Here is a 165,956-nt window from a genome sequence, read left to right as displayed (position 1 = left end):
TGAGGGCAAAGACAATCTGCTCTTCGGTGAATCGTGACTTTTTCATCGGCACCACCTCCGTTCAGGGGAGTGTTTATCATGCCGGAATTCTGTTGCTGAATGGAGCAGGATTTTGGGTCAGGGTCAATGCATTAATTCAGCTTGGTATTTATGGCGGTACGATTATCGGCACTTCGCTTGGTGGGATCCTAATCAGTTCTGTCGGACCCGGTTGGGGACTGGCAATTGATGCGATAGGTTTCGCAGCCTCTGCACCGCTTTATTTCTTCATTCGTATTACATCAATCAAAGCATGCCCACCATCAGGTAATATCCTGCAGGACTTAAAAGAAGGATGGGAAGAATTCACAAGCCGAGCTTGGGTATGGGCAATTGTGATCCAATTCACCATTATCAATGCAGCATTTAGTGGCGTAATGATGGTACTTGGCCCTGTGATTGCTGATGCTTCTTTTGGGCGAGCTAATTGGGGAATTATGGTTGCTGCGCAAAGCGTTGGCCTTATGACAGGTTCGTTCTTCGCCCTAAGATGGCGTCCACGACGCGATCTTTTTATTGGTGTAATGCTAGTAACACTATGCTCAGTGCCAATTTTTATGCTTAGTCAACCTGCTTCTGCAACGTGGCTTATTGCAGCTTTTTTTATTGCTGGCGTAACGTTCGGTCTATTCGGAGTCTCCTGGGCTCATTCACTACAAACTCATATTCCTCAGGAAAAATTGGCTCGCGTGTACGCCTATGACGCTGTAGGTTCGTTTGTGGCCATTCCCTTAGGTGAACTGGTCGCTGGGCCGCTGGCAATTCATTATGGTAGTAGTAATGTGCTTCTTGTTTCAGCGATAGCAGTAGTCATAGCAACTTTAGGAACCTGCCTGGTCCCTGGGATTAGACAGCTCGACAATTTTTCACCGGTTAATTCTCAAAAGGCTACGAGCTCCTCATGACAATATTCAAAAAAATTACAAAATCTGAAAAGTAAATTATTGCTTGAGACTATATAAAACGATGGAAAATTCCTAATGGATTAGTATTCCCTGAACTCTTAAATCTCCGTTTTTGGCACACAACGGATGAGCTAACGAATCGGAAGGTCCGCTGTGAGCGAAGAGCAGACATTAATTTGAAGAGGAGAATATCGAAGTCAATACGTTGGATGTCAGTACCACGGTTATCGGTTAGAAACTAAGGATGATAAAAAAGCCCGGATATTATCCAGGCTATAGCAAAATCATTAATAAAATATTGCGGTAAGAATTACTCTACGACCACAACTATTTTGCCTACCTGGCCATTGGCCTCCATATAGCGCTGGGCGTCTGCAATCTCGTCGAGCGGGAACGTTTTATCGATGACTGGCTTCAGTTTGCCGACTCGTAAACCTTCTGTGACGAAGGATTTTGCGCGCGCCATTTTTTCAGAGTCCATCGTGATTTCAAACAGCTCATATCCACGCAGAGTGAGATGCTTACCGAGGATATCAAATACAGGTACAACCATGTCACGGCTATCGAGCGCGCCATACTGAAAGAACATGCCCTGCGGTGCCATCACCTGAGTCAGTTTTGCCACGTCCGGACCGCCGACGGGATCAAAAACAATATGGGCACCCGCACCATCTGTTGCACGATTGATTTCAGCAACCATATCCTGCTCCGCTGTAGCAATGACGGCGGCTGCACCGGCTTTCAGGAGCATTTCACTTTTTTCAGTGGTGCGCGTAAGCGCTATAGGTTTTGCACCCAGCATGTTAGCTATCTGTATGGCAGCCAGACCCACACTGCTTGATGCTGCGCGGATCACGACATTCTGACCAGCCTGAAGGTTTCCATATTCAACCAGCGCACCATAAGCGGTGACATACATCATCCAGCTTGCGGCGGCTTCCTCGAAGGAAAGGTTTTCCGGATGCTTCACAACAGCGTGCACCGGTGCGTTGACCAGTTCGCCGTACATGCCGTATTCATTAAACATAAATGAAGGGATCACACTTACCAGATCTCCACTGGCAAACTCTTCAACATTCTCACCTACGGCCTGAACAACGCCTGCTGCTTCATAACCAAGACGTGCCGGAAATTCCGGCTCAATAACATACTGACCGTTGCGGTACATGATTTCTGCACGGTTGAGACCAATAGCATGTACGCGAATCTGCACTTCGCCTGCGGCCGGCGCGGGCACTTCTATATCAACAACTTCCAGCACTTCCGGACCACCGGTGCGGTTAAAGGTAACAACTTTAGACATATTCAGCTCTCGTCAGTTAACGGTACATCTTCAGAATAATGCCGAAGAGGTGCCCGAATCATTTGTGAACAATCTACATTGTTATAAACGCACCAAAAATAGCCTACAGGGAACTTCAGTATTAATTATCCATTAACAATCCACCTGCTTCAGCGGATCTGTGTGGCCATAACGTCAGTGAACCAGTCGATAAAAACCCGTACTTTTGGAGACAGATAGCGCCTGTCCGGATACATCACTGATACGGGCTTCGACACCGAGGGGTATTGCGTCAGAACCTCTTCAAGAGCTCCGGAAGAGAGATGGGGGGCAAGGGCGTCAAAGGTGGCCTGGATAATACCCAGACCGGCCAGACCACAGGAAAGCAGAATATCAGAATTATCAACCAGCATACTGCTCGCTGGGCGCAGCGAAACGACACTCCCGTCCTCGATAAACTTCCATTCCATCACCTCGCGACTGTGATCGCTAAAAAAGTTAACCGCCTGATGCTGATCCAGATCCGCAAGTGTTTCCGGCCGACCGTGCTCTCGCAGGTAAGACGGGGCTGCGCAGGTTACCATCCTGATGTCACCAAGACGTCTGGAAACAAAACTTGAATCCTGAAGCGCGCCCAGGCGGACAAGGCAATCTACGCCTTCCGTAATCAAATCAGTTTTTTTATCCGATGAAACCAGCACGACTTCAATACCTGGATACAATGCCCGAAAATCTCTGAGATTAGGGATCAAGATGGCATGCGCCAGCGCCAGGGGTACATCAAGTCGCAGGCGTCCTCGCGGTGGAAGAGTCGGTGAAAAACTGGCCATCATGTCATTAACTTCAGCCAGAACATGCCTGGCATGATGATAGAACTCATCCCCTTCAGCAGTAACGCTCAGCTTTCGGGTTGTGCGATGAATGAGTTTTACACCCAGATCATTCTCTATCTGCTGTATAGCTTTGCTCACGGTGGGGCGATGGATCTGAAGTACATCAGCGGCTTTTGTGAAGCTACCCTGCTCAACAACCTGTATAAAAATATTAAGGTATTCAATCATGTTGGTATGCACGTGATCACCTGTTTTGTAGGCTGTTTAAAACTGGCATTGTAAAGTAAACCATCCCAACGACATTAATTCTTTTCGTTCAGATAAGAACTTCCAGGCTGTCACTATGTCCGCTCCTGGCACCAGGCAGTCCATGGCAACAACCTGGGGCTGCTATTAGCGAACTGCGGACGTCAAAGTCATTACGACAGGGTAGTTCTGCCAGATTAAACATAACAACTCGGCCGCAAAATAATCTCAGCGCTCTCCCCAGTGCATGTTTTGAATAACAACCCTGTATCCATCTATGTCCTCGAAGGTAACGCCATTGCGGTCCCAGTAAGGATTGAATGATTTAACACTGGTAAAGCCAGCATCATCCATATTTTCACAGGTAATTCGCCAGCTATCTTTTTCAGGAATGTACAGAACCAGGAGATCTTCATTTGAGGGCGAAGGTATCACCGGATGATCATGGTACTGGGTAAACTCAAGGTGCCAGGATAAGCCGTTCAGTCCTAACATGTATCCGCTGAATCCATCGTGGTCAGTAAAACTGCCGATTTTTTCTAACCCAAGCCCGTTACAATACATTTCACAGCTTTTGCTGAGTGCGCTGACAGGTCTGGCTATCCTCATGTGCTGCAATACCATAAACATCTCCCTTTCTTAACCTGACTTACCATAACACCCCTTGTGCACTCAGCATATACCGTCTATAAAACAGTAAAATAGCCACATTTAAATCTCTAAACAGGAGGTTGTTTTGCCGCAACAGCACTCAAGACTGTATCTTCGCCCTGTAAATGCATTAGATGCGGATGATCTCTTCAGAATTTATGGCGACCCTGCTACGAATACATTTAACCCCGCAGGACCGTATCCAGATATTGATCATGCACGTAATGTGTTGGCTCGCTGGCTCAGCCATTGGGAAACTTACGGTTTCGGGGGCTGGGCTATCTCGCTTAAGGATAATCCCGAAAGGATCATTGGCTTTGGCGGGCTGAGTATCAGCAGTTATGCCGATATCTCTATCAATAACTTGGGGTATCGTTTCGCCACTGAGTCATGGGGAAAAGGCCTGGCGACAGAGTTCGCTAACTATGCGGTCAGCTATGGGTTCGGAGAAATAAAACTGCCTGAGATATCTGCCGTAGTAAGAGCAAACCACATTGCATCACAGAAAGTCCTGAAGAATGCCGGACTCAGGTATATACGGGACATTCATGATGTGAAAAATGCACCCGCCAGCATGTTGTTTACACTGACCCATGCCGAATGGGACAAAAAGTCAGAATGAGGGGGCTACTCAATCCCTTTTAACATAACAGTGCTTTTGCTCACCCGTTTGTGTTGGCCCAAAACGGAGATGTCCGCTTCTGGCTGTGAGTGCAATAAGTTCTACTCGAATCCTGCTACCCATTTGTCCAGCATATCAGCCCATTCCTGCATCATCGCTTTCCGCTCATCAAGATAAGTAGCATGGTTGTATGTGCGACGAACATTATTGGTATCAGCGTGCGCAAGTTGAGCCTCAATAGCATCAGGTCGAAACGGGTACTCCCTGTGGTTCGGGTTGCATGTGGGCTATAAAGCGCCACTCCAGCCGAGGCTTTTAAGTAGCTGGCGCAGAGAGTGTGATGTCATTGGACCTGGCGGATTATCCCTTCCCGGAAAAAGGTGCTGCCGATGCCCGGTTAATCCCTTTAATGTTCTGAGCATTTTGACAGCTTGTGAGGGTAGGGGAATCACGTGTTCTCTTCGGGCTTCCATCCGCGCTGCCGGAATGGTCCACAGGGCGTTATCAAGATCGAACTCTGCCATTCCGCCTCGGTGGCTTCTGCAGGACGCGTCAATGCCCACCACATCAGCCACATGCAATAGTTAACCTGGTACGAGCCACGACTATTGTCAAAACAGCTTAATAACTTCCCGATTAGCTGAGGATTTCGTGCCTGTTTGTGCTGTGTCTTATTGGCCGGAAGGGCCTTACGCGCAGGCCAGGCTGGATCGTTATCTGCTCGGGGAGTGGCCACTGCCAGCTTCAGAACAGATGAAACAGTTAACCGGCTTAATGGCAACGGGTGGTGCGCCGCGTTTGGCGGTTGCCTGAAGTAGGGTGTGAAAATGAAAAACCCACGCCGTGGCGTGGGTTTGGTCGTCGTAGTCTGCCTTGATAAGGGGCTTTTCGCCCCATCATTCAGAATAACGGGTCAGACGTTAAACAGGAAGTTCATCACATCGCCATCTTTAACGATGTAATCTTTCCCTTCTGAACGCATTTTACCGGCTTCTTTCGCACCCTGTTCACCCTTGTAGGTGATGAAGTCATCAAAGGCGATAGTCTGAGCGCGAATAAAGCCTTTTTCGAAGTCGGTGTGGATCTTACCGGCTGCCTGCGGCGCAGTGGCACCAACAGGAATGGTCCAGGCGCGAACTTCTTTCACACCAGCGGTGAAGTAAGTTTGCAGGTTCAGCAGAGCATAACCGGCGCGGATCACACGGTTCAGGCCAGGCTCTTCAATGCCCAGTTCAGCCATAAACTCTTCACGGTCGCCGTCTTCCAGCTCGGCAATATCAGACTCAACGGCAGCACAAACCGGTACCACCACGGAACCTTCTTTTTCGGCAATCGCGCGCACGATATCGAGGTACGGGTTATTTTCAAAACCGTCTTCGTTAACGTTGGCGATATACATGGTAGGTTTCAGCGTCAGGAAGCTCAGGTAGCGGATGGCCGCTTTATCGTCATCGCTCAGATCCAGCGCACGCAGCATCCCGGCTTTTTCCAGGTGTGGCAGACACTTCTCCAGCGCAACCTGTTCGGCTTTCGCATCTTTGTCGCCGCCTTTGGCTTTCTTCTGCACGCGCTGTAAAGCACGCTCACAGGTGTCCAGGTCGGACAGGGCGAGTTCGGTATTGATGGTATCAATGTCGTCAGCCGGGTCGACTTTGTTGTTCACGTGAATGATGTTGTCATTCTCGAAGCAGCGCACCACGTGGCCGATGGCTTCGGTTTCACGAATGTTGGTCAGGAACTGGTTACCCAGGCCTTCCCCTTTAGAGGCGCCTTTAACCAGGCCCGCGATATCAACAAATTCCATCGTGGTGGGCAGGATACGCTGAGGTTTAACGATCTCCGCCAGCTGATCCAGGCGTGAGTCAGGCATGGGCACCACGCCAGTATTCGGCTCAATGGTACAGAACGGGAAGTTAGCTGCTTCGATGCCCGCTTTGGTTAACGCATTGAACAGGGTGGATTTCCCGACGTTTGGCAGGCCCACAATACCGCATTTGAATCCCATGTTTGAATCACCTTAATTTCTTGATAATCAACGCACTACTACGTGCCCTGATAGTGTCACAGACGGTTGTCTTAAAAGTTTCCGCGCATTATACACGTAATTTTAGCCCGGCGGCGGTTGATTTCTGGAACCGGGGTGAAGTTATTCCTTGAGATCGCGCTCACATTTTCTCATACTGACGTGTCTTTACAGAAACCGGAGAACCCCGCAGATGCATCGCTTGCTGCTTACGCCACCCTGAGATCCCCCTCCAGCGCAACGCCTGTTGCCGCCACTCGTCACTCTGACGAGCCAGCTGTGCCCGCTACCTGTGGCGCAGAAACACAGTCACATTAAAAATAATGGAAATACCATGTTTAACCTGAGCAACTTCAGGGCAGGTAACGTCAAAAATGACGTGCTGGCCGGTGCCGTGGTGTCTGTCGCGCTGATCCCGGAAGCGACCGCATTTTCTCTGCTGGCGGGGTTATCACCGACCATCGGTTTACATACGGCCTTTATTCTGGGCCTGGTAACGGCTTTCTTTGGCGGTAAACCGGGGATGATTTCGGGGGCGGCGGGGTCGATCATCGTGGTGCTTATTAGCCTGATAACCCAGCACGGTTATGAATATGTTCTGCTGGCCACTATCCTCGCCGGGCTGATCCAGCTGTCGATCGGTGTGCTGCGCCTCGGCAAGTTTATCCGGCTGGTGCCGCAACCGGCGATCTACGGCTTTGTTAACGGCCTGGCGATTGTCATCATGCTGGCGCAGTTCCCGATGATAAAAGGGCAGGGCCCGGTCATGTACGCGCTGGTGGCACTGGCGATGCTGATCGTCTGGTGGTTCCCTAAACTGACCAAAGCGATCCCCGGTTCACTGGCAGCGCTGATCGCCGTCAGCGCGCTGGCCATTGGCCTGGGGCTGGATACCAAACGCGTCGGAGACCTGGCGGATATCTCAGGTACACTGCCGCAGTTCCATCTGCCCACCGCGCCACTAAGCTGGGAAACGCTGAAAATCGTGCTGCCGTATGCGGTGGTCATTGCGCTGGTCGGGCTGATTGAGTCGCTGCTAACCCTGGCAGTACTGGACGAAATGGGCAGTAAAAAAGGGTCCGGCAATCAGGAGTGTGTGGCGCAGGGCATTGGCAACACCATCTGCGGCTTCTTCGGCAGCTTTGCCGGCTGCGCAATGATCGGCCAGTCGATTATTAACTTCACCTCCGGTGGACGCGGGCGCATCTCTAATCTGGTCGGCGCGCTGCTGCTGATCCTGTTTGTGATCAGTCTGTCTGACTATATTGCCCTGCTGCCGGTGGCGGCACTGGCCGGCATTATGTTTGTGGTATGTATTAACACCTTTGAGTGGAGCTCGCTGCGCCGCCTCAAACGTATGCCAAAAGCCGATGCGGTGATCATGGTGGCCGTCACCCTGGTGACGATCTTCACCGACCTGGCAATGGCGGTGATCTGCGGCGTGATTATCTCTGCGCTGGTCTTCGCCTGGCAGCACGCGCGCATTACCGTCATGGCGCAGTCTGAGCATGAAGGGCAGAAGACCTACCAGCTGGAAGGGCCGCTGTTCTTTGGTTCCACCGCCAGCTTCCAGGAGCTGTTCCATCCGGAGCAGGACCCGGAGCACGTAGTGATTGATTTTGCGCGAACCCGCGTCATGGACTCCAGCGGCGTTGAAGCCATCGACAAGCTGACGGCGCGCTATCTTGAAGCGGGGAAAAACCTGCGTCTGCGCCATCTCAGCGAGGACTGCATCAGCTTATTACAGCAGGCCGGACCGTTTTGCAGCCACGAGCTTGACGATCCTGATTATAAAGTTGCTAGCAAAGATGCCTGAACCATAAAGCTGGCGCGGGTCCTGCCGATAATCTAAAAAATCGCGGTCTTACGACGGCGAAAGCAGAATTTACTTCTATAGTTTATCTGTGCGGCGATTTTTTTCACTGGCAGGATGCCGTTAACTGGCCCGACGGCATGAAAAACGATTTTTTTTGTATTCCTGTACATACCCTGAGTGGTGAGTTGATCGCCATCGATCTGACCTACCGGCCGCAGCCTGTCTCTCAGGATGGGGCCGGGCTGGTGCCCGTACTTCCTTACGAACGGTTTCTCAACCAGCTGCTGATTATTGAAGAATCTGGTGATTATTTCCGCCAGCAGGGGCTGTTATGCAGCGTCGCCATTGATTTCCAGCTGGCGCGTGCGGTCACCGAATCGTCGTTTATTCAGCAGATCCTCAGTCAGCTGCCTTTCGTGCGGCTGAAGCTGTCGGAAGATTTTCCTAACCTGCACGACGGGATGAATAATCCTCTGTTACGGACCCTGATTGAGCAGCTGAATATTTTATGGCTGGATGACCTGGGGGCGGGGGATGCTAATCTGAACGCGCTTCAGTCGAACATGTTTGAAGCGGTAAAACTTGACCGTCAGTTCTATCTGGACAACGTGGATAAGCCGTATTTTACCGTGCTGATCAATCATATCCGGGAATACACTAACCGGGTGATTGTTGGTGGGGTAGCAGGGGACGGACAGCTCGAGCGACTGCGGCACAGCAAAATCTGGGGCGTTCAGGGCTATTTCAGCCCATCAGTGACGCTGCAAACCCTTGGACCTGCCGACGACCGGCGCTGCCAGAATCAGTAAACCCGCTGCGGAATTTGCCTCAGCGGGTTCGCCAGAACATCACCCTGCTAGCCCGCTTTGTAGCTGTGCAGGCGGTTCATGGCCTTCAGTCGATCTTCTTTCAACCAGACCTCGGTACACCGCGCAGCTTCATCAACGGCGTTGTCAATCAGCGTTTGTTCCGCCGCCTGCGGTTTCCCCAGCACAAATCCCACCACTTTATTGCGATCGCCGGGATGGCCAATGCCAATGCGCAGACGATGAAAGTCGAGGCTGTTGCCGAGCTTACTGATGATGTCTTTTAGCCCGTTGTGGCCACCGTGGCCGCCGCCCTGTTTGAATTTTGCCACGCCGGGTGGCAAATCCAGCTCGTCATGAGCGACCAGGATCTCTTCTGGTGTAATGCGATAAAACGTCGCCATCGCCGCCACGGCTTTGCCGCTGAGGTTCATAAACGTGGTGGGAACCAGCAGGCGCACATCTTCACCGCCGATGTTTAAGCGTGCCGTGTAACCGTAAAATTTGCTCTCTTCTTTCAACGACTGATTATGGCGTTCAGCCAGCAAGTCAACATACCAGGCACCGGCATTATGGCGCGTGGCGGCGTATTCAGCGCCGGGATTGGCAAGGCCAACAATCAGTTTGATGCTGCTCACGAGTAGATTTTCCTGAAGCGTGCGGGGTGAAAAGGCTAGTTTACTCAAGCAGGTGCGAGAACTCAAAGATCTGCCAGACAATGTGATGAAAATCACAATGATTCATCAAAGTGATAATACGATTTCTATATAAAAACAGGCTGTTAGACGTAAAGTTTTGTCAAAGAATTAGCGATAAATGTGATCGCCCACTCATCAGCATTGCTTAAGATTGCCTAGACTATCAGCACCCGGCAAAGGAGTTTGCCTGTTAATACTGTCTGGAGGTACGCAATGAAACGTAAACATTCACACTTGATGGGTAATGCCCTGATGGTTCTGGGCCTGGTGGTGATGATCGGCGGGGTAGGTTATTCCGTCGTCAACCAGATGCCGCAGCTCCACCTGCCGCAGTTTATGGTGCATGGGGCCATCTTCAGTATCTTCATTGGCGCGCTGCTGTGGCTGGTGGGTGCCAGGATCAGCGGCCGTGAGAAAATTGCCGATCGTTACTACTGGGTTCGTCACTGCGGTGAAAAACGCTGCCGTCACGGTTCCGGCCAGCAGCACCACCGCTAACGGTTGATTGGCAGGCACACCTGCAATCCGGGTGTGTTATGACTAACTTACCCCATTAACAGGCTCTTATGGGGGACCTGTGTCGGCTCACAGAATATTTTGACCTGGTTCCTTCCTGCCGCTTTCGCCTGATATAACGCTTCATCCGCTGCCGCCATCAGGTCGTCGATATCCTCACGATCGGGGCGGCAGCTCGCCACACCAATGCTGACGGTGTAGCTGACCTCCTCCGGACATGAGCTCTCCACCACCTTACGTACACGTTCCGCAAACTGAACGCTTTCACTCTCGGACCCCAGTACCACCGCGGCAAACTCCTCGCCTCCCAGGCGGGCGAAATAGCTTTCCGGCGGCAACAGGTGCATGACCTGCTGGCAGAAATCGGTCAGTACCCGATCGCCCTGAGAATGACCATAGCGATCGTTGATGGATTTAAAATGGTCAAGATCAAACAGCATCACCGACAGCGGGCGCTGGTTGCAGCTCCAGCCTGCGGTCAGTTGGCTGGTTTTTTCAAACAGCGCCCGCCGGTTCCATACCCCGGTGAGCGGGTCGAGCAGCGACGCCTGGCGGTAGATAATCTGCGTGCGCTCATTGACCATCGCCATCATGGTAAAACTCAGGCCGATGACGACCAGTATCGATTCCAGAATCACATAAACCGAGAAGGTTGAGCCGCCGATGGCCCCGTGCACCGGGCTGGGAATGCCGCCGTCGAGTAAGGCTCGCAGGATGTTAAAACCAAGGTGAATGCCCAGCAGCAGCTGCGCCGGCCACCACGTCACCGGCAGCAGAGCGCGTGCGCGCTTCAGTTCGTAAAGCATCGCGGAGGTGTAAATAATACACAGCAGGGAACTCGCGAGAATGCGGTGTGGCAGTGAAAAATAGAACCACGGAAACAGGCACAGCAGGCTCCACAGCACCATTCCCAGCGACCAGAAGCCGCCGCAGCGCTTGCCGCGCAGGGCGCGGAAGGCGTTAAACTGCAGCCCATAAGCACAAAGCACCAGCACATTCCCCACTACTACCGGCAGGAACAGCATTCCTGAACTGCGCAGGCTGCTCAGCCCGACGGCAACAATGCTCAACACCAGCGAGAGACAGCTGAATCCCAGTACCCGGTTATACTGCGCCCCGCGCCAGGCGAAGACCATAATGATACTGAGGAAGCCCAGTACATACAGTTCGCAGACAAACAGCGTGTAGACATCGAGTACCATTTGGGAAATTCCACGGGGGAGTAATCACAGCAAAATATCACTAAATAATACTCTCCGACAGGGGGCGCTGAACCGATCCAGTAAATATATTAATCATTTCCCGCAAGCTCCCGGCGCGCGGGCCGCAGGCAGTGCCAGATGGCGACAGCACACAGCAGGGTGAGGGCCATCAGCACCCACAGCAGCTGCTGAAAAGCCTGTTCAGCCAGTGGCAGAAGCGTCGCGCTGGAAAGATGGTAGCTGGCCAGCAGGCGCGCGCTGTCGGGCGATCCGCCGCTGGCGGCCAGCTGATGCACAAGCAGCTGGCTGAACAACATACTGACGCTGGCCAGCGCCACGCCTTCGCCTGCCACCCGCACCGTACTGAAGATACCGGTCGCCATCCCGGCGCGCTCTGGCGGGACCACGCTGAGCGAAAGATTATCCATCAGCCCCCAGGGAAGACCGCTGCCGGTGCCGGTAAGCAGCATTGCCAGCAGGGTCAGCAGCAGCGAACTGTGTGGCGTCACCAGGGACAGCAGGGCAATACCGCCAGCGGCCATTACCAGCCCCGCACAGCAGAGGGTAGCGGGCGGAATGCGCCGGGACAGCGTGACGGCAAGGGACGGCATAACCAGCATTGGCAGGGAGAGGGGCAGCATCAGCAGGCCCGTTGCCAGGGCGTCAAAGCCGTAATACCCCATAAAGCGCAGCGGCAGCAGCACCAGCAGGACAACAAAACAGTAGCAGGTGGCCACCGGCAGCAGCTGAACCCCGACAAAACGGCCATAGCGAAACAGGCTGAGATCGAGCATGGGCCTGGCGCTGCGCCGTTCAGTATGGATAAACAGCAGGCCAGCGGCCAGGGAGGTGAACAGTAAGCCAGGGGCCAGCCAACCGCTGCTGCCGTCAGCCAGCTGCAACATCCCCCAGGTGAACAGCGTCAGCATCGTGCTGAAGATGAGGATACCGGGCCAGTCCGGCGCAGCGGCATCGGGATCGCGTGACTCCGGCAGAGCACGCAGGCCGGTGACCAGAGCCAGCACCCCAAACAGGGCGCAGCAGAGGAAGACGCTGTGCCAGCCTGCCAGCGCCATCAGTCCGCCGGCAATGACCGGCCCGGCGGCCAGGCCAGTACCAAAGCTGGTGCCCAACAGGCTGAAGGCCCGTGCCCGTGACTCACCGTCAAACGCGCTGGCCAGCGCAGCACCGCCTCCGGCCAGTGCCGCAGCCGCGGCAGCCCCCTGCAGTGCCCGCAACCCGTCCAGCCAGATCACGGACGGAACCCAGCCGCTCATCAGCGACAGCAGCGTAAAGAGGCTGACGCCGCTGATAAACACTCGCTTGCGGCCGTAGCGGTCGGCCAGGGTCCCCGCCGCCATCAGCAGGCTGCCAAAGCTGAGCAGGAAGGCATTGGTGATCCAGCTGAGTGCCAGAGGCGATGCCCCCGGCTGCAGGGCAATGGCCGGCGTGGCAATCACCCCGGCCGAAAAGCTCAGGGGCAGCATCAGCGCGGCGCTGCATACCGCCAGCAGACTCATGCGGCCACGTTTTGACGACAGCGTCAGGAAACTCATCGTACATACTCCTCTTTATTCAGACGGGTAAGCAGGATAAATTGGCATGATCCGTCGATAAACAGGCCAGATGGCCGCAGATAAAGGACAAAAAGTCGCTAATGAGCAGCGTGGAGAGTCTGAGTGGTCTGAATGCCTTTGTGAAAGCCGCCCAACTGGGCAGTTTTGTGGCGGCCGCCGACCGGCTGGGCGTTTCGCCGTCGGCGATTGGGAAAAGTATCGCCCGACTGGAGGGGAGCCTTGGCGTCAGCCTGTTTAACCGCAGCACGCGCAGCCTGAGTCTGACCGAAGAAGGGCAGCTGTTCTTTGAGCGCAGCCAGCGCATTGTCGCCGAGCTGGAAGAGGCGGAACAGGAGCTGTCGAAGCTGATGGCCGCGCCCCGTGGCCGGCTGCGGCTGAGCTTCCCGGCGATCGGCTATCATCTGCTGCTGCCGCTGCTGCCCGGTTTTACCCGGCAGTATCCCGAAATTGAGCTGGATCTCGATTTTAATGACCGGATGGTTGATGTGATCGGAGAGGGTTATGACGCGGTGCTGCGCAGCGGGGAATTTGCTGATTCCCGGCTGAAGGCGCGCAGGATGGGTGGTTTTCGCTTTCGTGTCGTCGGGTCCGTCAGCTATTTGCGCCAGCACGGCATGCCGCGTGTTCCCGCCGATCTCGCGCAGCACACCTGCCTGCTGTATCGTTTCTCCGGCAATGGACAGATCCAGCCCTGGCAGTTTGACGGCGGCAAAGAGGTCCCGCAGACGCCGTCAGGAAAACTGGTCTTCAATAACCTCGAAGCGCAGATTTCTGCCGCCCGGCGTGGACTGGGGCTGATTTACGTACCGGACTTTGCGGTTGCGGATGCCCTGCAAAGCGGCGAGTTGTGCAGCGTGCTGGACGACTGTATCGGGGCAGGAGGGCAGTTTTCGCTGCTGTGGCCGGGAAACCGCCACCTGCTCCCCAAGCTGCGGGTGCTGATTGATTACCTGGCAGAGCATATTGCGTTGAGTCAATAAAAAGGGGACAGGCGTTAACCTGTCCCCTTTTATACGGATTGACCTGGCGGGCCGACCACAACAAAGGGTCGGCCCCTGGGCGTAAATGGTAATCCCAGGACCGTCAGGTCGTACCGTGATTAATGCTCAAACATCGCAGAAATAGATTCTTCGTTACTGATACGACGGATCGCTTCAGCCAGCATGCCCGACAGCGTCAGGGTACGTACGTTAGGTAATGCCTTGATCTCTTCCGGCAGCGGAATGGTGTCGCACACCACAACTTCATCAATCACTGAGTTACGCAGGTTTTCGACCGCGTTGCCTGAGAAGATCGGGTGAGTTGCATAGGCGAACACGCGTTTTGCTCCGCGTTCTTTCAGCGCTTCCGCCGCTTTACACAGGGTGCCACCGGTATCGATCATATCATCGACCAGCACGCAGTCACGGCCTGCAACATCACCGATGATGTGCATCACCTGGGAAACGTTGGCGCGCGGACGACGCTTGTCAATGATCGCCATATCGGTGTCATTCAGCAGCTTAGCAATCGCACGTGCGCGCACCACACCGCCAATGTCCGGGGAAACGACAATCGGGTTCACCAGGCCAATCTGCAGCATATCTTCGAGCAGGATTGGGCTACCGAACACGTTATCAACCGGGACGTCAAAGAAACCCTGAATCTGTTCAGCATGCAGATCCACAGTCAGAACGCGGTCAACACCCACGCTGGAGAGGAAATCGGCCACAACTTTAGCGGTGATTGGAACACGGGCAGAGCGCACGCGGCGGTCCTGACGCGCATAGCCAAAGTAAGGGATAACCGCAGTAATACGACCGGCTGAAGCACGACGCAGGGCGTCAACCATCACAACCAGTTCCATCAGGTTGTCATTGGTGGGGGCACAGGTGGACTGGATGATGAAAATATCACCACCGCGTACATTTTCGTTAATTTGTACGCTCACTTCACCATCACTGAAACGACCGACGGCGGCGTCGCCCAGGCTGGTGTAAAGGCGGTTGGCAATACGTTGTGCTAGTTCGGGGGTGGCGTTACCAGCAAAAAGCTTCATATCAGGCACGAGAGGAACCTCAGGCTTTGCGTCCAGAGAATGAAATATCGTCAACAGCACTGGGCGGAATACTGGTGACGGTTTCATACGGGTGTGTGTCATTTAGAGCAGCTGTGCAGCATCCGGAACAGAGTGACACTGTCACATCAACTCAATTGCCCTGAAAGTCTGCGGTGCAGCGGCGAGATATTAACACCTCGCGCAACAAACCCCTGCAGATTTTTCGGGGCCAGCTCAAGCACCTGGCGTGCGGCATACTCGGTGTCGAATTCAGCAAACACGCAAGCACCCGTTCCAGTCAGGCGCGACGGCGCGTATTCTAGCAGCCAGGAAACAAGCTGTTCAACCTCGCGAAAACGATTTCTTACTACTGCCTCACAATCATTGCGGAATTCGGTCGCTAACAGCGCGTTTATTTCACGTTTTGGCGTATTTCTGGTCAGTTCAGGATCGTTAAAAACGCGCGGTGTGGCAATGCTGACGCCGGGATGCATCACCAGATACCATTTTTCCGCCGGGGAAACGGGGGTTAAGCGTTCACCTACGCCCTCGGCAAAAGCAGAAAAACCCTGCACAAATACCGGAACATCCGCGCCCAGTTGCAGACCCAAAGCTGCCAGCTGGGCAAAACTGAAGCCGGTTTTCCACAAATGATTCAGCGCCACCAGTACCGTCGCGGCGTTGGAAGAACCGCCGCCCAGCCCGCCGCCCATCGGTAGCCGCTTCTCAACGCTGAGAGTGGCACCCGCACTGGCCGCCAGCACACCGTGAGCCAGCGCCTGTTCACGCAGCAGCTGCGCCGCGCGGACAATCAGGTTTTGCTGGTCAGGAACGCCGTCAACCGGCGTCAGCAGACGCAGTTCGCCGCTGCTGTTGGCTTCAATCGTCAGCGTGTCGCCGTAATCAAGAAACTGAAACAGCGTTTGCAGATCGTGATAGCCGTCAGCGCGACGGCCCGTGATGTAGAGAAATAAATTCAGCTTTGCCGGAGCAGGCCAGGTTGTGATCATTTTACGGTCCAGCTGTCCATCTTCAGTTTGATTCTCTGGTCGCCCTGACGCAGTTCAAGATTTGACGGCAGCGGCGGCGTCTGCTTGCTGTCGTAGCCCTGATAGGTCACTTTCCACTGTTTTCCGTCCTTGCTGTAGTTCACTTCGCGCAGACGATACTGGTCGTCAAGGGCGAAATCGGTCGCATCCCCCGGCAGGCCGAGGATCCACTGACGCAGATTATCCAGCGGAATACTCATGCCGGTCAGCTTAGATATCATCTGCGCGGCGTCGTTGCTGACGTAGCGCTTACCTTTGTTGTCGACGATCTGTGCCACCTGGCCCTGCTGGTCAAGCTGCAGCTCGGTGCTGCCCAGCGGGTTGGTCAGCAGCAGGCGGTAGCGGTCCGCAGCGCTCTGCTGCCAGTTGAAGCGGGCGTAAACTTTTTGCTGGTCTGACAGGAAAGCAAAGGCACCCCGTGTCTGATACTGAGTGATTTTTTCCACCGCCTGCTGATGTTGTTGCCACTGCGGGGAGGTTGGGCTCTGGCCGGGTTTTTGCGTGGTTTCTTTCGTAACACATCCGGCCAGCAGCACAGCGGCAAGGGGAAGAAGCCGCAGCAGGCGGCGATTCGTCGATAACATAATCAGGTCAGCTCCTCAGACTCAGTTCGGCATGCTTGCCGTTGTTAACCGCCCACGCTAACCAGCTAAAACGGCGGCGTCAATGTGCAAATTGTCTCATTTGCACGGTAAGAGGTATATCTTGTTACAGGGATAGGCCAAGCATGGCTTTTATTGATCTCGCTCATCTTGTAGAATGCGCCTCACAAAACCCTATCAACTGTGGGATATCCCCTACCTGGTACCATGACGTTACTGGCTCTCGGCATCAATCATAAAACGGCACCTGTGGCTTTGCGTGAACGCGTGACGTTCTCGCCTGACACGCTGGAACAGGCGCTCAATAGCCTGCTGGCGCAGCCGCTGGTACAGGGCGGCGTTGTGCTGTCTACCTGTAACCGTACCGAGCTGTACCTGAGCGTCGAGCAGCAGGAAAACCTGCAAGAGCAACTGGTGGCCTGGCTGTGTGATTACCACAAACTGAGTGTCGATGAGGTTCGTAAAAGCCTCTACTGGCACCATGATAATGACGCCGTCAGTCATCTGATGCGCGTGGCCAGCGGCCTGGATTCGCTGGTACTGGGTGAACCGCAAATTCTCGGCCAGGTGAAAAAAGCCTTTGCTGACTCTCAGCGCGGCCACTCGCTTTCCAGCGAGCTGGAGCGCATGTTCCAGAAATCCTTCTCGGTTGCCAAGCGCGTGCGTACCGAAACGGAAATTGGTGCCAGTGCAGTATCGGTCGCGTTTGCCGCCTGTACGCTGGCGCGTCAGATTTTCGAATCACTCTCCACGGTTAACGTGCTGCTGGTCGGGGCAGGGGAAACCATTGAACTGGCCGCGCGACATCTGCATCAGCACAAGGTGAAAAAGCTGATGATTGCCAACCGCACCCGTGAACGTGCGCAGGCGCTGGCGGATGAAGTCGGGGCGGAAGTGATCAGCCTGCCGGAGATTGATTCGCGTCTGGCCGAAGCCGACATTATTATCAGTTCTACCGCCAGCCCGCTGCCGATTATCGGTAAAGGGATGGTGGAACGTGCGCTCAAGCAGCGCCGTAACCAGCCGATGCTGCTGGTGGATATTGCCGTACCGCGTGACGTGGAGCCGGAAGTGGGCAAATTGCCGAACGCCTACCTCTACAGCGTTGATGACCTGCAGGCGATTATTGAAAGCAATATGGCCCAGCGCCAGGCCGCAGCCGTGCAGGCTGAAACCATCGTGGTGCAGGAAAGCAGCGAATTTATGTCCTGGCTGCGGGCGCAGAGCGCCGTTGAAACTATCCGCGATTACCGCTCACAGGCGGAACAGGTGCGGGCTGAACTGGAAGCACGGGCCATTGCGGCTCTGCAACAGGGGGGCAACGCCGAAGAGGTGCTGCGCGACCTGGCCCATAAGCTCACCAACCGTCTGATCCACGCCCCAACCAAATCTCTTCAGCAGGCCGCGCGCGATGGCGATGGCGAACGTCTGCAAATTTTACGCGACAGCCTCGGGCTGGAATAGCGTTCAAGCCTCTTTTTTACAAGGTAAAATAATACGAATGAAGCCTTCTATTGTTGCCAAACTGGAAGCCTTGCAGGAGCGCCACGAAGAAGTGGAGGCGATGCTGGGCGATGCCGGCGTGATTGCCGATCAGGACCGTTTTCGTGCTTTGTCCCGCGAATATGCTCAGCTAACCGACGTCAGCCAGTGTTTCCGTCAGTGGCAACAGACCCAGGAAGATATTGAAACCGCCGAAATGATGCTCGACGATGCCGAAATGCGTGAGATGGCGCAGGAAGAGCTGAAAGAAGCGCGCAGCGCCAGTGAAGCGCTGGAACAGCAGCTACAGGTGCTGCTGCTGCCGAAAGACCCGGATGACGAGCGTAACTGCTATCTGGAGATCCGCGCCGGAACCGGCGGTGATGAGGCGGCGATTTTTGCCGGCGATCTGTTCCGCATGTACAGCCGTTACGCGGAATCACGCCGCTGGCGCGTGGAAGTCATGAGCGCCAACGACGGTGAACACGGCGGCTATAAAGAAGTGATTGCCAAAGTGATCGGCGAGGGCGCCTATGGCCGCCTGAAGTTTGAATCCGGCGGTCATCGCGTGCAGCGCGTACCGGAAACCGAATCTCAGGGGCGCATTCACACCTCGGCCTGTACCGTGGCGGTGCTGCCGGAAGTGCCGGAAGCGGAACTGCCGGAAATCAATCCGTCCGACCTGAAAATTGATACCTTCCGCTCGTCCGGGGCAGGGGGGCAGCACGTTAACACCACCGACTCCGCTATCCGTATTACCCACCTGCCAACCGGCATCGTAGTGGAGTGTCAGGACGAACGTTCCCAGCATAAAAACAAAGCCAAAGCGCTCGGCGTGCTCGGCTCGCGTATTCGCGCCGCTGAGATGGCGCGCCGTCAGGAACAGGAGTCATCGACGCGCCGCAACCTGCTGGGCAGCGGCGACCGTTCTGACCGTAACCGTACCTATAACTTCCCTCAGGGGCGGGTGACCGACCACCGTATCAACCTGACTATCTATCGTCTGGATGAAGCGATGGAAGGTAAGCTGGACGCACTGATTGAGCCGATCGTGCAGGAATATCAGGCCGATCAGCTGGCCGCGCTTGCCGGGAACGAGTAGTGCAGATCCGTGTCTGGCTGCGGCAGGCCATCGCTAAACTGTCCACCAGCGACAGCCCAAGACGCGATGCCGAGATTTTACTGGGAAATGTCACCGGTAAGTCCCGCTCCTGGCTGATCGCTTTTGACGATGCCGTGCTGGATGACGTGCAGCTCACGCAGCTGGACGCGTTAGTAGCCCGGCGGGCGGCAGGGGAACCGGTCGCGTATCTGACCGGTGAACGCGAGTTCTGGTCGCTGTCGCTGAGGGTGTCCCCGGACACGCTGATCCCCAGGCCCGACAGCGAAGTGCTGGTGGAGCAGGCGCTGGCGCATTTACCAGAGCAGCCTGGTTCTGTGCTGGATCTTGGCACCGGGACAGGAGCCATTGCGCTGGCGCTGGCCAGTGAGCGCCCGGACTGTCAGGTGACCGGGGTCGATCGTATCCCGGCTGCCGTGGCGCTGGCGCAGCACAACGGCGACAGGCACGGGCTGCATAATGTGACGTTCATGGAAAGCGACTGGTTCTCTGCCCTGGCCGGGAAAAAATATACCCTGATTGTCAGTAACCCCCCGTATATTGATGCCGACGATATTCATCTGGCGCAGGGGGACGTGCGTTTTGAACCTGCCAGTGCGCTGGTAGCTGACGATCATGGGCTGGCAGATATAAAAAGGATTGCTGCAGGAGCCAGGGATTATCTGCAGGATAATGGCTGGCTGCTGATTGAGCATGGCTGGCAGCAGGGTGAAGCGGTAAGACAGATTTTGCGTAAAAACAGCTTTCAGCAAGTAGAAACCTGTCAGGATTACGGTGGTAATGACCGCGTCACTTTTGCTCAATGGATACGATAACAGGGAATTTTATGGCTGACTGGTATGTTCCGCTTAAAAACTTACATCTTCTCACCGTGGCAATCACCGCTCTGATGTTTGTGCTGCGCTTTTATTGGTTACAGACCCATTCCCCGATGCTGCAGCGGCGTTGGGTGCGCATTGTTCCCCATCTGAATGACACGCTTTTGCTGTTGTCCGGAGCACTGCTGGTGGCGATCACGCATTTTTATCCCTTTAGCCCGCAGGGTAACTGGCTGACTGAGAAGCTGTTTGGCGTTATTATCTATATCACGCTGGGCTTTATTGCTTTAGGGCGTCGTCCACGTGCGCAAAAAGTGCGCTGGATAGCGTTCATTGTGGCGTTAATCGCTCTTGTGGTCATCATGAGACTGGCCACAACTAAAATGCCACTGCTGGGGTTTGTATGACGTCGATCGCTGATTTTGATTTTACCGTCTCGCCGCTGAGTGAGGCGGTAATTACTGCGTCGCTGGCTATTCGCGGCGATTTCCCGGCTGAAGATGTCAGAGAACAGTTATCGGTGCTGGTTGCCGAAGCACGTGCTGAAATTCCGTCCGATCTGGCCGCTGATTTACAGGTGGAGCAGCTCATCGAACTGTTCTGGGGCCGCTGGGGTTTCGGCGGTGCCAGCGGCGTGTATCGTCTTTCTGACACGCTGTGGCTGGATAACGTATTAAAGAGCCGTCAGGGCACAGCGGTATCGCTGGGCGTGATTTTTCTGCACATTGCAGGCCAGCTCGATCTGCCACTGTTTCCGGTGATATTCCCGACTCAGCTGATTTTACGGGCCGAATGGGTTGATGAAGATATGTGGCTGATCAATCCATTCGATGGGGAAACGCTGGACGAACACACGCTTGAAGTGTGGCTGAAAGGCAATATCGGTCCGATTGCTGAACTGTATGACGACGATCTGCAGGAAGCGGAACCGCTGCTGGTATTGCGTAAAATGCTGGATACCCTGAAGTCGGCACTGATGGATGAGAAACAGATGGAGCTGGCGCTGCACGTCAGCCAGGTGCTGGTGCAGATGGACCCGGAAGATCCCTATGAAATTCGCGATCGCGGGCTGATTTTCGCCCAGTTAGAGTGTGACCACGTGGCGCTGAGCGACTTAACCTACTTTGTTGAGCAGTGCCCGGAAGACCCGATTAGCGAAATGATCAAAGTGCAGATTCACTCAATCGAACAGAAACAGATTACCCTTCACTAATACAGTGAACTCTATAAAGGCGAAGATATGAAACAAAAAGTGGTTAGCATTGGCGATATCAAGGTCGCAAACGATCTGCCGTTCGTCCTGTTTGGTGGTATGAACGTGCTGGAATCGCGCGATCTGGCCATGCGTATCTGTGAGCACTATGTGACCGTGACCCAGAAGCTGGGTATTCCTTACGTGTTCAAAGCGTCATTTGATAAAGCCAACCGCTCCTCTATTCATTCATACCGTGGTCCTGGCCTGGAAGAGGGCATGAAGATCTTCCAGGAGATCAAACAGACCTTCGGGGTGAAAATTATCACTGACGTTCACGAGGCCAGCCAGGCGCAGACGGTTGCTGACGTGGTGGATGTGATTCAGTTACCGGCTTTCCTGGCGCGTCAGACCGACCTGGTTGAAGCCATGGCGAAAACCGGTGCAGTGATCAACGTGAAGAAACCGCAGTTCGTCAGTCCGGGCCAGATGGGTAACATCGTGGACAAGTTCGCGGAAGGCGGTAACGATAAAGTGATCCTGTGCGATCGCGGGGCTAACTTCGGTTACGACAACCTGGTGGTCGACATGCTGGGCTTCAACGTGATGAAGCAGGTGTCCGGTAACAGTCCGGTGATCTTCGATGTCACCCACGCCCTGCAGTGCCGCGATCCGATGGGCGCCGCTTCCAGCGGCCGTCGTGGCCAGGTTGCCGAGCTGGCTCGTGCCGGTATGGCTGTTGGTATTGCCGGCCTGTTTATTGAAGCGCACCCGGACCCGGCCAATGCAAAATGCGATGGCCCTTCGGCGCTGCCGCTGGATAAACTGGAGCCGTTCCTGGTTCAGATGAAGGCGATCGACGATCTGGTGAAGAGTTTCGCGGAGCTTGATACCAGCAACTGATTAAGCTATCCCCAACGGGTCAGTACAGCTGGCCCGTTAAATCCTCTGTTCTGGCCCGTCACCCGCCTCACCCTCTTGCATTTATCACCCGAAATGGAACATCACATTAAGGAGCCGTTATGAAGAAAACACTGCTATTACTCGTTGGCGCACTGGCGCTCAACGGCTGTAGTCATGCCATCCAGACGTCAGCAGAACAGCCGGATGCTGCCCAGCTGGCTAACCGCTTATTTGTGTTAAGCAGCGTTGATGGCCAGACGGTGACGCCACATCAGGGTATCAAACCGGGCATCAGCTTTGGTAACGATCTCAAGGTGAGCGGCGTGATGTGCAATCGCTTCTTTGGTCAGGGTGCGCTGCAGCAGGGGCGTCTGAGCGTACCGCAGCTGGCGTCAACGCGCATGATGTGCAGCGATCCGCAGCTTAACCAGTGGGAGCAGACGTTAACGCAGATGTTGATGAAAGGTGCCGCGCTGGAATTGGATCAGCAGACGCTGACGTTAACCGGCAGCGGGCATACGCTTCAGTATCAGGCGCAATAAAAACAAAAGGGCTGACCGGAAAAAGGGTCAGCCCGTGCTGCAGGGGACGACCTTTTTAAGGCCGTCCCTTTTTCGTTTTAAAGCATAATCGTCATCAGATAGGCAATAAACAGCGCCAGATGGGCAGCGCCGTTCAGCACATTGGTGCGTCCGGTCGAGAACGAAATCTGGCACAGCAGCAGCGCGGCGATCATCACCACCATCTGCGGAGGTTCAAGACCAAAGATCAGCTGCTGTCCGGTCAGCGTTGCGATCAGCGTGACCGCCGGAACCGTCAGGGAGATGGTCGCCAGCACGGAACCGAAGAACAGATTCATCGCACGCTGCACCTGGTTTGCCAGGACCGCCTTAATCGCCCCCAGTCCCTCTGGTGACAGGATCAGCAGCGCCACCAGGAAGCCGGTGAACTGCTCCGGTGCTTTCAGCTCGGTCAGCAGCGACTCCAGCGTATTGGCGTTCATTTTAGTTACGGCAATCACCGCAATCAGATGCACCAGCAGCCAAAGAGTGTGCCGGGTACTGGAGTGTGCAGAGGGTTTACCGTGGTGCGGATCGTCGCCTTCATCTTCATGTTCGTAAACAAACAGGCTCTGGTGCGTTTTGGTCTGGATCAGCAGGAAAACCCAGTACATTGCCGCTGAAATCCCGGAGACCAGCAGCGCCTGCATTACGCTGAAGTTACCGCCCGGCAGCGCGTTCGGAAACACCAGCACGATAATGCCCAGCGGAAAAATGGCAATCAGATACTGCTTAACCCCGGCCAGATTAACGTACTGCGTGGCGAATTTACGCCCGCCCAGCAGCAGGGCCGCGCCCACCAGTCCGCAGGTCACAATCATAATGATCGAGTACAGCGTGTCACGCATCAGCGCCGGAGCGGCGTCGCCGGTGGCCATCAGGGCGGAGATCAGGCTGACTTCAAGGATAACCACAGAAAGGCTGAGGATCAGCGAGCCGTAGGGTTCGCCCAGGCGATGTGCCAGCACGTCAGCATGGCGCACCACGCTAAAGGCACTGCTGAGAATGGCTACGAGGGCAATCAGGTTGATGCCGACAACCAGTGGAAACGAAGCGGTGTTACCCCAGAACCATAGGATGGTCAATGCGGCGACAGGTAAGATCAGGGAATACTCGGTGTGGCGGGTTTTACTGCTCTCTTGCGCACTCATAGGCTAACGCTCCTTATCTGTATCCTGTTGACCCGAAATTGGCTTAATGCGCCGCGGGTCCATTAAACATAGTCTGACAATATGAAAGACAAGTGGCGAAAGTATAACCTTTTTTTACCTTGCAAGGGGATCTGTTTACGATTTTTTACTGTGTTTAGGTTAAAGCAAGGTAAGGGGGGTATTTTTCAATGTTATCCTCCTATCCTTATGAATAGATATAGAGTTTATTTTTTCTTGGAAAATTTAGCTGATAATTTTTCCGCACAGATGCCGCGAATAATGACTTAAATAATGCGTGGAAGGGATTTAATCGCTGAAGCCCGGTAAATTATAACCTTAATTAAAACAGGGAAAAAACAGCGCCGCACAGGGAGGGTGAGGCGCATCGGCGGGGTCAGAGTGCGCTTGCCCGACGCCAGTTCAGGCGCGCAGGCAGCCAGCGCTGCGGGACTTCAGGCGTCTGCTCGTCAATGAGCTGCGTGACCATCTCAAAGCAGTTCCAGGCCAGCAGACGTTCGTCCTGGGCGACGGTATCAATACGGACTGACAGGGCGTCATACAGATAGTGGTCGTCAAAGCTGCACAGATGCATCGGCGTTCCGAGCAGGTCATGCTGGCTGAGATAGCGCAGCACGCCTTCCTGAAGACCACAGGCGGCGCAGAACAGCGCCTGCGGCACCCGGCCCAGCCGCGCATACAGTTCGGCAAACATCTCATAGCCTGAGCTGGCGTGATAGTGCCCGTGCATAATCCATTCCGGTCTGACTGCAACGCCGGCGCGCTCCAGTCCCTGGCGAAAACCGGCCAGCCGGTCGCGGGTCGGGGAGATACGCGGCTGGCCGCCAAAGAAATAAATTTCGTCATAGCCTTCACGCGCGACCGCTTCCATCAGGGTTGCTGTCGGTCCGGTGGCATCGGTGATCACCAGCGGCAGCGTGGAGTCACCCAGATGACGGTCGAACAGCACCACCGGCAGCTGCTGGTTAATTTTCTGGTATTCTGCATCGTTGAGCATACTGGAGGCGACGATCAGCCCGTCGATCTGGCGCTGAATCAGATTGTTGACGGCCAGCGTCTCCTGACTGGCATTTTCAGCGGTACAGGCGATCAGCAGCTGTAATCCGGCGTCGCGGCACAGCATCTCCAGTTCGTGAGAAAAGCGGGCAAAGCCCTGATTGGTCATTTCCGGCACCACCAGCCCGAGAGTGTGGCTGCGGGCGGAATTAAGTGCGCGGGCGTGAATGCTGGGTTGATAGTGCTGCTGGCGCGCAATGTCCAGAACGCGGGTGCGGGTGGTTTCCGCCACGCGCAGCTCTTTGCCACGGCCATTAAGCACCAGGCTGGCGGTCGATTTGGACACGCCCGCCAGCCGGGCAATATCGTTAATAGTGATACGTTTGTTTTTAGTCACAGTGGCTTAGGTGTGGTGGCTCATAGGCTCATTCTATCACGCATTGTCGCAAGCTCCAGTGACGCAGCCCGATCTGACCGGCGCCGTAAAAGCGCAGCTGTGGCTCTGCGGACGGGAAATAACGCGAAGACATCACGGCTTCTCCCTCATTGATGAAGATTTCAACGCTGGAGCGATCGCACAGGATCCGCAGCGTGCGAACGTCACCGGACCAGTAACGCTCTTCAGGCTCACCGCTGCGCAGATTGTTACGCCGCAGGGTCAGGCCCTCGGATTCCACCGTAAGCTGAAGTGTCCCGGCAAATTTAAGCTCGCAGGATCCGCTGACGGTAAGTTCAAGCTCCGCGCTGTCAATCACCAGCGCGGGCAGGCTCTGCGCCGAGCCGGTGAAATGCATCTCCTGTCGGCGTAACTGTTGCAGTTCGCGTGCAGGCTGCTGAACCAGCCGGCCGTCGCGCAGAGTCAGTTCGCGCGGGCAGGTCATGATGTGCATCCAGCCGTGGTCGCGGGTGGGCTGGAAGAACTCATCCCCGTCAGGGATCCCCATCCAGCCGATTAACAGACGGCGGCCATCGGCGCTGAGGCAGGTTTGCGGTGCATAAAACTCAAAGCCGTGATCGAGTTCGTGGAACTCGCCGTGACGGAACTGAAGTGCCGGGTAGTCCAGGGTGCCGCAGAAATAGCCACTCTGGAAGGTATTACGCCAGCGCCTGGCTTCTGCCGCCAGCCCCTGCGGACACACCACCAGTACGCTGCTGCCGTCCAGCTCGAACAGGTCAGGGCACTCCCACATATAACCAAATGCTTCCAGCCCGTTCAGGTGGCTGCCGGCAATCTCCCCCAGCGATGTCCACTGATGCAGGTCCGGTGAGCGGAACAGCAGCACTTTACCCTCTGACGCCAGGTTCTGCGCACCCAGAACCATGTACCACAGGCCATCATGCTGCCAGACTTTCGGGTCACGCACATGCCCGGTGTAGCCCTCCGGCAGAGCCAGTACCGGGCCATGCTTGTGGAATTCACCGTGTTCATCGCGGGTGGCGAGGCATTGCCAGGCGGTACGGCTGCCGTCGTCAAATTTGACATTGCCGGTATAGAGCACGGTCAGCTCGCCCTGATTATCTACCGCACAGCCTGAATAGCAGCCGTGGCTTTCATAAGGTTCCGACGGTGCCAGGGCCAGCGGCTCATGCCGCCAGTTGACCAGATCGTCAGAGCTCCACTGGCCCCAGAATTTAGCCCCGTGAGCGCAGGCCAGCGGGTTCCACTGGTAGCACAGCACGTAACGCTGGTTGAAGTGAATAAATCCGTTCGGGTCGTTCATCAGCCCGACGGGCGGAGCAAGATGCCACGCCGGACGGTGATGATCGGCGGCCGCACGCTGCTGGCCGGACAGCACCGCCCGCAGCGCCTGCCTGACCAGGTGGACTTCACTCATGCTTTCACCTCGAATTTAATTTTCAACAGCAGTGACAGGACAAAAGCGGTACCGAAGGCGATAACCATGCCGATCAGATAGTTGAGCATTGAACTGGCCTGCACAATCGCCATGCCTGGCAGGGCGGTCAGGCCGACGGCCGTCATATTGACGTGCATGGTTACCACCCAGGCCCCGCCGAGCGCACCGCCGACCAGACCGGCAATAAACGGTTTAATATAGCGCAGGTTAACGCCAAAAATGGCCGCCTCGGTAATACCGAGCATGGCGGAAAACGCTGAGGGCAGGACAATGCTGCGCACTTTGATATCACGGGTTTTGAACCATACCGCCAGGCAGGCGCCGCCCTGTGCCACATTCGCCATTGACCAGATCGGCAGCAGGAAGTTGACGCCAATCGACGGGTTACCCAGCAGCCCGGCTTCAATGGCATGGAAGCTGTGGTGAATACCGGTAATCACGATCACGGAATACAAACCACCAAACAGCAATCCAGCCAGCCAGCCTGCATGAGCAATCAGCGTGCTGAGCACCAGTGAAATACCGTCACCCAGCATACGTCCCGCCGGTCCGATGATCAGCAGGGCGATAAAGCCAGAGATAATCACCGTCAGGAACGGGGTGAGGATGATATCCAGCGCATCCGGTATCACCCGACGCAGGCGTTTCTCGCAGTGGCTCATAAACCACACCGCCAGCAGCACCGGGAACACCGTACCCTGATAGCCGATCATCGCGATTTCCAGACCAAAGAAATTCATGGTATGGAAACCGCTGGCCACGCCCCAGGCGTTCGTCAGCGCCGGGTGGGTCAGTATGCCGCCGAGCGTGGCACCAAGATAAGGGTTACCGCCAAATTCACGGGCGGCAGTGAAGCCGATCAGGATCGGCAGAATGATGAAGGCCGCCGAGCTGCACATGTCCAGCATGATAAACAGGGCGCTGCCGGAGTCCACCCAGCCGTAGGTTTTCACCATCCCCAGCAGGCCCATCAGCAGGCCGGAGGCGACAATGGCCGGGATGATCGGCACAAAGATATTGGATAACACCCTGGCGATGCGCTGGAACGGGTTTAGCTTCTGCGCGGCGATATCCGCCGCTTCGCTTTTGCTGGATTCATTAATCCCGGCTTCTTTGACGAAGGCCGCATGCACCTTGTTCACGATACCGCTGCCGAAAATCACCTGCATCTGTCCGGCATTGCGGAAGCAGCCTTTGACGCCCTCCAGCGCTTCAATGGCATCTTTCTGTACCAGATCATCGTTAACCATCACCAGACGCAGACGCGTGGCACAGTGCGCGGCGCTGGCAATATTTTCACGTCCACCGAGAAGTGGCAGGAGTTCCCGGGCTGTTTTTTCAAAATCCATCATCTCACCTTTTAATTATTGTACTGAATTCATCAGAACCAGGTTTCCATCTGAACACCGAAGTTCCATTCGCCGCCGGCGCTGAAGCCGCTGCTGCCGAAGGAGTCATCGCTGGCGTAGCGATCGAGCGAGCTGTCCCAGTCCATCCAGCTGGCGAAGAGGCGGATTTCCGGACGGGTAAAGAAGTCACCGATGTCGGCCACCTTAAAGGTCGGGGCGACGGTCAGCTTCCAGAAACCACCCGACACCGCCTGGCGATCTTTGTAACCCTGCGGATCGAGATCCATATACTGATAGCTGCCTTCATAAGCGAGCGCAAAGTTCGGGTTGATCTCCTGGATCAGCCTGGCGTTAAGGGTGGCCCAGCGGTAGTGGTCACCGGCGGCATAGCGGTCGGTACTGGTTTGTGCCAGCACTGCCGGGGCAAAGCTCCATGTCTTGTTCAGCGGTGTGACGCCATAGCTCGCCAGACGCCAGGTTTCTGCCTGCTGAGTCAGATTGCCGTCAGAGCCAACACCTTTTACCTCTGCACCCAGCCCGCGACCGTATAGCAGGGCGGTCTTCGCCGTGCCTTCGCGCAGGCCCCAGAAGCTGTCGTTGTGCAATGCCAGCATGGCGTGAACACCCGTATCACCCGCGTTGTCATTCTCACGGCTTGGGTTCAGGCGTTCATCGTTATCTTTGGCCCGCAGCCCGCTGACCATCAGCTGGAACGGACCGGCAAAGTTATTGCTGGTGACAATGTAGTTCTGAATGGTGTTATCAATCGACTCAATATCACCAAAATTGCGCCCGTAGAGGGAGAAGTTACTTTTCAGGCCGTCAGCCAGCTGTACGTCGTAGATCCCGCCGCCGGTTCCGGCCAGAAACACCACGTCGGAGTCAAGCCAGTGAATATCAAAATTATCGCGGTCGAAGCGTTTACCGGCCCACAGGGTGGTGTTGTCAAAGGCTCCGGTGAACGTCGGCAGATTTCCCAGCTCAACAAAAGCCTGACGGATATTCAGTTCACTGGTGCTGCCCGTCCAGTCGTTGTAGTCACGCTGTCCGTCGGCCAGCATGGCTTTGAAGCGCGTAGTGGCGCCGTTAGCCAGCTGCTGCTTGTGCTCAAAATTCAGCTCAACGTAGGTGTTGTTTTCATTACCAAGTCGGCCAACGGCCCCTCCGGTTTCTCCCGCGGGGGTCAGGTAGGGGCCACTCTGAGTACCCGCGGCAGAATCATTCATGATCAGTCCGGATCGCGCATAGCCATGGAACTCGAAGCCATCTGCAATCTTGCTGGTGCTGGCGGTCACCGGCGCGGCAGCAGCGGCCGGAGCGGTGCTGGCGGCGGTTTGTGCTGCCGTAGCGGGTGGCGTTTGCTGCTGCGAACGCGTTTCCAGCTGGACGATTTTGTTTTCCGCCGCTTCTGCGCGGTTTTCCGCGGTGGTGGCACGATCTTCCGCTTTTTGCAGACGCTGTTCCATCGCCATCAGGCGCTCTTCCAGGCTGGTAAGCGTGGGGGCAGCGAAGCTGACCGCAGGTGTTGCTAAGGCAAGGCTGATGGCGATCGCCAGATTACGGGGTTTGATCATTTGCACGGTTCCCAGAGTGATTGTTTTGTTTTTTTTTGCTAAACCGGTTCGATGCAGAGAGTAAGCTAACAGGAATGTGCTGTTCAATCAGATTTGCTAACCCGGTTTAGGAAGTGTGACCGGGTTGGCAGTTTCGCAGGGGAAAGGATCAGAAACGGGCGAGATCGGCGATCCGCGGCAGGGCGGTCATGGCCCCTTTTGCGGTGGTGGCGGCGGCACCGCTGCGCTGCGCCTGCTGGATGGCAAGAGGAAGATGCTCCGGTGCCAGCGGATCGGTTTCCGCGGCCAGCGCGGCCAGCAGCCCGGCAACGAACGCATCGCCCGCGCCTGTGGTATCAACCACCTCAACACGCGGGGCGGAAAAGTGCTGCACGGTGCCGGCCTGCCACAGGCTGACTCCGGCGCTGCCGCAGGTCACCAGCAGCAGCGACGGCTGAAAGCGCCGGGTAAAGTCAGCTATCCCGGCGGTAAGATCGCGACAGTCGGTCAGCGCGGCGAGTTCATCTTCCGACAGCTTGATAATATCCGCCAGCGCGAAGGCATCGGCCAGCGCGGCATCCATCTCTGCGGGGTCTGTCCACAAATCTTCACGCAGGTTGGGGTCAAAGCTGACCCAGCCACCAGCCTGTTTAATCGACCTCATCGCCTGCATTGCGGCACTGCGTGAAGGTTCAGCGCTGAGAGCGATAGAGCAGAGGTGCAGCCCCTCACCGGCCTGGAAAGAGGGCAGGCGGTCCTCAGTCAGGCTCAGGTCGGCGGCGGGGCGGACCATAAAGGTGAACTGGCGTTCGCCGCTGGCGTCCAGGCTGACCAGCACGGTGGACGTCCGCTGGCCCGCGGCCTGATACATCCAGTCGGTATTGACCTGCTCCTGCTGCAGCGTCTCCTGCAGAAAGGTGCCAAAGGGATCGTCACCGACGCAGCCAATGAAAGCGCTGCGGCCTCCGAGCCTGGCGATACCGACGGCCACATTAGCCGGTGCTCCGCCGGGGCATTTCAGCAGATGAGTGTCTCCTTCAGGCAGCAGATCCACCACGGCGTCGCCCAGTACCCAGATTGTTTTGTCCATCATCGTTATCCTTAAGTGATTATCTGCCAAAAGCTAAACTGGTTTAGCAAAAAAATCAAAGTTCTTTTTTCATCATGCTTCACGCAAATGCATCTGGTGGGTAAAGATTCCGCGGCGGCTGCCGATCAAGCTTAAGTGAAACTTTTTTTCTTTTGTGATCGCCTTCAAACTTGATTGCGTACGCATAAATGCATAAGGTCGTTAAAAGCATTCATTTTTTGCTGAAAACGGGACTCTACAGGGATTCAGTCAGACAGTCTGGACGTTAAGCAGTGGCGTGAGAGGTGGCAATGTTAACGAGAGATTTTTTACTACAGGCAGACTGTAAAACCGCTTTTGGTGATATCGAAGAGTCACTGCTGTGGAGCTGTGAACAACGTGCCGCCTCGCTGGCGGCGACGCTTGCCTGCCGTCCCGATCACAGCCCGGTGTGGATTTTCGGTTACGGCTCCCTGATGTGGAATCCGGTGTTTGAAGCCGATGAAGTGGCCGCCGGTACGCTGCACGGCTGGCATCGCGCCTTCTGTCTGCGGCTGACCGCAGGACGGGGAACCGCCAGCCAGCCGGGGCGTATGCTGGCTCTGAAAGAGGGGGGCGAGACCACCGGACTGGCCTTCTGTCTGCCGGAAACCCGGCTGCATGAAGAGCTGGAACTGCTGTGGAAGCGCGAGATGATCACCGGCTGCTATCTGCCCACATGGTGCGACCTGATGCTGGATGACGGGCGCACGGTAACGGCACTGGTGTTTGTCATGGACCCGCGCCATGCGCTGTATGAACCGGACTCCTGCCCGAAAACTATCGCCCCGCTGATTGCCCAGGCCAGAGGGCCGCTGGGCACTAACGCACAGTATCTGTTTTCACTGGAAACGGAGCTTAAACAGCGCGGGATGTATGATGACTGCCTGACCGATCTGGTTCAGCGGGTGCGTGAATTGCAGCAGTGCCATAACGGGCTGGCGGGATAAACTGGCGCAGGGGGCAGGCATATGCCCCCTGCGGTAAGCGGTTAAACGGCGTGCTATGCTACATCCCCGGATTGATCAGCCAGGTACCGGCACGGTCAATCTTCAGCTGCTGACTGAGCACGCCGTTAGCGCGGCGAACTTCCAGATGATAATCCCCGGCCGCCAGATTGAGTGACGCATAGCCATTGTTATTGGGTTTCACCTCCATCACGCTGCCGTTTAACAACAGAGATTCATCGCTGTTTAACTTCAGATAGACGGTTGCCATCACCGGTGCGCTGGCTGCGCCCGGCGTCCTGACGGTGGAAGCCGCACCGCTGCCGGAGGTATTGCTGGCGGCGGCCGACAGTTCCGGCGGCGTATCGCTGCTGCGGTTAAGCCCCCAGACTACTGCCGCCACGGCGATTGCCGCCACGCCGCTGAGCAGCAACAGCGGTCGCGACAGACGTTTTGCGACGCGCGGCGCCATCACCGGTTCGGCAGCCCCGGCGGCAGGGTTAACCGCCAGCACTACCGGCTCCGGGTCCGGCAACTGCACAGGCTCTTCCTGGGCTTCCACCACCTTGCTTACCAGCTCATCGATTTCGCTCACCGGCAGGTCAATCAGCGCGGCCAGTTCATCGACAGACTGCGGACGCTGCTGGTGATCCATCTGCAGCGCCTGGTCAATGGCGTACAGTAACGGCAGAGAATAGCCTTCCGGGCGCAGCGTACTCAGCGGCTGATAGTGGTCTTCAATACAGCGAACGACGCTCACCGGCGGCGGATTGCCAACGATCAGGGTATGCAGCACCGCGCCCAGCGCGTAAATATCGGTCCAGGGCCCCTGATCGCTGTCGCCTTCTTCACTGTACTGCTCAATCGGCGCGTAGCCGGGTTTCAGCATAATCTCTGTTTCATCAGAGAGATTGCCAATCTCTTTGCGCGCCGAACCAAAGTCGAGCAGAACCGGTAACTGGTTGTCCTGAATCTGGATATTATCCAGCGAGATATCACGATGCAGATAACCGGCGCGGTGGAGGGTGTTAATGGCACCAAACAGCGGCGGTAGCAGCTGGCGGATCCACGCTTCATTAATGGTTTCCGGGCTGGTCTGCTGCCACTCTTTCAGCGTCATACCGCTGTAGAACAGGGTCCCCATATAGGCCGTGCCATTCTCTTCCCAGAAACGCAGCACGTGCAGCAGGCCGGGATGATTAAACCGTGCCAGCAGGCGGGCTTCCTGGATAAAACTGTTCAGTCCGGCATTAAACAGGCGCTGATAGCGTTCCCCGCGCAGCGTGACCGACAGATCTTCGCTGCGGCTGGCCAGTGACACCGGCATATACTCTTTAACAGCAATGGTGCGCTCCAGCAGATTATCCCAGGCGCGATACACAATGCCGAAACCGCCACCGCCTATCACTTCCTTGATTTCAAACTCGTTAAAACGGTAGCCAGCCGGTAGGGCATTAGGAATATTTTTTTGTGATTCGTTTGCCGACATAGTGAAATTCTCCTGGCGTGCTGTTAAGCGGTAGTTAATTAACGGTGCGCCAGGCGCCAATCGCCGGGTCGGCCAGTTCGGCGTGCAGGTCATCCACCAACAGCACATTGACTTTTACGCCTGCGTCGATGATGCCTGACCAGGTGTTACGCACGGAATCGACCCGTGCTTTTAACGCAGCGCCGTCGCTGGCCTGCGCTTTATCCATTTTGACCAGCAGCGTGCCGTCGAAAGACCAGACGTGCAGACTGTGATTAAACGGCAGTACCAGCCAGCTGCCGGGCGCATCAGCGCGCGCCAGCACCAGGCGTTGATTATTGACGGCCACCACGTCGAGTGACTCCGGTGCCGGGTGCAGGTGGGTAAGCGGATACCCCTGGTAGAAGTTCACCGCCAGCGGCTCACTCTTATTACTGTGCGACAGCGTCAGCCGGGTACTTCCTTCCAGCCAGCCTTCGGTGGAACAGTTCATGGTTTTGTCATCAGGAATGAACAGCGACTGACCGTTGTCATCCCACCAGGTGCGGAAATGGCAGCCACCCGGCAGATCGAAATGTTGCAGCGGTGCGCTATTGGCAGGCTGCGAGATATCAAGGGGGGCGGCGTTGCTGGCCGTCGCCGTCGCGGTGGCATCCGCCGTGACGATCGGTCGCCAGCTCTGCTCTTTGGCCGCGGTGCCGGTCGCAAGTACAGCGCCCTGGCCGTTGGTCATCCGCCATGGAAGCTCCAGCAGCTTGCCGCACTGGTTCTGCAGCAGATTTCCCACGCGCGGCAGGAAGCTGGTCAGCACGCCAGATTCCTTACTTTTACCGGAGACAATGCGCAGATTCAGCGTTTCCTGGCACCACGCGGCGGGCGTGTTGCTGGTGACATCATCAATAAAGACCTCCAGCTCAAGGCTGGGGGAGTACACCACACGATAGTCTGCCGCCTGAGCTGCGGTGGCGCACAACAGAGTCAGAGTAGCGGGCAACCAAAATTTCATAACATTCCTTGGTGTTAATCGCGTGGCGGGAGAAAACGGGCAGAATCCGCCATTGAAAAGAGTAAGGTGGTTTCCTGTGGGGAACCAACCCACACGGCCACGGCGCTCAGATTATCTGTTTTTGCGCTGCGGTCGATGGCTTTTTGCATCAGTGCCAGCCATTCCTCAGGGGAATTGACCATGCGTAAAGCCTGTTCCATTTCCGTTGGCGTGAGATTGCTCCAGAAACCATCGGTGCAAATCAGGAATACGTCACCGTCTTCCAGTGCAGCGACCTCACTGAAGCCGTGCGGATGCGAGACATCGGCACCCAGCGCATTGTAAAGTAAGTTGCTGTTAATTCCCGTATTTTCATACCCTGCATCCTCTAACTGCTGGACCAGACTGTGGTCACGAGTCACGGTATGGATCGCCCCCCGGCGGAAGTGATAGACCCGGCTGTCCCCGGCGTGAACCCACCAGGCGCGCAGTGCGTCGCGGTCAATAAACAGCGCGGCCATCGTGGTGCTCATCTTGCTGAAATTCAGATTATTCCTTTGTGCATTAACAATCGCCTGCTCGGTATTCTCAATCAGCGTCGCGGTGTGCTGGGGAAGCAGCGGCTGATAGCCGTTGAGCTGGCCCAACAGCGTGTCTCTGGCAATCTGCGCGGCCAGTGCGCCACCGGCGCTGCCTGCCACGCCGTCGCAGACCATAAAACAGGCGCTGTGTGGCCCCAGCAGCGTGCCGGTGGTGTCCTGGTTACTCTCACGCGCACCGATCTGGCTGGTAGACGAAAATTGAATATTCATGCGTCTTCCGGGCGAATTTGTGAGTCTTTATATTGATTCACTTCCATGTCGTAGGCCTGCAAAAAGGCCTCGCCAAACAGGGTGTGGAAGTCATCCTCGATTTCACCAGCGGTACTCTGGTAGTGGCGCATAAAGTAGTCCCACAGCGCGGCTTTTCTGCCGCTGCTCAGAGCGAGTCGCGGCAGCACGCCATCGCGGCGGGCCAGCTCTTCAAGCCGCTGCGGATTAAAGGATTGCAGCATGGCGGCAATAATGGCGCGGATACCGGCAATCATGCCCAGCTGGTGGGCCTGTAAATCGACCAGTGCATCGCGCACCGCCTGCTCTGGCGGCATAAATCCGGGCATCTGGCTCTGATAAATCTGCATCAGGACGGTTTTACCCGAAGGTAAAATTTTAAAGGGGTTGTTCGCCTCGTTGAGGATCATAGTCATCTCTGCTTTCACCCCGCGTTTGAGGATCGAGCGCGACGAAAGTAATGCGACCGTTCCCTGCGAAAACAGGCTGAGCATTCGCCCGGTGGTGCGCATCTGCTCTTCGGTCAGCGGTGTTTTATCCAGCGTGTTATCCAGCCCCATTCCTTCCAGCAATGCTGCCAGTAACCGCTGCTCACGGGTGCCCTCGGCCTTGCTCTCCTGCAGACCCGCTGGAACCTCATGCCCGAGCGGATCGATTCCCAGGCGTGCCACGGTCTGGCGGGCGGAGCGCAGCCCCATCTCTTCTGCATTCTGCAGCTCATGGTGCAGGGGGGCAGACTCGTCCAGAGGGTGGCCCATACCCAGCGGATCGTCATGATTATCGCTATCGTCAGCAAACAGCGACAGCGGGTCAAGGTGCGCCTGGGGTTCGGCCGCAATCGCGCGTTGGGGATCGCTGACCTCAATCTGGTAAGGTCCAATCGCCAGCGTATCGCCGTGATCCAACAGCACCTGGCAGCCGCGCATCAGTTCGCGACCGTTGTGGATCACCGCAATCACGCTCCCCTGGTTTGTCAGACGGCAGTCGCCGTTGGCGGCCACGTGCACCAGCGCCTGCAGGCGGGAAATGGCACGATCGGGGTCAGGCAGCACCAGGTCATTGTCAACGCTACGGCCAATCGTGCCGCCCGGCGCTACAAAATCACAGGCCGTCACCGGAGCGTCGGTCTGATTCTGTAAAATGGTCAATCGCATGCATTTTTCCTGCAAAGAGGCTCGCTGGCCTGATTACTCTATTCGAACATCGGTGGATAGAGTCCGTGACGGCCCGGCTGCAAGCGGGCAGCCGGATGAAATAACTGCGAAAAAAGTTCTGCGGTCAGGTTACCGCTGTGCTTATGGCTGATCAGCGGGCATCCATCACTCTGATTCGTCCACCAGTAGCTGGTGTATTGCAGCGGATCAAAGCGTGTGGCGACCTCACGCCAGGCGAGCGAACAGGGCAGGTCCTGATAGCCAATAACATCCATGATATCCGAACGTCCGGTATCCGGCAGCGACAGTGGCGTCATACCCTGAAGAGCCTGCTCCAGCCAGTCAACCGAGTGTCGCTGTTGTACCGCCTGAAAGAGCGTTGCGCCCAGCTCCTGATACCAGTCGCCAGAAATCGCCAACTGTGCCGGATGCCAGCATTTCATTGGTACACTCTGCACCGCCAGCAACGGCCAGGCACGTCCGACACGGTCACGCGACGGCATCACACAGCCGATCTGCACGCGCTGCACACCTAAGGTCGCGGGAAGAACGAAATTCCACACCGGAGCCTGGGCAAACTGGTCGCTGTCGGCATCATAGCGATGGTGCCAGTGAATCAGTCCAGGCTGAAACCAGTTCGACCAGCTGTCAATCAGGGCTTCCGACATGCGCCGCTGAACAAAATCGCCTGTCGTAGGCAGTTTGCCATACCATCCCAGGTCATTTTTTGCTGCCATATCGATGACCTTAATCAGTTAGCTGCGGTCTGCCCTGCAACAGGCGTCAGGGCCGCAGCGGCGTCAGCGCTGTCAGCCTGACGTCCTGTATTGTCCAGATTAAACGCTAATTTCTTGATCATCAGCGCATTGTCTCGTGCGTAAGGTGAGCTGAGGATCTGTCGATCCAGTAGCTGACTTAAATGCCAGTCCAACTGCTGAAGCTGGCGGGGCGTCACGCTGGCGGGCAGGCTGCGTTGCAGATTCTGCATCACCCAGCCACGCAGAAATTCACCGTCGTAGCTGCGCGGCTGGTAGAGCATTTGGTAAGCGCGCAGGGCACTACGACTGAATTCTGCATCTTCCCCGTTATCACTGCGCAGAGTCCGGGTGATCGTCTGCGCGACTCGCGGCAGCAGCAGCGACTTCAGCGCCCCCTGATACAGCGCCCAGGTAGCCTCACTAATTTGATCGCCACGATACAGCCCACCGCGCACGGTCAGCGGCGGCGCGTCGAGAGCAAAACGGCTGCTCTGAGGTAAAGCGACCAGGCTGTTTAAGAAGGGTAGCAGATCCAGGATATCTCCGTTGTTATCTGCCGCCAGGCGTGTTGCCTGCTGGGTCACCGGCGGTAACCGGCCCGCGACCTCCTGCAGATAGCGCTGGTTCTTGCTGTAGCTGACCAGCCATAGCGTAGAAGTGAGGACCAGCGCGACCGCCAGCGTCAGATAGCCCGCGCGGTGCAGCAGGCGGTTGCGCGACTCCCAGGAGCGGTCGCTGCCTGCCAGGCGACTCTCTCTGAAAATGACATTGCGCATCAAGTCGTGGATGAAAAAACTTTGCCCTTTGTTCGCCGGGATCGGTGCGCTGCGATTAACGCTGTCCCAGCTGGCAATGGACTGCCCCTGTGCCTGAGGAAGCTGCAGTTTACGCGACAGTTCACCCATCACCCGATCGAACGGCAGACCTTCCTGGGTGCCGCTGGTGAAGAACATGCCACGTGCCGCCCACGGGGTCTGGTTGTTCTCCGGTGAGAAGACCACATCCAGATACTCGGCCAGCAGAGGGCGCAGCGCGCTGAACTCCTGCGGGAACTGGAAACATTCGGCACGCGCCGTGAGATCGCTTTCCTGTGACATCCTGCTGCTCAGCTCCCTCATCAGCCGTGAGGTGAGCTGTTCGAACTGTTGTTCAAAATGAGCATTGACGCGGCGTTCACTCTGCCGGTCAGCATCCCAGGGGAAGGTAATGCCCCACACCTGCTCACGCTGTGACTTATCCAGCCGGGAAAAATAGCTCAAAAACCCTTTCAGCAGGTCGGTTTTGGTCACCATAATATAGACCGGAAACTGAATTCCGGTTTGCTGATGGAGTTCGGCCATGCGGCTGCGCAGAGCGCTGGCCTGGGCGTGACGCACTTCTGCCGGGTCGCTGAGCAGGTCGGCAACGCTGAGAGTCATGATCACCCCGTTAATCGGCTGGCGGGGACGGTAGCGCTTTAACAGCGTGATAAACGTCTGCCATTCGCTGGCATCGCGCGCGCGCTGGCTTTCCTGCAGCGCGTAACGCCCGGCGGTGTCCAGCAGTACGGCCTGCTCGGTAAACCACCAGTCGCAGTGGCGGGTGCCACCAATACCGCGCAGCGGTGCCTTGCCCATCGTGTCCCCGAGCGGGAACTCCAGGCCGGAGTTAATCAGCGCCGTGGTTTTCCCCGCACCCGGTGCGCCCACAATCAGATACCAGGGAAGCTGATACAGATATTGCGCGCTGAAGCGCTGCAGCCAGCCTTTGCGCTTACCGAACTGATTTTTCTTCAGCCGCATGGCCGCTTCGCTGAAGCGGTTATCCAGCATTTCCCCGGTGGCCTGAAGTTCGGCCTGGTCACCGGCGCTCAGCTGCAGGCGGGTAAGCAGCTTGCTGTTGAACCAGGCGCGATACAGCTGCGGGATCAGCTGTAACAGGATCCACAGGAAATAGCAGAGCCCGATCAGCAGTTCGCGGTTTAGCGGATTGTCCAGGGTCTGGAAGCGTGTCAGAGAGAGCAGCGGTCCAATCATCCAGATCAGGGCTGACAGGGCGGTGACGCCAGTCAGCCCCCACAGCAGGCGGCTGGAGAGGAGAGAAAAGAAAGTCTTCAGCATCAGTTTTTACCCGTGGAGTGGTCGTCTGACTCAGGGGCGGCGAACAGAGTGATCTCGACGCGGCGATTTTGCGCGCGATTTTCCGGACTGTCGTTGGGTAACAGCGCACCGCTGTCACCGCGCCCCAGAGCACGAACGCTAATGCCCGGCTGGGAAATCAGCTGCATCATCATGGTGCTGATGGCCCGCGCCTGGGCAGAGGAGTATTCATAGTTTGACGGGAAGCGGCCGGAGCGCACCCGCTCGTTATCGGTATATGCACTGACCTGAATCGTCCCCTTTGCCGTCTCCATGGCTGTGGCAACGCGCGCAATCAGAGCGCGCCCTTCAGGAGAAAGGACCGTGGTGGTGTCGCTAAACAGCCGGTCGGAAGAGAGGATCACTTTACTGCCGTTGGCCGTGTCGGTGACATCCAGCTGGCGGTCAGCAATCAGATCGCTGAGGCGCTGGCGCAAATCCACCAGGGCCTGCGGTGCCGCGCCGCGCTGTCCGGCGACCACCTTTGGCAGTGGCGTTTGCCAGATTTGCCGCAGCAGCGGCTCGGCGGCATTCCCCAGGCGCCAGTTGAGCGTGGAGAAAATCACGCAGCCGATGAAGGTGGCAAGGGTAACGCACACCCAAAGCGGGACCGGGGGGCGCCACAGCGTGACGGGGCCAGCCACCTCAACGGTCTGCGGCAGAGGAAACTCCTGCTGGCCGCGCGTGTCATGAATAAGCTGTGCCAGCCGGCTGCGCACGTTGTCCCGCTGCAGACGACCATTGTCCATTCCGCGATAGCGGCCTTCATAGCCCAGCAGGAGACAATAGTGGATGACTTCCAGCAGCCACAGATGCTGGAACGGATTCTGAGAAATACGTGACAACAGCTGGAAGACCTTTTCACCACCCCAGCTTTCATTGTGGAACGACACCAGCAGACCGCTGCCGGACCAGACGCCACGGCTGCCCCACGGCGTCTGCGCCGCCGCTTCGTCCAGTACGGCGCACAGGCAGTAACGGGCACCGATGATCATTTCAAACGGCAAAGCCGCCTGTTTACAGCGCGTCTCGAACTGACGCATTTCATCAATCAGCTGGTGGCGTAGCCCGGCGGGATCGTCATGAGTGGCGGCCAGGCGAATTTGTACAATCGCATTCAGCAGCGGTGAAGCCGCCGCAAGCAGAGGATTATCTGGGCTGACCGGTGTGCTCGGGTCAGCGGGAAATTCCGACGTCATCAGGGTTTGTTATTCTCGGCTGTGTGCCAGCAGGCAGATAAGGTCATGCTTCACCTGACGGTTAATAACGCTGTGGCTGCCGTCCCTGGCAGCGTAAAGGCGCACGGTAAAGGCGATTATTCAAGGATCCAGGTGGCGGTATTATTATTGCGGCAGGCTTTACTCTTACCGCCAACATCAACGCACACCTTCTTGCTGTTTTTGCGCGGGCGGGGACGATCGCTGCGCAGGGTTGCTTCATACCGATCGCTTTTTACGCCGGCCTTCAGCGGTACATAACCGATGAGCTGCTGTTGTTCGGGGTCGGCGATGGCAAACCAGCGGTTTTCCACTTCGCCCAGCACCATGAATGGCTTACCGTTTTCCAGATATTGCACCACTTTACCGCTATAGTCCGGGCTGGTCATGACAGAGGCATTATACAGCGCCCGGTACTCTTCATTGACCGGTGTAAAGGATGCAGGGGCCTTTACCGCGTGACGATGCGTCAGGGTTACGCCATCAACCACGCTGGTGACCACCGTGTCATCATTGATCGGCGGAGGAGGGGCTTTGCATCCCGCTAAAGTGAGTACGGCCATCAGGGTAAACGCGATGCTAATTTTCACATTGATCCTCGTGAATATCATCAAAAAATCAGGTTCTTTCAGACACAACATCTGTGCTATGAACTCTCCCGGAAACGCGTAACAAAACGCAAACTCTCCTGCATGTTCCGGGTGGAAATTTTTACAGGTTTACATAAAGATATTTCTTACGTCAGTTTACCTGACGCTTTTGGGAATGGAAACCATTGCAGGAGCGAGGTGAACATGTTAGTGCCGGGTGACAGAGTCTGCCTGAAAGGGAACAAAACGGCAATTTGATTAGTATCAATAATCAGTATTTCGCTCTGCGCTATGGTAGACGCCTAAAAACCAAACGATAGCTAACTATCACGTAACTTAATGAATCAATCCGATTAATAAATTCCAAATCATTCCGGTGCTAGCGGGATGCGTAAATTTTCAGTTAAATGCCAGAACGGCTGCGACCTGAGGGCGATGTTTTGCCCGTTTCCCCGACGCGATAAAACACAGCGGAGTTAAGTTGATGAGGCATCACTATCCTTCTGCGCTGGCGTATTTGCTGGCTTCACGGCAGCGGGAACTCGCCACCCTTCGCCATCTTTTGCAGAGCGTAAGGCTCACCACCGGGGTGAGCCAGTTGGTTCATGAGATTCAGCGTGAACGCGGGGCCAGCATCCTGTGGCTCTGTTCTGCGGGTCAGGTGTTCAGTGAAGAGTTATTGCACTGCGGGCGCAATGTTACCGGAAGTATTGACGGCGTGATGGCGCGTCTGCCCGCCCTGTCAGAGGTCGGCAGTGACTGGCTGGTCTCCAGCCGCCTTTATAGCTGTATCGCCACCGGGCTGCATGCGCTGAGTGAACTGGACGCGCTGCGCCAGCAGGTGCGTCAACGCCAGTTGACCCATGGCGTGGCAATGGATCAGTTCAACCACATTATCCGCCAGTTACTCAACCTGGTGTTTGAAATGGTGGATACTGCCTCGGATCCGGGCGTCTCGCGCGCTCTGATCGCCATGTTCAGTTTTATGCAGGGGAAGGAGCAGGCCGGGCAGGAACGAGCCGTTGGCGCAGCAGGGTTTGCCGCCGGGCAATTTTCCCCGGCGTTGAGCCAACAAATGGTGGCGCTGATAGACGCCCAGGAGCGCAGTTTTCAGCATTTTACTGAGTTTGCCGACCCGGACAGCCTGCAGCGCTGGCAGCAAATGACGCACAGTGAAAGTGAAATAGAGCGGTTGAGGCGTATTGCCTGTACCGCGGCAAGAACGGATACGTCGGGCGCAGCAATGGCGCTGCGCTGGTATCAGTGCCTGTCACAGCGCATTGACCATCTGAAAACCATTGAGGATCGGCTGGCGTTTGCGCTGATGCAGCGTTGCCGACAGAGCATTGCCGAAGTCGAAGCCCAGGGGGATATTTGCCCGGAAGACCTGCAACAGCAGATTCAGCAAAGTGCGAATGAACCTGCGTGGAGCGTTTTTGTTGCCGGGCAGGACTGGCCGGAACCGGCGTCAGCGGAGCCGCTGCGGGCAGATGGCCTGACGCCACAGCTGGGGCGCTCGTTACTGACGCTAATCCAGCGGCAGTCAAAGCGCCTGCAGGACCAGGATGATGAGCTGGCAGCGCTGCGGGCCAGCCTTGAGGATCGTAAGCTGATTGACCGTGCCAGGGCGCTGCTGATGCAGCATCACGGTTACAGCGAAGAGCAGGCCTGGCAGGCGTTACGTAAGATGGCGATGAATCAAAACAAGCGTATGGCCGACATTGCCAGTGCGCTGCTGGCAGTGGCTTCCGCTTTCGCCAGACAGTAAAACCCCCGGCGGGTGCACAAAAAGTGGGCACCACTCGCTTCACAACAGCGCACAACGGCGTGCCTGGCAGAAGAAGCCGCGCGGGAGGTCAGCAGAAACCGGTCGCTAACGTATTGAAAGTATACCCGGTCGCAATCAGGCAGGGTTCTGGCACAGCACTTGCAGTGTTATCTGACAACATACAGGCATTTTTCCCGCCAACGATGGCGGGATGAGTGTTTTGGATAAAGGCGTCCAACCGTCTGCATTATGCAGAGGGAAGGACGCCTTTTTTTATGGTTTTTTTTTCAGGAAGTGACAACGATGAGCAATTCACAAAGCAGAGTCCCCGCCATCAGCGAGATGGCACAAAATCCGGATAAACCTACGCTGGTAGTGATTGGGCACGGCATGGTGGGCCAGCACTTCCTGGAGCAAATGGTCAGCAGGCAGCTACACCAGCAGTATCATATTGTGGTGTACGGCGAAGAGCGCTACGTCGCCTATGACCGTGTGCATTTGTCAGACTATTTTGCCGGGAAAGGGCATCCGGAGCTGTCGCTGGTGCCGCCGGGGTTTATTGAGCAACACGGCATTGAGCTGCGCACAGGGCGCATGGTGGTGGCTGTCGATCGTCAGCAGCGGCAGGTCCGTGAAGCTGACGGTCGCGTCCAGGGGTACGACCGTCTGGTACTGGCCAGCGGCTCCACGCCTTTTGTGCCACCGATTCCAGGCAGTGAACATGCCTCCTGTTTTGTCTATCGTACGCTCGACGATCTCGACGCGCTGGCCGCCAGAGCGGCCAAATCAACCCGCGGCGTGGTGATCGGCGGCGGTCTGCTGGGGCTGGAAGCGGCAAATGCGCTGAAGAAGCTGGGGCTGGAAACGTCGGTGGTTGAGCTTTCACCGCGCCTGATGGCAGTGCAGCTCGACGACGGCGGCGCGGCGATGCTGCGCCGTAAAATTGAAGCGCTGGGGGTTAACGTCCTTACCGGCAAGGCCAGTCAGAGCATTGAAGCGCAGAAAGACGGCACTCTGCGGCTGAATTTTGCCGATGGTAGTGAACTGGAAACCGACCTGGTGCTGTTTTCCGCCGGGATCCGTCCGCGCGATCGCCTGGCGGCAAAGGCCGGACTGACGCTGGGCCCACGCGGGGGCGTGGTGATTGATGACCGCTGTCAGACTTCCGACCCTGCTATCGGAGCCATCGGAGAGTGTGCCGTCTGGCAGGGGAATCTTTATGGCCTGGTGGCACCGGGCTATCAGATGGCGCGGGTGCTGGCCGCCACGCTGGCAGGGGAAGAGACCACATTCACCGGTGCCGATATGAGCACCAAACTGAAGCTGCTGGGGGTTGAAGTCGCCTCGATGGGGGATGCGCACGGAACCACTCCGGGCAGCCAGAGCTACTACTGGACCAATGAACCGCAAGAGATCTACAAAAAAATTGTGGTCTCTGCCGACGGCACAACCCTGCTCGGCGGCGTGCTGGTGGGCGACAGCAGCGAGTACAGCCTGCTGTTACAGATGATGCTTAACGGCATGGCGCTGCCGGAGGCGCCTGAAAGCCTGATCCTTCCGCAGAGCGCCGGGGCACCCTCTAAGGCACTCGGCGTTGCGGCGTTGCCGGATAGCGCACAGGTCTGCTCCTGTCACAACGTGACCAAAGGGGATATCTGTGCCGCCGTGAAAGCAGGAAGCAGCGATATGGCCGCGCTGAAAGCCAGTACCAAAGCGGCAACCGGCTGCGGCGGCTGTGCCGCGCTGGTAAAACAGGTGATGGAGTATCAACTGGCGGATCTGGGCGTAGAGGTGAAGAAAGATATCTGCGAGCACTTCCCGTGGTCGCGTCAGGAGCTTTATTCACTGATCCGCGTGGGCAATATTAAAAGCTTTGAACAGCTGCTGGCAAAACACGGCCACGGCAGCGGTTGTGAAATCTGCAAACCGCTGGTCGGCTCCATCCTCGCCTCCTGCTGGAATGAGTATCTGCTGACGCCCGCGCTGCTGCCGTTGCAGGAAACCAACGATCGCTACTTCGCCAACGTTCAGAAGGATGGCTCTTACTCGGTGGTGCCGCGCATGCCGGCCGGGGAGGTGAGCGCGCAAGGACTGATCGCCATCGGTGAGATTGCGCAGAAATACAGCCTGTACTGCAAAGTCACCGGCGGGCAGCGTATCGATCTGTTTGGGGCACAGCTGGAGCAGCTGCCGGCTATCTGGCAGGAGCTGGTTGCCGCAGGCTTTGAAACCGGCCATGCCTATGGTAAATCACTGCGCACCGTGAAGTCCTGCGTAGGGGCAAACTGGTGCCGCTACGGCGTACAGGATTCCACCGGCTTCGCCACTCTCCTGGAGAACCGCTATAAAGGGCTGCGCGCGCCACACAAGATCAAAATGGCGGTTTCCGGCTGTACGCGCGAGTGTTCTGAAGCCCAGAGCAAGGACATCGGGGTGATTGCCACCGACAAAGGCTGGAATCTCTACGTCTGCGGCAACGGTGGAATGAAGCCACGCCATGCCGACCTGTTCGCCAGCGATCTCGATGATGAGACCCTGGTGCGCTACGTTGACCGCCTGCTGATGTTTTATATCCGCACCGCCGACCGTCTGCAGCGCACCAGCGTCTGGATGGATAATCTGGAAGGGGGACTGGAGTATCTGCGTCAGGTGGTGATCGACGATGTCCTCGGCGTTGCCGCTGAGCTGGAGCAGGAAATGCAGCTGGTGGTTGACCGCTACCAGTGCGAATGGCAGACCACGCTGGCCAGCCCCGATCGCCTGGCGCTGTTCCGCCGCTCGGTAAACGAAGAGCAGCCAGTATCCCTGTGGAACGCGCTGTGTCAGCTGGATGACATCCCACCGCAGGCAGGTATTGGCGCCCGGCTCGGTACGCAGCCTGTTGCTCTGTTCCGCCTGGACGACAGGGTTTACGCTCTGGACGACCGGGAACCGGGCACCCAGGCGAATGTCCTGTCAAGGGGGCTGCTCGGGGACAGCGGCGGTGAACCGCTGGTGATCTCCCCGCTCTATAAACAGCGCTTCCGTCTGAGCAACGGGCAGAGCCTGGATAACCCGGCGCTGTTCCAGCGCTGCTGGCCGGTGAAAGTCGAGCAGGGGCAGGTCTGGGTTGCCAGCACGCCCTTGGCGCAGGCCGATAACGCCACAACGGCATGAGGTGAACGATGACGGCGAAAATGCCTTCTCTTGATAAGCTGCTGGCCGGGAATAGCGCCCCCGGCCAGCGGGGGACCGTATGGCTGGTCGGTGCCGGACCGGGCGCGGTCGATTTGCTGACGCTGCGCGCACTGCGTCTGATCGAACAGGCGGAAATTGTGGTGTATGACCGGCTGGTCGGGCCGGATATTCTGGCGCTGATCCCCGCCGGGGCACTGAGTATTGATGTGGGTAAAACACCGGGATTTCACGGCATGAAGCAGTCGCAGATCAGCCAGCTTTTAGTCGATCTGGCCCTCGCCGGGCGACAGGTCGTACGGCTGAAAGGCGGGGATCCTTTTATTTTTGGCCGCGGCGGAGAAGAGATGGTGTGCCTGCAACAGGCCGGTGTCACCTGCCACATTGTTCCCGGTATTACCGCAGCAACCGGTTGTGCAGCGGCCAGCGGTATCCCGCTGACCCACCGCGACCTGGCCCAGTCGGTGCGCTTTGTCACCGGGCATGGTCGTGACGGTAAGCCACAGCTTGACTGGGAAAGCCTGCGCGATGCGCGCCAGACGCTGGTGTTTTATATGGGACTGACGTGGTGTGATGCCTTAAGCGAGCAGCTTATCAGCTTCGGGCGGGATGCACAGACCCCGGTGGCGATCGTCGAGCGCGGCACGCGCGACGATCAGCGCACGCTGATCGCCCGCCTTGACCAGCTGGCAGAGACGGTCAGGACGTACCAGCCGCAGTCACCGAGCCTGTTAATTGTCGGTGACGTGGTGCGCCTGTACCGGCCCGATCTGCCTCAGGCGGCGGCGACCAGTACTCTGACGCCGAGAGCTTCAAAAGCGGCAATCGCTTCCTGAGTGATTCCGCTGTCGGTGATCAGATACTGGATTTTGCTCCACTCGCACGGCAGCGCAAACATCGATACCTTGTCGATTTTGCTGGAGTCAGCCACTACGTAAACCGTGCTGGCTGAACGGATCATCGCGCTTTTCACCTTGATGTCCGTTTCACTGGGGAAACTCAGGCCGAGCCGGGGTGAAATACAGGCGGTAGCGAGAAACAGCTTCTCTGCCAGCACGTTTTCAAAAAATCCGGCGGCCTTTTCGCCCGACGTGGACAGCGTCGGGAATTTAAACGTGCCGCCGGTCAGAAGAATGTTAATGCCTGGCTCCCCCCCGAGCTTCAGGGCGATATTGACCGCATTGGTCACCACCGACAGCCGGCGGATATGGTTCATATGATTGGCAATCGCGGTGGTAGTCGTGCCGGAATCGAAAATCACCGTATCACCATTTTCTATATGCTGGGCTGCCAGCCGCCCGATGGCATCTTTTGCATCGAGGTGGGTCTGCCTTTCCAGCAGTAGTGCGCCGGTATTCTGCTTCCCGGTCATCAGTGTTGCGCCACCGTGATAGCGCTGCACATGTCCCTCTTTCTGCAGCACACGCAGGTCAGTACGGATGGTCGCTTCCGTCAGACCGAACGCCTCCGTCAGCATTTTCACCGTTACCGTACCGTCCTCGCGGATCATCTCAAGGATTTTTTCCCGGCGCTGCTGCATATCCGCCAGTTGTTCATTTTTGTTTTTCAAGTCAGTCACTCCCTTTGCCTGAACGCTGGTCGCAGGGCGGCCAGCCGGGCTGCTGCGATGAATAGTAACCTCCGGGTGCGCAAATGGCGAGAGTGGCAATTAGCGTCTTTCATTTTCGAATGAAAGTCATTTTGCATCATTTTATTGATTTAACTCACTTTTAACAGTGCAGATATCGCCATGACAGTCTCTGTTCTGCACTATCTTCCTGTTTTTTCTCGCATTGATCTCTTTTTGTGCTTTTGTTTGAAATATGATCTGCCCCACAATATGATTATAAACGATAGCGTATATTTTTATTCGAAAATGAAATTGCCGCAGTTGACTGTCATATCAGCACGCTATCCAGCCCGCGGCGCCACAGATGAAGAGGTAATGATGGACTTTCAGGCAATCAAACAGACTGCGCGCCAGGCCCGGCGCTATGTACTGCAAATGAATCATCGGGCAGGCAAAGGTCACACCGGAGCCGACCTCTCAGAGGTGGATATCATCTGTACGCTGTTTATGGCGGTCATGGACCGCAGCAGCCCACGTCCGGATCAGGATCGTTTCATCCTGTCAAAAGGCCACGGTGCGGGCGGGCTGTATTGCAGCGCGGCGGCCATGGGGCTGATTGACCCGGCGATCCTCGATCAGTTTATGGGTGATGACACGCTGCTGGCGGGCCATCCGATCCATCAGAAGCTGCCTGAACTGGTGGAAATTAATTCCGGAGGCTTAGGCCACGGGCTGTCGATTGGTGTGGGTCTGGCGCTGGGGAACAAACTCTCCGGCCGCGCTAACCGCCGTGCTTTCGTGCTGCTGGGCGATGGCGAACTGGCGGAAGGATCGAACTGGGAAGCGGCGATGTCGGCCAGCAAGTTCAGACTGGAAAACCTGGTCGCGATTGTTGACCGTAACCGCCTGCAGCTGGCGGGTAAAACCGAAGACATCATGCCGCTGGAGCCACTGGCTGACAAATGGCTGGCGTTCGGTTTCGAGGTGCTGGAGTGCAACGGGCACGACCCCGAAGCGATTGCTGCCGCCGTCAATCAGCCCGGCATTGGCAAGCCGCGCGTCATTTTAGCCAATACCGAAAAAGGGCACGGTATCTCCTTTATGGCCAACGTCCCGGCCTGGCACCACGCCGTACCCGATGATGAGCAGCTGGCCCTTGGGCTGGCCGAGCTGGAGGATTAAATATGCAGGACTTACGTGACGCCGTGATTGCCACGCTGGTGGAAGCCCAGAACGCAGGTGCAGATCTCAGTGTGATGGTGGCTGATTCGACCTCCACGTCGAAAATCGCCCCGTTTGAAAAAGCGTTTCCTGACCGGGTGATTAACGTCGGTATTGCCGAACAGAACATGGTCGGCATGGCGGCCGGGGTGGCGCTGAGTGGCCGCACCGTGTTTACCGCCAACGCCGCACCGTTCCTGTTTGCCCGCTCTAACGAACAGCTGAAAAATGATGTTTGCTACTCCGAGACCAACGTCAAGATGCTCGGTCTGAATGCCGGTTTTGCTTACGGCCCGCTGGGGGCGACACATCACTGTACCAACGATATTGCCATCGCCCGTTCGATGGGCAATCTGCAAATTTTCGCTCCGGCGGATGCTATTCAGGCCAGCGCCATTGCCCGTCATGCCATCAGCCATAAAGGCCCGGTCTACATCCGTATGGACAGTGACAAAGTGCCGCTGCTGCACGATGCCGACTACCAGTTTGTACCCGGAAAGCCGGAAGTATTACAGCAGGGGAAAGACACCGTGGTGTTCTGCCTCGGCACGCTGGCCCATGAAGCGCTGGCAGCGAAAGACGACAGCATCACCATTGTGTCACTGCCCTCCCTGTGGCCGCTGGATGAAGCCGCAGTGATCGCGCTGATAGCGGCTCACCGCCAGGTGATCACCATGGAAGAGCATGTGCTGAGCGGCGGACTGAGCAGCATTATCGGTGAGCTGCTGCACCAGCACAGCCTGCGCCAGCGCTTTATTCCGCTGGGCATTCCCCCTTACGAATTTACCCACAGCAGCAGCCGCGTAGCCCTGCGTCGCCAGTTCCGCATCGATGCCGACGGCCTGCGCACCACGTTAGAAAATCTTGTTGCCGCTTGAGGAGAGCCAAAAATGAGTCACGAATATGACGTCAACCTACGCTACGGCGTGGATATTAACGGCAGCCTGAGCGGCAAGGTCGCGGTGGTCACCGGCGGGCTGGGCGGGATCGCCATGGCCAGCAACCAGATGCTGCTGGAAAAAGGCGCGAAGCTGGCGCTGCTCTACCCGGCGTTTGAGCAGAGCAAAGTCGCCGATGTTGCCGGGCAGTTTGCCGCCGATCGCGTGCAGTTTGTCCAGTGCGATGTCACCGATCCGGACTCCGTCGAGCAGGCGATTCGCCAGGTTGAGGCCCACTATGGCCAGATCGACATCCTGGTGAACTGCGCAGGCTACGTGATGTTACAGCCGGTGCTGGAAACCGATTTTGCCGAGTGGCAGAAGCAGGTGGCGGTCAATCTGACCGGGCCGTTCCTCTGCTCACAGGCGGTGGCAAAACGCATGGTGAAGGCGGGTAAAGGCGGAAAAATTATCAATATCGCCTCACAGGCGGCCTCGATAGCCATTGATAACCACGTGGCGTACACCTCGGCTAAAGCGGGCCTGCTGGGCATGACCAAAGTGATGGCGAAAGAGTTCGCCCCGCACAAAATTAACGTTAACACCCTGTCACCGACGGTGGTGCTGACGCCGATGGGCGAAAAAGCCTGGCGCGGTGAGAAAGGGGAAGCGATGAAGCAGCTGATCCCGATGGGCCGCTTTGCCTACACCGACGAAATCGCTGCCGCCGTGCTGTTCTTCGCCAGCAACGGCAGCGACATGATCACCGGTGCCGACCTGATGATCGACGGCGGTTTCACCATTTGGTAACACGTAATCCGCCCTGCGCCCACACCAGAGAACGTCAGTAATAAAGACTGTACCTACACATAACAACATAAGAGAACATCAATATGAAAATGCGTTTAACTCTGTTAGCTCTTGCGACCGCCTGCTCCTTCTCCCATGCCGCTACGGCGGCAGAGAAAGGCACCATCATGATCCTGGTGAACTCTCTGGATAACCCGTATTACGCCTCTGAAGCCAAAGGCGCCAATATGAAGGCCCAGGAGCTGGGATATAAAACCAGCGTGCTGTCGCACGGTGAAGATGTGAAAAAGCAAAGCGAACTGATTGATGCCGCCATCGGTAAAAAAGTGCAGGGCATTATTCTCGACAACGCCGACTCCACCGCCAGCGTGGCCGCGATTAAAAAAGCCAAAGATGCGGGGATCCCGGTGGTGCTGATTAACCGTGAAATTCCGGTGGATGACGTGGCGCTGGAGCAGATCACCCACAATAACTTCCAGGCAGGCTCTGATGTGGCCAACGTCTTCGTCGAGAAGATGGGCGAGAAAGGCACCTATGCCGAACTGACCTGCAACCTGGCCGATAACAACTGCGTCACCCGTTCTAAATCCTTCCATCAGGTGCTCGATCAGTATCCGGATATGAAAAGCGTCGCTAGGCAGGATGCCAAAGGCACCCTGATCGACGGTAAGCGCATTATGGACAGCATTCTGCAGGCGCACCCGGATGTGAAAGGGGTGATCTGCGGCAACGGTCCGGTGGCGCTGGGGGCGATAGCGGCACTGAAAGCTGCCGGTCGTAACGATGTGATCGTCGTCGGCATTGATGGCAGCAACGACGAGCGTGACGCGGTGAAAGCCGGGACGCTGAAAGCCACCGTGATGTTGCAGGCTCAGGCCATTGCCGCCCAGGGCGTGACCGACATCGATAACTACCTGCAGAAAGGCATCAAACCTGAAAAACAGCGCGTAATGTTCCGCGGCATCCTGATCAACCAGGGCAACGCAGACAAAGTGCAGGACTTTAATTTCAAATCCTGAGTTAACGTTTTTATCTGATGTTGCTGCGCCCCTGCGGGGGCGCAAAGGAGAGGATTATGTCCAGGCGACTCTGGCTGGTAATGGCCACTTTAGCCCTTGGCAGCTGCCGGATTGTGTCGCAGCAGGAGCTGGCTGATTTAAAAAATCCGCCTAACCCGGCGATGGCAAAAGTCAGTGCCACCTACCAGCAAAAAATCGTGCCACAGGTGGTCAGCGAGGCGAAACCGCTGGGTGAACTGATGGCGTCACTGACGGCGGCGAAAGATTTTGATTCAGCCTGTAAAGCGCTGGGTTACCGCAGTCAGGATGAAAACCCGTGCGTGTTCAGCGTGAAAATTCAGGGCGCGGTGACGGAGGTGAATACCACCTCGCGCAGCGGGAAAATGACGGTGAAAGATATCAGCGGTCAGGACGTGGTGGTGCAGGTTGGCCCGATCATTCGCGGTACCGCGCTGCGCGATGTCTATAAAGGTGCCAGCTATCAGGACTTCAACGACCAGGTGCTGTTTGGTGACTACGGCCGCGCTATCAACAACCTGGCCTCGGCTGAAGTGAAAAAGTTACAGCCGAAAGTGGGCGACAGCGTTGAGGTCGACGGGGTCTTCAGCAGTTGGGATGTACCGCAGACACCGCCGGATGTTACTCCGGCACGCGTGGTGCGTAAGTAGAGGGTTCATAATGGCTGAATATCAAATCGACCCGCTGTTGTCGCCGGAACAGCAGTCAGATGTCGCGATAGAGACACGCAATGTTTCGCGCCTCTATCCCGGCGTCACCGCGCTCGACCAGGTGAACTATCGCGTCTATCGCAATAAGGTCAATGTGCTGATCGGCGAGAACGGGGCCGGCAAATCCACCATGATGAAAATGCTGGCCGGGGTGGAAGTGCCGTCCTCGGGGCAGATTTTCCTCGACGGTAAAGCGGTATCCCTGCACTCCACCCAGCAGGCAGAAAAGCACGGCATCAGCATCATTTTTCAGGAGCTGAACCTGTTCCCGAATATGAATGTGATGGACAACATCTTTATCGGAAATGAATTTTTCCAGCGCGGCCGGATTAACGAAAAATATCAGTACCAGCTGGCGAAAGCCCTGCTGGAACGGCTGGAACTGGATGTGGATCCTTATGCGCCGCTTGGGGAACTGGGCATCGGCCACCAGCAGCTGGTGGAAATTGCGCGCGCGCTGTCGAAAGACACCAGAGTACTGATTATGGATGAACCGACCTCGGCACTCAGCCAGTCGGAAGTGAAAGTGCTGTTCAATGTCATCGCGGCGCTGAAGCGGCGCGGCGTCACCATTATCTATATCTCTCACCGTCTGGAAGAGCTGATGGAGATTGGCGATCACATCACCATTTTCCGCGACGGTCGCTTCATCAGCGAACGTGAGGTACGCGATGCCAGCGTGCCGTGGATCATCGCCCAGATGGTCGGCGATAAGAAAAAGCAGTTTGATTACGCCGCCGCAAAGCAGGGCGAGGTGGTACTGGAGGTCAGCGGCTTAACCGCGCTGCGCCAGGACGGCGGCTACAAGCTGAATGATGTCGGTTTCAGCCTGCGCAAGGGTGAAGTGGTCGGTATTTATGGCCTGTTGGGGGCCGGACGTACCGAGCTGTTCAAAGGGCTGATTGGCCTGATGGACTGCGAGCACGGCAGCATTGCGCTTAACGGAGAGTGCCTTGACAGGCGCGATTTTCAATACCGCCTGAAGCAGGGTATTGCGCTGGTGCCGGAAGATCGTAAAGGCGAGGGGATGGTGGGCATGATGTCGATTGCCAGCAACATGACCCTGAGCGATCTCAGTCTGCGCGGCTTTCGCCGCGCTCTGGGGCTGCTGCGCCCGCAGCAGGAGAGCGAAAAAGTCAACGATATGGTGCAACGGCTGGCGATCAAAGTCAGCGATACCGACCTGCCGATCACTTCGCTGAGCGGCGGAAATCAACAAAAAGTGGTGCTGGGTAAAGCGCTGATGACCGGACCGGAAGTGGTGCTGCTGGATGAACCGACGCGCGGTATTGACGTCGGTGCCAAAACCGACGTCTATCAGCTGATCGGCAAAATGGCGCAGCAGGGACTGGCCGTGATGTTTTCATCGTCGGAGCTGGATGAAGTCATGGCGCTGGCTGACCGCATCCTGGTGATGGCCGACGGGCGCATCACCGCCGATATTCTGCGTGCCGACGTCACGCGAGAAGCGTTAATCACGGCATCCACGCCGCATGAATAAGCTGGCCTGAGGAAGACAAAATGAATCAAAAATATCTGCTCTACATGTATCTGCTGAAGGCCAGAACCTTTATCGCACTGCTGATTGTGGTGGTTTTTTTCAGCGTGATGGTGCCGAACTTTCTGACGCTGTCTAACCTGCTGATCATGTCCCAGCACGTGGCGATCACCGGGCTGCTGGCGATAGGGATGACGCTGGTGATCCTCACCGGAGGCATTGACCTGTCGGTGGGTGCCGTCGCCGGTATCTGCGGCATGGTGGCCGGGGCGCTGCTGACCAGCGGCGTGCCGATCTGGGGCGGTCAGGTGCTGTTCCTCAACGTGCCGGAGGTGATCCTCGCGGTGGCGGTGTTTGGCATTCTGCTCGGCTTTATCAACGGCGCGGTGATCACCCGGCTGGGCGTTGCGCCCTTCATCTGTACCCTCGGCATGATGTATATCGCCCGCGGTGCCGCGCTGCTGTTTAACGATGGCAGCACCTACGCCAATCTGGTCGGCGTACCGCAGCTGGGCAATACCGGGTTTTCCCTGCTCGGCTCCGGCAGCTTCCTTGGCATCTATTTCCCGATATGGCTGATGGCAGGCTTCCTGCTCATTGGGCTGTACATCACCCGTAAAACGCCGCTCGGCCGCTATATCTATGCGGCGGGCGGGAACGAATCGGCGGCCCGTCTGGCAGGGGTGCCGGTGATTAAAGTGAAAGTGTTTGTTTACGCTTTTTCCGGCCTGTGTGCGGCGCTGGTCGGGCTGGTGGTGGCATCGCAGCTGCAAACGGCCCACCCGATGACCGGCAACATGTTTGAGATGGATGCCATCGGGGCCACGGTGTTGGGCGGTACTGCGCTGGCCGGGGGGCGTGGACGCGTCTCCGGGTCGATTATCGGCGCCTTTGTGATTGTCTTCCTGGCGGATGGCATGGTGATGATGGGCGTCAGCGACTTCTGGCAGATGGTGATTAAGGGGCTGGTGATTGTCACCGCCGTGGTGATCGACCAGTTCCAGCAGAAGCTGCAAAGCAAGGTGGTGTTGATGCGTCGCCATGAAAAAAAGCAGGCGGCCGCGCCGCTTTCTGAGGTCAGCCATGGCTAGAGAACTGATTGTTGCCCTGGATGAAGGCACCAGCAATGTCAAAGCGGTGGCGATTGATGCCCGTGGTCAGGTGGTGGCGAAAGCGTCCCGCCCGCTGACGGTGGCGACGCCGCAGCCGGGCTGGGTCGAACAGGATGGTCTTACCCTGCTGAATGCCTCACTGACTGTGCTGCGCTGCGTGCTCAATACCGTCGGTGAAAACCGGGTGGCGGCCCTGGCGATCAGTAATCAGCGTGAGACGGTTATCGGCTGGGATCGCCTCAGCGGGCAGCCGGTTGGCCCGGCGCTCACCTGGCAGTGCTCGCGCTCCGGGGCGTTCTGCGAACAGCTTAAACGCGACCATCAGGAGGGGCTGATCCGCTCCGTCACCGGGCTGCCGGTGGCACCGCTGTTCTCCGGGTCGAAAATGCGCTGGCTGCTGGATAACATCCCGGACGGTCATCAGCGGGCGGTCAGCGGAGAGCTGTGTCTGGGAACGATTGATGCGTGGCTGCTGTGGAATCTGAGCGGTGGACAGCAGTTCCGCTGTGATACCTCTAACGCAGCGCGTACCCAACTGCTCAACTTACGCAGCGGCGGCTGGGATGAGTCGATGCTGGCGCTGTTTGGCATTCCGCGCGTCGCTCTGCCGGAGATCTGTCCTTCCGGCAGCCTGTTTGGCGTGACCCGCGGGCTGCCAGGGATCCCCGACGGTCTGCCGGTCATGGCGATGGTCGGTGATTCCCATGCGGCGCTGTACGGTCACGGGCTGGGCGCACCGGGTGGGGTGAAAGCCACCTACGGCACCGGTTCATCGGTGATGGCCCCGCTGGATACGCCCGATACCAGCATGACGTCACTGGCTACCACGGTGGCCTGGCACGACGGGCAGCGGCTGGTTTACGCTCTGGAAGGCAATATTCCCCACACCGGGGACGGTGTCGCCTGGATGGCCCAGGCCACCGGTCTGACCGACGGTAAAGGCCTGGTGCTGAGCCGGGCGCTGCACGAGCTTCCCGCCAGCATTGACTCCACACTGGGGGTCTATTTTGTTCCTGCGCTTACCGGAACAGGCGCGCCCTGGTGGGATGACCAGGCGCGCGGGGTGATCTGTGGCCTGAGCCGGGGCGTGACGCCTGCGCATTTGATCCGCGCCGCGCTGGAAGCGATTGCCTACCAGATTGCCGATGTGATCGAGGCGATGCGCCAGCACCCCGGCTTTCACCTGGAGACGCTGATGGTGGACGGCGGGCCGACGCAGAACCCCTGGCTGATGCAGTTTCAGGCCGATCTGCTCGGCTGCCCGGTGGCCCGCAGCAGCACCCCGGAGCTGTCGGCGCTGGGGGCCGGACTGCTGGCCCGGCGCACGCTTGGACAGCTCAACGATGAGCAACTGCTGGCGCTGATGCCGGAACACGATCGCTGGCAGCCCGATCTGCAGCGCCACGACGTCTGTCAGCAGCGCTGGCAGGGCTGGCAGGAGGCGGTGAAACGCACCCTGTGGCAGCCCAAAGACCCACATTCAATGTGAAGGAGTAACCGATGAACCGAGATTTTAGCGGAAAAACCGTGGTGATCACCGGTGCCTGTCGCGGTATTGGTGCCGGTATTGCCGAGCGCTTTGCCCGCGACGGCGCGAACCTGGTACTGGTGTCGAACGACGGACGCGTGTTTGACACGGCTGAGCGGATCAAAGCGTCCTGGGGCTGCGATATTCTGGCCTTACAGGTGAATGTGACCGATGAGACGCAGGTCCAGGGGCTGTATCGTCAGGCGTCAGAGCGTTTCGGCAGCATTGATGTATCCATCCAGAATGCCGGGGTGATCACCATTGACACCTTCGACAAAATGCCCAAAGCCGACTTTGATAACATCCTCGCGGTGAACACCACCGGGGTCTGGCTGTGCTGCCGTGAAGCCGCGAGGTATATGGTAAAGCAACAGTCCGGCAGTTTGATCAATACCTCGTCGGGGCAGGGGCGTCAGGGCTTTATTTATACCCCGCACTATGCGGCCAGCAAGATGGGGGTGATCGGCATTACTCAGAGCCTGTCGCAGGAGCTGGCTCCGTGGAATATCACGGTGAATGCTTTTTGTCCCGGCATTATTGAGAGTGAGATGTGGGACTACAATGACCGGGTATGGGGTGAGATCCTCAGCACGGAGCAAAAAAAATATGGCAAAGGGCAGCTGATGGCGGAGTGGGTGCAGGGGATTCCGCTGAAGCGCGCCGGGCTGCCGGAAGATGTGGCCGGGCTGGTGGCCTTTCTGGCGTCTGATGATGCGCGCTACATTACCGGACAGACGATCAACGTCGATGGCGGCCTGATTATGTCCTGAATCCTGGTGGTGGGGCGCTTATGCCTTTCGTGCGCCCGCCATTCTGCCCGCTGCAAAAGTCTTTATACTCTCTCCTGTCGTGCACCTTCCGGTGAAAAGAGCGCTTCACTGCATGACACAGGCTGACATGATAATGGCGGGATCAGCGGAACGATCCCGGTCAACTGACGGGCAGAGTAAAATGAAACCCTTTTTATTGATAATTTTTATTATTACGGTGCTGTACGTGCACTGGCGGGGGAAAATCCGCTACGGTTTCTGGCGACAGCTGGGTGACCATTCAACGCTTCTCGCCCCCCTCAACTGCTTTATGTATCTTTTTTCCCGTATTCCGGTCACGCCCTTTCTGTCGGACACGCCGTTTCCTGAGCTGGCCGTTCTGCGCGAACACTGGCGCGCCATTCGTGATGAAGGGCAGGCGCTGCTGGCATTGCAACAGATTAAGACGCCGGACAGCGATAGCGACGCGGGGTTTAACGCTTTCTCCAACACCGACTGGAAGCGTTTTTATCTGACAGGATATGGCGAGGCGCCTCCTTCGGCGGCGCTCTGCCCCGCGACCACCGCGCTGCTGCGCAGTATCCCTTCGGTAAAATCTGCGATGTTTGCCCTGCTGCCGGACGGCAGCCGTCTGCCGCGCCACCGCGATCCTTATGCCGGATCGCTGCGTTACCATCTTGGCCTGATCGCACCGAATGACGGCCGCTGTTTTATTGAGGTTGACGGAGAGCGTTACCGCTGGCGCGACGGTCAGGGTGTCATCTTTGACGCAACCTATATCCATTATGCGGAGAATACCAGTGGCCGGCCGCGCCTGGTCCTGTGCTGTGATATTGAGCGCCCGATGTTGTACCGCTGGGCGCAGAGGGTGAATCACTGGTGCGGACGTCATCTGGTATCTGATTAAAGGGCTGTTGTCTGGTGCGCTTGCTGTGCTGATCTGGCGCGCTCTGTCGCTGCGGCCCGGATTTCTGTGCTAAGGTTAGCAGTATGATTCTGTGAGGAAACTCACACTCACAACGTTAAAAAATATTGCTTTTGAGGTTATGAACAGATTTAGTCGCTGGCTGTCCCCTTCATCATCCCTGGTTCTTGCTCTGGCCCTCAGCGGGCTGCCGCTGTGCCCGGCTATGGCGTACGACGAAAGTACGCGCGTGCCTGATGCGCCCTTTGAAGACCCCTCGCGTTTCCAGCAGATGCAGCAGCAACTGCCCGGCATGGAGATCACCGAAAGTAAAAGCGACCTGGCGGAAAAAATTGCTCAGGCGGCGAAAAGTATCGGTGAAGCGAGCATGAACAATGACAGTGATAAATCCCTGCGTGAAGAAGCGGGGCAGTGGGCGTTTACACAGTTCCGTGATGCTGCCACGGAACGAGCCGCCAGCGAAGGTGAGCAACTCCTCTCCCCCTATGGCCAGGCCAGCGTATCGATGGTCGTCGATGCGGAAGGGAGTTTTAACGGCACCTCGGCCCAGCTGTTCACGCCGTGGCAGGATAATTATCAGTATCTGACCTTCAGTCAGCTGGGTGTGCAACAGACCGAATACGGTACGGTGGGCAATGCCGGTCTGGGACAGCGCTGGATTGCCGGAAGCTGGCGCGTGGGGTACAACGCCTTTGTTGACGACCTGATAACGTCCCGCCAGCAGCGGGGTTCGCTGGGCGCGGAGGCCTGGAGTGAATACCTGCGTTTTTCTGCCAACTATTATCATCCACTATCCGGCTGGCGCAACCACAACAGCACCTCTCAGATGCGCATGGCGCGGGGCTACGACATCACCACCCAGGGCTATCTGCCGTTTTACCGCCAGCTGGGGGTAAGCCTGAGCTATGAGCAGTATCTGGGCAACCGCATTGACCTGTTTAACAGCGGCAACGAGATGAGTAATCCGGCGGCCGTCTCGCTGGGGGTGAACTATACGCCGGTGCCGCTGTTTACGCTTTCTGCCAGCCACAAAGAGGGCGATGGGGGGGAATCACAGGATCAGTTTGCGCTGAAAATGAACTACCGCATTGGCGTGGCGCTTAGTCAGCAGCTTTCGGCCAGCAATGTCGCGGCGGCGAAGTCGCTGAGCGGCAGCCGCTACGATCTGGTCAACCGCAGTAATTCGCCGGTGATGGAATTCCGTCAGCGTAAAACCCTGTCGGTATTCCTTGCCACGCCACCGTGGCAGGTCCAGCCGGGCGAAACGCTGGCGCTGAAACTTCAGGTGCGCAACAGTAATGCCATTAAAGCCGTCAGCTGGCAGGGGGATACCCAGGCCCTGAGCCTGACGCCACCGGCTGATAATGCCAGCATCAGCGGCTGGAGTATTATTATTCCCGCCTGGGACAGCAGTGAAGGTGCCAGCAATGAGTACCATCTGTCTGTGACGCTGGAAGACAGCAGGCAGCAGCGGGTCACCTCGAACTGGATCACCCTCACGCTGGCGCCACCGGTAACGCTACAGCCCTCTGATGCCGGGAGTTTCAACCTGATGGCCCCCTGAATTCAGGGGATTGTGCTATCTGCTGAATTGCTGATTTTTGTCAATATTCCGCCGGAAGATATATGTGATGAAAGTCACAAAAAATTGCTTCTCAGTCGGGGGGATTTTCTGCACAATCTGCGAAAATCCCACTTGTCAGCACATCATGATCATCCGTCCTCATAGTCACTGGTTTGTACGCCTGTTCGCCTGGCACGGTTCGGTATTACCCGGCATCTGGTTTCGCTTAACGCTTAATCTGCTGATGTCGCTGATCGCTATATTTTGTCTCGACTGGTATGAAACGCTGGGGATCAAACTGACCCTCGCGCCGTTCAGCCTGCTTGGCGTCTCCATTGCGGTGTTTCTCGGCTTTCGTAACAGCGTCTGTTTTGGCCGTTTTATTGAGGCACGCATGTTCTGGGGCAATCTGTTAATTGCCTGCCGCACGCTGCAGCGACTGGCGCTGGCCATCTCTCCGGCGGATGCGCCGCGGGTGACTTCACTGCTGCTGGCCTTCTCTTACAGTCTGAAGCATCAGCTGCGCCACAGCGATGCGCGTGAAGATCTGCGCCGCTACCTTGGGGATGAGGCGGATGAGGTGCTGAAGCGTCGATCGCCGACGAACTTCATTGAGCTGCAGCTGTCGCAGTGGCTGGCCGATCAGCGGCGGCGCGGTAATCTGTCCGATATCCTCTATCAGCATATGGACAGCAATATCAATCAGCTGTCGCAGGTGCTGGGCGGATGCGAAAGGCTGGCAAGTATGCCGGTACCGTTCGCCTACGGTCTGCTGTTGCACAGAACGGTGTATCTGTTTTGTACGCTGCTGCCTTTTGCGCTGGTGCCGGATTTACACTATATGACGCCGCTGGTGTCGGTGTTTATTGCCTACACCTTCCTGTCGCTGGATACGCTGGCGGAAGAGCTGGAGATGCCGTTTGGCCTGGCCAGTAACCATCTGCCGCTGGATGCGATGTGTACCAACATCGAGATCAACCTGCGTGAGATGAACCTGGAAGACGATCTGCCGGATACGCCACAACCGGACCGTCGCTATCGGCTGACATAACAGGGCGCCTGTTGCAGCCTGTAACGGGTCGACCGCAGAGAGGCCCGACCCGTGTCCCCGTCAGAACTTATAGCTCATCCCGACGCCCATGACGTCATCACTGGATATGCCCAACGGATTATTGTCCCCCAACAGGTTGAGTTTGTATTCGGCGCTCAGCGAGAAATTCTTATTGAAGCTGAAGCTGGCACCCGCCGAGGCATATCTGGCGATATACGCATCGCCAAGATCCTCAATATCTTTCGCGCGTGAGCTGATATAGGCCAGAGAAGGGCGAAGTCCGTTCAGCAACTGATATTGCGCCACCACTTCAAAATTCACTGCTTTATTGGCGAATCCCCCCTTAATGGGTGTGGAATTTCGCGTGTTGCCGTACAGGGTGGCCAGGTAGATCTGGTTAGCATCGTATTTTACGGCTGTTGCCCAGGATTCAGCGCGATCGCCTTTACCCAACAGCGCGCTGTTTTGCAGGCTGGTACGTCGCAGGCTGGCATAAGCCCCTGTCACGCCGAAGCCCGATTCACCGGTCCAGCTAACTGAGGCGGCATAGCCATCGCCGTTTGAAGCTTTGATGGCTTTGTCGCCGGTACGTTCGTTTTTCCCCTGGTACTGAAGAGCAACATCAAGGCCGTTCACCAGGCCGAAGAAATTGTTGTTACGCCATGTCGCCACCCCGGTTGCGCGGCTGGAGAGGAAAACATCAATGCTACTGGGTTCACCGCCAAATACTGGCAGCATATTGGTCAATGCCAGCGCATCGAAGTACAGGCCATAGTTACGCCCGTAATCAAACGAACCCCATCTGCCAAATTTCAGTCCGGCAAAACCAAGCTGGGTTTTATCTCCTTTCAGTGCATCCGGCCCTTCAGAATTGGTGAGCGAGAAGTTGTACTGCCACTGTCCATAGCCCGTTAACTGGTCCCCGATCTGCGTTTCACCCTTAAAGCCCAGACGAGCACAGGAGGTATCGCGATTCAGAGCGGGATCATCAGAGAACAGGCGCCCGAGGCTGACCTTGCCGTACAAATCGAGTTTATTACCGTCTTTGTTATAAATCCCGGCGGCCTGAACGGCGGCGGAAACCAATAAGACGGATAGCGTTAACGTCAGGAAAGAATATTTCATAATTAAAGTTATCCCTGTTTGTAAAATTCAGTTTATTTGTCATTTTGTGCGATATTGAAAATGACACAAATAAAACCGCCTTAAAAACAGAGTGCTTGTAAAAAAATATTTCAAAGGTTTTTTGTTGGTTATCTCGTCCGGAAGATATCACAGTATCGCTTGTGTTTTTTCATCTCCTATCATTTAAAATTGGATTTAATTTGAATTTATTTCATTAAAAAACAGTTGGTTAGTTTTTTTATTGTTGTTTATTTATAGATTTTTAATAAGGTTGCCTTATATTAATATTGGGGTTTTATTGTTTTTCTGGTTTTGTTTTTGTGCCTGTTGTTTATTAATTATTTATATTAAGCCGTATTTATTAATACTTAATTTCTATCTGTAAATAATGGGTATTATCCTAATTAAAATAAACCTAAGCAAAATATTTCATCAACGGGCTGTCAGTGGGAAATTGACGTCCGGCGTCTGAGCCCGGCTCATGCGCGCCTCATAACAGGGCGCAATTCGGGTGCAACCGCTCTTTTCAGGGGCATTAACTGACTCTTTTTAAAACCAAATTCCGCCTTCGATCACATATTCGATATTTTATTTTACCATTGCATAATTCCTCTTTTTTTTATGCTGCAAAGCCAGCTTGTTCAGATTGTTATTCACTTTCTATGCATTAACTGTGCATATGGAAAGTGTGTAACTCATTGATAGTTAGCGGTAGAGCATGTTTTATGCATTTTTTTCTGTGGATGGCACGCAGCGTGCAATCTACAGTAGAGCTGCAATGAATCATCTTATTAACATTTTTTAAACTTTTAATTCACCCTGCCTGCGCGGGGGATGTGATAAACGAGGCCGCTATGCAACCGTCAGTTACCCGTGAAAATTTTGATCAATGGATTGTTCCCACCTATGCCCCGGCCAGCTTCGTTCCGGTCAGAGCAGAGGGTTCGACGCTGTGGGATCAGGAAGGGAAGTCCTATATCGACTTTGCTGGTGGTATCGCGGTTAACGCTTTAGGGCATGCGCACCCCGATCTGCAGCTTGCGCTTCAGCAGCAGGCAGCCCTGCTCTGGCACACCGGTAATGGTTACACCAATGAACCGATTCTGCGCCTGGCGAAACAGCTGATTGATGCCACCTTTGCTGACCGGGCATTCTTCTGCAACTCCGGGGCGGAAGCTAACGAAGCGGCGCTGAAGCTGGCGCGTAAAGTGGCGATGGATAACGGGCAGGCCGGGAAAAACGGCATTGTGGCGTTCAAAAATGCCTTTCATGGCCGCACCCTGTTCACCGTTTCTGCGGGAGGGCAGCCTGCTTACTCAAAAGATTTCGCGCCCTTACCGCAGGGTATCCAGCATGCGGTGTATAACGATCTGGCCTCGGCGGCCGCGCTGATCGATGACCAGACCTGTGCGGTGATTGTCGAACCTATCCAGGGCGAAGGTGGCGTAGTCCCGGCTGAACCTGGCTTCCTGCGCGGGCTGCGCGAGCTGTGTGATAAACACGGCGCGCTGCTGATCTTCGACGAGGTGCAGAGTGGCGTCGGACGCACCGGTTCGCTGTACGCCTATATGCATTACGGCGTGACGCCGGATGTGCTGACCACGGCGAAAGCGCTGGGTGGCGGCTTCCCGATCGGAGCCATGCTGACCACAGAAATCTATGCCGCGCATCTTAACGTCGGCAGCCACGGCACCACCTACGGCGGTAACCCGCTGGCCGGGGCCGTCGGTGGCAAAGTGATGGAGCTGATCAACCGTCCGGACGTGCTGGCCGGGGTCGCTGAACGTCATCAGTGGTTTGTTGAAGGACTGAATGCCATCAACCAGCGGCTACAGCTGTTCAGCGAAATTCGCGGGCTGGGGCTGCTGATCGGCTGCGTACTGAATCAGGACTATCAGGGCAAAGCCAAACTGATTAACCAGGCGGCGGCGGCTGAAGGCTTAATGGTGTTAATTGCCGGTGCCAATGTTGTGCGCTTCGCGCCTTCACTGATTATCACCCCGCAGGAAGTTCAGGAGGGGCTGGCGCGCTTTGAACGTGCCTGCCGCGCCGTTACTGAAGGAGTCCGCGTATGATGTTCATTCGTCCCGTTGAACGAGACGATCTGGCGCAGTTGATGCACCTCGCCGGGAAAACCGGCGGGGGACTGACTTCACTGCCTGCTGACAGTGATACGTTGTCAGCACGTATCGAACGTTCGATTTTGACCTGGCAGGGTGAGCTGCCGCGTGCAGAACAGGGATACGTATTTGTGCTGGCAGACAGTGAAAGCGAAAAGGCCGTTGGCATCTGTGCTATTGAAGTGGCCGTTGGCCTGCAGGACCCGTGGTACAACTTTCGCGTTGGTAGCCAGGTACACGCATCGAAGGAACTGAACGTGTATAACATGCTGCCGACGCTGTCGCTCAGCAACGATCATACCGGCAGCAGCGAACTGTGTACGCTGTTCCTCGACCCGGACTACCGCAACGGTAAGAACGGCTATCTGCTGTCGAAATCGCGTTTTCTGTTTATGGCCGGCTTCCGCCAGCATTTTATGCAGAAAGTGGTGGCAGAGATGCGCGGCTGGATCGATGAAGAAGGGCGATCGCCTTTCTGGGACAGCGTTGGCAGCCGCTTCTTTTCCATGTCGTTTGCCGATGCTGACTATCTGTGCGGCACCGGGCAGAAAGCTTTTATCGCCGAGCTGATGCCGAAGCATCCGCTGTATATCGATTATCTGGCCGCCGATGCGCGGGAAGTGATTGGCAAAGTGCATCCGCAGACGGCACCGGCGCGTGCCGTGCTCGAAGCCGAGGGGTTCCAGTTCCAGAACTATGTCGATATTTTCGACGGTGGACCGACCCTGGAGTGCGATATTGACCGCGTGCGCGCCATTCGAAAGAGTCACCTGATGACGGTGGCCATCAACGACTATCAGGATGAACAGCTGCCGCTGTGCCTGGTTGGCAATGAAAACTATCCGCAGTTCCGCGCGATCCTGCTGCCTGCGGATGCGCAGGCGGAGACGATCAGCATCACGCCAGAACAGGCCGATATTCTGCTGTGCCAGCCGGGCGATAAGCTGCGGGTGGTGACACTTTTTCGTGAGGAGAAACAAGCATGACGCACTGTATTAATGGTCAGTGGCTGACCGGCGGTGGCGATAACATCAGCAAAACCGATCCGGTAGACGGTGAGCTGTTATGGCAGGGTAAAGCGGCAACGGCCGCTCAGGTGACGGCCGCCAGTGAGGCTGCCCGCGCCGCGTTCCCTGCCTGGGCGCGCCGTCCGTTCTCTGAACGCCAGGCTATTGCGGAAAAGTTTGCCGCGCTGCTGGAAAAAAACAAGGATGAACTGAGCGAAACGATCTCGCGTGAGACGGGTAAACCCCGCTGGGAAACGCAGACCGAAGTGCAGGCGATGATCAATAAAGTGGCGATCTCCCTGCGTGCATACCATGCGCGCACCGGCGAGCAGGCAGAAGGCGAAAGCTCCCTGCGCCACCGTCCGCACGGCGTCATGGCGGTGTTTGGTCCGTACAACTTTCCGGGCCACCTGCCGAACGGACACATCGTCCCGGCACTGCTGGCCGGTAACTGCGTGGTATTTAAACCGAGTGAGCTGACGCCGATGACGGCGGAACTGACCGTGCAGCTGTGGCTGAGCGCCGGCCTGCCGGGCGGCGTGCTCAATCTGGTGCAGGGCGCGCGTGAAACCGGTCAGGCGCTGGCACAGGAAACTCAGATCGATGGCGTGCTGTTTACCGGCAGCGCGGCAACGGGCTATCAGCTGCATCGTCAGCTCGCCGGGCAGCCGGAAAAAATGCTGGCGCTGGAGATGGGCGGCAATAATCCGCTGATTGTCGAAGATCCTGATGATATTGACGCCGCAGTGCATATCGCTATTCAGTCTGCCTTTATCAGCGCCGGACAGCGCTGTACCTGCGCGCGCCGCCTGCTGGTGAAACGCGGTGCCGCCGGGGACGCTTTCCTTGCCCGGCTGGTACAGGTCGCGGCCAATATCCGCAGTGGCCGCTGGAACGCTGAACCGCAGCCGTTTATGGGCAGCGTGATCTCGCTTCAGGTGGCAGAAAAAATCTTCAGTGAGTGGCAGGCGCGAGTGGACGCCGGGGGCAAAGTGTTGCTGCCAATGCAGTGGCCGGAACGCAGCAGCGCAATTCTGACGCCGGGCATCATCGACGTGACTGACGTGGCCAACCTGCCGGATGAAGAGGTGTTTGGTCCGCTGCTGACGGTCATCCGCTATGACGATTTTGACCGTGCCATCCGCATTGCCAATAACACCCGCTACGGGCTGGCCTGCGGGCTGATTTCGCCGCAGCGGGAAAAATTTGAGCGCCTGCTGATTGAAGCCCGCGCCGGGATCGTCAACTGGAACAAACCGCTGACCGGGGCCGCGAGCACCGCGCCGTTTGGCGGTATTGGCGCTTCCGGCAATCACCGTGCCAGCGCCTGGTATGCCGCCGACTACTGTGCCTGGCCGATGGCTTCTCTGGAATCACCGCAGCTGACGATGCCAGGCAGTCTGTCTCCGGGCCTGGATTTTAGCGCTGAAGGAGAGAGCCAATGAGCGCCCGTGAAGTCAATTTCGATGGCCTGCCGGGCCTGACGCACCACTATGCCGGGCTGTCATTTGGTAATGAAGCCTCAACCCGCAATCAGCACCAGCAGTCCAATCCGAAGCTGGCGGCGTTGCAGGGGTTGATGAAGATGAAAGCGCTGGCGGATATGGGCTTTGCCCAGGGGGTTATCCCGCCGCACGAGCGCCCGAACATTGAGGCACTGCGCCAGATCGGGTTTAGCGGTAGCGATGCTCAGGTGCTGGCGCAGGCGGCCAGGCAGGCTCCGCAGCTGCTCTCCGCCGCCAGTTCCGCCTCGGCGATGTGGGTGGCGAACGCCGCCACGGTGTCACCGTCAGCGGACAGCGCCGATGGTCGTGTGCATCTTACCGTGGCGAACCTGAATAATAAGTTTCACCGGGCGATGGAAGCACCGACCACAGCGGCGCTGCTGCGGGCGATTTTCCGCGATCGCAACCACTTCAGCGTTCATGATGCCCTGCCGCAGGTAGCGATGTTCGGTGATGAAGGGGCGGCAAACCATAACCGTTTCAGCCATGGCTATGGTGAACCCGGCGTGCAGCTGTTTGTGTATGGTCGCGCCGAACGTCACGGAGAAGTGGCGCCGGCGCGCTATCCGGCACGTCAGACGCTGGAAGCCAGCGAAGCCGTGGCGCGGCTGCATCAACTGGACGCGGCCCGAACCGTGTTTGCCCAGCAGAACCCGGCGGTGATCGACCAGGGGGTGTTCCATAACGACGTGATCGCCGTCAGCAATCAGCAGGCGCTGTTCTGCCACCAGCAGGCGTTTGTTAACCAGCCGCAGCTGCTGGCGCAGCTGCGCGCAAAAGTGCCGGGCTTCTGTGCCATCGAAGTGCCGGATAACCGCGTCAGCGTTGCGGATGCGGTCGCCACCTATCTGTTCAACAGCCAGCTGTTAAGCAAACCAGACGGTAAGATGCTGCTGGTCCTGCCGGAGGAAGCGCGTCGCCACGCGGGCGTCTGGGCCTATCTCAGCGAGCTGGTCAGCAGCGGCGGGCTGATTGACGAGCTGAAGGTCTTCGACCTGCGCGAAAGTATGTGCAACGGCGGCGGTCCGGCCTGCCTGCGTCTGCGCGTGGTGCTCAACGCGCAGCAGCAGGCGGCGGTTAATCCGGCGGTGATGATGAACGATAAGCTTTTTGCCACGCTCAGTGCGTGGGTTGAGCGGCACTACCGCGATCGTCTGTGCCAGGCGGACCTGGCGGACCCTAATTTGCTGCAGGAAGGACGTGAAGCTCTCGATGAACTCACTAAGCTGCTAAACTTAGGGAATGTTTACCGTTTTCAGCAGTAAAGCGATGATCGCAGGGCCGGAGACTCTCTCCGGCCTGTCAGGGCTGAACGGCGATTGATTAAAGGAGTACCGATGCAGGATTTCCTCACATTAACCCTCAACGGGCAGAACCCTGTGCATTCAGAAGGGAAGAATGCGCATCTGAGCTGGCGCTGGATTGACGTGGGTATTCTTGAATTAACCCCGCATGAAACGGTGCCGATGGCGCTGGTGGTTTCAGCGGGCGTGCACGGCAATGAAACTGCACCCGTCGAGATTCTTGAGCAGATAGTTGACGCTCTGCTGCGCGGTGAAAAGCCGCTGCTGACCCGGCTGCTGGTCATTTACGGTAATCCGGCCGCACTGAGAAAGAATCAGCGCTATCTGCATGGCGATATGAACCGCATGTTTGGCGGGCGCTGGCAGCAGTATGAAGACTGCCCGGAGGCGCGCCGTGCATGGCGGCTGGAGCAGGCGATGGAGAACTTCTGGCAGGCCGGTGAGTATGAAGAGGTGCGCTGGCATATTGACATGCACACGGCAATCCGTGGTTCTTATCACACGCGCTTTGGCGTCATGCCGCAGCGTGATACGCCGTGGCCAGAGACGTTTATTGAGTGGCTGGGCGCGGCCGGACTGGAAGCGCTGGTGTTCCATCGCGCACCTGGCGGCACCTTCACCCATTACAGCAGTCAGCATTTCCAGGCAGCCAGCTGTACGCTGGAGCTCGGCAAGGCCCTGCCGTTTGGTGGCAATGACCTCAGCCAGTTCAGTGCCGCAAAGCAGGCGCTGGAAGCGCTGATTAGCGGCGGACCGCTGCCCGCCGAGGCAGAGCCGCCACGGCGTTATCGCGTTTCGCAACAGATTACCCGGCTCTCTGACCGCTTTGTTCTGCATATGAGTAGCGACACTCTGAACTTCACTGCGTTCCCGCAGGGGGCTCTGCTGGCGGAAGACGGCGAAAAGCGCTACTACGTGCAGCAGGCGCAGGAATTTGTGCTGTTTCCCAATCCTGCCGTGGCCAGCGGGCTGCGTGCCGGGCTGATGCTGGTGGAAGACAATGCGCATAATGAAGCGCTGGGGTCGTTAGCGGAGTAGTGCGTTATATTGTGGCCGCACGTCGGCCACAACAGGCTTTACCGGTGTTGAACGACCGGCGCAGCATGCGGTAAAGAGGTTAACTTTTTCCTTCCGCTACGCTGACCGACGTATTACACTTCTCCACAGTTTCTGCACAAACTCCTCTAAATTCATACTCTTTTGCAATTCCTCACCAAATCCTGCGCATTCTCTCCATCATTGGCGTCATTTTGTCTTTTATGCTTTCAGGGCTTTACTCTGGTTCTGAGTACTTGACGTTCAGAGCCGTAGACTTGCTTTCGACATCACGACAACTGAATTGCCACAGACTGAAATAAAAGGACAATATTATGCGTAAATTAACTTCTATCGTTGTTGCCGCTACCCTGGCACTGGGCACTGCGGGTATTGTTCATGCCGCAGCCGATACCTTAACGCCACCGCCAGCGGGTGCTGACAAACCGATGATGCATAAGCCGCCGCGTCACGGTGGCATGAACGAGATGTTTAAAGGGCTGAATCTGACGGATGCGCAGAAACAACAGATGCGCACTATCATGAAAGAGTCACACAAAGAGATGAAGCGTCCGTCGCTGGAAGAGCGCCGCGCAGCCCATAGCATTATTGCCTCCGACAGCTTTGATAAGTCGAAGGCAGAAGCGCAGGCCGAACAGATGACGGCCCACAGCAAAGATCGTGCGCTGGCGATGCTGGAAACCCAGAACAAACTGTATAACGTGCTGACCCTTGAACAGAAAAAACAGTTTAATCAGAACTTTGAGAAACGTCTGACTGAAAAACCGCAGCATGAAGGTAAAATGCCTCCTGCAGAAGATTAATTGCCGTTGAACAGCGGGCCTTGCCCACTGGACCTGACGGAATTGTCGAGCGATATCTGAGACCGCCGACGTTGCCCACCTTGCCGGAATGGCGGTGGTCAGCGTCGGCGGTTTTGTTTATGCGCCGGGAACGGGCAGGGGGATCACCGGCAATTTGCCAGAAATGAGCGGCTTGCACAGAATCTTATAGCCGTCGCTGTCAAAACCCGGCGGCGTATTACACAGCGCCGCGGCATCTGCCATGTCACTGACTGACCCCAGGTAGAGCCAGTTATTGATGACGTGTATCTGCTTTTGCATCACCCCTTCCTCAACCACCGCCACGGCACCCGGCCACGGCCAGCACTGAAGCCGCACCGCCTCCAGCGCCGCCAGCAAACGCTGCTGATGATCTTCTACAGGTTCCTGACCGCAGCAGGCTCCGGCACAACGGCGCAGGCCAAAACGGAAGCACGCCCGCCCTTTACTCAGTGGCTCCAGACCCAGCAGGCCGTAACAGAGGCGCTGTTCATCCGCAATTTTCTGCAGGGTCGCCAGTGCCGCACGGCGATGCGCGTACAGCCCGAACAGATTTGGCGTATGAGAGAAATCGACCTCTTTGGCATACACCACCTCCGGGCGGTTATCGCGGATGCGCAGTGCGCACAGCTGACGGTTTTTGCGCAGACGCTTGTTAAACAGCGGCTGCTGGAGTTTGATCATCTGCGCTTCCAGCAGCAGGGCGCCCATTTCACCGGCGGTAGGGATAAAGCTAATGCGCCTGGCCTGATGCAGCATGCGCGCTTCGGCCGGAGTACGCAGGTGCGACAGGACGCGGCTGCGGATGTTTACGCTCTTGCCGATGTACAGCGGAAGGGTTTCGCTTTCGCCGTGAAAGACATATACGCCGGGAAGATTGGGCAGGCTGACCAGCCACGGGCGTAGCTGTTCAGGGTACTGGTAGATGGCTTCAACCTCAAATTCGAGGCGATGACTGGCTGCTTTCTTAATCACTCACAACTCCGCTTACTGGTCAGATGTACAGTATAGCAGGAGATTTCTGATGCGGAATCATTCAGGGGAAGGGGCCGACCGGAAAGCGATCGGCCCGCCGGGGTTACTTTTTCCAGAAGTCGTCGAAGACGGTGATCGGTGGGCGACGCTTATGTTCAGTTTTCAGATACCAGTTTTCAATGGTGCTGGCCGCTGCGGCATCAATCGTTTCTCCCTGCAGATAGCGGTCAATCATCTCATAGGTGACGCCGAGGGCCACTTCATCCTGCAGACCGGGACGGTCGTCTTCCAGGTCAGCGGTAGGGTGCTTCAGGTACAGGTGTTCCGGACAGCCCAGCGCTTTCAACAGCTGTTTTCCCTGGCCTTTATTCAGACGGAAAATAGGGTTGATGTCGGTGCCGCCATCGCCGTATTTGGTAAAGAACCCGGTAACGGCTTCGGCGGCGTGATCGGTGCCGACCACCACGCCAGAGGTCATACCGGCAATACTGTACTGCGCTTTCATCCGCTCACGCGCTTTCTCATTACCCCGGATAAAATCAGACAGGGTAATACCGGCATCGCGCAGTGCCTGCTCGCTGGCCTGTACGGCGGCTTTAATATTTACCGTAAGCACGCGGTCTGGCTGAATAAAGGTAATCGCATCCTGACAATCCTGTTCATCCGCCTGCACGCCGTGCGGCAGACGGACGGCAATAAACTGATAGTCACTATTGCCGGTTTCTTCGCGCAGTTCGCTGATGGCGATCTGACACAGTTTTCCCGTCAGCGTGGAATCCTGGCCGCCACTGATACCCAGCACCAGGGATTTCAGGAACGGATAGGTCTTCAGATAGGACTTGAGAAACTCGACGCTGGTGCGAACTTCTTCACGGGCATCAATCGTCGGTTTGACGCCCAGCGCTTTGATGATTTCCTGTTGCAGAGCCATTGACCTCTCCTAAGATTCAGCGCCGACAGACGGCGGCTGAGTGCATATTTGTCTGTTAAAGCTAACGTGCATGGCGTGAAACAACAACAATCAATCCAACTTTATTCACGCCATACGCTGATAAATCAGGCATTTTTAGGTTTCTGTGCCAGCACTGTAAACATCAGTATCGCCAGCATATAGCAACCGAAAATGGTAGCCGTCATCGTCAGGACCGAGGTGCCGCCGATGCCAGTGACCGGAACGCTAATTCCGCCCAGGGTAAACATGGTGACGCCAATGACCGCTGAGGCGCTGCCCGCACGGTGACCCTGGCTCTGCATCGCCAGGGACGATGCCGTCACCGAGATCACCCCATTGCTGGCCACGCTGAAGAACAGGGCCACCAGCACCAGCGGCAGGGCGGCACCGGTTAACCCCGTCAGCAGCAGGCTGCCGGATGAAACAAACGCCAGTATCAGACCCCCTTTCAACACCCGGTATTCCCCCCACAGCGGGCAGAGGCGGGCACTGACTTGTGATGCAATAATCAGGCCGACACCGTTAGCGGCGAAGCAAAAGCTAAATGCCTGCGGGGAGAGCTGGTAGATTTGCTGTAACACAAAGGGTGAAGCGCCAATGTAGGCAAACATGCCTGACATCATAAAGCCCTGCGTCAGGCAGAACCCCATAAACGGACGATGGGTCACCACCTGACCCAGCGCAGCCCAGGCAGAAAAGAGACTGCCCTGACTGCGTCGTTCCGCCGGGAGCGTCTCATGCAGCTTGACCCGCGCCAGAATAAACAGTAGCAGCGCGATCAGTGCAATCACCATAAACAGCCCACGCCAGTCGAGGAATGCCATCAGCGCGCCGCCCATTACCGGGGCCGCTATCGGGGCCAGCCCGTTGACCAGCATCAGCAGGGCGAAGAATTTCGTCAGTTCGTGACCGCTGTACATATCGCGGGCGATAGCGCGCGACAGCACCGCACCGCCGGCACCGGACAGCCCTTCAAACAGGCGCGCCAGCAGCAGCTGGTTAATATCCTGCGCCAGCGCACAGCCGACGGAAGCCACCAGCAGCAGCACCAGCGACAGCAGCAGAGGCCGGATGCGGCCGTATTTGTCGCTCAGCGGGCCAAAGAACAGCTGACCCAGCCCCAGCCCGAGCAGGCCGGCGGTGAGACTGAGCTGGGCCGTGGCGGTCGGAGTGTTAAGATCGCTGGCCAGTTCCGGCAGCGCCGGTAAATACAGGTCGATGCAGAGCGGGCCTAAAGCCGCCAGCAGTCCGAGCGTGATGGCATAGCCAAGACGTTTGGGGTGCGCAGGTGTCATGATTCCTCTGATTTGAAAAGATAGTCGTTAATTTGTTGATATAAGGTGTAAAGGCGTTCCGCTGACGCTTTCTGCGGCGTCAGTCGGCGGTAAGACGTCCCTTCCACCATAACGGCGAGAATTTCGACGCAGGCACGAATCCGCTCCGCGCTATACTCCGGATGCAGCTGGGAGACTTTGTCACAGGCGTGGCTGAACATGCGTTCGTCGGCCTCGACCATCATTCTGGCAACGCGGGAATTGCGGGTGGCTTCTGCCGCCACTTCCATCATCAGCGCGTCATCATCTTCATTTTTGACCACGCGCCAGGCCAGCATCTCTGCCAGATGAATGTTGCTGCTGGTGACCACCATCTCCTGTACGCGGGAGTCGATGATACGCCTGACGATCTCTTCGATGATGGCGTCTTTATTGGTAAAATAGCGATAAATCTGACCGACGCTCAGATCAGCTTCTGCCGCCAGCTGCGCCATGCTGGCACCGTGAAATCCGTGTTGGCGGAAGCAGCGGCGGGCAGCGGTAATAATTTCATCCTGACGCAGGCGATGGCGGGCATCGCGGGCTTCTGTCTGTAGGCTCATGGCATTCCGCCGCTGTCAGCTAATGTGACCTGTCAGTGCGGTGAGCAGGGGGACAGGAGTGGGGATGTGAATGTTCATTCTCAGCCTGTAGATTATAGGCATGGCGCGAATAAACTGATAATAATTTGACGCCATAAATTTGAAAAATCTGCATTTATGTTCCAGGCTTATCGCTACATGGAAAAAAAACAGAGGAAGAGTAAATGCGTAAATTGACGGGTTTGATTGGTGCCGCAGTGGCGCTGGCTGTGTTATCAGGCTGTACTGCCTATGACCGTGCTGAAAGCTATGCCACTAAGCCGGTAGTGCAGGATGTTAAAAAAGGGATGACCCGCCAGCAGGTTCGTGACATTGCCGGACCGCCTTCTACAGAAATTACCATGGTTCACGCGCGTGGCACCTGCCAGACTTATGTGCTGGGCGAGCGTGATGGCAAACAGCAGACTTACTTTGTCAGCTATGCCGATACCGGTCGTGTAATGAACTACGGTTTCCAGAGCTGCAAAGAGTACGATACCGATCCGCAGGTTAACCAGTAATCACTGGCATTACATTGAAAACGGCCACGCAAGTGGCCGTTTTTTTATGATTTGCTGATGCTCCCTTTTTTGAAATTATGCCGGAACGCTAAGGGCTTTCTGACTGCGTGACCAGATACGGTGTGCACTCATCGCATGCAGAAATTCACTCATCAATACCCCTTCGGCCTTATCTTCCATGATGACACCCTCTTCGCGCTCATCCTCCGACAGCCCGAACTGTGCGGCAAAACGCCGTGCCTCACCGCTCAAACCAATCACCTTCAGATGCTTGTACGCTTCCAGCAGGAAATAGCAGGCGTCGCCGCGCAGTAACAGTGCATCAATGTTGCCATCAGGGACTATCACAGCATCAAAGGCGAGAGAAGGCAGGGTGGTGAAGGTGCCATCAACCGGCAGGGATGAACCGTCGCTGGCCCTCACCTGGCCCATATGCGCCGCCAGCAGTTTGGCATGGACGCCCTGATTCTTCAGTTCCTGCAGGATGGCCAGCGTGTCGGCCGCATTTACGCCGTCGGCGATCGGTAACGCCACCTGCCGCCCTTTGATATTTCCGCTGGGCACCGCATACAGGCTCAGACTGGCATCCTTCTTCAGACCGTTGACGTCTTTAGGCGGGGCGGTCTGCATCTGCTCTTCTGACAGGGTGATCCCTAACTGCTCAGCCACACTGTTGGCCAGAGAAATATCGATATGCGTGAGCTCATCGACGACGCGTGCGCGGATCTCGCTGCGGCCGACTTTGCTTAATTCAAAGGCGAAAGCATCGATGATATGCTGCTGCTCCACCGGCGTCTGACTGTGCCAGAAAAGGCGCGGCTGGGAGTAATGCTCGCCGAATGACGGGCTGCGCTCGCGAACTTTGTGCCCCTCAATGCGTTCCTGGTAGCTTTCGAAACCGCCGCGCTGCGCAGCGGGCGGCGTTTCGCGCGGCCAGTTATCGTTGATTGAGTTAGGCTCGTAGTTGGCCGGATTGGTATCAATATCCATCCGGTGCATTCCCTGGCGCTGGAAGTTATGGTACGGGCAGACCGGGCGGTTGATAGGGATCTCATGGAAGTTTGGCCCGCCCAGCCGGCTGATCTGCGTGTCGGTGTAGGAGAACAGGCGGCCCTGGAGCAGCGGATCGTTGGTGAAATCCATTCCGGGCACGATATGGCCGGGATGGAAAGCAACCTGCTCGGTCTCGGCAAAGAAATTATCCGGGTTACGGTTGAGCACCATCTTACCAATCAGCTCTACCGGCACCAGCTCTTCGGGGATCAGCTTAGTGGCATCCAGCAGGTCAAAATCAAAGGCAAACTCATCGCTTTCTTCAATCAGCTGTACGCCGAGTTCAAATTCCGGGAAGTCCCCGGCCTCGATGGCTTCCCACAGATCGCGGCGATGAAAATCCGCATCGCGCCCGCTGAGTTTTTGCGCTTCGTCCCACAGCAGGGAGGCTTTACCTGCCACAGGCTTCCAGTGGAAACGTACAAAGGTCGCGTGCCCCGCGGCATTGATAAAGCGGAAGGTGTGGATGCCAAAGCCTTCCATGGTGCGGTAGCTGCGCGGGATGCCGCGATCGGACATTGCCCAGATGACGTTATGCAGGGTTTCGGGCTGAAGCGAGACGTAATCCCAGAAGGTGTCATGGGCGCTACCGCCCTGTGGCATTTCGTTGTGCGGCTCCGGTTTTACCGCATGGACAAAGTCCGGAAATTTGTGGGCATCCTGGATAAAGAACACCGGGGTGTTGTTGCCCACTAAATCGAATACCCCTTCATCGGTATAAAATTTAGTGGCAAAGCCGCGAATATCGCGCACGGTATCTGCCGACCCCGCTCCCCCCTGGACCGTTGAAAACCGGACAAATACCGGAGTGATGGTATCGGGGGACGCGAGAAAACCAGCTTTCGTCACGTGGCCCATCGCGCGGTAGGGCTGAAAATAGCCGTGCGCAGCTGAGCCGCGCGCATGTACCACGCGTTCAGGGATGCGTTCGTGATCAAAGTGGGTAATTTTCTCCCGCAGAATAAAGTCTTCCAGCAGAGTCGGTCCACGGGTTCCGGCACGCAGCGAGTTTTGATCGTCAGCAATACGCGTGCCCTGATTGGTCGTCAGAGGCTGATCTCTGCCACCCTTACGAAAGGGTTCTAGCGCATCAACTTTGGCATTCGTCGGGGGGGATAGAGGGGCATTCCCCTGGCGTTCATTTTCATTCGACATAGTACGGTGCTCCAGTTGCGGGCTTTAAGACACCAGTAACTATAGAACAGTGAGCAATATACGCTTGTGAAAAGGAGGGGCATGTCAGGGAAGGCAATCACGGGCCAGCAGAATACTGGCCCGCAAAGGGGATTAACGGTGGGCCAGTTCGGCTTCGTTATCGGCATCAGTGTTCATGATCTGCTTATCCGTCTGTTTCAGCCACTGGCTGGTCAGGGTACCGGCAGTCATTGAGCCATTTACGTTAAGAGCAGTACGACCCATGTCGATCAGCGGCTCGATAGAGATCAGCAGCGCCACCAGCGTAACGGGCAGGCCCATAGCCGGCAGGACAATCAGCGCGGCAAAGGTTGCGCCGCCGCCCACGCCCGCCACACCGGCAGAGCTGAGGGTCACAATACCGATCAGGGTGGCAATCCACATCGGTTCAAATGGGTTGATTCCCACCGTCGGGGCGACCATCACCGCCAGCATCGTCGGGTAGAGGCCTGCACAGCCGTTCTGACCGATAGTGGCACCGAATGACGCCGCGAAGCTGGCGATTGACTCAGGGATACCCAGGCGACGCGTCTGTGCTTCCACGCTGAGAGGAATGGTCGCGGCGCTGGAGCGGCTGGTGAAGGCAAAGGTAATCACCGGCCACACTTTACGGAAGAAGCGCAGCGGATTCACTCCGTTTACCGACAGCAGCAGGGCGTGGACGGCAAACATGATGGCCAGGCCGAGGTACGAGGCCAGCACGAAGCTGCCCAGCTTGATGATATCGCTGAGATTGGAGGTGGCGACCACTTTAGTCATCAGCGCCATCACGCCATACGGCGTCAGCTTCATGATCAGGCGGACCAGTTTCATTACCCACGCCTGCAGGGTGTCAATCGCTTTCAGTACGCGCTGACCTTTTTCAACGTCATCTTTGAGCAACTGCAGGGCAGCCACACCGAGGAAGGCGGCAAAAATAACCACGCTGATAATAGAGGTCGGGTTGGCGCCGGTTAAATCGGCAAACGGGTTCTTCGGCACGAACGACAGCAGCAGCTGTGGTGCGCTGAGGTCGGCCACTTTACCGACATAGTTGTTCTGAATGGCCGCCAGACGGGCCGATTCCTGCACACCCTGGACCAGGCCGCTGGCGTTCAGACCAAACAGCCAGGTGACGAACACACCCACTGCGGCGGCAATCGCCGTGGTGAAAAGCAGCACGCCAATGGTCAGCAGGCTGATTTTACCCAGCGATGAGGCATTATGCAGGCGGGCAACGGCACTGAGAATAGAGGCGAACACCAGCGGCATAACAATCATCTGCAGCAGCTGCACATAGCCGTTACCCACAAGGTTAAACCAGCTCACCGACTCTTTTATGACCGGGTTGTTTTCACCATAGATAGCGTGCAGTGCCAGACCGAACAGTACGCCGACCACCAGGCCAAACAGCACTTTCTTCGACAGGCTCCAGCCCGTGCGCCCCGTTTTTGCAATCAGTAGCAGCAGCGCGATAAACGCTGCAATGTTAATAATGAGTGGAAAATTCATTCCCATAGTCTCCAAAAAATACGGGCTACGGCGTAGCCATGCTGACGGCAGTTAATTTCTGTCGCACAGTAAGTAAACCAGTAGCGGAATGGTATCAGCTAGTCAGGGTGCAGCCTTATATCCAAACGGAATTATTTATTCCTTTTTGGCTGTATTTGGTGGGTTATTGCGCATCGTGGTGGTTAATTAAGCGCTCGATGTGATTTTGTGCAGAATTTACCACCTGGCTGGTCCAGTCTGATGCACCAAAAGGCAGCGCGCCGGGGGGAAACCAGATGGCATAGCCTACCAGGATCAGGCACAGCGCCCGCTCAAGCTGGTTACCTTTCTGACTTCTCAGCAGCGGCAGCCGGAAGCGCCAGCGGCACGGCCAGAGAAGGGGAACCCCGGCAGGCGTGAGCATATCGGCAACAATATGACTGAGGTAGCCCAGCACCATCCCCTGAAACGCATCTGCCGGGATGAGCCAGCCCGCCGGCAGTTTTAACTGCAGCAGGGCGACACCGCCGACGACGGCCAGCAGGCTGTGAGTAAAGCCCCGGTGCCCAAAGGCGCGCGCGATCGGATGCGAGAGCCATTTCAGGCGCTGGCCGAGAAATGATTTCGGGTGGTCGATATCCGGCAGCAGACAGGTCAGCAGCGTGGCCGGAATAATATGCCACCAGTCCGCGCTGGCCAGAACGGGAGTCAGTTCGGCACGCTTGGCAAAAATCGCACTGGCAATGGCAAAAATAAGATGGCCCTCGGCCGTCATGGGGATACCTGGCTGCATAACTGTCAATGCATCCAGTATAGGGAATATATACAGTAGAATAAATATGTGACGCTGTAACGAAAGATAAATAAGTCACGACTGATTAACCGGTGAACAGGCCGCGCCTGGCGGGAACCGGTTCACCGGGCGGCACTAGCGCGCCAGCCAGCCGCCATCCACCGCCAGCGTATAGCCGTTAACGTAATCGGCTGCGGCGGAGGCCAGGAAGACCACCGGGCCCATCATATCTTCGCTTTGGCCCCAGCGCGCGGCAGGGATGCGCTGCAGTATCTGCTGATTGCGATCCTCATCCTCCCGCAGCTGCTCGGTGTTATTCGTCGCCATATAGCCGGGAGCGATGGCGTTAACATTTATGTTGTGCTGCGCCCACTCATTGGCCATCAGGCGCGTCAGGCCCATGACTGCGCTTTTGGACGCGGTATAAGAGGGAACGCGAATGCCACCCTGATAGGAGAGCATTGAGGCGATGTTGATAATTTTCCCGCCGCGCCCCTGGCGGATAAACTGACGGGCAACGGCCTGCGAAAGGAAAAACAGCGTCTTGCTGTTGAGGTTCATCACATCATCCCAGTCGCGTTCGCTGAAATTAATCGCATCATCGCGGCGAATAATCCCGGCATTGTTCACCAGAATATCCAGCTGCGGGCAGGCCGCCAGAGCCTGCTCCATCACGCTGTCGATACAGTGGCTGTCTGCCAGATCGGCGGTGATGCTGATAAACCGCCGTCCGGTAGCGGTAATTTTGTGCGCCGTTTCGCTGGCTGATGAGCGGTTGACGCCAATGATATCGCATCCCGCCTGGGCCAGACCCAGCGCCATTCCCTGACCAAGCCCCGTATTACATCCGGTAATCATGGCCACTTTGCCTTCCAGGTTAAATGCATTGAGGATCATCGCGGCTTCCTTATAGAAAAGATGGCGCGCGCAGATTCAGTGATTTTAACGGGCGTTGCGCGAGCCGATAAGGGGAGCATAGGCAGAAGAGAGGATGAATTCAACAAAAATGAAACATTGTTTTAATTATTTTGTCGGAGTGGCTGAGAAAATGAACTGCCCGGCAACTCAGATACTGCCGGGCAGGATGGATTAGCGTCCGTGCAGATGCTGCGCCGTCAGCTCTTCCAGACTGTTCAGCCGGACATCTGCCAGAGACCAGCGCGGGTCTGCAGCGTGGCTGGCATCCGGTATGACGATGGAACGCATACGGCCTGCTTTGGTGGCAATCATGCCGTTGAACGAATCTTCCAGCGTCACGCAGTTCAAGGGATCGACCCCAAGGCCGGCAGCCGCATCAAGGTAGACCTGCGGGTGAGGTTTACTGTATGGCAGGGATTCGGCCGAGGCCAGCACGTCAAAGTAACCGCGCAGGTTGAACATCTCCAGCACCCTTTCCAGCATGAACAGCGGTGAGGCAGAGGCGAGACCGATCTTCAGCCCTTCGGACTGACAGAGCCGTAACGCCTGCTCTACGCCGGGCAGCAGCGGACGGGTTTCTTCAACCAGACTTAACGCCCGCGCGATCACCCTTTGTGTCACTTCCGCCTGAGACGGTCCTTCCCACGGCAGGGTTTCGTACCACATGCGTACCACCTGATCGATGCGCAGGCCCAGTGCATCGGGCATCTCGCCACGGCGGCTGAGGTCAACATCAAGGGTAGTGAGAATATCCAGTTCGGCTTGTTGCCATAGCGGTTCAGAATCGATCAGCAGGCCATCCATATCAAAAATGGCGGCGAGTACGGGGCGGTGATATGACATTCTGCGGCTCCATTTGACAGTTTGAGGCAGTTTATCATGAAGAGGGGATGAAAATTGATCATCGGGGCGGCCCGGATGCGGAAACCCGCTATTAAGTCCTCATTTTGCAGGCGCTTTTAGCGCACTACAGGTAAACTGACAGGCAGACATCTGATGGACAGGAGAAAGCATGACGTATCAACAGGCTGGCCGGGTAGCGATAGTGAAGCGCATCGCAGGCTGGATTATTTTTATTCCCGCGCTGATATCAACGCTGATCTCGCTGTTAGGTTTTCTGGAAAAAAGCCGTGAACAGCGTGACGGCATTAATGCCGTGATGCAGGATTTCGCTCATGTCATGATCGATATGATCCGTTTTAATACTGGCTTTCTCTCCGGGTTCTGGTCGCATTCGCCAGTACCGGATTTTAATCACCACAGCAATATCCTTTTCTGGGTTATCTATGCGCTGATATTTGTCGGGCTGGCTTTACAGGCTTCCGGCGCGCGCATGGCGCGGCAAACACGTTTTCTGCGTGAGAGCATCGAAGACCAGATGATTCTGGAGAATGCGCGCGGTGCAGAAGGTCAGAGCCGGGATCAGCTGGAAGCGAAAATTGTTGTGCCGCGCCACACCATTTTTCTGCAGTTCTTCCCGCTTTACATACTGCCGGTCATTATCGTCATCGCCGGATATTTCGTGCTGAAACTGGCCGGGTTTATCTACTAATCCCGCCGCTACGCGTTCCGGCTATCAGGCCGGGCGCGCCCGGCGCCTTCCCAGCTCATCTGCATCCAGCAGCGCACAGACCGCTCTCTGCGCTTCGCCCATCCAACTGCCGCCAAAGACATTAGCCCGGTTAAGCAGGTAGTAAAGCTGATAAACCGGCTGACGCTGCAGGTAATCGCCGGGCAGCGGCCACACGGACTGATAGCCGTCATAAATTTCTGGCGGCATGTCAGCAAACCACGTCAGCATCGCCAGATCGCACTCACGATCTCCCCAGTAACAGGCGGGGTCGAAAATCCACGGACCGCTGTCACTTCCGGCACAGTTCGCCGGCCACAGATCGCCGTGCAGCAGGGAAGGTTCAGGATGGTGAGATTCCAGCAGCGTCTTGGTACAGCGGATAATCAGCTCGCTGTCTCCATACTGAATGCCTTTCTCTGCCGCCAGCTGAAGCTGCCAGCCGATGCGCTGTTCAGCAAAAAATACACACCAGCGCCGCAGCCAGCTGTTCGGCTGCAGAGAGGTGGTGATGTTGTTGTCAAAGTCGAGACCAAACTGGGGCTGCTCACTCCACTGATGGAGATGGGCCAGCTGCTGGCCCAGTTGAAAGGCACTGTGAGCATCCAGCGGCCTGAGGGGGATATATTCCAGCAGTAAGAAACTGTTATCTCTGTCGCTGCCGACGCCGTAAACTGCCGGAACACGCACGGTCTGGCTGCGCGCCAGCAGCTGCAGCTGGTCTGCTTCCGATCTGAACAGATCCAGCATCTCACGCTGATTACATTTGACAAAGACGTCGTGCTCGCCATAGCGAATGTGCCAGGCGGGGTGCACATCACCACCCGGCAGCTCTCTGCGCCCGGTGATTTCTGCTGGCCCCAGTTGCTCACTCAACAGACGACTAATGGCTGACCACATAGGACACTCCTCTTTTTCGCTGTGATTTCACTATGGTAACGCTTAAAGAATAACCAAAAACTGCGTTTGCGCACGTTAAGTGTTCGTCTTTACAAAAACTCAGGCAGGGTTACGGCGGAATGCTTCCCAGGTCTGTATTTCAATCTCTGGTTTAACGCCCAGCACCCCCTCTCCGATACTTTCCACCTGCTGTTTTATCTCCTCCGGAGAGAGGGGGGTGATGATGCCGAAATTATTGGTTCCCAGTTCGTGCGGGTGGCCCTCTTTATCGTTCAACGTCGTACTGAACCCTCCGCTCAGCAGCGTGCTGCTGAGCTCCAGCAGATCGGATAATCCTTTCGCCTGGTAATCAAGTGTCACAACATACTGGTTTATTTCCTGGTTACTCATGATTCACCTCATTGTTAAAAAACGTATTTTTAGCGTAGCCCATAGCGCGTGGCGTGAATGTGAATTCAGAGTATAGGACGGGGTAACCGCGGATTAATGCTTTCGTGCGCGTTGCCATGTTGTGGGCGGCAAACGGGAAGAGGTGGGGGGAGGATATATTTTGGGTGTTAATTTTACATTTAGTCACATAGCCAGCAATTAAGCCGCAACAGACCTGCACGATTGAGGATATTTCTTATTTGCATCCAGGTGTTTTCTTAACAAATACCCTCTATAATGCGCCGCGTTAATGGGAATGTTCTCATTTCCGTGGTTGTTTTGTCATGATGCTTTGGTAAAAGAGCGAATTAACAAATTGTTACGATTGTTACCGTAAAATGCGTTGATCGTCCTTCAAAACGCTTCAGACTCACTCTTTTAAAAACTGTCGTACGGGTCACATTTAAATGAAAGCGCTCAATAAGTTGTCTGTAGTTCTGTTGCTCTCCGGGGGAGCACTGTGTCATCAAGCCCTGGCGGATAATAACGTCTTCACGGTTATGGATGACCCTTCAACGGCGAAGAAAGATTTTGAAGGTAACGCCGCAGCGGGTTACATGGCGCAGTCTGGTAACACCACCAGCTCTTCTGCGACAGCGAATACCAACCTGACATGGTATACGCCAAGCTTCGCCTACAGCCTTTGGGGCAATGCCAGCAACACCTCTTCCAATGATGAGCGCTCTTCTGAGACCTATCAGGTCGGTGGCCGTACGCGTTACAACATAAACAGTGCCGATTACCTGTTTGGCCAGGCCAGCTGGCTGAGTGACCGTTTCAACGGTTACGACGGTCGTTCTATTCTTGCTGCCGGTTATGGTCGCCAGCTGTTGAACGGCCCGGTGCACTCGCTGCGCGTGGAAGCCGGTCCTGGTGTGCGTTATGACGATTATCACGAAGGGGGCCATGAAACTCAGGCTCTGGCTTATGGCGCACTGAGCTACCAGTGGCAGCTGACGGATACTACCAAGTTCATCCAGGGTGTTTCTGTTCTGGGTAGCGACGATACCACCGTCAACTCAGAGACCGGCCTGCAGGTCGCGATCAACGAACATTTCGCGCTGAAAATGGCTTACAACGTCACCTGGAACCAGAATCCACCGCAGTCTGCGCCCGATCATACCGATACCAAAACGACGATCACGCTCTCCTACGCGATGTAATCCCGGACGAGCCGCGCCCTGCGGCTCGTTTTCCCTTTTGTTAAGCCTTCCCCAACTTGCCAGTGCGGTTTCTCTCTGATCCTAAAGCTGTTATTATGTGTGTCTGGTTTTTTACCAGCTCGGTTTTTCAACGGTGGCGGTCATTCGACAATGTGGGTCAGATAGCCTGCCAGCCGGAACTCTCAAACTAGGTTTGCATGTAATCTTACGTGTGGGTTACCACTGCAATTAAGGATGTTTCATGCCTGTTATTACTCTTCCTGATGGAAGTCAGCGTTCGTTTGACCACGCCGTAAGCGTGATGGATATTGCTCTGGACATCGGTCCTGGCCTGGCGAAAGCCTGTATTGCCGGCCGTGTGAATGGCGAACTGGTTGATGCGGTTGATCCGATCACCGAAGACGCGAACGTAGCCATCATCACCGCGAAAGACGAAGCGGGTCTGGAAATTATTCGTCACTCCTGCGCCCACCTGTTGGGGCACGCGATCAAGCAACTGTGGCCAGATACCAAAATGGCTATCGGTCCGGTTATCGACAACGGTTTTTACTACGACGTCGACCTTGACCGCACGCTGACGCAGGAAGATATTGAGCTGCTGGAAAAGCGTATGCACCAGTTAGCCGAGACGAATTACGACGTCATCAAGAAGAAAGTCAGCTGGCAGGAAGCGCGTGATGTTTTTGCTACGCGCGGTGAGAGCTATAAAACCACCATCCTTGATGAAAATATCAGTCATGACGATCGTCCTGGTCTGTATCATCATGAAGAATATGTGGATATGTGCCGCGGTCCGCACGTGCCTAACATGCGTTTCTGCCACCACTTTAAGCTGCAGAAAATTTCAGGCGCTTACTGGCGTGGTGACAGCAACAATAAAATGCTGCAACGCATCTACGGCACCGCGTGGGGCGATAAGAAGCAGTTAGCGGCTTACCTGCAACGTCTGGAAGAAGCGGCGAAGCGCGATCACCGTAAAATTGGTAAGCAGCTTGACCTGTATCATATGCAGGAAGAAGCACCGGGCATGGTGTTCTGGCACAATGACGGCTGGACGATTTTCCGCGAGCTGGAAGTGTTTGTTCGCACCAAGCTGAAAGAGTATGAGTACCAGGAAGTGAAAGGTCCATTCATGATGGACCGTGTGCTGTGGGAAAAAACCGGGCACTGGGAAAACTACAAAGAGGCGATGTTTACCACCTCTTCAGAAAATCGTGAATACTGCATCAAGCCAATGAACTGCCCTGGCCACGTGCAAATTTTCAATCAGGGCCTAAAATCTTACCGCGACCTGCCGTTACGTATGGCAGAGTTTGGTAGCTGCCACCGTAACGAACCGTCAGGTGCGTTACACGGTCTGATGCGCGTACGTGGCTTTACCCAGGATGATGCTCATATCTTCTGTACCGAAGATCAGGTGCGTGATGAGGTCAATGGCTGTATTAAGATGGTGTACGACATGTACAGCACCTTCGGCTTTGAAAAAATCGTGGTGAAACTCTCTACCCGTCCTGAAAAACGTATTGGTAGTGACGATCTCTGGGACCGTTCAGAGGCAGACCTTGCTGCGGCGCTGAAAGAGAACAACATTCCGTTTGATTATCAGCCGGGTGAGGGCGCATTCTACGGCCCTAAAATTGAATTTACTCTGCATGACTGTCTCGACCGTGCATGGCAGTGTGGTACCGTTCAGCTCGACTTCTCTCTGCCGAGCCGTCTGAGTGCCTCATATGTAGGTGAAAGTAATGAACGTCAGGTTCCGGTGATGATTCACCGCGCTATCCTGGGGTCCATGGAGCGCTTTATCGGGATTTTAACCGAAGAATATGCCGGTTTCTTCCCGACCTGGCTGGCTCCTGTACAAGTTGTGGTGATGAATATCACCGATGGTCAGTCCGAATATGTTGCAGAATTGACCCGAAAGCTGCAAAATGCGGGCATTCGTGCAAAAGCGGACTTGAGAAACGAGAAGATTGGCTTTAAAATCCGTGAGCATACTTTACGTCGTGTTCCTTATATGTTGGTCTGTGGTGATAAAGAGGTGGAAGCAGGCAAAGTTGCCGTTCGCACCCGCCGCGGTAAAGACCTTGGAAGCATCGATGTAAACGAAGTGATCGCTAAACTGCAGGGTGAAATCCGCAGTCGCAATCTTCATCAATTGGAGGAATAAAGTATTAAAGGCGGAAAACGAGTTCAACCGGCGCGTCCTAATCGCATAAATAGAGAAATTCGCGCCACTGAGGTTCGTCTGACTGGCGTCGATGGCGAACAGATTGGTATTGTCAGTCTGAATGAAGCTTTGGAAAAAGCTGAAGAAGCGGGCGTGGATCTGGTAGAGATCAGCCCCAACGCCGAGCCGCCCGTTTGTCGTATAATGGATTACGGCAAGTTCCTTTACGAAAAAAGCAAATCTTCTAAAGAACAGAAGAAAAAGCAAAAGATTATCCAGGTTAAGGAAATTAAATTCCGTCCTGGTACCGATGATGGCGACTATCAGGTAAAACTACGCAACCTGATTCGCTTTCTGGAAGATGGCGATAAAGCCAAGATCACACTGCGTTTTCGCGGTCGTGAGATGGCGCACCAGCAGATCGGTATGGAAGTGCTTAACCGCGTCCGTAAAGATCTGTGTGAAGATATTGATCTGGCAGTGGTCGAATCATTCCCTACAAGGATTGAAGGTCGTCAGATGATTATGGTGCTCGCTCCCAAGAAGAAACAGTAGGCCCTAAAGTAATCCTGCCGCGCGCTTCGGTGCGCGGTGAGATTCGCCTGTCTGGTTCATTTTATTAACAATGCGAAGTGGATATTTTTTAAATGCCAAAGATTAAAACTGTACGTGGCGCGGCCAAGCGCTTCAAGAAGACCGCCGGTGGCGGCTTCAAGCGTAAACACGCTAACCTGCGTCATATTCTGACTAAAAAATCTACTAAGCGTAAACGCCACCTGCGTCCTAAAGGTATGGTGTCTAAAGGCGATCTGGGTCTGGTTATTGCCTGCCTGCCGTACGCATAAGTTTTTTTTTAACTGCCCAACAGATTTCGTTTTATGGCAAGGCAGCTAACGCCGCCACAAGGCGAAAGATGAAGGGCAACATTCAGAATATACATAGGAGAGCTCAATGGCTCGTGTAAAACGTGGTGTAGTTGCTCGCGCACGTCACAAGAAAATCTTAAAACAAGCTAAAGGCTACTACGGTGCACGTTCACGTGTATACCGTGTTGCTTTCCAGGCTGTTATCAAAGCTGGTCAGTATGCTTACCGTGACCGTCGTCAGCGGAAGCGCCAGTTCCGTCAGCTGTGGATTGCGCGTATCAACGCAGCAGCCCGCACTAACGGTATGTCTTACAGCCGTTTCATCAATGGCCTGAAAAAGGCTTCGATTGAAATCGACCGTAAGATTCTGGCTGACATCGCAGTATTCGACAAAGCAGTATTTGCTGCTCTGGTAGAAAAAGCGAAATCAGCTCTGGCGTAAGCCGGATTGAAGAGGGAGCTTGTCTCCCTCTTTTTTATTGTCTGAAATGATTGACATTTTTATCCCCCGGCCTTTCAATAGAGCGGTCCGATACTGCAACTTAGGTCAGAAAATCATGAACACTGCCATTTTCCGTTTCTTTTTTTACTTTAGCGCCTGACTACCGGGGGCTTTAGCGCAAAGAGAAGAAACGAAAAATCGCGCTGAAAGCCTCCCTCGTGGAGGCTTTTTTCGTTTTAGTGCGCCTGAAACAACGATGACCGGGCGGCTATTCGTCCTGAAAAAAACAGACCAGTCACGATGACTGGAAGAAGAGGAAAGCATGTCACATCTCGCAGATCTGGTAGCAAGCGCGAAAGCCGCTATCAATGATGCTCAGGATGTCGCCACGTTAGATAACGTTCGCGTCGAATACCTGGGTAAAAAAGGACATCTTACGCTCCAGATGAGCTCCTTACGTGAACTGCCAGCGGAAGACCGGCCGGCAGCCGGTGCGGTGATCAATGAAGCTAAGCAACAGGTGCAGGAAGCGCTGAATGCGCAGAAGAATGCTCTCGAATCCGCCGTTATGAACGCGCGCCTGGCGCAGGAGACTATTGATGTCTCTCTGCCTGGCCGTCGCATCGAAAACGGCGGGCTGCATCCGGTGACCCGTACCATCGAACGTATTGAAACGTTCTTCGGTGAGCTTGGTTTCTCAGTAGAGACCGGCCCGGAAATCGAAGATGACTATCACAACTTTGATGCGCTGAACATTCCAGCTCATCACCCGGCCCGTGCCGATCACGATACCTTCTGGTTTGATGCTACCCGTCTGCTGCGTACTCAGACCTCTGGCGTGCAGATCCGCACCATGAAAGAGCAGCAGCCGCCGATCCGTATCATCGCCTCCGGCCGTGTTTATCGTAACGACTACGATCAGACTCACACCCCAATGTTTCACCAGATGGAAGGGTTGATTGTAGATAAGAACATCAGCTTCACCAATCTGAAGGGCACGCTGCACGACTTCCTGAACAACTTCTTTGAAGAAGATTTGCAGGTGCGTTTCCGTCCGTCTTACTTCCCGTTCACCGAGCCTTCGGCTGAGGTGGATGTAATGGGTAAAAACGGCAAGTGGCTGGAAGTGCTGGGCTGCGGCATGGTGCATCCCAATGTGCTGCGCAGCGTCGGTATTGACCCGGAAGTTTACTCAGGCTTCGCCTTCGGCATGGGGATGGAGCGTCTCACCATGCTGCGTTATGGCGTGACCGACCTGCGTGCCTTCTTCGAAAACGATTTACGTTTCCTCAAACAGTTTAAATAAGGACGGGTAAAACCAATGAAATTCAGTGAACTCTGGTTACGTGAATGGGTCAACCCGGCCATTGACAGTGCAGCCCTGTCCAATCAAATCACCATGGCCGGTCTGGAAGTTGACGGCGTGGATGCGGTAGCAGGTGCTTTTCATGGCGTGGTCGTGGGTGAAGTGGTTGAGTGCGGCCAGCATCCAAATGCCGACAAACTGCGTGTCACCAAAATTAACGTCGGCGGCGATCGCCTGCTGGATATCGTCTGTGGAGCACCGAACTGTCGTCAGGGGCTGAAAGTGGCCGTAGCGACGGTCGGTGCGGTCCTGCCGGGCGATTTCAAAATCAAGGCGGCTAAACTGCGCGGTGAGCCGTCAGAAGGAATGCTGTGCTCTTTCTCTGAGCTGGGTATTTCCGACGACCATGACGGTATTATTGAACTGCCGCTGGATGCGACTATCGGTACGGATATTCGTGACTATCTCAAGCTGGACGACAACACCATTGAGATCAGCGTGACGCCGAACCGTGCCGACTGCCTTGGCATTATCGGCGTCGCCCGTGATGTGGCGGTGCTGAACAAGCTGCCACTGACGCCGCCAGAGATGTCACCGGTTGCCGCAACCGTTCAGGACACTTTTCCGATTCGCGTGGAGGCCACAGACGCCTGCCCGCGTTATCTGGGCCGTGTGGTAAAAGGCATCAATGTTAAAGCGGCCACCCCGCTGTGGATGAAAGAAAAACTGCGCCGCTGCGGTATCCGCTCGATCGATCCGGTTGTCGACATCACCAACTACGTTTTACTTGAGCTGGGTCAGCCGATGCACGCCTTCGATCTCGATCGCCTTGAGGGCGGTATCGTGGTGCGTATGGCCGAAGAAGGGGAAACCCTGACTTTGCTGGACGGCAGCAAGGCCAAACTGAACAGCGATACGCTGGTGATTGCCGATCATCAGAAAGCGCTGGCGATGGGGGGCATTTTCGGCGGTGAGCACTCCGGTGTGAACGAAGAAACCCAAAACGTGCTGTTCGAGTGCGCCTTCTTCAGCCCGCTGTCGATTACCGGCCGTGCACGTCGTCATGGCCTGCATACCGATGCATCGCACCGCTATGAGCGTGGCGTTGACCCGTCAATGCAGCACACGGCGATTGAGCGAGCAACCCGCCTGCTGCTGGACATTTGCGGTGGTGAAGCCGGTCCGGTGATGGATGTCACTCACGAGGCCGCGCTGCCGGTACGTGCGACGATTACGCTGCGCCGTGAAAAACTTGACCGCCTGATCGGCCATGTGATTGCGGATGCTGAAGTGAGCGATATTCTGCGCCGTCTGGGCTGCGAAGTGACAGAAGGTCAGGGTGAATGGCAGGCCGTTGCACCAGCCTGGCGTTTCGATATCGAGATTGAAGAAGATCTGGTAGAAGAGGTCGCCCGCATTTACGGTTATGACAACATTCCTGACGTGCCGGTACAGGCGGGTCTGGTAATGACGAAACACCGTGAAGCCAGCCTGTCGCTGAAGCGTGTTAAAGCGCTGCTGGTGGATAAGGGCTATCAGGAAGCCATCACCTACAGCTTCGTTGACCCGAAAATTCAGGCGCTGCTGCATCCAGGCGAAGAGAATCTGGTCCTGCCAAGCCCGATCTCGGTGGAAATGTCGGCAATGCGTCTGTCGCTGTGGACGGGTCTGCTGGGCGCGGTGGTCTATAACCAGAACCGTCAGCAGTCCCGCGTGCGTCTGTTCGAGAGCGGCCTGCGCTTTGTTCCTGATACTCAGGCATACCTCGGTATCCGTCAGGACGTTATGCTGGCAGGTGTGATCAGCGGCCACCGCAATGAAGAACACTGGGATCTGGCGCGCAGTCCGGTAGACTTCTATGACTTAAAAGGGGATTTAGAGTCACTGCTGGAGTTAACTGGCAAACTCGATGAGATTCAGTTTGTGGCTGCCGCCAATCCGGCACTGCACCCAGGGCAGAGCGCGGCGATTTATTTGCGCGGTGAGCACGTCGGATTTATTGGCGTGGTGCACCCGGAACTTGAACGTAAACTGGATCTTAACGGTCGTACCGTGGTGTTTGAACTGCTGTGGGATAAGGTTGCAGACCGCGTCCTGCCTGATGCCAGCGGCATTTCGCGCTTCCCGGCGAACCGTCGTGACATCGCTGTTGTAGTAGCGGAAAACGTGCCGGCAGCAGATATTATCAGCGAGTGTAAGAAAGTTGGCGTAAATCAGGTAGTTGGCGTAAACTTGTTTGACGTGTACCGTGGTAAGGGCGTAAATGAGGGCTTTAAGAGCCTCGCTATCAGCCTGATTTTGCAAGATACCAGCCGGACACTCGAAGAAGAGGAGATTGCCGCTACCGTTGCAAAATGCGTAGAGGCACTGAAAGAGCGATTCCAAGCATCCTTGAGGGATTGAACCTATGGCGCTTACAAAAGCTGAAATGTCTGAATACCTGTTTGAGAAGCTTGGTCTTAGCAAACGGGATGCCAAAGAGCTGGTTGAACTGTTTTTCGAAGAAGTGCGTCGTGCTTTGGAAAATGGCGAGCAGGTCAAACTGTCAGGATTTGGCAACTTCGACCTTCGCGACAAGAATCAACGTCCGGGACGTAACCCCAAAACGGGTGAAGATATTCCCATTACGGCTCGCCGGGTTGTGACGTTTCGACCGGGTCAGAAACTGAAAAGCCGGGTTGAGAACGCTTCACCGAAAGAAGACTGATTTCTGCTGTTCAAAAAGGCCGCGCAAGCGGCCTTTTTCATTTGCGGCCTGCGGCAACGCTTAGCCCTGCAATCCCTTTCTTTTTGCTGATTTACCTCTACAATTAACCCTCTGTTTTCTTTTAAAAAACCTCTGCCATGACGCTGCTCTCACAACAGATTTCCGTCGCTCAACGTCGTTCAGGCTTCTGGCTGGGCGGGCTGCTGATGTTTTGTCTTTTGTTGCTGCTGGTCAGCCTCAGCGCAGGTGAGCGCTGGATCGCCCCCACTGAGTGGTTCAACCCCGATGCACAGCTTTTCGTCTGGCAGCTGCGCCTGCCGCGCAGCCTGGCGGTGATGCTGGTGGGTGCTTCGCTGGCGGTATCCGGCGCGGCCATGCAGGCCCTGTTCAACAACCCACTGGCGGAGCCGGGTCTGCTTGGCGTGTCCGGTGGTGCCGGGGTGGGGCTGGTGCTGTGCATCTTTGCGGGCATGACCGGAACCTGGCCGATGAGCCTGGGCGCTATTGTCGGAGCGCTGGTGGTGACCTTCATTCTGCTGCGCTTTGCCCGCCAGCATCTCTCCAGCAGCCGCCTGCTGCTGGCCGGCGTGGCGCTGGGGATCATCTGCAGCGCGTTAATGACCTGGGCGGTCTACTTCAGCAGCAGTATGGATCTGCGTCAGTTAATGTACTGGATGATGGGCGGTTTCAGCGGCGTTGACTGGCGTTACGGCTGGCTGATGCTGGCGCTGCTTCCGGCCCTGCTGTGGCTGAGTGGTCAGACTCGGGTTCTCAATCTGCTGGCGCTGGGCGAGATCTCTGCTCAGCAGCTGGGCCTGCCGCTGGTGCTGTGGCGCAACCTGCTGGTGATAGCGATCGGCTGGCTGGTGGGGGTGAGCGTGGCGCTGGCCGGGGCGATTGGCTTTGTCGGCCTGGTAATACCCCATCTTTTGCGTCTTAATGGTCTGAGCGATCATCGTATTTTATTACCGGGCTGTGCGCTGGCGGGGGCCGGTGTTCTGCTGGCGGCCGACATTATTGCCCGTATCGCGCTAACCTCAGCCGAACTGCCCATTGGTGTCGTGACGGCGACGCTGGGCGCGCCGGTATTTATCTGGCTATTATTGAGCAACCGCTGACAGCCTGCGGGCTGTTGTGTCTGACGTTAAAACAGGAAAAAACAATGACTATTTTCGATACAAAACTGGTGACGCTGGATGGTGAGAAAACAACGCTGGCGCAGTGGCAGGGCGATGTGCTGCTGGTGGTCAATGTGGCCTCTAAATGCGGCCTGACGCCGCAGTATGAAGCGCTGGAGAGTCTGCAGAAAGAGCTGCACGATAGCGGACTGACGGTACTGGGTTTCCCGTGCAATGCGTTTCTGGAGCAGGAGCCGGGCACCGAGGCAGAAATTAAAACCTTTTGCCGCACCACCTATGGCGTGACCTTCCCGATGTTCAGCAAAATCGAGGTAAACGGGCCGCAGCGTCACCCACTGTATGCCCAGCTGGTGGCGGCACAGCCTGAAGCCGTGGCCCCGGAAGGCAGTGGTTTCCTTGAGCGGATGACCAGCAAAGGCCGTGCGCCTAAGCAGGCGGGCGATATTCTGTGGAACTTTGAGAAGTTCCTGATTGGTCGCGACGGTCAGGTTATCGGGCGTTTCTCCCCGGATATGGCACCTGACGATGCGCAGTTAGTCGCACGAATCCATCAGGCCCTGGCGTAATTTATGCTGCTGGATCTGACAGGCGTTGCGCTTGAAGGGCGCCTGTATCCCTTTACGGCCCAGGTCGCGGCCGGGCAGGTTGTTCACCTGGTCGGGCCGAACGGGGCGGGCAAAAGTTCATTACTGGCAGCGATTGCGGGCCTGATCGCCTGCGAGGGTGACGTCCACTTCGCCGGGCGTGCGCTGGGTGACTGGCCCGGCGCAGCGCTGGCCCCACAGCGGGGTTATCTTGCGCAGCAGCAGATTCCGCCGGGGCTGATGCCGGTCTGGCACTATCTGCAGATGCATGCGCAGCCGCAAAGCACGGAACCTGCCGCGATGCTGCTGCCGCTGGCAAAGGCGCTACAGCTCGATGAAAAACTCGCCCGGCCGCTCACGCAGCTTTCAGGCGGTGAATGGCAGCGCGTGCGGCTGGCGGCGGTGTTACTGCAGGTCAGCCAGCCACAGGGCAAACTGTTACTGCTGGACGAGCCATTAACCGGTCTGGATATCGCCCAGCAGGCTGCCTTCGATCGCCTGTTGCCCGGACTGACAGAGAAGGGCATCAGCATCATTATGAGCAGCCATGACATGAATCATTCACTGCGCTATGCGGATTGCGTCTGGCTGATGCGGCCCGGTGAGCATGCGATAAAGGGCCGACCACACGAGGTACTGACGCCGGACCACCTCAGCGCGCTCTACAAGGTGCCGTTTCAACGACTTGATGTTAACGGGCAGGCGATACTGACCACGTTATGCTGAATGTACCACGCCGGCCGTTGCCGGTATCGTGGGCTTGCAACAGATTACAGACTGTGACTAGCGGGGAATTTGCTATGCGTTACTGGTTTATATTGATGGTGATTGTTCTGGCGGGCTGTAGCAGCCGAGCGCCGTTACCTGACGCCCGGCTCTCTGACTCTATTACCGTGATTGCCCAGCTCAACGATCGGCTCGGACAGTGGCGCGGTGCCCCTTATCGCTATGGCGGCATGAGTCGCGGCGGCGTGGACTGCTCTGGTTTTGTTTATCTGACCTTCCGCGATCTTTTTAACATGCAGCTACCGCGCACCACGAGTGCACAGACCGATATTGGCACGCGAATTGATAAATCTGAGCTGCTGCCGGGCGATCTGGTGTTCTTTAAAACGGGAAGCGGAGAAAATGGCCTGCATGTCGGGATTTATGATACCGATAACCAGTTTATCCATGCCTCGACCAGTCAGGGCGTAACCCGTTCGTCCCTGGATAATGTTTACTGGCGTAAGGTGTTCTGGCAGGCCCGCAGAATTTAATCGCCACGGCAGAAGCCAGACAGCGATGTTAAATTATGGCTGATGGATAGCGGCCTGATCGGTGCGCCCGAAATTGAAAATACATTTTTAATGCCTGTTTTCCCTAAGTCAATTTTTTGATGATGTCTGACCACTTTTTAAGTAAAAAATCGTCAACAAAATCGCCGCATCTAATTTACGTTTTGCATGATAGCGATATCGGTAAGCACGTTTATGTCAGTTTTATGTTAACTTAACGTTCTGGATTTAACGCAAAAGCACACTGCAGTTGAATTTCCGCAATGTGACCGTCTGTTGACGCTGTTGCTTGTCCTATTTTGTTGATATAGGATGCGGTGAGTGCCGCTTAATAATGGCGAATAAAATGAACATCTTTTTGGCAGCTGATTATAAAACTTACACAGCATTCTGCCCGGTTTACACTCCTGGCGGGCGGTTAACGTCCGTTGAGATGTCCACTCACTTTACGCACCCCAGTGCAAACGTCGCTATGGCGCAGGAGATCATGACGCCGTTATTAAATGACGAGCAGCGTGTCCTGTTTCTGCAGCAGCAAATAAATCTCATTGAGAAATATTGCGATTTTTTTAGCAGTCACGATCTTAATGTGGTTATGAATATTGATAAACCACTGGCAGAAACCCTGCTCGGAAGTGAGTTTATTCTGAAAAAAATGAGTCGCATTGCGTTTCTTAATCTGGAAATTAGCGAGAATTTTCCTGATTTAGAGTTGGGCAGAAATAATATTTTTCTCCGGGCGATGAGTGAAAAATTTAACTTAAGTCTGAATAATTATGGTGCAGGTAAGACAACATCGAAAGCTGTTTTTGACGATCTGTTTTACCGCATTAAGCTGGATAAAGGTTTTATTCAACACCATATTAAGCGGTTATCCTTTCAGCCGTTTATCAGCGCTATCCTCGATCATATCAAACCGCACTGCCAGGAAGTGGTGGTGCAGGGCGTAGATGAACTCAGTGCCCTGCAAACCATTCGTGACTTCGCTTTCGATGGCATTCAAAGTGCGTTGTTTCCTTCGGTCAGCGAAGAGGCATTAATTCATCTGGTGGAACCGCCTCAACACCTGCGTGAACGCTCACTGCAATAACCCTGTAAACGCTCCGTGTTTGACAGCGCCACTGCGCTTTACACTAGCGTGTCAGCGGGGATGTTCCCGGTGGCACTGACGGAGGCGACATGCAATTCAATAACACCTGGTATCACGAGCTGAGTGGTTTTTACACCGCGCTCGAACCGACGCCGCTAAAAAATCCCCGCCTGCTTTATCACAGTGCTCCCCTGGCACAGGAACTGGGACTGGATGAGAGCCTGTTTGGCCCACAGCACATCGGCATATGGAGCGGGACACAGCTGGCTGACGGCATGCAGCCTCTGGCACAGGTTTACAGCGGACATCAGTTTGGCGTCTGGGCCGGACAACTTGGTGATGGACGGGGTTTGCTGCTCGGTGAGCAGCAGTTGGCCGACGGTCGCAAGTTTGACTGGCATCTCAAAGGGGCCGGGCTGACGCCTTATTCACGTATGGGGGATGGGCGCGCAGTGCTGCGCTCGACGCTGCGCGAGTTTCTGGCCTCCGAAGCGATGCACGCGCTGGGTATTCCAACGTCGCGCGCGCTGACAGTGGTCACCAGCGATGAGCCGGTTTATCGCGAAACCACCGAATCCGGTGCCATGCTGCTGCGCGTGGCAGAAAGCCATATGCGTTTCGGCCACTTTGAACACTTCTATTATCAGGGCCAGCAGGAGAACGTGACGCAGCTGGCTGATTATGCGATCCGCCACCACTGGCCGCAGTGGCAGCAGGACGCGGATAAGTACCTGCTGTGGTTCAGCGATGTGGTGAAACGCACGGCAAGCCTGATCGCCGGCTGGCAGAGCGTGGGCTTCGCGCACGGCGTGATGAACACGGACAACATGTCGATTCTCGGCCTGACGCTGGATTACGGTCCTTACGGTTTTCTCGATGACTATCAGCCCGGTTTTATCTGCAACCATTCGGATCACCAGGGCCGCTACAGTTTCGAAAATCAGCCGATGATCGGGCTGTGGAACCTGAATCGTCTGGCGCACGCGCTGTCAGGGCTGATGAGTACGGAGCAGTTGAAGCAGGCGCTGGCGCTGTATGAACCGGAACTGATGCGCTGCTGGGGTGAAAAAATGCGCGCTAAACTGGGGCTGCTGACGGCGGGTAAAGATGATAATCATATCCTCACCGGGCTGCTGGCGCTGATGACCAAAGAGGGCAGCGACTATACGCGCACCTTCCGCCAGCTGAGTGACGTTGAGCAGCAGCAGTCCCGTTCGTCTCTGCGTGATGAATTTATCGATCGGGAAGCCTTCGACAGCTGGTACAACGTGTATCGTCAGCGTCTGTTGCAGGATGAACGCAGCGATGAGGAACGCCAGCGGCTGATGAAGCGGGCGAACCCGACGCGGGTCCTGCGCAATTATCTGGCACAGCAGGCGATTGAACAGGCAGAGCAGGATGATATCAGCGTACTGGCGCGTCTTCATCAGGCACTGTTGCGGCCGTTTGACGACGCGCCAGAGTTTGCTGACCTGGCGCGCCGGCCGCCGGACTGGGGAAAGAAACTGGAAGTGAGTTGTTCCAGCTAGCGGCGCAGCGCCACCTGAGGAACACCCTCGGTAAGATGGGGGTGAACCATCACATCGGCATGATACCAGCGGGTCAGCGTGGTCTCATCCAGCACGTCTGACGGCTGGCCTTCCGCCACCAGTCGCCCCTCTGCCAGCAGCATGACACGATCCGACCACAGCGAAGCGAGGTTGAGATCGTGCAGCACGCAGCAAACCGCAAGCGGAAACTGTTGCGTCAGCTGCGACAGCAGACGCAGCAGATGCTGCTGGTGATATAAATCGAGAGCAGAGGTCGGTTCATCGAGAAATAACCAGCCGCACGGGCCGTTCTGTTGCCACAGCTGCGCCAGCGCACGTGCCAGCTGCACCCGCTGCTGTTCGCCCCCGGAAAGCTGTAAATAGTCGCGGCTGGCCAGCCCGTCACAGCCGGTTAACGCCATTACCTTTTCCACCACCGGCTGCGCCGGGCCGGGCCACGGAGCGCGGCCCATCGCCACCACGTCATACACGCTGAGTGGGAACGCCATGCTGCTCTGCTGACGCATCACTGCGCGCTGCCGGGAGAGACGTGTGGCGGACCACTGCGCCAGCGGTTCGTCCTGTAATAAGCACTCCCCGCGCTGAGGCGTAATAAACCCGGTCAGCAGGCGCAGCAGCGTGGATTTACCTGCGCCATTCGGGCCAATCAGCGATACCAGTTCGCCTTGCCGCAGCGTCAGCGAAATATCATCAATAAGCCAGCGTTGCCCCAGCTGATAGCTCAGCCCGCGGGCAGTAAGAGAATCAGCCATTGAGACCTCCACGGCGACGCAGGATCAGCCACAGGAACCACGGACCGCCAATCAGGCTGGTCAGCAGTCCCACCGGCATTTCTGCCGGGGCAACCAGGGTCCGCGCCAGCGTATCGGCCAGCAGCAGCAGGATCGCCCCACTCAGCAGGGAGGCGGGAAGCAGCAGGCGATGGTCACCGCCGAGGCAGAAGCGCATCAGGTGCGGTACGACCAGGCCAATAAAGCCAATCACACCGCTGACGGCGACTGCCGATGCGACGAGAAATGCGCTCAGGACCAGCAGATAGCGCTGGGTTCGCGGCACATCCACGCCCAGATAGTGCGCTTCTTCCTCGCCCAGCTGTAGCAGATTCAGGCGCGCGGCCAGCCGCTGCACCAGCACCATACACGGCAGCACCACCGAGGCGCACACCAGTACCGTCGGCCACTGGGCCTGGCCCAGACTGCCCATGCCCCACAGTGATAACTGCCGCAGCTGCTGATCGTTGCTCAGCCACGACAGTACGCCAACCGCTGCGCCGCACAGGGCGTTGATAGCAATCCCCACCAGTAGCAGACGGCTGAGGCCCGTCAGCCCCTGGCGGCTGAGCAGGAAGATCACCAGCGTGACGGCCAGGCTGCCGAGGAAAGCAGCCAGCAGCGGCAGGTAAAGCATCAGTACGCCGGGCAGCGACAGAGAAAACACAATCGAGATCGCTACCGCCAGCGCGGCCCCGCTGCTGATACCCAGCAGGCCGGGGTCAGCCAGCGGGTTGCGAAACAGCCCCTGCATCACGCAGCCGGACAGCGCCAGCGCCCCCCCCACAATCACCGCCAGCAACACGCGCGGCAGGCGGATAGTGAACCAGATTTGCCACAGGGAGCTGTCGCTGCCGGACTGCCACAGCATCGGTAGCGACAGGTGCATCGCCCCGATGTTCGCCGCACTGACGCCCAGCACCAACAGCACCAGCAGCAGAGCGCCCAGCCAGCGCGGGGAGCGTGCAGACATCACGGCAGCGCTTCCGCAGCCTGACGTAATTTCAGGATGGCACCCGGCGTGTCGATTCCAAAGCCAAGCAGCGCCATATCATCCACCACCAGCAGCTGGTGGTTTTTGCCTGCCGGGGTCAGGGCGATACCGGGTAACTTCCACAGATTTTCTTCACCACCCAGGGTGCGGATACCGTCGCGGGTCGCCACGATCAGCTGGGGGGCACTGGCAACCACCCCTTCCTGTGACAGCGGCTGATAGCGCTGAATGCTGGCCATGGCATTTTGCAGACCGGCCGCCCGTATTGCCGCATCGGCGGAGGTGCCGCTGCCGCCCGCCATCGTCCCCATCCCCTGGTGGGCCAGAATAAACAGCACTTTGACCGGCAGCGTGGTTTTCGGCACGCTGGCCAGCTGCTTACGGACTTTTTCCTGCAGCGCTTGACCTGCCTCCTCACGATGCAGGGTGGCGGCGATGGTTTCAATCTTCTCACTGATGGCCGAGATGTCGGTCTTACCCGTCACATCCACCACTTTTACACCATTTTTCTCAACCTGTTGCAGCGCCAGCGCCGGTCTGGCCAGCTCGCTGGCAAGCACCAGCGTCGGTTTCAGGGCGAGGATCCCCTCAGCATTGAGCTGCCGCATATAGCCGACATCCGGCAGTTTTTTCACCACCGCCGGATGCAGGCTGGTGCTGTCACGCGCCACCAGATCCTGCTGGGCGTCCAGGGCATAAATAATCTGGGTAACGTCGCCGCCGATACTGACAATGCGCTCTGCGGCGGCGGTGCTGAATGCCAGCGGCAGGGTGAGCAGCGCCAATAAACAGGATTTCATACGGCGGCCCCTTCTGCGCTGAGAGCGGTCAGCTGCTCACGCCACTTCGCCTGCTCCGGCTGGCCCTCACTGCGCTGGCCGTACAGCTGCGCAATCTGAGTGCCGTCGGCAGCAAACAGCTCCAGGCTGGTGACAATGCCGTCTGCGGTCGGTTTACGGGTGATCCAGCTTTCGGCAATCTGCTGATCCTGCAGGTGCAGGGTAAAGGCCGGGTTAAAGATGTTCAGCCAGCCGTGCATTGGCATCAGTTTTTCGATCTGACCGGTAAAGATCTGAACGCAGGCGCGGTTGCCGACGAAGATCATGATCTCGTTACCGTCCTGACGGACATTTTCCAGCAGGGTTGCCAGCGACTGATTGCCGATCTGTTGTGCCAGATCGTCGCTGACGGCGTGGAAGGCCTGCGGGCGTGACACATCATGTTTTTTCAGCAGGCGGAAGAACTGGTGCACGTCGGTCATCGCACGCCATTCGGTTTCCAGGCGGGCGCTGTCGATTTCACTGGCGAAAGTCGCCGCAGTGGCCGTGATTACGCTGAATTCAGCCGCCGGTTCTGCGTGATATTCAGCTATCAGCTGCTGCCAGGCGGCCATATCGGTATTTTCGGTCGCATACACCTTCAGTACCGCATCACCGTGCTGGTCAAAGAACTGAATGCTCTGACGCTCGCCGTGCCCGGTCATCTCCTGCAGATGGAAGACGCTGGCCCACTGGTTAACAAAGACGCGTAAATCCAGCGCGCGCGGGTTAAGTACGATACCGGCATGGTCATTGATGTGGATGTTACTGAACACGCCCAGCTGCTCATGTACGGCGTACTCATTGCGGGTAATTGACTTGATTTCACCTACGGCTTCCAGCGCGTGCAGCAGTTCGCGCATTGCCGGGCGCAGCGGCTGCGCCTGGTGGCCGACGCGTGCAGCGGTCAGTTCCGCTTCGCTGATGCCCATCATTGCGGCCAGTTCGCGGGCGTATTTCTTCGGATGCTGTTGTTTTAATTCGTTATAGAGTGGGTAACGAGCAGTCATTGCTGTGGTCCTCGCAGAAGTCGCTAAAAAGGAAAAGGGACTTATTATCAGAATGATAATCATTATCAATGAAAGGCGGCAGTGTGCAAGCAAAATTAATGTTCAGCTAACCGTTTACGATCGGAGGGCGGCCAGCAGATAAAGGCCGACCCGTTGCGGGCCGGCCTGACGACTCAGAAGCGGCTGTCGATGGCCTCTGCCAGCTGCTGCAGCACGCTGACCGTATCGTCCCAGCCCAGACACGGGTCGGTGATGGACTGGCCGTATTTCAGCGCGCTATCCGGCCCGACTTTCTGCGTGCCTTCCTGCAGGAAGCTTTCGATCATCACACCGGCAATTGCCCGCGATCCGTCGCGGATCTGCTGCGAGACGCTGCTGGCAACCTCTTTCTGCAGGCGATGCTGCTTGAGGCAGTTGCCGTGGCTGAAGTCGATGACCAGCTGTTCAGGCAGGCTGAATTCGCGCAGCTGAGCAGCGGCCGCCGCAATGTCCGGCGCATGATAATTCGGTGCTTTTCCGCCGCGCATAATGATATGCCCGGACGGGTTACCGCTGGTCTGATAGATGGTCATCTGGCCGCGTTTATCGGGTGACAGGAACATATGGCTGACGCGGGCCGCACGGATGGCATCTACCGCGATGCGCGTATTGCCGTCCGTCCCGTTTTTAAAGCCCACCGGGCAGGAGAGGGCCGACGCCATCTCCCGGTGGATCTGGCTCTCGGTGGTGCGCGCGCCGATAGCACCCCAGCTAATCAGGTCGGCAATAAACTGCCCGATCACCATATCAAGGAACTCCGTCGCGGTTGGCATACCCAGCGCGTTGATATCCAGCAGCAGTTTGCGCGCAATGCCCAGGCCGTGATTGATGCGGAAACTGCCGTCGAGATCGGGGTCAGAAATCAGCCCTTTCCAGCCCACCACGGTGCGCGGTTTTTCGAAATAGGCGCGCATCACGATTTCCAGGCGTGAGTGATATTTTTCACGCAGCACAGAGAGACGCTCAGCGTATTCCAGCGCCGCCGCCGGATCATGCAGGGAGCAGGGGCCGACCACCACCAGCAGGCGGGGATCTTCGCCATTGAGGATGCGGGCAATACGCTTGCGTGACGTTGTCACGTTTTCAATAATGGCGGGAGTGATCGGTAACCTGTCCTGCAGTTCCGCAGGCGTAATCAGGCTGTCGATGCGCGCGGTTCGCAGTTCATCTGTTTTGTTCATGGCGATCTCTAAAATTTTGTCTTCACAGCGGCAGGAATACCGGGAAGTAATGGCGTTCACCTTAAACCAAACCGGGATGATTTCAACCGCAAAACTGCAGGGGAATAGCCTTTCCGGCACCTCTTCAGGCCGCCGGAAGCGGAAAAATTAATACATACGTCGCGTAAGACCCATGATATCGAGGATTTTAGTGGCGATCTCCTCAACGGAATAATTGGTGCTGTTGAGATAACGAATCTGGTGCGTGCGAAACAGCGCTTCCACTTCGCCGACTTCCAGCCGGCACTGGCGCATTGAGGCGTAGCGGGTGTTTTCCGCGCGTTCCTGTCGTATCGCCGCCAGACGCTCCGGGTCAATGGTTAATCCGAACAGCTTATTCTGAAAGGGCTTCAGCGCGGGGGGCAGTTTCAGGTTGTCCATATCATCGGCGATAAACGGATAGTTAGCGGCACGGATACCAAACTGCATCGCCAGATAGAGGCTGGTGGGCGTCTTACCGCAGCGGGAGACGCCCAGCAGGATCACCTGAGCATCTTCCAGACCGCGCAGAGAGATCCCGTCGTCATGGGCCAGGGTATAGTCAATAGCCGCGATACGCGCGTCATATTTGCCTAGGTTCCCGGCAGTCAGGCCGTGAGTACGGTTAGCAACGGGGGCCGGATCCACGCCCAGTTCCTGCTGCAGGGGGGCGACCAGCGACTGCACAATATCCTGGCAGAAACCATCGCTTTGCAAAATAATTTCGCGGATCTCCGGCGTGACAACGGAAATAAACACCAGCGGTCGAACTCCGCTCTGCTGGTACAGGGCGTTAATCTGCGCTTTCACCGCCTGGGCGCGCTGCACGTTTTCCACAAAGGGCAGGGTTACGCTCTGTGTCGCCACCGGAAACTGCGACAGAACGGCGTGGCCCAACACTTCAGCCGTAATGGCCGTGCCGTCTGAAATATAAAAAACACTACGTTCGGTGTTCACGTCCATTTTCTCTCCGTTTGCGGGGGACAGTGCAGACTAAATTAATCTGACCGCATAAAGCAAATCGTGATTCAGCCTGCAAAATAAAATAAAAAATTCATTAACTAATGATATGAACTTTTTATTTTTATAAAATCAGACGAATCGCATCTGAAGTAAGAAAATGAAATGATGTTTCTTTTCATTATTCATATTATCCGCGCTTTGATTTAAAAACATTCTGTTATGGCATCATTTTCTGTTGCGCAACCGCTATTGCGCTGATGGAAAAGCGCTTTATGTATCTAATTGAAAATTAACGATATTAAAAATAAATATCGTTGCGCAACAGTGTTTTTTAACGCGGAGTATTCTTAAAAAGAAAAATATCAGCTGCTTGAACGATTCAACACTTTAACAATTGCGCTCAACTGTGCCAGTCTCACAAAGCAATGCTGTATCCCTTTTATTCCTAATTAAATCTTACAAGGATTGCTTCAATGTCCAATAAAGGCGAACTGCCGCTTGTGCTCTGGTACAACCAGCTTGGCATGAACGATGTGGATCGGGTGGGGGGCAAAAATGCCTCTCTGGGTGAAATGATTACTAACTTGTCGTCGTCAGGCGTGTCCGTGCCTAATGGTTTTGCGACAACCTCAGAAGCGTTCAACCTGTTTCTCGATCAGAGCGGCGTCAATCAGCGTATCTACGATCTGCTGGACAAGACCAATATTGATGATGTTGATGAACTGGCGAAAGCAGGTAAACAGATCCGCCAGTGGATAGTCGAAACGCCGTTTACGCCTGAGCTTGAGCAGGCGATCCACGATGCGTACAACCAGCTTTCCGCCGATGACGCCGAAGCGTCATTTGCCGTCCGCTCTTCTGCTACTGCAGAAGACATGCCGGATGCCTCCTTTGCCGGTCAGCAGGAAACCTTCCTTAACGTGCAGGGCTATGATGCCGTGCTGGTCGCCGTGAAGCACGTTTATGCCTCACTGTTTAACGACCGTGCAATCTCCTACCGCGTCCATCAGGGTTACGACCACCGTGGTGTGGCGCTGTCTGCCGGGGTGCAGCGCATGGTGCGCTCTGACCTCGCGTCATCCGGCGTGATGTTTACCATTGATACCGAATCTGGCTTCGACCAGGTGGTCTTTATCACCTCGGCGTTGGGCCTGGGCGAGATGGTGGTGCAGGGTGCTGTAAACCCCGATGAGTTCTATGTACACAAACCGACGCTGGCCGCCGGTCGTCCGTCAATTGTGCGCCGTAATATGGGATCGAAAAAAATCCGCATGGTGTATGCCAACTCGCAGGAACACGGTGAGCAGGTGAGAATAGAGGACGTGCCGGAAGCCGAGCGCGATCGTTTCTCCCTGACGGACAGCGAAGTCGAAGCGCTGGCCGCTCAGGCAGTGCAGATTGAGAAACACTACCAGCGTCCGATGGATATCGAGTGGGCGAAGGATGGTCACACCGGCAAGCTGTATATCGTTCAGGCACGTCCGGAGACCGTGCGTTCTAACGGTTCGGTCATGGAGCGCTATACCCTGCAGGGTAAAGGCAGCGTCGTGGTCGAGGGCCGCGCCATTGGTCACCGTATCGGCGCGGGTGAAGTTAAGGTGATTCACGATATCAGCGAAATGAACCGCATTGAGAAAGGTGACGTGCTGGTGACCGACATGACCGACCCGGACTGGGAACCGATCATGAAAAAAGCCTCTGCCATAGTCACCAACCGTGGCGGGCGGACCTGCCATGCGGCCATCATTGCCCGCGAGCTGGGTATTCCGGCCGTGGTGGGCTGTGGCAACGCGACCGACATTCTGAAAGACGGTCATAAAGTCACTGTCTCGTGCGCGGAGGGCGACACCGGCTACGTCTATGACGACCTGCTGGACTTCGACGTGAAGAGCTCGCAGGTTGATGAAATGCCGTCGCTGCCGCTGAAGATCATGATGAACGTCGGTAACCCTGACCGTGCTTTCGACTTTGCCTGCCTGCCGAATGAAGGTGTTGGTCTGGCGCGTCTGGAGTTCATTATCAACCGGATGATCGGGGTACACCCAAAAGCACTGCTGGAGTTCGACCAGCAGACCCCGGAATTGCAGCAGCAAATTCGCAGCATGATGAAAGGGTTTGATGACCCGATCGAGTTCTACATTGGTCGCCTGACCGAAGGGATTGCCACTCTTGGAGCGGCATTTTCGCCGAAGCGGGTAATTGTGCGTCTCTCTGACTTTAAAACCAACGAGTACGCCAATCTGGTCGGCGGCGAGCGTTACGAACCGGAAGAAGAGAACCCGATGCTCGGCTTCCGCGGGGCCGGACGTTACGTTGCTGACAGCTTCCGCGACTGTTTCGCGCTGGAGTGTGCGGCAGTGAAGCGCGTGCGCAACGAGATGGGCCTGACCAACGTGGAGATCATGGTGCCGTTTGTGCGTACCGTGGCGCAGGCAAAAGCGGTGGTGGAGGAGCTCGAGCGCCAGGGACTGAAGCGCGGTGAGAACGGATTGAAGATCATCATGATGTGCGAGATCCCGTCTAATGCCCTGCTGGCCGATGAGTTCCTGCAGTATTTTGACGGCTTCTCGATTGGGTCCAACGATATGACTCAGCTGGCGCTGGGCCTGGATCGCGATTCCGGCGTGGTCTCCGAACTGTTTGATGAGCGCAACGATGCGGTTAAAGCGCTGCTGTCGATGGCGATCCGCGCGGCGAAAAAGCAGGGTAAATACGTTGGTATCTGTGGTCAGGGGCCGTCAGATCATGAGGACTTTGCCGCGTGGCTGATGGAAGAGGGCATTGACAGCCTGTCGCTGAACCCGGATACCGTGGTGCAGACCTGGCTGAGTCTGGCTGAACTGAAGAAGTAAACTCAAGGGGCTAGCGGTGGGTCAGACATGCCGCGCCTTTAGTTATGCAACAGGATAATCGCTTAGCGATTATCCTTTTTTTCGTCAATTTCAGACAAAAAAAAGCCCATCACAGGGGATGGGCAAAGACTACACACAGCAATTCTGTTACTCAGGGAAATAGATTGTTTAGAAATCGTGGGGTTGATTTCAAAGCTGGTATCAATACTATGCAACCGCGTTCCTGGAGTCTTTAAGAATCCTCTTATTAGTTTAAAAGTCATAATACTTTACCGCCGGAAAGACGTTTTTCGGGCAAAAAAGGTGAGCAAAATACCACCATTTTTGTTGGGCAGACGCTGAAACGCGTAAAATTTGCCTTTAAGTCATAAATAAACTTAATGAGAATGATGCTGGAGCGAAGGAAAATATTCCGGATACTAATGTTTGCAGCCAGCAGGCTGGCTGCAAAAGGAGGGGAAACTACGCTTTAGGCTGGTGCGATTCTGCTTCGATTTCTGCCAGTTCCTCTACCACCGCCAGCGGGTCTTCATCCGGTGCCGGCGCTTCATGAACCCAGACGGACACCAGGCGATAGGAAACTGCCAGCACCACCGGGCCAATGAACAGACCAATCATCCCAAAGGCGATCAGGCCGCCGATGACCCCGGAGAGGATTAAAATCAGCGGCAGGTCGGCGCCCATGCGGATGAGCATCGGGCGCAAAACGTTGTCCAGCGTGCCGACCACGCAGCTCCACACCAGCAGCACGGTGCCCCAGGTGGTATCACCGCTCCAGTAAAGCCAGATAATTGCCGGTACCAGCACAAGCAAGGGACCCAGCTGTACCAGGCAGGAGAAAATCATCAGTACTGTCAGAATAGCGGCATAAGGAATTCCGGAGATTGCCAGCCCGATCCCGCCCAGCACTCCCTGAACCAGGGCCGTGACCACTACCCCCAGCGCCACGGCACGAATCGCCTGACCGGCCAGCAGCACTGCGGCATCGCCGCGACGCGACGCCAGACGGAAGGCGAAGTGACGAATGCCCTGACCGACCTGCTCACCGCGCCAGTACAACAGCACGCTGAACAGCAGCATCAGGCCGATATGGATCATAAAGCGGCCAAAATGACCGGCCTGGGCGAAGAAGAACCCGGTGGTGCGACCAATATAAGGCTGTAGCTGAGCAATCAGTGCAGATGCCCCGCCCGCCACCAGATGGTGATAAGCCGAGTAGAGTTTTCTGCCAACCAGCGGAATACTGCGCAGCCAGTGTAAATCCGGCAGCTGGATATGGCCGGAGCTGAGCCAGGCAATCAGCGGTGCGCTGTTTTCGATCAGGCTGTTAACCAGCAGGGCGATAGGGATGATGAACACCAGAATGAGCAGCAGCGTCATGACCAGCACGGCCAGACCGCGCCGCCCCCACAGCCACTCCTGAAATTTAATCATCAGCGGCCAGGTGGCGATCACCACCATGCTGGCCCAGGCAAACCCGAGAATGAAGGGTTGAACCACCCAAAAACACGCAACAATCGTGAGGCTGATAAACAGCAGCAAAAACACAATTTGCGGTAAATCCCAACTTTTTTGCGCGTTCTTCATTAATTAACAGTGACCTCAGGTAACATGCGATTGCTCTCTTAACCTCCGGGCCGGCGTAGGGGTTACGCTGACCAGGATGTTTTCATCATGATGTATGAATTGATTTCGCGACAGAAGCAACAGGTTATTCTTTTGCTTCGGTTTTTGAAATAACGGCAGGTCATAAAAAAATGTGATAAAACGGATAACTGCGCAATCTGAGCAACGCAAACGATTCACATAACTTTTTGGTCACCCGATAATGATCCCACAGATTTCCCAGGCACCCGGCATTGTGCCGCTGGTGCTGAGTTTTTTGGATGCCTTAAAACAGGATGGTTTTGCCGGAGATACGGCGACCAGCTATGCCGACCGCCTGACGATGTCCACCGACAACAGCATCTATCAGCTGTTGCCTGATGCGGTGATTTTTCCCCGCTCCACGGCAGATGTGGCACTGATCGCCCGACTGGCCGCTGACCCACGCTTCACTTCTCTGGTCTTCACCCCGCGCGGCGGCGGCACCGGCACGAACGGGCAGTCGCTGAACCAGGGCATTGTGGTTGATCTGTCGCGCCATATGACGCGCATTCTCGATATTAATGTCGAAGAAGGTTGGGTCAAAGTTGAAGCTGGCGTAATCAAAGATCAGCTCAATGCTTACCTGAAACCTTTTGGCTATTTTTTCTCCCCGGAACTGTCCACCAGCAACCGCGCCACCCTGGGTGGGATGATCAACACAGATGCGTCCGGTCAGGGTTCACTGGTCTACGGAAAAACCTCCGATCACGTGCTGGGGCTGAAAGCGGTGCTGCTCGGTGGAGAGGTGCTGGACACCCAGGCTATGCCGGTCAGTGAGGCGGAACAGCGGGCAGCAGTGCCCGGCGCAGTAGGGGATATCTATCGCGTGGTGCTGGAGCGCTGCCGTGAACAGCGTGAGCTGATTGTTGATAAATTCCCTAAACTTAACCGCTTCCTGACCGGTTACGATCTGCGCCATGTGTTGAGTGATGACCTGCAACAGTTCGATCTGACGCGCATTTTATGTGGTGCCGAGGGCACACTGGCGTTTATCGCGGAGGCGACGCTGGATATCACCCCAATCCCGAAAGTGCGGCGGCTGGTGAATATCAAGTATGACTCGTTCGATTCCGCGCTGCGTAACGCGCCGTTTATGGTGGAAGCGAAAGCCCTGTCGGTGGAAACCGTTGACTCGAAAGTGCTTAACCTGGCGCGGGAGGATATTGTCTGGCACTCGGTCAGCGAGCTGATTACAGACGTTCCGGATAAAGAGATGCTCGGCCTGAATATGGTCGAATTCGCCGGTAATGACAAACCGCTGATCGACGGCCAGGTGGATGCCCTCTGCCAGCGCCTGGATAGTTTAATGGCGCAGCGGCAGGGTGGGGTGATTGGCTACCAGCTGTGCGACGATGTGGCGGGCATTGAGCGCATTTACGGCATGCGTAAAAAAGCAGTGGGGCTGCTGGGTAATGCCAAAGGGCGCGCCAAGCCGATCCCGTTTGTCGAGGACACCTGTGTACCGCCGCACAACCTCGCCGACTATATTGTCGAGTTTCGCGCGCTGCTTGACGGCCACAACCTCAGCTACGGTATGTTTGGCCACGTTGATGCCGGGGTACTGCACGTGCGTCCCGCCCTGGATATGTGTGACCCGCAGCAGGAGATGCTGATGAAACAGATCTCCGATGAAGTGGTCGCGCTGACGGCCCGCTACGGTGGGCTGCTGTGGGGCGAGCATGGTAAAGGCTTCCGCGCCGAATACAGCCCCGCGTTCTTCGGCGAGGTGTTGTATAACGAGCTGCGGCGGATTAAAGCCGCCTTTGACCCTGCTAACCGCCTCAATCCGGGAAAAATTTGCGCACCGATCGGCGTGGATGACCCGATGCTGCAGGTCGATGCGGTGAAGCGCGGGACCTACGATCGTCAGATCCCGGTTAACGTGAGTACCGACTGGCGCGGAGCCATGGAGTGTAACGGCAACGGCCTGTGCTTTAACTTTGATGTGAAAAGCCCGATGTGTCCGTCGATGAAGATCACCAGTAACCGCATGCACTCGCCCAAAGGTCGGGCCACCCTGACCCGTGAATGGCTGCGCCTGCTGGCGGAGCAGGGCGTTGATCCGCTGGTGCTGGAGCAGCAGCTTCCTGCCAGAGGCATCAGCCTGCGCGGTATGATCGAGCGCACCCGCAACAGCTGGCAGGCCAGGCGCGGTCAGTATGATTTTTCGCATGAAGTGAAAGAGGCGATGTCCGGCTGTCTGGCCTGCAAAGCCTGTTCGACCCAGTGCCCGATAAAAATCGACGTGCCGGGCTTCCGCTCGCGCTTCCTGCAGCTGTATCACACACGCTACCTGCGCCCCGCCAGTGATTATCTGGTGGCGACGGTGGAAAGCTATGCCCCGCTGATGGCGAAGGCGCCGAAAACCTTTAACTTCTTCCTGCGCCAGCCGTGGGTGAAGTCCCTCAGCAAGCAGCATATCGGCATGGTGGACCTGCCGCTGCTGTCTTCACCGACGCTGAAACAACAGCTGGCAGGGCACCGGGCGCTGGCCACGACGCTGGAAGATCTGGAACAGATGAGCGCAGAGCTGCGGGCGCAGTGCGTGCTGGTGGTGCAGGACCCGTTCACCAGCTACTACGAAGCGCAGCTGGTGACCGACTTTGTGCAGCTGATTGAAAAGCTCGGCTTTACGGCGGTGGTACTGCCGTTTTCACCCAACGGTAAGGCGCAGCATATTAAAGGTTTCCTGCAGCAGTTTGCGCGCACCGCGCAGAAAACGGCGGATTTCCTCAGCCGCGTGGCGGGGCTGAATATACCGCTGGTGGGGGTCGATCCGGCGCTGGTGCTCTGCTATCGCGACGAATATCATCAGGTGCTGGGCGCTAAACGCGGTGATTTCCATGTGCAGCTGGTCCATGAATGGTTGCAGACAGCGCTGGCGTCACGCGAGATACCACCGCTCTCTCAGGCAGAATCCTGGTATCTGTTCGGCCACTGTACGGAGGTCACCGCGCTGCCGGGTTCAACCAGACAGTGGGAAACCATTTTTGCCCGTTTCGGCGCGAAGCTGGAAAATGTCAGCGTCGGCTGCTGCGGTATGGCCGGTACCTACGGGCATGAGGCCAAAAATCTGGAGAATTCGCTGGGGATCTATGCGCTGTCCTGGCAGCAGGCCCTGCAAAACCTGCCGCGTCAGCGCTGTCTGGCGACCGGCTATTCCTGCCGCAGTCAGGTCAAGCGTATTGAAGGTAGCGGTATACGCCATCCTCTGCAGGCTCTACTGGAGATCGTGTAATGGCAATCTGGCAGCGTGAAGCCACGCTTGAGCAGTTAAACCTGCGCAGTAAAGAGACCATGGTGGACCATATCGGCATCCGTTTCACCGCGCTGGCGGAGGACTACATTGAAGCCGTAATGCCGGTTGACCGGCGTACCCGCCAGCCGTTTGGTCTGCTGCACGGCGGCGCATCGGTGGTGCTGGCCGAAACGCTGGGGTCGATGGCAGGCTATCTGTGTACGGAGGGTGAACAGCAGGTTGTCGGGCTGGAGATCAATGCGAACCATCTGCGTTCGGCGCGTGAAGGAGAAGTGCGGGGCATCTGCCGTGCGGTTCATATCGGGCGGCGGCATCAGGTATGGCAAATAGAAATTTTCGACGACCATAACCGCCTGTGCTGTACGTCCCGCCTCACCACCGCCGTGATTTAGCCGATAACCCCGTATTTTACGGGGTTTTTCGCATCAGCGGCACGCGGTATAATGCTCCAGGTTCACATTATCCACGACGCGTGCCTGACGAATTCGCTTTGCAGCAGGGCCGCTTTATCCCATTCGCCGTTGAGCGCCAGCTGGTGACACAGGCGACTGAGAGAGTGGCGTGCCAGCTGCCAGGCCTGCATCCGGTAGAGACGCTCGCGTGAGGTGTTGCTCAGTTCCACCACCAGTCGATGATGCAGTTTTCCCATGGCGTGCAGATAGCTCCGATCGTCGCCGTTTAACTGACAGAGTTCAGCCATATCCAGGCAGGTGTCATTGAACTGACGCAGTTGTTCAATGGTGCACTCAGGCCGGTTTAATTTTGCCTGTGCCATGTAAAAATCGACGGTGATATCACGTATGGAAAAGGTGTATTCATCCATTTTATGTTGCAGCCACGCACTCACTGACACATTCATTACGGGTCCTGGTCACGTTAATGATAATCATTATCATATTATAACTGCGGCATTATTCAATCGTTGCGTAAGATTTTTTATTAATACGCGCCGCCTTTCAGAAAAATTGGTGATAACGATAATCGCGGCGTGGGGAATAGCTAGAATTGAATAAGCAACGCGTGGGTTTTAGATAACAAAATATAAACATCTTATTTTCAAACGTTTATCTTTTAAGGTGCCGCCATTTTCGGGCACTGAGCAAACTGTTTCACAGGGTCTAAACTTAGAAAAGCGCCTCTAAAAAGCACCTTTAGGCCTTTATCCCTGCAAAACAAGAGGTTGAAGTGATTCTGGTAATCACTAACATAGGGGCACTAGCCCGAAGGGCTATCGTATCGCGAGGTAAATTATGCAATCAGCAAATCCTGCCACTTTTTCTCCAGAAGACTTTATCTGGAAAGGGCTGACGCTCACCGACAGCGCAGCTAAGCAAATTATCAACCTGGCCGAAGGTGACCCTGAAATTAAGGGACTGAAGCTGGGAGTGAAGACCTCCGGCTGCGCCGGGTTTGGCTACACCATGGACATGGCGAAAGAAGCAGCGGCGGATGATTTGGTGTTTAGCCATAACGGCGCATCACTGTTCGTGCCTCTACAGGCGATGCCCTACATCGACGGAACAGAAGTCGATTTCGTGCGCGAAGGCCTGAACCAGATTTTCAAATTTAATAACCCTAAAGCTCAACACGCCTGCGGCTGTGGTGAGAGCTTTGGCGTTGAGTAAACCCTATGTCTCGTAATACTGATGCATCTGATGATGTACAGGTTTGGGAAGGCAGCCCTCAGAACTACAAAGAAGGCTTCTTTACCCAACTGCAAACCGAAGAGTTTGAGCACGGCATCAACGAAGATGTGGTGCGTGCGATTTCGGCCAAACGTAATGAACCTGAGTGGATGCTGGAGTTCCGCCTGAAGGCTTTCGCCGCGTGGCTGGAAATGGAAGAGCCGCACTGGCTGAAAGCCAACTACAAAAAGCTGGATTATCAGGATTACAGCTACTACTCCGCGCCATCCTGCGGCAGCTGCGATGACAGCTGCGCCTCCGAACCGGGTGCCACTCAGGCCTCGGGCACGGAAGCACCCAACTATCTGACGCAGGAAGTCGAAGACGCGTTTAAACAGCTGGGTGTGCCGGTGCGTGAAGGTCAGGAAGTGGCCGTCGATGCCATCTTTGACTCCGTATCGGTATCAACCACCTATCGCGATAAGCTGGCGAAAGAGGGGATTATTTTCTGCTCTTTCGGTGAAGCTATTCATGAACACCCGGAACTGGTTCAACAGTATCTGGGTACGGTGGTTCCGGCCAACGACAATTTCTTCGCGGCCCTCAATTCCGCCGTGGCCTCTGACGGGACGTTTGTCTACATCCCGAAAGGCGTACGTTGCCCGATGGAGCTGTCCACCTATTTCCGCATTAACGCGGCCAAGACCGGCCAGTTCGAGCGTACTATCCTCATTGCTGATGAAGGCAGTTATGTCAGCTACATCGAGGGGTGTTCCGCGCCGGTGCGTGATACCTACCAGCTGCACGCTGCGGTGGTAGAGGTCATCATCCATAAAGATGCGGAAGTGAAATACTCTACGGTGCAGAACTGGTTCTCCGGCGGTGATTCAGAAGGCGGCATCCTCAACTTCGTGACCAAGCGCGCGCTGTGCGAAGGCGAGAACAGCAAGATGTCCTGGACGCAGTCTGAAACCGGATCGGCGATCACCTGGAAGTATCCAAGTGTGATCCTGCGCGGTGATAACTCCATTGGTGAGTTCTTCTCCGTGGCTCTGACCAGCGGACGCCAGCAGGCAGATACCGGCACCAAGATGATCCACATTGGTAAAAACACCAAGTCGACCATCATCTCGAAAGGGATTTCCGCCGGTACCAGCCAGAATACCTATCGCGGTCTGGTCAAAATCATGCCCACCGCGACCAATGCCCGTAACTTTACCCAGTGTGACTCGATGCTGATTGGTGCCGAGTGTGGCGCGCACACCTTCCCGTACGTGGAGGTGCGCAACAACACCGCTCAGCTGGAGCACGAAGCGACCACCTCCCGCATTGGTGAAGATCAGCTGTTCTACTGTTTACAGCGAGGCATCAGCGAAGACGATGCGATTTCAATGATCGTGAACGGTTTCTGCAAAGATGTCTTCACCGAGCTGCCGCTGGAATTTGCCGTGGAAGCGCAGAAATTGCTGGCCATCAGCCTTGAACACAGCGTGGGCTAAACCGCGCACAGAATTGTTATGGTGCCGGAAAGCACCGCGAAGGAAACCTTATGTTAAGCATCAAAGATTTACAGGTAAGCGTTGAAGACAAAGCTATCCTGCGTGGGTTGAATCTTGAAATCAAACCAGGGGAAGTGCACGCCATCATGGGGCCAAATGGCTCAGGGAAAAGTACCCTTTCTGCCACGCTGGCAGGGCGTGAAGACTATGAAGTGACCGGCGGCTCCGTTGAGTTTAAAGGTAAAGACCTGCTGGAACTGGCCCCGGAAGATCGTGCCGGTGAAGGTATCTTCATGGCGTTCCAGTACCCGGTAGAGATTCCCGGCGTAAGTAATCAGTTCTTCCTGCAAACCTCGGTGAATGCGGTACGTAAATACCGCGAGCAGGAAGCGCTGGACCGTTTTGATTTTCAGGACTTTATCGAAGATAAAATCCAGATGCTGAAGATGCCTGAAGATCTGCTGACCCGCTCCGTCAACGTCGGTTTCTCCGGCGGTGAGAAAAAGCGTAATGACATTCTGCAGATGGCGGCGCTGGAGCCGGATCTGTGCATCCTCGATGAGACCGACTCCGGTCTGGATATTGATGCCCTGAAAATCGTCTCCGATGGCGTGAACAGCCTGCGCGACGGCAAGCGTTCATTCATCATCGTGACCCACTATCAGCGCATCCTTGATTATATCAAGCCAGACTTTGTCCACGTTCTGTATCAGGGCAAGATTGTGAAATCAGGTGATTTCTCACTGGTTAAACAACTGGAGGAGCAAGGCTATGGCTGGCTTACCGACCAGGAGTGAAAACGCGCTGCAACAGTGGCACCACCTGTTTGAAACCGCAGGTGAGCGCCGCTCGTTGCAGGCACAACAGCACTGGCAGCAGCTGCTGCGCGTAGGTCTGCCGACGCGTAAGCAGGAAAACTGGAAATATACCCCGCTGGATACCCTGCTGGCGCACCAGTTTGTTCTGCCTCAGCCCGCTGAGCTGAGCGCTGACGCCATTAACAACGTGGCGCTGGCGATTGACGCGGTGCGTCTGGTGTTTATTGACGGTCGCTTTGTTGCGGGCCTGAGCGACAGCGAGCATGACCTGTTTACCATTCAGGTGACGCAGGCCGCTGAACGTCGCGAACTGGAAGCACCAATCCAGCCGGAAGTCTTCCTGCATCTGACCGAAAGTCTGGCTGAAGAAGTGACCACCATTCAGCTGGCGCGTGGCAAAGCTGCAACCCGTCCGCTGTATCTGCTTCACATCAGCAGCGGCAGTGCGACCGGAGAGATGAATACCTCGCACTACCGTCATCATCTGCAGCTGGAAGAAGCGGCGGAAGCCACGGTCATTGAGCACTACATTACGCTGAATGGCGCGCCGCATTTCACCGGCGCCCGCTTTACCGCTGATGTCGGCAACAATGCCGCGCTGACCCACTACAATCTCTGCTTCGAAGATCAGAGCAGCTATCACTTCTCGCACAACGACCTGACGCTGGGCCGTGACGTGCGCGTGCAGAGCCACAGCTTCCTGCTGGGTGCCGGTCTGACCCGTCACAACACCAGCAGCAAACTGGAAGGTGAGGGCAGCGATCTGGTCATCAACAGCCTGATGTTGCCGCTGGACAAGGAAATCTGTGACAGCCGCACCTATCTTGAGCACAACAAGGGTTACTGCCAGAGCCGCCAGCTGCACAAAACCATTGTGCGCGACCGCGCCCGTGCGGTGTTCAACGGCCATATCAAAGTGGCGAAATATGCCCTGAAGACCGACGGACAGATGAGCAACAACAATCTGCTGCTCGGCCGCCTGGCGGAAGTGGACACCAAGCCTCAGCTCGAAATCTATGCAGATGATGTGAAGTGCGGACACGGTGCCACTATTGGGCGCATTGATGAAGAGCAGATGTTCTACCTGCGCTCGCGCGGTATCGACGCAGCGGCAGCTCAGCGCATGATCATTTATGCCTTTGCCGCCGAGCTGACGGAAGCGATTAGCGACGAGACGCTGAAAGAAGCGGTGATGCAGCGCATCGCCCAGCGTTTTCCCGGAGGCCTGCAATGAGTTTTGACCTGGCCCGCGTTCGGGCGGAGTTCCCGCTGCTGGCGCGTGAGGTCAATGGGCAACCGCTGGCCTATCTCGACAGCGCGGCCAGCGCGCAAAAGCCGCAGGCGGTGATTGACGCGGAAAGTCGTTTCTACGAGCACGGCTATGCGGCCGTGCATCGTGGTATTCACACGTTAAGTGCTGAAGCAACCACCGAAATGGAAAATGTGCGCGTTCAGGCCGCACAGTTCATCAATGCAGCGTCGGCGGAAGAGATTGTCTTCGTCAAAGGCACCACCGAGGCGATCAACCTGGTCGCTAACAGCTGGGGTGGCAGTCAGCTGCAGCCGGGTGACAACATCATCATCACGGAGATGGAGCACCACGCTAACATCGTGCCGTGGCAGATGGTGGCAGAACGTACCGGGGCAGAGGTACGTTTTATTCCTCTTACCGACGAAGGCGAGCTGGATCTCACACGACTACCTGCGCTGCTCGACAGCCGTACCCGCCTGCTGGCCGTTACCCAGGTGTCCAACGTGCTGGGAACGGAAAACCCCGTCAAAGCGCTGGTAGCACAGGCCAGAGCGGCCGGGGTGGTGACGCTGATCGACGGGGCGCAGGCCGTGATGCATCACCAGGTCGATGTGCAGGATCTGGACTGTGACTTCTACGTGTTCTCCGGGCACAAACTGTACGGGCCGACCGGCATTGGCATCCTGTATGGCCGTAAGGCTCTGCTGGACCAGATGCCGCCGTGGGAAGGGGGTGGGGCGATGATCTCCACCGTCAGCCTGACGCAGGGGACCACCTATGCGGCGGCGCCGTGGCGCTTTGAGGCGGGTTCACCGAATACCGGGGCGATTATCGGACTGGGGGCGGCCATCAAATGGGTGACCGACCTGGGGCTGGATGTGATTGCACAGCGTGAACAGCAGCTGATGCGCTATGCGCTGGATAAACTGGCCGCGGTACCGGATCTGGTGATTTACGGTCCGCAGCAGCGCGCTGGCGTAATTGCCTTTAACCTGGGCAAACACCATGCGTTTGATGTCGGCAGCTTCCTTGACCAGTATGGTATCGCCATTCGTACCGGGCACCACTGTGCGATGCCGCTGATGCAGCGCTATCAGGTGCCGGCGATGTGTCGCGCTTCGTTTGTTCTGTATAATAGCGAAGAAGAAGCCGACCGCCTGGCGGCCGGGTTAATCCGTATTCACCGTTTGCTGGGTTAAGTTTCAACCCACAGCGACCCGCAGGGGCGAGGCATGCCTCGCCCTTTCGTTTTTTAAGTGAGGAAGCAATGGCAACTCTGCCAGATAAAGACAAGCTGGTACGCAACTTCAATCGTTGCGCTAATCAGGAAGAGAAGTATCTTTATATTATTGAGCTGGGCGGGCGTCTTGACGATGCTGGCGGCGCCCTTCAGCAGCCAGAAAATATCATTCCGGGCTGTCAGAGCCAGGTGTGGATTGTGGTGGGAACGGATGAAACAGGATGTATCACCCTGCAGGGCGACAGCGATGCTGCGCTGGTGAAAGGGCTGATCGCCATCGTCTTTACGCTTTATCAGAAGATGACCCCGCAGGAAATCGTGGATTTTGACGTGCGTCCCTGGTTTGCTGACCTCTCCCTGACCCAGCAGTTGACGCCGTCGCGTTCGCAGGGACTGGAAGCCATGATTCGTGCCATACGTAAGAAAGCGCTGATTCTTATTCAGGCTTGAGTTGCTACACTTCCCGGTAAGCCCCCCGCCGCGCTAAGGTGGGGTGTTCTTCACTCAAAACCGAGAAATGTGCATGAAAAATTTGTACCGCATCGCCGGGATTTCTGTAGTGACTTTTCTTGCCGGGATGCACTGCGCCAGCGCAACCGAGTATCCACTCCCCCCGGATAACAGCCGCCTGATTGGTGAAAATACCACCTGGGTGGTGCCCAATGACGGTAATCCTCTGGAGTCGGTAGCCGTAAAATATCAGGTGGGCCTGCTGGGTCTGCTGGAAGCTAACCCCGGAACCGATCCCTGGCTACCTAAAGCCGGCACCCAGTTAACCATCCCCACCCAGATGCTGCTGCCCGACACGAAACGTGAAGGGATTGTGGTTAACGTCGCGGAGCTGCGCCTTTACTACTACCCGAAAGGCGAGAACAAAGTGATCGTCTATCCCATCGGCATCGGCCAGCTTGGGGCCAACACCCCGGCGATGGTCACCAGCATCAGCCAGAAAATCCCCAATCCTACCTGGACTCCCACACCGAACATCCGCAAGCGCTATGCTGCGGAGGGTAAGTCACTGCCGGGAACGGTGCCTGCGGGACCGGATAACCCGATGGGGCTGTATGCACTGCGTCTGGCCTACGGGCAGCAGCACTACCTGATCCACGGCACCAATGCCGATTTCGGTATCGGTATGCGCGTCAGCTCCGGCTGTATCCGCCTGCGTCCCGATGATATCGAGGCGCTGTTCAACAGTGTGCCTAAAGGGACCCGCGTGCAGATCATCAACCAGCCGGTGAAGTATGCCGTAGAGCCGGACGGCAAACGCTATCTGGAAGTCCACCAGCCGCTGTCGCGCAACGACAGGGACGATCCGCAGACCATGCCGATTGCGCTGACCGCGGCCGCGAAGAAGTTTATGCATAGCCACGCCAGCGACCGTGAAGTGATCGATGCCGCTATTCAGCGACGCTCAGGTATGCCTGTACTGGTCAGCGAGGGTGAAAAAGTCGAGGGGAATACGGATATGCCTGCTGAAGCTCACCAGACGCCTTCTGCTGAACCGAAAGGCAAACATGCACCGGTTACGCAGATTGGTGCTGAAGGGGCTTAAAACTGATTGTGGTGGGTATCTGAGGGGGCCTGAAGAAGAAGTGAAGGTTCCTGAAACAGAGCAAAAAAAATGGCGCACAATGTGCGCCATTTTTAAAACCAGAACTCTTACTTACGGTAAGAGTGAGCCTGGTTGTCCAGACGCTGGTTAGCGCGTGCTGCGTCATCTTTAGCAGCCTGAACGTCAGAACGGATTGCGTTCACGTCGTTGCTCAGCTGGTCAACTTTAGCGTTCAGAGTCTGCACGTCGGTAGACAGCTGATCGATTTTAGCGTTGCTTGAGCAACCAGCCAGCATAGTTGAAGCCAGGATTACCGCGCCCAGTACCAGTTTAGTACGATTCATTATTAATACCCTCTAGATTAAGTTAATCTCCATGTAGCGTTACAAGTATTACACAAAGTATTTTCTAATGAGAATAATTTTTTGATGAGAACGTGCTTAAATTTGATCGTTCGCTCAAAGAAGCATCTTATTTCTGTTATTTTACAAAAAACGAAGCGAAAACAGGCGATTTTAATCGGAGCGGCGCTCACTTTTGCTGCAATTAAATCGTTAATTTCGATTGGACGCTTTGTGAAAAGCCTTTGCATAAGTTGTAAAAAAAGCGCCACTCAGGGCGCTTTTTCACTACAAGGCGTAATCTTAAATTACAGAACGTGCACTGACGCTGTATTGGTGGTTCCACTTGGTACCAGCGCACCAGAAACCATCACCACCACATCGCCTTTCAGCGCATAGCCGCTTGCCTCTGCCGCTTCTTTACCCAGACGATAGAAATCGTCGGTGGAAGCAATCTCTTTCACCACAGACGTGATGATCCCTTTGCTCAACAACAGCTGACGGGCAGTCTGCTCGTTAGTGGTCAGCGCAAGGATGGTCGCGTGTGGGAAATACTTACGGATAGACTTGGCTGATTTACCGCCTTCGGTAGCGACAACAATCAGTGGCGCTTCCAGTTTCTCGGCAGTTTCAACGGCACCACGGCACACGGCTTCGGTGATGCGCATTTTGCGGTTGTCGTGCTGAGAGTCGATGCGGCTTTTCATCACGCGGTCGGTACGCTCGCAGATGGTCGCCATGATAGTGACCGACTCCAGCGGGTATTTCCCTTTGGCGCTTTCACCGGACAGCATCACTGCATCAGTACCATCGAGGATGGCGTTAGCCACGTCACCGGCTTCTGCACGGGTAGGGCGTGGGTTTTTGATCATGGAATCGAGCATCTGCGTCGCGGTGATCACCACTTTGCGGGCACGGTTACATTTTTTGATCATCATCTTCTGCGCGAAGATGACCTCTTCAACCGGGATCTCAACGCCGAGGTCACCACGAGCGACCATGATACCGTCAGAGGCATCAAGGATTTCGTCGAAGTTGTTCAGGCCTTCCTGGTTTTCGATTTTAGAAATGATCTGGATATGCTCGCCGCCGTGGGCTTTCAGATGCTCACGAATTTCGATCACGTCTGAACGCTTGCGGATGAATGAAGCGGCAACGAAGTCAACGCCCTGTTCACAGCCGAAGATCAGGTCCCGCTTGTCTTTTTCAGCCAGAGCCGGCAGCTGAATGGAGACGCCCGGCAGGTTAACGCCTTTGTTCTCACCCAGATCGCCGTTGTTCAGCACTTTACATACCACGGTGCTTTCAGTGACTTCGATCACTTCCATGCCGATCAGGCCATCGTCAACCAGTACGGTGTTGCCGATCTTCAGGTCAGCGGCAAAACCAGCATAGGTCACCGCCACGGTATCAGCGTTGCCGATAATGGTCTGGTCAGTGGTGAAGGTGAACGTCTGGCCCGCTTTCAGGGAAGCGTCATTACCGCCTTCCAGTTTCATGGTGCGGATTTCAGGACCTTTGGTGTCGAGAAGAATCGCAGCCTGATGGCCGCTTTTGTTCATAACATTACGCAGGTTAGTGATGCGCTGGCCGTGTTCTTCATAGTTCCCGTGGGAAAAGTTCAGGCGCATCACGTTCATGCCGGCGTCAAGCAGGTTGGTCAGCATCTCTTCAGATTCGGTTTTTGGACCGATAGTACAAACGATTTTAGTCTTTTTCATGACGATTTATCTATTAAGTTGTGATGGATGATTAAAGATGTATCCCGGCGGTGAAACCCCCGGAGGAGAAAATTTTTATGATGAGAATGACGGTACAGGGTAAGGATAGGTGACAGAATTAAAGCGTGCAGGGTAAGTGAAGACGCGGTTTCGGCGCAGGCGCAGCAGAGTGTTGCGCAACAGGTACTCGTTTTATATTGAGAGGCAACCATACGCTGAAACCATTCAAGTGAAACAACGTCCGGTATTATAGTCGCTAAGTGTTCGAAAACCAATTAAAAAGCGTGAAATAGCGTGCAGGAATGATACGCATCAAATTTGTTGCGCAAACGGTGATAGCCTGAGGTTAATCTGAAAAGCTGGAAAGAGTGGGAAACAACAGGAGAGTGGTGCGTTCTAGAGGACTCGAACCTCCGACCCCCACCATGTCAAGGTGGTGCTCTAACCAACTGAGCTAAGAACGCTTTTCTTCATCTTTTACGCTATCGCTGCGTGGCTGCTTTAGCAAAAAAGTGGTGCGTCTGAATGGACTCGAACCATCGACCCCCACCATGTCAAGGTGGTGCTCTAACCAACTGAGCTACAGACGCACTGTGCTGTCTGGGTGACAGCGGGGACGAATATTAACGGCACTGCGCACGCCTGGCAAGGAGAAAAAATGATTTTTCCGTCTGATTGCTGCGCATCTGTGCGAAGCGCAGCAATTTTAATCATTTCAGGGCGAAATTTGCCGATAAATTAACGCGCTGCACGCGTCATGATGACCTCTGCTGACTGATGCTGCAGGCGACGCATACGCCAGATCATCATGATGGCTGAGGACGTCAGACCGATGATAAACCCGGTCCAGAAACCCGCCGGGCCCATTGCCGGTACCACCCAGTCGGTCATCGCCAGCACATAACCACTCGGCAAACCCAGTACCCAATAGGCGACAAAGGTGATGAAGAAGATTGAGCGCGTGTCTTTGTAACCGCGCAGAATCCCGCTGCCAATCACCTGAATCGAGTCAGAGAACTGGTAGACCGCCGCCAGGAACATCAGCTGAGCCGCCAGGATGATGACCTCCGGATTATCAGTATACAGCCGGGCAATTTCCTCACGGAAGGTAATGGTGAACAGGGCGGTCAGACAGGCCATACAAATCCCGACGCCCTGCGCCGTCCATGCTGCCACTCTTGCCCCTTCAACAGACCCCTGGCCCAGGCGGAAACCGACGCGGATAGTGGTTGCCACGCCGAGAGACAGCGGCAGAACGAACATCAGCGAGCTGAAATTAAGGGCAATCTGGTGTCCGGCGACTTTAACAATCCCCATTGGCGAGACCAGCAGCGCCACCACGGCAAACAGCGTGACTTCAAAGAACAGAGCCAGCGCAACCGGCAGACCGAGACCCGCGAGGCGACGCAGCGCTTTCCAGTCAGGCGGGCTGTAACGCTCTGGCAGGTGAATGTCGCGCATTGATTTAGCGCGCTTGACCCAGGCCTTCATGGCGATAAACATGACCCAGTAGACCGAAGCCGTAGCCACACCGCAGCCGATCCCGCCGAGCGCAGGCATCCCGAAATGGCCATAAATAAACACGTAGTTGACCGGAATATTCACCAGCAGCCCGAGGAAGCCCATTACCATGCCCGGCTTGGTTTTTGACAGACCTTCACACTGGTTACGTGCGACCTGGAAAAACAGATAGCCCGGAGCGCCCCACAGCAGCGCATGCAGGTAACCGATAGCTTTTCTTGCCAGTTCCGGGTCCACATTATGCATCGCGCCGATGAGATATCCGGCGTTATACAACACCACCATAATCAGCAGCGAAACCATCCCGGCCAGCCAGTAAGCCTGGCGAACCTGATGAGCAATACGTTCACGACGGCCTGACCCGTTAAGCTGGGCCACCACCGGCGTCAGGGCAAGGATCAGACCATGGCCAAAAAGAATGGAGGGTAACCAGATTGAGGTTCCCACGGCAACGGCGGCCATATCCGTGGCGCTGACGGCACCGGCCATTACTGTATCGACAAAGCCCATGGAGGTTTGCGCAACCTGCGCAAGGATCACCGGAATAGCCAGGGCTAATAACTGACGCGCCTCTGAGAGGTACTTCTGCACACATACACCTTTTTAGTTTTACCCGTTACCATACACACCGGCTTTTTGCAGCGTGTAGTCCGTGAGGGCAACAGAATTATCAATAGTCACTGCTGAAGAAAAAACGGCATTTCGCGATGACACCAGCAGAGCAGGCGCTCCAGTTTAGTGTTAGCTGAGGAAATAGCCAATGTTCTGATCAAAAGAATAGCTCTTTGTGTCACGCAATTATGTGGTGCTTTATTTGGCTTTGCCACGATGCCAGGGCAAACTAAGGCCAGAGAAAACACATTGATTGAGGCAACAGCTATGTTTACCGGTATTGTGCAGGGCACCGCAGAGGTGCTGGCAATTGACGAAAAACCTAATTTCCGTACCCACGTGATTAAAATGCCGGAAGGGCTATTGCCGGGGCTGGAGCTGGGCGCGTCGGTGTCTCATAACGGCTGCTGCCTGACGGTCACCGAGGTGGATGGCGATCGCGTCAGTTTTGATCTGGTCAAAGAAACCCTGCGTATTACCAATCTGGGCGATTTGAAAGTGGGCGATACCGTTAATGTCGAGCGCGCGGCAAAGTTTAGCGATGAAATTGGCGGGCATCTGATGTCGGGCCATATTATGACCACCGCTGAAATCAGTAAAATATTGACCTCAGAAAATAATCGCGAGATCTGGTTTAAACCGCAGGATGCCAGCCAGATGAAATATATTCTGCATAAAGGTTTCATTGGTATTGATGGCATCAGCCTGACCGTTGGCGAAGTGACGCGCAGCAAATTTTGCGTGCATTTGATTCCGGAAACGCTGATGCGCACCACATTAGGTAGCAAGCGAATCGGGCATCGCGTCAATATTGAAATCGACCCGCATACCCAGGCGATTGTTGAAACCGTTGAGCGCGTGCTGGCACAGCGTGAAGTGGCGTTAGTGGCGGCGGCCATCAGCGAGCAGCAGACGGAAAAACCTGAAGCGTAATGGATCAAACAGGGCGACATGATGTCGCCCTGTTTCGACGTGCGCTCTCAACGCGCTACGCGCAGCCCCCCCTGTTTTCCGTGTGTAAACACCACCTGCCAGAGCTGAATATCCCTGGCGCGAAAGGCGCCGGCACAGGCGTTCAGGTAGTAGGTAAACATTCGTTTGAAACGTTCGCCGTAGGTATCGGCCAGCTGCGGCCACGCGCTGAGAAATCGCTGATACCAGTGCATCAGCGTGACGTCATAATCGGCGCCAAAATTGTGCCAGTCTTCCATGACGAAATGAGGTTCGCTGGCTTCAGCAATATGGCGTACGGAGGGCACGCAGCCGTTAGGGAAGATGTATTTATCAATCCACGGGTCAACATTGCTGTCCGTTTTGTTGGCACCGATAGTATGCAGCAGGAAAATCCCGTCAGGCTTGAGATTCTCGTTTACCACTTCAAAATACTTGGCGTAATTCTTCGGTCCGACGTGTTCAAACATTCCCACGGAAACAATGCGATCGAACTGCTCAGAAAGGTCGCGATAATCCTGTAGCTGGATGCTGACATCCAGCCCGGTACAGCGCTCCTGAGCCAGTTTTTGCTGTTCGGCAGAGATGGTGACACCGACAACGCTGACGTTAAAGTTGCGCGCGGCGTATGCCGCCAGACCTCCCCAGCCGCAGCCAATATCCAGCAGCGACATGCCCGGTTCCAGCTGTAGCTTTTCACAGATCATCTGCAACTTCGCTTCCTGCGCCTGCTCCAGCGTTTGAGCCTGTTTCCAGTAGCCACAGGAGTACTGCATATAAGGGTCAAGCATCAGGGTAAAGAGATCATTGCCTAAATCGTAATGCTCTTTACCCACGATCCACGCGCGCTTGCGTGATTGCAGATTGGTCAGCCGGGCGGCCGCAACGCGCAGCGTGTCGCGGAAATGGTGGGGAAGTTGCTGGTCCAGTTTCGCCGTAAGCACGCGCTGGAAGAACACGTCCAGACGGTCGCATTCCCACCAGCCATCCATATAGCTTTCACCAAGACCCAGTGACCCTTCCTGCAGGACACGTTTGAAAAACTCAGGGTTGGTAAACCGGATATCCCAGGGGCGGGTGCCATTAATTTCAATATCTGCCTGACTCAACATTTCCTGGACGATTCGATACCACTGATTGTCCCCCAGGTTCACTTCTTCTATACACGATGAACTCATAGCTTCTCCATCACCCTGTGTGATTGAAACCTGAGAAACTGAACGGTCGTTTTCTGCAGGCCAGTGAGAGCACATGCGGCGAATGCCGCAGTCTGATATCCGACGTTAAAAGAGGATTGAATCGAAACTGCCAGAAGTCAAAAAATGTCACGCGGAACAACATCATGACAGCCCTGTCAGTATCAACAGCAGACAGTCGCCGGGAGGGATGCCTGCTTCAAAAATGTTGTTTACTTGTAGTTTTGGCGATGCATTGAAAATTATATGCTCACCCCGGTCAATATTCAACGGATTATCGTTAGGGTGCTAACTAACAGCCTGCTGGCACAGGCTGTCAGCAGGCTATCCGCTTAACCCTGCTCGTTTGCGGTCCGCCAGGCCTGCTTTTGCTCAGCGGCACGCTGTACAATATAGCCCACAATCGCGAGGAAAATGGTCGCCACCATCACCAGCGTGGTGGTGTAAAGCGCGGATTCAATCCAGGTGGATACCACCAGGCTGGCGAGGAAGCAGAGACCCAGCTGCAACATATTTTGCAGTGCAGCCGCTTTGCCCGTGGCATGAGGGAAGGGCAGTAGCGCGCTGGACACCACGATAGGATAGATCGCGCCATTGGCCATTGCCATGCCGCAGAACGGCAACAGCAGGGCAAACAGCGAAGGCTGAGGCTGCAATGCGGCCAGGTAGATGGCGGCAATACTCAGGCTGTAAAATGCCAGCAGCCACGGCAGCAGCTGACGCCCGGCAAAATGGTTGAGCAGCGCGCGGCAGCTGAACCCACCGATCAGGAAGGCGATAGTCTGTGGAACATAACTCAGACCGATATCAGCAGGTGACAGGCCTAAGCGCCCCAGAATAAACGGGGATCCCGTTAACCAGGCAAAGAAGCTGGCGGAGCAGGCGGCATAGATAGCCACGTTGCCGCTGTAAACCGGTGACTTGAGCAGCGAGAAAAAGCCCGGTGCCGGTGTTTTTACCGTCTCTTTTGTCTGCGGGGTACGTGAAGGCAGGCGCAGGGTCGGGATCAGCAGCATCACGCTGATCAGCAAAAGCGCGACGAAAATAGAACGCCAGGAGAAATGCTGCAGCAGCCAGGCACCCAGCAGCGGGGCCAGGGCCGGAGAAAGGGCGACCAGCGGCATAATCGTGGCAAAGACGCGGTTCGCCTGAGGACCGCTGTAGCGGTCAACGACCAGCGCCTGCCAGCTTACGGCAGCGGCACAGACGCCCACGGCCTGAACAAAGCGCAGGGCCAGCAGCCAGGGGGCTGACTCGACCCACAGCATCGCCGCGCAGCCAATGGCAAACAGGCTAAGGCCCATAACCAGCACCGGTTTACGCCCAATACGGTCGGAGAGCGGCCCCCAGACTAACTGGGCGCAGGCAAAACCGGCGAGAAAGATACTCAGGCTGGCGCTGATCGCCCCGGCTTCAGTCTGCAGGTCCTGTTGCATGACGCCAAATGCAGGAAGGTACATATCGGTAGCAAGGAAACCCAGCATGCTGAGTAGCGCCAGGTAAAGCATAAAACCTTTGGAACGCATGATTTTTAACTCTTATTAGACAATTTTTTCACCCGCGCAGTGTAATCGCGTGTTCACTGCGCTGTGAAACGCTATTATTCGTGTATTGCGTTGAAAAAATTTGAAGGCAGGTTATGTGGTCTGAATATTCTCTTGAAGTGGTCGATGCGGTCGCCAGAACCGGCAGTTTTACTGCGGCAGCTGCAGAGCTTCATCGCGTACCTTCCGCGGTGAGTTACACCGTACGCCAGCTGGAAGAGTGGCTGGCGGTCAGCCTCTTTGAGCGTCGTCACCGGGATGTGGTGCTGACGGAGGCTGGCCGCGTTTTCAGTGAAGAAGGGCGCGCTGTTATCAAAAAAATGCTTGCCACCCGTACGCGCTGTCAGCAGGTGGCCAATGGCTGGCGCGGGCAGATTAATATTGCGGTAGACAGGATCGTGCGGCCGGCACGTACCCGGCAGCTGGTGGTCGATTTTTACCGGCATTTTCCCGATATGGAACTCCATATCATGCCGGAAGTGTTCAACGGCGTGTGGGATGCGCTGGCCGATGGCCGTGTGGACGTGGCGATTGGCGCCACCCAGGCGATACCGGTGAGAGGGCGCTTTGCTTTTCGTGATATGGGTAGCCTGAACTGGCGCTGTGTGGTGCAGGCACAACATCCGCTGCTTGGTCACCGCGGTGCGCTGAGCGAAGCCCTGATCCGCGAATGGCCCTCGCTGGTGCTGGAAGATACGTCACGAGCACTGCCGAAGCGTACCACCTGGACGCTGGATAATCAGCGGCGGCTGGTGGTGCCTGACTGGGACAGCGCGTTTGACTGCCTGCGCGCCGGGCTCTGTGTCGGGATGGTGCCGGGCCATTACGCCCAGCCGGGATTACAACAGCAGGAACTGGCTGAGCTGACGCTGGCATCGCCTTTTCCCGACAGTCCCTGCTACCTGAGCTGGTCAGAGCAGAGCGCCTCTCCGGCGCTGAACTGGCTGCTGGAATACCTGGGCAGCACCGAGACGCTGAACGCCGAATGGCTGAGTGAGCAGCCCGACCCGCAGCCGGTCAGCGCTTAACGGCGATAGTCGCGGAAAGGACCATCTGCCACCGAGCGGCGTTCAATCAGTGAGGGATGAACCTCGATGGTCTGCTGCTCTTCGCGTTTACTGGTGATGCGGTCCAGCAGCATGTCAAAGGCGGTTTCACCCAGGCGCTCTTTCGGCTGATGTACCGTAGTCAGCGCCGGGGTGAAGTAACGGGCGTTGCGCACGTTATCATAACCGATCACCGAAATGTCCTGCGGGACGCGCAATCCCATCTCGTCGGCGGCGCAAATCGCCCCCATCGCCATAATATCGCCGCCGCAGAAGATCGCCGTTGGACGCTGTTTCTGCGACAAAATCTGCTGCATAGCGCGATAGCCTGACTCCGGTTCGAAGTCGCCCTGCACCAGCCACTCTTCGCGCAGAGTGATCCCGGCTTCTGCCAGCGCTTTCAGAAAGCCAGCGTGGCGGCCGCCGCCGGTATTGCGCTCCAGCTGACCGGGGATAGCACCGATATCCCGGTGCCCGCGTTCAATCAGATAGCGGCCAGCCAGATAGCCGCCTTCAAAGGCATTATCCAGCACGGTATCGGTAAAATCGCCGCGCGACTCATTCCAGTCCATCACCACCATCGGGATGTTGCGGTTCTCTTCCAGCATGGCTATCAAGGTGTCCGGATATTCAGAGCACATCACCAGCAGCCCATCAACGCGCTTCTGCGCCATCATTGACAGATATGCCTGCTGTTTTTGCAGGTCATTGTGCGCATTGCCCAGAATCAGCGTATAGCCTTGAGCGAAGCAGCGGTTTTCCACGGCTTCAATGATCTCGGCAAAGTAGGGCGCTTCACTGGAAGTTGCCAACAGGCCAATGGTTTTGGTGTGGTTGACCTTAAGACTGCGGGCCACGGCGCTGGGAGAATAATGCAATTCTTTGATGGCCACCCACACCGCTTCTCGCGTCTCTTCGGCCACAAAGCGCGTTTTATTGATCACGTGCGACACGGTGGTGGTGGACACGCCGGCGCGCTTTGCCACATCCTTAATTGTTGCCATTAAAATCGTACTCCTGGTGTTATCGTAACAACTTGATAACTAGTTGGTTAAACGTTTGCCTGGATACAGCTATTCCTGCCCGACAAGAGTCATTTTGGGTGCTGTCTCAAAGGGTCGGGAAGGGGATGAATCGTCCGTAGAGTGACATGCAGTGCTGACTAAAACGGTTTGCGCTGCCTGTTGCGCAACGCAAGGAGAGAATTCTAACAAGGCTGCGCGCAGAAAACGAGATTTTTACGGGTAACTGTGGGAAAATCTGTAGGCTTACTAATGACAAGGTTATTAAGGAGAGAAAATGAATACTGATATGAAAATGACAGCGCTGGCGGTGGTGGGTTCACTGCTATTGATTATGGCGTTCAGTTTTACGGCTGTCATGCATTAAGCATGTGCTGCACGGGAGGGGGTAACCCTTCCCGTTTAGCGAATGGTTTTAGGCGTCATTACCCTGCGCGCGCCAATGTAATGTTCCTGCCAGTAGTCTTCACTCAGCGCACTAACCTGAATATCTTTACCGGTGCGCGGTGACTGAATAAATTTCCCCCCGCCAAGATAAACACCCACGTGGTCTGCTGTGCCACGACCGTTAATTCTGAAGAATACCAGGTCGCCTTTCTCTAACTGGTCGCGCTTAATCGAAGCGGCATCGCGCAGGTGATACATTTCATTAGCTGTGCGTGGGATCTTAAATTTCACCAGATCTTTGTAGGCGTACCATACCAGGCCACTGCAGTCGAAGCCGGTTTTGGGTGAGGTTCCGCCCCACTGATAGGGCTTACCTAACTGACCCATTAACTTGTTCATCGCCGTTTCACGAGCTTTCTGATAACGCGCACGGTGCGCTTTGCTCAGCTTCAGCGGTGCTGTCAGCTCGTCATTCTCACGTACTGTGCCTTTGGCCGTTGCGCGCTGACGACCATAGTGTTTTTTCTCCGCTTTCTTACTGGCGGCGATTTTTTTGCTCAGTGATTTTTTGCTTAATTTCGCAGTGCGCAGGGGCTCGGCAGTGGTTTTCTTTTTTTCTTTAAGAAGGGTCTTTTTGGCCTGAGCCACACGTGCCGCTTTAGTCGATTCTCTTTTAACGGGCAGCGCCGCTTCCCTGGCTTTTTTAGTCGCCGGAGTTTTTACTTTTTTGGTGGCGGTGGTTTTTACCGGGCGGCGCTTACGGCGTTCATCTTCGCGTGCCGTGTTACCGTCAGCCTTTTGCTGATTGGCATTAATAGGGGTATGTGGCGATGCGTGCGCCATATTGAAGAACAACTGGGTGAAAGCCAGTATGCAGAGCGTGATGAGTAAACGCATTGTTCCCATTAACAGTTTGTGCGCTGCAAAACAGGGCAGCACATTCAGAAAAGAGATTTCTGCGCTCAGGCAGAAGGTTAGCTCGATTCTAATCTAACTTCTTAATAAACGGTTAGGTCTTTTTTGTTTCAATAATACAGATCAAGTAAACGATGTTAAATTGAACACAATCAGGTGGTTAACTCAGCAGCTCAATCCCTTTGGGAAATATCCGGTGCAGCGGCGACGACAAGAAAATGTTATTTTAGATTTATTGTCTGCGCGCAAGGTCCGTTGAGGTCATTTTTTCGTGTGAAAATGTCATTTTCATCGCAACCGCAGAATCGCTACAATAAGAGGCTGCGCCCAGCCTATACACGACGTTTCGTATTGAGGAAGAAGTTATGAGCACTGTTGAAAAAATTGAACGCCAGATCGCTGAAAATCCCATTCTGCTGTACATGAAAGGGTCACCGAAACTGCCAAGCTGCGGTTTCTCAGCTCAGGCAGTTCAGGCACTGTCGGCCTGTGGCGAGCGTTTCGCGTACGTTGATATTCTGCTGAATCCGGACATCCGTGCAGAAATGCCAAAATACGCCAACTGGCCAACCTTCCCACAGCTGTGGGTTGACGGTGAGCTGGTGGGCGGCTGCGATATCATCATTGAGATGTATCAGCGCGGCGAGCTCCAGCAGTTGATCAAAGAAACTGCCCAGAAGTATCCGACCGACGCCGCTGAATAACAGCGACGCAGCGGCATAAAAAAACCGGGGCCTGATGGCTCCGGTTTTTTTTATGCATGAGGATCAGTCTCCGGCATTATGAGGTTTCGCTGCTCTCGCTCTCGTCTGCGCTATCAGCAGGCAGTGGCCAGCCGCCAAGACGCTTCCAGCGGTTCACCAACTCACAGAACAGATCGGCAGTTTGCAGGGTATCGTAAAGTGCAGAGTGGGCCTGAGCATTATCAAAGGGCATTCCTGCGGCGGTACAGGCTTTTGCCAGTACGGTTTGCCCCAGCACCAGCCCGCTGAGTGCGGCAGTATCAAACGTGACAAACGGGTGGAAGGGATTGCGCTTCAGGCTGGCACGCTCGGCGGCAGCATTCATAAAATTCAAATCGAATGTGGCATTATGCGCCACCATTATCGCCCGGCTGCAGCCGCTCTCTTTGATCCCTTTGCGCACCAGCTTGAAGATCGCGTGCAGCGCTTCGTGCTCGCTGACCGCACCCCGCAGTGGGTTTTCCGGGTCGATACCGTTGAATGCCAGCGCCTCAGGTTGCAGAACCGAACCAACAAAAGGCTCTACGTGGAAGTGTATCGTTTCATCTTTCTCCAGCCAGCCATCATCATTCATTTTTAGCGTCACCGCTGCGATTTCCAGTAAGGCGTTAGTTTTGGCATCAAAACCGGCGGTTTCAACATCAATAACGACTGGATAAAAACCGCGAAAACGGCTGCTAAGGGTATTCAGTTCATTTGATTCAGACATCGGCATCTCACAGGAGAAAAAAGGCAGCGCGCATTATGGCAAATTTTGCAGGGGGATGCAGCAGGGAGGGGAAACGGGTGCCGAAAAGGCACCCGAAAGTATTACTGGCCGATGCCATTACCTGCATGTTTGTTTTCGATCAGCTCAATTTTATAGCCATCAGGATCTTCAACAAACGCAATCACTGTGGTGCCGCCTTTAACCGGGCCAGCCTCACGCGTGACGTTACCGCCATCGTTACGAATGCGGTCACAGGTCGCTGCGACGTCATCAACACCCAGGGCAATATGCCCGTATGCATTGCCCAGGTCGTAGCTGTCCACGCCCCAGTTGTATGTCAGCTCAATGACGGCACCTTCGCTCTCTTCGGTGTAGCCAACAAATGCGAGGGTGTATTTATACTCGGTATTTTCACTGGTACGCAGCAGGCGCATGCCCAGAACTTTGGTATAAAAATCAATAGAGCGTTGCAGATCGCCAACGCGCAGCATGGTGTGAAGTAAACGCATAACATCCTCTTTTATTGGCGTCATCAGAAGATGACGTAAAAAAACCAGTATAGCGGTTATGCCATCCGGTGCGAACCCTGATGGCCATTAACCCAGGAACGGATAATCGGTATAGCCCTGGGCTCCGCCGCCATAGAAGGTCTCTGGTTTTGGTTCGTTGAGTTCCGCACCCGTTTTCAGGCGCGCGACCAGATCCGGGTTAGCGATATAGCTGCGGCCAAACGCCACGGCGTCAATCAGCCCCTGCTCAATCAGGTTTTCTGCTTTTTCTGCGGTATAGCCACCAGCACCGACAATCACGCCCGGATAAACGGCACGAATCGCCTGGCGGAATTCGCTGGAGTAAGGCTTGCCACCGGCCCAGTCAGGCTCAGAAATGTGCAGATAGGCTAACTGACGTTTTGCCAGTTCGGCAATGAAGTACAGGGCCGCTTCTTCCTGATCTTCTCCGTTATCCAGACCGTTAAATGGCCCCAGTGGAGAAATACGAATACCGATGCGATCGGCACTCCACGCCGCGATGGCTGCATCAACCACTTCCAGTGCAAATCGGGTACGGTTTTCAATGCTGCCACCGTACTGATCATCACGCTGGTTGGAGGCCGGGGAGAGGAACTGATGGATCAGATAGCCATGGGCCGCGTGCAGTTCAACCAGGTCGAAATCTGCTTCACGGGCGTTGACCACGGCCTGACGGAAATCGCCTACAATGCCAGCGACTTCTTCCGTTGCCAGCGCACGCGGGGTAGAGGTGGCTTCACGCACCGCATGACCTTCGGCATCACGCAGCGAAGTGCGTGTGTCGGCATTAATGGCTGACGCTGAAACCGGCGCTTTGCCCTCCGGCTGTACGCTGGTGTGAGAAATACGGCCGGTGTGCCACAGTTGGACCGCGCTGTGGCCGCCTTCCTGGTGAATACCGTCGTTAATGGCTTTCCACACGCCAATCTGTTCTGAGGAGTGCAGGCCCGGCGCACCGGCATAGCCTTTTGCCTGGGCGCTGATCTGTGTGGCTTCGGTAATGATCAGCCCGGCCGTAGCGCGCTGGCGATAGTATTCGCCCATCAGAGGCGTAGGAATATCGCCCGGTTCAATGCTGCGCAGGCGCGTCAGCGGTGCCATAAAAATACGGTTCGGTACGGTGACGGCACCGGTTTTCAACGGGGTAAACAGCGTGTTCAGTTTCATAACTTACTCCTGGTAGACCGGTCGGCTAGTAAAGGTGTTTTTTTTATACTTGACGTAAGATACGTGTCATTTCATCACAGGCATTCTGCAGCGGGGTGTCGTCACGGCAGATTTTACTCTGCAGGCTGGCACCCAGCCACAAGGTGTACAGTATCTGCGCACAGGCCGCGCTGTTGATATCGCGGGACAGCGTTTCCTGCTGCTGCGCTTTATCCAGCGTGCTCTTCAGTGTAGCAATCAGCGCCACAGAACCCGCATGTAACGCACTGCGCATCGCCTCAGAGAGGTCGCAAACTTCAGCGGATAACTTCACTGACAGACAGCCGGCAAAGCTGCTCTCCTGGCAGTTCGACAGCGACTGCCGATAGTAGTCAAGCATGCGCTGGCGCGAGTTACCCTGATGATCGTCCAGATACGCCTGAAGCCGCTGGTGATAACGGGCAAAGTAACGCTCGAGCATCGTCACACCAAAGGCTTCTTTAGACGGGAAATAGTAGTAGAACGACCCTTTTGGCACTTCTGCCTGTTTCAGCAGCTCGATCAACCCCATCCCGTTAAAGCCGCGCTGCAGGCACAGCAGTTCGCCGGTATCGAGAAGATGTTCACGTGTGTCAAAGCGGGTCGTTTTATTCATCGCAGCAGAGTACTAGACCGAACGGTCGGTTTCAACCTTTAGCTGTTTTTACGACACGATCGGATCATATCCAGCGTCGGCTGGTACTCGCGGGTCTGTACATTCATCATGCCCAGCAGGGTGTGAAAAATGTTGTCCTGCGAGACGGCATCCCTCTGCGCCTGCTGGCGCAGACACTGCTGGTCGATGCCAAACGCCGTGGCGTAGTCCGGTGACATCCAGAGTAAAAAGGGAATATGTGTCTGCTGGCTTGGGGCGAAGAGATAAGGTGCGCCGTGCAGGTACATGCCATGTTCGCCCAGAGATTCACCGTGATCGGACAGATAAACCAGCGCCACATTGAATTTATCACTGTATGACTTCAGCAGGCTGATGGTGCTGTCCAGCATGCTGTCGGTATACAGGATAGTATTGTCATAGGTATTAACCAGCGCCTGATGATCGCAGTCCTGAATCTGATTGCTGTCACAGGTCGGAGTAAACTGGCGCATTTCTGCCGGGTAACGCAGGTAGTAAGCGGGACCATGGCTGCCCATCTGATGCAGAACGATTACCGTATCATCTTTCACACTGTCGATGTAGTGGTTAAGGCGATGCAGCAGCACGTCATCGAGGCAGTAATCACTTTTGCACAGCGCGCTGACATTCCATTTGGTCATGTCGGTATGGGGAACGCGGTCGCAGGCGCCTTTACAGCCGCCGTCATTCTCACGCCACAGAACATTCACCCCGGCATGAGCCATCACATCCAGCAGGCCTTCCTGATGATGCGCAAGGTTAGCGTTATACTGCTGGCGCGGCATATTGGAAAACATGCAGGGCACCGAGATTGCAGTTTCCGTTCCGCAGGAGGTGGCATTGCGATAATAAATGACGTTGTCGCGCTTCAGTTTCGGGTTGGTTTCACGGGCGTAGCCGCCGAGAGAGAAGTTCTCAGCGCGTCCGGTTTCTCCCAGTACGAAAATCACCAGCGTCTTCTTTTTCTCGTCTTTCAGCAGTGGGCCTTTGTGGGCATCTTCACCAATTTTTACCAGCGACTGATCCCCGGCAAACCAGCGATTATCCGCATAGTGGCCAATGCTGCTCACCACGTTAGGCGGGGTGACCATTTTCACCAGGCCTTTATTGTTACGGATCATCGAGGCGTAATCTTTATAGAACAACGAGGCAACCAGCAGCACCACCAGTATGGCAGCGAGAGACGTCGCGGCGCGCCAGGCGATACCCATCCACCATGGCCGGTTGTTTTCGATGCGGGTGAGGAACAGAATCGCCGCCGGCAGCACGCCCAGCAGCAGCATCCACAGCAGATATTTCACGCTGAACAGCGAGGCCGCTTCCTGCAGATCGGTTTCGAACACGTTCTGGATCATATTGGTATCGATCACTGTGCCGAAACTGAACATAAAATAGTTGGCGGCAGCGCTGGAGAGGATCAGCACCAGTAGCAGGGGCTTACGCAGCCACGGCAGCGCCAGCACGTTAAAGATCACTAAAAAGGCGCAGAACAGCACCAGGGGAAGCGTGCCCGCATAAAGATAGTCGTGCAGGCTGAGATAGGGGATGGTTTCCCATGCCCGAAGCAGGAAGATAGCGTTAAGGATCAGAGCGAAAAACAACGCAGCATAAATATTGAAGGCTATTTCGTTACAACGTAACTTGTTCAGGAATTTCATGGTTATCTACATTAAGAATTATCTTAATAAAGAGTAACCAGAAAACCTTAGAAAAACCTTAATCCTGGTAAAAATAAGTAGCAGGCCCGCCATCGACGGGCCATCAGATTAGTAACCAACGGTAAACTGTTGGCGAATATGCTGCGGATGTTCGATTTCATCAAGGATGGCCACGGCAAGGTCGGCCACGCTGACCGAGGCTGGTTTGTCACCATCCATCAGCAGCGACGTGGTTCCCAGGCGGAACTGCGCGGTACGCGGACCCGGTTCAAGAAATGCGGCAGGGGAAAGATAGGTCCAGTCCAGAGTTGGCTCTTCGGCCTGCAGCTGATTGCGCAGCGCCCGCGCGCCCAGCGCACCCGGTTTAATATTGGCCGGGAATTCAGCGGTATCCACCAGCTCAACACCCGGAGCCACTTCCAGGCTGCCCGCACCGCCAACCACTAACAGACGCTTCACGCCGCTGCTTTTTATTGCGTCGAGGATCTGCTGACTGCCCTGGGTAAATTTTGCAAACAGATCGCTCTCTGCCCAGCCGGGATTGTAGGCGCTGATCACCGCATCCTGACCTTTGATCGCGCCAGCCAGCCAGACGCTGTCATGAATGTCCCCGGTCGCCAGCGTCAGGTGTGGGTCGGAAGGAAGATTTTTTCCTGAGCGGGAGATGGCTGTTACTTCATGGCCACGTGCCAGGGCTTCTTTAACCACGTCAGGACCGACAAAACCGGTAGCACCAATAACGGTAATTTTCATCTGTTCATTCCTCTGTAAAGTGTGTATTAAACTTTACTGCTTAACAGTATGGTTGATAAGTGGCATATTCACGCTTTCATAATGAAGTGGAACTAACGAATAGTGGAAAACCTCAATCGCATGGCGGTGTTTGCCACCGTGGTCAGTGAAGGCTCTCTGGCGGCGGCTGCACGGCGTCTTAGCATCTCACCGTCGGCGGTCAGCCAGCATTTACGGGCGCTTGAGCAGGCCGTTGGCGTGCCGTTACTCCATCGTTCTACCCGCAGGCTCACGTTGTCCGAGGCCGGTGCCGCATTCTATCCGGGCTGTGAAGCGATGCTGATGCAGGCTCAGGCCGCGGAACGGCGGCTGGCTGAGATGCGCGATACCCTGACCGGCGAGTTGCGTATCAGCGCTACCGTGGGTATCGGCGGCCAGCCGCTATGCAGCGCGCTGTCACCGCTGTTGCAACAGCATCCCGGCCTGAAGCTGCGCATCATCGCCACCGATAACGTGCTGGATATGATTGAACACCGCATTGATATCGCGCTGCGCTTCAGCCGTCAGCTGAGCGATGCCAGTATTATTGCTCACCCGCTGGCGGAATGGCCGATGGTTATTTGTGCCGCTCCGGCCTATCTGAGCCGCTATGGCGTGCCGGAATCCCCGCAGGCTCTCTCTTCCCATCGCTGGATCCACGGACACGGCGCGCACCGGCACATCGATTTTCACCATCCGCGTGACGGTGCGCTGGCGCTGCGTCTGGCGGAAGGGCAGATCGTCAGCGACAGCATGAACGTGATGCGTGCCTTTACCGTAGCCGGGATGGGGTTATCGCTCCAGCCGCTGCAGGAGATCCAGGAAGAGCTGCGCAGCGGGCAGCTGATGGTGCTGCTGCCAGAATGGCGCGCCACGCCGTTAAAGCTGACGGCACTCACCCTGGAAAGAGTATTGCCGGAGAAAAGTCAGCAGGCTTTACGTGCGTTACGCGACTATTTTAGTAAAAATCACCGCTTCACGCTTGCAGACATGATGTGAGCCGTCTTCAATGAAGGCAGGGTGAACTGACAGGAGGAGCCGTGGCTGAACAATTAGAGTTTTTCCCGGTACCCAGCCCGTGCCGGGGGATCTGCCAGGTAAACGATCGCGGATACTGTCGCGGCTGCCTGCGCAGTCGTGACGAACGCTTCAACTGGATGAGTTTCAGCGATGCGCAAAAGCGTGAGGTCCTGCGCCTGTGCCGCCAGCGCTTTCTGCGTCAGCGACGTGAGGAGAGTCCGGATGTGCCGGATGCGCCAGAACAGCCGACGCTGTTTTAACCCGGTGTTTGACCCGACCCTGTTGTTGCCCGGAGATGATGGCGTATTATGCGCTCAGCTATTTTAACAACGGGAGTAATAAGAAGATGTTACAACGCGAACAGATCGCCCCACAGGGACCCCTTTTCTCGCCGCTGGTCATGGGGTACTGGCGGCTGATGGAGTGGGGGATGACTTCGCAGCAGCTGGTTGAATTCATCGAGCAGCACCTTGAACTGGGTATCTCTACCGTGGATCACGCGGATATTTACGGCGGTTACCTGTGTGAGGCGGAATTCGGCAAAGCGCTGCGCCTGCAACCCTCGCTGCGTCAGCGTCTGGAGCTGGTGACAAAATGCGGTATTGCCACCACGGCAAACCCGGAACATGCGCTGGGGCATTACATTACGGATGCTGCCCACATTATCCACAGCGCGGAGAACTCACTGCGCTACTTCAATACCGATTATCTCGATCTGCTGCTGATCCACCGCCCGGACCCGTTGATGGATGCTGATGAGGTCGCCAGCGCGTTTATTCAGCTGCATCAGAGTGGCAAGGTGAAACATTTCGGTGTTTCGAACTTCACCCCGATGCAGTATTCGCTGTTGCAGTCGCGCTTGCCGTTTACGCTGGTGACCAATCAGGTAGAGATTTCTCCGGTACACCAGCCTCTGCTGCTGGACGGGACGCTGGACCAGTGCCAGCAGATGCGGGTCAGGCCGATGGCGTGGTCATGTCTGGCAGGTGGACGCATGTTCACCGGGGAAGAATACCAGCCGCTGCGCGACGAACTGCTTCTGATCCAGCAGGAAGTTGGCGCAGAGAACATCGAACAGGTCATTTACGCCTGGATACGGCAACTGCCGTCGAAGCCGCTGCCGATTATTGGCAGCGGTAAAATTGACCGGGTGCGTGCAGCGGCTAACGCCGTCAATATCACGCTATCGCGCCAGCAGTGGTTCCGCATCCGTAAAGCGTCACTTGGGTTTGACGTGCCTTAACGTCAGGTAAAATGTCTTCACCAGCAGGCTTGAAATCAGGCTGGTGAAGACGCGGATACCGGTGCGGGTTTCAGCTGCGACAGCGAGCAGTTTAACCGCCAGATCATTCCCGCCAGTTCGATCTCCTCTCGCTGCCCTCCTTCACTGAGCAGGTCAATCCGCTGCTGTAACGTGCCTGACGTCTCGTTAAGAGAGACATGCTGAATGCCTCTCTCACTGATAATATTTTGCAGATCGTGCAGGACGGCATCGCGCATATCCACCAGCGCAGGCGAGGGTGTTTTCCATTCGCGCAGTCGCCAGGCAATATGCGAGCAGTTCAGCACCACCACACCCCAGCGCATCAGCCACAGGTGCGCCTGCTCGTCACGGCTGTTTTTCAGCTGATCGATGCGGTGATACACCAGTGATTCAAAGGTATTCAGACTGTGGCGCGGGTGTCTGCCCAGCTGGTCAATAAACTCGCGGCGCAGAGCGCGGATATGGCGTCTGCTGCGGCGTTTATCTGAACTGGGACGCAGGATCATATAGGCCAGCCAGACGAAGGTTACGCCAGTTATTTTGGCAAGATTATCATTGATAAAACTCTGGTAATCATAAGTGGGTGGATTGGTGACGGCGAGAAACGATCCCATAAAAACTATCAGCTGGCCCCACAGGGCTGCCCGCTTATTTTGCTGTAATTTGAAAAGCTGTAGCGTGATGAGAAGCGGAAACAGCACGATCAGGAACTGCCAGAGTACCGTGACCTGCACCATAACACCGAATTTCATCACAAAGGTGAACAGAGAGAGTAGCCCCAGCGTTTTCAGCAGCAGCGAAATGCTGCTCACCGGTGAGGGGGCGGATGAATAGATAACGCAGCTTATCGCGGCCAGCGTCAGCGCGGAGCTGCCGGCGTCCCACTGGGTGGTGATCCAGAAAGCAGACCCGATAACGATCACCGCAAAGGTGCGCAGCGCATTCCAGCCTGCCTCGGCGCCATCAGACTCACGTGCCAGCGCGGGCACGGCCGGCGGCACCAGCCAGCTATGACTATCAGCGCGCTCAAACAGCCGCAGCCAGCGGGTAATATTCAGGTAAAGCCAGCAGAAGTAATGCAGCTGTTGCCAGAAAGCGTGATGCCGGTAATCTGCCGGGTTTTTCGCTGCGGCACGTTGCAGGATACGTGCCAGTAAATATTTATCTGTCTCCCCCCGCGCCAGCGCGCTCAGCAACGCATTTATTGCCGTGAACAGCTCATCGGGGGGATTTTCCCAGTTGAGCAACATCCGCCGCAGGCTGGAGATAATGCTGGTCAGGCGCAGCTGCTGGTGCAGGACGTAATTAAGCACATTATTCTGGCGCCGAAAGCGATAATGGCTCCAGAATGCCTGAATACGCAGCAGGTTCATGGTGAGGATTTCACCAATCACATTTTCATGCGCACGGCGTACCGTGGCAGTCTCATCCTTTTGCAGTAACAGCATGGCGTGGTCGAGCAGCTTGCTGTGCAGCCCTTTCAGCGAATGAATCAGGGTGTCGCCGTCAGATGTGCTCGGCAGGATCATCATCATCAGCGCGCCACACAGAATGCCGGAGATCACTTCGCACACGCGCGCCTGAGCAATAGTCCAGATGCCGTCAATCTCGACCTGATTAACGCTGGTAAAGGCGATAATCGCCGCCGTGTAACCGGCCAGAGAAAAAGCGTAGGCGACGTTATTCTGATAATGATTCGACACCCAGGTACACAGCGCCAGCCAGCTGGCAATCGCCGTCACAAACAGCCAGGGTTCATCCAGCGTATGTCCGGCAATCATCAGCGCGGCCGTTGCACCCAGCATACTGCCGACGATGCGCCCGAGACTTTTGCTGATTACCCCACCGACCGTGGGGAAGCTGACGACTGCCGCAGAAGTCATCGCCCAGTAAGGCTCATCCAGTTGCAGACCATAGGCAATGCTCAGTGCCAGACACATGGCAATGCTATTACGCAACGCGTAGCGCCACTGTCCGGCGGTGGCTTTTACCCACGGCAGTTGCTGCCACTCCAGCCAGCTCAGGTTCATGCTGCCCTCACTGCCGGATTGAAATCGTGCAGGTTGTTCCGGCGACCAGGGTTGAATTGGGCGGCAGCCCGGTGAGACGAATACGCACCGGGACACGCTGAGCCAGTCTGACCCAGGGAACGTTGGGTTTGATATCCGGCACCAGCCCGCTGTCAGACTCAACGCTTTGATCGTAAATGGCACGACCAATGCTTTGCACCACACCCGTTAACGGACGGTTATCGCTGTACAGTGTGATGTCAGCACGCGCGCCGGTGTGGATATGGCGCAGTTTGGTCTCTTCAAAATAGCCCATCACATAGAAAGAGTGACTGTCGACCAGCACAAACAGCGGCGATCCGCTGGTGGCGTAGTTACCGATGCGGGTCTCAAGATTGTTAATCCAGCCGTCTGCCGGGGCGTAAACCTCGGTTTGCGACAGGTCCCAGCGCGCGCGGTCCAGCTCGGCTTTGGCCGCTTTCATTGTCGCGTCCATGGTTTTGACGGTCAGGTTAGCAACATCAAGATCCTCAGCTGAGATCACATTGCGCGGCAGATTCTGACGGCGTTTTGCCTCATGCTGTGCTTTTACCAGGTCCGACTGCGTTTTTGCCAGCTGGGCTTCGGCGTTCAGTATGGCAATACGGTAGGGTTCATCGTCCAGCGTGAACAGGCGTGTGCCTTTGGTCACGAACTGGTTATCTTCGACATCAAGGTGAACGATACGGCCGGAAACCTGCGGAGTGATATTGACCAGTTCGGCTCTGACCTTTCCGTCGCGAGTCCACGGAGACTGCATATAGAAGTTCCACAGCCACCAGCCCGCACACAGGGCGGCGGTGAAAAATATCAGCGTGGAAAAGTATTTTAATGAACTGAGTTTCATGACGTTACCCGATGATTAACAGCCCCAGCGAAGCGGCAATGCAGAGAATAAACAGGGAAAGATCCAGCAGCGTGGGGTGCCAGATCTCACCTGAGTACATCCAGTCGCGCAGTAGCGGATGAAGTAACAGCCAGAGGAAGAATCCGAGCAGAACGGCCTTAAACAGCGGTGGAAAAAACAGTGACGACCCCAACACCAGTTCGGTGATGGGGCTTGTCGCAGGCAATATTGAGGCGATCACACAACATCCTTCTGAACAATGCTTCGCAGGTGACGAGGAACGCAATACCTCCATCTCTGTGCCGGATTTGTATTTTGTTCTGTAAACTCGCAGAATAGTCTAAAATCATGCTTGATAGCTAGCAAGCTAATTATAAGGAGTTGAAATTGGATACGCCTTTGGGAACAGACCTGGCAAGATTAGTGCGCATCTGGCGCGCATTAATTGATCAGAGATTGAAACCGTTAGAGCTGACGCAGACTCACTGGGTGACGCTGCATAACATCCATCAACTGCCACCGGAACAGTCCCAGATTCAGCTGGCAAAAGCGATTGGCATTGAACAGCCTTCGCTGGTGCGCACGCTGGACCAGCTTGAAGAAAAGGGGTTGATCACGCGCAGTACCTGCTCCAGCGATCGCCGTGCGAAACGCATCGGCCTCACGGCCCAGGCAGAGCCGATCATCTCTCAGGTTGAGCATGTGATAGACGCCACGCGGGATGACATCCTGGCCGGCATTTCTCAGCCGGAAATCGACAAGATGGTCACGTTGATTGCCAGGCTGGAAAAAAACATCCTGGAACTTCAGGGAAGGGACGAATAAAAAAAACCGGCATATAAAGCCGGTTTTTTTTCAGGTTAACGCGGGTGATTAACGCGGAGAAACGGTCACTTCACGGCCGTTGGAGGCCATCGCTACACGCTGACCGGCAGCGAAACGACTGGCTGCCTGTTTCTGTACCACGATAATGCTGCTGCCATCATCTCTGCGGATTTCCAGCTCAACGCCCTGGCTCTTATTCAGAGAACCCTGAACGCCCTGACCTGCAACCCCACCGGCTACTGCACCTGCGGCTGTTGCCAGGCTGCGTCCCGTACCGCCACCAACGGTATTGCCGAGGAAACCACCCAGCACGGCACCGCCAATAGCACCGATAACGTTGGTGTCATCCCCACCCTGAATCTGCACCGGACGGACATGAACAACCGTACCGTAGGTGACAGTCTGCATCTGCTTAGCTTCGGAGGCAGTGTAAACGTCACCGGATAAGGTGTTGTCATTCACGCAACCTGCCAGCGTTATCCCGGCAAGCGCCACGACTAATAAACGCATCATTTTCATTAAAACTCCTATGTATAGCCAGTGCTGCAAGTTATCGGACAGCGGTTAACAACGCTATTATAAGATACAAGCCGAGCGTTTCTCACGAATAGTTTGTAAAGCAACACATAAAAATAACTTCCAGTGATTAAACGTGGATTCAATCACAATTAAAAAAAGTAAAGTGTTACCCGTAAGCGTAAAAAATGACTAAAGCGATAGAATTGCCACCGTTATTTTGTCAGGCTGGCAGCATGAAACTGACACCCCGCAGATGGGATAAGGCAAAGGCATGAAATCAGGGCGATTTATCGGTGTGATGTCCGGCACCAGTCTCGATGGTATCGACGTGGTGCTGGCGGTGATCGACGAACATATGGTGGCGCAGCAGGCCAGCTACAGCCATCCGATTCCACAGGCGCTGCGCCAGCAAATCCTGGCGATTTGTCAGGGGCAGTCGCTGACGCTGTCAGAGCTGGGGCAGTTGGACACCCGGCTGGGGCGTCTGTTTGCTGAAGCGGTGCTGGCTCTGCTTAAACAGCAGGGATTGTCTGCGGACGAAATTACGGCCATTGGCTGCCACGGCCAGACCGTGTGGCACGAACCGCAGGGCGATGCGCCGAATACGCTGCAAATCGGGGATAACAATCAGATCGCCGCGGCCACGGGGATCACCGTCGTCGGTGACTTCCGGCGGCGTGATATGGCGCTGGGCGGGCAGGGGGCACCGCTGGTTCCTGCCTTCCATCATGCCGTGCTGATGCATGCCACCGAGCGCCGTATGGTCCTGAATATTGGCGGTATTGCTAACCTCTCTCTGCTGCTGCCGGGTCAGATGCTGCGCGGTTATGATACCGGGCCTGGCAATATGCTGCTGGATGCCTGGGTCTGGCGGCAGCAGGGGAAACCCTATGATAAAGACGGAGCCTGGGGGGCCGGAGGCAGCGTAGTCTGGCCGCTGTTGCAGCAGATGCTCAGTGACCCGTACTTTGCTCTCAGCGCACCGAAAAGCACCGGCCGGGAATATTTCAATCTGAGCTGGCTGGAGCAACAGCTGTCATCCTGGCCAGGCCTGTCTGCGCAGGATGTGCAGGCCACGCTGGTGGAACTGACGGCGACCACGATTGCGCAGCAGGTGCTTCTGAGCGGAGGATGTGACCGGCTGCTGGTCTGCGGTGGTGGTGGGCATAACCCGCAGCTGATGGCGCGTCTGGCGGCACAGTTAGCCGGGACGGAAGTGATGAGCACCGACCAGGCGGGTATCAGCGGGGATGACATGGAGGCGCTGGCTTTTGCCTGGCTGGCATGGCGTACCCTGAGCGGTCTGCCGGGCAACCTGCCGTCGGTCACCGGTGCGCGAGAAGCCAGCGTGATCGGCGCAATATTCCCGGCAAATCGGTCTTTTCGCTGATTGCATCACCGGCGGGGACGTTCTAGCCTGTGCAGACGTCCCGCAACTCGCAAGGAATCAACCATGAAAAAAGGGTACATCGCAGCACTGGTGCTGACGCTCTCAGGATGCAGCTACTTTCAAACCGCGTCTCAGGAGCCGGTTAAAACGCTGCATTATACCTGCGGCACGCTGCCGTTAACGGTCAAACTGGATAACAGCAAGAGTGAAGTCAGCCTGATCCTCGACGGGCAACCGCTGGTGCTGAAGCAGCTGCCTGCGGCGTCAGGCACGCGCTACGGCGACGACCGCTACGTCTTCTGGTCGAAGGGCGATAGCGCCTTTATTGAACGTAACAACAAGATCATCATTAATGACTGTCAGCTGCAGCAGCCAGCCCGTTAAGCCATTGAACTATTATGGGGTGCGGCGCACAATGCCTTAACCCCAACCTTTAGAAGCCAGAGCGATGACCGATAGCGACCACCTGCAACAAATTGCCCATCTGCGGCGTGAATACACCCGTGGCGGCCTGCGCCGCAAGGACCTTCCAGCCGATCCCCTGACGCTGTTCGAACAGTGGCTGAATCAGGCGGTTGAGGCACAGCTGCCGGACCCGACGGCGATGAGCGTCGCCACGGTGGATGCACAGGGCCAGCCCTACCAGCGAATTGTGCTGTTAAAGCAGTTTGACCAGAAAGGCATGGTGTTTTACACCAACCTTGGCAGCCGCAAGGCACAGCAGCTGGAAAATAATCCGCGTATCAGCCTGCTGTTCCCTTGGCATATGCTGGAGCGCCAGGTCATGGTGCTGGGCAGCGTTGAGCGCCTTTCGACGCTGGAAGTGCTGAAATACTTCCACAGTCGTCCGCGCGACAGTCAGCTGGGCGCCTGGGTGTCGAAACAATCGAGTCGCATCTCTGCGCGCGGCATTCTTGAAGGCAAGTTCCTTGAACTGAAACAAAAGTTCCAGCAGGGCGAAATCCCACTGCCGAGTTTCTGGGGCGGCTTCCGGGTCAATATTGATTCAATGGAGTTCTGGCAGGGGGGCGCTCACCGCCTTCATGACCGTTTTTTCTACCAGCGTGAAGATGACGCGTGGAAAATTGACCGCCTGGCACCGTAAAAGCGCAAATAATGCCGCGATGTGCTGGATCGCAGCGGTCCGGCACTTTATCCTATACCCCTTATTTTTTCTCTCTCCGCGCTTCAGCGGAAAGCTGTGTACCAGCTTAGGTGCAGACTTTTTTACATGGAGTCTTAGATGGCCAGCAGTAACCTGATCAAACAATTGCAAGAGCGGGGCCTTGTCGCCCAGGTAACGGATGAAGCAGCGTTAGCAGAACGACTGGCACAGGGACCAATCGCGCTCTATTGCGGCTTCGATCCGACTGCCGACAGCTTGCATTTGGGGCATCTGGTGCCGTTGCTCTGCCTGAAGCGCTTTCAGGATGCCGGCCACAAGCCAGTGGCTTTAGTCGGTGGGGCAACTGGCCTGATCGGCGACCCGAGCTTCAAAGCTGCCGAGCGCAAGCTGAACACCAGCGATACCGTCAATGAGTGGGTGGAAAAAATCCGTCATCAGGTGGCACCGTTCCTCGACTTTGACTGTGGCAGCAACAGCGCCATTGCCGCTAACAACTACGACTGGTTCGGCAGCATGAACGTGCTGACCTTCCTGCGTGACATCGGTAAACACTTCTCTGTGAACCAGATGATCAACAAGGAAGCGGTTAAACAGCGTCTGAACCGTGACGATCAGGGCATCTCCTTTACTGAATTCTCCTATAACCTGCTGCAGGGTTATGACTTTGCCTGCCTGAACGAGCGTCACGGCGTAGCGCTGCAGATTGGCGGTTCCGATCAGTGGGGTAATATCACCTCCGGTATCGACCTGACGCGCCGTCTGCACCAGAACCAGGTCTTTGGCCTGACGGTGCCTTTGATCACTAAATCTGACGGTACCAAATTTGGTAAAACCGAAGGTGGCGCGGTGTGGCTGGATGCGAAAAAAACCAGCCCTTACAAATTCTACCAGTTCTGGATCAACACCGCCGATGCCGATGTCTATCGCTTCCTGAAGTTCTTTACCTTCCTGAGCCTTGACGAGATTAATGCGCTGGAAGAAGAAGATAAAAACAGCGGAAAAGCGCCGCGTGCTCAGTATGTGCTGGCCGAACTGGTGACGCGCCTGGTGCACGGTGACGAGGGCCTGGTGGCGGCGCAGCGCATCACCCAGAGTCTGTTCTCCGGCGCGCTGAGCGAGCTGACCGAGCAGGATCTGGCACAGCTGGCGCAGGACGGCATGCCGGGCGTAGAGTTGGAATCCGGCCAGGATCTTCAGCAGGCGCTGGTGGACGCGGAGCTGGCTCCTTCCCGTGGCCAGGCGCGTAAACTGATCGATGCCAAATCCGTCAGCATCAACGGTGAACTGCAAACCAATGCGGAATATACCTTTAGTGCCGACGATCGCCTGTACGGCAGGTACACGCTGCTGCGCCGTGGTAAAAAGAACTACAGCTTAATCAGCTGGAAATAAAAACAATCGGACGGGGTACAGCCCCACTCCTGAGCCGGTTAACGCCGGCTTTTTTAATGGCAAGAAAGGTCGATGAGTGCGATGAAAAATATTCTTTCTATCCAGTCCCATACCGTATTTGGCCATGCCGGCAACAGCGCCGCAGAATTTCCGATGCGTCGCCTGGGCGCCAACGTCTGGCCGCTGAATACCGTGCAGTTTTCAAATCATACCCAGTACGGAAACTGGGCCGGGACGGTGATGCCTGCCAGTCATTTAAGGGAGATTGCCTGTGGCATTGCGGATATCGACCGACTGAAAACCTGTGATGCGGTATTAAGCGGGTATCTTGGATCGGCGGAGCAGGGCGAAGCTATTCTTGAAATTGTGCGTATGGTCAAGGCCGCTAATCCGCAGGCCTGGTATTTCTGCGACCCGGTGATGGGTCACCCGGAAAAGGGCTGCATCGTGGCTCCGGGCGTGGCAGAGTTTCATGCCAACGCCTCATTACCGGCCAGCGATATTATTGCCCCCAACCTGCTGGAACTGGAGATGCTCAGCGGACAAACGGTGATGGATGTTGCTCAGGCCGTGGCGGCGGCGCGAGCGCTGATTGCCAGAGGGCCACGCGTGGTGCTGGTGAAACATCTGGCGCGGGCGGGCTACCGCAGCGATCGCTTCGAAATGCTGCTGATCACCGCGGATGAAGCCTGGCATATCGCCCGGCCGCTGATTGACTTTGGCGTGCGTCAGCCGGTGGGCGTGGGTGACCTGACCAGCGGCCTGCTGCTGGTGGACCTGCTACACGGCTTATCGCTGCAACAGGCGCTGGAGCACGTCACCGCCGCGGTCTATGAAGTGATGCTGAAAACCCACCAGATGGGCGAATACGAATTACAGCTGGTGGCGGCGCAACAGGCAATCGCCGAGCCGCAGCAGCATTTCGCAGCAGAGCGACTGTAACCGTCAGTTTTTTATCACGGGCAGGGAATGCGCCCTGCCCGTGAGTGTCAGCTCAGCCCTTCCGCCTTCAGCGCGGCAACAACTTCCGGGCGTGCGGCAACCCGCTCAAACCACTCGTTTAACGCCTCCAGCCCGCTGAGATTCAGCTTCAGCGCATGAGCCCAGCGCGTCACCGTAAACAGGTAGGCATCGGCCACGGTAAAACGCAGCCCCATCAGCCACTGCTTCTCTTTCAGCTCGGCATTCACATAGTGGAATTTCTGCTCCAGCTGCTCGCGCGCCAGCGTTTTAAACTCTTCCGGCGTGGTGGGACGAAACAGCGGGCTGAACCCTTTATGCAGTTCTGTGGCAATAAAGTTCAGCCACTCCAGCGTGTGGTAGCGGGTCAGGCTGCCTGAGGGCGCCAGCAGCTGGCGGTCGGGCTTCAGGTCGGCCAGATACTGAACAATGGCGACCCCTTCCGTCAGAACAGAGCCATCACCGAGCAGAAGGGCGGGAACCTGTCCTTTGGGATTAACCAACAGGTAGTCCTCACCCTGTTCAGTTTTCTTCGTTTTGGTATCGACAGTAACCAGGGTGAAATCCAGACCCAATTCGCGCAGCACAATATGGGGTGACAGTGAACAGGCACCCGGTTTACAGAACAGCTTCATGGCTCGCTCCTTTTATTGAATGACGACGAAGAATCAAGCTTACTGCTGAAGGACGAAAAAGTCAGCGAGGCAGATCGAATGTGACGGTTTATTTGCCGGTTATTTTATCCGGCGCGCACTCTGCGCACTCACGCTTTCCAGCGCGGACAGCTCGCTACGCGCCAGATCCCACAGCGCGCGCACCCGCGCAGGCATATATTTCACGTTTTGCGCGACCAGCTGCACCGGGACCGAAGGGGGACGACAGTCTGCCAGCACCTCGCGCAGCGTTCCGCGCTGCAGATCGTCATACGTCTGGTAGGAGAGCAGGCGGGCGATGCCCTTACCGGCGCGGGCGGCAATCAGCTGTGTTTCCACTTCATTGACGGTCAGCCGCGGCGTAATACGCACTCGCTCCTGACGGGCTTCATCACCAAAGCGCCACTCCCGCTGTGCAGAAGGGGCGGCACTGGCAATCAGGTGGTGATCGACCAGCCCTGCGGGCGTCAGCGGGCTGCCGTGCCGGGCGAGGTAGTCAGGGCTGGCGACCAGCACGCGATGGACCTGGCCCACTTCGGTCGCCACCAGTGAGGAGTCGCGCAGCTGGCCGATGCGTACCGCCATATCCAGCCCCTGTTCAATCAGGTCCTGATAGCGGTCACTGAGCACCAGATCGATCTGAATATCCGGGAACTGGTCGAGGAACGTCAGCACCAGCGGGGCGATATGCTGACGGCCAAACTGCACCGGCGCGGTCAGACGCACCCTGCCGCTGAGCTGGTGACGAGTGGTGTTCAGCAGCGCCTGCTGATACTCATCCAGCACGCTTTTTGCCCGCTCAAACAGCGCCAGGCCGGCAGGAGTGGGCGACAGACGACGGGTGGTGCGTTCAACCAGACTGACCCCAAAACGGCTTTCAAGGGCTGACAGGGCGCGGGTGATGGCAGGGGGGGAACGTTGCAGCGTGCGTGCTGCTGCCGCCAGGCTACCCTGTTGCACGACGGCGACAAACACCGTCAGCTCATCCAGCTTATCCATGATTATTCCACATTTCGTAATTATGAATTGCTATCTTTGCCCGTTTACTCCGTTTTCAGCAAGAGTAAGCTGAATAAAAAACAGGAGATAAAAAATGAGTTCATTAACACTGTATGGCACCGAACTGTCCGGGCACGTTCACCGCGTCAGGCTGTTACTCAGTATGCTGGGCCTTTCCGCTACGTGGATTGAAGCCGGAGCCGACCTCAGGAACAGCGCGGAATTCCGTGCGCTCAACCCGTACGGACAGGTGCCGGTGCTGGTTGATGACGGCACGGTGATTAGCGACAGCCATGCCATTCTGATCTGGCTGGTGAAACGCTATGCCCCGGACAGCGGCTGGCTGCCGCAGGCGCTGGCGGAAGAGGTGCAGGTGCACCAGTGGCTGGCGAAAGCGGCCGGAGAAATCCGTTACGGAGTGGCATCAGCACGTCTGATAAAACAGTTCAATACCCCGGAAAACTATGCCAGCGCCGTCGCGGTGGCGCAGAAGTTCCTGCCGCAGCTGGAGGCGCATCTCAGTGACCGTCAGTGGCTGGTGGGGCAGCGTGCGACCATTGCCGACCTGGCCTGCTATGCCTACGTCGCCTGTGCACCCGAAGGGGGGATCTCACTGCGCGCCTTTCCGGCAATTAACGGCTGGCTGGCGCGGGTGGCAGCGCTGCCGGGCTTTATCGCGCTGCCGGCGCTCCCTCTGCCAGCAGAAGCGTAGCGGTGTTCCATCAGGGGGAACAGCTGGCGCAGCAAAAAGCAGGCTACCAGCGGGTCCGCTTCGCCAGTAGCACGACGATGCCGGAACAACACCGGCATTTTTACCAGGCGTTACAGACCTTTTATCTCGCGCTGCCGGGGGAGAACGGTTATCCGGTGGCCGGTCTTATCCATGGCGCGGTCGGGTTAATTGACACTCCTGACGAGGGACATCTTTCCCTGCGGCAGTCTGCGCTGGACGCGTTAACTTATCTGCCCCCACTGCAGGCGGGCATGGCGTTCGGTGGCCTGGGAATCGACCTTTCCAACCGCCGCCGCAACCGGGTTAATGGCCTGATTGAGCGCTGCGATAGCGACCGGCTGTTGATCGCAGTTCAGGAGAGCTTTGGCAACTGTCCGCAGTATATCCAGCGTCGCTGGCTGCCGCAGCAGGACCAGCAGCGAACGCTGCAGGTGGAGCCGCTGGACGCCCTTGATGCCGATGCGCGTTACCTGATTACCGCGGCGGATACCTTTTTTGTCGCCAGCCACGCACAGCGCCAGCAGGAGAGCGGCGGGGCTGATATTTCACACCGTGGCGGTCTGCCGGGTTTTATCACCCTGCGTCAGGGGCGGCTATGCATCCCGGATTATACGGGAAATCGCTATATGAATACGCTGGGAAACCTGCTGCTCAACCCGCGCTGTGCCTTGTTGATTATGGATTTTCATCAGGGGGCGGCACTGCATATTCAGGGCCGTGCGGAGATTGACTGGGAAACGGCGGGAACAGGGCGAGTAGAGCGCTACTGGACGGTGACACCGCAGCATATACTGCGGCTGCGTCAGCTTTTACCCGCCGCCGGAAGAGAGGTGGAATACGCTGACTCGACGCGCGACACGCGGGAGGAATAAAAAAAGGGCGACAATGCTGTCGCCCTCTTGATTATGCCGTGAACAATCAGGCATTCGCTTTCTGTTGCACCGGCGACTCATCCTGCGTCATGCGGTTAAGCAGCGGCGCGGTCAGCATCATCAGCACCGCAATGACGCCAGTGACAATACCGATTTTCAGGAACACATCACCGTACACGTGCAGAGACTGCAGCGGGTCAGTAATGTTTTCCGGAACGGCCATCAGGTTAGCGACTTTACCCGCCACCATCGCCGCACCGGCGGTCGTCAGGAACCATGAACCCATAATAAAGCCCATCAGGCGCTGCGGCACCAGCTGTGCCACCATCGCCAGGCCCAGCCCGGAGATCATCAGTTCGCCTACGCTCTGCAACGCGTAGCTGAGGATCAGCCAGCTGACCGACACGATGCCCAGCTCATTGGCCAGCGAGGCACCCAGCGGCAGTACCAGGAAGGCTCCGGAACACAGCAGCATACCCAGCGCAAACTTGTGCGGCATCGGCATACGGTCGCCCATCTTGTTGTACAGCGCTGCCAGCAGCGGGCTGAAAATCATAATCCAGAACGGGTTCAGCGCCTGGAACTGCTCTGGCTGGAAGGTCACGCCGAGGATGCTGTGCTCAACGTTACGGATAGCGAAGAAGTTCAGCGAGGTTGGCATCTGCATGTACAGCACGAAGAAGACGATTGCCTGCACCATCAGGACGAAAGCCACAATCATCTTACGGCGCGCATGGCCCTGCAGTGCAAAGGTCTCTTTAGCGAACACCAGCACGATACCGATGGCGATGACGCCCAGGACCAGACGGGCAATGTCCTGATTGTGCAGCAGCCAGGTGGCCAGGGTAATCATCACGACAATCCCTACCAGCGTCGCCAGCAGCTTGCTGATATTCAGCGGCGCAAAGTCGGCTTTCGACCCGTGATTTTTCACCCACTTGCGGAAGAACATAAAGTTCACCAGGGTGATCAACATCCCGACGAATGACAGAGCAAACGCCGTGCTCCAGCCAAACTCTGCCGCCAGCCATGGAGTGGCCAGCATAGAGAAGAATGACCCGATATTGATCGCCATGTAATACATAGTGAACGCACCGTCGAGGCGGGGGTCGTCTTTTTCATAACAGGTTGACAGCAGAGAAGAGGGGTTCGCCTTAAACAGGCCGTTACCCACGGCGATGGTCGCCATACCGATGTACACCAGACTGACGTCATGACCGGACCAGGCCACCAGGGCGTAGCCCAGCGCCAGCACCAGCGTACCCAGCACGATTACACGCTTGGTGCCGAGGATCTTATCCCCCAGCCAGCCGCCAACGGCGACCAGGCCATACACCAGCGCGCTGAAGGAGGCGAACAGCGTAATGGACTGTGCTTCGGACATCCCCAGCATTTTCACCAGGTAGACCGCCATAATCCCCTGCAGACCGTAATAACCGAAACGTTCCCATAATTCGATAGAGAAGATCAGATAAAACGAGCGGGGTTGCTTAAATGCATTGAGGCTTACTGCCTCTGGCTTGTTGTTTGCAGTTGACACTTGTACCTCTGAATTCATGACCTGTTTCGAGACAGGAAATAAGTCGGTGTAACGCGGGACGTGCGCTCACCTTATAGTTATAAGAAAGGGAAAATCGCGGAATAATCTCGCCGATTGTGCGCGCAGAGGCAAGCATTTTTTCAATATCGATTTTTGGGCAAATAGTAGCCTTATAGAGAGTGATACTGCTGGTTTGTGGTTTTAATGACTACTATCAACCTGGTATTCAGACTTAAATATTTAACATTGCGGGAAATTTATCCGGAGTAAGGAGAATCATCCTGAGATGAGTACGGGCAACGGTAAATTCTGACTTGTGGTAATTTGTTAGTGATATTTTCTGCACAAGGTGGAAATTACGGCGATAAATCATGTGATTAGGGGGCGTGAATGCCCGTAATCACAGTTAAAACGGCTTTGTGTGATTAAAGTCACAAAAAACGCGATAATTCACGTTAAAAAGAAACTGTTTCCAGGGTGAATTTTTTTATTGATTGAACGTTCAATATAAAACAACTACAATTACCCTCATTCGATAGCTAAAACCGATGAAGACATGCCAAAAATTGGAATGAAGGCGATTCGTCAGGCGCAGCTGATTAACGCGACGCTGACAGTGATTGACCGGGTAGGGCTGGCAGACGCCAGCCTGGCATTAATAGCGAAAGAGGCCGGAGTCTCAACCGGGATTGTCAGTCACTACTTTGGTGACAAAAACGGTCTGCTCGACGCCTGCATGCGGCAGATCCTGTCTGACCTGTATGTGGCCTTAGAGCATCATCGCCAGAAGGCAGCTCCCGACCCGGCTGCACAGATTCGTGCCATTATTGACGGTAATTTTGATGTCACGCAGATTGCCGCACCGGTGCTGAAAACCTGGCTGGTATTCTGGGCGAACAGCCTGCACCAGCCGGATCTGCACCGCCTGCAGCGCATGAACGACCGGCGCCTTTATTCCAACCTGACGGCGCATTTTCGTCGTGTTCTGCCAGAAACTGAGGCCCGTGCTGCCGGAGCCAGTCTGGCGGCGATGATCGACGGCGTGTGGCTGCGGATGACGCTGGCCCCTCAGCCGATGGAAAAGGGCCTGGAGCAGGCCCGCATGCTTTGTTATCAAAATCTTGCGCTGTGGCTAAACAGCGCACCTACCCCCTGAAAGGAGGAGACATGGCCGATATGAAACGCCAAGGTTTATACATCAACGGACGCGAAGTTGCCGGTAATGGCGAACTGTTCACTACCGTTAATCCTGCCAATGGCGAAGTGCTGGCCGAAATCACCGCCGCCAGCCAGCAGGATATTGATGACGCTGTCGCCTCCGCGCACGCCGGGCAAAAAATCTGGCGGAGTTATACGCCTGTGGAACGCAGCCGCGTCCTGCTGAAGGCTGTAGCGCTGCTGCGCGAACGCAATCAGACGCTGGCGGAGCTGGAAACGGCCGATACCGGTAAACCGATTAGCGAAACGTCTGCGGTCGATATTGTGACGGGCGCGGATGTACTCGAATATTACGCCGGGATGGCCGTAGCGGTAGAAGGGGAGTCTATCCCGCTGCGTGACAGTGCGCTGGTCTATACCCGCCGCGAACCGCTGGGCGTCTGCGCCGGTATTGGAGCCTGGAACTATCCTATCCAGATCGCCCTGTGGAAAAGCGCCCCCGCGCTGGCCACCGGCAATGCGATGATTTTCAAGCCGAGTGAAGTGACTCCGCTCAGCGCGCTGGCGCTGGCTAAAATCTTCAGCGAAGCCGGGCTGCCGGACGGCGTCTTCAACGTGGTGCAGGGTGCGGCTGCGGTCGGCCAGGGTCTGAGCCAGCACCACGGCATTGCCAAAGTCTCCTTTACCGGTGAAGTGAACACCGGTAAACGCGTGATGGCCGATGCAGCGCTGGCTAACCTGAAGTCAGTGACTATGGAGCTGGGCGGGAAATCACCGCTGGTGGTCTTTGACGATGCCGATCTGGAGCGTGCGGTTGATGGCGCCATGATGGCGAACTTCTACAGCAGCGGCCAGGTGTGTACCAACGGGACGCGGGTGTTTGTTCAGCGTTCGCTGCTGCCGGCCTTTGAAAAACGCCTGCAGGAGAAGATGGCCGGTATTCACTGCGGCGATCCGACTGACCCGGCGGTGAACTTTGGTCCGCTGGTCAGCGAAGAGCACTGTCAGAAAGTGGTTTCCTATCTGGAGATCGGCAAGCAGGAAGGGGCACGTCTGCTGGCAGGCGGTTCACGTATTACCTCGGGCGCACTGGCTAAAGGGTGTTACGTAGAGCCAACGGTATTCACCGACTGCACCGACGAAATGCGCATTGTGCGCGAAGAGATTTTTGGCCCGGTGATGAGCATCCTGGCGTTTGACGATGAAGAAGAAGTGATTCGTCGCGCCAATGATACCGAATACGGTCTGGCCGCAGGTATTTTCACCACCTCGCTCAACCGTGCCCACCGCGTGATCCATCAGATGGAAGCCGGGATCTGCTGGGTCAACAGCTGGGGTGAATCACCGGCACCGATGCCGGTCGGTGGCTACAAGCAGTCTGGTGTCGGGCGCGAAAACGGCCTGGAAACTCTGCACCATTACACCAGAACCAAATCTATTCTGATTGAGATGGGCGACTACCCGTCCGCATTCTGATTTTTCGCCGCGGCGTGCGCGTCGCGGCAGTCTTTCCGGAGGTTTAATGCAGAAATTTGACTATATCATTATTGGTGCGGGTTCAGCAGGCAACGTGCTGGCAACCCGTCTGACTGAGGATGCTGACGTATCGGTACTGTTACTGGAAGCAGGCGGCAAAGATCACCGCTGGGACTTCCGTACCCAAATGCCAGCCGCTTTGGCTTATCCGCTGCAGGGGAAGCGCTACAACTGGGCATTTGAAACCGATCCTGAGCCGCACATGGACAACCGCCGCATGGAGTGTGGTCGGGGTAAAGGCCTGGGTGGTTCATCACTGATCAACGGCATGTGCTACATCCGTGGCAACGCCATGGACTACGACAACTGGGCGAGCAAGCCGGGGCTGGAAAACTGGTCCTATCTCAACTGCCTGCCTTACTTCCGTCGTGCTGAAAAGCGCGATATTGGTGAAAACGACTGGCACGGTGGCGATGGCTACCTCAGCGTTACCACGCCGAAGAAGGGGAATAACCCGCTGTACCGCGCCTTTATTGATGCGGCAACGCAGGCCGGGCATCATGAGACGGATGACCTGAATGGTTACCGTCAGGACGGGTTTGGCCCGATGGACCGCACCGTCACGGCGCAGGGCCGTCGTTCCAGCACGGCACGCGGCTATCTGGACGTGGCGAAACAGCGCCCTAACCTGACGATTGTCACCCACGCTCAGACCGACCGTATTCTGTTTGACGGCAAAACCGCCAGCGGCGTCACCTGGCTGCGCAACGGCAAGCAGGAGCAGGCCGAAGCGCGCCGTGAAGTGCTGCTGTGTGCCGGTGCGATTAACTCACCGCAGATCCTGCAACGTTCCGGCGTCGGCCCTGAAGAGTGGCTGCGCGAACTGGATATCGAGGTTGTCCACGCGCTGCCGGGCGTGGGGCGTAACTTACAGGACCACCTGGAAGTCTATATGCAGTACGGCTGTAAGAAACCGGTCAGCCTTTACCCGGCGTTGCAGTGGTGGAATCAGCCGGCTATCGGTGCTGAATGGCTGTTCAACGGAACCGGCGTGGGTGCCAGCAACCAGTTCGAAGCGGGCGGTTTTATCCGCAGTGATGACCAGCCCGACTGGCCGGATCTGCAATACCATTTCCTGCCGGTGGCGATCAACTACAACGGCAGCAGCCCTGTGAAACAGCATGGCTTCCAGGCGCACGTCGGGCCGATGCGTTCGATGAGCCGGGGGCGCATTAAGCTGACGTCTAAACATCCGTATGCGGCACCGTCGATCTTCTTCAACTACATGTCTGAAGAGCGCGACTGGGTGGAATTCCGTAACGCGGTGCGTCTGACGCGAGAGATAATGCGCCAGCCAGCGCTGGCTGAGTACTGCGGTGAGGAGCTACAGCCGGGGATCCATGTGCAGAGTGATGAAGAGATCGATGCTTTCATCCGGGAGCATGCGGAAACCGCCTATCACCCGTGCGGCAGCTGCGCCATGGGAACCGATGAGATGGCCGTGGTGGATGCAGAAGGGCGAGTGCATGGTATCAACAACCTGCGCGTGGTGGATGCCTCCATCATGCCGCAGATCACCACCGGTAACCTGAATGCGCCGACGGTGATGATCGCGGAGAAAATTTCTGACGCCATCCGCGGCAAAGCGCCGCTGCCGTTGTCAGAAGCGGAATACTATAAGCTGACCCGTTAACGTATACGGGCCTGGCGGGGCGACCTTTCGGTCGCCCCGCTAACAGGGTTCTATTCGAAGCAGACGGTCGGATTTTCTGACAGCAGCACAAATTCTTTGCTGTCTTTATCCAGCGCCCGAATGGCTCCGCTTTCAATGTCATACACCCAGCCGTGCAGACGCAGCGCATTATTACGCAGGCCCACCGCAACGGAAGGGTGCGTTTTAATATTGTTCAACTGCGCAATGACATTTTCCTGCACCATCGCATTCACTTTTTCCTCTTCGCTGGCATAGGTCTTCTTCTCGACCACCGCTTTTGCTGCGTCAGAAAACTTCAGCCAGTGTCCGACCGCGGGCATCGCGTCCAGGCACTGACAGGTGGCGATAGCCTTCATCGCACCGCAGTTAGAGTGGCCGCAAATCACGATATCCGTCACGCCCAGTGCCATCACGGCATATTCGATAGTCGCCGATACGCCGCCCGGCTCAGGGCCGAAGGACGGGACGATGTTTCCGGCATTGCGGATCACGAAGAGCTGTCCCGGTTCCTGCTGGGTAACCAGTTCCGGCACCAGACGACTGTCGGAGCAGGAGATAAACAACGCTTTAGGATTCTGACTTGACGCAAGGCTGCGGAATAACTCTTTCTGGTGTGGGAAAATGTCTTTCTGGAAGTTTAGAAAACCTTCAATGATATGTTGCATAGCAAATTCTCTGTTCTGAATAATGGCGGCGACAGGCTGCCATTAAAAAGGATAAAAGTTATTGTTGTGGCAGGCGGCGTTTCCCCGCCTACTCATCTACTTTAGCATCAAATTCGCATAAATCTTCAATCAGACAGGAGCCGCAGCGCGGTTTACGCGCAATACAGGTGTAGCGGCCGTGCAGGATAAGCCAGTGGTGGCAGTCAACCTTAAACTCTTTTGGCACCACCTTCAGCAGTTTTTCCTCCACCTGCTCAACGTTTTTCCCCGGCGCAAAACGGGTACGGTTGCAGACGCGGAAAATATGCGTATCTACCGCAATGGTCGGCCAGCCAAAGGCGGTATTCAGCACCACATTGGCGGTTTTGCGCCCGACGCCCGGCAGGGCCTCCAGCGCTTCCCGGCTTTCCGGCACCTCGCCGCCGTGCTGCTCCAGCAGAATGCGGCAGGTCTTTATTACGTTCTCTGCCTTGCTGTTAAACAGGCCGATGGTCTTGATGTACTCTTTTACCCCATCCACGCCCAGTGCCAGGACAGCCGCAGGGGTATTGGCGACCGGATAGAGTTTTGCCGTGGCCTTATTGACGCTGACGTCGGTCGCCTGAGCAGAGAGCAGTACCGATATCAGCAGTTCAAATGGGGAGGTGAACATCAGTTCGGTGGTGGGGTGCGGATTGTTGTCGCGCAGCCGGGTCAAAATTTCCTGACGTTTGTCCTTATTCACAGCACACCTGCTTTCCCTTGCGGCAGCGCCTGCGCTTCAGTTTCGGCTTTCAGGGCGGCACGCTGTTTCATTTTATTATCAATCAGGTATTTCGCGGCCAGCAGCATGCCCAGGCCGATAAACGCCCCCGGCGGCAGCATCGCCAGCAGCATCGGGGAGTCAAAGTGGACGACTTCAATGCGCATAGCTTTGGCCCAGGGTCCGAGCAGCAGGTCAGCACCGTTGAAGATGGTGCCATTGCCGATAATTTCGCGTATCGCGCCCAGCACCACCATCACGCTGGTGGCCCCCAGCCCGATAGCCATGCCGTCCAGCGCCGACAGCGGGACGCTGCTTTTCGATGCTACCGCTTCGGCGCGCCCGACCACAATGCAGTTGGTGACGATCAGCGGGATAAAGATCCCCAGCGACTGATAAAGGCCGTAAGCGTAAGCATTGATCAGCATCTGCACGCAGCTCACCACGGCGGCGATGATCATCACGTAAATTGGGATACGAATCTCAGAGGGCACCCAGCGGCGCGACAGGGAAATCGCACTGTTAGTGCAGGTCAGCACCAGCGTGGTCGCAAGTCCGAGTCCGAGGGCATTGGTCGCGGTTGAGGTGACGGCCAGCAGCGGGCACAGCCCCAGCAGCTGGACCAGCGCCGAGTTATTCTTCCACAGCCCGCCGACCAGCAGGGTTTTTGCTTCACTCATTGGCATCTCCACAGGTGGGCAGCGAGGACAACTGCCCCGGTAAGGTTTCAATATACAGCGTTGTGCGTTTAACCGCATTCACCACGGCACGCGGCGTAATCGTGGCACCGGTAAACTGGTCAAACGTCCCGCCATCTTTTTTCACCGCAAACTGGCTGTCGTTAGGGCCGTTTACTTTTCTGCCGTTGAAGCTGTTGATCCAGTCAGAAATGCGCAGCTCGATCTTGTCGCCCAGCCCCGGCGTTTCATGATGCTCCACCACGCGCGTACCGTAAACTTTACCGTCAAAGCTGGCACCGACAATCATCTGAATATTCCCGGAGTAGCCGTCAGGAGCGGTGGTTTCAATCGCTACCGCGACCGGTTTATCCCCTTTGCGCGCCAGATAAAGATGGTGCGGGTTACCGTTGCCCAGCGCCGGATTGGTCACGATATAACACTCCTGCTGAATGTGATTGTCGTACAGCTCCGGGGGCACCACCTGGTCCAGCAGCACCTTTTGCTGTAGCGCGGTCTGATGAGCGATTGTCGGTTTGGTCACCGTATTGACCACCGCCGTCAGTCCGGTGGTGATGGCGGCGAAGACGGCCAGCGTGACGCCGTTTTTACGAATTGCATCCAGCATTATTTATCCTTCCGGTGGCCATAAACCCGTGGCTGCGTGTAGTAATCGATCAGCGGTACGCAGATATTGGCCAGCAGCACGGCAAACGCCACGCCGTCCGGGTAGCCGCCGAAACTGCGAATCAACCACACCAGCAGGCCAATCAGCGCGCCGTACAGCAGCCGCCCTTTGTTGGTGGTAGAGGCTGTAACCGGATCGGTGGCGATAAAGAAGGCCCCAAGCATGGTGGCGCCTGACAGCAGGTGAATCGTCGGCGAGACCAGGCTTTGCGGCGAAATCAGCCAGCCCAGCGTGGCGCAGAACGCCAGCGAGACCAGCATAGCGACCGGAATATGCCAGCGGATGCTGCGCGTAGAGAGCAGGAAGAGTCCGCCCAGCAGAAAACCGACATTAACCCACTGCCAGCCAGGGGCAGCCAGCACACCGCTGTAGATCGGCTGTGCCAGCAGCTGCTCTGCGCTGTGCCCGGCGCGTAGCCCGGTTTTAAAATTATCCAGCGGCGTCGCCTGGCTGATACCGTCAATGCCCACCTGCAACTGCTGCATGGTGTGACCGTCCAGCGTATGGAAATGGAAGATCATGCTCAGCGTATCGCCAAAGCCTGGGGTGATGCCCTGTAAACTGTCCGGCGGCAGCCAGCTGGTCATCTGTACCGGGAAGGAGATCAGCAGCACCACATAGCCGACCATCGCCGGGTTGAACGGATTCTGCCCCAGGCCTCCGTACAGGTGTTTGGAAATAATCACGGCAAACAGCGTACCGATAACGATCATCCACCACGGTGCCAGCGAAGGAATGCTGATGCCGAGCAACAGGGCGGTAAGCAGGGCGGAGTTATCTTTCAGCGTCTCTGCCAGCGGCAGCTTGCGCAGGCGCAGTATTGCCGCTTCGGCACCCAGCGCCGCCACGGCGGCAATCAGCACCTGAATCAGATTGCCCCAGCCAAAGTAGTACCACTGCGCCGCCATGCCGGGAACGGCAGCAAGCAGCACCAGCAGCATAATGGTGCTGGTGCTGCGGCGGTTATGGGTATAAGGCGAACTTGCTATGCGAAAAGCCATTTAATCCTCTTGCGTTGAAGGCTGCTGCGATTTACGCGCTTTCACGCGCGCAATGGCTGCTGCCACCGCCGCTTTACGTGCATCATCCGCAGCGTCAGGCGCTGCTGAACGGTCAGTCTGTTGTTCTGTCGCCTGGGCGGCTTTCTTCGCTTTCGCACGGGCGATGGCGGCGTCAATTGCGGCCTTACGTGCATCGACGGCCGGTTCAGCGGCAGCGGTTTCCTGCGGCTCAGGAACCGTGGCGGCGGCCTGAGCGGCTTTCTTCGCTTTCGCGCGGGCGATGGCGGCTTCAACGGCGGCCTTACGTGCATCGACGGCCGGTTCAGCGGCAGCGGTTTCCTGCGGCTCAGGAGCCGTGGCTGCGGCCTGGGCGGCTTTCTTCGCTTTCGCGCGGGCAATCGCCGCTTCGACGGCGGCTTTGCGCGGGTCCGGTGCGTCGGTAGAGGCAGGGGCTGGCGCCGCATCGCTGACCTGGGCTTTCTTCGCTTTAGCACGGGCAATGGCGGCTTCAACGGCGGCCTTGCGCGGATCGGCGCTCTGGCGGGTGACCGGTTCGCTGGCGGCCTGCTCTTCAGCCTGACGGGCGCGGGCTTCCGCCTGGCGGGCCTCACGCTGTGCCTGCTTCGTGGCCCGATCGGCGGCTTCCGGCGTTGTGGCGTCACTCTGTTTCGCTTTCACTCTCTCGCGTGCCGCCGCGATCGCGTCGGCATCACGGGTAGCCACGCTGCGTTTCGCCTGCTGGTGTTTCGCATCGCGCGCCGCTTTCTCGCGCTCAAGACGCTGCTGGCGCGCTTCAAAACGGGCCTTCGCCAGGGTATTGCGCTCAGCCTCCAGGTCAATAGCCTGGATCTCCGCTTTTTCCTGACGGTAGTACTGTACCAGTGGAATATTACTGGGGCAGACATAGGCACAGGCCCCGCACTCAATACAGTCGGCAATATTATGCTCACGCGCCTTATCGTGGTCGCCGCCCCGGCTGTACCAGTAGAGCTGCTGCGGCAACAGCGCGGCCGGACAGGCATCGGCACAGGCGCTGCAGCGGATGCAGTTTTGTTCCGCTTCGTTCTGACCCATTTCGCTGGCGGCAGGAGCCAGGATGCAGTTGGTGATCTTCACCACCGGCACATCCAGCGTCGGCAGGGTAAAGCCCATCAGCGGGCCGCCCATTACCACCATCTGCTGTGCGCCGGGCGTAAAACTGGCCTGCTGCAGCAGATGGCTGATCGGCGTACCCAGCCGTGCCCAGACGTTGCCGGGCCGGGCAACGGACTCTCCGGTGACGGTCACCACGCGTTCCGTCAGCGCTTCGCCATCGATAATCGCCCGCTTGACGGCAAACGCCGTACCCACGTTCTGCATCAGCACGCCGATATCGGTCGAACGACCGCCGTGCGGCACTTCCTTCCCGGTGAGAATTTTCGTCAGCTGTTTGGCACCGCCGGACGGATATTTAGTTGGAATAACGCGAATTTGCAGATCCGAGGCGCTGCCCAGCGCCGTTTTCAGCGCCGCAATCGCCTGCGGTTTGTTATCTTCAATGCCGATTAATACCCGGTCTGCCTGCAGGATAAAGGCCAGGATACGGCTGCCTTCCAGCACCTCGTCGGCACAGTCCTGCATCAGACGGTCATCGGCAGTAATATAGGGCTCACACTCGGCGGCGTTGATAATCAGGGTATTGACCCCGCGCAGCCCGCCCTGCAGTTTGGTCGCCGTCGGGAAACCGGCACCGCCAAGTCCGGCGACGCCAGCCTGATGAATAGCGGCCACCAGTTCGCCGCGCTCCACGCTGCGATACTCCTTCAGCGGGTGCTTCTCTACCCAGCGGTCTTCGCCGTCCGGGGTGATAAACAGGCACATTTCTGCCAGCGCCGAAGGGTGGGCTGTCATGTGTGGGGCAATTTTGGTCACGGTGCCGGAGGTGGGCGCGTGGATCGGCAGCATGCGGCCACGGCCAAAGGTCAGCGGCTGCCCGCGCAACACCTTATCGCCGGGGCGCACGGCCAGCTCACCCTCATGGCCGATATGCTGCTTCAGCGGCAGAATAAACTGCGCCGGTAAAGGCAGCTCGCGCAGGGGCGTGCCGTTAGACTGAGTTTTCATCTCCGGAGGATGAATCCCCCCGTCGAAATCCCAGAGCCGATCTTTTTTAAAATAACTAAGCAGATTAAACATGACTTTCTACAGGAATGACCCGGACCGGGATGGTATTCAGATCCCACTTCCAGTTGGCAGTGGTGGCAGCGACCGGACGCATTTCAATGCAGTCGGTCGGGCAGGGGGCGACGCAGAGGTCGCAGCCGGTACAGACATCGCTTAATACGGTGTGCATTGCCCGCGTGGCGCCGACAATGGCATCAACCGGACAGGCCTGAATGCATTTGGTGCAGCCGATGCAGTTAGCTTCGTCAATCCACGCCACTTTGCGCTCAGGCTCGGCAGGCATTTCATCGCCCAGCGGCTGAGGATCGACATTAAGCAGTGCCGCCAGCTTGAGCATTGTCTGCTCGCCGCCGGGCGCACATTTGTTGATCATCTCACCGTTGTTCCCCACCGCATCCGCATACGGGCGGCAGCCAGGGTAACCGCACTGGCCGCACTGGCTCTGTGGCAGGATCGCGTCTATCTGTTCAACAATCGGGTCTTCTTCCACCCTGAAGCGACGGGAGGCATAACCCAGCAGGCCACCAAAAATCAGGCTGAGGGCACTTAATACGGCAATTGCAATCCAGATGGCACTCATCAGAATTTGACCAACCCGGTAAAGCCCATAAAGGCCAGCGCCATCAGGCCCGCAGTCACCAGCGCAATCGAAGACCCTTTAAACGGTGCAGGGACGTCGGCCAGCACCAGGCGCTCACGGATACCGGCGAACAACACCATCACCAGCGAGAAACCCAGTGAAGCACTGAAGCCGTATAGCGCGGCCTGCAGGAAAGTATGGTTAAGATTGACGCTTAACAGCGGCACGCCAAGCACCGCGCAGTTGGTGGTGATCAGCGGCAGAAAAATGCCCAGCAGGCGATAAAGATCGGGGCTGGTTTTGCGCACCACCATCTCGGTGAACTGCACAACAACGGCGATCACCAGGATGTAAGCCATGGTGCGCAGATAGACGAGATCCAGCGGCAGCAGGATCAGGTGATTCACCAGCCAGGCGCAGATTGAGGCCAGGGTGATGACGAATGTGGTGGCGAGTCCCATGCCAATTGCCGTTTCCAGTTTTTTGGAAACGCCCATAAAGGGACAGAGGCCGAGAAACTTCACCAACACGAAGTTGTTCACCAGCACTGTGCCAATAAAAAGAAGCAGGTATTCGGTCATTGATACGCCTGAAAAATGAAAAAAAGCGGCCTATTATCAGGCATTGCGTGCCTGACCACAACCGCCCCGGCAGAGGCGGCGTTTAATAGCGCACTCAGGATTAAATTTTTGACGTTTTTTTCAGCATCAGGGGGCGATAAACGTGGTTTTAACCCGCTGAGAACGCTTGAAATAAGGCACCAGAATACTGGCCGCCAGCAGGGCGAACAGTAACGTGCGCAACGCCAGATTATCGGAAACCGGAGAGTAGACAAAAGTCTTCACTGCCAGTACCACATTCAGTAACAGCCAGAGAGTGTAATGGCGCGGCAGGCGCTGAGAGCGCTGGCAGAAAATCCACGTAATCCATGCCGTGTAGACCAGCATCAGCGCCGAGGTGGCCAGAGAGGCTCCCCACTGCAGCAGCACCGGCTGCGGGGCGCTCATCGGTACCGGGCGCAGAACTAACAGGGTAATGACCAGCGCCGAAGCCAGCAACGTGACAATCAGCCAGGCCAGCGGCACCATCAGCCAGCCGCCGAGGCGCGGTTTCGAATTAACAGTCACATAGTGTCCTTTTTTCAGCCCTGAATGGCAAAAGCGCAGCGCTTGCAAGCGACACGCGTGATGGAGCTGGATTATACGGAATATCGCGCGTCAGGTCATCAGGGCGATAACCTGCTGTCAGGTCAGACGACGTAGTGCCAAACCGTTTTCGGCACGCAGCCGAGGTCAAACAGACGCCCACCGGAGGCCAGTTCAGCGCGGCGATGATCGGCCGCACGGTACATCAGAATAATTTCAGCATCGTTATTCAGGGAATAGTTCAGATGATCGAAAAGTTTTTCCAGCGATTCCAGTGAATTAACTTTACGAAATTTTAACAGATAATCATGAACGGTCATTGTCGCCATCCAGCTACAGAACAGGAAATCACGTAGTATATTATTCTGTAAAAAAGAATCTACAACCATCCGTTGTGTCGCCATTAAAATCAGACAATTCAGCAGGTCACGTCAGAAAAGCACACATTTTTTAAGATTATTCTCTGTGCTGATGAGATATTGCCTGTTTAACTCCCTTTGGTCTTAAACATACTGCGCTGAGTTCCCTCGCTTTCGCGACAGAAAAGCGGAAGAGGACCGGCAAAGCCTCCAGATTAAACTGTGCCACAGCTCACAGTTATCATTTTTACTCCGGGCCAGTAAAAGGACGCGCAGTATGGCAGAACTTCACGCGGTGCTGTAATCGCTTCCAAATGCATCTGGCGCAAACGCTTCTGTTTATTACAGTTATTTAACCTTCTTTTGGCACCTTATGCGTGTTTTTTCCATATGACCTACCGGGTAAACGATCGGCTCTGATAGCGTAACCTCTTTGATTTGTTGAATTTTGTGAGCATTGTCGTAAATGTTTTTCGGTGAATAGGCCAGGCTTATGTGGCTCTTAACCCTATACGATAAAATCCCTTCAGAGGAATAATGATCATGTGGAAGCGTTTACTCTTATCCACCCTTATCGGCGCCAGCCTGTCTGCACCTGCGCTGGCCGAATCAATGACCGTCGGGTTCTCACAGGTTGGCTCTGAATCTGGCTGGCGCGCAGCAGAAACCAGCGTGGCAAAAAGTGAGGCACAGAAGCGCGGCATTACGCTAAAAATCGCCGATGGCCAGCAAAAACAGGAGAACCAGATCAAGGCGGTACGCTCCTTTATCGCCCAGGGCGTTGATGCGATCTTTATTGCGCCGGTCGTTCAGACGGGCTGGGAGCCGGTGCTCTCTGAAGCGAAAGATGCCAAAATTCCGGTGTTCCTGCTGGACCGCGCCATCGTAGTCAAAGACAAATCCCTCTATCAGGCAGTGGTGACGGCAGATAACGTCTATGAAGGCAAGCTGATCGGCGACTGGCTGGTGAAACATCAGGCGGGCAAGCCGTGTAACGTGGTTGAGCTGCAGGGCACCGTCGGTGCCAGCGTGGCCATTGACCGTAAAAAAGGCTTTGCTGAAGCTATTGCCAATACCCCGAATATTAAAGTCATCCGTTCGCAGTCCGGCGACTTTACCCGCAGCAAGGGTAAAGAAGTCATGGAAAGCTTCATCAAGGCAGAAAACAACGGCAAAAATATCTGCATGGTTTACGCGCACAACGATGATATGGCGATTGGTGCCATTCAGGCGATCAAAGAAGCGGGTCTCAAACCGGGTAAAGATATTTTAACCGGGTCGATTGATGGTGTGCCGGACATCTATAAAGCGATGCTGGCCGGTGAAGCTAACGCTAACGTCGAGCTGACGCCGAATATGGCCGGCCCGGCGTTTGATGCGCTGGAAAAACTGAAAAAAGACGGCACCATGCCGCCAAAAATCATCAAAACAGAAACCAGACTGTACCTGCCAGCCGATGCGCAGGCCCAGTTAGATACCAAAAAAGGAATGGGTTACTGATCCCCGCGCCGCCCCCCAGCGGGGCGGTTAAATTCTTGCCTGAGGCACGTGTATGACCATCGAAACCCCAACGCCTGCGTTGCTGAGTATCAGCAACGTCAGTAAATCCTTTCCCGGCGTCCGGGCGCTGGATAATGTCTCGTTTGACCTTCGCCCCGGCGAAATCATGGCGCTGCTGGGGGAAAACGGAGCGGGAAAATCTACGCTCATCAAGGTGCTTACCGGCGTTTACCAGCGCGATGCCGGTACACTGATGCTGGCCGGTCAGACGATTAATCCG

General features: G+C 56.0%; 153 protein-coding genes, 2 tRNA genes, 1 other RNA gene, 4 pseudogenes and 1 other annotated feature (1 of these 161 only partly in view). Of the genes and pseudogenes, 81 read left to right on the top strand and 79 right to left on the bottom strand.

Annotated features, from left to right (window positions below):
* On the top strand, positions 1 to 944 hold a 944-nt coding region (locus ABEH87_RS05325), incomplete at its 5' end, for an MFS transporter (RefSeq protein WP_346574531.1).
* 310 nt (positions 945 to 1,254) lie between these two features.
* Here the strand turns inward: ABEH87_RS05325 and ABEH87_RS05320 are convergent.
* From ABEH87_RS05320 to ABEH87_RS05310, 3 genes are all read right to left on the bottom strand, one after another.
* Positions 1,255 to 2,247, bottom strand: coding sequence for a zinc-dependent alcohol dehydrogenase family protein (locus tag ABEH87_RS05320; RefSeq protein WP_346574529.1), 993 nt, complete (start codon positions 2,245 to 2,247; stop codon positions 1,255 to 1,257).
* A 149-nt stretch (positions 2,248 to 2,396) separates the two neighbouring features.
* Positions 2,397 to 3,287: a LysR family transcriptional regulator gene (locus ABEH87_RS05315; protein ID WP_235135884.1), complete on the bottom strand. Its 891-nt coding sequence runs from the start codon at positions 3,285 to 3,287 to the stop codon at positions 2,397 to 2,399.
* Between the two features lie 246 nt (positions 3,288 to 3,533).
* Positions 3,534 to 3,929, bottom strand: a complete 396-nt coding sequence (locus ABEH87_RS05310; protein WP_346574527.1) for a VOC family protein — start codon at positions 3,927 to 3,929, stop codon at positions 3,534 to 3,536.
* Between the two features lie 112 nt (positions 3,930 to 4,041).
* On the opposite strand from ABEH87_RS05310, the gene ABEH87_RS05305 reads away from it, so the two are divergent.
* Positions 4,042 to 4,578, top strand: coding sequence for a GNAT family N-acetyltransferase (locus tag ABEH87_RS05305; RefSeq protein ID WP_346574525.1), 537 nt, complete (start codon positions 4,042 to 4,044; stop codon positions 4,576 to 4,578).
* 101 nt (positions 4,579 to 4,679) lie between these two features.
* Here the strand turns inward: ABEH87_RS05305 and ABEH87_RS05300 are convergent.
* Together ABEH87_RS05300 and ychF are read right to left on the bottom strand one after the other, a co-directional pair.
* Positions 4,680 to 5,396: pseudogene (locus ABEH87_RS05300) on the bottom strand (site-specific integrase); the annotation flags it as partial.
* A gap of 95 nt (positions 5,397 to 5,491) precedes the next feature.
* Positions 5,492 to 6,583: a redox-regulated ATPase YchF gene (ychF, locus tag ABEH87_RS05295; protein WP_346574523.1), complete on the bottom strand. Its 1,092-nt coding sequence runs from the start codon at positions 6,581 to 6,583 to the stop codon at positions 5,492 to 5,494.
* Between the two features lie 352 nt (positions 6,584 to 6,935).
* Here ychF and ABEH87_RS05290 point away from each other — a divergent pair, with 352 nt between their 5' ends.
* Both ABEH87_RS05290 and ABEH87_RS05285 read left to right on the top strand, forming a co-directional pair.
* On the top strand, positions 6,936 to 8,417 hold the full coding sequence (locus ABEH87_RS05290; protein ID WP_346574521.1) for a SulP family inorganic anion transporter: 1,482 nt from the start codon (positions 6,936 to 6,938) through the stop codon (positions 8,415 to 8,417).
* Between the two features lie 137 nt (positions 8,418 to 8,554).
* Complete coding sequence (locus ABEH87_RS05285; protein WP_346574519.1) at positions 8,555 to 9,226, top strand: EAL domain-containing protein; 672 nt, start codon at positions 8,555 to 8,557, stop codon at positions 9,224 to 9,226.
* Positions 9,227 to 9,273: 47 nt separating this feature from the next.
* On the opposite strand, the gene pth is transcribed toward ABEH87_RS05285, so the two are convergent.
* Positions 9,274 to 9,861 (bottom strand): aminoacyl-tRNA hydrolase, encoded by a 588-nt coding sequence (gene pth, locus ABEH87_RS05280; RefSeq protein WP_346574517.1) that lies wholly within the window; start codon positions 9,859 to 9,861, stop codon positions 9,274 to 9,276.
* A 273-nt stretch (positions 9,862 to 10,134) separates the two neighbouring features.
* Between pth and ychH the strand changes: the two genes are divergently transcribed.
* A complete protein-coding gene (ychH, locus tag ABEH87_RS05275; protein ID WP_346574515.1) occupies positions 10,135 to 10,419 on the top strand; it encodes a stress-induced protein YchH in 285 nt (94 codons plus the stop codon).
* Positions 10,420 to 10,466: 47 nt separating this feature from the next.
* Here ychH and ABEH87_RS05270 read toward each other — a convergent pair whose 3' ends face one another.
* Positions 10,467 to 11,639 (bottom strand): GGDEF domain-containing protein, encoded by a 1,173-nt coding sequence (locus ABEH87_RS05270; RefSeq protein WP_346574513.1) that lies wholly within the window; start codon positions 11,637 to 11,639, stop codon positions 10,467 to 10,469.
* An 89-nt stretch (positions 11,640 to 11,728) separates the two neighbouring features.
* Positions 11,729 to 13,195 (bottom strand): MFS transporter, encoded by a 1,467-nt coding sequence (locus ABEH87_RS05265; RefSeq protein WP_346574511.1) that lies wholly within the window; start codon positions 13,193 to 13,195, stop codon positions 11,729 to 11,731.
* A 110-nt stretch (positions 13,196 to 13,305) separates the two neighbouring features.
* On the opposite strand from ABEH87_RS05265, the gene ABEH87_RS05260 reads away from it, so the two are divergent.
* The gene (locus ABEH87_RS05260) at positions 13,306 to 14,196 is read left to right on the top strand and encodes a LysR family transcriptional regulator (RefSeq protein ID WP_346574597.1); all 891 of its coding nucleotides are present in this window, start codon (positions 13,306 to 13,308) and stop codon (positions 14,194 to 14,196) included.
* Positions 14,197 to 14,315: 119 nt separating this feature from the next.
* Here ABEH87_RS05260 and prs read toward each other — a convergent pair whose 3' ends face one another.
* From prs to lolB, 3 genes are all read right to left on the bottom strand, one after another.
* Positions 14,316 to 15,263 (bottom strand): ribose-phosphate diphosphokinase, encoded by a 948-nt coding sequence (prs, locus tag ABEH87_RS05255; RefSeq protein WP_085939527.1) that lies wholly within the window; start codon positions 15,261 to 15,263, stop codon positions 14,316 to 14,318.
* Between the two features lie 137 nt (positions 15,264 to 15,400).
* Positions 15,401 to 16,264: a 4-(cytidine 5'-diphospho)-2-C-methyl-D-erythritol kinase gene (gene ispE, locus ABEH87_RS05250; RefSeq protein ID WP_346574508.1), complete on the bottom strand. Its 864-nt coding sequence runs from the start codon at positions 16,262 to 16,264 to the stop codon at positions 15,401 to 15,403.
* Entirely contained in the window at positions 16,261 to 16,887 is a 627-nt protein-coding gene (lolB, locus tag ABEH87_RS05245) for a lipoprotein insertase outer membrane protein LolB (protein WP_346574506.1), read from the bottom strand. Before lolB ends, ispE begins: the two co-directional genes overlap by 4 nt.
* Before the next feature lie 225 nt (positions 16,888 to 17,112).
* Between lolB and hemA the strand changes: the two genes are divergently transcribed.
* From hemA to ABEH87_RS05210, 7 genes are all read left to right on the top strand, one after another.
* A complete protein-coding gene (gene hemA, locus ABEH87_RS05240) occupies positions 17,113 to 18,369 on the top strand; it encodes a glutamyl-tRNA reductase (RefSeq protein ID WP_346574504.1) in 1,257 nt (418 codons plus the stop codon).
* Between the two features lie 37 nt (positions 18,370 to 18,406).
* On the top strand, positions 18,407 to 19,489 hold the full coding sequence (gene prfA / locus ABEH87_RS05235) for a peptide chain release factor 1 (RefSeq protein ID WP_346574502.1): 1,083 nt from the start codon (positions 18,407 to 18,409) through the stop codon (positions 19,487 to 19,489).
* Positions 19,489 to 20,322, top strand: a complete 834-nt coding sequence (gene prmC, locus ABEH87_RS05230) for a peptide chain release factor N(5)-glutamine methyltransferase (protein WP_346574500.1) — start codon at positions 19,489 to 19,491, stop codon at positions 20,320 to 20,322. The genes prfA and prmC overlap by 1 nt, the downstream gene beginning before the upstream one ends.
* A gap of 11 nt (positions 20,323 to 20,333) precedes the next feature.
* Positions 20,334 to 20,732, top strand: coding sequence for a SirB2 family protein (locus ABEH87_RS05225; protein ID WP_346574498.1), 399 nt, complete (start codon positions 20,334 to 20,336; stop codon positions 20,730 to 20,732).
* On the top strand, positions 20,729 to 21,538 hold the full coding sequence (gene sirB1 / locus ABEH87_RS05220) for an invasion regulator SirB1 (RefSeq protein ID WP_346574497.1): 810 nt from the start codon (positions 20,729 to 20,731) through the stop codon (positions 21,536 to 21,538). The genes ABEH87_RS05225 and sirB1 overlap by 4 nt, the downstream gene beginning before the upstream one ends.
* 27 nt (positions 21,539 to 21,565) lie before the next feature.
* Positions 21,566 to 22,420, top strand: a complete 855-nt coding sequence (gene kdsA / locus ABEH87_RS05215; protein ID WP_346574496.1) for a 3-deoxy-8-phosphooctulonate synthase — start codon at positions 21,566 to 21,568, stop codon at positions 22,418 to 22,420.
* Positions 22,421 to 22,539: 119 nt separating this feature from the next.
* Positions 22,540 to 22,962: an META domain-containing protein gene (locus ABEH87_RS05210; protein ID WP_346574494.1), complete on the top strand. Its 423-nt coding sequence runs from the start codon at positions 22,540 to 22,542 to the stop codon at positions 22,960 to 22,962.
* Between the two features lie 77 nt (positions 22,963 to 23,039).
* On the opposite strand, the gene chaA is transcribed toward ABEH87_RS05210, so the two are convergent.
* From chaA to ABEH87_RS05180, 6 genes are all read right to left on the bottom strand, one after another.
* Positions 23,040 to 24,131 carry a sodium-potassium/proton antiporter ChaA gene (gene chaA, locus ABEH87_RS05205; RefSeq protein WP_346574493.1) on the bottom strand — a complete coding sequence of 364 codons (1,092 nt, stop codon included), beginning with the start codon at positions 24,129 to 24,131 and terminating at the stop codon, positions 23,040 to 23,042.
* A gap of 394 nt (positions 24,132 to 24,525) precedes the next feature.
* Entirely contained in the window at positions 24,526 to 25,542 is a 1,017-nt protein-coding gene (locus ABEH87_RS05200) for a substrate-binding domain-containing protein (protein ID WP_346574491.1), read from the bottom strand.
* 28 nt (positions 25,543 to 25,570) lie between these two features.
* Positions 25,571 to 26,980, bottom strand: coding sequence for a sucrose-6-phosphate hydrolase (locus tag ABEH87_RS05195; RefSeq protein ID WP_346574489.1), 1,410 nt, complete (start codon positions 26,978 to 26,980; stop codon positions 25,571 to 25,573).
* The gene (locus tag ABEH87_RS05190; RefSeq protein WP_346574487.1) at positions 26,977 to 28,350 is read right to left on the bottom strand and encodes a sucrose-specific PTS transporter subunit IIBC; all 1,374 of its coding nucleotides are present in this window, start codon (positions 28,348 to 28,350) and stop codon (positions 26,977 to 26,979) included. The genes ABEH87_RS05195 and ABEH87_RS05190 overlap by 4 nt, the downstream gene beginning before the upstream one ends.
* Before the next feature lie 32 nt (positions 28,351 to 28,382).
* On the bottom strand, positions 28,383 to 29,924 hold the full coding sequence (locus ABEH87_RS05185; protein WP_346574485.1) for a carbohydrate porin: 1,542 nt from the start codon (positions 29,922 to 29,924) through the stop codon (positions 28,383 to 28,385).
* Positions 29,925 to 30,072: 148 nt separating this feature from the next.
* Positions 30,073 to 30,993 (bottom strand): aminoimidazole riboside kinase, encoded by a 921-nt coding sequence (locus tag ABEH87_RS05180; RefSeq protein ID WP_346574595.1) that lies wholly within the window; start codon positions 30,991 to 30,993, stop codon positions 30,073 to 30,075.
* A gap of 290 nt (positions 30,994 to 31,283) precedes the next feature.
* Between ABEH87_RS05180 and ABEH87_RS05175 the strand changes: the two genes are divergently transcribed.
* Positions 31,284 to 31,961: a gamma-glutamylcyclotransferase gene (locus tag ABEH87_RS05175; protein ID WP_346574483.1), complete on the top strand. Its 678-nt coding sequence runs from the start codon at positions 31,284 to 31,286 to the stop codon at positions 31,959 to 31,961.
* 58 nt (positions 31,962 to 32,019) lie between these two features.
* On the opposite strand, the gene ABEH87_RS05170 is transcribed toward ABEH87_RS05175, so the two are convergent.
* From ABEH87_RS05170 to ABEH87_RS05135, 8 genes are all read right to left on the bottom strand, one after another.
* A complete protein-coding gene (locus tag ABEH87_RS05170) occupies positions 32,020 to 33,447 on the bottom strand; it encodes a serine/threonine-protein kinase (protein WP_346574481.1) in 1,428 nt (475 codons plus the stop codon).
* A gap of 34 nt (positions 33,448 to 33,481) precedes the next feature.
* Positions 33,482 to 34,432 (bottom strand): hypothetical protein, encoded by a 951-nt coding sequence (locus tag ABEH87_RS05165; RefSeq protein WP_346574479.1) that lies wholly within the window; start codon positions 34,430 to 34,432, stop codon positions 33,482 to 33,484.
* Positions 34,433 to 34,446: 14 nt separating this feature from the next.
* Positions 34,447 to 35,223, bottom strand: coding sequence for a PP2C family serine/threonine-protein phosphatase (locus ABEH87_RS05160; RefSeq protein ID WP_346574477.1), 777 nt, complete (start codon positions 35,221 to 35,223; stop codon positions 34,447 to 34,449).
* The gene (tagH, locus tag ABEH87_RS05155) at positions 35,220 to 36,395 is read right to left on the bottom strand and encodes a type VI secretion system-associated FHA domain protein TagH (protein WP_346574475.1); all 1,176 of its coding nucleotides are present in this window, start codon (positions 36,393 to 36,395) and stop codon (positions 35,220 to 35,222) included. Before tagH ends, ABEH87_RS05160 begins: the two co-directional genes overlap by 4 nt.
* Before the next feature lie 38 nt (positions 36,396 to 36,433).
* A complete protein-coding gene (tagF, locus tag ABEH87_RS05150; protein WP_346574473.1) occupies positions 36,434 to 37,132 on the bottom strand; it encodes a type VI secretion system-associated protein TagF in 699 nt (232 codons plus the stop codon).
* Positions 37,133 to 37,146: 14 nt separating this feature from the next.
* Complete coding sequence (gene tssM, locus ABEH87_RS05145) at positions 37,147 to 39,252, bottom strand: type VI secretion system membrane subunit TssM (RefSeq protein WP_346574471.1); 2,106 nt, start codon at positions 39,250 to 39,252, stop codon at positions 37,147 to 37,149.
* Positions 39,252 to 40,469, bottom strand: a complete 1,218-nt coding sequence (gene icmH, locus ABEH87_RS05140) for a type IVB secretion system protein IcmH/DotU (RefSeq protein ID WP_346574469.1) — start codon at positions 40,467 to 40,469, stop codon at positions 39,252 to 39,254. The genes tssM and icmH overlap by 1 nt, the downstream gene beginning before the upstream one ends.
* A gap of 116 nt (positions 40,470 to 40,585) precedes the next feature.
* The gene (locus tag ABEH87_RS05135) at positions 40,586 to 41,098 is read right to left on the bottom strand and encodes an SH3 domain-containing protein (RefSeq protein ID WP_346574593.1); all 513 of its coding nucleotides are present in this window, start codon (positions 41,096 to 41,098) and stop codon (positions 40,586 to 40,588) included.
* A 463-nt stretch (positions 41,099 to 41,561) separates the two neighbouring features.
* On the opposite strand from ABEH87_RS05135, the gene ABEH87_RS05130 reads away from it, so the two are divergent.
* From ABEH87_RS05130 to cobA, 3 genes and pseudogenes are all read left to right on the top strand, one after another.
* Positions 41,562 to 42,845 (top strand): nitrate- and nitrite sensing domain-containing protein, encoded by a 1,284-nt coding sequence (locus ABEH87_RS05130; protein WP_346574467.1) that lies wholly within the window; start codon positions 41,562 to 41,564, stop codon positions 42,843 to 42,845.
* Between the two features lie 360 nt (positions 42,846 to 43,205).
* Positions 43,206 to 46,001 (top strand): annotated as a pseudogene (gene nirB / locus ABEH87_RS05125) (nitrite reductase large subunit NirB); the annotation flags it as partial.
* An 8-nt stretch (positions 46,002 to 46,009) separates the two neighbouring features.
* Positions 46,010 to 46,855 carry a uroporphyrinogen-III C-methyltransferase gene (cobA, locus tag ABEH87_RS05120; RefSeq protein WP_346574465.1) on the top strand — a complete coding sequence of 282 codons (846 nt, stop codon included), beginning with the start codon at positions 46,010 to 46,012 and terminating at the stop codon, positions 46,853 to 46,855.
* Here the strand turns inward: cobA and ABEH87_RS05115 are convergent.
* Entirely contained in the window at positions 46,795 to 47,589 is a 795-nt protein-coding gene (locus ABEH87_RS05115; protein WP_346574463.1) for a DeoR/GlpR family DNA-binding transcription regulator, read from the bottom strand. The genes cobA and ABEH87_RS05115 overlap by 61 nt on opposite strands.
* A 378-nt stretch (positions 47,590 to 47,967) precedes the next feature.
* Between ABEH87_RS05115 and ABEH87_RS05110 the strand changes: the two genes are divergently transcribed.
* The 12 genes and pseudogenes from ABEH87_RS05110 to ABEH87_RS05055 all read left to right on the top strand — a co-directional run bounded on the left by ABEH87_RS05110 (position 47,968) and on the right by ABEH87_RS05055 (position 60,693).
* Positions 47,968 to 48,771, top strand: a complete 804-nt coding sequence (locus ABEH87_RS05110) for a transketolase (RefSeq protein WP_346574591.1) — start codon at positions 47,968 to 47,970, stop codon at positions 48,769 to 48,771.
* A gap of 2 nt (positions 48,772 to 48,773) precedes the next feature.
* Complete coding sequence (locus ABEH87_RS05105) at positions 48,774 to 49,688, top strand: transketolase C-terminal domain-containing protein (protein WP_346574461.1); 915 nt, start codon at positions 48,774 to 48,776, stop codon at positions 49,686 to 49,688.
* A 12-nt stretch (positions 49,689 to 49,700) separates the two neighbouring features.
* Positions 49,701 to 50,498 carry a GolD/DthD family dehydrogenase gene (locus ABEH87_RS05100; RefSeq protein ID WP_346574459.1) on the top strand — a complete coding sequence of 266 codons (798 nt, stop codon included), beginning with the start codon at positions 49,701 to 49,703 and terminating at the stop codon, positions 50,496 to 50,498.
* An 83-nt stretch (positions 50,499 to 50,581) separates the two neighbouring features.
* Positions 50,582 to 51,517: a D-ribose ABC transporter substrate-binding protein gene (locus ABEH87_RS05095; RefSeq protein WP_346574457.1), complete on the top strand. Its 936-nt coding sequence runs from the start codon at positions 50,582 to 50,584 to the stop codon at positions 51,515 to 51,517.
* 56 nt (positions 51,518 to 51,573) lie between these two features.
* Positions 51,574 to 52,185, top strand: a complete 612-nt coding sequence (locus ABEH87_RS05090; RefSeq protein WP_346574456.1) for a DUF2291 domain-containing protein — start codon at positions 51,574 to 51,576, stop codon at positions 52,183 to 52,185.
* A gap of 34 nt (positions 52,186 to 52,219) precedes the next feature.
* Positions 52,220 to 53,746: a sugar ABC transporter ATP-binding protein gene (locus ABEH87_RS05085; RefSeq protein ID WP_346574589.1), complete on the top strand. Its 1,527-nt coding sequence runs from the start codon at positions 52,220 to 52,222 to the stop codon at positions 53,744 to 53,746.
* Positions 53,747 to 53,766: 20 nt separating this feature from the next.
* A complete protein-coding gene (locus ABEH87_RS05080; protein WP_346574454.1) occupies positions 53,767 to 54,834 on the top strand; it encodes an ABC transporter permease in 1,068 nt (355 codons plus the stop codon).
* On the top strand, positions 54,827 to 56,344 hold the full coding sequence (locus tag ABEH87_RS05075) for an FGGY-family carbohydrate kinase (protein WP_346574453.1): 1,518 nt from the start codon (positions 54,827 to 54,829) through the stop codon (positions 56,342 to 56,344). The genes ABEH87_RS05080 and ABEH87_RS05075 overlap by 8 nt, the downstream gene beginning before the upstream one ends.
* 11 nt (positions 56,345 to 56,355) lie before the next feature.
* A complete protein-coding gene (locus ABEH87_RS05070) occupies positions 56,356 to 57,153 on the top strand; it encodes an SDR family oxidoreductase (protein ID WP_346574451.1) in 798 nt (265 codons plus the stop codon).
* 181 nt (positions 57,154 to 57,334) lie between these two features.
* Positions 57,335 to 58,054 (top strand): annotated as a pseudogene (locus tag ABEH87_RS05065) (aspartyl/asparaginyl beta-hydroxylase domain-containing protein); the annotation flags it as partial.
* Between the two features lie 145 nt (positions 58,055 to 58,199).
* A complete protein-coding gene (locus ABEH87_RS05060) occupies positions 58,200 to 59,642 on the top strand; it encodes a YchO/YchP family invasin (RefSeq protein ID WP_346574449.1) in 1,443 nt (480 codons plus the stop codon).
* A 145-nt stretch (positions 59,643 to 59,787) separates the two neighbouring features.
* Complete coding sequence (locus tag ABEH87_RS05055; protein ID WP_346574447.1) at positions 59,788 to 60,693, top strand: bestrophin family ion channel; 906 nt, start codon at positions 59,788 to 59,790, stop codon at positions 60,691 to 60,693.
* Between the two features lie 60 nt (positions 60,694 to 60,753).
* Here ABEH87_RS05055 and ABEH87_RS05050 read toward each other — a convergent pair whose 3' ends face one another.
* A complete protein-coding gene (locus ABEH87_RS05050) occupies positions 60,754 to 61,818 on the bottom strand; it encodes a porin (protein ID WP_346574446.1) in 1,065 nt (354 codons plus the stop codon).
* Positions 61,819 to 62,672: 854 nt separating this feature from the next.
* On the opposite strand from ABEH87_RS05050, the gene ABEH87_RS05045 reads away from it, so the two are divergent.
* The 6 genes from ABEH87_RS05045 (at position 62,673) to spy (ending at position 69,613) form a co-directional block, all read left to right on the top strand.
* Positions 62,673 to 63,893: an aspartate aminotransferase family protein gene (locus ABEH87_RS05045; protein ID WP_346574444.1), complete on the top strand. Its 1,221-nt coding sequence runs from the start codon at positions 62,673 to 62,675 to the stop codon at positions 63,891 to 63,893.
* Positions 63,890 to 64,924: an arginine N-succinyltransferase gene (gene astA / locus ABEH87_RS05040; protein WP_346574442.1), complete on the top strand. Its 1,035-nt coding sequence runs from the start codon at positions 63,890 to 63,892 to the stop codon at positions 64,922 to 64,924. Before ABEH87_RS05045 ends, astA begins: the two co-directional genes overlap by 4 nt.
* On the top strand, positions 64,921 to 66,390 hold the full coding sequence (astD, locus tag ABEH87_RS05035) for a succinylglutamate-semialdehyde dehydrogenase (RefSeq protein WP_346574441.1): 1,470 nt from the start codon (positions 64,921 to 64,923) through the stop codon (positions 66,388 to 66,390). Before astA ends, astD begins: the two co-directional genes overlap by 4 nt.
* Positions 66,387 to 67,715, top strand: a complete 1,329-nt coding sequence (gene astB / locus ABEH87_RS05030) for an N-succinylarginine dihydrolase (RefSeq protein WP_346574440.1) — start codon at positions 66,387 to 66,389, stop codon at positions 67,713 to 67,715. Before astD ends, astB begins: the two co-directional genes overlap by 4 nt.
* Positions 67,716 to 67,787: 72 nt before the next feature.
* Entirely contained in the window at positions 67,788 to 68,792 is a 1,005-nt protein-coding gene (astE, locus tag ABEH87_RS05025; protein ID WP_346574439.1) for a succinylglutamate desuccinylase, read from the top strand.
* Between the two features lie 332 nt (positions 68,793 to 69,124).
* Positions 69,125 to 69,613 (top strand): ATP-independent periplasmic protein-refolding chaperone Spy, encoded by a 489-nt coding sequence (gene spy, locus ABEH87_RS05020; protein WP_346574438.1) that lies wholly within the window; start codon positions 69,125 to 69,127, stop codon positions 69,611 to 69,613.
* Positions 69,614 to 69,730: 117 nt separating this feature from the next.
* Here spy and cho read toward each other — a convergent pair whose 3' ends face one another.
* From cho to ABEH87_RS05000, 4 genes are all read right to left on the bottom strand, one after another.
* Positions 69,731 to 70,606 carry an excinuclease Cho gene (gene cho, locus ABEH87_RS05015; RefSeq protein WP_346574436.1) on the bottom strand — a complete coding sequence of 292 codons (876 nt, stop codon included), beginning with the start codon at positions 70,604 to 70,606 and terminating at the stop codon, positions 69,731 to 69,733.
* Positions 70,607 to 70,709: 103 nt separating this feature from the next.
* Positions 70,710 to 71,537 (bottom strand): ammonia-dependent NAD(+) synthetase, encoded by an 828-nt coding sequence (gene nadE / locus ABEH87_RS05010; RefSeq protein WP_346574435.1) that lies wholly within the window; start codon positions 71,535 to 71,537, stop codon positions 70,710 to 70,712.
* A 125-nt stretch (positions 71,538 to 71,662) separates the two neighbouring features.
* Positions 71,663 to 72,853 (bottom strand): multidrug effflux MFS transporter, encoded by a 1,191-nt coding sequence (locus ABEH87_RS05005; RefSeq protein WP_346574433.1) that lies wholly within the window; start codon positions 72,851 to 72,853, stop codon positions 71,663 to 71,665.
* Positions 72,850 to 73,434, bottom strand: coding sequence for a helix-turn-helix domain-containing protein (locus ABEH87_RS05000; protein ID WP_346574430.1), 585 nt, complete (start codon positions 73,432 to 73,434; stop codon positions 72,850 to 72,852). The genes ABEH87_RS05005 and ABEH87_RS05000 overlap by 4 nt, the downstream gene beginning before the upstream one ends.
* Positions 73,435 to 73,637: 203 nt before the next feature.
* Between ABEH87_RS05000 and osmE the strand changes: the two genes are divergently transcribed.
* Positions 73,638 to 73,973, top strand: a complete 336-nt coding sequence (gene osmE / locus ABEH87_RS04995) for an osmotically-inducible lipoprotein OsmE (protein WP_346574428.1) — start codon at positions 73,638 to 73,640, stop codon at positions 73,971 to 73,973.
* A 75-nt stretch (positions 73,974 to 74,048) separates the two neighbouring features.
* On the opposite strand, the pseudogene katE reads toward osmE, so the two are convergent.
* From katE to hxpB, 5 genes and pseudogenes are all read right to left on the bottom strand, one after another.
* Positions 74,049 to 76,130: pseudogene (gene katE / locus ABEH87_RS04990) on the bottom strand (catalase HPII); the annotation flags it as partial.
* 183 nt (positions 76,131 to 76,313) lie between these two features.
* Positions 76,314 to 77,711, bottom strand: a complete 1,398-nt coding sequence (locus ABEH87_RS04985; protein WP_346574426.1) for an L-cystine transporter — start codon at positions 77,709 to 77,711, stop codon at positions 76,314 to 76,316.
* Positions 77,712 to 77,874: 163 nt separating this feature from the next.
* On the bottom strand, positions 77,875 to 78,465 hold the full coding sequence (locus ABEH87_RS04980; protein ID WP_346574424.1) for a metal-dependent hydrolase: 591 nt from the start codon (positions 78,463 to 78,465) through the stop codon (positions 77,875 to 77,877).
* A 153-nt stretch (positions 78,466 to 78,618) separates the two neighbouring features.
* Entirely contained in the window at positions 78,619 to 79,380 is a 762-nt protein-coding gene (kduD, locus tag ABEH87_RS04975) for a 2-dehydro-3-deoxy-D-gluconate 5-dehydrogenase KduD (RefSeq protein ID WP_346574422.1), read from the bottom strand.
* A gap of 192 nt (positions 79,381 to 79,572) precedes the next feature.
* Positions 79,573 to 80,244, bottom strand: a complete 672-nt coding sequence (gene hxpB, locus ABEH87_RS04970) for a hexitol phosphatase HxpB (protein ID WP_346574420.1) — start codon at positions 80,242 to 80,244, stop codon at positions 79,573 to 79,575.
* 169 nt (positions 80,245 to 80,413) lie between these two features.
* On the opposite strand from hxpB, the gene ABEH87_RS04965 reads away from it, so the two are divergent.
* On the top strand, positions 80,414 to 80,953 hold the full coding sequence (locus tag ABEH87_RS04965) for a YniB family protein (protein ID WP_346574418.1): 540 nt from the start codon (positions 80,414 to 80,416) through the stop codon (positions 80,951 to 80,953).
* A 24-nt stretch (positions 80,954 to 80,977) separates the two neighbouring features.
* Here ABEH87_RS04965 and ABEH87_RS04960 read toward each other — a convergent pair whose 3' ends face one another.
* The gene (locus tag ABEH87_RS04960) at positions 80,978 to 81,871 is read right to left on the bottom strand and encodes a fructosamine kinase family protein (protein WP_346574416.1); all 894 of its coding nucleotides are present in this window, start codon (positions 81,869 to 81,871) and stop codon (positions 80,978 to 80,980) included.
* A gap of 99 nt (positions 81,872 to 81,970) precedes the next feature.
* Positions 81,971 to 82,261 (bottom strand): type V toxin-antitoxin system endoribonuclease antitoxin GhoS, encoded by a 291-nt coding sequence (ghoS, locus tag ABEH87_RS04955; protein ID WP_346574414.1) that lies wholly within the window; start codon positions 82,259 to 82,261, stop codon positions 81,971 to 81,973.
* A gap of 446 nt (positions 82,262 to 82,707) precedes the next feature.
* On the opposite strand from ghoS, the gene ABEH87_RS04950 reads away from it, so the two are divergent.
* The 15 genes from ABEH87_RS04950 (at position 82,708) to ABEH87_RS04880 (ending at position 96,573) form a co-directional block, all read left to right on the top strand.
* A complete protein-coding gene (locus ABEH87_RS04950; RefSeq protein ID WP_346574412.1) occupies positions 82,708 to 83,463 on the top strand; it encodes a DUF481 domain-containing protein in 756 nt (251 codons plus the stop codon).
* Positions 83,464 to 83,704: 241 nt separating this feature from the next.
* Entirely contained in the window at positions 83,705 to 85,633 is a 1,929-nt protein-coding gene (gene thrS / locus ABEH87_RS04945; RefSeq protein WP_346574410.1) for a threonine--tRNA ligase, read from the top strand.
* Between the two features lie 3 nt (positions 85,634 to 85,636).
* A complete protein-coding gene (infC, locus tag ABEH87_RS04940; protein ID WP_072277407.1) occupies positions 85,637 to 86,188 on the top strand; it encodes a translation initiation factor IF-3 in 552 nt (183 codons plus the stop codon).
* 92 nt (positions 86,189 to 86,280) lie between these two features.
* Positions 86,281 to 86,478, top strand: coding sequence for a 50S ribosomal protein L35 (gene rpmI / locus ABEH87_RS04935; RefSeq protein WP_005968897.1), 198 nt, complete (start codon positions 86,281 to 86,283; stop codon positions 86,476 to 86,478).
* A gap of 106 nt (positions 86,479 to 86,584) precedes the next feature.
* On the top strand, positions 86,585 to 86,941 hold the full coding sequence (rplT, locus tag ABEH87_RS04930) for a 50S ribosomal protein L20 (protein WP_062743499.1): 357 nt from the start codon (positions 86,585 to 86,587) through the stop codon (positions 86,939 to 86,941).
* 109 nt (positions 86,942 to 87,050) lie between these two features.
* Positions 87,051 to 87,176: a sequence feature (Phe leader region), on the top strand.
* On the top strand, positions 87,057 to 87,101 hold the full coding sequence (gene pheM / locus ABEH87_RS04925) for a pheST operon leader peptide PheM (RefSeq protein ID WP_133845469.1): 45 nt from the start codon (positions 87,057 to 87,059) through the stop codon (positions 87,099 to 87,101). (Overlaps the previous feature by 45 nt.)
* An 87-nt stretch (positions 87,177 to 87,263) precedes the next feature.
* Positions 87,264 to 88,247: a phenylalanine--tRNA ligase subunit alpha gene (gene pheS / locus ABEH87_RS04920; RefSeq protein WP_346574407.1), complete on the top strand. Its 984-nt coding sequence runs from the start codon at positions 87,264 to 87,266 to the stop codon at positions 88,245 to 88,247.
* Between the two features lie 15 nt (positions 88,248 to 88,262).
* The gene (gene pheT, locus ABEH87_RS04915) at positions 88,263 to 90,650 is read left to right on the top strand and encodes a phenylalanine--tRNA ligase subunit beta (RefSeq protein WP_346574403.1); all 2,388 of its coding nucleotides are present in this window, start codon (positions 88,263 to 88,265) and stop codon (positions 90,648 to 90,650) included.
* A 4-nt stretch (positions 90,651 to 90,654) separates the two neighbouring features.
* Positions 90,655 to 90,954 (top strand): integration host factor subunit alpha, encoded by a 300-nt coding sequence (gene ihfA / locus ABEH87_RS04910; RefSeq protein WP_017802142.1) that lies wholly within the window; start codon positions 90,655 to 90,657, stop codon positions 90,952 to 90,954.
* Between the two features lie 137 nt (positions 90,955 to 91,091).
* Entirely contained in the window at positions 91,092 to 92,072 is a 981-nt protein-coding gene (gene btuC, locus ABEH87_RS04905) for a vitamin B12 ABC transporter permease BtuC (RefSeq protein WP_346574401.1), read from the top strand.
* Between the two features lie 44 nt (positions 92,073 to 92,116).
* Positions 92,117 to 92,659 carry a glutathione peroxidase gene (locus ABEH87_RS04900; RefSeq protein WP_346574399.1) on the top strand — a complete coding sequence of 181 codons (543 nt, stop codon included), beginning with the start codon at positions 92,117 to 92,119 and terminating at the stop codon, positions 92,657 to 92,659.
* A gap of 3 nt (positions 92,660 to 92,662) precedes the next feature.
* On the top strand, positions 92,663 to 93,403 hold the full coding sequence (btuD, locus tag ABEH87_RS04895; RefSeq protein ID WP_346574398.1) for a vitamin B12 ABC transporter ATP-binding protein BtuD: 741 nt from the start codon (positions 92,663 to 92,665) through the stop codon (positions 93,401 to 93,403).
* A gap of 74 nt (positions 93,404 to 93,477) precedes the next feature.
* The gene (locus tag ABEH87_RS04890; protein ID WP_346574397.1) at positions 93,478 to 93,936 is read left to right on the top strand and encodes an NlpC/P60 family protein; all 459 of its coding nucleotides are present in this window, start codon (positions 93,478 to 93,480) and stop codon (positions 93,934 to 93,936) included.
* A 364-nt stretch (positions 93,937 to 94,300) separates the two neighbouring features.
* Positions 94,301 to 95,044 carry an EAL domain-containing protein gene (locus ABEH87_RS04885; RefSeq protein ID WP_346574395.1) on the top strand — a complete coding sequence of 248 codons (744 nt, stop codon included), beginning with the start codon at positions 94,301 to 94,303 and terminating at the stop codon, positions 95,042 to 95,044.
* 89 nt (positions 95,045 to 95,133) lie between these two features.
* Positions 95,134 to 96,573, top strand: a complete 1,440-nt coding sequence (locus ABEH87_RS04880) for a protein adenylyltransferase SelO (RefSeq protein ID WP_346574393.1) — start codon at positions 95,134 to 95,136, stop codon at positions 96,571 to 96,573.
* Here ABEH87_RS04880 and ABEH87_RS04875 read toward each other — a convergent pair.
* The 6 genes from ABEH87_RS04875 to ABEH87_RS04850 form a co-directional block, all read right to left on the bottom strand.
* Positions 96,570 to 97,346 carry a heme ABC transporter ATP-binding protein gene (locus tag ABEH87_RS04875; RefSeq protein ID WP_346574392.1) on the bottom strand — a complete coding sequence of 259 codons (777 nt, stop codon included), beginning with the start codon at positions 97,344 to 97,346 and terminating at the stop codon, positions 96,570 to 96,572. The two genes, ABEH87_RS04880 and ABEH87_RS04875, sit on opposite strands and share 4 nt — an antisense overlap.
* On the bottom strand, positions 97,339 to 98,337 hold the full coding sequence (locus tag ABEH87_RS04870; RefSeq protein WP_346574390.1) for an iron ABC transporter permease: 999 nt from the start codon (positions 98,335 to 98,337) through the stop codon (positions 97,339 to 97,341). The genes ABEH87_RS04875 and ABEH87_RS04870 overlap by 8 nt, the downstream gene beginning before the upstream one ends.
* Complete coding sequence (locus tag ABEH87_RS04865) at positions 98,337 to 99,158, bottom strand: hemin ABC transporter substrate-binding protein (protein ID WP_346574388.1); 822 nt, start codon at positions 99,156 to 99,158, stop codon at positions 98,337 to 98,339. Before ABEH87_RS04865 ends, ABEH87_RS04870 begins: the two co-directional genes overlap by 1 nt.
* Positions 99,155 to 100,186, bottom strand: coding sequence for a ChuX/HutX family heme-like substrate-binding protein (locus ABEH87_RS04860; RefSeq protein WP_346574386.1), 1,032 nt, complete (start codon positions 100,184 to 100,186; stop codon positions 99,155 to 99,157). Before ABEH87_RS04860 ends, ABEH87_RS04865 begins: the two co-directional genes overlap by 4 nt.
* Before the next feature lie 173 nt (positions 100,187 to 100,359).
* Positions 100,360 to 101,406 carry a 3-deoxy-7-phosphoheptulonate synthase gene (locus ABEH87_RS04855; RefSeq protein ID WP_346574384.1) on the bottom strand — a complete coding sequence of 349 codons (1,047 nt, stop codon included), beginning with the start codon at positions 101,404 to 101,406 and terminating at the stop codon, positions 100,360 to 100,362.
* A 147-nt stretch (positions 101,407 to 101,553) separates the two neighbouring features.
* The gene (locus tag ABEH87_RS04850) at positions 101,554 to 102,387 is read right to left on the bottom strand and encodes a pyruvate, water dikinase regulatory protein (protein WP_346574383.1); all 834 of its coding nucleotides are present in this window, start codon (positions 102,385 to 102,387) and stop codon (positions 101,554 to 101,556) included.
* Between the two features lie 473 nt (positions 102,388 to 102,860).
* On the opposite strand from ABEH87_RS04850, the gene ppsA reads away from it, so the two are divergent.
* Positions 102,861 to 105,239: a phosphoenolpyruvate synthase gene (gene ppsA, locus ABEH87_RS04845; RefSeq protein WP_346574382.1), complete on the top strand. Its 2,379-nt coding sequence runs from the start codon at positions 102,861 to 102,863 to the stop codon at positions 105,237 to 105,239.
* 94 nt (positions 105,240 to 105,333) lie between these two features.
* On the opposite strand, the gene rprA is transcribed toward ppsA, so the two are convergent.
* Together rprA and ydiK are read right to left on the bottom strand one after the other, a co-directional pair.
* Positions 105,334 to 105,439, bottom strand: an RNA gene (gene rprA, locus ABEH87_RS04840) — antisense sRNA RprA.
* A gap of 262 nt (positions 105,440 to 105,701) precedes the next feature.
* The gene (gene ydiK / locus ABEH87_RS04835; protein WP_346574381.1) at positions 105,702 to 106,826 is read right to left on the bottom strand and encodes an AI-2E family transporter YdiK; all 1,125 of its coding nucleotides are present in this window, start codon (positions 106,824 to 106,826) and stop codon (positions 105,702 to 105,704) included.
* Between the two features lie 241 nt (positions 106,827 to 107,067).
* On the opposite strand from ydiK, the gene ABEH87_RS04830 reads away from it, so the two are divergent.
* Together ABEH87_RS04830 and ABEH87_RS04825 are read left to right on the top strand one after the other, a co-directional pair.
* Entirely contained in the window at positions 107,068 to 110,124 is a 3,057-nt protein-coding gene (locus tag ABEH87_RS04830; RefSeq protein ID WP_346574379.1) for an FAD-binding and (Fe-S)-binding domain-containing protein, read from the top strand.
* Positions 110,124 to 110,537, top strand: coding sequence for a hotdog fold thioesterase (locus ABEH87_RS04825; RefSeq protein ID WP_346574377.1), 414 nt, complete (start codon positions 110,124 to 110,126; stop codon positions 110,535 to 110,537). Before ABEH87_RS04830 ends, ABEH87_RS04825 begins: the two co-directional genes overlap by 1 nt.
* 62 nt (positions 110,538 to 110,599) lie before the next feature.
* Here the strand turns inward: ABEH87_RS04825 and ABEH87_RS04820 are convergent, their stop codons facing one another.
* Positions 110,600 to 111,004, bottom strand: a complete 405-nt coding sequence (locus ABEH87_RS04820; RefSeq protein WP_346574375.1) for a hypothetical protein — start codon at positions 111,002 to 111,004, stop codon at positions 110,600 to 110,602.
* A 391-nt stretch (positions 111,005 to 111,395) separates the two neighbouring features.
* Between ABEH87_RS04820 and sufA the strand changes: the two genes are divergently transcribed.
* The 7 genes from sufA (at position 111,396) to ABEH87_RS04785 (ending at position 118,134) form a co-directional block, all read left to right on the top strand.
* Positions 111,396 to 111,770: a Fe-S cluster assembly scaffold SufA gene (gene sufA, locus ABEH87_RS04815; protein ID WP_346574373.1), complete on the top strand. Its 375-nt coding sequence runs from the start codon at positions 111,396 to 111,398 to the stop codon at positions 111,768 to 111,770.
* Between the two features lie 5 nt (positions 111,771 to 111,775).
* A complete protein-coding gene (gene sufB, locus ABEH87_RS04810; protein WP_346574371.1) occupies positions 111,776 to 113,269 on the top strand; it encodes a Fe-S cluster assembly protein SufB in 1,494 nt (497 codons plus the stop codon).
* Positions 113,270 to 113,319: 50 nt separating this feature from the next.
* A complete protein-coding gene (gene sufC, locus ABEH87_RS04805; RefSeq protein WP_346574369.1) occupies positions 113,320 to 114,066 on the top strand; it encodes a Fe-S cluster assembly ATPase SufC in 747 nt (248 codons plus the stop codon).
* The gene (gene sufD, locus ABEH87_RS04800; protein ID WP_346574367.1) at positions 114,041 to 115,321 is read left to right on the top strand and encodes a Fe-S cluster assembly protein SufD; all 1,281 of its coding nucleotides are present in this window, start codon (positions 114,041 to 114,043) and stop codon (positions 115,319 to 115,321) included. The genes sufC and sufD overlap by 26 nt, the downstream gene beginning before the upstream one ends.
* The gene (gene sufS, locus ABEH87_RS04795) at positions 115,318 to 116,538 is read left to right on the top strand and encodes a cysteine desulfurase SufS (RefSeq protein WP_346574365.1); all 1,221 of its coding nucleotides are present in this window, start codon (positions 115,318 to 115,320) and stop codon (positions 116,536 to 116,538) included. The genes sufD and sufS overlap by 4 nt, the downstream gene beginning before the upstream one ends.
* Before the next feature lie 68 nt (positions 116,539 to 116,606).
* The gene (sufE, locus tag ABEH87_RS04790) at positions 116,607 to 117,029 is read left to right on the top strand and encodes a cysteine desulfuration protein SufE (protein ID WP_346574364.1); all 423 of its coding nucleotides are present in this window, start codon (positions 116,607 to 116,609) and stop codon (positions 117,027 to 117,029) included.
* 73 nt (positions 117,030 to 117,102) lie between these two features.
* Positions 117,103 to 118,134: a L,D-transpeptidase family protein gene (locus tag ABEH87_RS04785; protein WP_346574362.1), complete on the top strand. Its 1,032-nt coding sequence runs from the start codon at positions 117,103 to 117,105 to the stop codon at positions 118,132 to 118,134.
* A 107-nt stretch (positions 118,135 to 118,241) separates the two neighbouring features.
* On the opposite strand, the gene ABEH87_RS04780 is transcribed toward ABEH87_RS04785, so the two are convergent.
* The 5 genes from ABEH87_RS04780 to ABEH87_RS04760 all read right to left on the bottom strand — a co-directional run bounded on the left by ABEH87_RS04780 (position 118,242) and on the right by ABEH87_RS04760 (position 122,308).
* On the bottom strand, positions 118,242 to 118,478 hold the full coding sequence (locus tag ABEH87_RS04780) for a major outer membrane lipoprotein (RefSeq protein WP_034895178.1): 237 nt from the start codon (positions 118,476 to 118,478) through the stop codon (positions 118,242 to 118,244).
* 305 nt (positions 118,479 to 118,783) lie between these two features.
* Complete coding sequence (gene pykF, locus ABEH87_RS04775) at positions 118,784 to 120,196, bottom strand: pyruvate kinase PykF (protein WP_346574361.1); 1,413 nt, start codon at positions 120,194 to 120,196, stop codon at positions 118,784 to 118,786.
* A gap of 387 nt (positions 120,197 to 120,583) precedes the next feature.
* Positions 120,584 to 120,660: transfer RNA gene (locus ABEH87_RS04770), tRNA-Val, on the bottom strand.
* A 49-nt stretch (positions 120,661 to 120,709) separates the two neighbouring features.
* Positions 120,710 to 120,786, bottom strand: a tRNA-Val gene (locus ABEH87_RS04765).
* A gap of 148 nt (positions 120,787 to 120,934) precedes the next feature.
* Positions 120,935 to 122,308 (bottom strand): MATE family efflux transporter, encoded by a 1,374-nt coding sequence (locus ABEH87_RS04760; protein WP_346574359.1) that lies wholly within the window; start codon positions 122,306 to 122,308, stop codon positions 120,935 to 120,937.
* Between the two features lie 288 nt (positions 122,309 to 122,596).
* On the opposite strand from ABEH87_RS04760, the gene ABEH87_RS04755 reads away from it, so the two are divergent.
* Positions 122,597 to 123,262 (top strand): riboflavin synthase subunit alpha, encoded by a 666-nt coding sequence (locus tag ABEH87_RS04755; protein WP_346574357.1) that lies wholly within the window; start codon positions 122,597 to 122,599, stop codon positions 123,260 to 123,262.
* Between the two features lie 47 nt (positions 123,263 to 123,309).
* Here the strand turns inward: ABEH87_RS04755 and cfa are convergent, their stop codons facing one another.
* Together cfa and punC are read right to left on the bottom strand one after the other, a co-directional pair.
* Complete coding sequence (gene cfa, locus ABEH87_RS04750; RefSeq protein WP_346574356.1) at positions 123,310 to 124,458, bottom strand: cyclopropane fatty acyl phospholipid synthase; 1,149 nt, start codon at positions 124,456 to 124,458, stop codon at positions 123,310 to 123,312.
* Between the two features lie 350 nt (positions 124,459 to 124,808).
* Entirely contained in the window at positions 124,809 to 126,002 is a 1,194-nt protein-coding gene (punC, locus tag ABEH87_RS04745) for a purine nucleoside transporter PunC (protein ID WP_346574354.1), read from the bottom strand.
* A gap of 113 nt (positions 126,003 to 126,115) precedes the next feature.
* Here punC and punR point away from each other — a divergent pair, with 113 nt between their 5' ends.
* The gene (gene punR / locus ABEH87_RS04740; protein WP_346574352.1) at positions 126,116 to 127,048 is read left to right on the top strand and encodes a DNA-binding transcriptional activator PunR; all 933 of its coding nucleotides are present in this window, start codon (positions 126,116 to 126,118) and stop codon (positions 127,046 to 127,048) included.
* On the opposite strand, the gene purR is transcribed toward punR, so the two are convergent.
* Entirely contained in the window at positions 127,045 to 128,070 is a 1,026-nt protein-coding gene (gene purR / locus ABEH87_RS04735) for an HTH-type transcriptional repressor PurR (protein ID WP_346574350.1), read from the bottom strand. The two genes, punR and purR, sit on opposite strands and share 4 nt — an antisense overlap.
* 420 nt (positions 128,071 to 128,490) lie before the next feature.
* Positions 128,491 to 129,372: an NlpC/P60 family protein gene (locus ABEH87_RS04730; protein ID WP_346574348.1), complete on the bottom strand. Its 882-nt coding sequence runs from the start codon at positions 129,370 to 129,372 to the stop codon at positions 128,491 to 128,493.
* A 383-nt stretch (positions 129,373 to 129,755) separates the two neighbouring features.
* Here ABEH87_RS04730 and ABEH87_RS04725 point away from each other — a divergent pair, with 383 nt between their 5' ends.
* Complete coding sequence (locus tag ABEH87_RS04725) at positions 129,756 to 130,094, top strand: Grx4 family monothiol glutaredoxin (protein WP_346574346.1); 339 nt, start codon at positions 129,756 to 129,758, stop codon at positions 130,092 to 130,094.
* Positions 130,095 to 130,170: 76 nt separating this feature from the next.
* Here ABEH87_RS04725 and rnt read toward each other — a convergent pair whose 3' ends face one another.
* The 6 genes from rnt to ABEH87_RS04695 form a co-directional block, all read right to left on the bottom strand.
* Positions 130,171 to 130,848 carry a ribonuclease T gene (rnt, locus tag ABEH87_RS04720; RefSeq protein ID WP_346574345.1) on the bottom strand — a complete coding sequence of 226 codons (678 nt, stop codon included), beginning with the start codon at positions 130,846 to 130,848 and terminating at the stop codon, positions 130,171 to 130,173.
* Between the two features lie 95 nt (positions 130,849 to 130,943).
* Entirely contained in the window at positions 130,944 to 131,351 is a 408-nt protein-coding gene (gene gloA / locus ABEH87_RS04715; RefSeq protein WP_346574343.1) for a lactoylglutathione lyase, read from the bottom strand.
* Positions 131,352 to 131,438: 87 nt separating this feature from the next.
* On the bottom strand, positions 131,439 to 132,539 hold the full coding sequence (locus tag ABEH87_RS04710) for an alkene reductase (protein ID WP_346574341.1): 1,101 nt from the start codon (positions 132,537 to 132,539) through the stop codon (positions 131,439 to 131,441).
* Positions 132,540 to 132,582: 43 nt separating this feature from the next.
* Complete coding sequence (locus tag ABEH87_RS04705; RefSeq protein ID WP_346574340.1) at positions 132,583 to 133,173, bottom strand: TetR/AcrR family transcriptional regulator; 591 nt, start codon at positions 133,171 to 133,173, stop codon at positions 132,583 to 132,585.
* Between the two features lie 38 nt (positions 133,174 to 133,211).
* Complete coding sequence (gene eptA, locus ABEH87_RS04700; protein WP_346574338.1) at positions 133,212 to 134,849, bottom strand: phosphoethanolamine transferase EptA; 1,638 nt, start codon at positions 134,847 to 134,849, stop codon at positions 133,212 to 133,214.
* 108 nt (positions 134,850 to 134,957) lie between these two features.
* Positions 134,958 to 135,602 (bottom strand): NAD(P)-dependent oxidoreductase, encoded by a 645-nt coding sequence (locus tag ABEH87_RS04695; RefSeq protein WP_346574336.1) that lies wholly within the window; start codon positions 135,600 to 135,602, stop codon positions 134,958 to 134,960.
* Positions 135,603 to 135,704: 102 nt separating this feature from the next.
* Here ABEH87_RS04695 and ABEH87_RS04690 point away from each other — a divergent pair, with 102 nt between their 5' ends.
* From ABEH87_RS04690 to ABEH87_RS04680, 3 genes are all read left to right on the top strand, one after another.
* The gene (locus ABEH87_RS04690) at positions 135,705 to 136,619 is read left to right on the top strand and encodes a LysR substrate-binding domain-containing protein (RefSeq protein ID WP_346574335.1); all 915 of its coding nucleotides are present in this window, start codon (positions 135,705 to 135,707) and stop codon (positions 136,617 to 136,619) included.
* A 41-nt stretch (positions 136,620 to 136,660) separates the two neighbouring features.
* On the top strand, positions 136,661 to 136,900 hold the full coding sequence (locus ABEH87_RS04685; protein WP_346574333.1) for a DUF1289 domain-containing protein: 240 nt from the start codon (positions 136,661 to 136,663) through the stop codon (positions 136,898 to 136,900).
* 86 nt (positions 136,901 to 136,986) lie between these two features.
* Positions 136,987 to 137,883 (top strand): aldo/keto reductase family oxidoreductase, encoded by an 897-nt coding sequence (locus ABEH87_RS04680; RefSeq protein WP_346574331.1) that lies wholly within the window; start codon positions 136,987 to 136,989, stop codon positions 137,881 to 137,883.
* A 35-nt stretch (positions 137,884 to 137,918) separates the two neighbouring features.
* Here the strand turns inward: ABEH87_RS04680 and ABEH87_RS04675 are convergent, their stop codons facing one another.
* From ABEH87_RS04675 to ABEH87_RS04665, 3 genes are read right to left on the bottom strand one after another with little or no spacing between them, the layout of a single operon-like run.
* Positions 137,919 to 139,934, bottom strand: coding sequence for an FUSC family protein (locus ABEH87_RS04675; RefSeq protein ID WP_346574329.1), 2,016 nt, complete (start codon positions 139,932 to 139,934; stop codon positions 137,919 to 137,921).
* Positions 139,935 to 139,941: 7 nt separating this feature from the next.
* Positions 139,942 to 140,799, bottom strand: a complete 858-nt coding sequence (locus ABEH87_RS04670; RefSeq protein WP_346574328.1) for an HlyD family secretion protein — start codon at positions 140,797 to 140,799, stop codon at positions 139,942 to 139,944.
* 4 nt (positions 140,800 to 140,803) lie between these two features.
* Positions 140,804 to 141,040 (bottom strand): DUF1656 domain-containing protein, encoded by a 237-nt coding sequence (locus ABEH87_RS04665; protein WP_346574326.1) that lies wholly within the window; start codon positions 141,038 to 141,040, stop codon positions 140,804 to 140,806.
* Positions 141,041 to 141,180: 140 nt separating this feature from the next.
* Between ABEH87_RS04665 and slyA the strand changes: the two genes are divergently transcribed.
* Positions 141,181 to 141,624 (top strand): transcriptional regulator SlyA, encoded by a 444-nt coding sequence (slyA, locus tag ABEH87_RS04660; protein ID WP_346574324.1) that lies wholly within the window; start codon positions 141,181 to 141,183, stop codon positions 141,622 to 141,624.
* A 48-nt stretch (positions 141,625 to 141,672) separates the two neighbouring features.
* Here the strand turns inward: slyA and ABEH87_RS04655 are convergent, their stop codons facing one another.
* The gene (locus tag ABEH87_RS04655) at positions 141,673 to 142,137 is read right to left on the bottom strand and encodes a glycine zipper 2TM domain-containing protein (RefSeq protein WP_346574587.1); all 465 of its coding nucleotides are present in this window, start codon (positions 142,135 to 142,137) and stop codon (positions 141,673 to 141,675) included.
* 277 nt (positions 142,138 to 142,414) lie between these two features.
* On the opposite strand from ABEH87_RS04655, the gene anmK reads away from it, so the two are divergent.
* The 5 genes from anmK (at position 142,415) to pdxY (ending at position 146,993) form a co-directional block, all read left to right on the top strand.
* Complete coding sequence (anmK, locus tag ABEH87_RS04650; RefSeq protein ID WP_346574323.1) at positions 142,415 to 143,533, top strand: anhydro-N-acetylmuramic acid kinase; 1,119 nt, start codon at positions 142,415 to 142,417, stop codon at positions 143,531 to 143,533.
* 63 nt (positions 143,534 to 143,596) lie between these two features.
* Positions 143,597 to 143,917 (top strand): MliC family protein, encoded by a 321-nt coding sequence (locus tag ABEH87_RS04645; protein WP_346574321.1) that lies wholly within the window; start codon positions 143,597 to 143,599, stop codon positions 143,915 to 143,917.
* Between the two features lie 64 nt (positions 143,918 to 143,981).
* Entirely contained in the window at positions 143,982 to 144,638 is a 657-nt protein-coding gene (pdxH, locus tag ABEH87_RS04640) for a pyridoxamine 5'-phosphate oxidase (RefSeq protein WP_346574319.1), read from the top strand.
* Between the two features lie 138 nt (positions 144,639 to 144,776).
* Positions 144,777 to 146,051, top strand: a complete 1,275-nt coding sequence (gene tyrS / locus ABEH87_RS04635) for a tyrosine--tRNA ligase (RefSeq protein WP_346574317.1) — start codon at positions 144,777 to 144,779, stop codon at positions 146,049 to 146,051.
* Positions 146,052 to 146,132: 81 nt separating this feature from the next.
* Entirely contained in the window at positions 146,133 to 146,993 is an 861-nt protein-coding gene (gene pdxY / locus ABEH87_RS04630; protein WP_346574585.1) for a pyridoxal kinase PdxY, read from the top strand.
* Positions 146,994 to 147,040: 47 nt separating this feature from the next.
* Here the strand turns inward: pdxY and gstA are convergent, their stop codons facing one another.
* The gene (gstA, locus tag ABEH87_RS04625) at positions 147,041 to 147,646 is read right to left on the bottom strand and encodes a glutathione transferase GstA (RefSeq protein WP_346574315.1); all 606 of its coding nucleotides are present in this window, start codon (positions 147,644 to 147,646) and stop codon (positions 147,041 to 147,043) included.
* Between the two features lie 99 nt (positions 147,647 to 147,745).
* Positions 147,746 to 148,663, bottom strand: coding sequence for a LysR family transcriptional regulator (locus tag ABEH87_RS04620; RefSeq protein ID WP_346574313.1), 918 nt, complete (start codon positions 148,661 to 148,663; stop codon positions 147,746 to 147,748).
* A gap of 94 nt (positions 148,664 to 148,757) precedes the next feature.
* Here ABEH87_RS04620 and ABEH87_RS04615 point away from each other — a divergent pair, with 94 nt between their 5' ends.
* Entirely contained in the window at positions 148,758 to 149,375 is a 618-nt protein-coding gene (locus ABEH87_RS04615) for a glutathione S-transferase (protein ID WP_346574311.1), read from the top strand.
* A 2-nt stretch (positions 149,376 to 149,377) separates the two neighbouring features.
* Positions 149,378 to 150,268: a pyridoxamine 5'-phosphate oxidase family protein gene (locus tag ABEH87_RS04610; protein ID WP_346574309.1), complete on the top strand. Its 891-nt coding sequence runs from the start codon at positions 149,378 to 149,380 to the stop codon at positions 150,266 to 150,268.
* 46 nt (positions 150,269 to 150,314) lie between these two features.
* Here the strand turns inward: ABEH87_RS04610 and dtpA are convergent, their stop codons facing one another.
* Complete coding sequence (dtpA, locus tag ABEH87_RS04605; RefSeq protein WP_346574307.1) at positions 150,315 to 151,808, bottom strand: dipeptide/tripeptide permease DtpA; 1,494 nt, start codon at positions 151,806 to 151,808, stop codon at positions 150,315 to 150,317.
* A gap of 556 nt (positions 151,809 to 152,364) precedes the next feature.
* Here dtpA and betI point away from each other — a divergent pair.
* Genes betI through betA form a run of 3 tightly spaced genes read left to right on the top strand, consistent with a single transcriptional unit; the run spans position 152,365 to position 156,135 of the window.
* Positions 152,365 to 152,964 carry a transcriptional regulator BetI gene (gene betI / locus ABEH87_RS04600; protein WP_346574305.1) on the top strand — a complete coding sequence of 200 codons (600 nt, stop codon included), beginning with the start codon at positions 152,365 to 152,367 and terminating at the stop codon, positions 152,962 to 152,964.
* A 20-nt stretch (positions 152,965 to 152,984) separates the two neighbouring features.
* A complete protein-coding gene (gene betB / locus ABEH87_RS04595; protein ID WP_346574583.1) occupies positions 152,985 to 154,442 on the top strand; it encodes a betaine-aldehyde dehydrogenase in 1,458 nt (485 codons plus the stop codon).
* A gap of 46 nt (positions 154,443 to 154,488) precedes the next feature.
* The gene (betA, locus tag ABEH87_RS04590) at positions 154,489 to 156,135 is read left to right on the top strand and encodes a choline dehydrogenase (RefSeq protein WP_346574303.1); all 1,647 of its coding nucleotides are present in this window, start codon (positions 154,489 to 154,491) and stop codon (positions 156,133 to 156,135) included.
* 50 nt (positions 156,136 to 156,185) lie between these two features.
* On the opposite strand, the gene ABEH87_RS04585 is transcribed toward betA, so the two are convergent.
* The 10 genes from ABEH87_RS04585 to ydgT all read right to left on the bottom strand — a co-directional run bounded on the left by ABEH87_RS04585 (position 156,186) and on the right by ydgT (position 164,137).
* Positions 156,186 to 156,821 (bottom strand): carbonic anhydrase, encoded by a 636-nt coding sequence (locus tag ABEH87_RS04585; protein ID WP_346574301.1) that lies wholly within the window; start codon positions 156,819 to 156,821, stop codon positions 156,186 to 156,188.
* Positions 156,822 to 156,909: 88 nt separating this feature from the next.
* The gene (gene nth, locus ABEH87_RS04580; protein ID WP_346574299.1) at positions 156,910 to 157,545 is read right to left on the bottom strand and encodes an endonuclease III; all 636 of its coding nucleotides are present in this window, start codon (positions 157,543 to 157,545) and stop codon (positions 156,910 to 156,912) included.
* Positions 157,542 to 158,243 (bottom strand): electron transport complex subunit E, encoded by a 702-nt coding sequence (locus ABEH87_RS04575; RefSeq protein ID WP_346574297.1) that lies wholly within the window; start codon positions 158,241 to 158,243, stop codon positions 157,542 to 157,544. The genes nth and ABEH87_RS04575 overlap by 4 nt, the downstream gene beginning before the upstream one ends.
* A complete protein-coding gene (gene rsxG / locus ABEH87_RS04570) occupies positions 158,236 to 158,868 on the bottom strand; it encodes an electron transport complex subunit RsxG (protein WP_346574295.1) in 633 nt (210 codons plus the stop codon). The genes ABEH87_RS04575 and rsxG overlap by 8 nt, the downstream gene beginning before the upstream one ends.
* A complete protein-coding gene (gene rsxD, locus ABEH87_RS04565) occupies positions 158,868 to 159,929 on the bottom strand; it encodes an electron transport complex subunit RsxD (RefSeq protein ID WP_346574293.1) in 1,062 nt (353 codons plus the stop codon). The genes rsxG and rsxD overlap by 1 nt, the downstream gene beginning before the upstream one ends.
* Positions 159,930 to 162,104, bottom strand: coding sequence for an electron transport complex subunit RsxC (gene rsxC / locus ABEH87_RS04560; protein ID WP_346574291.1), 2,175 nt, complete (start codon positions 162,102 to 162,104; stop codon positions 159,930 to 159,932).
* Positions 162,097 to 162,672, bottom strand: a complete 576-nt coding sequence (gene rsxB / locus ABEH87_RS04555; protein WP_346574290.1) for an electron transport complex subunit RsxB — start codon at positions 162,670 to 162,672, stop codon at positions 162,097 to 162,099. The genes rsxC and rsxB overlap by 8 nt, the downstream gene beginning before the upstream one ends.
* Positions 162,672 to 163,253 (bottom strand): electron transport complex subunit RsxA, encoded by a 582-nt coding sequence (rsxA, locus tag ABEH87_RS04550; protein ID WP_062743415.1) that lies wholly within the window; start codon positions 163,251 to 163,253, stop codon positions 162,672 to 162,674. Before rsxA ends, rsxB begins: the two co-directional genes overlap by 1 nt.
* A 126-nt stretch (positions 163,254 to 163,379) precedes the next feature.
* Positions 163,380 to 163,799 carry a DUF2569 domain-containing protein gene (locus ABEH87_RS04545; RefSeq protein WP_346574288.1) on the bottom strand — a complete coding sequence of 140 codons (420 nt, stop codon included), beginning with the start codon at positions 163,797 to 163,799 and terminating at the stop codon, positions 163,380 to 163,382.
* A gap of 122 nt (positions 163,800 to 163,921) precedes the next feature.
* Positions 163,922 to 164,137, bottom strand: coding sequence for a transcription modulator YdgT (gene ydgT, locus ABEH87_RS04540; protein WP_346574286.1), 216 nt, complete (start codon positions 164,135 to 164,137; stop codon positions 163,922 to 163,924).
* Between the two features lie 582 nt (positions 164,138 to 164,719).
* On the opposite strand from ydgT, the gene ytfQ reads away from it, so the two are divergent.
* The gene (gene ytfQ, locus ABEH87_RS04535) at positions 164,720 to 165,676 is read left to right on the top strand and encodes a galactofuranose ABC transporter, galactofuranose-binding protein YtfQ (RefSeq protein ID WP_346574284.1); all 957 of its coding nucleotides are present in this window, start codon (positions 164,720 to 164,722) and stop codon (positions 165,674 to 165,676) included.
* 52 nt (positions 165,677 to 165,728) lie between these two features.
* On the top strand, positions 165,729 to 165,956 hold the start of the coding sequence (ytfR, locus tag ABEH87_RS04530) for a galactofuranose ABC transporter, ATP-binding protein YtfR (RefSeq protein WP_346574283.1). 1,296 nt of this gene lie beyond the right edge of the window; 228 of the gene's 1,524 nt are visible here — the first part of the coding sequence; its start codon is at positions 165,729 to 165,731; its stop codon lies off the right edge, out of view.

This window comes from Erwinia sp. Eh17-17, assembly GCF_039675725.1.
Lineage (GTDB): Bacteria > Pseudomonadota > Gammaproteobacteria > Enterobacterales > Enterobacteriaceae > Erwinia.
This window is presented reverse-complemented; position numbering and strand designations above follow the sequence as displayed.

Excerpts from the sequence above, each read along its gene's own strand:
- sufE (WP_346574364.1), top strand. The coding sequence starts at position 116,607 with ATGGCAACTCTGCCAGATAAAGACAAGCTGGTACGCAACTTCAATCGT.
- ABEH87_RS04950 (WP_346574412.1), top strand. The coding sequence starts at position 82,708 with ATGAAAGCGCTCAATAAGTTGTCTGTAGTTCTGTTGCTCTCCGGGGGA.
- ABEH87_RS05075 (WP_346574453.1), top strand. The coding sequence starts at position 54,827 with ATGGCTAGAGAACTGATTGTTGCCCTGGATGAAGGCACCAGCAATGTC.
- gloA (WP_346574343.1), bottom strand. The coding sequence starts at position 131,351 with ATGCGTTTACTTCACACCATGCTGCGCGTTGGCGATCTGCAACGCTCT.
- osmE (WP_346574428.1), top strand. The coding sequence starts at position 73,638 with ATGCGTAAATTGACGGGTTTGATTGGTGCCGCAGTGGCGCTGGCTGTG.
- ABEH87_RS04615 (WP_346574311.1), top strand. The coding sequence starts at position 148,758 with ATGAGTTCATTAACACTGTATGGCACCGAACTGTCCGGGCACGTTCAC.
- ABEH87_RS05285 (WP_346574519.1), top strand. The coding sequence starts at position 8,555 with ATGAAAAACGATTTTTTTTGTATTCCTGTACATACCCTGAGTGGTGAG.
- ghoS (WP_346574414.1), bottom strand. The coding sequence starts at position 82,261 with ATGAGTAACCAGGAAATAAACCAGTATGTTGTGACACTTGATTACCAG.
- ispE (WP_346574508.1), bottom strand. The coding sequence starts at position 16,264 with ATGATCACAACCTGGCCTGCTCCGGCAAAGCTGAATTTATTTCTCTAC.
- btuC (WP_346574401.1), top strand. The coding sequence starts at position 91,092 with ATGACGCTGCTCTCACAACAGATTTCCGTCGCTCAACGTCGTTCAGGC.
- sufD (WP_346574367.1), top strand. The coding sequence starts at position 114,041 with ATGGCTGGCTTACCGACCAGGAGTGAAAACGCGCTGCAACAGTGGCAC.
- ABEH87_RS04785 (WP_346574362.1), top strand. The coding sequence starts at position 117,103 with ATGAAAAATTTGTACCGCATCGCCGGGATTTCTGTAGTGACTTTTCTT.
- ABEH87_RS05195 (WP_346574489.1), bottom strand. The coding sequence starts at position 26,980 with ATGAGTGAAGTCCACCTGGTCAGGCAGGCGCTGCGGGCGGTGCTGTCC.
- eptA (WP_346574338.1), bottom strand. The coding sequence starts at position 134,849 with ATGAAATTCCTGAACAAGTTACGTTGTAACGAAATAGCCTTCAATATT.
- ABEH87_RS04705 (WP_346574340.1), bottom strand. The coding sequence starts at position 133,173 with ATGAATAAAACGACCCGCTTTGACACACGTGAACATCTTCTCGATACC.
- rpmI (WP_005968897.1), top strand. The coding sequence starts at position 86,281 with ATGCCAAAGATTAAAACTGTACGTGGCGCGGCCAAGCGCTTCAAGAAG.
- rsxC (WP_346574291.1), bottom strand. The coding sequence starts at position 162,104 with ATGTTTAATCTGCTTAGTTATTTTAAAAAAGATCGGCTCTGGGATTTC.
- ABEH87_RS05100 (WP_346574459.1), top strand. The coding sequence starts at position 49,701 with ATGAGTCACGAATATGACGTCAACCTACGCTACGGCGTGGATATTAAC.
- punR (WP_346574352.1), top strand. The coding sequence starts at position 126,116 with ATGTGGTCTGAATATTCTCTTGAAGTGGTCGATGCGGTCGCCAGAACC.
- sufA (WP_346574373.1), top strand. The coding sequence starts at position 111,396 with ATGCAATCAGCAAATCCTGCCACTTTTTCTCCAGAAGACTTTATCTGG.
- ABEH87_RS05165 (WP_346574479.1), bottom strand. The coding sequence starts at position 34,432 with ATGAAATTTTGGTTGCCCGCTACTCTGACTCTGTTGTGCGCCACCGCA.
- ABEH87_RS05090 (WP_346574456.1), top strand. The coding sequence starts at position 51,574 with ATGTCCAGGCGACTCTGGCTGGTAATGGCCACTTTAGCCCTTGGCAGC.
- pheT (WP_346574403.1), top strand. The coding sequence starts at position 88,263 with ATGAAATTCAGTGAACTCTGGTTACGTGAATGGGTCAACCCGGCCATT.
- cobA (WP_346574465.1), top strand. The coding sequence starts at position 46,010 with ATGACGGCGAAAATGCCTTCTCTTGATAAGCTGCTGGCCGGGAATAGC.
- ABEH87_RS04850 (WP_346574383.1), bottom strand. The coding sequence starts at position 102,387 with ATGGACGTGAACACCGAACGTAGTGTTTTTTATATTTCAGACGGCACG.
- ABEH87_RS04695 (WP_346574336.1), bottom strand. The coding sequence starts at position 135,602 with ATGAAAATTACCGTTATTGGTGCTACCGGTTTTGTCGGTCCTGACGTG.
- ABEH87_RS04675 (WP_346574329.1), bottom strand. The coding sequence starts at position 139,934 with ATGAACCTGAGCTGGCTGGAGTGGCAGCAACTGCCGTGGGTAAAAGCC.
- ABEH87_RS05290 (WP_346574521.1), top strand. The coding sequence starts at position 6,936 with ATGTTTAACCTGAGCAACTTCAGGGCAGGTAACGTCAAAAATGACGTG.
- purR (WP_346574350.1), bottom strand. The coding sequence starts at position 128,070 with ATGGCAACAATTAAGGATGTGGCAAAGCGCGCCGGCGTGTCCACCACC.
- ABEH87_RS04655 (WP_346574587.1), bottom strand. The coding sequence starts at position 142,137 with ATGATGCGTTTATTAGTCGTGGCGCTTGCCGGGATAACGCTGGCAGGT.
- prfA (WP_346574502.1), top strand. The coding sequence starts at position 18,407 with ATGAAGCCTTCTATTGTTGCCAAACTGGAAGCCTTGCAGGAGCGCCAC.
- punC (WP_346574354.1), bottom strand. The coding sequence starts at position 126,002 with ATGCGTTCCAAAGGTTTTATGCTTTACCTGGCGCTACTCAGCATGCTG.
- nadE (WP_346574435.1), bottom strand. The coding sequence starts at position 71,537 with ATGGCTCTGCAACAGGAAATCATCAAAGCGCTGGGCGTCAAACCGACG.
- betI (WP_346574305.1), top strand. The coding sequence starts at position 152,365 with ATGCCAAAAATTGGAATGAAGGCGATTCGTCAGGCGCAGCTGATTAAC.
- rsxA (WP_062743415.1), bottom strand. The coding sequence starts at position 163,253 with ATGACCGAATACCTGCTTCTTTTTATTGGCACAGTGCTGGTGAACAAC.
- astD (WP_346574441.1), top strand. The coding sequence starts at position 64,921 with ATGACGCACTGTATTAATGGTCAGTGGCTGACCGGCGGTGGCGATAAC.
- ihfA (WP_017802142.1), top strand. The coding sequence starts at position 90,655 with ATGGCGCTTACAAAAGCTGAAATGTCTGAATACCTGTTTGAGAAGCTT.
- rsxD (WP_346574293.1), bottom strand. The coding sequence starts at position 159,929 with ATGGCTTTTCGCATAGCAAGTTCGCCTTATACCCATAACCGCCGCAGC.
- ABEH87_RS04730 (WP_346574348.1), bottom strand. The coding sequence starts at position 129,372 with ATGCGTTTACTCATCACGCTCTGCATACTGGCTTTCACCCAGTTGTTC.
- ytfQ (WP_346574284.1), top strand. The coding sequence starts at position 164,720 with ATGTGGAAGCGTTTACTCTTATCCACCCTTATCGGCGCCAGCCTGTCT.
- hxpB (WP_346574420.1), bottom strand. The coding sequence starts at position 80,244 with ATGTCATATCACCGCCCCGTACTCGCCGCCATTTTTGATATGGATGGC.
- ABEH87_RS05080 (WP_346574454.1), top strand. The coding sequence starts at position 53,767 with ATGAATCAAAAATATCTGCTCTACATGTATCTGCTGAAGGCCAGAACC.
- ABEH87_RS04575 (WP_346574297.1), bottom strand. The coding sequence starts at position 158,243 with ATGAGTGAAGCAAAAACCCTGCTGGTCGGCGGGCTGTGGAAGAATAAC.
- ABEH87_RS05175 (WP_346574483.1), top strand. The coding sequence starts at position 31,284 with ATGTTAACGAGAGATTTTTTACTACAGGCAGACTGTAAAACCGCTTTT.
- ABEH87_RS05000 (WP_346574430.1), bottom strand. The coding sequence starts at position 73,434 with ATGAGCCTACAGACAGAAGCCCGCGATGCCCGCCATCGCCTGCGTCAG.
- ABEH87_RS04980 (WP_346574424.1), bottom strand. The coding sequence starts at position 78,465 with ATGACGGCCGAGGGCCATCTTATTTTTGCCATTGCCAGTGCGATTTTT.
- ABEH87_RS04985 (WP_346574426.1), bottom strand. The coding sequence starts at position 77,711 with ATGAATTTTCCACTCATTATTAACATTGCAGCGTTTATCGCGCTGCTG.
- ABEH87_RS05045 (WP_346574444.1), top strand. The coding sequence starts at position 62,673 with ATGCAACCGTCAGTTACCCGTGAAAATTTTGATCAATGGATTGTTCCC.
- cfa (WP_346574356.1), bottom strand. The coding sequence starts at position 124,458 with ATGAGTTCATCGTGTATAGAAGAAGTGAACCTGGGGGACAATCAGTGG.
- chaA (WP_346574493.1), bottom strand. The coding sequence starts at position 24,131 with ATGAGTGCGCAAGAGAGCAGTAAAACCCGCCACACCGAGTATTCCCTG.
- spy (WP_346574438.1), top strand. The coding sequence starts at position 69,125 with ATGCGTAAATTAACTTCTATCGTTGTTGCCGCTACCCTGGCACTGGGC.
- ABEH87_RS05050 (WP_346574446.1), bottom strand. The coding sequence starts at position 61,818 with ATGAAATATTCTTTCCTGACGTTAACGCTATCCGTCTTATTGGTTTCC.
- ABEH87_RS04825 (WP_346574377.1), top strand. The coding sequence starts at position 110,124 with ATGGCAATCTGGCAGCGTGAAGCCACGCTTGAGCAGTTAAACCTGCGC.
- ABEH87_RS05315 (WP_235135884.1), bottom strand. The coding sequence starts at position 3,287 with ATGATTGAATACCTTAATATTTTTATACAGGTTGTTGAGCAGGGTAGC.
- pheS (WP_346574407.1), top strand. The coding sequence starts at position 87,264 with ATGTCACATCTCGCAGATCTGGTAGCAAGCGCGAAAGCCGCTATCAAT.
- ABEH87_RS04870 (WP_346574390.1), bottom strand. The coding sequence starts at position 98,337 with ATGTCTGCACGCTCCCCGCGCTGGCTGGGCGCTCTGCTGCTGGTGCTG.
- ABEH87_RS04645 (WP_346574321.1), top strand. The coding sequence starts at position 143,597 with ATGAAAAAAGGGTACATCGCAGCACTGGTGCTGACGCTCTCAGGATGC.
- ABEH87_RS04780 (WP_034895178.1), bottom strand. The coding sequence starts at position 118,478 with ATGAATCGTACTAAACTGGTACTGGGCGCGGTAATCCTGGCTTCAACT.
- ABEH87_RS05105 (WP_346574461.1), top strand. The coding sequence starts at position 48,774 with ATGCAGGACTTACGTGACGCCGTGATTGCCACGCTGGTGGAAGCCCAG.
- ABEH87_RS05055 (WP_346574447.1), top strand. The coding sequence starts at position 59,788 with ATGATCATCCGTCCTCATAGTCACTGGTTTGTACGCCTGTTCGCCTGG.
- ydiK (WP_346574381.1), bottom strand. The coding sequence starts at position 106,826 with ATGAAGAACGCGCAAAAAAGTTGGGATTTACCGCAAATTGTGTTTTTG.
- ABEH87_RS05135 (WP_346574593.1), bottom strand. The coding sequence starts at position 41,098 with ATGATATTCACGAGGATCAATGTGAAAATTAGCATCGCGTTTACCCTG.
- astB (WP_346574440.1), top strand. The coding sequence starts at position 66,387 with ATGAGCGCCCGTGAAGTCAATTTCGATGGCCTGCCGGGCCTGACGCAC.
- sirB1 (WP_346574497.1), top strand. The coding sequence starts at position 20,729 with ATGACGTCGATCGCTGATTTTGATTTTACCGTCTCGCCGCTGAGTGAG.
- betB (WP_346574583.1), top strand. The coding sequence starts at position 152,985 with ATGAAACGCCAAGGTTTATACATCAACGGACGCGAAGTTGCCGGTAAT.
- ABEH87_RS05185 (WP_346574485.1), bottom strand. The coding sequence starts at position 29,924 with ATGATCAAACCCCGTAATCTGGCGATCGCCATCAGCCTTGCCTTAGCA.
- ABEH87_RS04830 (WP_346574379.1), top strand. The coding sequence starts at position 107,068 with ATGATCCCACAGATTTCCCAGGCACCCGGCATTGTGCCGCTGGTGCTG.
- ABEH87_RS05190 (WP_346574487.1), bottom strand. The coding sequence starts at position 28,350 with ATGGATTTTGAAAAAACAGCCCGGGAACTCCTGCCACTTCTCGGTGGA.
- tagH (WP_346574475.1), bottom strand. The coding sequence starts at position 36,395 with ATGCGATTGACCATTTTACAGAATCAGACCGACGCTCCGGTGACGGCC.
- ABEH87_RS05210 (WP_346574494.1), top strand. The coding sequence starts at position 22,540 with ATGAAGAAAACACTGCTATTACTCGTTGGCGCACTGGCGCTCAACGGC.
- ychF (WP_346574523.1), bottom strand. The coding sequence starts at position 6,583 with ATGGGATTCAAATGCGGTATTGTGGGCCTGCCAAACGTCGGGAAATCC.
- ABEH87_RS05070 (WP_346574451.1), top strand. The coding sequence starts at position 56,356 with ATGAACCGAGATTTTAGCGGAAAAACCGTGGTGATCACCGGTGCCTGT.
- ABEH87_RS05095 (WP_346574457.1), top strand. The coding sequence starts at position 50,582 with ATGAAAATGCGTTTAACTCTGTTAGCTCTTGCGACCGCCTGCTCCTTC.
- sufC (WP_346574369.1), top strand. The coding sequence starts at position 113,320 with ATGTTAAGCATCAAAGATTTACAGGTAAGCGTTGAAGACAAAGCTATC.
- btuD (WP_346574398.1), top strand. The coding sequence starts at position 92,663 with ATGCTGCTGGATCTGACAGGCGTTGCGCTTGAAGGGCGCCTGTATCCC.
- anmK (WP_346574323.1), top strand. The coding sequence starts at position 142,415 with ATGAAATCAGGGCGATTTATCGGTGTGATGTCCGGCACCAGTCTCGAT.
- ABEH87_RS04820 (WP_346574375.1), bottom strand. The coding sequence starts at position 111,004 with ATGAATGTGTCAGTGAGTGCGTGGCTGCAACATAAAATGGATGAATAC.
- ABEH87_RS04585 (WP_346574301.1), bottom strand. The coding sequence starts at position 156,821 with ATGCAACATATCATTGAAGGTTTTCTAAACTTCCAGAAAGACATTTTC.
- ABEH87_RS04965 (WP_346574418.1), top strand. The coding sequence starts at position 80,414 with ATGACGTATCAACAGGCTGGCCGGGTAGCGATAGTGAAGCGCATCGCA.
- tagF (WP_346574473.1), bottom strand. The coding sequence starts at position 37,132 with ATGGCAGCAAAAAATGACCTGGGATGGTATGGCAAACTGCCTACGACA.
- ABEH87_RS05180 (WP_346574595.1), bottom strand. The coding sequence starts at position 30,993 with ATGGACAAAACAATCTGGGTACTGGGCGACGCCGTGGTGGATCTGCTG.
- lolB (WP_346574506.1), bottom strand. The coding sequence starts at position 16,887 with ATGTTATCGACGAATCGCCGCCTGCTGCGGCTTCTTCCCCTTGCCGCT.
- ABEH87_RS05110 (WP_346574591.1), top strand. The coding sequence starts at position 47,968 with ATGGACTTTCAGGCAATCAAACAGACTGCGCGCCAGGCCCGGCGCTAT.
- sufB (WP_346574371.1), top strand. The coding sequence starts at position 111,776 with ATGTCTCGTAATACTGATGCATCTGATGATGTACAGGTTTGGGAAGGC.
- ABEH87_RS05310 (WP_346574527.1), bottom strand. The coding sequence starts at position 3,929 with ATGGTATTGCAGCACATGAGGATAGCCAGACCTGTCAGCGCACTCAGC.
- rplT (WP_062743499.1), top strand. The coding sequence starts at position 86,585 with ATGGCTCGTGTAAAACGTGGTGTAGTTGCTCGCGCACGTCACAAGAAA.
- ABEH87_RS04960 (WP_346574416.1), bottom strand. The coding sequence starts at position 81,871 with ATGTGGTCAGCCATTAGTCGTCTGTTGAGTGAGCAACTGGGGCCAGCA.
- thrS (WP_346574410.1), top strand. The coding sequence starts at position 83,705 with ATGCCTGTTATTACTCTTCCTGATGGAAGTCAGCGTTCGTTTGACCAC.
- ABEH87_RS04865 (WP_346574388.1), bottom strand. The coding sequence starts at position 99,158 with ATGAAATCCTGTTTATTGGCGCTGCTCACCCTGCCGCTGGCATTCAGC.
- ABEH87_RS04620 (WP_346574313.1), bottom strand. The coding sequence starts at position 148,663 with ATGGATAAGCTGGATGAGCTGACGGTGTTTGTCGCCGTCGTGCAACAG.
- pykF (WP_346574361.1), bottom strand. The coding sequence starts at position 120,196 with ATGAAAAAGACTAAAATCGTTTGTACTATCGGTCCAAAAACCGAATCT.
- ABEH87_RS04860 (WP_346574386.1), bottom strand. The coding sequence starts at position 100,186 with ATGACTGCTCGTTACCCACTCTATAACGAATTAAAACAACAGCATCCG.
- ABEH87_RS04880 (WP_346574393.1), top strand. The coding sequence starts at position 95,134 with ATGCAATTCAATAACACCTGGTATCACGAGCTGAGTGGTTTTTACACC.
- tyrS (WP_346574317.1), top strand. The coding sequence starts at position 144,777 with ATGGCCAGCAGTAACCTGATCAAACAATTGCAAGAGCGGGGCCTTGTC.
- betA (WP_346574303.1), top strand. The coding sequence starts at position 154,489 with ATGCAGAAATTTGACTATATCATTATTGGTGCGGGTTCAGCAGGCAAC.
- gstA (WP_346574315.1), bottom strand. The coding sequence starts at position 147,646 with ATGAAGCTGTTCTGTAAACCGGGTGCCTGTTCACTGTCACCCCATATT.
- ABEH87_RS04855 (WP_346574384.1), bottom strand. The coding sequence starts at position 101,406 with ATGAACAAAACAGATGAACTGCGAACCGCGCGCATCGACAGCCTGATT.
- kdsA (WP_346574496.1), top strand. The coding sequence starts at position 21,566 with ATGAAACAAAAAGTGGTTAGCATTGGCGATATCAAGGTCGCAAACGAT.
- ABEH87_RS05270 (WP_346574513.1), bottom strand. The coding sequence starts at position 11,639 with ATGGTACTCGATGTCTACACGCTGTTTGTCTGCGAACTGTATGTACTG.
- ABEH87_RS05005 (WP_346574433.1), bottom strand. The coding sequence starts at position 72,853 with ATGACACCTGCGCACCCCAAACGTCTTGGCTATGCCATCACGCTCGGA.
- icmH (WP_346574469.1), bottom strand. The coding sequence starts at position 40,469 with ATGACGTCGGAATTTCCCGCTGACCCGAGCACACCGGTCAGCCCAGAT.
- ydgT (WP_346574286.1), bottom strand. The coding sequence starts at position 164,137 with ATGACCGTTCATGATTATCTGTTAAAATTTCGTAAAGTTAATTCACTG.
- ABEH87_RS04670 (WP_346574328.1), bottom strand. The coding sequence starts at position 140,799 with ATGAAACTCAGTTCATTAAAATACTTTTCCACGCTGATATTTTTCACC.
- rsxB (WP_346574290.1), bottom strand. The coding sequence starts at position 162,672 with ATGAGTGCCATCTGGATTGCAATTGCCGTATTAAGTGCCCTCAGCCTG.
- tssM (WP_346574471.1), bottom strand. The coding sequence starts at position 39,252 with ATGCTGAAGACTTTCTTTTCTCTCCTCTCCAGCCGCCTGCTGTGGGGG.
- ppsA (WP_346574382.1), top strand. The coding sequence starts at position 102,861 with ATGTCCAATAAAGGCGAACTGCCGCTTGTGCTCTGGTACAACCAGCTT.
- astA (WP_346574442.1), top strand. The coding sequence starts at position 63,890 with ATGATGTTCATTCGTCCCGTTGAACGAGACGATCTGGCGCAGTTGATG.
- rsxG (WP_346574295.1), bottom strand. The coding sequence starts at position 158,868 with ATGCTGGATGCAATTCGTAAAAACGGCGTCACGCTGGCCGTCTTCGCC.
- ABEH87_RS05265 (WP_346574511.1), bottom strand. The coding sequence starts at position 13,195 with ATGAGTTTCCTGACGCTGTCGTCAAAACGTGGCCGCATGAGTCTGCTG.
- ABEH87_RS04680 (WP_346574331.1), top strand. The coding sequence starts at position 136,987 with ATGTTACAACGCGAACAGATCGCCCCACAGGGACCCCTTTTCTCGCCG.
- ABEH87_RS04900 (WP_346574399.1), top strand. The coding sequence starts at position 92,117 with ATGACTATTTTCGATACAAAACTGGTGACGCTGGATGGTGAGAAAACA.
- ABEH87_RS05225 (WP_346574498.1), top strand. The coding sequence starts at position 20,334 with ATGGCTGACTGGTATGTTCCGCTTAAAAACTTACATCTTCTCACCGTG.
- ABEH87_RS04725 (WP_346574346.1), top strand. The coding sequence starts at position 129,756 with ATGAGCACTGTTGAAAAAATTGAACGCCAGATCGCTGAAAATCCCATT.
- ABEH87_RS04875 (WP_346574392.1), bottom strand. The coding sequence starts at position 97,346 with ATGGCTGATTCTCTTACTGCCCGCGGGCTGAGCTATCAGCTGGGGCAA.
- pdxY (WP_346574585.1), top strand. The coding sequence starts at position 146,133 with ATGAAAAATATTCTTTCTATCCAGTCCCATACCGTATTTGGCCATGCC.
- ABEH87_RS05160 (WP_346574477.1), bottom strand. The coding sequence starts at position 35,223 with ATGAATATTCAATTTTCGTCTACCAGCCAGATCGGTGCGCGTGAGAGT.
- ychH (WP_346574515.1), top strand. The coding sequence starts at position 10,135 with ATGAAACGTAAACATTCACACTTGATGGGTAATGCCCTGATGGTTCTG.
- ABEH87_RS04890 (WP_346574397.1), top strand. The coding sequence starts at position 93,478 with ATGCGTTACTGGTTTATATTGATGGTGATTGTTCTGGCGGGCTGTAGC.
- ABEH87_RS04710 (WP_346574341.1), bottom strand. The coding sequence starts at position 132,539 with ATGAAACTGAACACGCTGTTTACCCCGTTGAAAACCGGTGCCGTCACC.
- ABEH87_RS04755 (WP_346574357.1), top strand. The coding sequence starts at position 122,597 with ATGTTTACCGGTATTGTGCAGGGCACCGCAGAGGTGCTGGCAATTGAC.
- ABEH87_RS05060 (WP_346574449.1), top strand. The coding sequence starts at position 58,200 with ATGAACAGATTTAGTCGCTGGCTGTCCCCTTCATCATCCCTGGTTCTT.
- ABEH87_RS05170 (WP_346574481.1), bottom strand. The coding sequence starts at position 33,447 with ATGTCGGCAAACGAATCACAAAAAAATATTCCTAATGCCCTACCGGCT.
- ABEH87_RS05320 (WP_346574529.1), bottom strand. The coding sequence starts at position 2,247 with ATGTCTAAAGTTGTTACCTTTAACCGCACCGGTGGTCCGGAAGTGCTG.
- rnt (WP_346574345.1), bottom strand. The coding sequence starts at position 130,848 with ATGCCGATGTCTGAATCAAATGAACTGAATACCCTTAGCAGCCGTTTT.
- astE (WP_346574439.1), top strand. The coding sequence starts at position 67,788 with ATGCAGGATTTCCTCACATTAACCCTCAACGGGCAGAACCCTGTGCAT.
- hemA (WP_346574504.1), top strand. The coding sequence starts at position 17,113 with ATGACGTTACTGGCTCTCGGCATCAATCATAAAACGGCACCTGTGGCT.
- ABEH87_RS04885 (WP_346574395.1), top strand. The coding sequence starts at position 94,301 with ATGAACATCTTTTTGGCAGCTGATTATAAAACTTACACAGCATTCTGC.
- ABEH87_RS05130 (WP_346574467.1), top strand. The coding sequence starts at position 41,562 with ATGAGGCATCACTATCCTTCTGCGCTGGCGTATTTGCTGGCTTCACGG.
- sufS (WP_346574365.1), top strand. The coding sequence starts at position 115,318 with ATGAGTTTTGACCTGGCCCGCGTTCGGGCGGAGTTCCCGCTGCTGGCG.
- pdxH (WP_346574319.1), top strand. The coding sequence starts at position 143,982 with ATGACCGATAGCGACCACCTGCAACAAATTGCCCATCTGCGGCGTGAA.
- kduD (WP_346574422.1), bottom strand. The coding sequence starts at position 79,380 with ATGATCCTCAATGCATTTAACCTGGAAGGCAAAGTGGCCATGATTACC.